The organism is Rhizobium sp. Root1334 (assembly GCF_001426665.1).
GTDB lineage: Bacteria > Pseudomonadota > Alphaproteobacteria > Rhizobiales > Rhizobiaceae > Pararhizobium.
Genome location: NZ_LMEY01000012.1, coordinates 112,893 through 336,705, shown reverse-complemented (window position 1 = coordinate 336,705; position 223,813 = coordinate 112,893). Strand labels below are relative to the sequence as shown.

The window sequence follows — 223,813 nt, the reverse complement described above, 5'->3', positions numbered from 1 at the left end:
CCTTCGTCTCATCCTCCAGCCTTGCCGTGGTCGTTCTCATCCTGTCGCTGGCAGCGGCTGGTATTCTTTCGCCCGGCCTGACGATCGCGCTCGTGCTGGGCGCTAACCTGGGTGGGGCCGTGCCGCCGGTCATGGCGACATTGTCGGCTTCCGCCTCTGCCAAGCGGGTCACTGCGGGCAATCTGGTTGTTCGCGCCATCGGCTGTCTGCTGGCGCTGTCGGTGGCAGCGCCAGTTGCAGCTTTTCTCCAGACACTGCCGCTTTCACCGGCAAAGCTTCCAGTCGATATCCACCTGATCTTCAATGTTGTGCTTGCCATTTTGGCGTGGCCGTTCTCCTCGCTGCTCTCAACGGCCATGTTGCGGCTTATTCCGGATGAGCCAAAGGCCGAGACGGGGCCGCTCTATCTCGACGACCGGGCGCTGACGACACCGGTCATCGCTCTGTCCGGCGCGACCCGGGAAGTGCTGCGCGTCGGTGATCTGATCGAGAAAATGCTGATCGCGACGATGACTGCGTTCAACAGCAATGATCGTCTCCAGCTTCAGGATATCGGAAAACTGGAAAAGCAGGTGGATCTGCTGCAGCAGGAAGTCAAACTCTACTTGTCACGGCTTGGGCGCAGCGGTCTCAGCGACGACAATGGCCGCCGTTCTATCGTGATCATCGACTATGCCATCAACCTCGAACATATCGGTGACATCATTGAAAAGGGCCTGACAGAAGAGATCAAGAAGAAGATCGACAACGGACTCAAATTCTCCGAGGACGGCTACCAGGAGCTGACAACACTGTTTAATCTGACCATCGACAATCTGCGCATCGCGCAGACCATTTTTGTCACCCGCGACGCCGAGCTTGCCCGCCATCTGATGGAGGTAAAGGTTGATGTCCGCCATATGGAGAAACGCTCGTCCGAGCGTCATCTGGAGCGTCTACGCGACGGCCGCACCGATAGCCTGCAGACGAGTTCCCTGCATTTGGACATCTTGCGCGATCTGAAGCGGATCAACGCCCATATCGTTTCCGTCGCGCATCCGATTCTCGATGAGAGTGGCCTTCTGACGGAAAGCCGGCTGCGGATGCCGCACTGACGCCTAAGGTGCAGTGGCAATACCGTTGCGTACGAAGGCATCGTAGCATGGTGTCAACGTGATGCGGTGATGGCCGGGTGCAAGTGCCGGCTGGTAGAGACCGAGAAGCTTCAGCCGCGCGGTGGTCGGCGGGCATGTCGGATAAAGCGCCAGATCGACGGCAGCTACGGCCTCGTTGACGCGTGGCCCCGGCTGCGGCACGGCCCGGTATGGATCGGCACCGATTGCGATATATTTTGGCGCGTGACGATCCATCAGCCAGGGAAAGGGATTGGTGAAATCGATCGTCATGATCGTCTCGAACCGTACTTTGTTGGCGCTTTCGAACGCCCGGATTGCTGAGACCGCATCATCGGCACTCTGCAGCCATAGCGACTGAAACTCGAAGTCGCTGTAAAGCAGGAAAGATGGCAATTCACCGGCTTCAGCTAAGGCATCATAGGCTGGACGGTAAGCTACGTAGTTGGTCTGCAGGCGCTGTGCCCGCTGGCTCAGGATGTCGCGGATGCTGACAGCGCCCATGCTCTTCAGGTTGTCGTGTTCGAGTGGCCTGTTGTTGACGCTGCCGATCCAGGCGCGCGCTGCCTTTTGCGTGACTGTGGCGACGGGAGGAATGGCGGCGCTGAAAGCAAGAAACGCAACGATGGCAAATGATGCCGACGATCCCTTGTGGCGATAGGTTTCGATGAGAATGGCAAGTAGCAGCGGCCACAGAAAGATGAACGCCTGGCTACCGGTGTTCTGGCTTTCAAACAGCAGGCCGGCTGCAATGAAGCTCCCCATCCACAGAAAGGACTGATCGGCAATCCGGCCGATAGCCCGAAAGCTGGGCTTGGCGACAAAGGCGCGGGTTGCCGCTGAAAATGCGGGAAATTCACTGCCGAGCAGGACAAGGCCGAGCAGGCCGCCGGCCAGGACTACGCTGAAATTGATCGATGCGGCTTGCAGAAGGCGGGGCAACAGGCTGGTGTCGTTGATCACAACCAGCGACAGAATATCGGTGGCGTAGGCTGAAACCGTGCCGGATGTGAGTTCAATAAATCCGATAGCGGCAAAGAAAACGCCGCCGCCAACAAGGGCCGCACGAAGCGGCAGGCGTCCAGTCAGAAAGGCCATCAGGCACAAGACGAGGCCCGCAACCACCCCGGTGACCTTGATGAACAGCAGCGCAAGCATGGCGAACGCCGTCACCGCGGCCAGTGTTTTCCATCCGCGCACGAAGACCAGCGCGGCAGCCAGTACATACAGCAGCTGGCAGATCTGGCGGTTGTAGATGCCGAAACCATCGGAACCCGGATAGGGGTAGAAGTCGCCGGTGTTGAACGGCAGCAGAGAAAAGAACAGGAACGGCAGCAACAAGCCATACGCGATGGCCGGGGAGCGTTTCTGTACGTCCAGGACGACCAGCGCTATCAGGGGCGCCGTTACTGTCATTAACGACCAGCTGGAAAGCAGCAGCGGGTGGCCATTGGGGAAAAGATAAAGCCATCCGGCAAAGAGATAGTAACCGAGGCCACCCACGGGCGCAAAGAAATCGACGGAAGGGATCTGGCCGTCGAAGATACGATTTGCTGCGTCAAGGTAGATGTAATGATCCCAATACATCGGGCCGATCGGCATGGTCACGGTCACCAATAGTGCCAGCGGTAAACAGGCGACAGTCAATGCCAGGACGATTAGGGGCTTCCGTGCGAGTATCGCTCCGATACCGCTTCGCCTGCCCAAAGGCACTGTCTCGCTCAAACCCTGCATTGTCGGTATCATTCCCCGGCCGTCGGAGCCATCAAACGCGGTCATTTCCCGCTTATGACAGGATCGGGTTTTATCGGGGTTAACATGGCGGCTCGCGCAAGAATTATGTTCTGTGCAATATCTTCGCTCTCTTCAACGTTAACACAGGTAAAACTTCGATCGGTGTGCGTACTGCTACGGACGCGGTGACGACTGCAGGAGATCTGTATGTGGGCGATGGCGGCAATCCGTTGGCCCTGGGGCGGGTAGGTTCCATCAATGCGGTAACTGGCAACCCCGGCCTGGATTTGCAGGTTTCGGGCGCATCGAAGATGTTTCTCAGTACGGATGGCCTCAACTACGGTCAGGTAATGACCTCTGGGGCCTATGACCTCCTCCTGGGGACGAACGCTGCCGAGAAGTTTCGCATCAAAAATGCGCCGGGCAATGGCCTCGGTCTGAAGATGGGCGTGCCAGCAAACTCCTACGCAAATGATGCAGCAGCGGCAGCAGCCAGCGTTGCTGTGGGTGAATTCTATCGAAATGGATCAGCAATCCAGCAAAGAGTGGCATAAGGAGCCAATATGAAAACCATCTCTTTCCCCTCGGACAAATCCGACGAATTTAAGGGGATGCTAAAATCACTAGTTGTCGCTTCTCCTGACCACGGTTATTCGATCGATCAGGTCAGAACCGGTATCAAGGTGTTGGATGTGATCGAGGCGGCAGATCACGCTCTTACATTAGAGGACGCTGAATGCGGCTTTGTCACTTGGCGCGTTGGCGAGGTGAAGTGGCGACTTATTTCGAATGAAATCATTGCCTTCGTGGATGCAGTCAACAACCCTACCTAGCCATTCCCTGCGGGCCAGAGAGGGCGGCGGCGAAGAAATTTCCTCGAAGAAGGGTTAGGTAAGAATAAAACCTCTATCAGGAGCTTGACCGATATTTACACTACATGCGAGGGTTATCCAAGTTTGCAACTTATGGGGGGGATTCAACTTGCAGCCGTGTTTTTCGTGGGAAGGGGAGGACATTGTTGCCAATAAAATCCTCATGGACACATTCGGGATCGAAACCGGATATTACCTTGACGTCGGGGCTCATCACCCTTTCAACCTTTCAAATACAGCATACTTTTACCGGAAGGGCTGGCGCGGCCTGAACGTTGATGCGATGCCGGGTGCGATGGACGAATTCCATGCACTTCGCCCCGAGGATACGAATATCGAAGCTGGCGTTTCCGACGAGCCGGGAAGCCTGCTGTTCTCGATCTTCACTGACCCGGGCCTGAATGGTTTCCTCAGTGAAAAGGATGTGCAGCACCACCTCAACAATGGACAAGTGCTCGTAGAGCAAAAGACGATTGAGTGTCGCACCGTCAATGACATCATCGAGACCCATGCCAAGCAGCCGATTGATCTGATGAGCATCGACGTGGAAGGTCTGGATTATCGGATCATCCGAAGCATGGCGGAGAAACATCGGCCGAAAATGATCATCACAGAAACGCTCGGCTATCCCGATGTCGTGAGTGTTCTTTCCAGTCCAATCTATGGATTGATGACAGCGAGGGACTACGCGTTCGTGTCCCGGTTGGACTTCTCTTGCATCTTTATCGATAGGCGCGCGCTCCGCCGGTAACGGGGAGCATTTCGCTTTACGCGGCCCGCACTTGACGCAACCCGAAAGGCTCTAGGCTTCAGCATCGACCATGCTGGAGCTTTTTTATGTCCGACCGCTTTGAAATCTGCCAGTCCATCACCGGCGCCTGGGAGGGCGGATGGAGCAATCACAAGGCCGACCCGGGCGGCAAGACGATGTACGGCGTCACAGAAACCCGCTGGCACGAGTACCAGGACAAGATGGGGTGGAAACGTACCCCTGTCCGTCTGATCACGCGCGACCAGGCGCTGAAATTTTACCGCTCCGAATTCTAGGACAAGATCAACGGCGATCAGCTTTTTCCCGGTGTGGATCTCTCCACTCATGATGCGTCGGTGAATTCCGGCGTTTCGCGCGGTCTCAAATGGCTGAAGGCCGCGTCTGGCAGTAACGATCATTCTGTCACAGTGAAAAAGATCTGCCGGGCGCGTCTCTCGTTCATGCAGTCTTTGAAGATCTGGAAAACCTTCGGCAAAGGCTGGGGCCGCCGCGTGGCGGATATTGAGGTTCGGGGCGTTGCCATGGCGCTTGCGGCGATGGGTGCCACACCCGGCCGGATCCAGGCTGATGCGAGGAGCGAAGCGGCAGCGGCGAAGACAGCGGCGGGATCGGCCGACAGGGCCGCAAAGACGACTGCGACAGGTGCCGCAGGATCCGCCGGCGCGCCCGTCATCGATCCCTCGGCTGTCGATGCCTCGGCGCTCTGGGTCCTCGGCGGCCTGGCGGTGGTGCTGGCGATCGCCGCCGTGTTGCTCGTCATTCGCCAAAGGGCTGCGACGGCCCGGGCCGAAGCATACGCGGGAGTGGCCGCATGAGCGCGATCCTCACATCCATTCTGATCGACGTTGCCGCAAAAGTCGGCGCACCGCTCGTTAAGCGGATTCTGCAGGAGAAAGTCGGCGGCGTTGCCGGCGATCTCGGCGGAACGGTGATCGACGCGATCGCGACAAGGGCGGGCGTTCCTCCGGAGGAATTGCCAAGTTTGCCTGCTCCGCGGATTGAGGCGGCCGTGGCGGCCGTGGAGGCGGAGACGCCGGAGCTGGTCCTGGCCTATAACGACCGGCAGCGGATGGCCAACGAGCTGATGCTTGCCGAAATGAACAAGGAGACCGGCTTTGGCTGGCTTTGGCGTCCGGCCGGCATGTGGTTGATGCTTGCCTGTGTAGCCTGGTACGTCGTCTTGCGGCCGCTGGTGAACGCGACGCTAGCGGCCCTGGGTAGCCGGGTGGCCGTTGATCTGGGGATCGATATGCCTACCTTCCTCACGATCTTCATGACCTATTCCGGCCTCTATATGGGCGGCAACACGGTTATCCGGGCGGTGAAAAAAGATGGCTGAGCCTAATCGTGCTTTGGGATACGTGAAGGAGTTCGGTTCGCTGATCAACACCTGCCTGCTGGTGGCTGGTGCGCTAGGCTTGATCTGGAAAGGCGGCGGCTACATGGAGGCCACCGATCGCGGCATCGAGGGCAATGCCCAGGCGATCACCGCTCTTTCGGTATCGGTGACCAAGGCGCTCGCTGATCTGCTCGCCGACGAAAACAAATGGCGCGAAAGCCATCTGCAAATGCACACCGATCGCAACGGAGAGGTTCGCGAGCGGGAAGGGGCCATTAACGCCCGCCTGGTGGCGATCGAGCAAAATGCAGAGGCGGACGGCCGTAAGGTCGATAACGCGATCTACCGCGTCCAGGTGCTCGAACAGGGGCGTGTCGGCGACAGTGCGGCGATCCGCGAAGTCCAGAAGTCGGTCACCGATCTTGCTGGCGACATGAAGGTGGTGCGGGAATTGCTGCAGCGCCAGTCCAACAACGCGACAAGGGAGACACGTTGATGCCCGTCAAGTCATTTACTGCTGATGCGGAATGGAATGTTGGATTGCAAGGGCAGACGGATGCGGGGTACCGCACGTTGTCCTACTCTGGCAGCCTTGGCGGCGGAACGCTGCAGATCCTTTCGCAAGTTTCCGACGGAGATAAAACCGCTCTTCCGGACACGAAATTGACTGTCGCCAAGGTCGATAGCAATGGCGATATTATTCGCCAACTCGTGTTCAGGACATCGGGTAATATCTTCGTCACGCTCACTGGATCGACAGCGCCGACAGCCAAAGTCAGCGTACAGTGACAGGCACCGCTCGCCAACGCAGGTAGGCGCCAACGCAAGTCATGACATTTTGCTAACTATTTGTTTTTACTTGTTTTGGTAAGAACTTCCTGTTATGTAGCGGGCGGAATCGTGCCGGTTTCGAAACTGGCAGCCACCAAAGCGGGAGAACGTGAATGAAGCGCACATGCCTGGCGATTGTCTTGGCGGCGGGAGAAAGCACCCGGATGAAGTCGTCCATGTCGAAGGTGCTGCACCCGGTCGCCGGCCGGCCGATGATTGCGCATGTGGTGGAATCTCTGGTCAACGCTTCGATTTCCTCCGTGGCGCTTGTCCTTGGCCGTGATGCCGAAGCGGTTCAAGCCGCTGCCGCCCGCAACGATATCGACACGGCAGCATTTCTCCAGACCGAACGCCTCGGGACGGGCCATGCCGTTCTTGCGGCAAAGGAAGCCATCGCGAAGGGCTATGACGATATTCTCGTCGTGTTCGGCGATACCCCTCTGATCACGGCGGCGCCGCTTCTGGCCGCACGTCAGGGGCTGGCCGACGGCAACGATGTTGTCGTAATAGGCTTTCAGACCGCTGATCCCACCGGTTACGGCAGGCTCATCGTCGAGGATGGCGCGCTTGTGGCGATCCGCGAGCAGAAGGATGCGAGCGAGGACGAACGAAAGATCACCTATTGCAACGGTGGCCTGATGGCGATCAACGGTGCCAAGGCGCTGGAATTGCTTGGTAAGATCGGCAATGCCAATGCCAAGGGCGAATACTACCTCACCGATATCGTCGAAATCGTTCGCGCCAAAGGCGGCAAGGCAATCGCCGTTGAGGCACCGGAGACGGAACTGACCGGCTGTAACAACCGGGCGGAACTGGCCGCGATCGAGGCTATCTGGCAGAAACGCCGCCGTCACGAGATGATGGTCTCCGGTGTTTCGATGATCGCGCCGGAAACCGTTTTCCTGGCCTTTGATACGCAAATTGCACAGGATGTCCTGATCGAGCCGAACGTCGTCTTCGGTCCGGGCGTCACCATTGAAAGTGGCGCTGTGATCCATGCTTTCTCGCATCTCGAAGGTGCGCATGTCGGAGCAGAGGCAGCCGTCGGTCCCTACGCGCGGCTGCGCCCGGGCGCCAATCTCGGCCCGGATTCGAAGGTCGGCAATTTCTGCGAGGTGAAGAAGGCCGAGATCGGCGCCGGGGCCAAGGTCAATCATCTGACTTATATCGGCGACGCATTCGTCGGCGAGAAAACCAATATCGGCGCAGGCACGATCACCTGCAACTATGATGGCGTCAACAAGCACATCACCCGCATCGGTGCGAACGCCTTTATCGGCTCGAATTCGTCGCTGGTGGCGCCGGTATCGGTGGGGGATGGCGCACTTGTTGCTTCTGGCAGCGTCATTACCGAAGATGTACCCTCGGACGCGGTCGCTTTCGGGCGCGCGCGCCAGGAGATCAAGCCTGGGCGGGCGAAAATCCTGCGTGAGCGCTATCAGGCGGAAAAGGCTGCCAAAAAGAAGTAGCCTGCCGTCGCGCCACGGTTAAAGCCTGAAACCGAAAGTGAGGTTCGGGCCGATTGCGCATTTTTGGAAATTCGATACCAAGGCGGCATCTGAAGAATGAATTTGGATCGGCGTCACGCCTGTCCCGGTCTCACGAAAAAATTGCGGAGAAGAGATATATGTGCGGCATCGTCGGTATCGTTGGAAACCAGCCCGTCTCCGAGCGTCTTGTCGATGCGCTGAAGCGGCTCGAATATCGCGGTTATGATTCCGCCGGCGTCGCGACGATCCATGACGGTGTGCTCGAGCGCCGCCGTGCCGAAGGCAAGCTGGTCAACCTTGAAACCAGGCTGCGCGGCGAGCCGCTGGCCGGCCAGACCGGCATTGCCCACACACGATGGGCAACGCATGGCGCCCCCACAGAAAACAATGCCCATCCGCATTTCACTGACGGCGTGGCTGTCGTCCATAATGGCATCATCGAGAATTTTTCCGAATTGAAGGACGAGCTTGCCGCTGCCGGCGCGACCTTCAAGACGCAAACCGACACCGAGGTCGTCGCACAATTGCTGGCGAAGCTGATCCGCGACGGCATGAGCCACAGGGACGCCATGCAGGCGATGCTGCGACGTGTGACTGGCGCCTATGCTCTGGCCGTCATCTTTCAGGATGCGCCGGACACGATTATGGCCGCCCGCAGCGGCCCGCCGCTTGCTGTCGGTTTCGGCAAGGGTGAAATGTTCCTCGGTTCCGACGCCATAGCGCTGTCGCCGTTCACCAACGAAATCACCTATCTGATCGATGGCGATTGGGCCGTCCTGACAGCTACCAGTATCGAAATCCTTGATCACAGCGGTAATCCGGTGTCGCGTCCGCGTCAGGTGTCGGTTGCCGCAGCCTATATGGTCGACAAGGGCAATCACCGGCATTTCATGGAAAAAGAAATCTACGAGCAGCCCGAGGTGATTTCGCACGCGCTCGGTCACTACGTCGATTTCATTGAGAACAAGGTCAATCCGATCGCCGCCGCGATCGATTTTGCCAAGGTGCCGAGCCTTGCCATCTCGGCTTGCGGCACCGCCTATCTCGCCGGCCTGGTCGGCAAATACTGGTTCGAACGTTATGCCCGCCTGCCGGTCGAAATCGACGTGGCTTCGGAATTCCGTTACCGCGATATCCCGCTGTCGCCGCAATCGGCGGCACTCTTCATCTCCCAGTCCGGCGAAACTGCCGACACGCTGGCTTCGCTGCGCTATTGCAAGGAAAACGGCCTGAAGATCGGCGCCGTCGTCAACGTCAAGGAATCGACCATCGCGCGGGAATCCGACGCGATCTTCCCGATCATGGCCGGCCCGGAAATCGGTGTTGCCTCGACCAAAGCCTTTACCTGCCAGCTGTCCGTGCTCGCAGCTCTTGCCATCGGCGCCGGTCGGGCGCGCGGAACGGTCTCTGAGGCCGAGGAAAAGGTCCTCGTCCGCAGCCTGGCCGAAATGCCGCGCATCATGGGCAAGGTGCTTAACAGCATCCAGCCGACGATCGAAAGCCTGTCGCGCGAATTGTCGAAGTGCAAGGACGTGCTCTATCTCGGCCGCGGCACCAGCTATCCGCTGGCGATGGAAGGCGCGCTGAAGCTCAAGGAAATTTCCTACATTCACGCCGAGGGCTATGCGGCAGGTGAGTTGAAACATGGCCCGATCGCGCTGATCGATGAGAATATGCCGGTTATCGTCATCGCGCCGCATGACCGCTTCTTCGAAAAGACGGTGTCGAACATGCAGGAAGTCGCCGCACGCGGCGGCCGCATCATCTTCATCACCGACGAGAAGGGCGCCGCCGCCTCCAAGCTCGAGACGATGAGCACGATCGTGCTGCCGAATGTCGATGAAATCATCGCACCGATGATCTTCTCGCTGCCGATCCAGCTGCTAGCCTATCATACGGCCGTCTTCATGGGCACCGACGTCGATCAGCCGCGCAATCTGGCCAAATCGGTCACGGTGGAATGATCATACGGCCAGAAAGTCCGACTGATATCCCAGCCATCCGTGATGTTACGATCGCGGCCTTCAGGGATCATCCGCACAGCGACCAGACAGAACACCTGATCGTTGATCGCTTGCGCCAGGCGGGTGCTTTGAGCATTTCGCTGGTGGCAGTGGTGGATGACGAAATTGTCGGCCATATCGCCTTTTCGCCGGTCGAACTGTCCGATGGTTCGAAGGGCTGGTTCGGGCTCGGTCCGGTATCGGTCGTGCCTCAATACCAGGGGCGGGGCATCGGAGGCGCCCTGATCCGCCAAGGGCTGGACATGTTGCGAGATCAGGGAGCGGCCGGCTGCGTCGTCATGGGCGATCCGGATTTATACCGGAAATTTGAGTTCCGTAACGATCCTCGGTTTGTCCTCAAGGATTGTGCGCCGCAATATTTCTTGGTGCAGCCCTTGTCCTCACGTCAGGCGTCCGGCACAGTAAACTATAACGCGGCATTTTACGCTGGCGGCGATGGGCAAGACGGAGTGGCATGACAGACAAACCGGTACGTGGGTTTTTCGCCACGCGGTTGAGGAATTATTTCCTGACCGGTCTGATCATCTGTGCGCCGCTCGCGATTACTGCCTGGATCACCTGGTCGTTCATTCTCTGGGCCGATAGCTGGGTCAAACCCTACCTGCCATTCGATTATAACCCGGACAATTTTCTGCCGTATCCGGTGCCCGGCTTTGGCTTGCTGACAGCATTGATGCTGATAACGCTGGTCGGCTTCTTCACCGCCAACCTCATTGGCCGCAGCGTCGTTGGTTTCGGTGAATCACTGCTTGTCCGCACGCCGCTGGTCCGCTCGATCTACAAGGGCCTGAAGCAGATTTTCCAGACGGTGCTGCAGGATCAGTCGAATTCCTTCAAGAAGGCAGGGCTGATCGAATATCCAAGCCCTGGTCTCTGGGCGCTGGTGTTCATTGCGACGGATGCCAAGGGCGAGATAGCGGTGAAATTTACCGAACGCGGCCTCGACATGGTTGCCGTCTTCCTGCCACCGACGCCGGTACCAACCGCCGGATTCCTGATTTTCGTACCGCGTGAAAAAATTGTGCCGCTCGATATGAGCCCGGAAGATGCTGCCAAGCTGCTTCTGTCGGGTGGGTTGGTCTCGCCCGAATATCTGCCGAAAACTCTGGCAGTCCCGCAGCAGGAAACACCCGCAAAACGCGGCAAGACGCTTAGCCGGCCCTGAGAAAACGGATCGCTTCGTCGCGGCGATGCAGATAGAGCAGAGTTCGCAATGCTTCACCCCGTTCAGTCGTCAGGTCGGGATCCCGCTCGATGACATACGCGGCATCCTTGCGGGCAATTTCCAACAGATCGCCATGCGCTTCCAGGCTGGCGATGCGGAAACCCGGTGTTCCGGACTGCCGCGTGCCAAGCAATTCACCTTCGCCGCGCAGTTTCAGATCCTCTTCGGCGATCAGGAAACCGTCTTCTGTTTCCCGTAGAATCGACAGGCGTGCGCGGCCGTTCTCGCTGAGTGGTCCCTTGTAGAGCAGGATGCAGGTCGAGGCTTCATCACCGCGTCCGACACGGCCGCGCAGCTGATGCAACTGAGCCAGCCCGAACCGTTCCGCATGCTCGATCACCATGATCGTTGCGTCCGGCACATCGACCCCGACCTCGACGACAGTGGTGGCAACAAGAAGCCGGATCTCGCCATTCTTGAAGGCGAGCATCACCGCATCCTTTTCCGCGCCGTTCATGCGTCCATGCACGAGGCCGACATTCGGGCCGAACTGCTTGTCGAGGCTCTGGAAGCGCTCATCGGCAGACATCAGGTCGGAAGCTTCCGATTCCTCGACCAGCGGGCATATCCAGTAGGCTTTCTTGCCTTCGGCCAGCGCGGTGCGCAACCGGTCGACGATTTCACCGGTGCGTTCGGTCGATACCGTCACGGTCTGGATCGGCTTTCGCCCCGCCGGCTTTTCGGTAAGTTTCGAGACGTCCATGTCGCCGAATGCGGCGAGAACCAGCGTGCGTGGGATGGGAGTTGCTGTCATGACCAGCATATGCGGGGAAATGCCCTTGGCCGTCAGCCGCAGGCGCTGGTGCACACCGAAGCGGTGTTGTTCATCGACGACCGCAAGCAGAAGATTGTTATAGACGACGGTGTCCTGGAACAGCGCATGCGTGCCGATGACAATCTGCGTTTCGCCGGATGCGATGCGTTCCAGAATGGCGTCGCGCTCGCGGCCCTTGGTGCGGCCGGTCAGGACGTCGATGGTTACACCGGCAGGTGCCGCCATCTTCGACAGTGTTGCAAAATGCTGGCGTGCGAGAATTTCGGTCGGTGCCATCAGCACGGCCTGACCGCCAGCCTCGACGGCAGCTAGCATCGACATCAGCGCCACCGCGGTTTTTCCAGAGCCGACGTCGCCTTGCAGCAGCCGCAGCATGCGTTCTGTGCCCGCTATGTCCTTCAGCACTTCGCCGATTGCTGTCTCCTGGCTGCCGGTCAGCGAAAACGGCAGGGCTGCAAGCACCGGCTTGCTGAGTTTTCCCGTTGCGTGAACCGGTATTCCGGCAACCTTGCGCAGCCGCTGACGCACCAGCGACAGCGAGAGCTGTCCGGCGAGGAATTCGTCATAGGCAAGCCGCCGGCGGGCGGGCGCCTGTGGATCGAGATCGGTGCCATCGCGCGGATCGTGCAAGGCGAGGAAACAATCACGCGCAGACTGAAAGCCCTGTTTCTGCATCAGGGCTTCTTCAATCCATTCTGGAAAGTCCGGAATGCGAGGCAGGGCCGCCTCGATCGCCTTGCGCAGAATACGGGCAGATAAGCCTGCGGTCATCGGATAGACGGGCTCGACCAGCGGCAGGTTTTCAGCCTCCGTTGCCCGCACCATGTAATCCGGATGAACCATCGATGGACGACCATTGAACCAATCGACCTTGCCACTGACGGTGATGGTCTCGTCCACCGGCAGCGCCTTTTCCAGCCAGTTTCCCTTGACCCGGAAGAAGGTCAGCGCCAGTTCGCCGGTATCATCATGAAGGAAGACGCGGTAGGGCTGGCTGGTGCGCGGCGGTGGTGGCTGATGCCGATCAACCCGGCCGGTAATGGTGACGATGACGCCTTGGGGGGCGCGCGCAATACCGGGCTGATGACGCCGGTCGATCAATGAATGCGGGGCGTGAAAGACAAGGTCGATCACCCGGCAATCGTCAATACTTTCTCGGCCAAGCAGCCGCGCATAGAGTTCGCCGGCTTTCGGGCCGATGCCGGGAAGCGAGTTGAGCGGAGCAAAAAGCGGATCGAGAAGGGCAGGGCGCATGCGGGGCAGACTGAAACTAGGATTAGGTCTTTGGCAAGGCTGACATTTATCTTTTCAGCGTTTATAGAGCCATAGCGAAACGCCGCCTTTCGCGAAGCGGTGGCAGGAAGGACTTTTCATGACCGGCATCACACGCACCAGCGCCGATCTCGATCCGCGCCGCAAACGGATTCTTTTCCGCGCCTGGCACCGGGGAGTGCGCGAGATGGATCTGGTTTTCGGACAGTTCGCCGATAATGAGCTTGCTGATCTGGCAGAGACCGAGCTCGACGAGCTCGAAACGATCATGGGCGAAGAGGACACCGACTTGCTCAAGTGGGTGCTTGGATCGCAGCCGGTACCGGAGCGCTATCGCACGCCATTGTTCAATCGGATCGTGTCCTATCGCCCCGATTTTGATGTGCTGCTTGCCGACAAGGACAAAAACGCCTGATGATCGCCGGTTTTGACCCCAAGAAAGTTGCCCGCGCCACCCGCGAGCTGACCATCGGCCCGGTTCCGGCCGGGGTGGAACCGCTGATCCTTGCCGAGCTTGCCCGCGCCAATGGCCCGGTCGCCTATATTCTGTCTGACGGTCAGCGCATCGCCGATGTCGAGCAGATGCTGGGTTTCGCCGCCCCTGATATTCCCGTCTTGACCCTGCCGGGTTGGGACTGCCTGCCCTATGACCGCGTGTCCCCCAGTGCCGACACGTCAGCGCGGCGCCTGGCAACGCTGAGCGGCCTGATCGCGCACGCGAAAAAACCGCATCCGGCCATCGTGCTCGTCACTGTCAATGCTGCCCTGCAGAAGATGGCGCCGCAGGATATCATCGAAAATCTCGCCTTTTCGGCGCGCCCGGGTGCGATTATCCGCATGGACGATATCGCCGCCCGGCTTGGCCGCAATGGCTTCGAGCGCGTCGCCACGGTTCGCGAGGTCGGCGAATATGCGGTGCGGGGCGGCATTCTCGATGTCTTCGTCCCCGGCAATGATGAGCCGGTGCGGTTGGATTTCTTTGGCGATACCCTGGAAAGCATCCGCTCGTTCGATCCGGCCAGCCAGCGCACCACCGGCAAGGCGCGTTCGCTCGATCTCAACCCGATGAGCGAGGTATCGCTGACGCCGGAAACGATCAGCCATTTCCGCACGCAGTACCTGTCGATGTTCGGCGCGGCCACCCGCGATGACGCGCTTTATCTGGCGGTTTCCGAAGGCCGCCGTTATGCCGGCATGGAACATTGGTTGCCATTGTTCTACGACACGCTCGATACCGTGTTCGATTATCTCGCTGGCTTCCATATCGTCACCGATCATGTTGTTCGCGAAGCCGCTGCCGAGCGGTCCAAGCTGGTTCAGGATTATTACGAGGCCCGCCAGTCGTCGGCCTCGCCGGGAAAATCGCAGATTTCGCAGGGCACGCCCTACAAGCCGGTGCCGCCGGAGATGCTGTATCTCAGTGCCGAGGCGTTCAATGCCGCCTTGGTGTCGCGCAATGCGGTGCGTCTGTCGCCGTTCAGCGAACACGAAGGCGAAGCGCGCCAGGTGATCACCGTCGACGCACGTCTCGGCGTCCGCTGGGCGAAAAACGCCACGGAATCGACCAGCGACGCCGAGCGCGTCAACGTCTTCGATCAGGCCGTCAAATATATCGCCGACCGTCGCGCCAAGGGCGCCAGGGTGCTGATATCAGCGTGGTCGGAGGGATCGCTTGACCGTCTGTTGCAGGTGCTGGCCGAACACGGTCTTGCCTATATCAAGCCGGTCAAGGCGCTGTCCGAAGTCAACAGCCTGAAACCCGGAGAAGCCGCATCCGCTGTCCTCAGTCTCGAAAGCGGCTTTGAAACGGGCAATCTGGTTGTCATCGGCGAGCAGGATATCCTCGGCGACCGCATGGTGCGCCGCTCGAAGCGCCGCAAGCGCGGTGCCGATTTCATCGCGGAAGTGGCTGGTCTGGATGAGGGCAGCATTGTCGTGCACGCCGAACATGGCATCGGCCGGTTTATCGGCCTGCGCACCATTGAGGCCGCCGGTGCCCCGCATGCCTGTCTTGAGCTGGTCTATGCCGATGAAGCAAAACTGTTCCTACCGGTCGAAAACATCGAGCTTCTGTCGCGCTATGGCTCGGAAGGCAGCGATGCCGTGCTCGACAAGCTCGGCGGCGTTGCCTGGCAGGCGCGCAAGGCCAAGCTGAAAAAACGCCTGCTCGACATGGCGGGCGGTCTGATCCGCATCGCCGCCGAACGTCTGACGCGTCATGCGCCGGTTTTGACGACGCCGGAAGGGCTTTACGACGAGTTTGCTGCCCGCTTCCCCTACGACGAGACCGAAGATCAGCTGACGTCGATCGAATCCGTGCGCGACGACCTTGGTGCTGGCCGTCCAATGGACCGGCTCGTCTGCGGTGACGTTGGTTTCGGCAAGACCGAAGTCGCGCTGCGTGCCGCCTTCATCGCTGCGATGAACGGCGTTCAGGTGGCGGTGGTCGTGCCAACGACGCTGCTTGCCCGCCAGCATTTCAAGTCATTCAGCGAGCGTTTTCGCGGACTGCCGGTGCGGATTGCCCAGGCCTCCCGTCTTGTCGGCTCAAAGGAACTGGCGCTGACCAAGAAGGAAGTGGCGGACGGCAAGACCGATATCGTCGTCGGCACGCATGCGCTGCTCGGCGCCTCGATCAATTTTGCCAATCTCGGCCTGTTGATCATCGACGAAGAGCAGCATTTCGGCGTCAAGCACAAGGAACGGCTGAAAGAGCTGAAATCCGATGTACACGTGCTGACGCTGTCGGCAACGCCGATCCCGCGCACGCTGCAACTGGCACTGACGGGCGTTCGCGAACTGTCGTTGATCACCACGGCGCCGGTCGATCGCATGGCAGTGCGCACGTTCATTTCGCCGTTCGATGCGCTGGTGATCCGCGAAACATTGATGCGCGAACATTATCGCGGCGGCCAGAGTTTTTACGTCTGCCCACGATTGGCCGATCTCTCGGAGATCCACGACTTCCTCAAGTCGGATGTGCCGGAACTGAAAGTCGCCGTCGCCCATGGCCAGATGCCTGCGACCGAACTCGAGGACATCATGAACGCCTTCTATGAAGGCCGCTACGATGTTCTCCTGTCGACGACGATCGTCGAATCCGGCCTTGACGTGCCGACGGCCAATACGCTGATCGTGCACCGCGCTGATATGTTCGGCCTGGCGCAGCTCTATCAGCTCCGCGGCCGCGTTGGCCGTTCCAAGGTCCGCGCCTTTGCTTTGTTCACGCTGCCGGTCAACCGGACGCTGACCGGCATGGCGGAACGCCGCCTCAAGGTGCTGCAGTCTCTGGATACGTTGGGGGCAGGTTTCCAGTTGGCAAGCCACGACCTCGATATCCGCGGTGCAGGAAATCTGTTGGGTGACGAGCAGTCAGGGCATATCAAGGAGGTCGGCTTCGAGCTTTACCAGCAGATGCTGGAAGAGGCGGTGGCCGAGCTGAAGGGTGACGAAGAGATCGCCGATAGCGGCTGGTCGCCGCAGATTTCCGTTGGCACGCCGGTAATGATCCCCGACGAGTATGTGCCGGACCTGCATCTTCGCCTTGGCCTTTACCGCCGCCTCGGCGAAATTACCGAGCTTTCCGATATTGATGCGTTTGGCGCGGAATTGATTGACCGGTTCGGTCCACTGCCGCTGGAAGTCCAGCATCTGTTGAAGATCGTCTATATCAAGTCGCTCTGCCGCACCGCCAATGTCGAAAAACTCGATGCCGGCCCGAAGGGGGTCGTCGTGCAGTTCCGCAATCGCGAATTCCCCAATCCGGGCGCGCTGGTGGGCTACATTGCCAAGCAGGGCATCATGGCGAAGATTCGCCCGGATCACAGCATCTTCTTCCAGCGTGATTTCCCAACGCCGGAAAAGCGGCTGGCAGGCTCAGCGGTCGTGATGACGCAGCTGGCCGGTCTGGCAAAAAGTTGATCGCAAACAAAAGCCGCGCAAAATTCTGCGCGGCTTTTTGCTGTGCGGATTAGGCCTCAATTGATCTGCGACGTGTCCTTCATCTTGGCGACGTCACGCAGTGCATCCTCCAGAACTTCGACCGACTGTGCGCCCATGACGGCATATTTACTGTCGATGATGAAACAGGGAACGCCGGTGACGCCCATGCCGCGGGCCATATCGATTTCCTCGGAAACCGCGTCCTTGTCCGCATCCGACGCAAGCAGTGCGGCAATCACTGTGCGGTCGAGGCCGGCCTCGGTTGCAATGTCCAGCAATACCGCGTGATCGCCGATGTTGCGGCCCTCTTCGAAATTCGCCTTGAACAATAAGGTGGCAACTTCGCTCTGGGTGTCGCCGCCTTCGGTCAGTGCCCATCGGATCAGGCGGTGGGCATCAAGCGTATTGGGGCTGATCTTCACGGCATCAAAATTGAAGGCGATTCCGTCCTGTTCACCAAGGCCGGCCAGCATTTCATGGGCGCGATCCACCGCTGCCTGCCCGCCAAGCTTTTCGGCAAGATGGATCTTGTGATCGACGCCTTCCTGCGGCAGATCCGGATTGAGCTGGTACGGCCGCCAGTTAACCGTGACGAGGACATCGCCGGCGACATTCGCGATCGCCTGATCGAGCCGCGCCTTGCCAAGATAGCACCAGGGGCAGACGACGTCCGAGACGACGTCGATATTGACATGGTTCATGCACTTGCTCCTTGCGCGGAATATCGTTGAACAGCGACATAGGCGCAGCGTTTTGCGCTTTCAATGCGTTACCAAAAGTATACCGCCGCCAATTCCACGTTACTGCACAGTTTCGTCAAACCATGCCGGCAACTGGTAGCCATAGAGTGGTACGATACTCGGACGGCCAATCCGCTTTTCACGCGCCACCCATTGCGAGCCGACATGGTAGAGCGGCACCAGATAGAAGTTGGAAACCAACAGGCGATCATGTGCTCGCACGGCTGCCGTAAAATCTTCGACGCTGACGGCGCGCAGGATATGGTCGACCAGCGTATCGACATCCTTATCGGCGACACCGGCAAAATTCGAGCTGCCCTGCTGGTCGCGTGACTGCGATCCCCAATAGGTGACCTGCTCGATGCCCGGAGAGAGCGATGAGGGGAACGATTTCATGATGATATCGTAGTCGAAGGACTGGGTGCGCTGCTGATACTGCGAATCATCGACCGTACGCACGGATGCGGCAATCCCAAGTGCTGCGAGCGAACGCTGATAGGTCAGCGCCAGTTTTTCCTGGCCCTCGTTCTGGGTCATGATCTCGAAGGCGAGCGGTATGCCCTGCGCGCTGAGCATCTTGCCATCCTTGATACCGTAGCCTGCTTCACGCAGCAGCGTCACGGCTTCACGCAACACATTGCGGTCGCGGCCCGAGGCATCGGTCACGGGCAGGCGGTATGTGCCATCGAGGACCGATGGGTTGATGCGGTTTCGTATGTCGCCCAAAAGGCCCAGTTCACGGCTATCGGCAGCAACACCGAGATAGGAAAGTCCCGAGTTCTGCCAGAAGCTTTGCGTGCGGGTATAGGCTCCGTCAAAGAGATTCTTGTTTGCCCATTCGAAATCAAAGACCAATGCCAGGCCCTGACGCAGTTTCGGGTTTTCGAACATCGACCGGCGTGTGTTGAAGACGAAACCGAGCATGCCGGACGGGGTCTTCGGCGTGAACGTGTCCTTGATGACCTTGCCGGACTGGACGGCCGGGAAATTGTAGCTGCGCGCCCATTTTGTTGGGCTGCCTTCCGGATAAATGTCGATCTCACCCTTTTTGAAGGCCTCGAATAGCGAATTATCCTGCAGGAAATATTCGACGGAAATCTCGTCGTAATTATCGAAACCGATCTTTGCCGGCAGATCCTTTGCCCAATAATCAGGATTGCGCTTGTAGACGATCCGCTCTCCGGGTTTCACCTCGGCTACACGATAGGGGCCGGAGCCGAGCGGGAACTTGAGCGAGGTCTGATCAAATGTCGCAACGTCAATCGCATGTTTTGGCAGGATCGGTGTCATGGCGATCAAAAGCGGGAATTCGCGGTCGGCTTTGTCGTTGAATGTAAAGCGGACGCTGCGCTCGCCGATTTTCTCGACCTTGTCGACCTTTGCAAGCCGCGTGCTGAACGGGACGCGCCCCTTGTCGCGAAACAGTTCGAACGTGAAGATGACATCCTCTGGCGTCACCGGCTGTCCATCGGCCCATTTCGCCTTCGGATTGAGATTGAACTGGATAAATGTGCGGTCGTCATCCCACTCCACTGTCTCGGCCAGCAGCCCGTAGAGCGAAAAGGCTTCGTCTCGCGAGCGTTGCATCAGCGAATCATAGACGAGGTTACCGTATTCCGGGTCGAGCATGCCGCGCGCTGTGGTGCGCATGCTCTTCAGAATGAACGGGTTGAGACTGTCGAACGTACCAACCACGCCGTAGGAGACGCGGCCACCCTTCTTGACGTCCGGCTTGACGTAAGGGAAGTTCTTGAAATCGGCGGGCAGGGCGGGTTGGCCGTGCATGGCGATGCCGTGAACCGGCTCTGCCTGTGCAGCTACACCGGTGCCAAGCGTGGCTAGCACCGAAATCAAACCCAAAAATAATGCGCGCAAAGCCCGCCTCCTGCTGTCGTCATCTCGTGAATCACGGCAAATTAACACGTTGATCAGCATTTCCAACCAACCGATACTTTAAAAGCCGATACCGGCCCAAGGACGGAATGCAAAAAAATGGCGGAGAGGCTGGATATCCGTCGCCGCTCGCTGTAACAGGTGTTCCCGGAGACGAGGGTCATGCAATTGCCTCATTTGCCCAACAGGAGAGCGGGCAGCTGACCATTGATCACGAGCGTCTTTAAGACCGCTCAGACACCGGAATTCAGGAGACGGGTATCATTATGATCTTCAAGTCGAACTTCACCAAAAAGGCTGCTTTGTCGGCATTTGCCGGCGCAGTTGCTGTTGCCGCGATGCCGGCCGCGTCTTTTGCACAGCAGGCTGCTGCCGGCGCCGCCCGCCCGCCGCAGGGCTGGTTCAAGGTCTGCACCAAGCAGGAAGACAATGATGTCTGCATCGTGCAGAATCTGTTGACGGCCAGCAATGGTCAGCTGATTACTGCCGTCGGCCTGATCAGCGTTCAGGGCAAGGTCAACCGCAAGGTTCTGCAGGTGTCGGTTCCATCCGCACGCCTGATCCCGCCGGGCATCCAGATGCAGATCGACGGTGGCAAGGGCGCCAAGCTCGACTACGCTATCTGCATGCCTGACAAGTGCGTTGCCGAAGTGCCCCTCAGCGATGCCGTTCTGGCCAGCCTGAAGAAGGGCGGCGAAGTCGTGTTCACGTCGGTTAACTTCCAGCGTGCGCCGAATCCGATCAAGATTTCGCTCGGTGGCTTCACCGGCGTTTTCGACGGCGAGCCGATCGAACAGTCCAAGCTCGAAGAGCGCCAGCGCCTGCTGCAGGAAGAAATGCAGAAGAAGGCTGAAGACGCCCGCAAGAAGTTGGAAGACGCCCAGAAGGCTGCCACCGCAAACTGATTGCCTGTGCCATCAAACAAAAAGCCGCCGCGACAATCTCGCGGCGGCTTTTTGTTTTTCAGGCAAAGCCTTACCGGATGGCTTACCTCAGTGCTGGACAACCGCTTTCGGCTTGTACTGGCCGACAGTCTCCGGATCGAAAAATGCGTTCACTTGGGAATGACGCAAGGGCTTTCCGCTCTCGTCCGAAATGAGGTTCTGTTCGGAGACATAGGCAACGTATTCCGTTTCCTCATTCTCGGCGAGCAGGTGGTAAAACGGCTGATCCCTGGTCGGGCGGACTTCAGCGGGAATTGAATTCCACCATTCCTCGGTGTTGGCATATTCCGGATCGACATCGAAAATGACGCCACGGAATGGAAACACGCGATGGCGAACAACCTGTCCAATCTGAAATTTTGCGTCTCTTTGTTTCATCATGTTAGGTTCCTTTCGCTGTAGTATGTGGTGGTTTTTCCTCAAACATCAAGTGTTACGCTCAGACGTGGCGCGGGCGCTAAACGTCATGGATAGACGCAAGGCGGCGTCGCCGCGCGCCGTTGCTTGCCTCTCCGGGAAAATCATCGTACCTCAAACAAGAGGAGTTCTTCGGTGGCGGATAAAGCATGAGCAATCAGTGGGGTAGGGACCAACAGGCGACACGCGGCCGCGGCTCGTCCGGCCTCGTCTTGCCGGCTGTACTTTGCGTGGCGCTGATTGCTGCCGGTGGCTATTTCTGGTTTGCCCGGCAGGCGATGCAAACCGAAATTGCCGCGTTGAAGACCAGCACGGCCTCACTCACAACCGAACTCGCCGAAGTCACGGCGCAGCGAGACAAGGCGAACAACGACCTCGTCAATTTCAAAAAGAATTCCGGGAACTGGGCCGAGGAGTTGGAAAAAGACTATGCCGAGCTGAAACTGAACGAGGTTCCGAAGCTCACCCGGCTGCTGGACAAGCGCGATGCGGATATTTCGGCGCTTGAAAAACTGCTTTTAACCGAAAAGACCGCGTCCAAATCTGCCTCCGATGATTTTACGGCGACGATTGCCGGGCTGAACGCGCAGTTGAGCGCAGCCAGGGATGATCTTACCGACGCCAGAACGCAGGCGCAAAATCTTGGCGCCGACAAACTTGCCCTGAACAATCAGCTAAACAGCTTGAAGGCGGGTCTCGAAAAGGCAACGGCCAATGCGATAGCAGCGCAAAAAGCATTGGACCAGAAGGTGACGGAAGCCGGGAAACAACCTTCGGCACTCAAGTCGCCGCTTGAACTTGCCCGCGACGCGCAGATCAAGACGCTGGAACAGAGCCTTGGCGAAGAACGCCGCAAAGTTGAGGCGCTGCAAAAGCAACTCGAAGCCGCAGCCGGAATGACTGCCGAAACGCCATCCAATGCGCCTGTGACCGGCAAGCCTGTGCCGGAGACTGGTCAGCCGGCCCCAAGCGTCGAATTGGTGCCGCGTGACCGGTTGATGGTGGACAACATCATTGGCACGACGCGCGGCATGGGTTTCCTAGATGACGAGAAGAAGCAGCGGCTGAAAAACCAGCTGGTATCAGGGGCTTGTGTTACGGATGCGCTGGAGAGCGTCTTTGACAAGGTGCCGCTGGTCCTGATGCGCAACCTGATGCGTGATTTCAAGAGTGATTGCTGACAACCGGTATCCGCCAGCTTGGCGGTCGCCTTACGGGGAGAAACATGATGTTCCGACAGGCTTTTGTGGCCGCGACGATGCTGACAGCGCTCGCGCTTACTCCGGTATCGGCAGCCGAGTTCGAAAAGAACATCATGACCGGCGGGCCGCAGGGTACCTACATCCAGATCGGGCGCGATATTGCAGCCCTCGGCAAGTCCTGCAGCCTGACACTCAACGTCAAGGAATCGGCTGGATCGCTCGAGAATTTCGTCGGCGTGCGCAACAGCAGGAATACCCAGTTCGGCATCGTCCAGAGCGATGTGCTTGAATATCTGAAAACATTCGAGGCCGATGACCCGGAAGTGCAGCAAGCCGTTCGTGGCGTCCGCATCATGTATCCGCTCTACAATGAGGAAATCCATGTTCTCGCCCGCACAGATGTCAAGGACATGGGCGATCTGGCGGGCAAGAAAGTGGCCGTCGGCGTCAAGGACAGCGGCACATTTCTGACGTCCTCGCTGGTTCTCGACATCCTGCAGGTGAAGACCGGAGAGCGGGTGCCGCTCAATCCGGACGCAGCCCTGCCAAAACTTCTCGCTGGTGAGATCGATGCCTTCTTCTACGTCGCCGGCGCACCGGCAGCGCTGTTCAAGAACAATCCGATCGACGGCGCGAAATTCCATCTCGTGCCGATTACCGAAGCGCCGCTTCTGGCGACCTACACACCGTCGCGGATCGACGGTGGAACCTATGCTTTCCAGAAGGAACCGGTCGAGCTGATCGCGGTCAAGGCCGTGATGATGACCTATGATTACGACGTCAAGCGCAACGCCTATCAGCGCGAAAGCTGCAAGGCGGTCTCGGAGTTCTCCAACCTTATCCTCAACAATCTCGACAAGCTGCAGGCGAGCGGCCATCCGAAATGGAAGGATGCCGATCTGACGGCGCTGCCGCCCGGCTGGCAGGTCGGCGTCTGCGTCAAGGCCGGCATGGCGCTCGACTACAAGCCTGCATGCAAGGCGCCAGCGGCAGCAGAACAAGCGCAGGACGGCAACGAGGAATATCTCAATCTGCTGAAACAGCGGCTGAAAAAACAATAACCTGGTCAAAAATCCAAGAACAAAAAAGCCGGATTCTCGCGAATCCGGCTTTTTACATTGATCGTCCGGACCCACCAAAGGCGGGACCGTAATCCGGCTGTTAGGCCGAGTAGTACATGTCGAATTCGACCGGGTGCGGGGTCATTTCGTAGCGCATGACTTCGACCATCTTCAGTTCGATGTAGGAATCGATCTGGTCATCATCGAAGACGCCACCGGCGGTCAGGTACTTGCGATCCTTGTCCAGGCTTTCCAGTGCCTCGCGCAACGAAGCGCAGACGGTCGGGATCTTCTTCAGTTCCTTCGGCGGCAGGTCATAGAGATCCTTGTCCATCGCCTTGCCAGGATGGATCTTGTTCTTGATGCCATCGAGACCGGCCATCAGCATGGCGGCGAAACCGAGATAGGGGTTGCCCAGCGGATCGGGGAAGCGGATTTCGACGCGCTTGGACTTCGGACCCGTGCCGAATGGAATGCGGCAAGAAGCCGAGCGGTTGCGGGCCGAGTACGCCAGCAGAACCGGGGCTTCGTAGCCCGGAACGAGACGCTTGTAGGAGTTGGTCGTCGGGTTGGTGAAGGCGTTGATCGACTTGGCATGCTTGATGATGCCGCCGATGAAGAACAGGCAGCTCTCCGACAGGCCGGCATATTCATCGCCGGCGAACTGCGGCTTTGAGTCCTTCCAGATCGACAGGTGGACGTGCATGCCCGAACCGTTATCGCCGAAGATGGGCTTGGGCATGAAGGTTGCCGTCTTACCATAGGCATTGGCGACCTGGTGGACGACGTACTTGTAGATCTGCACCTTGTCGGCGCTGCGAACGAGCGTGTCGAACTTCACGCCGAGTTCATGCTGGGCGGCCGCTACTTCGTGATGCTGCTTTTCGACGGTGACGCCCATCTCGGTGAGCACCGTCAGCATTTCGGAGCGCATGTCCTGGCACGAATCGACCGGCGGAACCGGGAAGTAGCCGCCCTTGACGCGCGGGCGATGGCCGAGGTTGCCGGTCTCGTAATCGGTATCGTCGTTCGACGGCAGCTCGGATGAGTCGAGCTTGAAGCCGGTATTGTACGGATCGGCCTTGTATTTGACGTCGTCGAAGACGAAGAATTCGGGTTCAGGGCCTGCATAGACGGTGTCGCCGATGCCGGATGCCTTCAGGTAAGCTTCGGCCTTCTTGGCAATGCCGCGCGGATCGCGGTTATAGGCTTCGCCGGAGACCGGGTCGAGAATGTCGCAGACGATAACCATCGTCGATTGCGCAAAGAAGGGATCCATGTGGACGGTCGCCGGATCCGGCATCAGCACCATGTCGGACTCGTTGATGGCCTTCCAGCCGCCGATCGACGAGCCGTCGAACATGACGCCATCGGCGAACATGTCTTCGTCGACACAGCCGATGTCCATGGTCAGATGATGCAGCTTGCCCTTCGGATCGGTGAAGCGCAGATCAACGAACTTGACGTCGTTTTCCTTGATTTGCTTGAGGATATCACTTGCAGTCGTCATGTTTTGAAAGTCCCTCTTTTGAGATGACGAGGTAGGCCTAAACCGAACCGGTTAGGCGGATTAGATGGCGTCGATGCCGGTTTCGCCGGTACGGATGCGGATGACCTCTTCGATATTGGAGACGAAGATTTTTCCGTCGCCAATACGTCCGGTCTGCGCGGCATTCCGTATGGCCTCGATCACGGCCTCCGCATTTTCGTCAGCCAATACGACTTCAACTTTCACCTTCGGGAGAAAATCAACAACGTATTCTGCCCCACGATAAAGCTCCGTGTGACCCTTCTGGCGCCCAAAGCCTTTGGCTTCGGTGACGGTGATCCCTTGCAGGCCAACTTCCTGAAGGGCTTCCTTCACTTCGTCCAGCTTGAAAGGCTTTATGATCGCTTCGATCTTTTTCATGAGAAAATATCTCTCCGCTTCTCCCGTTATGGCAGGCTTATGCCCGCTCGCCCTCAATATGCATTTTATATGCCAGATATGGCAAATGCGATGCTGTTTCGGGTTAAAACACCCTCAGCTGCGATGATCATATCTCTTTCTCCGGAATAAACAGCGTCATTTGCCTATTTTTTATGAATTTTTCTGCCTGAACGCGCTTTGTCCTCAGGGTGCATTGGCTGTTGCTGCGGAAGCCAGCACAGGTCAGTGCGGATTCTGTGCAAATGCCTAAAAAGTAAACAAAGTAAGATCGCGTTTTAAGCTTGTCGGCTCTTCTGCTTGCGGGCATTTTGAGGCATGTCCTTCGACCGCACAGTATCCATTATCACTCCTACGGAAATGTCCGCGATCGACAGCGATGCGGCAGTATCCGGGATCGACAGTTTTGGATTGATGACATCGGCGGGGCTGGCCGTTTCCGCAGCTGCCCTGCGGCTTTATCCACAGGCGCTGCGGTTTGTCGTTCTCTGCGGGCCTGGCAATAATGGCGGCGATGGTTATATCGCCGCTGCCGCGTTGCAGCGAAGCGGCGCGGAGGTCGCCGTTCACGCATTGGGCTGCAGCGCCCGCCTTACGGGCGATGCAGCCCGCGCCCATGCGCAGTGGGCAAAAAGTGTTGAAACACTTGCGGCCTACCAGCCCGAACCTGGAGATGTTGTCATTGACGCCTTGTTTGGCGCCGGCTTGTCCCGTGCCGTTCCGGATGACGCAGCTTTGGTGATGCAGGCCGTGGGTCGGGCCGGAATTCCCGTTATCGCTGTTGACCTGCCGTCCGGTCTTGATGGCCTCACCGGGCAGGTGCTCGGCGAGAGCTTTCGAGCCGGGCATACCGTCACATTCATGGCGCGAAAGCCGGGGCATCTGCTGTTGCCGGGACGCACATTGTGCGGCAGTCTTGAGGTGTTCGATATCGGCATACCCGAACGTATTCTGCTCAACCATACAAGCGGGCTTTGCGAAAATGGCCCGCATCTCTGGGCCGGACTGGCCCATATCCTTGATCCCTCGGCCCATAAATTCAAGCGTGGCCATCTCGCAATCTTTTCAGGCGGGTCGCTTTCGACCGGGGCGGCACGGCTTTCGGCTGCGGCTGGGTTGAAGGCGGGCGCCGGATTGGTGACGGTGGCGTCCGCCTCTGCAGCGCTCACCGCCAATGCAGTTCATCTGACCGCCGTCATGCTGAAGCAGATCGAGGATGCCGCCGCTCTGTCCGACTGGCTTGCCGACAGGCGTATCAGCGCCTTCGTGCTTGGCCCGGGATTTGGCGATCTGGAGAAGGCGCGGCAATATACTCTAATGCTCTGCGACAGGGCGCTGGTGCTTGATGCCGACGGGATTACCGCGTTCAAGGATGATCCAGCCCCACTTTTCAACGCCTTTTCCGGTGGCGAACCCCGGCTGGTGATGACCCCGCACGAGGGCGAGTTCGCCCGGCTGTTTGCCGATATCGACGCCGACCAGACGCTCTCGAAGATTGATCGTGCCCTCGCGGCTGCGAAACGCAGCCATGCCGTGATTGTCTACAAAGGCGCCGATACGGTCATTGCGGCACCAGACGGCCGCGCCGCAATCAACGCCAATGCGCCTCCGTGGCTGGCGACGGCGGGATCGGGCGATACGCTCGCTGGCATCATCGGCGCACACCTGGCGCAGGGCATGCCGGCCTTTGAAGCGGCCGCCGCTGGCGTCTGGAGACACGGCCAGGCAGGCGCTAAGGCAGGCGAGGGCTTGACTGCAGACGATCTCGCCGCAGCGATCGGGCCGTTGCCGCCAGTCCGCTGATCAGTTCACCCGCTTCTGCAGCGCCTGCGCGCCGTTCGGGGCATTGACCTTGCCCTCGGTGATGAAGAAGGCAAACACGTCGCGCGGCTTCTTTTCCGGCTTGTGGCCGGGATCGGCATGCGCGAGATCACTGACATCGCCGCCTGCTGCCCAGATCTTCAGCCGTTCAGCCCAGAGATCGAGGCGTTTTTCATCATAGCAGGTTTTGACGTCATCGCTGCCGGTCTGAAGACGTGTATAGACGAAATCACTAGTGACGTCGGCGATCATCGGATAGTCGAAATGGTCTGCGCAGACGACAGCAACCTTATGCTTGGCAAGCAAGGCGGTGAATTCCGGCGTGCAGAAAGAATCATGCCGTACTTCCACGACATGTTGCAGCGTCAGGCCGTCCTGCTTCTCCGGTAGCAGCGCTAGAAACGCACCAAAATCATCGGCATCGAATTTCTTGGTTGGCATGAACTGCCAGAGGATCGGTCCGAGATGCGGTCCGAGTTCCGTCAGTCCCTGGCCGAGAAATTTGCCGATCGATTCACCGGCTTCCGCCAGCACCTTCTTGTTGGTGGCAAAGCGGCTGGCTTTCAGCGAGAAGACAAAGTCGTCCGGCACTTCCGACGCCCATTTGGCGAATGTTTCCGGCTTTTGAGAGCCGTAATAGGTGCCGTTGACTTCGATGGCTTTCAGCTGGCTGCTGGCATATTCCAGCTGCCGCTTCTTCGCCAGCGTCTCCGGATAAAACGTTCCTTCCCAAGGATCGAAGGTCCAGCCGCCAATGCCGCAGCGGATTGTGCCTGATGTCGACATGCGCTTTCCTCTCCCCGTATCCCTTATTCCGCCGCCGCCATCTTGCGGATCGGCCGCCGCTCCAGAAGTTCCTTGAGGAAGGCGCCGGTATGGGAGCGCTTCTCCTTGACGATATCTTCTGGCGTACCCGCGGCGATCACTTCGCCGCCACCATCACCGCCTTCCGGACCGAAATCGATCACCCAGTCGGCTGTCTTGATGACTTCGAGATTGTGCTCGATGACAACGACCGAATTGCCCTGGTTGACCAGTTCGTGCAGCACTTCCAGAAGCTTGGCGACGTCATGGAAATGCAGGCCGGTGGTCGGTTCGTCGAGAATGTAGAGCGTGCGGCCCGTCGAACGCTTAGACAGTTCCTTGGCTAGCTTGACGCGCTGTGCCTCGCCGCCCGACAGGGTGTTGGCCTGCTGCCCGACCTTGATATAGCCGAGGCCAACGCCTTGCAGCGCCTGCAGCTTGTCGCGCACGGCGGGAACGGCGGCGAAGAACTCGACGCCCTCCTCGACGGTCATATCGAGCACGTCGGCGATCGACTTGCCCTTGAAATGCACGTCGAGCGTTTCGCGGTTGTAGCGCTTGCCGTGGCAGACGTCGCAGGTGACATAGACATCCGGCAGGAAGTGCATCTCGATCTTGATGACGCCATCGCCCTGACAGGCTTCGCAACGGCCGCCCTTGACGTTGAAGGAGAAGCGGCCCGGCTGATAGCCGCGGGTCTTGGCTTCCGGCAGGCCGGCAAACCAGTCGCGGATTGGCGTGAACGCGCCGGTATAGGTGGCCGGGTTGGAGCGCGGCGTGCGGCCGATCGGCGACTGGTCGATGTCGATGACCTTGTCGATGTGCTCGAACCCGTCGATCCGGTCATGCTCGGCCGGATTTTCGCGCGCACCCATGATGCGGCGGGCGGCTGCCTTGTAGAGCGTTTCGATCAGGAAGGTTGATTTGCCGCCGCCCGACACGCCGGTGACAGCCGTGAACACGCCGAGCGGGATCGACGCCGTGACGTTCTTCAGGTTGTTGGCGCGGGCGCCGACGACCGTGATTTCCTTTTTCTTTTTCAGCTTGCGCCGCTCTGCCGGAACCGCGACCGACAGTTCGCCGGAGAGATATTTCCCGGTCAGCGAGTTCGGATTGGCAAGAACTTCCGGCGGCGTGCCTTGTGCCACCACTTCGCCGCCATGAATACCGGCAGCCGGACCGATATCAACGACATAATCGGCCGTCATGATCGCATCCTCGTCATGCTCGACGACGATCACCGTATTGCCGATATCGCGCAGATGCCGCAGCGTATCGAGCAGGCGGGCGTTGTCGCGCTGGTGCAGGCCGATCGACGGTTCGTCGAGAACATAGAGTACACCAGTCAGGCCGGAGCCGATCTGTGAGGCGAGCCGGATGCGCTGGCTTTCGCCGCCCGACAGGGTGCCGGAATTGCGCGAGAGGCTCAGATATTCCAGCCCGACATCGTTGAGGAAGCGCAGCCGCTCGCGAATTTCCTTTAGGATGCGCACCGCGATCTCGTTCTGCTTGGCGTTCATATGTTCAGGCAGGACGTCGAACCAGTCGCGTGCGACGCGGATTGACATCTGCGTGACTTCGCCGATGTGCAGCTTGTTGATCTTAACGGCGAGTGCTTCGGGCTTCAGGCGGAAACCGTTGCAGGACGGGCAGGGGGCTGCCGACATGTAGCGTTCGATTTCCTCACGTGCCCAGGCGCTGTCGGTCTCCTTCCAGCGCCGCTCCAGATTGGGCACGATGCCTTCGAAATTCTTGGTCGTGTTGTAGGAGCGGGCGCCGTCCTCGTAATGAAAGCTGATCTTCTCCTCGGTGCCCTGTAGGATGGCGTGCTTGGCTTCGTCGGAAAGATCGGTCCATTTGCTCGACAGCTTGAAACCGAAGGCTTTGCCAAGCGCTTCGAGCGTCTGATTGTAATAGGGGGATGACGACTTTGCCCAGGGTGCGATGGCACCGCTCTTCAGCGTCTTGTCGGGTTCCGGGACGATGAGTGCTTCGTCTATCTTCTGCTGGCTACCAAGTCCATCGCAGGTCGGGCAGGCGCCGAACGGATTGTTGAACGAGAACAGCCGCGGCTCGATCTCCGAAATGGTGAAGCCGGATACGGGGCAGGCGAATTTTTCGGAAAACAGCACACGCTCATGCGTTTCGTTGAGCGACTTGTTGGCCGCGCCACCAGCTGCGGTTTCCTCAGGCGGCAGCGGCTTGTCGGCAAATTCGGCAATCGCCAGGCCGTCGGCCAGCGTCAGGCAGGTTTCCAGACTGTCAGCGAGGCGCGTCGTCAGGTCGGGGCGCACGACGACACGGTCGACGACAACGTCGATGTCATGCTTGTATTTCTTGTCGAGCGCCGGTGCCTCGGCGATCTCGTAAAACTGCCCGTCAATCTTGACACGCTGAAACCCCTTCTTCATCAGCTCGGCAAGTTCTTTCTTGTACTCGCCCTTGCGGCCACGCACGATCGGCGCGAGAATATAAAGACGGGTGCCTTCGCCGAAATCGACGACGCGATCGACCATTTGGCTGACTGTCTGGCTTTCGATCGGCAGGCCGGTGGCGGGCGAATAGGGCACGCCGACGCGGGCGAAGAGAAGGCGCATGTAGTCGTAGATTTCGGTGACCGTGCCCACCGTCGAGCGCGGATTGCGCGAGGTGGTCTTCTGCTCGATCGAGATGGCCGGGGACAGGCCGTCGATCTGGTCGACATCCGGCTTCTGCATCATCTCAAGGAACTGGCGGGCATAGGCCGACAGGCTCTCGACATAACGCCGCTGCCCTTCCGCATAGATCGTATCGAAGGCAAGCGACGATTTTCCGGAGCCCGATAGGCCGGTCATGACGATCAGCTTGTTGCGCGGCAAATCGAGGTCGATGCCCTTGAGATTGTGTTCGCGCGCGCCGCGGATGGAAATGGTCTCGAGTTTGCTCATCGTGCCCAGCTTTGTATCTGCATTTGAAAGCTTCTATTTAAGTACGGCACAGCGCATGTCGAGGCGCAATCCGAAAAACAGTCAGCCTTCCCGAGTCGGTTGACAGGATATTACGGATTTATTAGAACAAAGAAAGAACGAATTTTGAAAACTGTTGTGGATGACAGGATGCAAAGGGGCGTATGCTTGGCCATCAGCCGCTAAGATGCGCGCTCTGAATTTGGAAGCCGGGCCGCAAGGTCTGGCAGGATAGCGGGAAAAGCAAGATGGCAGGCAGTGTCAACAAGGTGATTTTGATCGGTAACCTCGGGGCAGACCCGGAAATCCGGCGCACGCAGGACGGCAAGCCGATCGCCAACCTCAACATTGCGACTTCGGAAAGCTGGCGCGACCGCAATTCCGGCGAGCGCAAGGAAAAGACCGAATGGCATCGTGTGGTGATCTTCAACGAAGGTCTCTGCAAGGTTGCTGAGCAATATCTGAAGAAGGGCTCGACGGTCTATGTCGAAGGCCAGCTGCAGACCCGCAAATGGCAGGACAAGGATGGCCAGGACCGTTATTCGACGGAAGTGGTGCTGCAGGGCTTCAACTCGACGCTGACCATGCTCGGCGGCCGTGGTGACGGACAGGGTGCCGGTGGTGGCCGCGGTGGCTCGGATTACGGTGGCAATGTCGGCGGCGGTTCCAGCAACTATGGCGGCGACTACGATCGCCCGTCTTCGGCTCCATCGGGCCGCGGCAGCAGCAGCAGCAGCGGCGGGAATTTTTCGCGCGATATGGACGACGATATTCCGTTCTGATCCAAACGATCTACAGTCAAAAAGGCCCGGGAAACCGGGCCTTTTTCGTCAATGGGACCTGCCACAATCGAGCGTGATCACAACCCCATTGTCGATTTGACGCCATCGACGACGAACTGCACCGCCAAGGCCGCGAGGATGACGCCGAGCAGGCGTGTCAGGATGGCGCGGCCGGTGACGCCTAAAAACCGGTCGATGCGTTCGGCGATGACGAGCGAGGCAAACAGGACGGCCAGGCAGAAGGCGATGACCAGGATCAGCTGCACACGGTCGATGGTTGCCGAAAACGAACCGGACAACAGGATCGTCGCCGAGATGGCGCCGGGGCCGGCAATCAGCGGCAATGCCAACGGGAAAACCGCGATATTGTGAATGTGATCGCGGGTGATGGCAGTTTCGCCGGTCTTTTCCTTGCGCTCGTTGCGCTTCTCGAAGATCATTTCGAAGGCGATCCAGAACAGCAGCAGGCCGCCGGCAATCCGGAAGGCGCCGATGGAAATACCGAGCAGGCCAAGTATACTACTTCCGAACAAAGCGAACGCCGACAGGATGAAAAAAGCGATCAGCGTGCCACGCCGCGCCACCAGAAAGCGCTCCTGACGGCTCATGCCGACAGTCAAGCTCAGGAAGATCGGCGCAAGGCCGGGCGGATCGATGGTGACCAGGATCGTGGTCAGCGCATTGATCAAAAGGTCGATATGAGACATCCCATTCCCCTCGCGGCCTTGTTTATGATGACCGTCTGATGAATTGTTAGGCGAGGGGATCGCTGAATGAAAGACCTGTCCTTCACCGTTTAGCCGCTTTTGCCTTGCAAATGCCTGCAAGAGCGACGATGAGCCTAAAAGGCTGTTCACAACCCGGCCCCGAAATTGGCGCTCGCCAACGCATTCGGCTATAAAAATCTGTCTGATTCTGAACAAAGATCGTGATCGAAATTGACTGAACAAAGCACACCAGGCGGCGGCAAGAACCCACCAGGCATCGAGCCCATTTCCATCATGGAGGAAATGCAGCGCTCGTATCTCGATTACGCCATGAGCGTTATCGTCAGCCGTGCTCTTCCCGATGTCCGCGATGGTCTGAAGCCCGTGCACCGGCGCATCCTGTTCGGGATGAGCGAACTGGGCATCGACTGGAACAAGAAATACGTCAAATGCGCCCGCGTAACCGGGGACGTGATGGGTAAATTCCATCCGCACGGCAACTCGGCGATCTATGATGCGCTCGCCCGTATGGCGCAGCCTTGGTCGCTGCGGCTGCCGCTGATCGACGGTCAGGGCAATTTCGGCTCGATCGACGGCGATCCGCCGGCGGCCGAACGTTATACCGAGTGCCGGCTTGAAAAGGCCGCCCATGCGCTGCTCGACGATCTCGACAAGGAAACGGTCGATTTTCGCGACAACTACGATGGTACGCTGAGCGAGCCGTCCGTCGTGCCTGCGAAGTTCCCGAACCTTCTGGTCAACGGGGCAGGCGGCATCGCCGTCGGCATGGCGACCAATATCCCGCCACACAATCTGATCGAAGTGATCAACGGCTGTATCGCGCTGATTGACGAGCCTGGCCTTGAACTGCCGCAGCTGATGGAGATCATTCCGGGGCCGGACTTCCCGACCGGTGCCTTCATTCTTGGCCGCTCCGGTATCCGTTCTGCCTATGAGACGGGCCGCGGCTCGGTCATCATGCGCGGCCGCGCCACCATCGAGCCGATGCGCGGCGACCGCGAGCAGATCATCATCACCGAAGTTCCCTATCAGGTGAACAAGGCGACGATGATCGAGAAGATGGCCGAACTGGTCAAGGACAAGCGCATCGAGGGTATTTCCGACCTTCGCGACGAATCCGACCGCCAGGGTTACCGTGTCGTCGTCGAACTGAAGCGCGACGCCAATGCCGAGGTCATCCTCAACCAGCTCTATCGCTACACGCCGCTGCAGACCTCGTTTGGTTGCAACATGGTTGCGTTGAACGGCGGCAAGCCGGAGCAGATGACGCTGCTCGACATGCTGCGCGCTTTCGTTGCGTTCCGCGAGGAAGTCATCAGCCGCCGCACCAAATACCTGCTGCGCAAGGCGCGCGAACGCGCGCATGTGTTGGTCGGTCTTGCCATCGCCGTTGCAAATATCGACGAGATCATCAAGCTGATCCGGGAGGCGCCGGATCCGGCCACCGCCCGCGAACAATTGATGACACGCCGCTGGCCGGCATCGGATGTCGAAAGCCTGATCCGTCTGATCGACGATCCGCGCCACCGTATCAACGAGGACCTCACCTATAACCTGTCCGAAGAGCAGGCCCGGGCGATTCTCGAATTGCGTCTGGCCCGCCTGACGGCCCTTGGCCGCGATGAAATCGGCGACGAACTGAACAAGATCGGCGCCGAGATCAGCGATTATCTCGATATCCTGTCGTCACGCATTCGCATCATGACCATCGTCAAGGACGAACTGATTGCCGTTCGCGACGAGTTCGGTACACCGCGCCGCACAGAGATCGTCGAAGGCGGTCTCGATATGGATGACGAAGACCTGATTGCCCAGGAGGATATGGTCATCACCGTGTCTCACCTCGGGTATATCAAGCGCGTGCCGCTGGCGACCTACCGGGCCCAGCGCCGTGGCGGCAAGGGCCGCTCCGGCATGGCGACGCGCGACGAGGATTTCGTCACGCGCCTGTTCGTTGCCAACACCCACACGCCAATGCTGTTCTTCTCTTCGCGCGGCATCGTCTACAAGGAGAAGGTCTGGCGCCTGCCGGTCGGTACACCGCAATCGCGCGGCAAGGCTTTGATCAACATGTTGCCGCTGGAGCCCGGCGAACGCATCACCACGATCATGCCGCTGCCCGAGGATGAGGCGACGTGGGAAAACCTCGACGTGATGTTCTCGACGACGCGTGGAACGGTTCGCCGCAACAAGCTGTCGGATTTCGTCCAGGTCAACCGCAACGGCAAGATTGCCATGAAGCTGGATGAAGAGGGTGACGAAATCCTCTCCGTCGAAACCTGTACCGAACATGACGATGTGCTGATGACGACGGCACTCGGCCAGTGCATCCGCTTCTCGGTTGATGATGTTCGCGTCTTTGCTGGCCGCAACTCGATCGGCGTTCGCGGCATCACGCTCGGCGAGGGCGACCGGATCATCTCGATGACCATCGTCGGCCATGTCGATGCCGAGCCGTGGGAACGGGCAGCCTACCTGAAACGCGCTGCCGCCGAACGGCGCGCGGCAACCGGCGAGGACGAGGAAATCGCGCTCGTCGGCGAGGAAGTCACCGAAGAAGGTCAGCTCGACGACGCCCGTTATGAGGAACTCAAGGCACGCGAACAGTTCGTGCTGACGGTCTCCGTCAAGGGCTTTGGCAAGCGCTCCTCCACCTACGACTTCCGTACATCGGGCCGTGGCGGCAAGGGTATCCGCGCGACGGATACCTCGAAGACCGGAGAAATCGGCGAACTGGTCGCGGCCTTCCCGGTCGAAGACAATGACCAGATCATGCTCGTTTCCGATGGCGGCCAGTTGATCCGCGTTCCGGTTAGCGGCATCCGGCTTGCAAGCCGTGCCACCAAGGGCGTGACCATCTTCTCCACTGCCAAGGACGAAAAGGTCGTCTCGGTCGAGCGTATCAGCGAGCCTGAAGCAGAAGAGGACGAGGACGCCGCGGGCCAGGCTGAGACGCCGGATGACGATGCTCCGGCCATCGATCCGCCGGCTGCAACGGAAGAGTAAAATCTTTCGTCCCATTATTACAAAAAGCCGGGTGATCGCATCGCCCGGCTTTTTCTTTTACCCCGGGCTTTGCGCAGCAGTGATACAAACCGCCGTCATCAGGGCTGATTAAGGCAAAGAAAAACCGGACTGGCAGGGGAACCGTCCGGCTTTTATGACAGCGGCACTGGAGGTTGTCGCTGTGGAACTTTGAAAATGTCACACGCTGAAACCGCCGGCGTCGCGGCTCATTGCTTTCATTGCGCTTCTGTCGCGCTGAAGTTCGAAAATTGTTTTGGCGAAATCGACCAGGAACACGATACTGATCACTGCCGATATGATCATCATTGTGATGGCCATTGTAGTTCATCCTCTACTTTAACAAACGCGTACGATTAAGGTGAGGCCCGTCATTGCGCGCTTCGTTTCTGATCGCGTTTGCCGTTGCAAAAAGCATGACAAAGAACATGGTCATAGACAGAAGAATAAGTGCCATAGCGGTGATCCTTTCAGCCAGTAAACGGCCTTGACTGGAAAAAGTTCCGTTCTCTACTTGACGATGTACAAGCCCGTCCTTGAAACAACCTTGAACACACTCTTCATTTAGCGTTCATGTCATCGGGCTGCTGTTCCAAAGGGAACACGTGGAGCGGCAAGCGTGCTCCCTTGCGATTGCCCGCAGACCGTGACACAAGGCTTCGAAATGGAAACAGGCGCGATGACCACTGCTTTTTATCCCGGCTCCTTCGACCCGATGACGAACGGCCACCTCGACGTGCTGGTGCAGGCGCTGAATGTTGCGTCGGCGGTTATCGTTGCGATCGGTGTTCATCCTGGCAAGACGCCACTGTTTTCCTTTGAAGAGCGCGCCGCCCTCATTGCGCAGTCGCTCAAGGAATTCCTTCCTGAAAGGGCCGCCGATATCTCGGTCGTTTCCTTTGATAATCTCGTTGTCGATGCCGCGCGAAAACATGGCGCTTCGCTTCTGGTCCGCGGCTTGCGAGACGGCACGGACCTCGATTATGAGATGCAGATGGCGGGCATGAACCGGCAAATGGCGCCGGATATCCAGACCCTGTTTCTTCCGGCCGGTACGGCCTCGCGGCCCATTACCGCCACATTGGTTCGCCAGATCGCTGCCATGGGCGGTGATGTCAGCGCCTTCGTACCCAAGGCCGTTCATGCGGCCCTGAACGCAAAACGCAAATCCTGACGTTTTCTTTTATTTCCATGGGAGCTCATATGAAAATTCTCCAACTCGCTTTCGCAGGCGCCGTTGTCCTCGCATCCCTGACCAGCAATGCCTTCGCCCAGGCCAAGGAATACATCACCATCACGCTGAAGGACGGCCCGGTCGTCATCGAGCTGATGCCGGATGTTGCGCCCAAGCATGTCGCGCGCATCAAGGAACTGACCGAAGCAGGCGATTACAACAATGTCGCCTTCCACCGCGTCATCCCGGGCTTCATGGCTCAGACCGGCGATGTCCAGTACGGCAATATGGAGAAGGATTTCAAGCCGGAGATGGCCGGCATGGGCGGCTCGTCCAAGCCGAACGTCGAGGCTGAATTTTCCAAGGTACCGTTTGCGCGCGGTACGGTCGGCATGGCCCGCAGCCAGGACCCGAATTCCGCCAATTCCCAGTTCTTCATCATGTTCGCCCCCGGTGACTTCCTGAACGGCCAGTACACGGTGGTCGGACAGGTCGTCGAAGGCATGGACAATGTCGACAAGATCAAGAAGGGCGACGAAGCCAACAACGGTTCCGTCACCGATCCCGACCGGATGATCAGCGTCAAGGTCGGCAAGTAATCGCGTTTTGAAACGCCCGCTTTAACAAGAAGGAGAAGGCCGTGACAGAGATCAAGGATCCTGAAAACACCATCATCATGGAAACCACCAAGGGGCAGGTCGTCATCCAGCTTTTGCCGGACCTGGCGCCGGGCCACGTTGCCCGCATCAAGGAACTGTGCGCCGAAGGCGCCTATGACGGCGTCGTGTTTCACCGCGTCATCGACGACTTCATGGCGCAGACCGGCGACGTGCAGTACGGCAAGACCGGTGGCAAGGACTTCAATCCGGCCCGCGCCGGGATGGGCGGCTCCTCCAAGCCGGACCTCAAGGCTGAATTCTCCAACATGAGCCACGTGCGTGGCACGTGCTCGATGGCGCGCAGCCAGATGCCGAACTCGGCCAATTCGCAGTTCTTCATCTGCTTCACCGACAGCCCATGGCTGAACAAGCAGTATTCGGTCTGGGGCCAGGTCATTTCCGGCATGGAAAATGTCGACAAGATCAAGAGGGGCGAGCCCGTCAAGGATCCTGACACCATCGTGTCGATGAAACTTGCCGCCAACGCCTAATTCAGGCTATTGCCAAAACCCGTCCCGGATCGCCTGGAAAAGGCGCCGGGGCGGGTTTGCCGTTTAAAGAAGAGTTTTGATGCGCGTCGATTTGTTCGATTTCGATCTCCCCGAGGATAATATAGCGCTGAGGCCCGCAAGCCCGCGCGACAGCGCCCGGCTGCTCGTTGTCCAGCCGCAAGAAAGCGATCAGCTGATCGATCGTAGCGTCGTGGATCTGCCATCCTTCCTTCGTCCGGGTGATGCTCTCGTTTTCAATGATACCAAGGTCATTCCAGCTCAACTGGAGGGGATTCGCCGCCGCGGCGAGGATGTCGTCACGCAGGTTTCCCTGACGTTGCATATGCGTATCGCTGCCGACCGTTGGAAGGCGTTCGCGCGCCCCGCCAAACGTCTCAAGCCCGGCGATCGCATCGAATTCGGCCACGGCACCAACACCTGTCTCACAGGCGCGCTGGACGCGACTGTTGAAGAGAAAGGCGACGCAGGCGAGGTGACGCTGCGGTTCGATCTTTCCGGCCCGGCGCTGGATGAAGCGATCCTTGCCGTCGGCCATATTCCGCTGCCTCCCTATATTGCCTCCAAGCGCCCCGAAGACGAGCAGGACCGCACCGACTACCAGACGGTTTACGCGCGCGAACATGGGGCCGTTGCAGCGCCGACTGCTGGCCTCCATTTCACTGATCGCCTGTTCGAGGCACTGGATGCGCTTGGCGTCGAGCGCCATTTCGTCACCCTGCACGTGGGCGCTGGCACGTTTCTACCAATGAAGGTTGACGATACCGACGATCACGTCATGCATCAGGAGATCGGCCATGTCAGCGCTGACGTGGCCGAACGGCTGAACGCCGTCAGGGCGAGGGGCGGGCGCATCGTCTGTGTCGGCACCACCTCGCTGCGGCTGATCGAGAGTGCCGCTGAGGAGAATGGCGACATCCGCCCATGGTCCGGCCCGACCGGCATTTTCATCACGCCCGGTTATCGTTTCCGCGCCGTCGACATGCTGATGACCAATTTCCATCTGCCGAAGTCGACGCTGTTCATGCTCGTTTCGGCCTTCAGTGGCATGGACACCATGCGGCGCGCTTACGAGCACGCCATCGAAACCGGCTACCGATTCTATTCCTACGGCGATTCCAGCCTGCTTTTCCGGGATGCAACATGACCGAGACTTTTCAGTTCAACATCAAGGCAACTGATGGCAAGGCCCGTCGCGGCACGGTATCGATGCCGCGCGGCGAAATCCGCACGCCGGCCTTCATGCCGGTCGGAACCGTCGGCACGGTCAAGGCGATGTATCTCGATCAGGTCCGCGATCTCGGCGCCGATATCATCCTCGGCAACACCTATCACCTGATGCTGCGTCCAGGCCCGGAGCGCGTGGCGCGTTTGGGCGGTCTGCATGAGCTGATCCGTTGGCCCTATCCGATCCTGACCGATAGCGGCGGTTTCCAGGTCATGTCGCTCGCGGGCCTGCGCAAGCTTGACGAAAAAGGCGTGACCTTCAAGAGCCATGTCGATGGTGCGTTGCATCACATGTCGCCGGAGCGCTCGATCGAAATCCAGGGTTTGCTCGACAGCGACATCCAGATGCAGCTCGATGAATGTGTGAGACTTCCGGCAGAACCCACTGATATTGAACGCGCAATGGAAATGTCGCTTCGCTGGGCCGACCGCTGCAAGACTGCTTTTGGCGATCAGCCGGGCAAGGCGATGTTCGGTATCGTTCAGGGCGGCGATGTGCCGGCGCTGCGTGTCCGTTCGGCACAGGCGCTGTCTGGGCTTGATCTCAAGGGCTATGCGATCGGCGGCCTTGCTGTCGGCGAGCCGCAGGCCGTCATGCTCGACATGCTTGACATCACGTGCCCGGAACTGTCGGTAGAAAAGCCGCGCTACCTGATGGGCGTCGGTACCCCTGATGATATCCTGAAATCCGTGGCCCGTGGCATCGACATGTTCGATTGCGTCATGCCTACACGCGCTGGCCGTCACGGCCTGGCGTTCACCCGGCGCGGCCGCGTCAACCTGCGCAATGCCCGTCATGCGGAAGATACCCGGCCGCTCGACGATCAGTCGGCCTGCCCGGCGTCACGCGACTATTCGCGCGCCTACCTGCATCATCTCGTGCGTGCCGACGAGAGCCTGGGTGGCATGCTGCTGACTTGGAACAACCTGGCCTATTACCAGGAATTGATGGCAGGTATCCGCACGGCAATCGAGGAGGGCCGCTATGCCGCCTTCATGGAAGAGACGCAGGAAGAATGGCGCCAAGGAGACCTGGCGCCACTCTGAGAGGCTGAGTTCAGGCTAATTTCGCCTTGACGATGATGCGGCTGAGGTCGCCTGCCGCATTTGACAGCTTGATGGAGTACAGACGATCGCGTTTCGTCTCGAAGCGGAAAGTGCTGTCATTCGCGGTCAGCTTGCCTGTCTGCAACGTTTCCCAGGTCACGCTCCCGGAAATCGGGCGATGCTTGACGGTCCATTTCAGCTTGTCAGGACCGCCCTTCGGAATGATGACGTCGATCAGCGCAGCGCCGTTGCCAAAGACTTGAGGCTGGATGCTCAGGCCGCCTTTTTCCGCTGTTGTCTGAAGATATTGGAACTCCGACCAGAGATCGCGCAGATAGCCGTCTGCCTGGCTCGTAAGGCGCTTGCGCGATTCCTCAAGTCCACGCACCTCGGGTCGCACCTTCGCGCGGCTGGCGTCCTTTGTCAGTACCATCACATTCGCCGCCAGAAGAATCCCGCGGCGGAAGGAGACGATCGGCTTGGAGAACTTCCTGCCAGGATCGAACCCGTAATCCTGGAGACGTTCGGGATGAGGGCGGTTGAAGATGTGATCGCGCACGAAGCAATCGAAAACCGGTTCCGCATGCAGCGGCGATGCATGGATCAGGTCAATCAGATGATTGGGATCGAAATAGTAGTTGTGTGGAATAGGCTCCGTGACGCCGCCAAACGTAATGGCGGTGGTGAAGGCGTAGACGCCCCCCGGTTTCAGCACACGTTCGACTTCGCTAAAGTGGCGGAGGAAATCTTCGTCGCGTCCGATGTGCTCGAAGGAACCCGTCGACCAGCAGAAATCGAAGCTCTCGTCAGGAAAGTCGAGTTTACGCATATCCATGGCCATGGCATCGACCTTCTGCGCGTCAATCGGCCAAGGTGCCTTCTGCAGGATAAGATCGCGCGGATTGTCCGTGCGCACGCCGACCCAGCCGCTGTTCGGCAGGTAGAGATCGGTAACCATCGTCTTCGCGACGCGTGGAACAATCGCATAAATTAGCTTTTCTGTCCCGGCACCCATCGCAAGGCCCTGGGCCACAGGGGTCAACTTACCCTTTTGGGCCAAGGCCCGGAAGATCATTGCGAACTCCCATGCACGCCGCGAACCGAAGGGAATGGATTTCAGATCGTCCCGAAGGATACTATCGATCTCCGGATCGAAGAGATCATAAATGTCGCAAACTTTCTGCAGTGGCAAATTCACGCTTAATTCTCCCGGCTTAATTAGGCTGTTATGTCTAAGGGAGCGTGCGCGTTAACGTCAATGCACCACAGTGCAGAGTTGCGTTATTTCGGTTGTTTAAATTTCGGGGCCTGGCGTTTGCCGAAGCAGCTGTACGCCGTTGATTTTGTAGGTGCCATCGGGTTGCCTGACGAGAAAATACAATGCCGTCCAATCCTTGCCGTCTGGCCCGGATATCAGCACTTCCTGCACCACCGTACCGCTCTCGATCTTGTTGCGCCCAAAGGCGAAATTGCCGGGGCGGTAGACCGGCGCATAGCTACGTTTGACCATATCGAAGAAGACGCTTTTGTCTGGAAACTTTTGCCTGATCTGCGGGGAGGCAAAAGAATAGGCCGTCTCGGCATCATCGTGGAGAAAGGCTTCGATCTGGTTCTGGATGATCGACTGGGCCGTATCGACAGGCTCCGCCGCCTGGGATAGCGGCGCCGTAGCCAAGAGAATGGCAATGCATGCGCAGGCTTTGAATGTCCGGATCATTTGCCATCTCCTTGCTGACCATCGCGATAGACAGGATACGTATGTCGAGAGAAAATGGTTTTTCACTGGAGTTAGGTTTTTCGTATTTTACAAATACACACTAATATCAATTGGTTGTTTTTATTTATTGAATTAAATTCTTGAGGTTTGCCAATGGCGTGAGAGCTTCTTCGGTAGATTGGGTGTAACACCAGTCGATCCCTCATCCTGTCCCAGATCATAGGAGAATGCCGGTCGATCAACCAGAGGGAGTTGCATGGAAAGAAAGCAGAATTTGCTCCCGTGCTTTCGGGGAAGCCGCTACGATGATCAATGCAACCTGTTGCCGAACATCGCAACTTCGTGCATATGTGAGTATTGATGAATATAAAGAATTGGTTTCATCCAATTTCAGAGGGAGCCGAAACCTATCCGGGTGAAACAGGGCGGCTGGATTCGCCGCCAAACGAAAGCATGCCGTTTTAAACGTGGCGTGACCTAACTGGCTCAGTTTGATTGCGCGGGTCGAGCGTTCTATCGCCACGTTTTCTGCCAGAGATGAAGTTTTCTTAATGTCGATCGCGATCGCGGACATGTCTAATTGCCGCAGCAGCTTGGCAAGCCACAAGGAGATCATGATGGCCAAGGAACCGGATTCGGGAAAAGCGCTGAAGACGAACGCATTGGTGTCGCGCCTGCTGGAGGCGGGCAGCGAAAATGCCGTTGCATTCACCGGATTTGTTGCGCCGTCTCGCCGCGAGGGGCACATAAAGCTGATTTTCCGGCTCAATGACCTATCTGGTGGTATCGAGATCGCCGAAAGCGACATCGTCGCAACTGCCGACTTGCCTAAATCCAGTCTCGGAGCGGTCGCCGTCTGGGTCCGGCGAGACGCGGTAATCAGCCAGACGAACTCCACGAGCGCACAAGGTGCGGCGTTCCCGAGACAGAACGGCGCCTTGGCGGATGTACGGCGGGCAGGGCTTCGCATGAAAGTAAGGTCACAGGCTCGCGATACCTGCACCTGTTTCATTATCTGCGATGGAACGCAATGCGTGCCCTGCACCTGCCAATGCCTGGCGCAAGTTCAATGACCATGGCCGTGCAGAATGCATCAGGTGCTGCGGACGTTCATGCCGAAGCTTTGGCGTTCGAGGCCCCCTATCTTTCCGAGAAACTGCTGAAAGACGACGTCGTCCGTTCCCGCGAAGAGGCTGAAGCCCTCTTTCGCGAGGTAAAGCGCTACCTCGTTTTGACAGCGTCCAGCCCCGCAGTCGCATGGGGTATGTATTCGCTGAGAATCGATCAGATCTGGCACCAGTTCATTCTATTCACACGTCAGTATATCGAATACTGCCGCGCAAATTTCGGAAAGTACATTCAGCATGCGCCCAGTACCGCGCCGACGGTAGAAGGCTTGCCTAAAATGACGCCCTCCACGCTGGCTATGTTCGCGCAGCGGTACGAAGAGTTGTTCGGCGAGCCGCTGCCTGACCTGTGGTACGACGAGAAAAATGTCACGCTGGATCGGCGCATCGTCAATTCTCGCCGCCACGCCTTCTACCTGCAGGATGATGACGACATGGTCGAACTTTTGAGCAATGAGGGGGAAGCCGTGTTCGCTGTTGACCAGACGGCCCGTGCAGCTCTGGAGTTCATTACATACAATGGCAGCTTTTTCGTGCGCGAATTGCCAGGCGAAATCAGCGATGAGCAGAGGGTCGCGCTCGTTTCGACGTTGATCGAATGCAAGCTCCTTAATTTGGCGAGTTGATCGAAGGTCGGGCTTGGTTCCAGAGCACCGCAGCATGACTGCATGGGCGCATTGCCGCCGTGAGCGTCTGGCTCGAAATTATTTCTGATTTCTTGCTCTCCAAAAAGCGACCGGTAATTGTTTTCGACAATCGCTCATCAACGCAAACTTCTGCAATTTTTAACGAGGTTGCGGAAAGGTTCTGGCGGAAGAGGTGAGAGCTATGGGGTGAATTTCGTCGTTGTTTTCGTTGCTTAATTTGCATTAGTCGTCCAGCGTAAATGCAGCAATCGATGCATCAGGAATGTAGCAGCCAGTGGGCACAAAAAAGCCGCCTCAGTTGGCGGCTTGTCGTTCTGATTTCAGCGACTTCGCCAATCATCTTTTCGATGAAATGACGTGCTATCCGGGTTCAGAGGAAGAAATCGTCGGCATACATCTTGATCTTGCCGTCCAGAATTATCTCAAAATCAGCTTTCTTATCGCCGTTCAGATCGCCGTAGACGTGAGTGTCGCCGTCCTTTTCATATTTGTAGTTCAACTGGCCCTTTTTGCCACTGAAGTCTTTCGCACCGAGCCATTTGAAAGGCTGGTTACCCGAATAGTCGGAGCGAGCATCAATGGCACGTAGGTCGATGACATCACGGGTTCCACCACCGGCAACATGCTGCCAATCGTAGATGATGTCGGGGTTTTTCAGCGTGCTTTCGTTAATGGCTTTGTAGAGGAAGGTATCAGCGTCTTCACCGCCCCATAGCTTATCGCCCCCGGTACCGCCGTACAGCACATCATTGCCAGCAGAGCCACGGATTTGGTCATTACCCGATCCGGTGATGATATAGTCCATGCTATTGGTGCCAAAGATTTTGTCAGCTTGACCAGTTCCACGGACTTCCTCAATAACGTCCGTAACTTGAAGCCCTGCGATTGCTCTCCCGGTTGTGCCATCGGAGAAAGTAGCGTCTACGGTAAAATTAGCCTTATAAGCGTGGAAGCTGTCAGGATATTTCTCGTAGTCGAGTGCGGATTTTAGGACGATCTTCGCCCCAATGATCTCGAATAAGTCGGATGGATAATTTTCCGTTTCAAGCATGCCGCCATAATTGACACGCTCATATGACGAGATCGCCGCTGAAGTAATCGAGACTCCCAACCCTTCAGGGGAGATGGTGGCAATCTCGGTTCCCAACGGCGTATTTTCAGGCAAATCGTTCAAGAGCATCGTGATAATGAGGTTCGTGGGCATTTAAATTCCTCCATAACTTCAAATAAGATGTGCTTTAAAACGAGCGACACAACGTTTAGCTTGATGAAAATCAAAGATATCCTGTTTGTGGGCGTGCCCTCGGTAGCAGAACCCGTCTCACGTTATTATCTGCGACAGTATATGTTCTCTGGCAAGTTTCAAAGAAAATCGGGACATTAGATTTCTAAGATCCGTTCGAATCCCTGCTCTTCCATAAACTGTTGATTTTTCTTGATTATTTTTCTGAATTTGGGCCGTTTTTTTTGGCGGAAGAGGTGGGATTCGAACCCACGGTACGGTCTCCCGCACGCCGGTTTTCAAGACCGGTAGAATTTACCTGATTAACTTGCGTTTTTTCGTGTTTTCTGCGATATGTTGCAGCATTGTTGCAGAAAGCAGGAATAAAGCGGCATGGCGAGCATCACGAAGCGAGCGGGGAAATGGACGGTCACGGCACGGCTTCCGGACAGCTTCACGGGGCCTTGCAAGTCCCGGTCGATATCGAACACGTTCAAGAGCAAGCGCGACGCCCAATTGTGGATCGACGCAACCGAGTCTGCCATGCGTCTTGGCAAATGGAAAGACCCCCGGCTGGACCCGAAGCCCGGCAGTTCGAAGGGCTACCTCGATCGCCCCTTCAAGGATGCTCTCGATGATTACCGTGACAAGATCACTCCCGAGAAGAAGGGTGCCGATCAAGAGGTGGCCATGCTGAACATGCTGGCGCGGGAAGACTTCGCTTCCAAGACCTTGCGCGAGTTGTCAGTGGACAATTTCGTGACCTATCGCGACGCCCGCAAGGAGGATGGGAAGGCCGCGTCTACGATCCGGAACAACCTGAACACCGTCAGCGCGGTCTACGAGTGGCTGATCCATGAGAAGTCCATCCCGACTTCCAACCCCATTGCCTCGCTCCGGAAGCGACGGCGTGGCATCCCCCAACCTAGTGCAGGTAGGGATAGGCGACTTCGTCCGGGAGAGGAAGAACGGATATGGTCGGTATTGACTGGAGAGACGTGGCAGAATCGGCAATGGCAGGCCCTGTTCCCCGTTCTGGTGGACACCGGGATGCGCGCAGGAGAGGTTCGAAGCATCCTCGCGGGCTGGGTGCGGAGAGAATACGGCTTCATCGTCATCCCCGAGAAGGAAGTGAAGGGAAACGAGCATCGATACGTCGCGCTCTCAGAGCGCGCCTATCGTTTGCTGCTTCAGCAAGCCGAAGGCGAGCCCGACGACGCGACCGTCTTCAAGATGACGAAGAATTCTGCGGAGCATGAATGGCAGAAAATCCGGGAAGCAGCAGGTTGCCCCGATCTTCGAATCCACGACCTGCGCCACGAGGCCTTGAGCCGTATGGCTGCGACCGGAGCCGACCTGAAAACTCTGATGAGGCAGTCCGGCCACAAGACCGTGGCCGTACTCATGCGGTACCTGAACCCGACGAAGGAGGAGCAGCGCACGCGTCTGTTCGGTGTGAAGGCGGTCGCGCCGGCTATCGGAGAACCCACGGCAGAAGCTTGATCTTCACTGAAGACGCTGGGTCATTCGATCTTGGCTACAAAGTCCTGAATGTTCGGCTGCTGCCTGTCCAACTGCGATTGATTGACCTGCACGGTGCGTCCGGCAAAGGTTTTTTTGCCTGCAGTTAGATTACACATCGGGATGCCCATCGCACCGGATACCACGGATGCGGTGTTGGCGTCATTAATCTGCTCTTCGAACATCCGACGAAACCCTTGTCTCGACGTTGGCGCCGGGTCGCCAGTCGGATGCACGCAGAACAAGGAGGGATTCGCCTGCCAAGCCCGGAACACCTCGCTAAATATTTCGACTACGACGTTTCGGAAGGCACTGGCAGAACTGCTGTTCATTTGAGTAAGCCTGTTTCCGACATACGCGTAAATCTGAGGACGCGTCATGCTGTAGCGCACTGAATTGGTAAAGAACTGAGATTGGATTTGGCCCGGTTTTCTTAGGATGCCGAACACCAAAGACAGAACAGACCGAACCGCTCTCTTCGAAGAGCCATCGGCCGAAAACGGAATGATCAGTCTGTCTGATGCGCTCATTGCCAGCTCCGTATAAATGGAGAAACTGGGATTGCAGTCGAGGAACACAGTTATGGATTCCTGATTCCAGGAATGTTTGACATCCTCGATCAGGTCTCGGATCCATGTGTGAACAATCCGCCATGCGTCAGAGGGACCGGCCGTGCAGGCAAGCTGAACCTGACTAGCCTGCATTTCCAGTTCTTCGTCGCCGCAGATGATATACAGGTTGTCGGGAACATTATGGTTGAATCCACGCACATGCGTGAGATAGTTCGCACCTGATCCTGGGTTCAAATATGGGCTGACGATACGATCAGCAACGTAGCCGGAAATGGTCTTGGAAGGTCTGATGCCCGATAGCTGTTCGATCACCGCTTCGCCTCGTTCCATTCCGCCAAGGATCATGCTCGACGAGTTCGCCTGCGGGCAAAGATCGACAACCAGAACCTTTTGCTGTGGGTGTGTGCGAGCGTATTCGCACGCAACTTGGAAAGTGAGATAGCTCTTACCAACTCCGCCTTTATTGTTCCAAAGCGCATATACAGCCATGCGAATTCCCCTAGTGCGATTCGATAGTGCAATATCGCACACATCGGACGTTTACTCATAATACAGGCTTGATAGCGTCTGACGACTGGGGGCGCTAGAGCGGGCAGCGGCAGAATTTCCAATTTCGGCAGCGTCGCTTTTCGGCGCCTTGACGCGTGCTCGCCGTCAGATGACCATTAAAAAACGCCGCGTCATTGGGCTGGTACCCTCGGCGGCGTTTTAGGAATGTATTCACATGATTGCCTGCGGCGACATTGATGTAAAGACCCCGTCGAAGGGTCCGTGAGCCGGGGGCTGGCATATCAACCAGCCCTGACATCAGCTTCTCACACTCTACCGCGTCAACAAATTTGGCTTGACGGTTTCGAGGATCGCTATGCCGAAGCACAGCGGCACGCCAGCCGGGAGCGGATCCGAAAAGCGGAGCAGCGCGACCAGCGCGCCGAACGCACTCCGGACTACGACACTGCGACCTTCGCACGCCAGGCGGCAGAACAGCGCGAACTTGTACGGCGACGGCTGAGGCGCGGTTATATTCAGTCTGGCGAGCGCCATATCGGCGGCCGGTGGCGTAGTGGTGTTTGGGAAATGGGCCTGCGATCGGAAGACAACACGGTCCTCAAATATTTCGTGTCCCTCGTGCCGAAGGGGAGCCGGGCGCGGGCATCGTGGGACAAGGCGCACCTTGAAAACCAGTGTCCGCAGAAGATTCTGACGCTCGACTATCCGTACATCGAACTGAACCGGGAGTTTATGGCGGCGTTGCGCGTGGACTGCGACGGCGTATTCCTGACCCCTGCCGCTTGCCTGGCCGCTTTGACGGAACAGGTGCGCGATGGTCGGGTTCCGTGCCTGCCACACATCATTGTCGGCGACCTGCTGAAAGATGGTCGCTATTCCCGCCCTCATTTCGTGTGGCTGCTTCCCCCGGGGTCGGCGGTCTGGCGGAGCGATGATAAGCGGTGCCGGCAGAAGCCAATCCAGTTGTTCGATGCGGTTGCCCGTGGACTTGCGGCCGCGCTTCTCGATCTCGGCGCCGATCCTGTTGCACCGACAATGACGGGGCGCATGAAATGCCCGACATCGCCGTTCTGGCACACGATGACACCGAACGACGACATCTGGCCGACATTGTCGGAATACACCGATTACGTGGATACCAGCGTCGGGCGGGCGGTTCTCGTTCGGAGGGCCGCGGCGGCGCAGTCTGGGCTCGGCCTGACGGCATCGAACGCGATCTTCGACGCGCTGCGCACGGAAGGCCAACGGCTCTTGGCCGAATGGCATTTCGGAGCGGATGCCCGGATGCGCGGCAGCCGCGCCGCGCTGGCCGATCATCTTCATGAGGCGCTTGCAGACTATGCCGACAAGAGCGGTCTTGAGGACAGGACCGTCAGCTATGTCACGGCGAAAGTCGCCGACTATCTGGTCGCGCACTTCGACCCGTTGAAACTCGAAGGCAAGGCCGTGAACCGTGGCAAGCTACTCGATGTCGTGGACGGCCTGAACACGGTCGCTGAGCGACAGGCAGCGGGCGGACGGCATTCGGGCAAGGCCAAGGGCGCGAACACGCTCCAGCGGCTGCGAGAAGCCCACCAAGGGCTTGTTGCATCTGGGGCGACCGTGACGCGGTCGGCGCTCGCCGCTGCTGCGGGTGTTTCCATCCGCACGGCGATGGCTCGATGGAGTGAAGTTGTGCAATCTCAGTGAGTGCAACTTTTTGACGGTGAAAATAGGTGTATAGATAAAAAGGTAGCCGCCCGTCACGGCCATACCAAAACTACACCACTCGCCGCGCGGCAAAGTGTCCTTGACGTACCGCGATGGACAAAGCGCGGCCAGCGGCTAAGTCACCGAGCGTCAGTCTCCGACTGCCTCCTCGCCCGGAGGCGACGACAAGCCCCCGGCAGGGTCCCCCGGAAGGGCCGACGACAGCTTGCTGTCATTAGTCGGTCTCTAATGACATGGATTCCTTCGTCGCCGGTGGGCAAGATTCTCCTGAGACAGGGAGGATTTCAGATGGCCGGGTTTCAGTTCGCACACATGCAGAATTTCAGTCGGAAGGGCGACAAGGGAGGCCGGACGGTGTCCTTCGTCCTCGCCGAGGCTCGCCGCGATCCTGTGGCCTCGTTGCATGTGTTGTCGCCCCAGCCTCCGGCGATCGTCTGGGGCTGTTCGATCGAGGACCTGGAGCGCGAGCACGATGTCCGGGTGGGCGTTGCCCGGAAGACGATCGCGGGAGGTAAAACGCGATCCGTGGGCAAGGAACAGCACACACTCCGCACGATCGTCGTCTCGCACCCCTACACGGTGGAGGAGGTCGAGGCGGACCCTGCGAAGCGGCAGGAGGTCGAGCGGTGGGAGGCTCTTAACGTCGAGTGGGCTCGACGGGAGCTCGGCGACGATCTCCGGGCGGTCATCCGGCACACTGACGAACGGCAATGGCACCTGCACATCTACGGCCTTCCGGGTGATCCTGAAATGCGGGCGTCTCGCAGTCATCCGGGGCAGGTCGCGAAGTCGGACGTGCTGGCGGCCGGTCCCGCCGAAGGTGAAGACGATAAGGCCATGCGTCGCCGTTCCGATCGCGCCTACAAGAATGCGATGCGGGAGTGGCAGGACGGCTATTTCCGGGCTGTGGGCATGCCTGCGGGTCTGACCCGACTAGGCCCTGCCCAGCGCCGTCTCTCGCGTGGAGAATGGCACCAGGAGCGGCACCAGGCGCAGGCGTTGAAGGCCGCACAGGAGGAGGCAGACGCGCTGAAGGCGAAGGCTAGCATCTTCGCCCGGCAGGTAGGTGAGAAAGCGGCCTCGATCCGCGCCGACGCGGCGCGGAAGGCCGATGCCGCTGAAGCGGCAATCGCCGCCGCCAAGGCGGCGAAAGCTGAAGTGGATCGTCTCCGATCGGAGGCGGAGGCTCGTGCTGCTGCTGCGCTGAAGGCGCAGAATGCAGCCTTGCGGGATCAGCGCCAAGCGCGAACCATGATGGAGAAGGTTCGGGCAGAGGCCGCCCGGGTTCGGGGAGTCGGTGGATTCCTTCGTGGGGTCTGGGACGGCCTCAAGCGATCGACGATCGCCGATCGTATCCGGGAAGAGCTGCGCCCGACTGTCGAGCGGTGGCAGCAGGCGGAGGCAGCAGCAGCAGCGCGGGCGGTTGCCGAGTCCGATCGACGGGTGAAGGTGGAAAAACGGGCGTCGGCTCTCTCGGCCTCGGCTGCCGAACTCGGCGCGCAGCGCGACGAGCTCAGGGCGCGCTTGGCGCGGTACGAGCCCGCAGACGTTGCGCCGGTCCTGACGCGGCGACACCCTTGAAGCTGGTTACCTTCGGAGGATGTCATGACGGAGAAACAGGAGAAGCGGCGCAACTGCGCTGACAAGCTGCGCGCCGAACTCATGTCGAGGAAAATTCATCGGCGGAAGCGGATCGACCCGGCCCTGTCGATCGGGATGCAGTTGCTCGCGCTGACCTCGCTCATGATCAATCTGTTCCCTGCGCCTTCGGACGCGCTTCCGCTTCCCGAACCTCCCCGACCTGAGCCGATCCGGGAGCCGAACCTGCAGGCGGAGCCGTCTCCTCGATCGTACAAGCATGCCCCGTCATGGCCGCTGCTCATGCGTGATCTGGGTCGGCCGGTAGCCCACCGGACGGCAAAGGCCGAAGTCTACGCCCGCCTTCCGATCGAATGCCGTCCGTGGCTCGACGCCGTATTCAGGGAATCCGACTGGTCCGCGCTCAGGCCCTACGCACGATCGGGCGCATCGGATGATGAGGTCAGCAAGGGTGTCCTCGGGGCCTTCCAGACATGGAAAGCGGACCAGGAGGAGAGGACCCGGAAGGCCAAGAAAGATGCGGCAGGAGGCAAGGCCGGAACGGCATCACAGCCGGGCGGTGGCGAGGATGACGATCGGAACGACGACAAGGGGGTGAAGCCGTGAGGTTCGTCGCGCTGCTTCTCGGTCTGTCGCTGGCGGCGCCGGGTCATACCGCCAATGTCGTATGGCGCTCCTCTGACTCGGGCGTGCTGACGTCGCCGGCTTCCGCTCCGGTCATCCTACCGCCAGAACCGGACGTGCCTTCCGGCTTAAGCGCGACGATGGCTGGGCAAGCCTCGGTTGCTGTCGGCGGAGTTCTCGATCTCCGCCCGGTCGCTGTCGGCGCGTCCGGCCGGATCGTTAGCTATCTACTGTTCGGCCGCCTTCCGATCGGCGGCACTTTCGACGCTGGAGCCGGAAAGATTGGTGGCCGGGGGCTGGTCGCGGGGAGCTATCCGGTATGGGTCTCGCTCGGGGATGAAAGCGGGGCAGTCACGGTCGTCGCCGTGACAATCGTCGTCAGGGGCTGATGACGCGAAAACGGGGCTGAAGAGCCCCGCCGTCAACATTCCAACGCGTTTTAAAGGCCGTGGAGTGTGCTCCGGGAGCTCGGGTGGGTACAGACCCCACCCGAATCCTTTCACACCGCCCGAAGGGCACCAGCGGCGAACTGCAGGGCTGCAGCGGTTGCCTTAGCCATGCCTTCCTCTCTCGACGTCTCGAATCCGGAGATCGCCGGGCGCGGGTTCGAGAAGTCCGGGTTCGGCAGGTCGCCAGTCCAGACCCAGCGGCCCACTACGCAGTCAGCCACGCGACTGACGTACATACTGAGGTCTCCAATGTCGGTGGTCGCTGGGCCGTCCGTGTGCTGATCGTCGTAGTGCCAGATTACGCTGTCTGCTGTTTCCTGCATGTCAGGATCCTTCCTCATACTGCTGCTACCGTGAACGAGTTCAATGCCCGGAGTCCGCGCTGCTGGACATCGCGAGCGACGGCTTGCGCGGTGTTCGGAATGCGAGTGCGTTGGACGAGACGCTGCGCACCGTCTTTCCGGTTCCGAATGAAGACTTCTGCGCGGTAGAAGAGAGTGCCCGCTCGGTCTCGATGCATCGTTTCGATGACAACGACGTCGAATGCGAGGCCGCGAACAGTGGTGGTTTTCTTCTCCATCCGGGAGTCTCCTAAAGCCTTGAAAACAAGAACTTTATAGCAGATTCCAGGAGTCGAGCCCAGGACGCGCGGATATCATTTCCGGGTCGTCGATCGGATGGCGATCGGAAGGTTAACTGTGATTCAGAACGGCACGGCGGCAGGCAGGGGTTGACGGTGGGAGGGGCGGCATAGGCTTTTCGCCCGCCTTGCCCGAACGGGGCATGGCGGTGACCGCAGGTCAAGAACAGCCGCCCCTCCCGCTGTCACCGAGCGAGAAGGTTCCGCGACTAATCGGGAAGCCCGGTCGCCGTAAGGCGATCGGATCGAGACAAGCGGCTCGATCTGAAGGGGTGGAGATTCGTCGTGGAATAGAGCGAGGGGAACCCCTGCCGGGAGGTTTTCAGCGATGTTGCGGTCCTGCAACAAGAATCAGGCCCCTGTGCAACAGGAATGCAGTTGCAGCATTGTTGCAGCTAATTGTTGACACTGTTGCAGCTTGCCCCAATTTGGAGCGCTTCTTGTCGACAAAAATTGCCAAAGCTTTTCATAGGCTTGTGGCGGAAGAGGTGGGATTCGAACCCACGGTACGGTTTCCCGCACGCCGGTTTTCAAGACCGGTTCCTTAAACCACTCGGACACTCTTCCTGATAACGGGCATGAATGTGATGCCGTTTTGGCCGGGCGGTGGTTTTCCCGAGCAAACTTTTGACATCAGCCTGTCACGGCTCGCTTTATAGCTTGCCGATTGCGAACGTCAACCGGTCCTGTGGCAGGCCGTAGCTGGTGGCGGTGCAATTGAAAGGTGTCGCTGACGCGCGTTGCGGCTGTGCAACAAAACAACCGCTGTCCGGTTCGTCACACCGTGTTTAGATTGTGTGGACATGCGATGTTGATGAGCCGTGATAGGATGCACCGGGTTTTCTCGGCCGTGTCAGAAGCCCATGCCGCCCGCGATACGCCCGATACCTCCACGCAGGACGTGGCCGCAATTTACCGTCAGCCTCAGTATTTTCCACATTTATTCGCAACGCCGGCAGCGCCATAATCGATATTCGTTATCATAATATCGAATATGTCTGCTAGGAGAACGTATTCGTCTGATTTTACTCTCCTATCACCTGTGCTTTCGGTCGCCTTTCGACAGATCTCGATAATATCTGGGCTGGACCTCCATTAACTATTCATAAACCATAAATTCAATTGTTTCATTCCGGCACGGTTAACCGTTCGCATTTTCGCCACGTTGTTGTCATGATTAATCGACTGTTACATTTCGTGACGCCGGTATTTTCGCGGGGGCAAGCGCGGGAAAATGCTGCGTACGAGTTTTGCGAATGGCGATGTGGGGCACATGACTTCCAATCTGACTGCGGCTTTTTTCTTCAAGGGATTGCGGGTTGCCGCCATTCCCATGCTTTGCGTCGGGTTGACCGCGTGCGGATCGACCGGAGGCATCAAAAAAGACAAGCCGCGCAGCAAGGAATATTTTGCCGAGTCGATCTATGGCGTGAAGGCCAGTCCGCGCGTTGTTGGCGAGGGGAAGGCTGTTCCCAAGGGCGGCGGCCGCTACCAGGTCGGTAAGGCCTATCAGGTCAAGGGTAAATGGTACCAGCCGAAAGAGGATTTCGGTTACAATAAGACCGGTATGTCTTCGTGGTACGGGTCCGCCTTTCACGGCCGCTTGACCGCGAACGGCGAGGTTTACGACAAGTATCACCTGTCGGCTGCGCATCCGACATTCCCGCTGCCGAGCTATGCCCGCGTTACCAATCTCGAAAACGGCACGTCTGTCGTGGTCCGGGTCAATGATCGCGGTCCTTATGAATACGGGCGCATCATCGACGTTTCGTCAAAAACCGCCGACTTCCTCGACATGAAGCGCAAGGGTAGCGCCCAGGTTCGCGTCCAGTATATCGGCAAGGCGCCGCTCGAAGGCAACGATATGCCCTATCTGATGGCTTCCTACGTCAAGAAGGGCGATCGCACTCCGAACGCATTCCCAGAAGGCCAGATCGCCACGGGCGTGATGGTCGCTTCGAATGAGCCGCTGCGCAAACAGGCCGGCAATCTCGGAACCCTGACCATTCCGGCCAAATCGAACCTGGAGATGGGAGTGCCGGTGACCGCGCTTGCCGAAACCGCAATTCCGCGCCCATCGCCGGCCGGGCTCGACGCATTCGCGATGCTGCCGGAGATCGGCCCGATCCCGCGCGAGCGCCCAGACTATATTCCGATGCCCGCTGGCAACATGGCCTATGCGGCGGCCTACGTCGAAGCGCGTGTCAGCGATTCCGAAACGGCTTTCGATGCCATTCTCGTTGACCAAAACCCGCTGACGCCGAATTCGATTGTCGAATATGCCAAGCGCAAGAGTGTCACGCGCTAATCCCGATCCTTCGTGATTGATCACCGGTGGACCGGCTGCTATTGCCGGAGAAGGCGCCGGAGTTTGGAATGCATACACGACTGGTCTCGGTTCTCTTTTCTCTTGTCTTGATTGTCTGCGCTCCGTCGGTGGCGCAGGCGCAGGCTTTCGAAACCAAGGCGAAGCAGGTCTACCTGATCGATGCCGAAACAGGCACGGTTCTGTTCGCCAAGGATGAAAACGCCGTCGTCCCACCGGCATCACTTGCCAAGCTGATGACCATGGAAGTCGTCTTCGACGCAATCCGAAAGAACGAGCTGACGCTCGATACCGAATTCCCCGTTTCCGAGCATGCCTGGCGAACCGGCGGCGCGCCGTCGGGAACGTCGACTATGTTTGCCGCGCTGAAATCACGTGTTCGTGTTGTCGACCTGATCCAGGGTGTGACCGTCCAGCTCGCCAACGACGCCTGCATCATTCTCGCCGAAGGCATGACCGGCAGCGAGGAAGCCTTTGCCAAGCGCATGACAGACCGCGCCCGGGAACTCGGGCTGACCGGTTCGGTCTTCCGCAACGCCACCGGTCTGCCGGATCCTCAGAACAAGACAACGATGCGCGACATGGCGCTGCTGGCGCAGCACATTCAGGCCAATTATCCCGACTTGTTCAAATATTACTCCCAAACGGAATTCCAGTGGAACAAGATCCTTCAGCGTAACCGCACGCCGCTGATCTCGGCCAATATCGGTGTCGACGGATTTGTCACCGGATTTGCCGAAGGGTTCGGCTTTGGCATGGTCGCCACGATGCAGAAGGACACAAGACGCGTGTTTCTGGCGCTGGGTGGCCTTGCGACCGACAAGGAGCGCGTCGAGGAAACGCGTAAGATCCTCGACTGGTCGATGACGGCATTTGAAAGAAAGAGGCTGTTCGAGGCCGGAGATAGCGTCGGTGAGGCGAGCGTCTATGGCGGTGCGGTGTCGCATGTTCAACTCGTCACGGCCACGGCTGTCGATGTGCTTGTGCCAGTCAATAATCCGGAGCGGCTTTCGGCTAAGGTGATCTACCGCTGGCCGCTGGCGATGCCGGTCGAGGCTGGCAAGCAGGCAGGTACGCTGAGAATCTGGAGCGGTGAACGGCTCCTGCGTGAGGTGCCGGTCGAGACCAATGCTGCGGTAGGGCAGGGATCGCTCTCCACTAGGGCCTTGGATGCACTACAGGAGCTGTTGTTCTTCTGGCTCTGATGAAATGACGCCGCAAGCGGTTTCGCGGCCGGGCACAATCAGTTAAACAGGCCCTGTGCCCGGCACAGATAGGACGCCCGCGCTGTGCGGGCGTTCCATTGAAAATAATATACGGGATCGAGCAGTGTCAGTCGGAACAGGCGTGTTTGTTACATTCGAAGGCGGCGAGGGCGCTGGAAAATCCACCCAGATTCGCCTGCTTGCCGATTCCTTGCGCGAGCGTGGCTATAGTGTCCTGACGACGCGCGAGCCTGGCGGTTCGCCGGGGGCGGAAGCCGTTCGGCACGTGCTTTTATCCGGTGCAGCCCAGGAGTTCGGCGTGCGCATGGAGGCAATCCTGTTTGCCGCTGCGCGCAGCGATCACGTCGAAGAAGTGATCCGGCCGGCACTGTTGAAAGGCACGGTCGTCATCTGCGACCGGTTCATGGATTCTTCGCGCGTCTACCAGGGCGTCACCGGCAATCTGGAGCCTGGCTTTATCGAAGCTCTGGAGCGCGTGGCAATCAATGGCGTGGTGCCCGATTGCACGATCGTTTTCGACCTGCCGGCCGCCCTTGGTCTTGAGCGGGTGCGCCGGAGGGCCGGGGCCGCGGAGGTCCTGACGGGCCAGGAAGTCGAACTCGACCGCTTCGAGAAAGAAGAACTCGAGACCCATGAAAAGCGCCGTGAGGCCTTTCTCGATATCGCCAGTGCCGACCCCAGGCGTTGCCACGTGGTCGATGCCTCTGCCTCGGCCAGCGACATTGCAGCCCATGTGCTTTCGATCATCGAGCCGATGTTGCCTGGATCGGGTAATGGACCGGATACGGAAGCGGCCCAATGAGCACAGACAGGTTCGACGTTCTCGACGGCGCCATCTCCCCGGCTGAAAACACGCGGCTTTTCGGCCATCGGGAGGCCGGGCATTTTCTGGCACAAAGCTACCGGTCGGGGAAAGGGCATCACGCCATCCTGATCGAAGGGCCTGAAGGCATCGGCAAGGCGACGCTTGCCTTCCGCTTCGCCAATCACGTGCTCACCCATCCCGATCCGGCGCAAGCTCCAGCGGAGCTTGCCGATCCTGATCCGGACTCGATCGCCAGCCGACAGATCGCCTCCGGTGCGTCGCACAACCTTCTGCACCTGACGCGGCCCGTTGACGAGAAAACCGGCAAGGTCAAGAGCGCTATTACGGTGGATGAGGTGCGCCGGGCTGGTAAATTCTTCTCGCAGACGTCGGGTACGGGCAACTGGCGGATCGTCATCGTCGATCCGGCCGATGACCTCAATCGTAACGCCGCTAACGCGATCCTGAAAATCCTCGAGGAACCGCCGAAGCGCTCGTTGTTCCTGGTCTTGACCCATGCACCGGGTAAGCTTTTGCCGACAATCCGGTCGCGTTGCCTACCGTTGCAGCTAAAGCCGCTGGCGCCAGAGGCCATGCGCAACGCGATGAACAATCTCGGCTTCGATCTTTCCGGGCCGGATGGACAAAAGGTGCTGGCATCGGCCGACGGCAGCGTTTCAGAAGCGCTGAAGCTGATCAACTATGGCGGCCTCGACATCATGGCGACGTTCGAGGCGATCATCGCGGGCCAGGAGCCGGGTATCCGCAAGGATATGCACAAACTTGCCGACGTGCTGGCTGGAAAGGACAGTGAAACAATTTTCGCGTTCTTCCTGGCGCTGGTGACAGGGCACTTGATGGGGGAGGCACGCCGCGCCGCGCTCTCTGGCGATCTCGACAGGGCGGACCGGTTTGCACGTTTGTCGAGCAGCATTAACGAGCGGATTGCCGTGGCGCAGGCTTACAATCTCGATCGCAAGCAAACGGTTTTATCGATTCTGGACGACGTGAAAGCAGCATCGCGCACGATGGCCTGAGTTTCCATTGTATTTCGTTGCGGCATCACATTGCTGCTTTTCTAGGCGTGCACTGTTTCATCCCGCCATTGGATGCGCTAATAGCCAGACACCCAAGATCAGACACAGGCCGAAACCCGATCATGACCGACACGTCCCCATTCTACATCACCACCGCGATCTCCTATCCGAACGGCAAGCCGCATATCGGCCATGCCTATGAGTTGATCGCGACCGATGCGGTGGCCCGCTACCAGCGGCTGGACGGGCGCGACGTCTTCTTCCTGACGGGAACCGACGAACACGGCCAGAAGATGCAGCAGACGGCCCGCAAGGAAGGCATCACCCCGCAGGAACTGGCCGACCGCAACTCGGCCGAATTCCAGAACATGGCCGTTCTGCTGAATGCCTCCAACGACGATTTCATCCGCACGACCGAACCGCGTCATCACGAGGCTGTCCAGAATATCTGGAACCGCATGGGCGAGGCGGGCGATCTCTACAAGGACAGCTATTCCGGCTGGTATTCGGTGCGTGACGAGGCCTATTACCAGGAGGGTGAAACCGAAGTGCGCGCCGATGGCGTACGCTACGGGCCACAGGGAACGCCGGTGGAGTGGGTGGAGGAGGCCAGCTATTTCTTCAAGCTCTCTGCCTATCAGGACAGGCTGTTAAAGCACTACGAAGAAAATCCGGACTTCATCGGCCCGGCCGAGCGCCGCAACGAGGTGATTTCCTTCGTCAAGTCCGGCCTGCGTGATCTGTCCATGTCGCGCACGACCTTCGATTGGGGTATTCCGGTTCCCAACGACCCGAGCCATGTCATGTATGTCTGGGTCGATGCCCTGACCAACTATATTACCGCGACCGGATATCTCACCGATCCGCAAGACCCGCGCGCCAAATACTGGCCGGCCAACATCCACATGATCGGCAAGGACATCATCCGCTTCCACGCCGTCTACTGGCCCGCCTTCCTGATGTCGGCCGGCCTGCCTTTGCCGAAGAAGGTCTTTGCCCACGGCTTCCTGCTCAACAAGGGCGAGAAGATGTCGAAGTCGCTCGGCAACGTCGTCGATCCGGTCAATCTGGTCGAGCATTTTGGTCTCGACCCGATCCGCTATTTCTTCCTGCGCGAAGTCTCCTTCGGCCAGGACGGCAGCTATAGCGAGGAGGGGATTGCCACCCGCATTAACTCCGACCTCGCCAACGGTATCGGCAACCTCGCCAGCCGGTCGCTGTCGATGATCGTCAAGAATTGCGACGGGCAGATCCCTGTGTGCGGGCCGCTCACCGATGAAGACAAGGCGATGCTGGCGGCGGCCGATGCGCTGCATGCCTCGACCCGCGACGACATGAATGCGCTGATGATCCACCGGGCACTGGCCTCGATCATCGCCGTCGTCTCCGAGGCCGATCGTTACTTTGCCGGTCAGGAGCCGTGGGCACTGAAAAAAACCGATCCGGCCCGCATGGGAACCGTGCTTTACGTGACTGCGGAAGTCGTGCGCCAGATCGCCATCCTTCTGCAGCCGATCATGCCGGAATCGGCCGGAAAGTTGCTCGATCTCGTGGCTGTGCCTGCGGATAACCGCAGTTTCGCCTCGCTCGGCCAAGCCGGACGCCTCACCGCCGGAACGGTGCTGGAAGCACCGAAGCCTGTGTTCCCGCGCTATGTTCCGCCGGAAGTTTGAGGACATCCAGCGATGCTGATCGATACCCATTGTCACCTGGATTTTCCGGACTTTGACGCCGAGCGTGACGCGATCATCGAGCGGGCGCGTGCGGTCGGCGTTGAGCAGATGATCACCATCTCGACGCGCGTGAAGAAGTTTGATACGATCTTGGCCATTGCCGAAAACTATGCCAACGTCTTCTGTTCCGTCGGTACGCATCCGCACAATGCCGATGAGGAACTGGATATAGAGACAGACGATCTGGTGCGGTTGTCGGCGCATCCGAAGGTCGTGGCGATCGGCGAAGCCGGGCTCGATTATTTCTACGATAATGCGCCGCGCGACGCCCAGGCGATCGGCCTGAGGCGCCATATCGCTGCCGCCCGGGAGACGCAGCTGCCGCTGGTCATCCATAGCCGTTCGGCTGACGATGACATGGCGGCGATCCTGACCGAGGAAACAGGGAAGGGGGCCTTCCCTTTTCTTCTCCATTGTTTCTCCTCCGGTCCTGAACTGGCCAAGGTCGGCGTCGATCTGGGCGGCTACATCTCCTTTTCGGGTATCCTGACGTTTCCGAAATCGGAAGAGCTGCGCGAAATTGCCAAGACTGTGCCGCATGACCGGATGATCGTCGAAACCGATGCGCCATATCTGGCGCCAAAACCGTTCCGGGGCAAGCGCAACGAGCCGGCCTATGTGGCGCATACCGCGCAGGTTCTGGCCGAGACGATCGGCGTTTCGACGCAAGAGATTGCCGCGATCACCACCGACAACGCGTTCCGCGTCTTTTCTAAAATGCCGAGACTGTGAGATGGCGGTGAGGCGGGTCTTCACCATTCTTGGCTGTGGTTCGTCTCCGGGCGTGCCGCGCATCAACGGCGATTGGGGTGCTTGTGACCCCGCCAATCCGAAAAACCGCCGCACCCGCGCCGCCTTGCTGATCGAACAGATAGGTGACGACGGCGGCACCACCACGGTCGTTATTGATACCGGCCCCGATTTTCGCGAGCAGATGATTGCGGCAAAGGTCAAGAATATCGACGCCGTCTTCTATTCACATCCGCATGCCGACCACATCCACGGCATCGACGATCTGCGCGGCTATGTCCAGTACACCGGCAGACGCATGCCGATCTGGGCCGATGCGCTGACCATGGAACGCATTCGCGAAGGGTTTCGCTACTGCCTGGAGACGCCGCAAGGCAGCGGCTATCCGCCGATCGTCGAACCAAAAATCATCGATCCATCGCTGGCGCCTGTGGCCATCAGCGGCGCAGGCGGCACGATCCTGTTCCAGCCGGTCCTTCAAAACCACGGCAGCATCATGTCGATGGGCTTTCGCATCGGCGATTTTGCCTATTGCAGCGATGTCAGCGATTTTCCGCCGGAGACCATCGGCAAGCTTGCCGGACTGGACACTCTGGTGATCGACACGCTGCAATACAAGTCCCATCCGAGCCATCTGTCGCTCGAGCAATCGCTCGGATGGATCGCGCGCTTTGCCCCCAGGCGTGCCGTGCTTACTCATATGCACACACCGCTCGACTACGAAACGGTGATGCGCGAGACGCCTGATCATATCGAGCCGGCCTATGACGGTATGCAAATTGCGTTCGATATCAGCGGCGAGGCCGGCGTCGCTTGCTAACCGGGATCGATCAGCTGAAATAAGGCTGCAGATTCTTCCGGATTCGATCGAGAACGGTGGCGCCGGATAGGTCGGCGATGAAACGCTTACCAGTGATCGTCTCATAGGCCTCGATATAGACTTTCGAGGTCTGCTCGACGAGATCGGCTGGAATTTCCGGGATCGGATCCTTGTAGGGATCGCAGCGTTCGGTCACCCAGGCGCGGACGAAATCCTTGTCAAAGCTCTTTGGCCGCGCGCCTGAAGCAAAGCTCTGCTGGTAACTCTCGGCAATCCAGTACCGGCTGCTGTCCGGCGTGTGGATCTCGTCGGCGAGAACGATACGGCCATCCTTGTCGGTGCCGAACTCGTACTTGGTATCGACGAGGATGAGGCCACGCTCGGCAGCACGTTCCTGGCCGCGGGCGAACAGCGCCAGCGCGTATCGCGAGACGGTTTCCCATTGTTCGGCCGTCAGCAGCTTTTGCGCGATGATTTCATCGGCAGAAAGCGGCTCGTCATGACCGCCGTCAAAGGCCTTGCTGGTTGGCGTGATGATCGGCTGCGGCAGTTTCTCGTTGTCCTTCAGGCCGTCTGGCAAACGGATACCGTACATCTCGCGCTCGCCGTTCCTGTATTTGGTGAGGATCGATGTGCTGGTCGTGCCAGCGAGATAGCCGCGCACGACGATCTCGACCGGCAGGATGTCGAGCCTCGTGCCGATGACGACATTCTGATCCGGATAGGACACCACATGGTTCGGACAAATGTCGGCGGTTTCCTCAAACCAGTACCGCGCTGTCTGGGTCAAGACCTGGCCCTTGAACGGAATTGCGGTGAGGATGACATCGAAAGCGCTCAGCCGGTCGGTGGCGATGATGATGCGATTACCATCAGGCAGATCGTAATTTTCGCGCACCTTGCCATTGTAGCGTCCTGGCAATTCAGGAATGAAAGCATCTGAAAGAATGCGCAAATCGCTCATCGGGCGGGGTCTTTCGCTAGCGGTGGAGACCGGTATCGCTTAAGCCTTGGGACCCGGTAAGGTCAAGGCAGCATAAGCCTGAAATACGAACATTGAGATCGCTCTTCATGCATATTAGTTCCATAATCTATCTTACGTGATCTTCTTTTGTAGCCGCAAAGTTAAAGTGTCCTGATCCCGCAAAGTAAGAATGTCACACTCCCCGGGGTTTTGATGACCTGGGCGATTGCGGATGGGATTGATTGCGATGAGTGAGCGTGATCTGCAGCGGATCAGGAAGACCTGTGCGGCGTCGATCCGGCACAAGACGATCGGCCGGCCGTCAAACAGCCGGATCGGCGATGGGGTTCGCGATTATGCTGTGGCTCTCATTCGAGAGCGCTATGCGGACTTTGGTCCAACCTTGGTGGCCGAGAAGCTTGCCGAGCGCGATGGGCTAACGGTGTCGCGCGAGACCTTGCGGCAATGGATGACGCAGGCCGACCTGTGGCTGTCGTGCAAGCAGCGACGGACGTTCCATCAGCCACGATTGCGGCGCGAGGCCTATGGCGAACTGGTGCAGATCGGTGACGAGCATCGTTGGTTTGAGGATCGCGGTGACCCCTGTTCATTGCTGGTGTTCATCGATGATGCGACTGGCAAGCTCTTGCATCTTCGCTTTGCTGGCTCGGAGAAGCGGTGTGCAACTTTACCCTTTGAGAGATTTTGTTTTTGCCATGCAACAGAACGAACCCGTCACCGGATCCGGTGACGGGTTCTAAATCGCCTCGCAATATAGGTCGTTGAAAAGTCGCTTAATACATAAAGTGGAAAACACTTCCGCAATCAACGCCGTTCCGGTTTCGGCCAAGGTAACAGCATTCATAAATTAGCCTGACCTTATTTAAATGTCCATTCACCATTGCCTAAAACATGAAAGGCGCCGTGATTGCGGCACGGCGCAGTGATGACATTGCGCCGTGCCGCAAATGTTCTCCGCCAATCCTTATCCAAAGGCTGTACGCCAAGCTCCTTATGTCGGAATTGTCTCTTCAAACGCCCGGGGGTACAAAACGGCGTTGGCCTTGAACGCCATAGGGGCATGGCAGTTTGGCATATCTCGTAGCGCCATGCCCCGCCCAAGCTCTTGCTGATACTGAAGATTGTCCTCGGCTGAAAAAGCCAAACCGAGGGAAACAACTGGCAGCACCGTGCGGATTTTCTACGCCTACATTGCGATATGCGCTGTTCTGAGTGGCTTCGCTCTTTGGAGCCTGTTCCTGCTCGTCTCGCCGCCGGAACAAGCTGCACGGCCAACAGCGGGATTTTCCAATTCGGATTCGGTCGGCAAGCCAAACAAAGGCGCGCGAAACTCGTGCGCGATCGGCGGCATATGCCCCTGAAGACTGACGCCGGGTCTGTTTGCGCCATCCGGCGAAGGGTAAGGTTCGGGAAAACGTCCCTTGATGAAGGACAGCCCGGATGTGATGGATCGAAGACAACCTCTCAATTGTGCCAGCTAGAGGTTAAAACTCAGTCCAACCTTGATGTCCTGGGTTTTTAGCTCGGTCGGCTTTCGAAAAAAAACTGCCAAATCCGAGTGTTGCATATCTGGCGTCACCAAAATCGGTATACCGGTACTCAATTCGGCTGTTGATCCGATCTGTGCGACGCCCATGCCGACTGTCGATCCCACCTGCACCTTGGAGCCCGCGACAACGGCCCTGTCCGGTCGTTGCCGCGATGATCGGATCAATGAGGCAAGGTTTGCAACTTCTTTGAAGTCGGTGGATCATATTTTGCCGACCGTCCAGGAGCATTCAAACCGGCCTGTTTGAAGATTTGATCATGACCACCAATCCCGAACCCTGCCCGGTCTGCGGGCAACCGAAATGAGCTATAACGATGCGCATATGATGGTTATAATTCGGCTCGGACAGCGCGAATCCTAGTCCGAATGGATGATGGTCACTCATCGTTCGACTTAAATGAATGTGGCAATGTTTCACCGCTTGCCGAAATATGCTATCCTGTTTCTACACATTGAGTACGCATCCCGCAGTGGACTGCCCCGTGGCCAGCGTCTTGCAGCGTCTGCTCACCCGTTGAACTCAAGTGCTGAAAAGCGCGGTGGAGGAGAATGCAATGCATTACAGCGTGCAGTTTTTCACCTGGACCCCTAAGCAGGGCGTCCATCAGGTCGGGTCGACTATTGAAATCGATGCGGTCAGTCCGAAACTGGCCGCCGTGTCGCTGCTGGGGCTACGGCTGGACGAGACCGGTGTAGCCAAGAAACTTGCGGTGCGCGTCTGGAATACGCCAGATGACAGCAAGGCCGATTGTGCCTGCTTCTATTATCATTAAAGCAAATTGCTGCCCTACCCCACGATAGGCTGCCATGGAGAGCGGATAGGCTTCCAGCCGTCTATTGTCAATTGACGTGTGCCTTGTCGCTAAAGAGCGGCGGGTATGTTTGTTCTAACTCTAGGCGGATCGCTATTCCGACGCCGCGCGATCCTTTGGGAACCAAAGAAAAGGCTGCGTTCTTCCTGATATAATTTCAAATCTGTGGGAGATTTGGAGGCCTCGCCCGGGGTCGAGCAAATCAGCAATTTCAATATCTTGCCGGCGGATATTGCCACACTTGGCAGAAATAATTTCCTTTGATAATCAAAAGCGACTGCCACACCCAGCCACACCCAAGAGTATGTTTAGGCTTTGCTTAATTCCTTGCCTGGCTGGGCATCTGGCCCGATTATCTCTGGTCTCATCTCCCCGTTGATATGTTGACCTGGGCGCCGAAGCGACGGGTGCAGCGGCAAGCCGCTACAGTTTTAAGCAGGCTTTTAGTTTTTTCTCGTAATCGGTCGAAGGCTCCGGCGTGTTTAAGCCGCATGCGAAAAGAATAAAGGGGTCAAGCCGCCTACCGTTTTGTAACCCCAACTTCGTTTCCAGCGTCTCCAGCTTCCCTAACATATCGAGCCCAGACCACAGATATTGAAGATACTGCGCGTTTACATGAACTCTAACCGCCGCGTTGGAAGCAAATTCGTTATATAGGCCGTATTTTTCAACGAGCTTTACAACATAATCGATGCTGTTGGGGCTTGAAGCTTCTGAGCACCCGCTCCGGAAGTAACGGGCTGCTGTTGCCTCTGACGTTGCTGCAAGCCGCGCATCATGCATGGCATAAGCCAGGCGATTGAGGGCAATTGACCTCGGCGTCGAAAAAACATCGTTGGCTAGAATAGGTAGATTGATAATTTCGGTTGCGATACCTGAACCTTCAAATGCCGGTCCTGTGTCAGCTCCATAGACCGTTAATATTTGGCCACTTGCTGCCCTTGCAAACTCCATCGCGTGACGAAGTTCGTGAAGTATAGTGCTGTAGTGTTCATATAGTGTGCGTGAAGTACCAATACCTATATTGATATTTCCAGGGTATGTTGTGGTAGAGTTGGACGAAGTTGTAACTTTAATACTTATTCCATGGTAAAAATTTTTTGGATTATTAGGATAATAGTTATAGTTTTTGGCCACCCAATCCTTTGTCTTTTCGAACATGTCGTTTATTTTATCGATATCTTCTTTGCGAATTTGCTCGTCGGGTTGATAGCCGCCGATCTCAACGACATCCTCCCTCCACGCAGCATCCCATTTATCCCGCAATGATTTACCGGAGTTTGCGTCAATAACTTCGAGCATCGCTGGGATTATATCCTTGTAGGCACCGAAAGCTGACGATTGCCGCAGCGCCTCCTTTATTGTCTGCCGATCTTGCAAGCTGAAATCTGCAGGATCGGGAAAGACGAGATCCAGGGCGGTGGAGGCGGAGTCGCGAAACTGAAGGGTTCGATCCGCGATGTATTCGCCAACTTTCTCATTATAAGATTCCAATGACGAGCTTTGATCATTGTTAAATTGCTGATCGGCCGAAAATGCTGTCCAAACCAGCTCGCGATCACCCTCTGTATAAATTGTGCATTTCTTTTTTGAGTCCGGTGATGCCTCTATTCGTTCTATCCACCAATTTTTAAATAATATCATAGCTTTAGCGGTGTCGTTGACTGCAGGGTCTCCCACCAACTTTGCAACAAATGAAGGGTTCGTCACATTGCAATATTTTTTTGCTGAGTTCCATGTACCGACATCTTGCCATTTGAGCGGCATGTTGTTTAGAAATATTGCGTTCGCATCTAGTAATACCTCATCATCATTCTGGTATATCTCTGGACGCTTTTGCTCTAGCTGATACCCTCCGAGAATATCATAGTTCCGGATCATCAATTGGCAGGCGCTGTCATTGTCAGCCCCTCCCCAGCTATCCCCAGTAAATGCGCCTGCTGAATAGGCGCGCATTTTGTAAAGAGCTTCTTCTCTGAAATGAATCTCAGTGGGACTGAGATCGTCATTTGCCAAGCCTCGCAATTCATCTGCAACTTTGAGGGAATAATCTTTAATGTCCGCGTAGGACTTTCTCTCGGGAAGTCTAATTGAGCCAAAAGGTGACGTACCGTCCCAGTCAAGGTTCTCAACTGCGCCGCGGGGGTATCGTAGTGTCGCTCGCTTCGCGGCATACTCTGCGAGGTATGCTTTTTTCAAAGCTTGCCCGAGGTCCTGATTTTTTATCGTTGAGAGCGGGTTTGAAGCACCCGCCGCGGAGGTGAATCTGGCCAGAAAGCGATTGATGTTCAAGTTCATCGCAGCCGTAGGGCATCGCAGCAGGTTTTTTTCTTTCGAGGCCAAGCACTTGCGTCCCATTCGGAACTAAAGTGCGATAGTCGGGTTTCAGCAAGTACTGAAAGTTGAGATTGCGTTTGCTTCGGCAGATCATCCCATCGAGTATCGATGGGCAAAGGCTTCAGTAGTTTAGAAATTATCGTCCCGTCGGAAGCTGGTGTTGGATGCAGTTTTTTGTATTGACAGTCTTGCGATGCGAATGTTGGTGAAGCAAGCAGAACGACTGATACTGCGGTTACAAGGACTGTAAATGTACGCATGGCTCCCCCTCCTTCTGGATATTAGCATCTAGTATCTACGCAAGGGCGAACAGGTTGCAACGTTTTTCGTTGCGACACGCAATGGTTTGTTCTCGTTTGAACCGGCGCCTACGAACCCAGCAATCGCGGGAGTGGTGAGAGAGACATGACGGACTATGTAGGCCTTGCGCTGTCATCATCCTTATGATCGCCGCCCTAGCTGCGATTCTGGTTTCCCTAGCCATGCAAACCGTACAACTTTTCGGATGGGGTTGACTCTCTTTATGTTGAGAACATAATGAGAACTCTTGCGTCGGATGCGGAACGCCGATCTGAAAATCCATGCACGTTTGATCCATTGCTCGGGCACTGTGGAAGAGGGAAAGCTATGCCTACCATCAGCGCCGCAGCGCACGATATCCAATATCCTGGCCAAGTTGACGATATTGCCGCCGCCCTCGCCTTCCACCATGGTGACGTGCGTGCCACCGGAGCCTTGCTGGCAGATATCAAGTTTCTGAAGGAACAGCTGGCCATCACTCAGGTTGGGATGAGCATAGGCTTCGCCCCGTACTCTTGATGGCCTGCGTAAGCGGCCGTGTAGCCGAAATACAGGTCGTCTTCTAACGAGGCACCCGCAATGACCGCCTCGATGATCCCGAAATCGAACTTATAGGTTCGGCCCTCGACCGGCTTGGCACCAGAATGGATGCTCGGCATTGTTGCCGTCGAGGCCATCAGCGATTGCTGCAAAAAACCTGCCGCGAACGGCATCCGTCCACCTTCGATGTCGAGGGGCTGCATTTCCTTCACCCACATCGGCGGCGTTCTGGTTCCGCACGGCCTCGATGGCTTCCGGTAACTTTCCCGCGAAGTTGGCAACGGCGGCTGCAAATGACAGCGCAGCCATTAGGCAGCTCGTGCCCGATAACGGCGCAGGCCAGCCGCAATATAGTCGATGTCGTATTCCAACCCGGCACTTGCAGCCGATCTTGTGCCTTGCCGGCGCCTTCGGATCGTGAGGATACATCAGCATCGTTCCGTCTGGTGCTACGAATGGGATGTCGAGCGGTACGGCATTCTGTGTGGCCATCTGAACATGCTGCATACGTGGGTGTTCAGAGCCCGAATGCTTCCACTTCTTTGTCACATCTTGAGCGGTGATCTTCCCCGCCTCGATCTGTTGTCGGATCGCGTTGTCGCGCACGGAAAATAGGGCGGTGCGCGTTTCCTCAAGCCTGATCATCTCGCCGCGGAGCAACAGGTTTTTGTCGGACAGGCGCATGACGATCTTGCGCGCAATTTCCGCGTCGACAGCTTCCCCTCACGAATGGCTCTGGCCACAGTTCGGTCGAACCGCTTTAAGGTCAACGTACTTGCTCATGGCCACCGGATCGCCGGACAAGAGGTTTTCCTTTGCTCTGGCGATGAATTCCACCTGTCGGCTCGTAAGGCCGATATAGCCGCCTTCCCGTCTACCGGTGATCCGGTTGAGCGTGCCGACAACGTCCAATGCCGTTTTCGTTGGGTTCTGGCCCTTGGACAGCCCCGCCTCGAAGCCCATGCGAAGGGCCTCCCGTTGATCATCAGTAATATTGGAGACCAGAGTAGCCGATTGCTCGCGGATAAGTCGCTCGGCTTCTGAGTTTCGCACTCCGAACTGGAAGAGTACCCGCATTCCGTCCGGTGAGATCAAGAAAGGCAGGCTCTGCGCCATGTTGATGCCGCCGGCGTTGAACGCTTCTCGAAGGGACAGTTCCAACGCCGCGAAAGCCTCTGGCTCAAACTGTAGGGCAGCCACCGTGCTGGCAATATCGCCGCGCTCCAATCGGTCTGCGATCGCCTTGAGCACGATGGAGGATTTGGTCGTCTCGATGGCTTCGCGAAACGCTGCGGCAACCTTTGGCTCATACTGGGCAAGAAGCTTGTCAAAGGTCATAATTCCCTACCTGTCATGAAAAAAAAGCCCGCCGAAGCGAGCCGTTTGTAGGTTTCAACTTCGGTATTCCAACTACGCTGGAAGCAGGTAATTGCACACAATCTCGGGCCGCCCACTTGTTTTTACGGTGGCTGCCTTTGTAGCACGATACACAGCGAGATAGTTTTGGAGGGCAGGTACGGCAAGCATTTCCGGACGAGATAGTTGCTGCTCGACAAATCCTGAAACGGTGTTGCCGCAATCCCAAGATCCGTACTTAAGTTCAGCCAATGAAATTTCTAGCAGTACTCCGAGCGGAGCCAATGCATAATCCGCGCGACCCGTATTATATCTCTTCCATGCCACGGTAAGAGCATTCCTGTAATGCTCACGAGCTTTCAAAATTCCAGTAATTCCATCCCGCCCCAATGTATTAGCGGCTAATCCGATGTAAACCTCTTGAGGCTCAAGGTTCTCTCTGTCCGCAGCGACAAGAGCTGACTTATAAAATCTCTGACCATCGTCAAATTTACCAATCACAGTAGCCATTTGAGCCAATGTTAAATTCTCAAGATAACTAGACCCATTAAGCACATAGTCAGGATATCGGCCAATCTTATCGAGCTGATAACTAATTTGTACCTGGCTGATTGTCGTCATCATGATGCCCGATTGGCCGCCAATGGACGATTGAGACTGCGCGAACTCCTTATAAACACGTGTCATTTCGCCTATGGCAACTTTTAGGCCCTCTTCCATTTCTAACTGACTGCTGAAATATGCACGCCATAGTTCACTTGGAAACGTCCAGGAAACGGAAATTATCAATGCTAAAACACCGCAAACATTCGCAGTGCCGTTCCATGTGGCCTTAATACGTTCCTTTACGCTGGCCTTTGCAGTCAGGCCCTTGTCATCTGCACCATTGTTTTCCATTGCGCCCCCGCACCAAATTTGATGGATGGACCAATAGATACGCAATTTCCCGCATTACGCGAGTGTTTGCTGGAAATTATATTCGACCCTGAGCAACGAAGAGGACGTTGGTCACGCCGTCGAAATTGTAGGGATCGATGTTCACGATCTGGTAACCTTTGCCCCCGACCGTCGCGATGTCGTCAACCTGGGGCGTGATCGCTAGCCCAACCGCTGAGATGTAGATTTGCACGTCGCCGGTCTTGATCAGTGTCCCGTCGATGTTTCTGGCTTCGTATGCCATCGGCACCAGCGTGGCCGGATACGCTGTTTCCAACGGATCGCCGCCGTTCACCTGGTCTGGTGGGACAATGCGCGTCACGGTGCCTTGCAGGCCAAACTTTTCGATGAGCCGAGCTGCTGTGTCTCGCGCTTTCGAATAGTTGAATTTCATCGCGTACCTCTCCGGTAGTATTAGGTTGGGCTAAAATATAGCAGCAACGATTGGCTGCACTGTGGTATGCTCTCCGTAACCAGGGAGGGAACGATGAAACTGTCGACTTCTGTACTCACTGCTATAGTGCTTGTTCTCCAGCCCACGCTTGCTATGGCCGGGGAGCAATTTGCGACGGTTGAAGCAAGTACCTTGTCGAATAATCAGATTGTCACGGGGTCGCTCTACTCCAGTGAAATCGATAAGGCGCAAGACGGAACCTATGTCGTTCACGGGTATATGGTTGGTTCAGGGCGCACCATGGAGGTGGAAGCTCGGATCCCTGAAGGAGGAATAGAGGTCCCGAAACAAGGCCTGACAGTAAATGGTGCGTCGCTCACCCAGCTCCATTCCTATGAATTCAATACTTTGCAAACGAGAATTACAAAGAGCTTTTACAAGGTGGATGGTGCTGCATCTGGGGCAATCACAGTTACCGATGACCCTCTACCCATTATCGGTTGGCTTGTTATCGCGGGCGTTACGATGATACTTGTTCCGGCTGTCGTTTGCTTGGAGCAGGAAAACAAAAAACTGCTGATTAAGGTAGGGCTCAACTCAGACAACCGTCCCGAGGCCGGGCTTGAGTGTGTGCCTGCAACGTAAAGCGGTCATCAGACCACCAGCATCCCCGGCAGGATCGGGATGAGGAACGGCCAGAGCAGCCCCTCGATGGTGGTGACGACCGGCGTTGCCATGGCGACGAGATCGGCAATGTTCGTCGACGAAGATACCGAATACTCGACCTCAAGCTGCCCGATCTTCTCGCGCTTCACCGTTGCGGATCCGGTCACAACCGGCGACAGGCTGCCCGGGTTGGTCAATTCGAGGAAAGCCGCCTCATAGCTGGCGTTGACTATGGCAACCGGGATTTCACCGGTCGGGATCGCTTCGCCATAAAAGGTGGAAGCTCCTGTCCTTCCCCATGCCCGTTCCTGCTCGTACCCACCGGTGCGCGTGCCAGAGAAGAACCGCTCATACCGATCGATCACCAGCGAACCGCGCTGACAGGCCGCCGTGATGTCTGCCTCTTGGGTGCCATCGGGAATGACATAGCCGGCAGCCTCGGCATAGGCGGTAAGGCCTGCATTGTCGCCATATCCAGCCATGTCTCATCCTTGCACTGTATATTAGGTAATTACAAATCATTGAAAGGCAAAGTTCTCGGGCATGGAACTACCGGCAGATGAGTTTTGAGTACTGCCGGGACTTGAGGGCTCGCCAACCTTCTCTTTCAAGCGAGCCCTCTTCTTTCAGGCCAGCTTTGCGTCGATCAGTTCTTTCAGCTTCTCAGTGCTGATGTTCTTCGGATATTCCAACCCAAGTTCGGCTGCCTGCTTCTTGAGATCGTCCCGCTCCGAGAGCTTCGGATCGTCGTCTTCAACGCCGGTCACGATGAGATGTTCGGCGTTGATCCAAGCAACGACGACGGGATGATCCCTCACGGTATCCCAATCGGCCTGCTCAACATCGAGCGAGGACTTCCCGGCAATGACCGGGCCGCCGGGGATGCCAAAGCCGCCCGGCCGGGTGTTTTCGAGTTTGACCATGATCAGATCCCATCCAGATAGCGAACGGCACCCGGGCGGCGGATTTCGACGCCGCCGAGACGGAAGATGCCAGGCACCTCGAACTTCAACAAGCGGCGCTCCGCCTGTAGGTGCTCGCATTCAGCAGCGCGTTGAATGCGCGGCTCGTGCTGTCAGCGTCGTCGTCATGCTTGGCTTCCGGAAAGCACTTCTAGTGCCGCGAACCACGCGTTGTTCCAGGGAGCGCGCAAGATCACCACGTTCCCCGCTTCCGCCTGAGCGGAGAACGGGCTGAACCGCGTGATCTTGTCTCCTGATTCCGGAGTTGCTCGTACATTAAAGCCGGAAAGCATCTTCGTCAGGTTGGTGACCTGCGACTTGCCTGCCTGCCCCGGGTCCTGTGGCAGCGATATCTGCGTTTCGATCCCGTCGGCGTCGGCCGTATTCTTTATCAGCCGCTCGACGCCGGACGGCGACAGGAAGTCCGTGACGTGATGGCCAACGATATAACTGCCGTCCGGCAACTTGCCGATCTTCGTGCCGGCCGTTGCGTCCGGATCATTCCCTTCGATTTTCGGCGTAGAAGCCAAGTCCCACCCGCGCATCCACCGGACACCAGCTGGCACCGTATCGACAACCCGGCACCATCCGCGCTGGAACAGCAGGCCAGCAGCGGGCCGAATTTTCCAGTTGCCGCCAAGGAGTCGTTCCCGCTCGACCGTGGGCAGCGCCATGAGGCTGGCAAGGTAGCTTGGGTCTGCCGCCATAAGCGCGCGGTTGTCGCTGAGCTTGGCCGGGATGAACGTTACCGACTTTGGCGGGATCGGCGCTTCAATGCCGTCCTCATTCGGCGCGGTGTAGTGGGCAAGCTCCTCCGGGTGCTCCCCCAGATGATGGCGTCACCGATACGGACGAACCAGCGAAGCACGCCGGCACGCGACGGGATTGGTAGGCCCGTATCCTGATCGATCCACCAGGCGATGAACTCGGCGACCCAGCTGTCCGCATCTGGGTTGCATGTCGCCCTGATGTAGGGCTTCACCCCACTCATCGAGCGGTTACGCGAAACCATGTACCAGAACTGCTTGGCGCTGAAATGCGTCAGCTCGTCGAAGCAGATGAGCGGGATCTGCGAGCCCTGCCAGTTTAGGACGGTCTTGTCATGCTCGAGGTGAGCGAACGAGACCGATGCTCCGGATGGGAAGTTCCACTGCAGCACATGCTCTTTCGGAGCCGCGCCGATTGCGGGGTAGAGCTTCTCGCTCTCATCCCAAAGGCCACCCTCGTTTCGAACTTGCACTGTGGATCGCCGGAAGAACACGGCGCCGAACTGCGAATTGGCCACATGGCGCAGCGGTTCCATGAGTAGTGCCCACGTCTTGCCGCCGCCGGCCGAACCACCATAGATCGCAATATCGGCCGCTGACGCCAGAAAGGCCATCTGTGGCCCCGGTTGCGGCCGGATGATTGTCTGGGCTGCCGCGCCCTTCTCAGTTCCTGCCATTGTCGGGCAACTGGAAGATCGTCACCGGCGACACTGGCACCGGCAAATCCTTTCCGTCCTTCCCTGTCAGTTCGCGGCGGTTCGTGTAGCTTCCGCCTACTTCCTCTGCAGCCTGCTTAAGAAGCGACGACGCGAGCACCATGTTACCGCTGTTCTCAGCCTTGTCTGCCATGCGCTGCAATGCGCGGAGACGAACGGCCCGATGGCTGATGGCGATGGACGCCGTGTCTTCGAGGAAGGTCTTCCGGGTCTCTTCGAACAAGGCTCGCCACTTAGGCGCCAGACCGGAAGCCGCTTTCTTATTCGGATCGTGGCTTTCGACCAGCTGACGGCTGGCCTCGACGCCAAACTCCTTCTTGACTGCTGTCGACACGATCGACGGGCTATCAAAGCACGCCAGCGCCTGCACGATGTAGGTCTTGACCTCATCGGAGAGTTTTGCTTTTGCCATAGCTGTGTCAAAGTCCGGTCAAGGTGGGCAAGCCATTTGTGGCCGCCGGTGGAGTACCAATGAAGAGCCGATCGGAAATCATCGAGCTGCCGGAACGGCATGAGGTTTTGTCGAAGCTGACGGACTTGATCAACGGAGCGTGTTCCCCTGCCGAAGCTTCTGATTGGGCAAATCGTTGGGTACTTGCTGATCACGACCCAATCGTTGACGTCAGGATTGACGACCGAGCGGTTTGGGATGCCCTCATGCAGATGAGTGGTGCCGACCTGTATGGAGGCGACCGCGAATTTCTCCACGACCACGTGGACTATCAGGCGTGGCTCGACCAACTGCGCAATGGATTCGCCTAGGCCACCCGAAGCAGGCATGTCCCGCATGAATGCTCGATATGAGCGCGGGCAATCTCGGGCGGCCGGTTGGCTGCATCCACCATAGCACGAACGCCAGCGGCATCTGCCCCATACCGACGGACAACGCCGACGAACTGCTCTACGTCGTGTCCTCTAATCGTGAACACCGGCTGGCCTGTCATCTTGTTGAACTTGGGAGCGCCGAAAGCATCGACGTCCTGGGCGGCGTGGTAAAGCTCATGCTCGACCAGCGCCATGAACTCGGCATCGCCGCACTCCTGGCAGTATTCAGCATCAAGCGTGATGATGAAGTCCGGAACGGAGCCGAACCACTCGACGACCTGTTGCTCTGCTCGGGCCTTGGACCACTTGCCCATCGCGCCCTGAGGTGATCCGGTCTCGCACTGGCCTATCACCCGCTTGCCCTTGCGGTTGTTCTCAACCACGGTCCAGAGGTAGCCGATATGGGCATTAGCAAGATGCTCGTGCTCTGGATTGGCAACAGGTGACGACGGGTCAAAGAATGTCGCCTCTACCCACTCGCTGACGTCAGGCGCCGGAGCGAACGATTTGAAACCGTCGAGGCCAAACATAGTTTCCGGGGGATATGGGCGCTGGGAGTTCATTCACCCACCATTCAACCTATGATACTTATAGACGTGTTTATTTGTGTTTGGTCGCTATCACTGTGAACAACGTGGATAAGTGGCGATTATCTTGGCTGATACTGACACTCGCCGGGATCGCTATTGCAACTCAGGGTCGTTCATCGTTCCATTCTGATGCAACCAGAAAGGGATAGATGCATGCTTTATAATGACCCCAAGTACTTTCAGCAGATAGACCACCAAAACTTCCACGAGGAACGGTCGCCCGGTTGGATATCCCCTGACTCAGCGATTTATGGGTGCGTTCACTGCGGGGACGAGATTGCTGCCAACAAAGGCAATCCTCTACCACCTCAGAATCATCACCAACACAACCCGCCAGCGCCGATACGATGGAAGTTGTTGGCGGTGGCCGTGCAGAAGTAGGGAAACTAATGAGCCGGACTTAAACACCCGGCTCTCCATTTCAGGACTGCGGGGGTTAAGTTCCCACATTGATCTATTGCCTTTGACGGGTGCTTGAGCGAATTTCGAAGGCCGAGCATTTCTATGGACTGGCATTGAAAGCTATGAGCAAAACTGTATTCGACACTCTGACCGGCATGTACTTCACGGTTGATGACTCCGATGGAAGCTATGGCACAGGCCAGGTCATTCGCCTCGCTGCGGAGGGCGTCTACTTCATCCGTTTCGACGGAAACGAGGTGCCGCTGCCTTTGGAACTGGCCTCAATCGGCGAGATGTTGGAATCCACTGAAGAAGAATTCAAACGCTGGCGTTTCTTCGACACGATCGAGGAGCGAGACAAGTGGATCGAGTGGTTGGATGCTCCTTCCAAGCCCCGCGTCGTGTCGCTCGTGAGGCCGACGAAGTAATTGGTGTCGCCCCCCCAAATGCAAAAACTCCGCCATCAATAAAGGCATGGGAATGCGGGTCGTTCTCTTGATGCAGCTAAAATACGTGATCGCTAAACCAAGCATGAACGGTTTACGAACGGACAATGCACGGCTGTCGAACTAGTCCGTAAAGCTAATCCTTTTGGTGTAGAGCTACGCCCTCTCACCGGCGGCGTTACTGCACGCGGCTTCTACGACCATTTCCGTTAAATGCGCAAAACCGATTCGCACCCTAGATAGGGCCGGCGCACTGGCAACCGCCAACTCCATTACATCCTTGAGCAATCGGCTTATGTACTGGGCCATCCGCTTTTCTGCGGCGGTAACGGATGAGCTGGCCAGTATCATCATGACGAGACCGTACATGCGCCGGTAGCTATGTGGCTGACGAGCTTCCCGGAGCCATTCAATTCGATCGATTTCCATGCGTCCCCCAAATGTGAAGAGGGGAAACGGTAGAGGCTCTCGATAGTTTCAGAATACGGCGGCGAAAGGTAAATGATCAATTAAGGTTGCCAGAGGTGCGGCGCCCGGATTTCATTGAGTGCGCTCGACTGTCTGTCGCCCTCGTCGCTTGCCTTTGGTCGACATCAGGAAGACAATCACTGGCGGGCACACGGACTGGCTGGCCTTGCGCTCCATTAAAGGAGAAAATCATGAAACTCAAATATACGGTGACAGCGATCGCTATTGCGCTTGCGACTTTGACGATTTCGGCGTGTCAGACTAGGCCAAACTACGATAATCGCCCTTCCTACAGTGGCAACGACCATGGCGGCGGCAACAGCGGTGGCGGTAGTTCCGGATACTAGCCTGCCCCCCAATGAATCTTGCTGGCACTGGAGGCGTCAGCGCTCCCATTCGGTTGACAGAACGAAAACCGTGATCTCTAAATCAAGCATGAACGGTTTACGAACAGACAATGCACGGTTGCCGTAAAGGTAGTCCTTTTGGACGAGTCGCTACCCTTGGATAGCGGGATAAATGGTTGCCCTAGTTGGACCCGAAGAAGACCAGCCGTCTCACGAGGACTTTCCCGGCACGCTTAACCGACACTGAGGGTATCGACGGTTACCCCGTCACGGCATTCTCGGTGGTTTCGGGCAGTATCCGTCAACCCGTGGCGAGATGTGCGCCTGATTTAACCCGCCGCCTCTTATGACCTACCTAGCCGCAATCACATATCTGACGCCGCGGCCTATTCCATAAAGCGCAGCGGCGATAACGAAGAACACAACAACCTTTTCCAAGTCCCCTGAGCCGTTGCCCAGCACAAGGCCAAGCGCCCCGATAGCGGCTGAAAGGATGGCGAGAGCAGTAAAGCCCCAGCAAATCACATTCGCCAGGCGAATCATCATGGGCGATGATGTGGCGGGCTCAGACATGGCAAACTCCAATTGGGATGTTGCCGTATCGCTTACACCAGAAATCCTAACTGGATTGCAAACTCCAAGCTATCTGCCGGGCTACCCCCCCAGCTTGGCTGACGGTGCTGGGTGCGTATCCAGCAGCTTGCTTTAGTGCGGGGCTCGTCAGCTTCCCCTCGGATATGGTTGCGGACACAGGATTTGAACCTGCGACATCCAGCTTATGAGGCTGGCAAGCTACCGGGCTGCTCTACTCCGACAAACTGAAAAATTGGCAGCGTTCTTTTTGAGCGATTGGCGGTGAAAAACCGATCAGAGGCCCGGTGATACCGCAACAGATCAGCCATAAAATCACCTTATGGCTTGAAATATTACACTGCTTCGGAAAATTCAGAAATATCAAGCTATACGGGTACCAAGCCGTTCAGCGTCTCAATCATCGCTTTTATGGTGTTGCGGCCGGTGGCGTCCACAACATATCCGCCCATACCCTTTAGGAAGCCGCCATTGACGACGACGCGGTGGTTTTTCGGGAAAACGTCGCGAGCTTCTTTCCGGGTGAGTTTAGGGCCAGCCTGGTTTTCCTTTTCGATCCGGCGGGCCGGTCGCCGTTCCATTGATTCCAGTTCGGCCGCCTCGGCGGCGCGGATGTTCTCGATGTCTGTAGCTAGGATGCGCAGCGGGCAACCGGCCACACCAAGGATAGCCGAAACTCCGTCGCAGTCGGAAAGCGTATAGAAGCTGTGGGGATCGCGCACGAAGGCGTAACCTACCATCAGTGGGAACCGTTTCACGATGCACGCGTCCGTCCGGTGAAGCGAAGCGAGGGGAAGACGCTGACGACGGTGAAGACTGGCGGGCGTCTGCATGACGGACGTGGCCAATATCGATCTGCTATGTGGAGAAGAACAAGAGCCGTCACGGCACGATGCGCTATTACCTGCGCATCGATGGAAAGCGGATATGCCGACTTCCGGATGATATTCAGAGCGAGCAATTTTCCATTGAATACTGGAAGGCCTGCAAGACCGCCCAGCCCGTGATGGCGCGTGTCGATATTCCGAAAGCTCTGTCCTTCATCGTGAAGCCAAACAGCTTCCGGCTCTGCGTGGAATACATGTGCAGCAACGCTTTCACCACGCTCGACAAGTCCACGCAGGATCGCCGGCGGAATATCATGGAGGCGATGTGGCTGGAACCGTTGAGCGAAAAAGACGGCAGGCTATTTGCCGACATGCCGGTGTCAAAAATGGATGTGGAAAATTTAGAGGTCCTGCGGGATCGCAAGAAAGAGGTGCCCTTTGTGGCTGACGATGCGCCGTGTCTTCGACACGAAGAAGGATGGCAAGCCCGTGGTGCCGAACATCGCTCGGCTCGTTGAACCATTCCGCGCCTATAGCGACGGGCACCACACCATCGCGCCCGACGAGATCGGCAAGTTCATCGATCACCACGGCCAGAAGTCGAAAGCCGTACTGGCGCTGTCGCTGTTAATGCAGACCGGCTTTCGCGTATCGGACTTGGCTGTTATCGGCCCGCAGCATCGGTGTGGCGATATTCTCAAGCTGCGGCTATTCAAGAACCGCAACCGGACGCCGGTGGATATCGAGATTGCCATTCACCCGATCCTTGAAGCCGTGATGGAGTTGCACCCTGTCACCGGGCTCACCAATGTGCGGACTGAGTTCGACAAAGCTTTCACAGTGAAGGGACTTGGAAACAGAGTGTCCGCATGGTTCAGCCAGGCAAGGGGCTGGCAACTGATCAGGCGCACAACGAAGCCACCGACTATATGCTGGAAGCGATGTTCGGCTGGAAGGACGGGAAGACATCCAAGATCTACACGCGCAACGCAGACCATGCGCGGCTGGCCAGACAGGCCGTATCGAAGATCAACTGTGATGGGATGGGCACGAAATTGCTCGAAAGCAAGGACGGGACGGAGGGGTGAAATAGGAACCGACTGCCACACCCGCTATATTTTCGATTGATTTCAAGGTCTTACTGGTGGAGCAAGAAAGGTTTGGAGGCCTCGCCCGGAATTGAACCGGGGTGCAAGGATTTGCAGTCCTCTGCGTCACCACTCCGCCACGAGGCCTCACCAGTTCAAATAGTCGAACTGTGGCGGCGGTTTAGAATGATCCTAGACAAATCGCAAGAGGGTATTTCTGAAAAACGTTCTTGGTCATTTCTGAGATGCCGTTTCCGAACCCTTCTTCCACAGCTTTGGGGATGAACAAGCCGGTGTGCGAGGAGCCGAAAACGAGATTGCGGCGTCCCGGTCAAAGCGCCACGTCCCTGCCCTGTTGCCGGGCGCATTCTCACGAAGGTGACGGGCGACGGATTCGTGAATTGGTGCGCAAGTGCTGCCGTCGGCTGTTCGATTGATGAAGCGCCAAAGCCCTTAGCGAAACGGCACTGTTTCTAACGCCTTGCCAACGCGGGCCGTTGCAGCAGCCGGCCCTTTTCCCTAACGATGCCAATCGTTCAGCTCTTGGCTGGAGCGATCCGCATTATCTGTCCACGTCTCAATTGACGCGCGGGCAACCCTGGCGGTTTGCAAGTTTCAAGACAGTGTATTCGCCACGGCGTCCAATGCCGTCAACGACAACAAGGCGCCGGTTTATCGAGCGGATGCCGGGATCACGCATTCCGTACTGATAGGCACGGCGGATTGCCTGCCGTTCACTGCAATTGCTGCGCGGACGATACTCATTATTGTATCGCCGGTCTCTGTATTCAACTGCGGGACTGTCGCGTCCGATGTATATGTCCAAGGATTGGGCCAACGATGCTGGTGCCTGAACAGTCGAAATGACTGTGGCCATCAATGCCACGACCAAAACTTTTGTAAAAACGGTTCTCACATTGGCCTCCTGGGTTCCGTCCACGAATAGAGCCGATAGGTCAACGAAATCCTACTAAATAGGTTCCAAAAATAGGGTGCGATAGGGGAACGGCAACATTTGCCGATGCGCAAGCCGCATTGAAAATTCATAGGCTTACAGCCCGTTAATCGGGCGTATTGAAGGAAAAATCATGTCCCTTATTTCCGCCGCTACTCATGATTTAGAGTGCTCCGGTCGGTTCATGAGGTCGCTAAGGCATTATCTTTCAGGGGGCAAAACTATCGTCGCGCCGGACGGTGACAGGTTTGCAGCCATGTCTACAAATCACGCAATCTTCCCCACTCCTTTAAGCTGCCATAGCTGAAGTGATATCAGATCAATGATAACGGCGGATCAGCCCGACGAGTTTTCCCTGTATCTTGACCCGGTCCGGTCCAAAAATCCGCGTCTCATATGCAGGGTTGGCGGCTTCCAGCGCGATCGAGGCGCCTTTGCGGCGAAACCGCTTCAATGTCGCTTCCTCGTCATCAACCAGGGCGACGATGATTTCACCGGGGCTGGCACTGTTCGTATTGCGGATGATGACCGTGTCGCCGTCGAGAATGCCCGCCTCGATCATCGAATCACCGCGCACTTCAAGTGCGTAGTGCTCACCGGTCCCAACCATCTCGAGCGGCACGGAAATATCATGCGTATTGTTCTGAATCGCGGAGATCGGTACGCCGGCGGCGATCCTGCCCATGACAGGTATGGAGACGGTATCGTTGTTTGCGGCGGCCTTGACGGGTGCGGCAGGTGCCGGTTGTGTACCAAGACTGCCCTGGATGACGCTCGGTGAAAAGCCGCGCTTTGGCTGAAGGCTCGTGGTATAGGCTTCTGGTAACTTGATCACTTCCAGCGCCCTCGCCCGGTTGGGCAGACGCCGGATGAAGCCTCGCTCCTCAAGCGCTGTAATCAGCCGATGAATGCCGGATTTCGACGCAAGATCCAGTGCATCCTTCATCTCGTCGAACGATGGCGGTACGCCCGATTCCTTCATTCTTTCGTGAATGAACAGAAGCAGTTCCTGTTGCTTGCGGGTCAGCATGAACGATCACTCCAGAATCTAGAAACAAATCAAGAACGAACACTATCTGTTCCATATGTGTTCCGCAAGTCCCTAAAATTCGTGAGTGTTTTCAACGCAACAGAAAATCGTGCTGCATAGCGGCTCCTTTCCACTCAGCATTCCGCCTGCCATTCATCGCGGGAAGCTATCTGTTGGAACCTTTGCGCCGCCGGTACCGTTTCGGTTTATCTCGAAACAATGCGATGGACGGCCTGCTCCGGATGCCGTCCGAGGAGGCTTTGATGGCGAAATACACCGATGAGCGCGCTTCCGATGCCGATATGCAGAAAACCGTGGAATTGAGCGGCGTGCAGGCCCGTCAAGGCTTTTTGGGCCGGCCGGTGCTGATGGTACTCATCTGCGGCGTGGTCCTTGCAATGCTCGCCTGGGCCGGTGCGGAAGTGTTTGGCGAAAGCACAGACAACGACGCTGCGACCAAGGTTGAGGAAAAGCTGCCTGCCCCGAACAATGGCGCTCCGGCCACGCAGGAAACTCCGGTCGATCCGGCGCAAATGGCACCTGCGGACAAGGACCCGACGCCACAGACAGGCTCAGGCGGATAAGCGGATCGGATCCGGCGCAAGCCTCTGCCGAATCGGGAGAAGGGCTTACGTCCAGCTTCCTAGCTGGAAGCAGGCCATTTGCGCGCCCACCAGACCGAAAGCCGCCGCCTCTTTCGCCGGACGAAGGCAAGGTCGTGCGACAGGACGAGAAGACCAAGGGGAATCATCCAGAAACCGAGAACCGGGAGAAAACCCAAAATACCGCCAAAGATCAGCGCGGCACCGATGGAAATGCGCAAAAGGCGCGATTGCGGCAGCCGCATACGCCACGTGCCGATGATGAGTTCGTGGGCGCGGGCATCGATGCCGAATTTTTTTGTTTTCCGCTGTTCTGCCATCAAATTCCACCTGCCAAATGTCCGGCCACCCGCCATCGCCTGCGAACGCTGCAATCCTGCGGGTTTATCCCCGGCAAATCAACGGAGCGCTTTCAACTCTCACATGGGGAGTTGTCCACAATCAGACAAGATTGTGCATTTTTTTTGAAAAACCGCTTGGCAAATCGGAAAAGCATTTGTATTAGCAGCCTCACTTCTGCAGCACACACCGCCGCAGATTATCCCTGGTAGCTCAGCGGTAGAGCATTCGACTGTTAATCGACAGGTCGCCGGTTCGAATCCGGCCCGGGGAGCCAATTTCCAAAGGCCTTGCTGAAAAAGCAAGGCCTTTTTGGTTTCTGGCGTACCCTCTGCGCCCGCCTTCATGTTCTACCGGTAACCGCTCGCGTCCGCCGGTTTTCCGGCATCCTGCACCTCGGTCATGTAGCGCCAGCAGTCCGGCCGCGATCCGTCGAGATCGGTAAAGCCGTAAATCTTGGCGAGATCGCCGCTTGAGGTCGATTGCCCGTTGAGGCGTCCCCGCTCCGGATCCGCAGCCAGGGATGAAACGGCGCGGCCGGTAAAGCGTGGGGTTTCGGAAATCACGAAATGCGGCTGGGCCTTTATCGCCTCCACCCAGTTTTCCTCGCGCACACCAAAGATGTCGAGCATCATTTCAGAACGCATCCAGCCTGGAGAGATTGCCACCGATGTCGCTGCATGCGGCGCCAGATCCTGCGCGTGTGCCCACGCCATGCGAATGACACTGGTCTTGGCGAGATCGTAGAACGGGCTGAGCCGGTAGTGGGTGGCATTGTATTGCGCCGTGCCATCGGTCATCTCGACCAGCAAGCCACCAGGATTCTCGATCATCAATGGCAATGCGTAATGGGCGGTGACCAGATGGGTATCGATCGCCAACCGCAAGAGTTTCAGGCCATTTTCAAGCGAGTGTTCCCAGACCGGCTTGTTCCATTCGGTCAAATACTCGCCGCCCCAGATATCGTTGACGAGGATATCGAGCCGCTTTTCGTCGCGGCGGACGCGGGCGATCAGCGCCTCGACTTCGGCGTGGATGAGATGATCCACCCGCACGGCAATGCCTTTACCACCAGCCTGTGTCACAAGTTCAGCGGTTTCTTCGATCGTTTCCGGGCGGCCATAGTCCGATTGCCGGGTTCGTGTCGTGCGGCCGGTCACGTAGACGGTTGCGCCCGCTGCCCCCAGTTCCACGGCGATGCCACGGCCAGCACCACGCGTCCCGCCGGCCACAAGTGCGATTTTCCCTTGCAGGTTGCTTACCACGGTATTGTCCTCCTCGTTTAGAATTGATAATAACCGAACGTTCGTTCATAAATAAAATGAACGCAAGGGGAAAATAATGCCGCGGCCACGCACGTTATCCGACGAGCACCTGCTTGATCTGGTGCTGACGCTGATCCACGCAGAGGGACCGGAGGCGGCGACGTTTGCCGCTGTATCCAAGGCAAGCGGCCTGTCCGGCTCAACACTGGTGCAACGTTTTTCGACCAAGGCAGCGATGCTGCGTCAGGCGTTGCTGCATGCCTGGGACCAGCTGGACGCCGAGACGATCCAACTGTGCGAAGCAATCCCTAGGACACCGCAAGGTGCCGTTACTTTGCTCGCCGCTCTGTCGGGAAATTATGGTGACAGCGCTGCCGTCTATGCCGACGGCCTGCGTTTGTTGCGAGAGGACTTTCGGGATCCCCAACTGCGAGCTCGGGGTGCAGCCTGGGGGCGAACGCTGGTCGGGGCCCTCAGCGCGTGTTTTACGAATGCCAACCGCCCGGAGGTGACCGCACGGCTGATGCTTGCTCAATGGCAGGGCTCACTGCTCTGGTGGGGATTTGAGGCGAATGGTCCGGTCGTGCCTTATGTCGAATCGCAGCTTCAGGAATTTCTCGCCGAACTCGGCCATTCACCTCGCCCCTCGCCGGCCGTCGCCGGCAAGCGAGATTTCGCGTAAAAACTTGGACATTTTCTGTCCGGTGATGGTGAAATCGCGGCTCGCAATATCTATGTGGGGCTGAGGCGTGAAATCGCCTTCGCCAAACAAGTCGTGGGGGGATGGCGCGTGACTGACTATCGATCCCGTGCAGCCCAGTTGAAGGGCTTTTCTCTCGGAAGCCAGTGGACTGCCTATCATCACGGCGAATCGGGTGACGCGCTGTTTCGGCGCGCCGATGGTAGCGCCTATGCCAAAGTGGCGACCGGCAGCGGCGTGGCGCTGCTGGATGACGAGCGCCGGCGCACTGCATGGCTTGCCCCCTTCAAGATCGGATCCCCGACCGTTCTCGATTGGCAGGTGTCGGACGACGTCGCATGCCTCGTGACAAGCGCCGTGCCGGGCATTCCCGCAGACCAGCTCGAAGCAGCGAGCCTTCTCAAGGCTTGGCCTTCGATCGCGGCGCGCGTGCGCGATCTCCACGCTATTCCGGTAAAAGATTGCCCGTTTGACCGCGGGCTTCAGACCATGTTCGACCGGGCGGTTGATGTTGTTGAACGCGACGGCGTCAATCCGGATTTTCTCGATCCAGGCGACCAGGACACACCGCCGCACGTCTTGCTCGACAGAGTGCGGGCCGAGTTGCCCGAACGCCTTGCACAGGAAAGCCTCGATCGCGTCGTTTGCCATGGCGATGCCTGCATGCCCAATTTCATGATCGAACCGGAAACGCTTCGCTGCACGGGAATGATCGATCTCGGACGGTTGGGCATGGCGGACCGCTACGTCGACTTGGCGCTGCTGACCGGCAATACCCGTGAAACCTGGCGCACCGCCGAAGAGGCGCAGACCGCGCAAAATCGTTTGTTCGATCTCCACGCGATCGCACCTGCCGACCGGGAAAGGCTCGATTTTTACCTGCGTCTAGACCCGCTGACCTGGGGCTAGCGAAAGACGGCGGCCACGCGACTTCTTAAAAAACATGGTGTATAGATCAGGCTTACAACCATGACCGGGAAGAGGAGCAGACTATGCCGTCGATCGAGATTCTTGTTGCTTTCATCGCTACTACGGCTGTCTTTGCCTACATTCCCGGCCCGGCCATGCTGTATGCAGCTGCACAGACTATTGCTCGCGGCCGCTGGTCCGGGCTGATGGCGGCGCTTGGTATTCACCTCGGCGGTTACGTCCACGTCATTGCTGCGGCCGCTGGCCTATCGATCCTGTTTCACGCCGTGCCGACCCTGTACATGATCGTCAAATTGGCCGGTGCAGCCTATCTTGTCTGGCTGGGCATTTCCCTGTTTCGGGCCAAGGTCGAGGGGGATTCCGCCCTGCCCGGCATCGAACCGAAATCCGGCCGGCGCGCCTTCTTCGAAAGCGTCACCGTCGAAGTCCTTAATCCGAAGACGGCGATCTTCTTCGTGGCTTTCCTGCCGCAGTTTGTGGATGCGTCAGCTGCTTTCCCGGTGTGGCTGCAACTGACGATCCTTGGAATGATCGTCAACATGATGTTTTCGTCTGCGGATATCGTTTGCGTGTTTCTGGCCGGTGCCGTGATGACCAAGCTGCGCCGCTCAAGCTCCGCGCAACGCCTGATGCAGCGCGCTGGCGGCACCATGCTGGTTGGGCTCGGTGCGCATCTGGCTTTCCAGAAGAGCTGAATTCCCCTCGCCGCTGATGGCTGCAGCCGTCGCTTTCTGAAGAGAAGTGGCGGTTGAAATTTCGCCACCGGCATTCCGTCGCAAAACGATGAAATAAAAAGCTTTCTCCGCGAAACCTTTGATCCGTCATAGCCGTATCTGCGTACACACTGACGTAAGATGTGATGCGCGGATTAAAATGAAAAACAACGGCCTTTCCCACGAAAAACCCATTATCATCTGGTTTCGCAAGGACCTGCGGCTGGACGACAATCATGCGCTGCATGCGGCTGCCCAAACCGGGCGCGATATCATCCCTGTTTATATCCGTGAACCTTCACGGCTCGGCACCGGGCCGCTTGGGGCAGCCCAGGCCTGGTGGCTGCATCATTCGCTGACGGGACTGGACAAGGCGCTCAAGGGCCTTGGAAGCCGGTTGATCCTGCGCAGCGGCAAGCCGGACAGTGTTCTGTCCGAGCTGATAGCCGAGACCGATGCGTCGACTGTCCACTGGAATCGCAGGTACGATCCGGATGGCATCGCCGTCGATAGCCCGCTGAAAGACACGTTGGCTTCGGCTGGAACAACCGTCAAGAGTTTTGCTGGCCAGCTTCTGCACGAGCCCAGCCGGTTGAAAACGGGCTCGGGAACGCCCTATCGGGTCTATACGCCGTTCTGGCGGGCGCTTGAGGCATCCGGCGAACCGGATCAGCCGCTTGACCGCCCTGACGCGCTGGTTTCTCCAACCAAATGGCCTGGCAGCGATACTTTGGCCTCTTGGGCGCTTTTGCCGGCAGCGCCGGATTGGGCACAGACGTTTTCAGAGGTCTGGATACCGGGTGAAGAAGCGGCGCTCGAGCGGCTGGAGGAATTCGTCGACGACGATTTGTCAGGCTATAAAGTCAGGCGCGATCTGCCGGCCACTGATGGCACATCGCGGCTCTCGCCACATCTGGCCATGGGAGAAATATCCCCTGCCCGCATCTGGCACGCCACCCGCAATCTAAGGGACACTCCTACCGAGGATGTCGTCACGTTTCGCAAGGAACTGGTCTGGCGCGATTTCTCTTATCACCTGCTCTTCCACAATCCGGATTTGTCAAGGGAAAATCTCAACCGGAAATATGATGCTTTCGCATGGTCAGGAACCGGTGATGCGTTCAAACATTGGACGAAAGGGCAAACCGGCTATCCGATCGTCGATGCGGGCATGCGCCAGCTCTGGCGGCACGGCACAATGCACAACCGGGTCCGCATGATCGCGGCATCCTTCCTGATCAAGGATCTCCTGATCGACTGGCGCCGTGGTGAAGCCTGGTTCCGTGACACGCTGGTGGATGCGGATCCGGCCTCCAATGCGGCAAGCTGGCAGTGGGTGGCAGGCAGCGGCGCCGATGCGTCGCCTTTCTTCCGGATATTCAATCCTGTCCTGCAGGGCGAAAAATTCGATCCCGATGGCGCTTACGTCAAAACCTTCGTACCAGAGTTGCGAGACCTGCCTGCAAAGTTCGTTCATCGGCCATTCGAGGCGCCTCGGAGCATCCTTGATGCCGCCGGGGTGACGCTCGGGGAGACATACCCGAATCCGCTCGTGGATCATGCAAAGGCGCGCGACCGCGCTCTTGCTGCGTATAGCAAGATCAAGGACGCAGCATGAACGCCCCGTTTTCCCATGCTTCGCATCATGTACCTGGCCGCCGCTTGTCGATTGCAGTCATAGGCTCAGGCGTTTCAGGCAGTTCGGCCGCCTGGGCACTTAATCCTGTCCACGATGTCACGCTCTATGAAAAGGATGATCGCCCCGGCGGCCATACGGCAACGGTCGATATCGACTATGATGGCACGCCGATCTCGGTCGATACCGGTTTCATCGTCTATAACGAGGCCAATTATCCGAACCTCACAGCGCTGTTTGCCGAACTGGATGTCGCCACGCACAAGAGCGACATGAGCTTTTCGGTGTCACTCGATCAGGGACGGCTGGAATGGAGCGGCGACAATCTGGCGACCGTCTTTGCCCAGAAGCGCAATCTCGTCCGGCCGTCCTTCCTGTTAATGCTGCGCGAAATCCTCCGCTTCAATCGCATCTGCCTTGAAGATCGCAGCGCCGGGCTGCTCAAGGCCATGTCGATCGGCGACTATCTCAATTGGCGCGGTTTCTCTCCCGGCTTCACAAACAATTATCTGGCACCAATGGCTGCCGCGATATGGTCGTCACCGGCAGCCAGGATGCTGGATTTTCCGGCCGAGAATTTCATCCAGTTCTTCGATAATCACCGCCTGATCTATTCCAAGCCGCACCCCTGGCGCACGGTTACCGGTGGCAGCCGCAATTATCTGTGCAAGCTGCTGCGGCCGCTTGGAGACCGCGTCCGTCTCGACTGCGGGGTAGCGTCGATCCGGCGGGAGGACGGCAGGGTCACTATCATCGACGTGCAAGGCACAACGAAAACCTTCGACAAGGTGATCATCGCTGCGCACAGCAATCAGGCGCTGGCGATGCTTTCCGATCCGACACCCGCAGAGCACGCGCTGCTGTCGGCCGTTCCCTATCATCCCAATCGGGTCATCCTGCACCGCGACACGGCGTTAATGCCGAAACGGCCAAAGGTCTGGGCGTCATGGAATTACCTGCGGTCGGTCAAATCCTGCGGCTCGCAGGGCGTCGCCGTCAGCTATTGGATGAACCGCCTTCAGGGTATCGCCCCGGAGCATCCTTTGTTTGTGACGCTGAATCCGGAGCGCGAGCCAAAGTCTGGGACGGTGTTTGCCGAATTCTCCTATGATCATCCGCAGTTCGACGCAGGCTCCATGGCCGCCCAGCGTGCCCTGCAGGCGATTCAGGGCGATAACGGTACCTTTTTTGCCGGTGCATGGACCGGATATGGTTTTCATGAGGACGGCCTGACATCCGGGCTTGCAGCTGCAGAGGCACTTGGCGGGGTCATCCCCTGGCGCCAGCAGGTCTCATCGGTGTTCAGGGAGGCGGCAGAATAGAGATGCGCGCGTCACCCGGCTCGGACATGACGAAGAATGGCGCACCGCCACAAGCGGCGGCCGTGCTTTATGCCGGTAAAGTGATGCATCAGCGGATGAAGCCGGTCGGCCACCGTTTCAGCTATGGCGTGTTTTCTCTGATGATCGACCTGGACCGGTTGGACGAAGCGGATCGGCTGAGCAGTCTTTTCTCTGTCAATCGCCGCAATCTTCTATCCTTTTATGAAGAGGATCATACGGGCGACAGCGCGGTGGGGCTGCGCGGCTATGTCGATGCCCTGCTGGCCAAGAATGGCCTGCCGATGCGGCCAGAACGCATACTTCTCGTGTGCTATCCGCGCATTTTGGGCTTTGTCTTCAATCCACTGGCTGTCTACTACGCCTATGATAGCGGCGGCGCGCTCAGTGCGATGATCTATGAGGTCCGCAACACATTCGGCGAGCGCCACACCTATGTCTGTCCAATCGGTCCCGGTGATGTGTCCGATGCCGGTATCCGCCAGCAATGCGACAAGCTGTTTCATGTCTCACCGTTCATTCCAATGGCCATGCGCTACCAATTCCGCATGCTGCCGCCGGGAGAGGAAATCCGCTGGCGCATTCTGGAGACGGACAAGGATGGGCCTTTGCTTGCCGCAACCTTCTCCGGTGTTCAAGTGCCGTTGAAAACAGGCAAGATTTTGCGTCTTGTTGCCCGCATTCCGCATCTTACATTCAAGATTGTCGCAGGGATTCATTGGGAGGCATTGAAGCTCTGGGGCAAAGGCGTCCGCTATATTCCGCGGCCGCAAGCGCCGGAACTGACGAGCGCGTGGAAGGAGGGTCGCAGGACAAGCCTTGTTTTTTCTCCTGAATCCCAGGTTGGCGGTCCGGCGGAATGAGGTTATTTTGCGTCAAGAACAATGATTGCTGAGGATCTGTCGCATGAGCACAGCAGGCACCGGTTATTGTGATCCGAAAGACGGAGAGCGTCTTTCCGCTGAAAATCTTTCGCGCATAGTCAAAGGATTGCCCGCCAAAGCGCAGATGGTTCTGCGTGGTCTTGTGCACATGCAGGCCGGTTGTCTGAAATTGACCTTACCCGATAGCCGCACCGTGGTCGTCAAGGGCAAGGTCCATGGACCTGTCGCCTCCGTGACATTGCACAACTGGAATTTGCCGCAGCGCGCGCTGACCGGTGGCACCATCGCCGTTGCCGAAAGCTATATGGATGGTGACTGGGACAGCCCGGATGTCGGTGCGTTTCTCGAACTCTTCCTCGTCAACACCGATGTTGGCCGCAATTTCTCCAATGGCGCACGCGGCGTGCTGCGTCTGGTCGAAAAATTCCGTCACTGGATGAACGCTAATACCAAATCCGGTTCCAGGAAGAACATTTCTGCCCATTACGACCTGGGCAATGCCTTCTACAAGCAGTGGCTCGATCCGACGATGACCTATTCGTCTGCGCTCTATTCGACGGGTGCCAATGACCTGCAATCTGCCCAGCGCGCCAAATACAAGGCCCTGGCGGACGCGGCGGGCATTACCTCCAGCCATCATGTGCTGGAGATCGGCTGCGGTTGGGGTGGTTTCGCCGAATATGCGGCGAGTGAGATCGGTTGCAAGGTGACAGGCCTGACCATCAGCCGCGAACAGCTGGCCTTTGCCAATGAACGCATGAGGAATGCGGGCCTGTCCGATAAGGTAGAGATCAAGTTCCAGGATTATCGCGACGAGGCGGGCCTCTATGACCGGATCGTTTCCATCGAGATGTTCGAGGCCGTCGGCGAAAAATACTGGCCGGCCTATTTTTCCCAATTGCAACGCTGCCTGAAGCCGGGCGGCAAGGCTGGGCTTCAGATCATCACCATCAAGCCTGAAGCCTATCAGGAATACCGGGCCAATCCGGATTTTATCCAGAAATATGTCTTCCCCGGCGGCATGCTGCCCACCCCGCAACATCTGATCGACCTCGGCCGCAAGGTGGGCCTGAAGATCAGCGGCGATTTCGGCTTTGGGCTGGATTACGCTCGCACGCTCGCAGAATGGCGCCAGCGCTTCTGGAGTGTCTGGGACAAGGTAGAGCCGCTCGGCTTCGATATCCGCTTCAAGCGGCTATGGGAGTTTTACCTGTTCTATTGCGAAGCCGGTTTCCGCGCCCGGAATATCGACGTCCGGCAAATCGTGTATGAATAAGACCGCAGCAGGGCGGCTCGGCTCAACCTGCCGCCATCACACCGCCTGTGGATCCCGTTTGAGCATGTCGACGGCATGTCCACCGGTCACCAGCGGGCGCGTTTTCCATCCCGTAGCCTTGTTGATCAGCCAGAAATAGAGACTGTAAGGCAAGAGGTTGAGCAGCTTCATCGTCAAGGTGAAGCGCTTTGGAAACGTGATCTCGAAGCCGCTGGATTTCAGGCCGTCGGCAATGCGGTCTGCTGCGACCTCGGCGCTGACCAGGGCAGGCATCGGGAATGCGTTCCTGGCTGTCGCTGCCGTTTCGACGAAACCCGGATTGATGATCTGCAGGCGCACGCCGACCTTGTCGAGATCGAATTTCAGGCTTTCCGCCATGTTGATCAACGCTGCCTTGCTGGCCCCGTAGGCCGCGCTTGTCGGCAGGCCGCCATATCCGGTGACGGACGAGACGATGGCAATCTGGCCATGCCCCCTCGCCCTCATGTGACGCACCGCCGGTAGCAGGCAATTGACCGTTCCGTGCAGATTGACCGCAAAAGTCTTTTCAAAATCTTCGCGGTGCAGGTCCTCGCCGTGAACGGCAACGTAGACGCCGGCATTGAGAACCGCGAGCACCATCGATCCGTGCTCGTATTCGATCGCGGAGAAAACCCGCTCCATATCCCGCGGATCGGTCACGTCGCCGTCGAGGACGATGATCTTGCCGGGTCCGGGAGATTCGTGCTGCAGTTTGACCAGTTTCTCGTGGTCGCGCGCCGTGACAACGACGTTGTAACCGTCCTTCGCCAGCCGTAACGCCAAGGCGCGGCCGATGCCCGAACTTGCCCCCGTGACCCAAGCCAAACCCATATCAGGGTGTGCGACATAGTTGGTCATCGGGCTTCCTTTCGCTGCTTCATTGTGGACCCCGGAAGCCGGGATCACCAAACAATACGCATTGAAATGTAGTTTGTTCCCGCATTCGGGCCAATGTTCGGCAGAACTCAGCCGATCAGGTCGCCGAGCAATTGTTTCCATGAGCCGGTCAGTTTGAGCGGTGCCTGGAAGACGGCAAAGCCGATGCAGGGACATTCCGATTCTGCCACGGGACGGTGGTCGATACTCTCGTCTGCGACCGATATGTCGCCCTTGGCAAAGCGCCCCCGCGTATCGTTGAATGCGCCGTCTAGCACCAGCGAGAGCTCGTAGCCTTCGTGCGTATGGGCCGGAATTACGCGGCCGGGCTTCAACCAGAAAAAGCTGACGTCGCAGCCATCGATTTTTCCAAGACTGTATTCCTTGAAACCGGGCAGTTTTCGTTTCCAGGGAATTTCGGTAGCATCGAGCCCGGCAAAATCACGAATGGCCTTTGGAAAAAACGCGCTTGCGGGCTGTACTGGTGCGACCTTGGCGGCTGCCAGGGGGGGGGCTGCGAAAATGGCTCTCAATGCGCTGTCTCTTGACCTGAAAGAGACTGGCTCCATATGTTCCAGAATATCACCGGCGACCGTTTCGTACTCGGCGACCCTGGGCCTGTTGACGGATTGCATCTCGAGATGTGCTTCGACAAGCACGCGTGCTGGCTCCGGCAGAACGCCGGCAGCATACCGTGCCATCAAGGCATCCACTGTATCCAGCTGAACATCAGCCATTCATTTGATTTACCTGTTTTGCCGCATGAGCGCCGCGGAAACTATCGCCTCATTACGCCAGGGGTCAACAAATGGATCACGCCGATTGCGAAACGCGATCTTCCACTTTTGGGTCAATTTTGCCCAAGACAGCGCCAAGGCGAAACGCTATTTCTTGCTTCGACGGGAGTGTGGGCCGAAAAGACGCTAGGATTTCGGTATGTTGAACGGCAAGGGCTTTTGTGGCTCAGGCCGTTCCCATACGACCTGTTCAAATCGTCATCAGCGTCAGGTTCTGCCTGAAGCGACCGCCTGCAGCCAAGAGGTTCACTCATGTCCGTTCTGCCTTCCGTTCTCGATGCCATCGGCAATACGCCGCTGATCCGCCTCAAGGGTGCCTCGGAAGCGACGGGATGCACCATTCTTGGCAAGGCGGAGTTTCTCAATCCGGGCCAGTCGGTCAAGGATCGTGCCGCACTGTCGATCATCCGTCATGCTGAAAAATCCGGACAACTGAAACCAGGCGGGGTGATCGTCGAGGGGACAGCTGGCAATACCGGCATCGGTCTTGCCCTTGTTGCCGAGGCGCTCGGCTATCGCACGGTCATCGTCATTCCGGAGACGCAGAGCGAGGAAAAAAAAGATGCCCTGCGGCTTCTTGGCGCCGAATTGATCGAAGTTCCCGCGGTTCCTTACAAGAACCCCAACAATTACGTGAAGCTGTCCGGCCGCCTCGCTGCCCAGCTTGCAAAGACCGAGCCGAACGGCGCGATTTGGGCCAATCAGTTCGATAACGTCGCCAATCGCGACGCCCATGTTGAAACGACCGCGCCGGAAATCTGGCGCGATACGGACGGCAAGGTCGATGGATTCGTCTGTGCAGTCGGGTCGGGTGGTACATTGGCTGGCGTAGCGCTTGGCCTGAAAGCAAAGAACCCGGGCGTCAAGATCGGCATCGCCGATCCGGAAGGGGCGGCCCTTTACAATTTTTATGCCCATGGCGAGCTGAAATCGTCTGGCGGGTCGATCACCGAGGGCATCGGCCAGGGACGCATCACCGCCAATCTCGAAGGTTTCACGCCGGATTTCGCCTATCAGATACCGGATGCCGAAGCCGTACAGCTGGTGTTCGATCTTGTTGAAAAGGAAGGCATCTGCGTCGGCGGCTCCTCGGGCATCAATATTGCCGGTGCCATTCGCCTGGCAAAAGATTTGGGACCGGGACATACCATCGTGACGATCCTGTGCGACTATGGTAACCGCTATCAGTCGAAACTGTTCAATCCCGCATTTCTGAAGTCAAAAGGCCTTCCTGTTCCGGCCTGGCTGACGCGGAATTCCGGAATAACGGTCCCCTACGAACCCGCCGGATAAGCATCTCATGACAACGACTGCCCTTTTTCGCGACGACTTCTACCTTTCAACCACGGAGGCGATCGTCACGGGAATACGGGAGGACGGTGGCATCGAGCTGGATCGGACCTGCTTTTACGCGACCTCGGGCGGCCAGCCCGGCGATAACGGCTTTTTCGAGCGTGCCGATGGCACCCGCATCGAGATAGCAACGACGCGCCACGGCGATACCAAAGACATCATCATTCACGTCCCGGCAGCCGATCAGCCATCCGTGCTGGTCGGTGAAAAGCTGGTGCTGCATATCGACTGGCCGCGTCGCTACAAGCTGATGCGCATGCACACGGCTTGCCACTTGCTCTCCGTCGTTTGCCAGTATCCGATTACGGGTGCGGCTGTCGGTGAGGATGAGAGCCGTGTCGATTTCGACATGAGCGAGACCATCGACAAGGACGCGGTCACGGCTGCGATGATGGTGCTGGTTGAAGACAATCATCCGATCTACCTGCAATGGATCACCGACGAGGAATTGGCAGGCAATCCCGATATCGTCAAATCGAAGAATGTCCGCCCGCCGATGGGCCTTGGCCGGGTCAGCCTTGTCTGCATCGGCGAGAATGCCTCGGTTGATAGCCAGCCCTGCGGCGGCACGCATGTGTCGGAAACCCAGGAGGTCGGCGCAATCCACATCGCCAAGATCGAAAAGAAGGGCAAGGAAAACCGGCGTTTTCGAATCCGTTTCGGTACGCCGGACGCCGCATCCACCGGAGAATAATCGATGACCGAACAGAAAAGCGCCTTCGTCGTTTCCGCGGATTGGCTTGAGCAGCGCCTCAACGATCCTTCCGTCAAAATCCTCGATGCCGCCTGGTATCTGCCGGCGCAGAAGCGGGACCCTAAGGCCGAATATGCGGCCGGCCATATTCCGGGCGCCGTCTTCTACGACCAGGACGCCATCGCCGATCTGACCAGCGGTCTGCCGCATACCATCCCCTCACCGCAATCCTTCGCCGAATCTCTTGGCCAGCTTGGAATCAGCGAGACCGACACGATCATTGTCTATGACGGCCCTGGCATATTCACGGCGCCCCGTGTCTGGTGGCTGTTGCGCACAATGGGCGCCCAATCGGTGTTCGTACTTGATGGCGGTATCGATGGCTGGAAGGCCGAGGGGCGGCCGATCACCACTGACGTTCCTCAGCCGGCACCTGCCACATTCCATCCGAAGTTCAATGCTGAAGCCGTGACCTCGTTTGCACAAATGCGCGACATCGTCGCCACCGGCTCCCGCCAGATTGCCGATGCGCGCGGTGCTGCACGTTTTACCGGCGAGGAAGCGGAACCGAGAGCCGGCATGCGATCCGGTCATATGCCCGGCGCCAAGAGCCTGCCCTCCGGTGTTTTCTCGACCGGCGGCAAGTTCAAATCGCTTGACGCCCTGCGCGAAACGATTGAGGCAGCCGGTATTGATCTTAACAAGCCGGTCGTCACCTCCTGCGGCTCAGGCGTCACTGCGGCGATCATCACGCTGGCGCTGCAATCTCTGGGCCATACGGACAATACGCTCTATGATGGCTCTTGGTCCGAATGGGGCAGCCGGGCAGACACACCCGTCGTTACCGGGAAAGAATGATCAGCATGACCAAGGGCAACGCAGCCGAATCGCTTGATGTTCGCATCACCGAACTGGAAATGACCGCACCGCCCAAGCAGAGCCTGCCGGTGCCGGTCAATATCCAGACGGCGATCATGCGCGTGCCGGAAATTCCGCTTCCTTTCTATCGTTTCCTTTATCTGCAGGTCGGTAAACGCTGGAACTGGGTCGACCGGCTGCGGATGAGCGACACCGACCTTGCCGGCGTCCTGCATGACAAGCGCAATACCGTGACCGTGCTTTATGTTAACGGTGCGCCGGCCGGTTTCTTTGAGCTGCTGCAGGTGGACGAGGATACCGTCGAGCTTTCCCATTTCGGTATGTTCGAACATGCACTCGGCCTTGGGCTCGGCAAATGGTTTCTGCTGCAGACATTGTATGCCGCCTGGAGTTCGAATCCGAAAATCGTCCGGGTTGCGACGAACACGCTCGATCATCCGCGCGCACTGCAGCTTTACCAGCGCTTTGGCTTCTCGCCGGTTTCGACCCATGATGCCAAGGTCTTGCCACTCACCGACGACGAACTGCTGGCATTCGCACGCGGACTCTGAATCTCGCTACGGCAAGTTTCGGGTGTCGCTGTATGTCGGCACATGGCATTTCCTTCAGTATTGAAGCTGGAGGAACCAAAGATGCCGCTAAACTACCAACCGATGCCAAGCGATCTTGCTGCACGCTACCGCCGGCGCGAACCCGACGCCTACGGTCTGACGCCGGAACGGCATGTCTCCGATGGCCAAGGCATGCCCTGCCGCCATTGCCTTGCCAATATCGCCAAGGGCGACCGATATCTTATCCTTGCCTATCGCCCCTTCCCGGAACTTCAGCCCTATGCGGAAACCGGGCCTATTTTTCTGCATGCGGACCCATGCGACGCCTATGCCGGTGGCGAGGCGGTTCCACCGATCCTGACCACCAGCAAGGATTATCTTTTGCGCGGTTATGGTGCCGACGATCGGATCGTCTATGGCACCGGCGCCGTAACGCCGGTTGATACCGTCGACGCCCGGGCAAGCGAATTGCTGGAACGGCCCGAAGTGGCCTATGTCCATGTCCGCTCGGCCCGCAACAACTGTTATCAATGCCGCATCGAGCGCGCATGAAAACGGGGCCGGATGTGACCGGCCCCGCCATAATGCTTGACCAGCGACGGGGTCAGGCGGACATCAGCACAGCTTCCGGGGCATAGCTCTCATAACCAAGCGCTTCGGCAACTGCCTTGTTGGTAACGCGGCCCTTGTGAACGTTGAGGCCAGCCCGCAGATGCCGGTCCTCGGCAATCGCCTTTAAGCCACGGTCGGCCAGCTGTAGGCCGTAGAACAACGTCGCATTGTTGAGCGCATGTGCCGAGGTCACCGGAACGGCACCCGGCATGTTGGCAACGCAATAGTGCACGACACCATCGACTTCATAGGTCGGATCGGAATGTGTCGTCGCATGTGATGTCTCGAAGCAGCCGCCCTGATCGATGGCGACATCGACAATGACAGCGCCTTTCTTCATGCCGGACAGCATTTCGCGCGTCACCAGTTTTGGCGCTGCAGCACCGGGGATCAGCACAGCGCCGATGACGAGATCGGCTGAAAAGACTTCCTCTTCCAGCGCGTCGATCGTCGAGAACCGGGTGTGGACACGGCCGGCGAAGAGATCATCGAGTTGGCGCAGGCGTGGGATGGACCGGTCGAGAATGCACACATCTGCGCCAAGGCCGGCCGCCATGCGGGCTGCATGCAAGCCGACGACGCCGCCGCCGATTATGGTAACCTTGGCAGGCAGAACGCCTGGTACCCCACCGAGCAAAATGCCGCGGCCGCCATTGGCCTTCTGCAGCGAGGTAGCTCCCGCCTGAATGGCGAGCCGTCCGGCCACTTCCGACATCGGCGCCAGCAGCGGTAGGCCGCCGCGATCATCGGTGACGGTCTCGTAGGCGATTGCGGTCACGCCAGAGCCAAGTAGCCCCTTGGTCTGCTCGGGATCGGGGGCAAGATGCAAATAGGTATAGAGGATCTGACCATCGCGGAGCTGCGCCCATTCGGAGGGCTGCGGTTCCTTGACCTTGACGATCATGTCGGATTTTTCAAAGACTTCCCTGGCCGTGGCGACTATTCTTGCGCCGGCCGCTCGATAGCTGTCGTCTTCCGCGCCAATGCCTGCGCCCGCCTTTGTCTCGATGATCACTTCGTGGCCATGCGCCACATATTCCCTCACCGAGCCGGGCGTCAGACCGACACGATATTCATGGTTTTTGATTTCCTTCGGGCAACCGACACGCATCTTCGCGTTCCTCTCCTATGCGGCTTACGCCTTTGTTGTTTTGCCCGCGTAGCGAAACAGAAAGATCATCGCATGTCCTTGCAAAATGACGGATCGATATCGTAATCTTTCGCAGATTATTGCGTTTTAAGTTAGAAACTCGAAGGATATTCGACTGATGGCGATGGATGCAATTGATGCTGCGATCCTGCGGATTCTTCAGCAGAATGGCCGGATTGCAAATGCCGAACTGGCCGAAAAAATCGGCCTTTCGCCGTCCGCCTGCTCGCGCCGGGTCGATATCCTCGAGAAGACCGGCGTCATCAGCGGCTATCATGCCCGTCTGTCGCACAAGGCGCTCGATTACCGCATCATGGTGATCGTCCACATCTCGCTATCAGGCCAGTTTGCCAAGACATTGACGGAGTTTGAAGCGGCGGTGAAACTCTGTCCGAATGTGCTGGTCTGCTACCTGATGTCGGGAGAATACGACTACATTCTGAGGGTCGCGGCGAAGGACCTTGAGGACTACGAGCGTATCCATCGGGATTGGCTTTCTGCCTTGCCCCATGTGGTCAAGATCAATTCCAGCTTTTCGCTTCGCGAAATTATCGACCGGCCGAATGTCGGCGTTTGAATGCGAGTGACCGGATAATTTCAAGCGTGTCCGACCACACGATTGCGTCCTGCGCGCTTGGCTTCATACAGCCGCATGTCGGCCTTCGACAACAGATCGCGAGTCGTCGTTCCATCAATAGGCGTCGAGGCAATACCAATGCTGACGGTAACGGCAGACTTATCCGAGGTCGTCACATCGCTCAGCACCCGTAGCCGCAACTGTTCGGCGCGTGACAAGGCGCTGCTATGATCCAGACCATCGCACAGGACGACGAATTCTTCTCCACCATAACGGAAAAGGTAGTCGTTCGGACGCAGTCCTGCCTGGATAGCATCGGTGATGGATTTCAGCACCCGGTCGCCTTCGAGATGGCCGAAGCGGTCGTTGATGCTCTTGAAGTGATCGGCATCAATCATGATCAGGCTGATGACACTCCCTGACGCCACCGCGTGGCGGATCAGCCTTGGCGCTTCGAATTCAAAGCGGCTGCGGTCGAGTACGCCTGTCAGCATGTCCCGTCCCGACTTCGACAGCAAGTCCTCGTAACGCTCCCGAAATGTCAGCGTGTTGAAAATGTCGCCGATCGGCTGCCGCACGACGGAGAGTACCGAATGGCTGGAAAAATGCAGGTAAGCACCGAGAATCAGTGAATAGACGACCGCTGCCCCCATCTTGGCAATCCAGCCGCCCCAGAACACCTCGGCCGGTGCATCGTTGAGCGCATGCAGCGCGACATAAAATCCGGCCTGGTCGAAGGTCAGAATAACGACGCCGCAGATGAGGAACCGTAAAGTGAGCATACCCCGCACCCACCGGCCGATCCGTTCGTAGAGCAGGATGATCAGCAGCGAATCGAGATAGAGCATCAGCGTCCCCCACAGCATCAGCCAGCCCATCTCGTCGATGAAGGCGAGATCGGCACTGCGATTTGGCACGGCCGAAACGGTCTGGTGCATCTGCAAGAGCAGGCTGAGCGCGACAGTGAGAAAATTACCCGCAAGAAGGCCATAAATCGGCTGACGCACTGTCGCCGCGTCCTCCTTCACGTAGAGAAGGAGGATCATCATCAGCTTGCCGGCAAACAGTACGGCCGAGCCCGGCGAAATCACGCCGAATGGCAATTGTACGTAAAAGACAGCCGCAAGATAGGTCTCGATGAAATGCAGTACGCCAAGCGCAGCGATGAAGACGCCGAGGCCCAACCGGTGGCGCAAATGCAGCAGCGTGACCATGACTGCGACGTAGACAAGGCCTTCGCAGAAAAACAACACTACATTGGTCATCGCCGGATGTTCACTCAGATTTTCACTGTGCGGATCTATAAACGGCAAATTTAAAGAAACGTTTAGGGTGTTGCCGCCGATTGTTGAAGGCGAACCGGCTCGAGCGCCGTTAGAGCCGAGTGTGCGAATGTTTACATCAGCACGGTAACGGCATCTGCCGATGGCAGGTCAAACAAGCAGTATCAAATGGGCGGAGTTAGACCTGCCGGGAAGCAACGTCGTCGGCAAACAATGACGGGCCGTGCTGGTCGATGATCTGATGCGCCTTGCGCAATGTCGCATCAATCACATCCTGTTCAGACGTGAAAACATCGGCGCGGATGAAGGTGCGGACACGCATCGTCCCTTCGACGTCCTTTTCAACCGAACCGGCCAGCCTGAATTGGGAGCCCTCGCGGATCGGCGTGGCGCGGATGAGGCAATCGCCATAGGTTTCCGTCTTGCCGGAGGGCGCAGCCGCCTCGGTTCCGGAGCCATTGGAAAAGCCGAACAGTTTTGACAGAAAAGAAGCCATGCAAAAGACTTAACCATGGCAAACAGGCCTGTCAAAGGCTAACTTCTTTCATCAGTAATCCATGCCCAGGCTAGAGGAGAAACGGAATGACGAGGCTGCTGTCGCGATCATGATATCGGGTTTTTCGGCCATCGGATCGATTGACGATGTCGAGGCATATCTGGCCGCCAGCGAATCGGCCCTTCCCGATATCAGGCCCGGCCTGGCCAAGCAGGTCATTTGGGCCGATCCTGCCGAAAAGCCCCGGACAGCGCTTGCCATTGTCTACATTCATGGTTTTTCCGCGTCCAAAGGCGAGGTCCGGCCCCTGCCCGATCTGGTGGCAAAGGCGCTGGGCGCCAACCTGTTTTATACGCGCCTGACCGGACATGGCCGCAGCGGCGACGCGATGACCGAGGCCTCGGTGACCGACTGGCGGGCTGACATGCGCGAGACACTGGATATTGCCGGCCTGCTTGGTGAAAGAACACTCATTATTGCAACTTCGACCGGCGCAACACTCGCCACGTGGGCCTTATCGCAGCCGGAGTGGGTAAACCGCGTCGCCGGTGCCGTCCTGCTTGCTCCGAACTTCAGGATCAGGGGGCGTGGCGCGTTCCTTTTGACTGCACCGCTTGCCCGTCTCAGCGCACGCCTTACCCTTGGCCGCCGCCGCTCCTTCGTTCCGATCAACGCCCTGCACGCCGCCTATTGGACCACGGACTATCCGGTCCGCGCGCTGCTGCCGATGGCATCGCTAGTCGCGCAAGCCCGGACACTGCCCTTTGAAGCGATATCAACCGCAGCGCTGTTCATTCAATCTCCGGGAGATCAGGTTGTCGATGCACGGCAAACATCTGCCGTCGCCGCGCGTTGGGGCGGACCTGCGGTAGTTCTCGACCCCGGTGATATAGACGATCCCTATGGGCACGTGGTTGCTGGCGATGCCCTGTCGCCAAAGACAACAGGGCATCTCGCAGAAATCATCGTTGATTGGTTTAATAAAACAAATCAACATTCAGATATAAAACGATAATATCAGATAACCAGGTTGGCCAATATCTCGTTGTTGGTGATATCCTGATAATGCAGACCGGCACCGTCAAAGGCGGCCTTCAGCTTTGGAAAATTCTCCGGATGTTTGGTTTCGATACCGATCAGGATGGAGCCGAAGTTCCGCGCCGATTTCTTCAGGTATTCAAACCGGGCGATATCATCGTCTTCGCCGAGCAGGCCAAGAAAGTCCTTCAGTGCGCCCGGGCGCTGCGGCATCCGCAAAATGAAGTATTTTTTCAGGCCTGCATGCCGCATAGCCCGTTCCTTGACGTCAGGAAGGCGTTCGAAGTCGAAATTACCACCAGAGACGACGGCAACGACGGTCTTTCCCTCCAGGGCCTCCCGCCCCAGCATTTCCAGCGCCGTGATCGACAAGGCTCCGGCCGGTTCCAGCACGACACCTTCGACATTGAGCATGTCGGTGATTGTCACGCAGATCGCGTTTTCTGCCAGAAGCAGAACCTGGTCTATCGAAAAATGCTTGAGAGCTGCGAAGTTGAGATCGCCGATACGTCCGACGGCCGCTCCATCGACGAAGTTGTCGACCTGTTCCAGCGTCACCACGGAACCCGTCTCCAGGCTGCGGCGCAGGCTGGGTGCACCCTCCGGTTCGCAGAACACGAAAGCGCCGGGAGCAACCTTGCTCTTCAGATAGCCGGTCATGCCGGCAGACAACCCGCCGCCGCCGACAGGCATGATCACCAGATCCGGAACGACGCCCTCCGGCAGTTGCTCGATCATCTCGACTGCCACCGTTGCCTGTCCCTCGATGATGTCGGCATGGTCGAAAGGCGGAACCATGACGCCATCGATACGCTCGACGTGATCGCGCGCCGCCTGGTAGCATTGGTCGAAGAAGTCGCCGACCAGCTTGATGGTAATGAATTCCCCGCCGAACATCCGGGTCTTGTCGATCTTCTGCTGCGGCGTCGTCACCGGCATGAAGACGACGCCCGGCACGCCAAAATGTCGGCAGACGAAGGCAAACCCTTGTGCGTGATTGCCCGCGGACGCGCAGACAAAGGTCTTACCGATTCCACCAGCCGCGATCACCTTACGGAAAAAGTTGAACGCGCCGCGGATCTTGTAGGATCGCACCGGGGAAAGGTCTTCGCGCTTAAGATAAATCGTCGCGCCGTAGCGGGCACTCAGGTGATCGTTGAGCTGCAGCGGCGTCGCCGGGAACAACGCGCGCAAAGCCTCGACGGCATTATCAACGTCCTGCTTCATGGGATGCGGTCTTTCGTTGGTGTTCGTATGGCCCTGCCTATGCCACAACGCCGCTGACGAAACCACAGCTATTCGTCAATAAGTGGAGTATTTAAATCACCTTTGTTTGAAGTGACGGCCTGCCTTGACACCGGTCGGCAAATACCGAACATCCGCAATCAACGCAGGATCAGGGGAGAGGCAATGCGCACCGACAATCGTAGAGGTGGCCTGACGGCCGCAATCAGCGCGCTACCGCTCCTGTTGTTGCTGGCGGCACCCGCCCTCGCCGGCCCGCTTGCCGACGCAGCAACCAAAGCCGAGGCGCTGGCAGCCTCTGGCGATACGCTGGGTGCTCATGATCTTTTGCGCTCGGCAACCGGCGCGTTTTCATCAACGCTGCCGTTTTCCATCGGCAAGGCTGTATTCGTAGGAGTTCCTCCGGTTGGCTACGCGATGTATGAGCCCAAACCGCAGCCGATATTCAAGCCGGGCGAAGCCCTCGTCTCTTATGTCGAGCCGATTGGCCTCACCTGGACACCGGCGGCGGCCGGAAAAGTACAGACGCATTTTACGGTCGACCTGGATATCCTCAGCGCTTCAGGTGAAGTGCTTGCCAACCAGAAGGCTTTTGGCGACTTCACGTTCACCAGCTTCTTCCGCAATCAGGAAATCTACGCGACATTGACCACGGATGTCAGTGGTGCCGCAGCTGGCGATTATGTGCTCCGGTTTCACTTCAACGATCTGAACAGCGGCAAGTCCGCAAGCGTCGATCAGAAATTTACGATCGCCGCAATGTCTCCAACGCCTTAGTAACTCAGGCGTTGCTTTTCGATGCGGCGATTGTCTCGATCATCGCCTTCACATCCGCTTCCGCCGCATCGAGCAAGGCTTCGTCGCGGGCACGGATCACCAGATCGGTCGAAAACGACGTACCGTCGAACTTTGGATAGGACCCGATGCTGGTCAGCGGATGTGCCTTCTGCACCTCGCCGAGTGGCCCGCCAATATCGCCTTCCCCGAAAGGAGAGCGCACGGTGCGCGATTTGACGACGGTACCGCTTTCCAGCTGTGGCAGGAGCGCATCCAGCATCGCCTGGAAGACCTGTGGGACGCCGGCCATCACGTGAACGTTGCCGATAATGAATCCGGGCGCTGTCGATACGGCATTCGGAATATGACGTGCGCCATCCGGCATACGCGCCATGCGCTGCCGCGCCTCGGTAAACTCCAGGCCGCGCCGCGAATACATGGCACCAAGCAGGGTCATGGCATCCGGGTCGTGAATGCACGCGACGCCGAACGCCCGTGACACCGCATCAGCGGTGATATCGTCGTGGGTCGGGCCGATCCCGCCCGACGTGAAGACATAGTCGTATTCAGCCCGCAACCCGTTGAGAGCCGCCACGATCGCCGGCTCGTCGTCGGCAACGATACGGACTTCCTTCAGATCGATACCGGCCAGCGTCAGTACATCTGCCAGATGGCCGATATTCTTGTCCTTGGTCCGGCCGGAGAGCAATTCGTCGCCGATGGCGAGCATGGCGGCGGTGACGATTTTTTCGCTGGTCATCGGAAGGTCCTATGTAACGCTGGGATCGTTCAGTCGAAAAATCCGATTGTCTCTTATTCTCGAACGGTCTGTCGCCCGCTTCGCTTCTGACAACGGACAGGTAAACTGATAAATCCGATCTCCAGCGGCAATCAAGCGGAATTGCCAACTCAAAGGAGAATACGATGGCTAAGGTATTGGTGCTTTATTATTCGGCATACGGACATATCGAAACCATGGCGTATGCCGTCGCCGAGGGCGCCAAGTCCGCGGGCGCCGATGTCACCGTCAAGCGCGTGCCGGAACTGGTGCCGGCCGACGTTGCCAAAGCCTCTCATTTCAAGGTCGATCAGGCTGCCGAAATCGCCAAGCCGGATGAACTGGGCGACTACGACGCCATCATCTTTGGCGCGGGTACGCGTTTCGGCACTGTCGCGTCGCAGATGCGCAATTTTGTCGATCAGACCGGCGGTCTGTGGATGAAGGGCGCGCTAGTCGGCAAGGTCGGCTCGGTGTTCACGTCCTCGGCAACCCAGCATGGCGGCCAGGAGTCGACGATCCTCGGCTTCATTCCGACCCTGATGCATCAGGGCATGGTCGTTGTCGGACTGCCCTACGCTTTCCAGGGACAGACAGGCGTCGATGAAATCAAGGGCGGCTCGCCCTATGGCGCATCGACGATCACCGGCGGCGACGGTTCGCGCCAACCATCGGAAATCGAACTGGAAGCCGCACGCTACCAGGGCGCCCATGTTGCCAAGATCGCCGCCAAGCTGTCGGCCTGAGCGACATAAAGACCATTACGACAGGTGTGAAGGGCGATCGCAAGACCGCCCTTTTTTCGTCTGTGCGCCATATGGGAAAGGCTAAAAGGCCGGGCTACTGCCTCCGGCAACTGGAAAACTGGAAAAACGCCGGTGTTTCATGCTACTTTGCGCTGCCAGGATGCGCTGCGGCAATGTGCAACGTAGGTTTTGGCGACGGGAACGTTTGCCACACTGGCCGTTCCAGTCCGGTCACGTCGACTCCATGAGATATTGGAATGCGGCGCACTCCAGGGAGTACGAGATGACCAAAGTGGTGTATGCGATTGTCGAGCACGATGGCGGCTGGGCCTACAAGCTTGCCGACGTGTTTTCCGAGACCTTCCCGAACCGCGAGATAGCGGTAGCGGCAGCAAAGGCCGCAGCAGCCGAGCAGCAGGTCGGCGGCGACGATGAAGAAATCAGTTTTCAGGATCCAAGCGGCCGATGGCATTTTGAACATGCAGACGGCGGTGACCGGCCGGAAGCCGTTGTCGAGGATCAATAGACGGCGGCGACGTGCCAACATAAGTGCGGCACATCTGGCGCGTTTGCGGTTTAACGAAACCAGAATGCCCCTCTCCGGCGCCGAAGAGGGGCTTATGGTTTGGTACTGAAAATGCCGAGTTTCCCTCCCTCGGCATCACTGGTTAAAGCGCTGTTCTACCGGTGCATCAACTGAAACCGTTGATTAACCTTCACGGGTAGGGTTAATCACTGGACCTAATGCCAAGAGGCCGCAGCTCAATCGAGATACTGCTCTTCATTCCCCAAAAACGATCAGCCGCTATTTCTCTGCCCCGGTGACTTCTGCCCCGGTGAATGATGACCGGATTTACCTCACGCCGCCCTTGCGGTTCCCTCCTTCGGGACCTGCTTCGCTTCAAGAATGGCCATGCAGATCAGATAACTCAGCATTACATTCTGCTGAGAGTCGGCTAATAACTTTGCAGCCTGCAGAAGATCCGTGACATGCGTTTTATCCGACATCGGAAGCCTCATTTTTCAACGATTGCGATACCGATAGTAATATTCAATGGTTGTAATTCAACTATGGGTTCTTGCTGATTATTATCGATAGTTGATTTTTTTGATAATACACGCTATGTACCATCCGCCTGGAAAAACCGTTTACGCCGATGTGGACGTGTTCAGCAGGCCCGCCAGCCGAAACCATTCGTCAATACTGGCCTGGACGGCGGCCTTCGCCTCATCCAGCGTTTCAGCGGACTGGAAGTCGTAGCGGATCGTGCCGTTGCAGCCGGAAACCATCCATTCCCAACTCGTCTGACCGTCATGCTGCAACACATAAGCCAGTTCCTGCTGGCCAAGCATGCCAGCGAACGAGCGGTTCCGGATCGGCTTCCACGTCAATGGGATTTCTTGCAACACGTCGTCCATGCCCCAGCATTGATTCATAATACTATTATAAGTCTGCAGCCGGTTTGGCATAACCCTGTGGTTTGAGGGGTTTTTGCAAATCGGCTATTATTGCTTAATCGGGATCAAATGTGTTGCCCGGATCATGTTTTGGGAAGCAGCCTATTGACCTTAAAGCCCAAGTGTCTGAAAGGAAAAACACGCGGACGTGGCGAAACTGGTAGACGCAAGGGACTTAAAATCCCTCGGAGAGATCTGTACGGGTTCGACCCCCGTCGTCCGCACCACTCCCGAAACCGGATGCCTCGATCAACTGGAGCTTGAGCATGTCACTTCCTGAAAAAGCATTTCCCGTTTCCTGGGACCAGTTTCACCGTGACGCACGTGCGCTGGCCTGGCGTCTTGCCGACAATGGCGGCGAGTGGAAGGCGATTGTCTGCATCACCCGCGGCGGCCTCGTTCCGGCGGCGATTGTCTGTCGCGAGTTGAACATCCGGCTGATTGAGACAGTCTGCGTTGCCTCCTATCATGACTATGATGCACAGGGGCAGATGTACGTCCTCAAGGGGATTTCGGAGGAGCTGAAGGCTGATGGGGGCGAAGGCGTACTGATCATCGATGACCTCACCGACACCGGCAAGACCGCAGCCGTGGTCCGCGCGATGCTGCCAAAGGCGCATTTCGCCGCCGTCTATGCCAAACCAAAGGGCCGGCCGCAGGTCGATACATTCGTGACCGAGGTCAGCCAGGATACATGGATCTACTTCCCCTGGGACATGGGATTCACCTATCAAGAGCCGATCGCCAAGGGATCGCGCGGCTGAGGCGGTCTTGTGAAGCGGCTTACTAGCCGCCGCATACGACGCTTCATGAATATCCCTGTGTAAACAACGATCTGTTTCACTAAATTAATCTATTTTCTGCGGCGCCTTCGCCGCGGAAACAGGCGCCGAGCAGAAGGCTCCAGGGCTTTTCTCAACGGATCGCAGAAGAAGGACGCATGACGGTGCGCAACACGCGCGTTAGGGCTGCGATTGGCGCAACGCTCTGTTTGCTGCCGGTTCCTCCGGCAATGGCGAGCGATGTTCACGTGGCGCCGGTCACCGCTTATATCGAGGCCAACATTCGGGCGTGGATCGAAGACCCGATCATCATAAAAGCGCTCAGAAGCCAGAACGCCCTCCATTCCCACATGAGCCAGACAGCGATCGATCGCCTGGATGCCAACTGGCGCGCAGAGTTTTCAGGGGACGTCCGGCCGCTGATCGATGCGGTCATCGGTAATCCGCTGTCAAAATTCCTGAAGGCAAAGCAGGCCGCCTCCGGTGGCGTCGTCACCGAAATCCTTGTGATCGATGCGAAGGGTTTGTCTGTTGGCGAAAGTGAGATCAGTTCCGATTATTGGCAGGGGGATGAGTTGAAATGGCAGAAGACCTACCTTGCCGGATCCTCGGCCCTTTTCGTCGATGCCGCGCAAAAGGATGAATCGACGCAAATGCTGCAATCGCAGGCCAGCCTGACCGTGTCCGATCCCAAGACCGGTAAGCCGATCGGTGCCATTACCATCGGTATCAATCTCGACGCACTTTGAGCCGGTTGCCCCTCTTTCCGAATCAGTTTGTCCCACCGCCACATTTCGCCCGGCTTGGCTATGACCGCCGGGCACCATGGTAAATATACTGTGGTTTCTCACCCGCAAAATTTTGCAAATTTGCTTGCCGCTGCGGACGATGCTGGAGGGAACCCGGCGAAGCATCTGATTTTGCTTGATATGCCCACTGTCCCCGTTTTCCACAGGTCACACACACAACATCTGGTGTTCGCAATTACGACACAAACCAGCCCTTGACGGACTCGGGTCGAATACCGTTAATGGTTTCTACGTTGCGGCGGCGGCGGGACCGGAAAGTAACGAGGCCGGTTCATTTCAGAAGAAATCGTCTGTGTTTTCAAAACTGTCCGGTGGATGATCCATTGGTCGTGACGGTTATTTTTTGTGATCTCTCCAGGCGCCAAACACGTCACAAAAAGCTGGCGTAAGGAAGCTGTTGATACTATATTTAGTATTTGCAGCTGCAATCAGCACAAGATACAGGGTTCCCGAGACGGGTTTCCCATCAAGGCGGAAAACGGAAACTGGCTGCACGCTCAACGCGCGGCCGGATGCGAACAATTGCGCCCTGAGCCTTTGAATGGGTTCGGGCATGCGGCAAACAAAGGACAAGGGACAGATGCAGATCGAACGTCGTTTCACCAAACCAGGCCAATCGGCCTATGCTGAAATTGAGTTCCGCAAGGCCATCAGCGAGATCAAGAATCCCGATGGCTCGATCGTGTTCCGTCTCGCGGATATCGATGTGCCTGCCCAGTTTTCCCAGGTCGCGGCCGATATTCTCGCGCAGAAATATTTCCGCAAGGCCGGTGTTCCCGCGCGCCTGAAGAAGGTGGAAGAAAATTCCGTTCCGTCCTGGCTATGGCGCTCGGAAGCCGATCTCGCCGCCATGAAGGACTTGCCGAAGGAAGAACAATACGGTTCCGAAACCGACGCCCGCCAGGTTTTCGATCGCCTGGCCGGCACTTGGACCTATTGGGGCTGGAAGGGCAATTACTTCGCATCCGAAGAAGACGCCCTCGCCTTCCGTGACGAGCTTGCCTACATGCTGGCCACCCAGCGCGTCGCGCCGAACAGCCCGCAGTGGTTCAACACCGGCCTGCATTGGGCCTATGGCATCGATGGCCCCGGCCAGGGCCATTTCTATGTTGATCCGTTCACCAACAAGCTGGTGAAGTCGAAATCCTCCTACGAGCATCCGCAGCCGCATGCCTGCTTCATCCAGTCGGTCGGTGACGATCTCGTCAACGAAGGCGGCATCATGGACCTGTGGGTGCGTGAAGCCCGTCTGTTCAAGTACGGCTCCGGCACCGGCTCCAATTTCTCGTACCTGCGCGGCGAAGGCGAGCGCCTGTCGGGCGGCGGCAAGTCGTCGGGCCTGATGTCGTTCCTGAAGATCGGTGACCGCGCTGCCGGCGCTATCAAGTCGGGCGGCACCACGCGCCGTGCGGCCAAGATGGTCGTCGTCGATATCGATCACCCGGATATCGAGGATTACATCAACTGGAAGGTCAAGGAAGAGCAGAAGGTTGCTGCCCTCGTTACCGGCTCCAAGATCGTTGCCAAGCACCTCAAGGCGATCATGAAGGCCTGCGTCAACTGCACGGCCGATAACGACGCCTGCTACGACCCGAAGCAGAACCCTGCCCTCAAGCGCGAAATCAAGGCCGCCAAGCAGAGCCAGGTTCCGGAAAACTACGTCAAGCGCGTTATCCAGTTCGCCAAGCAAGGCTACAAGGATATCGAGTTCAAGACCTACGACACCGACTGGGATTCGGAAGCATACCTCACGGTATCCGGCCAGAACTCCAACAACTCCGTCTCCCTCAAGGACGACTTCCTGCGCGCTGTCGAAGCCGACGGCACCTGGAACCTCACCGCCCGCAAGGACGGCAAGGTGATGAAGACGCTGAAGGCCCGCGATCTCTGGGAACAGATTTCCCACGCTGCCTGGGCATCGGCCGATCCGGGCCTGCATTTCAACACGACCATGAACGACTGGCACACCTCGCCGGCCGCAGGCTCGATCCGTGCATCCAACCCCTGCTCGGAATACATGTTCCTGGATGACACGGCCTGCAACCTCGCCTCGCTGAACCTGCTTCAGTTCAAGGATGCTGCCACCAAGAACATCAATATCGCCGACTACGAGCATGCCGTCCGCCTCTGGACGCTGGTTCTCGAAATCTCGGTGATGATGGCGCAGTTCCCGTCGAAGGAAATCGCCGAGCGCTCCTATGAATACCGTACGCTGGGCCTCGGCTACGCCAATATCGGTGGTCTGTTGATGTCTTCGGGCATCCCCTACGACTCAACCGAAGGCCGCGCTATTGCCGGTGCCCTCACCGCCATCATGACCGGTGTTTCCTATGCCACATCGGCTGAAATCGCTGCCAAGCTTGGCCCGTTCCCGGGCTACAAGCCGAATCGCGAATCGATGCTGCGCGTCATCCGTAACCACCGCCGCGCCGCCCATGGCGAAACCCAGGGTTATGAAAGTCTGTCGGTCAATCCGGTGGCGTTGATCCATGGTGAATGCCCGGATCAGGCACTGATCGCTCATGCGACCGCCGCGTGGGACAAGGCGCTGCAACTTGGCGAAAAACATGGCTACCGCAACGCCCAGGTTTCGGTCATCGCACCGACCGGCACGATCGGTCTGGTCATGGATTGCGACACGACCGGCATCGAGCCTGATTTCGCTCTGGTAAAATTCAAGAAGCTGGCCGGCGGCGGTTACTTCAAGATCATCAACCGCGCCGTTCCGGAAGCCTTGCGGACGCTCGGTTACACGGAAAGCCAGATTGCGGAGATCGAGGCCTATGCCGTCGGTCACGGCAACATCAACCAGGCTCCGGCCATCAACCCCGGCTCGCTGAAGGCCAAGGGCTTTGGCGACGACAAGATCGAGGCGATCAACGCCGCCACCAAGGCTGCCTTCGACATCAAGTTCGTCTTCAACCAGTGGACGCTCGGTGTCGACTTCCTGAAGGATACGCTGAAGGTCTCTGACGAGCAGCTCGCCGACATGAGCTTCAACCTGCTGGAGCATATCGGTTTTTCCAAGAAGGACATCGAAGCCGCCAACGTGCATGTCTGCGGCGCGATGACGCTGGAGGGCGCACCGTTCCTCAAGAACGAGCACCTGCCCGTCTTCGATTGCGCCAACCCGTGCGGCAAGATCGGCAAGCGTTACCTCTCGGTCGAAAGCCACATCCGCATGATGGCAGCCGCCCAGCCGTTCATCTCCGGCGCAATCTCCAAGACCATCAACATGCCGAACGAGGCGACGGTCGAGGATTGCAAGGCCGCCTACATGCTGTCCTGGAAACTGGCGCTGAAGGCCAACGCGCTCTACCGCGATGGCTCCAAGCTCTCCCAGCCGCTCAACGCCTCGCTGATCGAGGACGATGAGGACGAGGATGCGATGGAAGATTTCCTGGCAGCGCCCGCCGCCGCCCAGGCTGTGACCGTCACCGAGAAGATCATCGAGCGCGTCATCGAACGGGTCACCCGCGAGCGTGAAAAACTGCCGAACCGCCGCCAGGGCTATACCCAGAAGGCGATCGTCGGTGGACACAAGGTCTACCTGCGCACCGGTGAATTCGGCGATGGCCGTCTCGGCGAAATCTTCATCGACATGCACAAGGAAGGCGCCGCTTTCCGTGCGATGATGAACAACTTCGCCATCGCCATCTCGCTTGGTCTGCAATATGGCGTTCCGCTGGAAGAATATGTGGAGGCCTTCACCTTCACCAAGTTCGAACCGGCCGGCATGGTGCAGGGCAATGACGCGATCAAGAATGCCACGTCGATCCTCGACTACGTGTTCCGCGAACTCGCCGTCTCCTACCTCAACCGCCATGATCTTGCCCATGTCGACACGTCCGACTTTGGCAACACCGCACTCGGCAAGGGCATCCAGGAAGGCAAGACCAACCTGATCTCCACCGGCTGGACCCGCGGCCACAAGCCGACGCTCGTCTCTGGTGGCCAGATCGACCGTGCTTCCGGCGAGCCGAAGGGGGCTGCAACCGCTGCTCCCGCCAAGGCATCGTCGGGCGCAACGATCACCGCCTTCTCCGGCAGTGCAGCGCGTAAGCTCGAAACGACAGTTGCCATCTCGACCTCCGAAATCGTCGCCTTCAAGCGCGATTACGAGGAGCGGGCTGCGGAACTGGCCGAAGAGATCGCGGAAGAGACGACGGACGTCGAAACCACCAGCGAAGTGACGGCCCTCTTCTCCGACAAGGCAGCGGCCGAAGCCGCAGCCGCGAAGTCGGACGCAAAGAAGATCGAAGCCGAACGCCGCATCCGGTCGATTGCACAGGGCTACACCGGCAACATGTGCTCGGAGTGCCAGAACTTCACGATGGTGCGCAACGGCACCTGCGAGAAGTGCGACACGTGTGGAGCCACAAGCGGCTGCAGCTGATCGCCGGTTGAAAAATGATTGTGTCGAATCCAACGGTGAAATGCCCTGGCCAATTTTGATTGGACGAATCCAAAGCAGGTGAGCGTGAGGAATAAATTGCGTTCGCCTGACAACCGAAGCCAAGTCTGGCAAGTCCGCTCGATATTGGCCAGACTTGAAGCAAAACCGGCCTCCGCGCTTTCGATGCGGTGATTGCTGAAACCCAGGTTGCCATAGTTGCCAACTCAAAGAGATGTCCCAGGCAGGCTGGCCCTGCCCGGGGCAACATACAAAACAAAAAGCATTCAGGGATGAGGGAGCTACTTCAGATCAATCGACCACAGGAATTCAGCAATATGAGCCAAGTGCCCAAGTTCGGATTTTCCGCCTTCTTAAAATTGATCAATGCCAATCCCAAACCGCAGAAACGCCTTGTCCGAGACCGCTTTCGTCCGAGCACCGGCGGGTACGCACACGTTCGAAAAGGCTGATCACGTTCCCCGCGTATCTGGATGTCTTGCTGACTGCAAGATTATCGCCCGGCTGGTCGTCAGTGTAAGACGAGGGCAATGCCAGTCGTTGCAACGCACGCTCATTTGTCCAGTTAGTATCATGTAGTATATTATTATACAAACAACCACTTACCGACACACCAGTGCTATTCCTCGAAGTACCACGCCCCTCAGCGTGACAACTTCGCGGAACAAGCACTCTCGTGCGCAGAGGCAGGCTTCAAATTCTCTTTTGGTGGTGAAGCGGCACTCAGACAGCACTTGGTCGAACTGCATAAAGATTTCTGGGAAGGACGGTCCGCCGCAGGGGGCCGGGTACTTTACGGCCGAGTCTACGATTGGCTTATGCAGGAACGCTACGACAACGGCTCTGACGAGCTTCGCCAAATCGTTAGAGAGGTCGCGCTGTCGCACATCCCCTTCGATCCTGGTACTGTAATCTTTACCCCCGTAACTGATCGGCGTTTCCACACGATCAAGTCTGCCAGTAAACAATATGGGTTTCACCCTGTTACAACCCGCAAATTTGCCGAAGCTGCGGGCCTTATTGATCAAACAGCAAATTCGATCAGCGATTGGCGAGTGGTCATGCCCGTTGAAGATGTCGACAGGGTTATGTCGGAAGCAAGAGGCTACCTCACCGACGGTGAAGCGCGTGCATATCTCAACGCCGAGCGTACCCTGTGGAGTACGATCACAAGACGGGGATATGTTAAACGAGCTATCGAAGGCAGCCGAGAGCTTCGCCTCGGCCCCATGTTTTCGAAATTTGATCTCGACGATCTCTTGTCCCGCATGCAGGCGCATGTCACCTCGAACTTCGAAGACGGTGACCATCTCAGTTCTTTCTCGGAAACGGCACACAGGGCTAGCTGCAAATTCTCCGAGATTCTCGATCTCTTGTTCGCAGGCAAACTGACCACTGTGAAGCTTGACCCGTCCACCTCGGGCATCAGCGCTTTCAGGTTGGACCCGACCGAAGTCGCATCGCACACGACGCTGCCACCGATGCCAGGCTTGTCTGCCGTAGAAGCTGCAAGATATGTAGTTTTGAACATTAAGGTGTTTACCCGGTTAGCAAACTGCGGCGTGATCGGATCGGAACAGGCAATCAATCCAGTAAAGAGGTGTCGGCAGCGCGTCTTCAGTACCGCAACGCTCGACGCATTTTCAGAAAGCTATAGATCGCTTCACCAGCTAGCCTCGGAACAACTAAAGGCCATCCGGGTAATCAAGCGTGATCTCGATCTGGCTAACGTCGAGCCTGCTTTCACAAGGCTCGAAGTTGGAGCCACCTTCTACAGGAAAAGCGACCTGCCAACCTAAGTCGCTTAAACCAACCCCTCGCCCGGCCTGATCGCCGGGCTTTTTTTATGCCGAGTATACCTTGGATTTCCTAGGTATGGGGTACTGGACAACTTATGTTTGGACTCGGCTATACTTGTTTGGACTGGCCCGCTGGAGGGCGTGAATTTCCTGGGGCGGAGCGGCGTTCAGGCCATTATTTGCTTGGATTCGACAGATTGATTATCTATGGCCCGGGAGATTTCTCGGGCCATAATTTTGTGGTGACAGAGAAGATACGCGAAGACGGCCAAGATTTCTGGCCCTCACTCTCCACGTGGCGAGAGAGAATGTAATTACAGCGTCGTAGCTGTCAGTAAGTGTTAAAAATTGCAGGTGAAGGGAGGTTCGTGGAAAGGAACAAGCCGCACGCCAACAACATCCAACACTTAACCTATGGCTAAGATGTTGATTTTGTGCGATCGCCCGCGAAGGAAGAGGTAACCCGCCCACCCGCAACCGCCCGCGTATGATCATTGATCTCGATCCAGTACCCGTCCGGATCTTGCACATAGGCCTGCCGGAAACCGTCGCGGCGGATGCCGATCTGGCCGGTGTTTCCGGGCCAGTCGTAGAATGTCACACCCTTGGCGGTGATATCAGCAACAAAGGCGTCGAAGTCTTCGATGCGTAGCGCGAAATGCGTGTCCTTGGTGAGATGCGTCGCGCCAAAATCGCCCTCAATCAAATGGATCGTGTCGAGGCCGCCGATGGTCAGCCACGCGACATTGGCGCTGCCGGCTCGCTCGATCGGGGTGAAGCCGAGGATATGGGTGTAGAAAGCGATACTGCGAGGAAGGTCGCGGACCAGAAGGGCAAAATGGTCGAGGCTATAGGTGTGCCGCATCGGAAAAACCCTCCCGTCAGATTGGTGTCGTGGCAAGGCAAGCCCGCCAGTCGGAGATCAGGTACGCGTTCGCCTGTTATCGCATGCCCTCGAGCTTCTTTACCACGCGCTCGGCAATATCGGCGTCCTGCTCGCGAACTGCATCGGTCAACGCGTGCAGTTTGGCGCGCAGGCCGTGCACCTGATCGACCAGCGCCATGATCACGTCGATCCCATCCTGGTTGACGCCCATGCTTTCTGAGAGATCAAGGATCAGCAGCCCCCGCGCCAGGTCTGCATCGTGAAACGCCTCGACCTGCTCGGTCAGTTCCGGAATGATCCATTGACGGTCGATCCATAATGTCAGTGTGGAGGAAACGATGCTGAGACGCTCGCAATACTCCAGATGGTCCATGTCAATCTCCCCAGGCTTTTCGAGGATTGTGGGCTTGGCCCGCTCCCCAACTGGAGGCGAAAGCCGTCAGTTCGGGATCGGCAGTCTCCGGCAGCATGATCTTGAGGGTAATGTACTGGTCGCCGTTGCCGCCGCCGCGCTTGGCAACGCCCTTGCCTTTCAGCCGCAGCGTCTTGCCGCTATTGGAATGCGGCGGCAAAGTCAGCACGACGCTGCCGGAAATCGTCGGGACGTTGACCTTGCCGCCAAGGATTGCCTCGCGCAGCGAAATCGGCATGTCGATGCGGATATCGTCGCCATCGCGGGTGAAGAACGGATGCGGCCGGACATGGATTTCGATCAGCGCATCGCCGGCTGGGCCGCCGCCAGAGCCCGGATCGCCCTTGCCGCGCAGCCTGAGCGTCTGGCCCTCCTGGGTGCCAGGCGGCACCTGCAGGTCGAGCACGGTTCCGTCCGGCAGCGTGATCTTCTCCTTCGAACCGTTGACCGCATCGAGGAAGTTCACTTCCATGGAGAACTGCAGATCCCTGCCCTTGGCGCGCATCGGTCCCCGCCGTGAAAAGAAGCTGGAGAAAATATCGTCGGTATCGGTAAAGTCGGAAAATCCGCTGCTGTTCTGGTAACGCGCATCGTTGCCCGGAGCGCCGGCATATTCGCGGTAATAGTTTCGCGGCGCCTGTTCGGTTCCCGCGCCGTCGATCTCGCCCTTGTCGAAACGGGCCCGCTTGTCCTCGTCGCCCAGCACCGAATAAGCCTCCGAGACCGTCTTGAAACGATCTTCGGCGCTTTTGTCGCCGGGATTGAGGTCCGGGTGCAGCTTTTTGGCAAGCTTGCGATAGGCGCTCTGGATTTCTTTCTGCGTCGCGGTTTTCGCCACGCCGAGGGTTTTGTAGGGATCGTTGGCCATGTGGCTCCCGCCGAAGCATTGTCGTGACTGTGAAGATAGGCCATCTGCGTGCGAGAGCAAGCATTTGGAATGCGCCAAATGGCACTGGAGAGTGGAATAGCAGAACCGGGCAGCTTGGCCAGGATAAACCGCCGAGACCACGGGCGCCCACCCGCCGCGTTACAGATCGAAGATGTTATCGCCCGTCAAAAGGATCCGCGAGGGCAGCATCAGGGCGGCTGATCGGGTATTGGGTGCCGGAAATGCTGGCTGCCAGTTTCTTCGGTCCCTGCGCCTTCAACAAGGCGCGAAAACTCGGATGCATGCCGCCATCGGAATAGGCGCTGAGGGTCGAGCTTGTGGGAATGGAGCCGGTGATCGCTGTATCGAGCTTGCGCTCCTCCGCCTCGATCCGGGCCATGGCCTGCGGCTCGAGCTGGTTGACAACCGGGGGGCAGGCAGCCAGCGCGTCAGTCGGCTCGCCGCCTTCGAATTCCTTGTTGAAGACGTAGCGGCGCTCGCAGACCGACACCTTCGGCTGGCGGCGCGTTACCTCGAAGGCGTCGTAGCCTTCCTTGATCGTGCGCCAGAACGGCATGTTCGGATCGCCGCGATGCGTCGCCATGTTCTGTGCCGTCATGCGGAAAGGATAGGCCTGGACCTGGAATTTCTCCTGCCCGCCCGCCAGCGCCCTCTGGACGATCGCATAGATTTCGCCGACCCCCTGGTCGGTCATCGCATAGCAGCCGGACGACGAGCAGGCGCCGTGCACCATCAGCGCCTCGCCGGTATAGCCAAGCGCCGATTCCAGCTTGTTGGGATAACCGAGATTGAAGGAGACATAGAACTGCGAGTTCGGGTTCAGCATGCCTGCCGAGACATGATAAAAACCTTCCGGCGCGTGGCGGTCGCCGACCTTCGTCTTTGGCCCGAGCTCCCCGGACCAGCGGCAGATTGGGTAGGTCTTCAACAGGGCATAGGCGCCCGTCTTGTTGACCTTCCACACTTCCAGCTCGCTTTCCTGCTTGAAGATGCGCACCAGAACCGGGCTTTCCGGCTTCATGCCCTTCTTCGACATTTCCGCGATCATCTTGCCCGACAGTTTTGGCGGTGCCTCGGAGAGATCATCAAGCGCCATGCAACCCGATAGTGCAACGCCAAGAGCAAGCGCTGCCAGCGTCCGCGACACAACCGTGCGGGCGGAGCGAATGCGCGTCGAGGCGTTATGAAGGGCATGCAGAGAAATCATGAAAGCGTCTATCGCTGGAAATCGTGCCAAAGTTTTGTCGAGCGTATCAAATCAGAACAATGTCTGCCCGATCATCGAAGAATCGGACATCGAGGTTAGCGTCCGGTTAATATTCGCGCTGCAGCTTGCGGGAGGCAGGTGCAGTTTGCACCTGCCTCCCAAAGGTTACTGCCAGACGACGATCTTTGCCTTTGCCGGAACGCGCTTGTAGAGATCGATGACGTCCTGGTTCATCAGCCGTACGCAGCCGGACGAAACGGCCTTGCCGATCGACTTCCATTCCGGATTGCCGTGCAGACGGTAGAGCGTATCTTCGCCGTTCTGGAAGATATAGAGCGCGCGCGCGCCCAGCGGATTTTTCAGACCCGGCTCCATGCCACCATTGGCGATCGAGTATTTGGCAAGGCTCGGTGTGCGCGCCACCATCTCGTTCGGTGGCTTCCAGCGCGGCCAGGGCTGGCGCCAGTGAATGATGCCGTCACCCTGCCATGCAAAGCCGTCACGGCCGATGCCGACGCCGTAGCGCATTGCGGTTCCGCCCGGCTCGACGACATAGAGAAGACGCGATGGCGTATCGACAACGACCGTTCCCGGCGCCTGGCCAGTCGGATCGGAGACACGCTGCCGGTAAAATTTCGGATCGATCTGCTGGTAAGGAACGGCCGGAATGAGATAGCCGCCATCCTCGACGGGGCCATACATCACCTGCAATTCGGCATCCGATGGTGGGCCGATCGGGCGGGTTATCCGTGCCGGGGTCGGCGCAGAACGGCCACCCGGCATCGATGTGGTACAGCCGGCAAGTGTGCCCGCCGCAAGAACGCCGAGAAAACCGCGGCGGGAAAAACTGTGATCGGTCGTCATGAGCCCCATCAATTCGCTGGTCTGCAATATCGTCCCGTTCATCTGGATGAAGCAGCCATCACGCTCGCCAAACAAGCATTGTGCCGTGCGTCTTATCGCGGAGGAATCGGGTCAAAGCCCTTATGCAGCCAATCGCTGGCCTTTCCAACGGGACCTTGCGGTTCCGGCGTCAAGTTTACCGTCTGGTCACCACATCGTGATGTGACGTTGCTGGAAAGACGCAGCTGTCCGGGAGGCGTTGTTACTGTAACGTACTTCCGTAAAGCGCATCGCCGTTGCGATAGTGCCGGCATCGGAATTCGGAGGCTGCCATGACATTGGCATTGGATAGCGAAAAAGACAGATCATTGGCGTTGAGCGAGATGCTCTGGATCCCTGGATGTACCTTCACGATGGGGTCTGACAAACATTATCCGGAAGAGGCTCCCCCTCACCCTGTCAAGGTCGATGGCTTCTGGATTGAGGCGACCCCTGTGACGAACCGCCAGTTCACGGAATTCGTGAAAGCCACCGGTTATGTGACGTTTGCGGAGAAGGCGCCGGACCCGAAGGATTATCCGGGTGCGTTGCCCAAGATGCTGAGAGCCGGTTCGCTGGTCTTCACGCCACCGAAATCGGTCAACGGGCCGGACATCAGCCAGTGGTGGAGTTTCAAGTTCGGTGCGAACTGGCGCCGCCCCTATGGCGGCATGAGTGATCTGCGCGGTAAGCTCGATCATCCCGTCGTGCATGTGGCCTTCTGCGATGCCAAGGCCTATGCGGATTGGGCAGGTCTCGATTTGCCGACGGAAGCCGAATGGGAACTGGCCGGGCGCGGCGGGCTTGACGATGTCGAGTTCGCCTGGGGTGATGAACTGACCCCGGGAGGCGTCGCCATGGCAAACACCTGGGAAGGCACTTTTCCGACCCACAACACCAAGCCCGTCGGCAAGGACCGGACGACGCCGGTCAAATCCTTCGCGCCAAACGGGTACGGCGCCTATGACATGATCGGCAATGTCTGGGAATGGACGACGGACTACTGGTCGACACACCACCCGGAACCGGCCAACAAGTCATGTTGCATCCCGCAAAACCCGCGTGGCGGGGCTGTCGAGGCCAGCTACGATCCGAATTTGCCTGACATCCGCATTCCCCGGCGCGTCCTGAAGGGCGGCTCGCATCTTTGTGCACCGAACTATTGCCGCCGTTACCGCCCGGCCGCCCGCCATGCCGAGCCGGAGGATACGTCGACCAGCCATGTCGGTTTCCGCTGCGTGAAAAGACCTGAAAACTGATCCTGGAGAGAGCCATGCTGCGTTTTGTTCGTGTTTTCCTTGTCGTGCTCCTCGTACCCCTGTCAGCACTTGCGGATGATCTTCCATCATGGAACGACGGCAAATCGAAACAGGCGATCGTCGATTTCGTCACCAAGGTTACCGACGAGAAGAGTGCTGATTTCGTCAAGCCGGAAGACCGTATCGCCGTGTTCGACAATGACGGCACGCTGTGGTCCGAGCAGCCATTCTATTTCCAGCTCGGTTTTGCACTGGACCGCGTCAAGGCACTCGCACCGGAGCATCCGGAATGGAAGGACACCGAGCCTTTCAAATCCGTGCTGGCCGGCGACCTCAAGGGGATGGCGGCAAGCGGCGAGAAGGGCTTGATCGAACTTGTCATGGCCACGCATGCGGGGATGACCACAGACCAGTTCAACACAGTTGTCACGAACTGGTTTGCGGCAGCGAAACATCCGAAAACCGGTAAGCCCTATAACGAAATGACGTTCCTGCCGATGCGGGAATTGCTCGACTATCTGAGGGCAAACGGCTTCAAGACCTATATCGTCTCCGGTGGTGGTGTGGAGTTCATGCGGCCGATCACGGAGAAAGCCTATGGCATCCCACCCGAACAGGTAATCGGCAGCACCATTGTAACCGAATATGTACTCGTTGACGGCGAGCCTGTGCTCAATCGCTTGCCGAAGATCGACTTCATCGATGACGGTGCCGGAAAACCAGTCGGCATCAACAAGTTCATCGGCCGCCGTCCGATCTTTGTCGCGGGAAATTCCGATGGCGACTATGAGATGCTGCGCTGGGTGACCGGCGGCAGACCCAATAGCTTCGGGCTGATCGTGCACCACACCGACGCGGTGCGTGAATACGCCTACGACCGCCAATCGCATTTCGGCAAGCTCAACAAGGCGATGGACGAGGCAGAGCAGCGCAAGTGGCTGCTCGTGGACATGAAAAACGACTGGAAGAACATCTTCGCGTTTGAAACACCATGAACGCACGACCGTCTTCACCACAATGAACAACGGCTCCTCTTTCGTTTCCGAGATGAATGAGGAGCCGCTTTCGTGATAGGCGCAAGCCGATTTGGCTGGCACCTCCCCAGTTCTTCCCGTGATTGTTCGTTGCTGCCGCGATTTACGCGTCGAGCAATCCGACCGTATCGGCGATCATCAGCGTATCGACGAACTCGGTCATGTCGATGATCTTTCCATCCTTGAACGTGAAGCGGTCAAGGTACTCGGTTTCGGCCTCCTTGCCGTTCGGCGTGTAGCGGATCACGCCGGCGCGCAGTGCAAAAACCGTGTCGCCATCGACGTAGAGACGCGTGGTTTTGACCCTGGACATATCCCAGTGTGCGACCAGCGTCTGCACCACCGTATCGACGGCTGCCGGCTCGGTGACGCGCTGCGTCATCGGCGCCAGTTTGCCGCTACCGACGATGCGGAAGCTCAAACCCGGTCCGGCCAATGCCATCATGGCGCCGATATTGCTGACCGCGCGCGCCGCATAGAATGTATTGACAACATCTTCCAGTGTTTGCCTGTCCATCATGCCCCTCCCTTTGGTTGCAGGAAGTGTGCCTGTATTTAAGGAGGACTGCAAGTAAGAGAGTTACAAGGTTCAAGCCCGCATTCCTGGGTTTGCTCTCCTATGAAACCTTTATCTCTTGGCCGTTGCCCCGGAATGGATTTCAAATGCTGCGCGGCCCTAGCATCCAGGCATTCGAAACAGGTCACTGCCGCGATGCCCATGCTCCACGTTCACCCTTCCCACCTTTCCACACCGAGGATCAAGCAGCGCGGCCGCTCCCGCAGGCAACGCCGCGCCCGCATCACGGCGGGATTGAATGCGGCAGCGATTGTTCTCTCGCTTGCCGGTGTCGCCCTTATTTATGTGATTGCATGAGGCTCCATCATGGGTACGACACCGTCAACGCAACGGCTTTTGCGGTCAACCAAGGCCACACATCCAGCGGATACCATCGCAGTTGGACCTGAACTCGCCAGCCTGATTGCCCGGGTCTGCGCCGCCCGCATTCTTCGCGAGCACCATATCTGGGAGGCCGTGCGTATTCTGCCGGAGGCCGCCGGCCTGCCGGGCGGCATCAAGCAGCTACCAGAGTTTCGCTTGCTGATGGAAAAGGAGGCATTCACAGCCGCCCTTCGCCTTATGGCGCAATCCTGCCAGCCCGCCCGTGACATTCGCGAACTTGATCCGCAAGCAGATCGTTGGGCCGTGACCCTGTCTGTCCGCAGTGCCCTTTCCCAGCCGCAACGGCGCAAACTGATACGCGCAGAACATCGCGATCCTCCGGCCGCAATCCTCATTGCACTTTTGAGCAGCGCCATCCGTAAAACGAGATCGTTTGTGCGCCGAAGACGGACAAATGCAGCCGTGCAAAAGGAATTTGGAAATGAGTGAACGCCCCCGGATCGACCCCACGCCACACGGCGCTATCTGCGACCTCGTCACGCCCTTTCATGGCGATCAATTGGACGAACCAGCCTTCGCCGAACTTGCCGAATGGCAGATCAATAGTGGCATTTCGGGCCTTCTGGTTGCGGGGCCGGCCGGTGAGCCCTGGGCTCTGGCCGATGACGAACGGGCGCGATTGATCCGCCTTGCCGTCGCGGTTGCCGGCAACCGCGTCCCGGTTTTTGCCGGCACCGGCACATCCTGCACCGAGACAACGGTGGCGCGCACGGCAGAAGCGAAAAACATGGGCGCTACCGCTGCCTATGTGGTGATGCCCTACTATAGCAAACCCGCTCAGGAGGGCTTGTTCCGCCACTATCAGGCAATCACGGACCGGGTAGACCTGCCACTCATTGTGGGTCTCGCTCCACAACGGACGGCGGCCGATCTGTTGCCGCGTACGCTGGAGCGGCTGGCGTCTCTGCGATCCGTCGTTGGAATTGCCGATGAAACGGGAGACATTGCGCGCCTTGTGGCTATGCCGTCGGCTTTGCGTCAACGGTTCGCGCTCTATTCCGGTCACGATCTGACGGCCATGCCGTTCACCCTGATGGGCGGCCGCGGTGTGATCTCGGCTGCCGCAAATCTGGTGCCGCGCTTGACTGTCGCATTGCATCAGGCGCTGGCAACCGGAAACCAGCAATCGGCGCAAAGCCTGCAGGAGCGGCTCAGCCCACTATTTCAGGCACTGGAGCGCGAACCGAGCCCTCCTGCCATCAAATACGGCCTCAGTCTGCTCAGAGGCATCAGCGACGATGTCCGGCTGCCGCTGACGCCGATCGTCGCGGAAACCACAGCCGCGATCCGCATGGCACTGGCGCCGGTGCTGTGCAAACCGGCACCAGCGCGGCGGCAATTCCTATGAGATTTTCACAACAGAACTGCCGGCCACGCATGGAACGGCAATGGCAGAGTACATATTTTCTCATGGCGATCAGTGGCTTACGGATCGCAAACAGGCCAACCGAAAGAACAGGTCATGCAATCATACGCCCGCCAAAGTTCATCAAACAGGCCAGTATCGGCGCCGGTAATACCGGATCGCAACAGCCTTTCTGGCGCAGTCATCCGTCTGGCCGCAGTCTTTGTGTGTGCCGGCATTATTCAGATTCTGGCAGGCTGGTTTCCGCGCTAGGGCGCAATCAGCCCACGCCAGCAGCACATCACCATTAACAACACAAAGGTCTATAAGGATTATGGGCAGTCGATCTCCCCTCGCGAACACGCATTCCGTAACGCCACGTTTCACCGTCGGCTGCGATCACCACGGCTGGTGGGTCGTGCAGGACCGGCTTGGCCGGGTCGGTGGATTGTTTGCCAGTGAAGCTGCAGCCCTGCACTTTGCCGGCGAAGAAAGCAATCACGACGCGCGCGCGGTGTGCCGCGCACCGGCCGGCAAATGCATCGAATTTGGCGGCATGACATCAACAACGCGGAATACGCTCTCACGGCGCTACGCCTGAACCTTTGGGGCGCGCACTTTCCCCGGTGGTCTGCGCCCCCTTTTTCCTTCGGATGATCGATAAGATTTGCCTTAAATGCGACCTCGCGATTTCACCGTGGTGAAACGGCGGTCGGGTAAAAAGGATTGATTGTTCCGAAGGAGCGCCCGGCACGGGCAGATCGTCCATGACCTTGGTCGTTACCATGTCAGCCAATACGGCGGCTTACGCGGCGCAGGCCATCAAGCCGTCCGCGCGCGTGAGCGGCGATGGCCCGGCCGACGAGGCGATCACCCTGCTTTCTGCACGGCCGAAGGACGATGCGGCAACCACCCATGCCTCGGTCGCTGCCCTCCGCAGCCCCACGTCGTTATCGTTGATGCTGATGAGTTCCAATGGCCGTCAGCCGCAGGGTACGCGCGGCGAAGCGGTGCGCCGTTACATGGAGTTCGGTCCCGATGACGCAGAGGCCGATGAGAGCGACGAAGCCTTAACCCGGGACGACGAAACGACCAACGCCTGACGCGGCCAAGTCGCCCGCTTGTCAAACAATAACGGCGCAGTTTCCCGCGCCGTTATTTATCCGCTCTAAATTCGCAGGTCCTACTTGTGCTTCTGCGCGCCACCGGCCGCATTGCCCACCGCAAGCACATAATCGACCTTGCCTGCCTTTTCGAAGGTCAGCGTCACAGGGATGCTGTCGCCCTCGGCAAACGGCTTTTTCACATCGAAAAACATCAGGTGCAGCCCACCGCTTTGAAGCGTCACGGTTTCGCCAGCCGGAAGAGCAATGCCGCTCTCCAGCTTGCGCATCTTCATCACATCGTTCTGCATGGTCATCTCATGCAGTTCGACACGGCCTGCAACCGCGCTCTCGACCGAAACCAATGTGTCGTCTTCGCTGCCTTCATTCTTGATGACGAAGCCGCCGCCGCCGACCTTGGCGCCAGGCAGCATCGCCTTGACCGCGCCGCCGGAAATTTCCAGCGATCCGGCCTTGACGCGGGCGCCATCCGCATTGCCCATGCCAGCCATTGCCGCCATGTCGTGATGATCATGGCCACCCGCCTGGGCAGGCGTCACCGTCACTGTCGGGGCTGGATGTTCCAGCGAATGCGCGCTCTGACCCTCAGCAGCAATCTCATCCCAGACAACCTTGCTAGACGTGCCGCAGAGCTGTGTCACCGGAAAGGCGATCTGCGTTTCGGTGTCGAAGCCGGAAATTTTGCCGCTGATCACGAACGTGTCGTAATAATCGTCGGACAGGTTGCCATTTTTCCAGCGGATTTCCAGCGGGCCTGATGTCACCGTCTTTCCGTGATTGTCATAGCTCTTCTGGTAGTCACCCTTGATGATCTCAAGCTCCCAGCCGGCCTTGGGCTGTGGCTTGGCGAAGACGAAACCCTCCGGCAGCTTGACTTGCACTTCGGTGGTCGCCTTGCCGTCGCAACCATGCGGGACCTGCAATACGGCCTTGAAACTGCTCTCGGATGCCACTTCATCCGTTTCGAAGGAAGCATGGGCATGCGCCGATGCGGCAGCGCCCAGCGAAAGGGCGATTGCGAGAAGTGTGGTTCTGGTCTGTGTCATCGATCTGTCTCCGGACCGGAGCCTGCACGCATGGCAGGACGGTCAATGCCGCGTCAGGCGGCTGAATGCTCTGGAAAATTGGAAATCGCCGGGGCGATACGGTCAGAACAACAGCGGAGGCGCGTGCGATTGCGGCAGGAGACGTGGATATGCAACGAAAACCGCAGGAAAATCCGGTTTGCTGTCAGAACGCGCGGCAACGCGGATGACCAGATGACCGTCGCCGGAGGGGGATGGCAGGACGATGGATGCCGCCAGCCGGCAATAATCACAAACCGGCGCCAAGGTTTCATGCGGAAAGCGGTGGCTTTTTCCCTCTATGCCATCAAGTCCGAAGCAGATATCGCCGATCGTGCCATCCGGCAGCATGTAGTCGGCAGCCATTGCCGGGGTGATTTGGCTGGCAAAGGCGGGCTGATGGGCGAACGACAAAAACAACAGGGCCAGTGCTGAAAGCACCCGCACCGTCATCTGCCACTGTCGCCCGGCTACCGCCATCGATCATCCTCGCTTTAAGTGATTGCGTTATCGCCTCATTGGCAAAAAAGCAAAGGCCGATTTTCTATTCTGATGACTACCAGGAAACAGGCACGACAAAAATCTGTTTGGGCGCGACATTTTGCGCTTGCCAAGCCGCCGGCATCGCCGTTATCTGGCTTCGATCTTGTTGGGAGAATCCGGGTAACACCGGTGCCGAAGGAGCAACCGCCCCGGAAACTCTCAGGCCAAAGGACCAGCAAGGTGCCGGTAGGACTCTGGAGAGAAGCGGTTTCGCTCGCCGAAGGGATAACAATCTCAGGCAAAGGGACAGAGGGGGCTCGAGGATACGGCGCACGAAATGCGCCGTGGAGATGAGCCGGCGTGTGACGCCAGACCTGGAGGCCGGACTTGAACACAGATTCCCCTTTGAAACAGACGCCGCTGCATGCTTTGCACGTGTCGCTTGGCGCCCGCATGGTGCCGTTTGCCGGCTACGACATGCCGGTGCAATACCCCGCCGGCGTGATGAAGGAGCACCTTCACACCCGCTCCGCCGCCGGTCTTTTCGATGTCTCGCATATGGGACAAGTGATCCTTCGTCCAAAGTCCGGCCGGATCGAAGATGCCGCGCTGGCACTCGAAAAGCTGGTACCCGTCGATATACTAAGTCTTGCCGAAGGCCGTCAGCGTTATGCGCTGTTTACCGATGACAACGGCCATATTCTCGACGACCTGATGGTCGCCAATCGTGGCGATCACCTCTTCCTCGTCGTCAATGCCTCCTGCAAGGAAGCCGATTTCGCTCATCTGCAAAAGCATCTCGGCGACACCTGCGAACTGACGCTTTTGGATGACCGCGCGCTGATCGCGCTACAGGGGCCGCGCGCCGAATCCGTGCTCGCCGAACTCTGGGCCGATATCGCCACCATGCGGTTCATGGATGTGGCCGAAGCCGCACTTCACGACGTACCCTGCATCATCTCGCGTTCCGGCTATACCGGCGAGGACGGTTTTGAAATCTCGATTCCCGCAGCCTCTGCCGAAGACGTGACGCGCCGAATCCTCGAACATCCCGATGTCATGCCGATCGGCCTTGGCGCCCGCGATTCCCTGCGCCTCGAGGCTGGCCTTTGTCTCTATGGCAACGATATCGACACCATGACGACGCCGGTCGAGGCTGGTCTTGAATGGGCCATGCAGAAGGCGCGTCGCGCTGGTGGCGCCCGCGAAGGCGGTTTCCCCGGAGCCCACGTCATTCTTCGCCAGTTCGCCGAAGGTGCCGGCCGCCGCCGTGTTGGCCTGAAGCCGGAAGGCAAGGCGCCCGTTCGTGGCGGCGCGCCGCTGTTTGCCGATGCCGAAGGCAAGGTACCGGCCGGCACCGTTACTTCCGGTGGCTTTGGGCCAAGTGCCGATCATCCCGTCGCCATGGGATATGTCGATAAGGCTCACACCGCCAATAACACGCAACTTTTCGCGGAGGTGCGCGGCAAATATTTGCCGATCACCGTCTCCGCCCTTCCCTTCGTCACCCCGACCTACAAACGCTGATCAGGAGCTGAACCCCATGCTGAAATTTACCGATGAACATGAATGGCTGAAAATCGAGGGTGATATCGCAACCGTGGGCATTACCGCCCATGCTGCCGAGCAGCTTGGCGACCTCGTCTTTGTGGAACTGCCGGAATCCGGCACGGCGCTGGACAAGGGCGCGACCGCAGCCACCGTTGAATCCGTCAAGGCTGCCTCCGACGTCTATTGTCCGCTTGATGGCGAGATCGTCGAAAGCAACCAGGCCATCGTCGATGATCCGGCATTGGTCAACAGCGACCCGCAGGGCGCCGGCTGGTTCTTCAAGCTGAAACTCTCCGACCCGTCGGCCGTCAACGCGCTTCTCGACGAAGCAGCTTACAAGGAGCTTATCGCCTGATGAGCATGCCGAAGGATTTCACCTTTACCGACTACAAGCCGTATGACTTTGCCAACCGGCGTCATATCGGCCCCTCGCCCGATGAAATGACGGCGATGCTCAAGGTCGTCGGCTATCCCAGCCTCGACGCCATGATCGACGACACTGTTCCGCCGTCGATCCGCCAGAAGTCCCCGCTTGCCTGGGGCGCCGCAATGACCGAGCGTGAAGCGCTCGACAAGATGCGCGAAACGGCCAACCTCAACAAGAAGCTCGTGTCGCTGATCGGCCAGGGCTATTACGGCACGATCACACCGCCGGTCATCCAGCGCAACATCCTGGAAAATCCGGCCTGGTACACGGCCTACACGCCGTATCAGCCGGAAATCAGCCAGGGCCGCCTTGAGGCTCTGCTCAACTACCAGACGATGGTCTGCGACCTGACTGGCCTCGATGTCGCCAATGCCTCGCTGCTCGATGAGGCAACGGCTGCCGCCGAAGCCATGGCCATGGCCGAACGTGTGGCAAAATCGAAGGCGAAGGCCTTCTTCGTCGATGAAAACTGCCACCCGCAGACCATTGCGCTTCTGAAGACCCGCGCGGAGCCGCTCGGCTGGTCGATCGTCATCGGCAACCCGTTCACCGATCTCGATCCGGTCGATGTCTTCGGTGCGATCTTCCAGTATCCGGGCACCTATGGCCATGTTCACGATTTCACCGGCCTGATTGCACGTCTGCACCAGACGGGTGCAATCGCCACGGTCGCTGCCGACCCTCTGGCGCTGGCGCTGCTGAAATCTCCTGGCGAAATGGGCGCCGATATCGCCATCGGCTGCACCCAGCGCTTTGGCGTACCGGTCGGTTACGGTGGCCCGCATGCGGCTTACATGGCAGTCAAGGATGCCTACAAGCGCTCGATGCCCGGCCGTCTGGTCGGCGTCTCGCAGGATAGCCGCGGCAACCGTGCCTATCGCCTGTCGCTGCAGACCCGCGAACAGCATATCCGCCGCGAAAAGGCGACGTCGAACATCTGCACCGCGCAGGTCCTGCTTGCCGTCATGGCCTCGATGTATGCCGTCTTCCACGGTCCCAAGGGTATCAAAGCCATCGCCCAGAGCGTCCACCAGAAGGCCGTTCTTCTGGCGCTTGGCCTCGAAAAGCTTGGCTACAAGGTCGAGCCGGATGTGTTCTTCGACACGGTGACCGTCGATGTCGGCAAGCTGCAGGGCATCATCCTGAAGACGGCCGTGGCCGAAGAAGTCAACCTTCGCCGCATCGGTACCACCAAGATTGGCATCAGCCTCGACGAGCGTTCGCGGCCGGTCACGCTGGAAGCCGTCTGGCGCGCATTTGGCGGTGATTTCAAGGTCGAGGATTTCGACGCGGGTTATCGCCTGCCCGAAACCCTGCTGCGCACCAGTGAATACCTGACGCATCCGATCTTCCACATGAACCGGGCGGAAAGCGAAATGACCCGCTATATCCGCCGGCTGTCGGACCGGGACCTGGCGCTCGACCGCTCAATGATCCCGCTCGGCTCCTGCACGATGAAGCTGAACGCGACAGCGGAAATGCTGCCGATCACCTGGCCGGAATTTTCTGAAATCCACCCCTTCGTGCCGGCCGACCAGGCCGAAGGTTACCGTCACATGATCACTGATCTGTCGCAGAAGCTCTGCCAGATCACCGGTTATGACGCTGTTTCCATGCAGCCGAATTCGGGTGCACAGGGCGAGTATGCCGGACTTCTGACGATCCGCGCCTATCACCGCGCCAATGGCAACGGCCATCGCGATGTCTGCCTGATCCCGACATCGGCGCATGGCACCAACCCGGCCTCGGCCCAGATGGTCGGCATGAAGGTCGTCGTTATCAAGGTCAGTGACAACGGCGATATCGACATGGACGATTTCCGCGCAAAGGCGGAGCAGCATGCCGAGAACCTGTCCTGCTGCATGATCACCTACCCGTCGACCCACGGCGTGTTCGAGGAAAATGTCCGCGACATCTGCGACATCGTCCACAAGCATGGCGGTCAGGTCTATATCGACGGCGCCAACATGAACGCCATGGTCGGCCTTGCCCGGCCCGGCGATATCGGCGGCGATGTCAGTCACCTCAACCTGCACAAGACCTTCTGCATTCCGCATGGCGGCGGCGGTCCAGGCATGGGGCCGATCGGCGTCAAGGCGCATCTTGCTCCTTACCTGCCCGGCCATCCGGAAACCGATGGCGGCGAAGGTGCGGTTTCGGCGGCGCCGTTCGGCTCCGCCTCCATCCTGCCAATCTCCTGGAGCTATTGCCTGATGATGGGCGGCGAAGGGCTGACGCAGGCGACCAAGGTGGCGATCCTCAACGCCAACTATATCGCAGCCCGGCTGAAGGGTGCCTATGACGTGCTCTACAAGTCGGCCAAGGGTCGTGTCGCGCATGAATGCATCATCGATACCCGTCCGCTGGTCGACAGCGCCGGCGTCACCGTCGATGACGTGGCCAAGCGCCTGATCGACTGCGGCTTCCACGCCCCGACCATGAGCTGGCCGGTGGCCGGCACGCTGATGATCGAGCCGACGGAATCGGAAACCAAGGCCGAGCTCGACCGCTTCTGCGACGCCATGCTGGCGATCCGTGCCGAAGCGCAGGCGATCGAAGACGGCAAGATGGACCGGACGAACAACCCGTTGAAGAATGCTCCGCATACGGTTGAAGATCTCGTCGGCGAATGGGACCGTCCCTATTCGCGCGAACAGGCCTGCTACCCGCCGGGCGCCTTCCGCGTCGACAAATACTGGTCGCCGGTCAACCGCGTCGACAATGTCTTTGGTGACCGCAATCTGGTCTGCACCTGCCCGCCCCTGGAAGACTACGCCGAGGCGGCAGAATAGCAAAAACAGAAAGGGGCGCTTGATGTGCCCCTTTTTCATATCCAAGCTGCTTCAACCAACACCTGCCCGAGTTTTACGGTGCATGAGATTGGTGTGGAAACGACACGACGAAACGTGCCCCTCGTGTGAATGCGGGATCAAGCGCGATCGTTCCACCGTGGCTCTCGGCGATCCGTTTTGCCAGCGCCAGGCCGATACCCGTTCCCGGGTAGACGGTCTCATCCCGGTGCAGGCGCTGGAACACGTCGAATATCTTCCTGGAGAAACGCGGGTCGACGCCGATGCCATTGTCTTCGAAGAACATTCGCACGGTGTCCCCCTCCGTTTCGGCGTAGATCCGCACCACCGGTTTCACGTCCTCCCGGCGGTACTTGATGGCATTGCCAATCAGGTTCTGGCAAAGGCGTTGCAGGAGCTCAGGATCGCCTTTCAGCTGTGGCAAAGCTGAAACCTCGATACTGGCGCCGGCTTCTTGAATGAAGCTGTCGAGGTTGAGGATCGTGTCGGAAATCACGTCGGCCATCGAGACGATGTGCCAACTGCCAATTTCGTCGGCGATCTGGGCATAATCAAGGAGGCTGTCAATCAACTGGCCCATCCGCCGCGCACTCTGGCGTAGATGGCCGGCATAGACAGGCAGCTCTTCAAGGTTTCCGCTGGCCACATCCTCGACCATCATTTCCGAAAACATCGCCATATGGCGCAGCGGCGCTTTCAGATCATGCGACACCGTTCCGGTAAACTGGTGAAGGGCATCATTTTTTCGCTGCAACTCGACGGTCTGCTGAGCGATACGTTGCTGTTGCTGCTTCAACTCGGTGATATCGCGGCCAACGGTGACGTACTCTGCCAGCTTGCCGCCATCGAAGACTGCGATATTCGACCAGAATAGCCATAGATCGCTGCCATCGGGCAACTTGCGGTGTTGCTCGCGTGCGGCAAGTGGCTCCTCGATCGACAGGTTTTTCAGCGTGTTGACCAGCGTCTCCCGGTCTCTTTGCGGAACGAAATCGAGAAGCGGTCTTCCAACAAGGTCATCGGCCAGCACCCCAATCCACTGCGCATAGCGCTCGTTGACAAACGTGTACGTAAGATCAGGAGAAATGCGGCAGATGAAGTCTGGGATATTCTGGACCAGCGTGTAGTATTCCAGCCGTTGCCTATCGAGCGCGATCTGAGCTCGCTTCAAGTCTGTCACATCGATGCGAAGCGCCACGGTATTGCCATCAGGCGTCTTCGAATCCTCGATACGCAACCACCGGCCGTCGCCATATTCGAAGATCTGGTTATCGCCGTCAGGATTGCGGAAGGCGCGCATCCTGCTTTCCAGCCAAGCCGTGGCCTGTCGCGATCCGGCAGGTGCATTGGGGTAATGCCCTGCCTCGTGGACAGCAGTCATGATCTCTTCCGCGGTCATGCCAATCGTCAGATGCGGTCCCGCCGCGCCGCAGATCCGCTTATAGGCGTCGTTGTAGACGACGATCCGCTCGTTCGCGTCGAAGATTGCAAATCCTTCCGGAATAGCCTGCAGCGCCGTGTCAAGGATTTCTCCGGTTTTCCTGCGTTCCCGATCAAGCTCGAGATAATCCGAAATGTCCCGGATAATGGCAACGAACCCCATCTTTTCACCAGCTTCGTTGACGACCGCCGTGACCCGCAATCGCGCGGTGAAAACAGTTTCGTCAACGCGGCGGTAACGGTAGATACCCTCGGCAAAGCGGCTGACGGCCAGCACTTCCAGGCTCTGGCGCCGTGCCCGTTCGAAGTCCCTGTCTGTGGCATACAGAGCCCGCACCGGGCCGCCTACAACGTCTTCCGCCGCGTAGCCGAACTGTTTCAGAGCCGAAGCGCTGACCGACAGAATCGTGTGGTCGATATCTGCGAAAATGATTGGATCGGGAAAATTATCATACAATGCTTGAACGAAATCTGTCTGCGCTGCCGGCATTCTCTATTCCACCCCGCCCACCCTGTGAGCAGCCCATAAGAACAGAAAAAGAGACTGGCGCATACCAGTCTCTTTATGAGTTTCCGACAGAGCGCCGCGCAACAGCGGCAGGATGTTTAGCCGGCACGAACGACAGCATCGCCCTTTGCCGCAAGTGCCGCCAGATCGGCGGGCTTCAACTCGACAGATTCGCCGCAGCCGCAAGCCGATGTCTGATTCGGGTTATTGAAGGTAAACCCCGAACGCAATGTCGTGACTTCGAAGTCCATCCGGGTCCCGAGGAGATAAAGTACGGCTTCCGGTGCAACCCAGACCTTGGCACCCTGATGTTCGACAAGGTCATCCTTGGGGTTGGCAGCCGTCACCAGATCGATGGCATATTCCATGCCGGCGCAACCACCCTTCTTGATCCCGACGCGGATGCCCTGGGCATCACCACTGGCATTTTCGACGATCGCCTTGACGCGGCCTGCCGCCGCATCGCTCAAACTCATGACTGCAAAGCCCATGGGCCGTTCTCCTTGTAGCAACCAGGTTCAAGGCCTGACGCTTTCCGAGTCCAGAATGTAATGCGCAGCGGTTAAGGGATCAATACGCGATCAATACCAGCCGACCGCAACCTGAGCCTCTTCCGACATGCGATCCGGCGTCCACGGCGGATCGAAAGTCATCGAGACTTCGACGCCAGACACGCCTTCGACCGCGCCGACGGCGTTTTCGACCCAGCCGGGCATTTCACCGGCAACAGGGCAGCCGGGTGCTGTCAGCGTCATGGCGATCTTGACCATGCGGTCGTCTTCGATGTCGATCTTGTAGATCAGACCGAGTTCGAAAATGTCGGCCGGAATCTCCGGGTCATAAACGGTCTTCAGCGCGGAAATCACATCGTCGCTGAGGCGCGCCAGTTCGTCCGCCGGAATGGCGGAATGGACGATCCCGTCGCGGACGTCGATCTTGTCTTCTGTCGTATCAAGGCTCATCGGCATATGTCCTTACGCAAAGAATTTGCGGGCTTGCTCAAGCGCATCCACCAGCACATCGACTTCGGCCCGCGTATTGTAAAGGCCAAAGGATGCACGGCATGTGGAGGTCACGCCGAAGCGTTTCAAGAGCGGCTGGGCGCAATGCGTGCCTGCCCTCACAGCAACTCCTGCCCGGTCGATCACCATCGACACGTCATGGGCATGGATACCTTCAAGCTCAAAGGAAAAGATCCCCCCTTTGCCCGGCGCCGTTCCGATGACGCGCAGCGAGTTGACGGTCGACAGACGCTCCTGCGCATAGGCAGCAAGATCGGCCTCATGCGCAGCAATCGCCGCCCGGCCGACATTCTCCATGTAATCCAGCGCATAGCCGAGACCGATTGCCTGGACGATCGGCGGCGTGCCGGCTTCAAAACGATGCGGCGGTTCGTTGTAGGTAACCGCGTCTTCGGTCACCTCGACGATCATCTCGCCACCGCCCATGAAGGGCTGCATCTGCTTCAACCGGTCCATCTTGCCGTAGAGCACACCGATGCCCGAAGGACCGTAAAGCTTGTGGCCGGTCATCACGTACCAGTCGCAGTCGAGATCCTGCACATCGACCGGCATATGAACGGCCGCCTGGCTGCCATCGACCAGCACGGGAATACCACGTTCGCGGGCAATCCTGCAGATTTCCTTGATCGGAACGACCGTGCCGAGCGCATTCGACATATGGGTGATGGCAATCAGCTTGGTCTTATCGGTCAGGCATTTGACGAAATCGTCGATATGGAAAGCGCCCTGATCATCGACCGGCACCCAGACCAGCTTGGCACCCTGGCGTTCGCGGATGAAATGCCACGGCACGATATTGGAATGATGCTCCATGATCGAGACGACGATCTCGTCGCCATCGTCGATCTTCGGCATACCGTAGCCATAGGCAACCGTATTGATCGCCTCGGTCGACGATTTCGTGAAGATGATGTTGTCGACCGACGGCGCGTTCAGGAACCGGCGCACCTTTTCGCGGGCGCCTTCATAGGCGTCCGTCGCGGCATTCGACAAGAAATGCAGGCCGCGATGGACATTGGCATATTCATTGGCGTAGGCATGGGCAACGGCATCGATCACGGCCTGCGGCTTCTGCGCCGACGCGCCGTTGTCGAGATAGACCAACGGCTTGCCGTAGACGGTTCGCGAAAGGATCGGAAAATCCCTGCGGATCGCTTCGACGTCATAGGCGGGCACCGGCACCACATGTTCCATGTCCATGATCCAATCAGGCGTGCTTTTCGAGCCAGGCGGCGATGATCGTTTCCAGCGTCTCGATCAGTCCCTCGTCTTCGAGTTCCTCGACAATCTCGTCGACGAACGCGTTGACCAGCATGGCCCGGGCCTTGTTTTCCGGAATGCCGCGTGCACGCAGGTAATAGAGATGCGTCGGGTTGATGTCGATGACGGTGGCACCATGGCCGCACTGGACGTCGTCGGCAAAGATTTCCAGCTCCGGCTTGGCCGAGAAATCGGCGTCGTCGGAGAGTAGCAGCGTGTTGCACGCCATCTTCGCGTCGGTCTTTTGCGCATCCGGCGCAACCCGGATCTGGCCCTGGAATACACCCTTGGCGCGATCGAACAGCACGTTGCGGAGGATTTCCGTCGATGTCGTGTTCGGCACGTCATGGCCGAGCGTGAAGGTCACGTCGGTATGGGTTTCCGCGCCCAGCAGGTTGATGCCGCGCAACTTGAAGTCCGCACCTTCGCCGGTCGTAACGCCATGAACTTCCTGGCGCACCAGCTTGCCACCGGCATTGATGATGAACAGCCGCAGCTTGGCATTGGTGCCGAGGTCGAAATTCACCTGGGCGAGATGGCTGTCACTTGCGCCCTGCTGCTGCAGGATAATCCAGGTGATCTCAGCACCTTCATCGAGGATCAGGTCGCTGACAACCGTAACCAGGCTGGCCGCATCATTGACCGAGAGATGGCGCTCGATGATCGTTGCCTTGGAATTGGCACCGAAGGTCACCGGAAAGCGCGAATGGCTCTGGCCGGCGCTCTGCACCAGCTGGAACTCAACCGGCTGTTCCAGCTCGGTCCCCTCGGGCACTTCGATCTCGAAACCGTCGCGCACGAAGCTGCCATTGATCCGCCCGATCGCGTCGTCCTGATCGCGCTCGACCAGATCGGCAGCGGCAACGCCGTCGATCAGGCTTTCAGCATAGGAGCGCACATTGATACCGGCCGGCAGGTTTCGCGTATCAGCCTTGCCGTTCAGGACCGAAAGCACCGACGAGCCCGGAACCAGCGGGTCGACCTTCTCAGCAAACGCCGTCGGATCAAACGCCGGAACGACACGCAAAAGTGCACGCAGGTCCGTATAGTGCCAGGATTCGACGCGGCGCGTCGGCAGCCCCTGCTGCCTCAGATTCGCCAGCAGGCTATCGCGGGCAGACAGTACGGCGCCTTCGCCCGGCAGTTCGCCGATCTGGGCCGTATAGGCATCGACGAGGGCCGTCTCGGCGGCCGTCATCGTGATTGCCGTTTGCATGTTCATCGCCTCACTCCTCAAGCAGCCGCATCAATGATGTCGGCATAACCATTGGCTTCGAGATCGAGCGCCAGCGACTTGTCGCCGGACTTGATGATCTGGCCCTTGTAGAGAACGTGGACGCTATCGGGAACGATGTATTCGAGCAGGCGCTGGTAGTGGGTGATGACGATCACCGCACGATCCGGCGAACGCAGCGCATTGACACCATCCGAAACGATCTTCAGCGCATCGATGTCGAGGCCGCTGTCGGTTTCGTCGAGCACGCAGAGCTTTGGCTCCAGCAGCGCCATCTGCAGGATTTCGGCGCGCTTCTTCTCGCCGCCGGAGAAACCGACGTTGAGCGGACGCTTGAGCATATCCGGGTTGATCTGCAGCTTGGCCGCAGCATCCTTGACCCGGCGGATGAAGTCCGGTGTCGAAAGCTCGTCTTCGCCGCGATACTTGCGTTGCTCGTTGAGCGCGACCTTGAGAAACTGCATGGTTGCAACGCCGGGGATTTCGACCGGATACTGGAAGGCAAGGAAGATACCCTTGGCAGCGCGCTCGGATGGGTCGAGCTCAAGAATGCTCTCGCCGTTGTAAAGAATGTCGCCTTCGGTGACTTCATAGTCTTCGCGGCCCGACAGGATATAGGACAGCGTCGACTTTCCGGAGCCGTTCGGCCCCATGATGGCAGCGACTTCGCCGGCCTTCACGGTCAGGTTCAGGCCACGGATGATCTCGGTACCGTCTTCGGCAATGCGGGCATGGAGGTTTCTGATTTCAAGCATGTTACGTCGTCCTCTTGGGAAACGAATAGATTTTTGGCGCGACTATCGGCGCACCACGTTCAAAAATGCGGGTCGCGATTAACCGACCGAGCCTTCCAGCGAAATCCCGATGAGCTTCTGCGCTTCGACCGCGAATTCCATCGGCAGTTCTTGGATGACTTCCTTGACGAAGCCGTTGACGATCAGTGCGATCGCCGCTTCCGTCGGGATGCCCCGCTGCAGGCAGTAGAACAGCTGGTCTTCGGAAATTTTCGAGGTGGTCGCCTCATGCTCGAACTGAGCCGAGGAGTTGCGCGCCTCGATATAGGGCACGGTATGCGCACCGCACTTGTCGCCGATCAGGAGCGAGTCGCACTGGGTGAAGTTGCGCGCATTCTCCGCCTTGCGATGGGTCGAGACCTGGCCGCGATAGGTGTTCTGGCTGAAGCCGGCCGCAATGCCCTTGGAAACGATGCGGCTCGACGTGTTCTTGCCGAGATGGATCATCTTGGTGCCGCTGTCGATCTGCTGATGACCGTTGGAGACGGCGATCGAGTAGAACTCGCCACGAGAACCATCGCCACGCAGGATGCAAGACGGATACTTCCAGGTGATCGCCGAGCCGGTTTCGACCTGCGTCCACGAAATCTTCGAGTTCTTGCCGCGGCAATCGCCACGCTTGGTAACGAAGTTGTAGATGCCGCCCTTGCCTTCCTTGTCGCCCGGATACCAGTTCTGGACGGTGGAATACTTGATCTCGGCATCGTCAAGCGCAACAAGCTCGACGACCGCCGCATGCAGCTGGTTTTCGTCGCGCTGCGGCGCCGTGCAGCCTTCGAGATAGGACACATAGGCGCCCTCTTCCGCGATGATCAGCGTGCGCTCGAACTGGCCGGTGCCCTTCTCGTTGATACGGAAATAGGTCGACAGTTCCATCGGGCAGCGAACGCCCTTGGGGATGTAGACGAACGAACCATCGGTGAAGACGGCGCTGTTCAGCGTCGCATAATAGTTGTCGGTGGTCGGAACGACAGTACCGAGATATTTCTTCACCAGATCCGGATGTTCGCGGATGGCTTCCGAGATCGACATGAAGATCACGCCGGCCTTCTTCAGCTCCTCCTTGAAGGTCGTCACGACCGAAACGGAATCGAACACGGCATCGACGGCGATGCGCGGCGTCTTCACGCCTGCGAGGATTTCCTGCTCGCGCAAGGGAATGCCGAGCTTTTCATAGACCCGCAGAAGCTCGGGATCGACATCATCGATCGAGGTCGGGCCGGGCGTGCTCTTCGGCGCGGCGTAAAAGTAAATCTCGTTGAAATCGATCTTCGGATAGTTGACGCGCGCCCATGTCGGCTCTTCCAGCGTCAGCCAGCGCTGATACGCCTCCAGACGCCATTCGAGCATCCAGTCCGGTTCGTTCTTCTTTGCCGAAATGAAGCGGATGATGTCTTCGGACAGGCCTTTGGGCGCCTTGTCCATTTCGATCGTCGTCTCAAACCCGTATTTGTACTGGTCCACATCAATCAGGGCGACCTGATCGATTGTTTCCTGCACGGCAGCCATGTCGTTCTCCAATCTCGCCGGATACAAGGTCCGGCAGCTTGTCAGCACGATACTATGTTCGTTGTATCGCCTATGTAGTGGGCTAAAGGGGCATTTTCACCCCGTTTGCCAAGCGGAAAATTCAATTTCCGCAATTTAATTCAGAGTCAAGCCGCAGCCCCCGAAAGCCTGCGCCGCGATGCGACCCTGGTAAAGACTTCCACGCACCGGTCGATGTCCACCTCTGTCGTTGATGGACCGATCGAAATCCGCAGCGCGCCATGGCGCGGATCGTGCCCCATTGCCGACAGAACGTAGCTCTGGCCGACCTTACCGGACGAGCAGGCGGAGCCAGCAGACAGTGCCACCCCCTCCAGATCGAAGGCAATCTGCCCGGTCTCGGATTTCAATCCAGGCAACGTGAAGAAGCAGGTATTGCCGATGCGTACGCCATCACGGCCATGAATGATGACATCGGGTGCCGCTGCGATCATCGCGGCTTCCAGCCGGTCGCGCAGCACGGAAACGTCCGTCATCCGGCCTTCCAGATTGTCAGCCGCCAACCGCGCTGCCGCACCAAACCCGGCAATCGCGGCGGGATTTTCAGTTCCGGAACGATGACCCTTTTCCTGGCCGCCGCCACGGATCAGCGCTGCAGGCATCAGGATTTCGCCGCGCGCCACCAGAGCACCGGCTCCTTTTGGTCCGCCAATCTTATGCGATGAGATGATCAGGAAGTCCGCACCAAGCGTCTCAATCGACAGCGGCAACCGTCCCGCGGCTTGAACCGCATCAACGACAAGGATGCCGCCGGCGGTCTTGACCAGGCGGGACACCCCTTCGATCGGCTGGACAATGCCCGTCTCGTTGTTGGCCAGCATCACCGCAACCATCGGCAGGCCGGACTGCCGGTCATGGACGGCCAGGGCTGCCTCAAGGGCGGCCAGATCGATTGTTCCTGCCGGCGTCACCGCAATTTCGCTGACATTGGCTTTACCGAAACACCCGCCTTCGCGAACCGCCGGATGCTCGATCGCCGATATGTAGAGATGGCCGATCGCTAGCGGCGTCGTGCCCATGCGGAAATCCGGCGTCAGCACCCAGTTCGCCGCTTCCGTAGCACCACTGGTAAAGGTCACGCTGGCGGCAGCGGCACCGCAAAGGGCTGCGACATCACGGCGGGCATTCTCGATCAATGTGCGGATTTTACGGCCTTCGCCATGCACCGATGATGGGTTTCCAGGCAGATCAAGCGCATCAAGGCACGCCTCGCGCGCGGCCGGCAAGAGCGGCGCGGTGGCATTCCAATCCATATAGATACGCTCTTGTCCCATATTCCCTTGCCAAAGATGAACTGGCTGCCATGTAAAGGCATGCGGCCGGTGCATTTTCCTTGAATTTTTCGCTTCGCTTGCCGTAAGAGACAGCACTCGCCACGGAAAGTCCGTGTCAAAGTTTTGAATGGTTCTAAACTGGTTTTAGAAAAGCTGACTGCTTTCGTCAAGACTGCATCAGCGCTGAGCCGGTTTTTAATACCAGAATCAAGCCCGGAGAGCCAATGCCCGAAATCATCTTCAACGGACCGGCCGGTCGCCTCGAAGGCCGTTACCAGCCGTCCAAGCAGAAGAATGCCCCGATCGCCATCGTCCTGCATCCGCATCCGCAGTTTGGCGGCACGATGAACAACCAGATCGTCTACCAGCTGTTCTATATGTTCCAGAAGCGCGGCTTCACGACACTCCGGTTCAATTTCCGCTCGATCGGCCGCAGCCAGGGCGAATTTGACCACGGCGCCGGCGAGCTCTCGGATGCCGCATCGGCACTCGACTGGGTACAAAGCATGCACCCGGATTCGAAAAGCTGCTGGGTCGCAGGCTATTCCTTCGGCGCCTGGATTGGCATGCAGCTTCTGATGCGCCGTCCAGAAATCGAAGGCTTCATGTCGATTGCGCCGCAGCCGAACACCTATGACTTCTCTTTCCTTGCGCCCTGCCCCTCGTCCGGCCTGATCATCAATGGCGATCTCGACAAGGTGGCGCCGGAAAAGGACGTCAACAATCTCGTTGACAAGCTGAAGGCCCAGAAGGGCATCCTGATCACCCACAAGACGGTGCCAGGTGCCAACCACTTCTTCAACGGCCAGGTCGATACGCTGATGGCTGAATGCGAGGACTACCTCGACCGTCGCCTGAACGGCGAACTGACACCGGAACCGGCGGCAAAGCGCATCCGCTAACGGCTTAAAGAGCTGGTATCCCCCGGCTCTAGGTTTTTCAAATGGCACCCTGCGTCCTCAAGCGTCGCAAGGTGCCATTTTTTTTGCATTACAGAACCGCCGGTTCAGCCCGGGCAACACTGCGCTTCCGTCTTGTTGTCATTTCCGACTCGCGATATTGATTGAGGTACAGGCTTGGCCCGCGCCTCCTCCCTCCAATCGGGGAAGTATCGTTCATACGGGGTATTTCCATCATCGAGCCATCTGTTCGAGCGCCGCATAAGGAGGGATTGCGTTTTCTGCTCGCAATGGAGGTTTTGTGATGAGGCTATCCACCCCGGTCTACCAGTTGAAACGCCGCGCCAAGCTCTTGGCCCGCGATGAAAAAATTTCCCTGCATGCCGCCTTGGATCGCATTGCAAGCCAGGAGGGTTTTGCCGGATGGAGCTTGCTTGCTGCGCAAATTGCAGAAAGTTCCGGCGAAACGAACATCCTGTCCCGGCTTTGCGATGGCGATATCATCCTGCTGGGAGCCCGGCCCGGACATGGCAAAACGCTACTGGGATTAAAGCTCCTGCTCGATGCGATCCGTGATGGCCGCAGGGGCATCTTCTTTACTCTCGAATATACCGAGCATGAGACCCGGCAACGCATCCGGTCACTGCAAGGCGAAACACCTGGCCTTGGTGAACTCGTGGAAATCGTCACCGATGATGATATCTGCGCCGATTACATGATCCGTCATCTTGACGATGCCCCCCGCGGAACGGTCGCCGTCATCGACTATCTGCAGATTCTCGATCAGCGCAGAACCAAGCCCGAGCTTTCGCAGCAACTCGCGGCACTTCAGGCTTTCGCAGAAAAGGCCGGGATCATTCTGGCCTTTATATCACAGATCGATCGTGCGTATCGGCCTGACGAAAAGCCGCTGCCAGGCATGCAAGACATTCGCCTGCCCAACCGGTTCGACACGGGAATTTTTTCCAAGGCGTGCTTCCTGCACGAAGGCAAGGCGCGGTTTCAAGTGATTGCCTGATTGTCCAGTCTGCCGGGTGATCGCCCGGCAGACGACTCGCCCACCTGCCTGATAAAACAGTCAGGCCTGTGCCTGCCATTCCTGCGGGCTGTTGGCCGTGGACGCGCCTGCACGGTTTACCCGGTTGCGTCCGCCCTTCTTGGCATCGTAGAGGGCCGCGTCAGCCCCCTTGATTGCGTCGGCGATCGAATCACCCGGGGCTGCGAGCGCGCAAACGCCAAAACTGGCCGAGAGGCGAACCGTATCCGGCAATCCGCTGATCGCCATTGATGAGAACGTATTGCGCAGTCCCTGGGCGAAGAGATAGCCCGTGGCCATGCTGGTGGACGGCAAAAAGATGGCAAATTCCTCGCCGCCAAAACGTGCGCAAATCGCCTCCGGCGGAGCGTGTCCGGCGAGCATGCGGCCAAAGGCAAGGATGACCTGATCGCCGGCGGCATGTCCGTAGGTATCATTTACCGACTTGAAGTGGTCGAGATCACAAACGATCACGCAATGGGGATAGGCGGACACGGGGCGCGCAAGAATCTGGTTCACTCTTCCATCGAAACCGCGCCGGTTCAAAAGTCCTGACAGAGGATCGATTTCCGAGTTTGCCTTGGCGTCGTCCATGATTTCAAGCACGATGACGGCCAGCAATGTCAGCCCGGTGGAGACGACCAGAACGGCACTGATGCTCTGGGAAACCAGCGCATAGGTGCTGCCAAGATAGGCCTGTGCCGTGCTTCCGCCGCTGAAGATCACGGCAAAATAGACCCTGCTGGCAAAATTCCCGGCCGTGATCAGCAGCAGGGCCATAAGTATCCGGTCGCCCGTCTCGCGGCGCCCGGACCGGTAGATCGCAACGGCGCACATCAATTCCGCAATGGCAAACGGCGCCTGGTAGCCAAGCGAATGCACAAAGGTGCCTCGTGGCAGGTCGAAGATCATCAGGTTGAGGGGAAGTGCAGTGCACAGAAGCGTAGTTGTCGCCCAGATGTTTGACGGAACCGCGTAGAGCCGGCCAATGCCGATGCGGATCATCACGAGTGCGATCAGCAGAGAACTGAAAGCGCCGAAACTGGCGAAGCGGTCGAAATCACCATAGCGGATGGCAACTTCAAAAACGGCGGACAGCGATGCAACAGCAAAGGCGACCGCAAACCAGCGTCCGGCAGCGGGAATGCGGCTGCGTCTGGAGATGACGAGAAAAAACACGCAAAAAAGTTGCGCTATCAGGAAGTTGACCGTCAGGAGGAAAAGCGCGCCGTTCATCTCTACGTCCGTTTCGAGTCCGCACCCGCCGCGCGTTCTCTTCCACCATGCCGAAAAGGCATCGCAGATTCGTATGAATGGTACCCATGCCGGGCAAAAGAAACGTTAATCGGAAACCGATGGCGACGAGCCCACGGCGGCGTTGAAGACCCCGCCGGTGACCGGCTCAGTTACGCCCGTCGTACCGGGAAACGTCAGCGGCAATCCTTTGAGTGAGCGCACGGCAAGATAGGCCCATGCCTCCGCCTCCATGGCATCGCCATCAAGGCCGGCAGCCTCGGCGGAAACGACCGTCGCTTCATCGCGCAACGCGAGGTCGGCGAGATCGCGCATGATGATCGGGTTCAACCGCCCTCCGCCGCAGATGATATAGGTGCCCGGCCGTTCCGGCAGGTGCTGCGCGGATCTGAGGATGGCGGCAGCCGTGACATAGGCAAGCGTGCGGGCGCCGTCCTCGAGGTTCGCATCAGTCCCGGCAGGAGGCGAAAAATCGTTACGATCGAGCGAGCGGCGCTTGGTCCCGGAAAAAAACCGATTTGCCAGGTAGCGTTCCGCCAGGCCGGTCAGAACACGTCCCTCGCTGGCGATCATGCCCCCCTGATCGTAGGGAATTCCGGCATGCGCCTCGACCCATTGGTCGATCAGCGTGTTGCCCGGGCCGCTATCATAGGCAACGAGGGTCCCATCAGTGCCGACAAAAGTCAGGTTGGAGATGCCGCCGATATTGACGAACACAACCGGCCGGTCGGAGCGGAATTCTCCCGGCAATCCGGCCGCGAGTGCTGCATGATAAACGGGGATCAGCGGCGCGCCCTGTCCGCCATGAACCATATCGTCGGCACGCATGTCATGAACAACGGCCATGCCGGTTTCGCGCGCCAGCAACGCGCCGTCGCCGAGCTGGACCGTCAAAGCATCGTCAGGACGATGCAGCACTGTCTGGCCATGAAAGCCGATCACATCAATATCAGCAGGCTTCAGATTGTTTTTCTTGACAAAAATTCGCACTGCCTCGGCATGACGTAACGTCAACTCGTGCTCGACATTCGCAAGAGTGCCAGGCCGCTCCCCGCGCTGGCGTATCGGCTTGGCATCCTCCAGCGCCTGTTTCAGGCGATCGCGAAACTGTGCGTCATAGGATATCCCGAGGGCAGCACCACTCTCGACCCGGTCGCGGCCGTCGGTTCGAATGAGCGCAATGTCGATGCCATCCATGCTGGTTCCGCTCATCAGCCCGATCGCCGTCTTCATCTGCGTCATCCCGCACTCAGCCCCAAAGAAAACATTCACAATGCAAACACGTGCACTTTTCAGCAAACAGTGCTAAACGCCGCGCAAATATCCAGCAAGTCCTCATTCTTCTCCAAGCAGCCCACCGAAAGAGACAGGTCATGTCCGAATTCAAGTCCGATTTCCTTCACACCCTCCATGAACGCGGTTTCATCCACCAGACATCCGACAATGCCGGACTGGATGCGCTGTTCAACAAGGAAACCGTGACGGCCTATATCGGCTTTGATCCGACGGCGCCGAGCCTGCATGCCGGCGGCCTGATCCAGATCATGATGCTGCACTGGATGCAGGCGACCGGCCATCAGCCGATCTCGCTGATGGGCGGCGGCACCGGCATGGTCGGAGACCCGTCCTTCAAGGACGAAGCGCGTCAGCTGATGACGCCAGAAACCATCGCCTCCAACATCGCCAGTATCAAATCGGTGTTCTCCAACTACCTGACCTACGGCGACGGGCCAAAAGACGCCCTGATGATCAACAATGCCGACTGGCTGCTGGGCATCAACTACCTTGAGTTCCTGCGCGATGTCGGCCGCCACTTTTCGGTCAATCGCATGCTGGCCTTCGACAGCGTCAAGACCAGGCTCGACCGCGAGCAATCGCTTTCGTTCCTCGAATTCAATTACATGATCCTGCAGGCCTACGATTTCGTCGAACTTTACAAGCGCACCGGTTGCCGCCTGCAGATGGGCGGCTCCGACCAGTGGGGCAACATCATCAACGGTATCGATCTCGGCCACCGCATGGGAACGCCGCAGCTTTACGCACTGACATCGCCGCTTTTGACCACATCGTCGGGCGCCAAGATGGGCAAATCGGTCAACGGCGCCATCTGGCTCAACCCGGACATGATGTCGGCCTATGACTTCTGGCAGTACTGGCGCAATACCGAAGACGCCGACGTGTCGCGCTTCCTCAAGCTCTACACAACGCTGCCGATGGGCGAAATCGCACGTCTCTCACAGTTGGCCGGTACCGAGATCAACGAGGTGAAGAAGATCCTGGCAACTGAAATCACCGCGACATTGCACGGACGTGCGGCGGCAGAAGAAGCAGCCGAGACCGCCCGCAAGACTTTTGAGGAAGGCGCTCTTGCCGCCAACCTGCCATCCATCGATGTGCCTGCGACCGAACTTGAAGCCGGAATCGGCGTTCTCGCGCTGTTCGTGCGCGCCGGGCTGGCAGAGTCCAACGGCAAGGTGCGGCAGTTCCTCAAGGACGGTGCCGTTCGCCTCAACGATACCGTCGTTGGCGACGATCGCCAGGTGATCGGCACCGGTGACGTCACCGCAGATGGCGTCATCAAGCTGTCGCTCGGCAAGAAGAAGCACATCCTCGTCCGTCCGGCTTGAAATACGCGCGACATCGAGTGAAACCCAAACCGGCGGTGACCCCGCCGGTTTTTTTATTGGAATTCGAAGATGCTGCGGAACACGCCGGGCGCAATGATCGACAAGGGGTTGATCGTCAGGTTCGGTTTGGCGAACGGGCCGACCAGCTTGAAGGTGATCCCGAGCAGGCCGCGATCCCTGCCATTGCCGAGGAGCACGCCGATCAACGGCAGTTCCCCGAACAAACGGTTGAGCCCGTAGGCCGGCATGAATGTTCCGGTCATGTCCATATTGCCATTTGCGTCGCGCACCGTGCCCTGGAACGTGGCGCCGACATCAACCCCGCGCACCACCCCGCTGTCGATTGCAATCGTTCCGTTGTCGAGCGCCACATTGGCGGAGCCGCGTTCGAAGCGGGCCGAACTGACATCGATATTCTTCTTCACCGCCTGGTTGAGGCTTCTGCCATCAGCGCCGGTCGGTGTGGAGACGATGGATTGCAGCCGTGCTTCGTTGACGAGCGAAAACTTGCGGATATCGATGTTGCCACGCCAGGAACTGCCGCCGCGATCTCGCAGCTTGAGGTTCAAAAGACCGCCACGCATGTTGCTGTAGATATTGGCAAACCGCGCCAGAGAGCCCGCATCGCCGCTGGTCAGTTCCAGCGTGTTATCAGCACCATTTTTCGTCAACTTGGCGACCACGGCCTGACCGCTGTCGGTGACCGCCGTCAGATCGACGGCATCAATCTGCTTACCCCTCGCCGCGTAGCTCAGATTGACATTCGACAATGTCTCGGAGTGGAAGCCAGTCACCTGTTGAAGGTTTGCATTAATGGCTATCCGCTTGCTGTCACCATTTCCGTCCCCATCGCCTGATCCGCTGCGCAGGCTTTCGATGACCGGCCGCATATCGGCAGACATGCCATTGACGGCAACGGCAAAGCCACCTTTCTGGCGCTTGATGTTGACGGCATAGTTATCGCCTTTGGAGAGTTGAACCGAGGAAAACTCTCCGGAATTCAAACCGGATTTGTCGAGAACGAGTGAACCCGCAGCGCCGAAGCCGTCGCCGTTCAGCTTCAGATCATCAATCTGCGTGATGCCGTCAGCTGTGGATGCCGAAAAGGTCGCCTTGGCGCCGATACCTGCGCCTTTCGACCAGCCGATCCAGGGAAGCGAAATGGAGGCATTACCAAGATCGGCCGAAACCGTGTGCCGGTCGTTGTCGTTGATCAAGATATCCAGCGCAACAGGTCCATTGATGATGCCGGCAAGTCCGGGGGCCATCTTGGCAAGCTCGCCATCGTTGAGCATTCCGGAAATCTCGCGCTTGCGCGAAACCGTGCTGCCAGCCCCGACAGGCTCGACGACGGAAATATCCATCTCTCCGCCATCGATATCGGCTTTTGCCTCCAGCACCGCCTGGTTGGGGTCGATCCGCATTGTCCCCTTGATGTCGGAGATGGCGCGTCCGGCAAACGGTTTGTTGACGGTCACGCCATCCAGCTGCATCTGCACCTGCCATTGTGGCGGCGGTGGTTTCTGGGCGGTGACGAGACCGAACCGCGCACCGACCTCGGCTGTCATCTCGCCGGAAAAATCCTCCGGCTTGAAAGGGGTTCGCTGCAGCGCGAGAATCGGCCGGTAACTGACAAGTTCAGCGATTGCATCTGCCTGCCCCCCGACATCAAGTTTCATTTCGGCAATCAGCGGTTTTTCGTAGGTATTGGGGATGACGAAATTGCCACCATTCACCGTGGCAGAGCGCCCCGAAGGAAAATAGGCCGTTCCGCGCTGGATCTCCACATCCATACGCTCGCCCTTCAGCTTGAAGGCACCGGCAGCATCGCGCAATGGCGGGATATCGCCGGCCAGATTGACCCGCGTATCGGCGATGTTGAATTGAACGCTTAGTTCCTCGGCGTTCAGGTCGATAGGCCCGACGGTACGTGTAATGCGTCCCATCGGCAGGAACACCTCGATCTTGCCGTCCGTCACCGTGCCGCCGAAGATATTGTTGATCACCCAGCGCCGCGCTGTCTTGCCCACCCACCAGGGCCAGAGCTGTTTCACGGCCGCAGCCTGTATCTTGCTGGTCAGGAGGGCAAAGCTGATCTGTGGCGAGGCATTCCCGAAGGTCATGGATAGCGAACCCGCAGCCGTCCCGAGCCCGCTTGCGACCGTCAGTTCGTCGAACACCAGCTGATGACTTTCCGACAGGTAACGTCCCTGCGCCTTGGCATCGAATATCAGAGGCGCCTCGGACACATCGACCGGCGACGAACTGGCGGCCTGCAACAGGAGATCGACTGAAAAGCCCTTTTTCCCGGCAAGAACTGCCGGATCAAGATCGGCAATCGCGCCGGTAAACGGGAAAGTCGACCGGCCAACACGCACCATCGAGGGCAGAATTTCGATTCTTTCGCGGGCGAAATCATAGCTGACATTGAGTTCGGAAGGCTTGAGTTCGGATGTGAACCCGCCTGCATCGAATGCGCCACCGTTGGTACGACCGTTCAACTGCAGTGTCGGTGTTGTGTTTTCACCACCGCGCGTTGCCTTGATGGTCAAATCGGCGCTGCTGCTGATCCCGAAGGCAAGTTCCGTCGCAGAATCATTGCGATGCAGGAAGGCCGACAGGGGCAAACCGGCGGCGGAACCGTCGAGCGTCGTGATCCGCCCGTTTTGCCGGTCGGCGCGAAGATGCAGTTCCGATAACTGTCCGTCGATAGAGAAGGCGCCGTCAATCTGCATCGAGCCATCGGCTGTGCGCTTGAAATCCACGGCCTCCACCACGACGGGGACGATACGCTGGCGAGGACCGGCAAACGACAATCGCAAATCAGCGATGCGCACGGTTTCGGTATTGCTGTGGCCGATCAGTTGCGAGATCCGGTCTATCTGGTCGAAAGCGACCTCCAGCCCTCCGGCAACATCGGCAATGCGAATGGTCGTCAGATCGATCGGCTTGCCCTGCGGCAGCAGCGACGGGTCAAGCACCGCGCCTTCAGCCTCAAGCCGCGAAACGGCAACCCGACCGGTCACCAAAGCCAGTGGGTTGAGTTCGATAAAGACGGAATTGGTGGTGACCAGGCGCTTGCTGGAGGCGTTATCCACCAGAGTCACGTCCCGCGCCTTCAGCGCCAGCGCACCATTCGACGTCACCCGCAACACCGTACTGCCGACCTCGGCATGATAACCGCTGCCGAGCGCTGAGTTCAGTGCGGTCTGCGCCCGCGCATTCAACGGCTCGTCAAGAAACCCACCTTCAATGGCCCCCACAAGCGCTGCACCAAGCAGAAGAATAATCGCGGCAACGACTGACGTTACGGTGAAGACGAAATGGGAAATCCCACGTTTGTTCGGTGCGTGAACGATACATGGGTCATGGGCCTGCGCCGATGGCAGGGAATGCAGAACGACAATGTCTTCCTTGCGAAACGATACTTTTTCGCCGCGGATTTCATTCATCAGCGCCGGCGGCCTCCGGAAGTGTGAAAAAGAATCATGCGGTATTTCCCATCTGCTGCGATTCCATCGCGCGGCATTAGGCGACTCCATGCCATGACGCCGTACGCACGTCGTACGTGGTTGATTTATCTCATGTTATCGCTCGAGAATGCCAAGGGCGTATCGAAGCGTCTTTGGGCATTTTGCATCCGTGACACAGTAGTTAAAGAACGATCCCGGGGCAAACGATGTCTGCCGTTCCAAGCATCTTCCCTGTGCGCGAAACATCCATCCGTCCCTGCGGCGCTGGACGGGCCGGGCTCCAATTGGATATGCCTCATGCGACAAACTTTTGCGGCACATGCCCCAGAAAAAAGGAATAACCATGGCGAACCTGACCGAAGGCGCAATCGCACCAGACTTTACCCTGCCCCGCGACGGCGGCGGAACCGTTTCGCTAAAGGATTTCAAGGGACAATCGGTCGTACTTTTCTTCTACCCGAAGGATGACACCAGCGGCTGCACCACCGAATCGATCGCCTTTAGCGGGCTTCTGGGTGAATTTTCGGCAGCTGGAGCGGTGGTGATTGGCATGTCTCCCGATTCGGTGAAGAAGCACGACAAATTCGCGAAGAAATATGATCTTTCCGTCATCCTCGCCTCGGATGAAGATCTGGCAGTCTTGAACAGCTATGGCGTCTGGGTCGAAAAAAGCATGTACGGCCGCAAATATATGGGAGTTGAGCGGACAACCCTGCTGATTGGTCCGGATGGGGTCATCCGCCGCATCTGGCCGAAGGTGAAGGTCGCCGGTCATGCCGAAGAGGTGCTGGCCGCCGCCAAAAACCTTGCCAACGAAACGGCATGACAATGACAAGCCTTCCGGCGATCCGAAGTCTGCGTGATGGGGCAGTTCGCGCGATCCGCGCCGCAGATCTGGATATCAAGACACTTTTGACCCAGGAAACGGCACGCCGCTGGAGTGAGAGAACCCTGTCGCTGCGCTCACCGCTCGATGTGACCGTGCCTGACCGGCCCGGACGGCCTGAAAAGCCGGAATTGATACCGCCAAGACAAATGCCAAAGCGCGCGCTGACCACGGACCGAGGCCGGATCGCCCTCCTCCACGCCATCGCCCATATCGAACTCAATGCCGTCGATCTGGCGCTTGATATCGTCGCCCGCTTTGCCACGGAACCCGTTCCGAATTCGTTTTTCGACGGCTGGATGAAGGTGGCCTTCGAGGAGGCTAAGCATTTCCGCATGGTGCGCGATCGTCTGCGCCAGCTCGGCGCCGATTATGGCGACCTGCCCGCCCATGACGGGCTCTGGCAGGCAGCCCATGACACCCGCAACGACCTCACGGCACGGCTGGCGGTGGTGCCGCTGATTCTCGAGGCGCGCGGTCTCGACGTGACACCGGCCCTGCAGGCGAAGATGCGGGAGGCCGGCGATCTGGAAAGCGCCGCGGTGCTCGACGTGATCTACGAGGACGAAAAAGGCCATGTGGCTGTCGGCGCCAAATGGTTCCGTTTCCTCTGCGCCCGGCAGAAGAAAGACCCAGCCGCCGCGTTTCAGGCTTTGGTCAGGGCCAACTTTCGCGGTCCTCTAAAAGCACCATTCAACGACATCGCTCGCGCTGAAGCCGGCCTGACGCCATCTTTCTACCGGTCGATGACGGCCTCCGTAAACACCTGAGACGTCACCACAAAACCCCTCAGGCAAGGCTTTATTAACCTTAACAGTGTCTAATCGCGCCTATCAGGACAGGCAGAATCGCACGCGTTGGGGGTGAGTTGGTGTCTACGGAAAGCCAGGTTTTCGGCAAGCGCGCGCAAAAACACATCATCATTCTGGCAAGCGGCGATAAGGTTCGCCACATGACCTTTCAGCCATGGATGGCCGCACTTTCGGTCTGCGCCATCTCGGTTTTTTCGATCGGCTATCTTGCCGCGACGTCCTATCTGGTACTGCGCGATGATCTGATCGGCGGCACGATGGCGCGCCAGGCGCGTATGCAGTACGAATATGAAGACAGGATCGCCGCCTTGCGGGCGCAGGTCGACCGCGTCACCAGCCGCCAGCTCCTCGATCAGCAAGTCGTCGAAGACAAGGTCGAAAAGCTGCTGCAGCAACAAATGGCGCTGTCATCGCGCCACGGCCGCCTTGGAACATTGCTCGACCGTGCCGAGGAATCCGGGATCGCGGAGAAGGACGTTCAGCCGCCAGAGATAACACCCCTCGCCTACGAAAAGCGGGCCGATGCCAGCGGTGGCGTCAAGGCTATTGAACGATTGATGGGCCTGGGTGGCAAGGCAGCAGAACAGAAGACGGCGCTTGCCTATGCGCCGCAATCCGCCCCGAAAGGACGGGAAGGCATGTCCGACCGGGCCGACCGTCTGTTTTCGAAGGTAACCTTGTCGCTCAAGGATATCGAGCAGCAACAGAAAGCTCGTATCGATAACCTCACGGCAGGCGCATCGGAAGCCACCGATGCCATCATGACCATCCTTGCGCGTACCGGTGTAAAGGTGGCCGCAGACGAGGTTGCAGCTTCCGCGCCCATCACGGAAGACGCGGATGCCATCGGCGGTCCGTTCGTCGAGCCGGAAACGGCCGAAGCCTTCGATGATTCTCTTGTCGGGCTCGATACCGCACTTGCCCGCCTCGAAAGTGTTCGCAGCCAGGCACGGAAGCTACCTTTCAACAATCCGTCGCCGGCAAGCGACATTACCAGCAGCTTTGGCAATCGGCCCGACCCCTTCCTTGGCCGGTTGGCGCTACATGCCGGCATCGATTTTCGGGCTCCGACGGGAACTCGCATCCTTGCAACGGCTCCCGGCACGGTGATCACTGCGGGCAAGACCGGCGGTTACGGCAATATGGTTGAAATCGACCATGGCAACGGCATCACCACCCGCTATGCGCATCTGTCGACCATTTTGGTCAATGCCGGCGACAAGATTACCACCGGCGAGGCCATTGCCCGTTCCGGCAGCACCGGCCGTTCCACTGGTCCGCACCTGCATTACGAGGTACGTTTGAATGGCGAGGCCGTCGATCCGATGCGCTTCCTGACGGCAGGCATTAAGCTCAGCCACTACATCAATTGAACTTGGCAGCTGCGCTGCTGCTCTTGACGCAACAGGATGCAATTTGCTGCTATCCTGTTGTTGGTAGTCCATTTTTGACTCTTTCATCGCGCAAACCACCGGTTTTCTTGACTTTGCTTGGCTATGGGACTATGAGCCCCAGCGACGGCAGTTAAAGCATGCGCCGATTGACCAGTGTTCGACCGAACCGGAACGGAAACAGATTTCCCTTTGACCACTTTTTCAGACCTTGGCCTAAGCCAAAAAGTTCTTACCGCAGTAACAGACGCGGGCTACACCATCCCCACACCGATCCAGGCAGGCGCGATTCCGCCGGCCCTGCAGCGGCGTGATATTCTGGGTATCGCCCAGACGGGCACGGGTAAGACGGCATCCTTCGTGCTGCCGATGCTGACGCTTCTGGAAAAGGGCCGCGCCCGCGCTCGTATGCCGCGCACGCTCATTTTGGAGCCGACGCGCGAACTGGCAGCCCAGGTCGCTGAAAACTTTGAGAAATACGGTAAGAACCACAAGCTGAATGTCGCCTTGCTGATCGGCGGCGTGTCCTTCGATGAACAGGACCGCAAGCTTGAGCGTGGCGCCGACGTGCTGATCTGCACGCCAGGCCGCTTGCTCGACCATTGCGAACGCGGCAAGCTTCTGATGACCGGCGTCGAGATCCTGGTCATCGATGAAGCCGACCGCATGCTCGACATGGGCTTCATTCCCGACATCGAGCGCATCGCCAAGCTGATCCCGTTCACGCGCCAGACCCTGTTCTTCTCGGCCACCATGCCGCCGGAAATTCAGAAACTGGCCGACCGGTTCCTGCAGAATCCGGAGCGCATTGAGGTGGCCAAGCCTTCCTCGACGGCATCGACCGTGACACAACGCTTGGTCGCGACTCACAGCAAGGATTACGAAAAGCGCGCCGTTCTGCGCGATCTGATCCAGAAGCAGGAAGACCTGAAGAACGCCATCATCTTCTGTAATCGCAAGCTGGATGTTGCCGACCTGTACCGCTCGCTTTCGCGTCACGGCTTCTCGGTCGGCGCTCTGCACGGCGATATGGATCAGAGTTCACGCACGAAAATGCTTGCGGGTTTCAAGGACAATGCAATCACGCTGCTGGTTGCGTCCGACGTTGCTGCACGCGGCCTCGACATTCCGGATGTCAGCCACGTGTTCAATTTTGACGTGCCGATCCATGCGGAAGACTATGTCCACCGTATCGGCCGCACCGGCCGCGCTGGCCGCTCGGGTGCCGCGTTCACTCTGGTTTCAAAGCGCGACACGAAATTCGTCGATGCAATCGAAAAGCTGATCGACAAGAACATCGAGTGGCTGAACGGCGACCTTTCCGCGCTGCCCGCACCGATGGAAAGCCACGACAGTGGAAAATCCGAGCGCGGCGGCCGTGATGGCAAGCGCGGCGGACGCCGCAATGACAGGGAGCGTGATCACGCGCCCCGGTCTGTGGCCAGTCACAAATCGGACATCAAAGCAGACGATAGTCCGGCAGTCGTAGCAGCCCCTCTCGAACCGGTAGTAGCAAAGGCAGAACCTGTGAGATCAGAACGCAAGGCAGAAACGAAACCGCAGAATGCCGGCCGTAACAGCAACCGTCCTGCTCCCCAGCCGTATCCTGCCAATGATGACAACCGCGACCGCCGCAACCGTTATCGCCGCGACCAGGACGACGGCCCGACGCCGGTCGGTTTCGGCGACGATATCCCGGCTTTCATGCTGATCGCCGGCAAGGCCTGAGCCTTACAGCAATCGCATGGCATATCCAGGCATAGATTTTCCCGGTGTGGGATCAGGGCTTGCCGTCATCAATGACGGCAAGCTTTTGCTTTGCCGGCGCTTGAAGGCGCCGGAAGCAGGACACTGGGGCATTGTCGGTGGCAAGGTCGATCATATGGAACCGGCAGCCGACGCCGCTCGCCGTGAGGCGGAAGAAGAGAGCGGCCTGAAAATCCATTCGGCACGGTTTCTTTGCCACAGCGAGCAACGGATCGAGGCTGACCGGCAGCACTGGATTTCGCTGATTTATGTGACAGAGCATTTCTCCGGCGAACCGCAGTTGACGGAACCCGACAAACTCTCCGACATCGGCTGGTACTCTCTTGACGACCTGCCACAGCCTCTGTCGCTGTTTGCGCAGGATGCCGTAAAGGCATTACGGGCGCTGGCTATTTCTTAGCCCGCAAGGCTGCCTGATAGGCAAGCCGCACCCAACGAGCCATTTCGTCAGGATCATCGAAAGCCTCCTCCGGAACGGACCAGTACGGCATCTTCACCGGTTTGCCCTTGCCGTCATAACTCCATTGCGAACTGCCGGCCGCCTCGAATTCACCGGCGCTCTCGGTGTCCGCCTTGAGCAGGATATCGCCGCTCACCTCCAGTGCCAGAATCCGCCCCTCGAAATAGATGCCCTTGCCGCCAAACATGCGTTTGACCGTGACCGGGCCAAGGGCTGAAAACATCTCCTCGATAGCTGCATTGTCCATTCTGATCAGCCTTTCAATATGCCGCCTGCGGCGATGATCGCCTCCGGTGTGTCGAGATCGAGATGCGCAGCCGGCCCGATATCGACATCGACCACCGGCAGCCCACAGGTTTCGATGATATGGCGCGCGCCGATATCGCCTTGCAGGTGCCTGATCGATTCGAATGTCGATCTCGGCAATATAACCGGATTACCGCGCTTTCCGGCAGAAACGGCACGAACGATCGTCAGCCCGCGCCCGGCCTTGAATGCCGAAATCAACGCGGCAAGGTCTTCGGCCGAAACCCATGGCATGTCCGCCAGCAGCACCAGCACCCCATCAGCGTCATTGCCGGCGGCATTCACCCCGGCGATCAGCGATGAGGCCATGCCCGTCGAATAAGCGGCATTTTCGACAACGATGACGTTCAGTCCCGCAAGTGCTTCACGAATCTCGGTTTGCCTGTGACCGGTAATCGCCAGGACACGTTGAACACCGGCACCCAAGGCTGCCTGCGCGCTGCGGCGCACGAGTGGCACGCCATCAAATTCCGCCAGCAGCTTGTGCTGGCCTGTTGCGCCCATCCGCGAGGTACGGCCAGCAGCGAGCAAGACGGCCACGACGGAAACACCATTCGGTTCAGAACTCGCCAAGCCACGCGGCAAGGGTCGTGTCGGTATCTCCATCAAAAGCCCGCCAACACCAAGCCCGGTAATATCGTGCACCGTCGGCCATTCGCCGGCTAAGATCCTGTTCAGGATCCAGTCGAAACCATTCTCCTTGGGGCTGCGGGCGCAGCCCGGCGCTCCGATGACTGGAATATCCCCAACTCTGCCGAGAACGAGCAGATTGCCGGGATCGACCGGCATGCCGACATGATCGACAGCCCCGCCCGCAAGCCGGATGGCGGCGGGAATGACATCATCGGCGTCAGCAACCGCGGAAGCGCCAAAGACAATGATCATCTCGAATCTTTGCCTCCCCTTTAAAATCGCTGCCGCAACGGCTTGGGTATCATGCGGCACGCGCTGCTCGTCCACCAACACGCTCGATGATAGCCGCAATCGCGCCTCAAGGTTCTGGCGCGTCTTGTCCATCACGCTGGGCTTCAGTGTGGGTAACAGAGTTGCGATCAGCCCGACACGGCGCGCGGCGAACGGCTTGACTCTGAAGGCGCGCTCAGCCCGCAGAAGCGCCGCGGCTTCATCAACAAACCGTTCTGCAACGGCAAGCGGGATGATCTTGATGGTCGCCACCATATCGCCGGATCGAACCGGCACGTGATCGGCAAGACAGGCGAGCGTAATGGCCGGATCGATGCGGTTGAGCCGGTCGATGACAGCGCGGCTGGCAACGAAAAGCCCATCGACCGCGGAGTGAATATTGATCCGCCCGGTTGCCGCTTTCGAGAAGGTCAGGTGATCGCGATCGATCGCTGCCGCAATCCGGGAGGCTGCCTCGTCCTCCAGCAGATCACCGGGCTCCAGGCGGGCGACGATGACCTCAGAGAAACCCGCTCCTTGCAACGCGGCAATATCAGCCAAGGAAATAACATGTCCCTTTGCCAGCCGCCCCTCGGGCAACTTGGCTGAATGCGCGAGAATGGCGCCTTCTGCCTTGCCCACCGGCACCGGACCAAATTTCATTCTTTAGTCCCTCGCCCGGCCGTTACATCGCGCGTCCGCAGCGTAAGGATAATATCGGCAAGGATGGCGACAGCGATCTCGGCCGGATTGGAGGCGCGAATATCGAGGCCGATCGGGGCATGAATATGGGCGATCCTGTTTTCATCCACCCCCAGTTTCATCAGCCGCTCGACCCGGCGGGCATGGGTCTTGCGGCTTCCCAGCGCTCCAACATAGAAGCACCCCGCCTCAAGCGCTTGCGCCAGAGGAAAATCATCGATTTTGGGATCGTGGGTAACCGCGACCAAGGCCGTATAGGCATCGAGTGGCGTATGCCGAAGCGCATCCTCCGGCCATTCGGCAACGAGCTTCGTCTGGCCGAAACGCTCCTGCGTCGCAAAGGCGCTACGGGGATCGATGATCGACAGATCGAACCCGGCGATATCCGCCATGATGGCGAGCGCCTGCGAGATATGCACCGCGCCGATCACGACGATGCGCGGCGGCGGCAGGTAGACATTGACGAAGGCCGCCTGCCCGCCGATTTCGACAATCCCGGATTTGCCCGTACGCAGCGCAGACTCTATGGATTGTGCAACGGAGGGATCATGTGGCTCTCCCTCGTGGAAGAGCCGTGTCGTTCCCGTGTCGAGTTCGGTAATCGTCACCGTTGCCAATCGCGCCCCGCGCGCCGCGTTCAGCCTCTGCAGATGCCCCACCAACATCGCTTATCCCAGCCTTTCGACATAGATGCGGATGCGGCCGCCGCAGGACAGGCCAACCCGCCAGGCGGTCGCGTCGGCAACGCCGAATTCGAGAATGCGTGCCGTCCCCGACGTGATGACTTCGGCGGCCTCGACGATCACGGCCCCCTCGACGCAGCCACCGGAAACGGAGCCGTGAAAATTACCCTCCGAATCGATGACCAGATGGCTGCCGACCGGTCTCGGTGCCGAGCCCCAGGTTTCGATGACGGTCGCAATGGCCACACCGCGTCCATCGGCATGCCACTCCCCGGCAACCGTCAACGGGTCGGGATAAAGAGGCTGGTCCAGCATCTGCTCTCCTCCTGTTTCAGTTATCGCCGCCGCATGAAACGGCGGGGATCGGCATCAGCTGTTCTTTTCCCGGAAAGAGCTTCCGCCAGATCGGACACCGCTTCAAGGTTATGCACAGCGCGGAATTCGTCAACATGCGGCAACATGGCCCGGACGCCACGCGCCCGCGCCTCGAAACCATCAAAACGCAGCAGCGGATTAAGCCAGATCAGACGGCGGCAGGACCGGTGCAGCCGGTCCATCTCGATTTTGAGATCGCCGATATCGTCACGCTCAAGACCATCGGTAATCAGAAGCACGATGGCGCCCTGCCCGAGCACCCGGCGCGACCAGAGACGATTGAATTCATGCAGTGTTTCACCGATCCGCGTGCCGCCGGACCAGTCGCTGACGGCGCGCAGGCAATCGTCCATCGCCGCATCGGGATCGCGCTTCTTCATCTGGCGGGTCACGTTGCTCAGCCGGGTTCCGAACAGGAACGTGTGGACCCGGCGGCGCTTTTCGGTCAGCACATGCAGGAAATGCAGGAAGATCCGGGTGTATTGGCTCATCGAGCCGGAAATGTCGGCCAGCACCACCAGCGGCGGATGAAGGGTCTTGGGCTCGCGAAACCGCGGCAGGATGAGATCGCCGCCGGTTTTCATCGCATCGCGCATCGTTGCACGCGGATCGATGCGGCGCGGCCGGTGCGAAGCGCGAAAACGGCGTGTCCTCACCTCATCCATCGGCAGTACCAGCGCCGACAAAGCCTTCTTGGCATCGGCAATCTCGGCTGCCGACATCTGCGCGAAATCCGCCCGGCGCAGCAGTTCCCGGCCGGACGCGGTAAATCGCGCATCGATCTCAATATCCGGTTCATCGCGCACCGGCCGCGCCACATCGCGATCGGCAAACAGCGCATCGCTGACGCGGGCCTCGCCTGCGCGGCGTGGTGCTTTCTCGCGTGAATCAGGTGCTACCGGCGACATCATCGCGATCATCTTGCCGATCAGGTCGCGCGACCGCCAGAACAGCCGGAAGGCTTCGTTAAAAATCGCCTGGTCCTCATGGCGCTTGACGAAGACCGATTGTAGCGTGGCTTGAAATTCGTCGCGGTTGCCAATGCCGATCAACGCGACGGCTTCGATCGCATCGGCGACTGCCCCCGGCCCGATCTTCAAACCCGCTTTGCGCAAGGCGCGGGCGAAGAAGACGATATTGTCGGCAAACCGCCCGTCACCTTCATGCAGCGGTGGAAGAACTGCGCCGTCTCCTGTCCGGGCTGCCGTCTCCATGACATCACCCTGCCGCCAGAAGTTCGGCCTTGACGTCGTCGAGGATTTTCCGGCCGTCGCCGCCTTCGATCCGGGCGATGTCATCCTGGTATTTCAGAAGCGTGCCCAGCGTGTCGGAGATGGTTTCAGGATCAAGCGCCAGGCGATCGAGTTCGGTCAACGCTGTCGCCCAGTCGATGGTTTCGGCAACACCAGGATTCTTGAACAGATCAATGGTTCGCAACCGCTGCACGTAACCGACGATTTCGCGCGACAGACGCTCGTTGCAGCCCGGCACCTTGCGGCGAATGATGTCCAGCTCCTGCGCGGCCTTGGGATAATCGACCCAGTGGTAGAGACAGCGGCGCTTCAATGCGTCGTGGACTTCGCGGGTGCGATTCGTCGTAATGATGACGATGGGCGGCTCCTGCGCCCTGATCGTCCCGAGTTCCGGAATAGTCACCTGAAAGTCGGAAAGTACTTCAAGCAGAAAAGCTTCGAAGGCCTCGTCTGTGCGGTCGAGTTCATCGATCAGAAAAACCGGTGCCTTTCCGGCCTCTGCCGAGATCGCCTGGAGAACCGGGCGGCGGATCAGGTATTTCTCCGAAAATATGTTGCTTTCGACCGCCTGGCGATTGGCGTTACCCGAAGCTTCCGACAATCTGATCTCCAGCATCTGCGCCGGATAGTTCCACTCGTAGACGGCCGAGGAAATATCCAGGCCTTCGTAACACTGAAGGCGGATCAACGGCCGGTCGAGTGCCTTTGCCAGGACCTTGGCGATTTCGGTCTTGCCGACGCCCGCCTCGCCTTCGAGAAACAAAGGGCGCTTCATTCTAAGTGACAGGAAAAGCACGGTCGAAAGCGCCGTTCCGGCAAGATAATCACCGGCTTCCAGCATCTCCATCGTCTCGGCGATCGAGGCAGGCAATGCGCCATTCGTGTATGTCGTCATGTTTCCTCGCTCCGTTGGAGGAAATCTATAACGTGCGGTAGTCCCGGTCCAGATAGACGAGTGCCGGTTTCTGCTGGCCGAGCGTGACCGCAACGACCTGTCCGAACAGAACGATGTGCGTGGCAACGGTCTTGATATCGATCAGCCGGCAATCGAATGCCGCAACGGCTTCACCAAGAATCGGCGCACCTGTCTTCAACTCGCCCCAGGTGCCGTGAGAGAATCGCTCTGACGGATCGACAGCGTTCTTGCCCGAAAAGACATGAGCGAGATCCATCTGGTCTGCGCCGAGCAGATTGAGCCCGAAGCTACCGCTCTCGGCGAAGATGTCGTTGCGCGGATTGGCTCCATTGAGGCACACGAGCAGCGTTGCCGGATCGTCGGATACCGAACATGCGGCCGTGATTGTCACCCCACGCCGCGCACCTTCGTGGGCGGCCGTGACGATATGCACATGCCCGGCCAGCCGGCTCATGGCATCACGGTAGGTCAGCGGGTCCAGTTGGGTCTTGTCCAACACGGCAGTCTCCAGATCGATGTACGTTTCTAACACATAGACATTGCAACGAAATATGAAACCCATCGTCTGGTTTTTCTTCGTCATTTACGGCAATCGCCATTCCCGGTGCGCAGGTTCCGATCTTTTCCTTTGACCCCTGCCGCCACATCTTTAAAACATGGGCGTTCTCAACTGGATAAGCGCATGTTTCGTTCGATTTTTGCCAGCCTTGTGATTGCCGGATCGGTGCAGGCCGCTCCCGCATTGGCTGCGGGCCTGAAGATCGCCGTCGTCGCTCCGGCTGATGGACCGTTCGCGCTTCTCGGGCAACAGATTCTGGATGGCGCCCGCTTTCAGGCAGAAGATCGCGGGTCTGAGATCATCGCCATTCCGGAAACCTGCGAGCCGAAGGATGCGGAGACCCTGACGAAGACACTGCTTGCCAGCGGCGCCGAGGCAGCGATCGGTTTCCTGTGCACTGAAAGCCTGGAGGCGGCGCTGCCGGCGTTGGCCGAGGCCGGTATTCCAGCGCTGACCTTGAGCGTTCGCTCCGATATCCTGATGGAAGACGCGCTGAAAAAGAAATGGCCGTTCTTCCGGTTGGTGCCGAGCGCCAAGGCCGAAGCAGAAAAGGTGACGGAAATCATCCTGTCGCGCTGGAAGAACGAACCTCTGGGACTGATCGAAGACGGAACGATCCACGGGCGCGAACTGGTGGAAAGCGTGCGCAGCGCCTTGGCCGAAATCGGCCTGACACCAACCTTCTCAGACACCTACCGCCCCGCCCAGGAACAGCAGGTCAGCCTTGTCCGAAGGCTTGCCAAGAGTGGCGCGACACACGTATTCACCGGCGGAGATCGCGCCGATACAGCCATTATCGCTCGCGATGCCGCATCCGAACAGGTCTCGCTGACGCTGATGGGCGGCGAAACGCTGGATGCGGCAAACCTGCCGGTTCCGCTGGCAAATGGTGTCCTGGCTGTCGCCCTGCCCGATTATGCCACTCTGCCGGACGCCAAGGCCACCGTCGACGCCATGACAGCGGCCAAACTGCTTCCGGAGGGTTACGTATTGCCGGCATTTGCAGCTGTTACGCTGCTGGAGCAGGCAAAGGACCAGGCAGGCAAGGACGGAGGCCCGGTATTGGCTGCGCTGGCCAAAGGCCCATACCAGACCGTTCTCGGCCCTATCCGCTTCAGCGCCGGTCACGAACTGGCCGAAAACCCCTACCGCCTGCTGGAATGGCAAAACAACCGGTTCATTACTGCTCCGGCCGTTTCGGGAAGCCCGTGATGCGCCCGGGGCCGCGCAACGCGATAACTGATGTTGGTGGCTTGAAGGTCGGCAATGCCGAGGATCATAGGCTGAAATCCGGCGTGTCCGCCGTCGTCTGTGATCAACCGGCCATCGCTGCGGTACAGGTTCTGGGTGGCGCCCCCGGTACGCGGGAAACCGATCTTCTGGAACCACACAACACCGTGCAGACCGTCGATGCCATCGTTCTGTCGGGCGGGTCGGCCTTCGGGCTCGATGCAGCCTCCGGCGCCCAGGCCGCGCTGCGCCAGATGGGCCGTGGTTTTCCGGTCGGAGACCTACATATCCCGATCGTCCCAGCCGCCATCCTCTTCGACCTGATCAATGGTAGCGACAAGGATTGGGGCCTCTACCCGCCCTATCGTGAACTGGGTTACGCAGCCGTACAGGCGGCGGCGCTGGAGTTTTCCACAGGCACCGCCGGCGCGGGGACCGGTGCCTTGACCGCCACCTTCAAGGGTGGGCTCGGCACCGCCTCGACGATCCTCGACAACGGCATCACTATCGGTGCACTGGTCGCCGTCAACGCGCTGGGGTCGGCGACCATCGGTGACGGCAGGCATTTCTGGGCGGCACCGTTCGAGGAAGGTGCAGAGTTTGGCGGCATCGGCATGCCGCATCCATTTCCAAAGGATGCGCGAGACCTTCGCATCAAGTTCCGCGGCAGGCAGAGTGAAACTAAAAATACCACGATCGCGGTGATCGCTACCGATGCGGTTCTGACCAAGGCCGAGGCAAAACGGCTGGCGATCGCCGCTCACGACGGTTTTTCCCGTGCGCTGTGGCCGTCCCATACTCCGCTTGACGGCGACCTGGTTTTTTCGCTGGCGACAGGAACCAGCGGCAAAACCATATCGCTGCAGGATTTCATTGATCTTGGCGCGGCTGCCGCATCCGTCATGGCCCGCGCCATCGCCCGTGGTGTGCACGATGCGACGCCGCAGGAAAACGATCTGCTTCCCGTTTGGGCGGTGCAGCGCTAGACCCGGCATGACGGCGAAGCGGCAACATCGGTTGTTTGCCACGAAAAGCGGTGCTATTGCCCGCAAAACAGTTGGAGCCCCCTATCATGCCCCTGCCTATCCGCATCGCCCCCTCCATTCTCGCCGCCGATTACGCTAAACTCGGACAGGAAGTACGCGACGTCGTTGCCGCCGGTGCCGACTGGATCCATCTGGACATCATGGATGGCCATTTCGTTCCGAATATCTCGTTCGGGCCGGATGTGATTAAGTCGCTGCGGCCGCATACACAGGCCTATTTCGATTGCCATCTGATGATCGCGCCGGCCGACCCGTATCTCGAAGCCTTTGCGAAAGCCGGCTGCGACAGCATCACCGTCCACGCGGAAGCAGGCCCCCATCTCGACCGTTCCGTTCAAGCCATCAAGGCACTCGGCAAGAAAGCCGGCGTCTCGATCAATCCGGCAACACCCGAAAGCGTGCTTGACTATCTGCTCGACAAGATCGACCTCGTTCTGGTGATGACGGTCAATCCGGGATTCGGCGGCCAGAAGTTCATTCCTGCCATGGAAGAGAAGATCCGCCGCATCAAGGCGATGATTGGCGACCGGCCGATCGACATTCAGGTCGATGGCGGAATCGCGCTGGATACGATTGCGCTTCCAGCGTCGGCCGGAGCCAATGTCTTCGTTGCTGGCTCGGCGATCTTCAGCGGTGGCCATGTCGACGCCTACCGTAAGACCATCGACATCCTGCGCAGCAACGCTGAGGGAGGCCGCGGGTGAGATTTTCAGGCGGAATCGCGGTTGCTTTACTTGCTTCGGCATTTTTTGCCGGCGCGGCCCGTGCCGGCGATTTCGCCTCATTTCAGCCGATCGGGTTTTCGGAGGACGGCAGTGTCTTCGCCTTCGAGGAATACGGTGTGCAGGATGGCTCCGGCTTTCCCTATTCGAACATCTTTTTCGTCGACACTCGCAAGGACACGTTTTTACCCGGCACGCCGATCCGGCTGCGCATTGATGAAGAAAACACCAGCCTTGCCAAGGTAAGGGCGCAAACGGCCGAAAAAGCCGCTGCGCTCACCCAGAAACTCGATCTAGGCGCCAATCCCGGCCTGCTCGCCGCCTTCAATCCGATCACGGAAACGGAAAGCTCGCCTCATCGCCTGACTTACCGGCAATATGCCGTCGATCCGCCGGTCGGCGGAGATTTCACGCTGACGCTCAACGAAATCCCTTTTGCCCCCTCCGCACTCTGCAAGGACGTGACGCCGCAATCGGCCGGCTTCCGTCTCTCCTACCAAACTGAAGACGGCACGGCATCGGACCGCGTTCTGCACACCGACACGGCCATTCCCGATAGCCGAAAATGCCCGACGGGTTATCGTATCGGCGGCGTCATGGTGTATAATCCACCGCAAGGCGAACCGGTCCACGTTGTCCTCGTTCAGGTCTTGAGCGTCGGTTTCGAAGGACGTGACGGGCGCTGGATCGCCGTTCCGGAGCCCGCAGCGCCATGATTTCATCCGAGCGTCAAGAAACGGGTGCAGTTTCGGCGATGGCGGCGCGGATGCGTGCCTCCTTGCCGAGTTTTCGCGAAGTCCTGTTCGGCGCACCGGTCTGGGGCGTGGTCATGGCGCTGTCGGCACTGGTTGCGCTGTATCTGCGGAATGGAGCAGAGACATCGCATCTTTACAGCATTCTTGTGCTGTTCTTTTTGGGTGGTCTGGTTTCCTGGCCATTCGCGTTGCTGCTTGGCCGTTTCGGTGCCATTGGCAGAGGCCGGGAAACCCGCTTTGCGGCATTCTTCCTGTGCTTGACGCTTTGCACCATCGCCATCACGGCTGTACTTTTCGCCCTTGATTACCGGATTTTCTATGCCCGCTGGCATGCGCCATTTGGCACCGGTCTCTGGGCCTACCAGTTCGCATTTACCTCAGCCAGTGCCATTTATCAGTTCATCGTCATGGGCATTCGCCTCTATCTGCCGATCGGATTTGCCGCTCTGGCTCTCGCCAGCCTGTGGCTGACTTGGCGCACGCCCGAACAGCAACGTTGAGATTGCCGTGTATCTTTGCTAGAGGCTCAGCAACTCCCATCGTGACGAAAGCTGAAAGCCCATGATCCCCCGTTACTCCCGGCCGGAAATGGTGGCCATCTGGTCGCCGGAAACCAAATTCCGCATCTGGTTCGAAATCGAAGCCTATGCCTGCGACGCACTGGCTGATCTCGGTGTTATCCCCAAGGAAGCCGCGCGGACAATCTGGGAAAAGGGCGGCGCGGCAACTTTCGACGTTGCGCGTATCGACGAGATCGAAGCCGTCACCAAGCATGACGTCATCGCCTTCCTGACGCATCTGGCTGAATTCATCGGTCCCGACAGCCGGTTCGTCCACCAGGGCATGACCTCGTCCGACGTCCTCGACACCACGTTGAACATCCAGTTGGTGCGCGCAGCCGACCTGTTGCTTGCTGACCTTGATCGCGTACTCAATGCCCTGAAGACCCGCGCCTTCGAACATAAGGACACGGTCCGCATTGGCCGCAGCCACGGCATCCATGCCGAGCCGACCACGATGGGCCTGACCTTCGCCCGGTTCTACGCCGAGATGAAGCGCAACCGCGACCGTCTGGTCGCTGCCCGGGCAGAAATCGCCACCGGCGCAATCTCCGGCGCTGTCGGCACCTTTGCCAATATCGACCCGCATGTCGAAGAATATGTCTGCGAAAAGCTCGGCCTCGTTGCCGAACCGATCTCCACGCAGGTGATCCCACGCGACCGTCACGCGATGTTCTTCGCAACACTCGGCGTGATCGGGTCCTCGATCGAAAACGTCGCTACCGAAATCCGCCATATGCAGCGCACCGAGGTTCTGGAAGCGGAAGAATTCTTCTCGCCGGGCCAGAAGGGCTCGTCGGCCATGCCGCACAAGCGTAATCCGGTCCTGACCGAAAACCTGACAGGCCTTGCCCGTCTGGTGCGCATGTCGGTGGTTCCGGCCATGGAAAACGTTGCCCTGTGGCACGAGCGCGATATCAGCCATTCCAGCGTCGAGCGCACCATCGGTCCGGATACGACGATCACCCTCGACTTCGCTCTTAACCGTCTGGCCGGTGTCATCGAGAAGCTGGTGATCTACCCGGAAAACATGTTGAAGAACATGAACAAGTTCCGCGGTCTGGTGATGAGCCAGCGCGTGCTTCTCGCCCTCACCCAGGCTGGCGTATCGCGAGAGGACAGCTATCGCCTCGTGCAGCGCAATGCCATGAAGGTCTGGGAAAAAGGCGCCGATTTCCTTGAGGAACTTCTGGCCGACGCGGAAGTACGGGCAGCCCTGCCGGAAGCGGAAATCCGCGAAAAATTCGATCTCGGCTACCACACCAAGCATGTCGACACGATCTTCCGCCGCGTGTTCGGCTGATCGCGTTCTGCGGAGAGCCTGACGGGCTCTCCGCACTCTTGCGGCTGCAATGTCTTATTTCGACCCGGTTCATTCAACTGCGAATGATTTTTTCAAACCTTTTGTCAGTCTTCCATAGGAGACTGCGACGGAGTGAAAATGCAAAAGTTGGAGGGGACCATGCCGAGCCAGCAGACAATCGAACGCAAAGCCACACGAACGGTAACAAAATTCACCGGTGAAGTCACTTGCAAGGGCGGGTCAAGCCGGGGGATCGTCAAGGACCTGTCGGAAACCGGGATTTGCTTTCAGCTCTACTTCGATATCAATGCCAGGACCGGTCAGGAAGTCTCGATCAAGAGCGAGGAGTTCGGCCATCTGACCGGTGTCGTGCAATGGTACCGTGGCGACAAGATTGGCATTCGCCTTAAAACGTCGTCCAACACATCGGCGCAGATTTCGTCCTATTTCAAATATTTCCGCTAAGCCACAGGCGTTACGTGCGAAAAAACAGTGCCGCCATGCCCGGCGGCACCTATCGTGGTGCGGCATGTCGAGCGGTTACTTGCCTTTCGGCGCAACAACCAGCTCGCGATAAAGGTGCCACGTCGCATGCCCGAGGATCGGCATGATGACGGCGAGACCGACGAAAACCGGGATCGAGCCGATGACCAGACCGGCCGCAACAATCAATCCCCAGACAGCCACCGGTACCGGGTTGGCAAGCGTCACGCGCACCGACGTCTCGACCGCCGCCACGACGCCAACATCCCGATCAAGCAGCAACGGAAACGACACGACCACCGTCGAAAGCACGATAACCGCAAAGACGAAGCCGACTGCATTGCCGATCAGGACAAGGCTCCACCCTTGATCGGTTCCAACGATCTGATTGTAGAGCGCCGAAAGCGACGATGCCGGCACGTCGCCGAACAGTTGCGTGTAGAGCGATTGCGCGACCATCAGCCAGACGACGAAGAGAACGAGCAGCATGAAAGCCAAGGCGAGGATCGACGGCAGTGCCGGGGAGCGGCGGACATCGAAGGCGTGCCGCCAGGAGGTATCCATCCCTATTTCCCGGCGTCTGCTGATCTCGTAGAGACCGATGGCTGCGACCGGGCCAAGCAGGGCAAAACCGGAAGCCAGAGGATAGAGCAGCGGCAGCATATTGACGCCCGAACTCCAGGTCGCAAGGACGACGCCGGCAATCGGATAGATCAGGCAGAGAAAGACGTAGTGAGACGGTTTTGCGTTGAAATCCTGCCAGCCGAGACGCAACGCGTCGAAAACGTCGGAAACACCGATCCTGCGTATCTCCGGATGTGTGAGCCCGTCGCTGGATCCTGCCATTACATGAAATGTTGTCATGACCAATTCTCCTCCAGGAACACGCGTCGTCACGTCATTCGAGAACAATCAGTATTTCAAGTTTCGAGGGGATTGCGGTATCCTTGACGGCAATCCGATGCTCTCGATATTGGCGTACTCGCCGCCACGGGCGTCGTGTTCAATCGCCCGTGCATCCAGCATATACCAGATTTGCACACCATACACTTGACTTCCGCTGCCCCCAACCTCAAATCCCCGTTATTATGAAAGCATCAGAAGCAGATATCCTCATTGTACCCGGTTATACCAATTCCGGGCCTGACCATTGGCAAACCCGGTGGCAGAACAAACTTGCCTCGGCGCGGCGCGTCGAACAGGCGGAGTGGGCAAAGCCCGTCCGGGAGGACTGGGTCAAGCGGATGATCGATGACGTCAATGCAGCAACAAAACCTGTCGTCATCGTTGCGCATTCACTCGGTGTGGCAACGGCCATTCACGCCCTGCCCCATTTTGAGAAGAAAATCGCCGGCGCCTTCCTCGTTGCACCGCCCGAGGTGACCAATCCGAAGATCCGCCCGAAACACCTGATGACGTTCGGTCCCTATCCGCGTGATCCGCTGCCGTTTCCGAGCCTTGTCGTGGCAAGCCGCAATGATCCTTTCGGCACCTACGAACATGCCGGCGATATGGCCAATGCCTGGGGCTCTCTGCTCGTGGACGCAGGCGAATCCGGCCATATCAACAGTGAATCCGGGCATGGTCCCTGGCCGGAAGGCACGATGGTCTTTGCTCAATTTCTCAACCGGCTCCAGCCCTGACCTTGCCGCAGCAACGAGGATATTTTAGCGACATCTCCCATTAAGGGGACTTTCATTGTCATCGGTCATGATGCCCGAAATTTGTTCGGGAATAGCTGGTACGTGACAACCGCGAGTAAAAGTAGACATTCGCCGCCAAAACCGGCAGCAACGGGGGTTTTACCGGACGCCGCAAGCATTCTTGATTGTGCGCCAATTGGCTATTGCCTGCTGGAACAGGACGGCTGCATTCGCCAGGTCAATGCAGCCTTCTCACATGCTCTTGCCCTGCCCTTAGATAAAATCCTCGGCGAACATATCCAGTGTTTTGTCCATGACGAGGACGCGGGTCCGCTGACAGCAATGATGGCAGATGTCCAGGCCAACGGAGCCTCGCCCAAACAATGTGAACTACGCCTGCCCCGACCGGACGGTTCTATCAAATGGGTCATGGCTTCGATATCGCACATGAGCGGCTCATCGCCGTGGATCATTCTCCAAACTCAATCGATCGACGAGCTCAAGCAGGCCGTTACCACTCTGCAGAAGAGCGAAACGCGCTGGAAATACGCGCTTGAAAGTGCTCACCAGGGCGTTTGGGACCACGACTTCAGCACAAACGAACTGTTCTACTCCATTCCCTGGAAAAATCTGCGTGGCATGGCAGCGGATGCGACCGTTGACGGATCCCTCGATGTCTGGATCGACAATGTCCATCCGGCCGACCGCGAACACGTAATCGAAAGTATTCGCCGTCAGGACGAGGGCGAAGTCGCGTTCAACACATTCCAGTACCGCGAACGCCATGCGGATGGCCGCTGGATCTGGATCGAAAGCCGGGGAGCCTCCATTGAGTGGACATCGGAGGGCAAGCCGAGCCGGATCATCGGCACGGATACCGATATCTCCGAACGCAAAAAGGCCGAGGCTCATCTTGAGGAAATATCGCGACGGCTGAGACTTGCTCTTGATGTATCGAAGGTGGGTGTATTCGAAGCCAATCTCGATACCGGCGCTATCGTGCGCGACAAGCATTTGCTATCTATCTATGGCCTGGATCCACAAGAGCCGAGTGTGTTGGCCTTCGAAGAAAGGCTGCACCCGCAGGATCGGGATGCAGCCCTCGCAAGGGTTGCGGCGGGCGTAGCTTCGGCTGCTCCCTTCATGAACGCGTTTCGCATTATCCGTCCCGACGGAGAAATTCGCCACATCCGCTCAAGTTCCGTAACCTTCACCGACAATGAAGGCGCGCGCAAACTCATCGGTGCCAATTGGGACGTGACCGAGGATGTTACCTTGCGCGAGGATCTGGAAAGAGCGCGGCAACTCGCAGAGGCACGCAATCTTGAACTGGAAGCGGCCCGGACCCGAATCGAATACAACGCGCTGCATGATCATCTGACCGGCCTGCCGAACCGGCGGTTCCTTGACCAGCGTCTCGATGAATGGATTGCCGATAAGGTCGATTATTGCGCCATCCTTCATATCGATCTCGACCGGTTCAAGCAGATTAATGACACGCTCGGTCATCAGGCCGGTGATGCCATGCTCGTACATACGGCGAACGTGCTTTCCACGATCATCGGCGATCGTGATTTCGTTGCGCGGATCGGCGGCGACGAATTCCTGGTGTTGTGCGACGCGCATCGACCGCAGGATGACGTCATCTTGCTCACGGATCAGATCATCGAAGCTCTGCGACAGCCGGTGACCTATGACGGGCACCCGTGCAGGTTCGGAGCCAGCGTCGGCATCGCCTGGACCGTCGATGGAACAGTTGGCGCCAAACAGTCGCTGATGAACGCCGATATAGCGCTCTATCGGGCCAAAGGGCTTGGCCGGAACCGTTATGAATTTTTCACGCAACAGTTGCAGACGCAAATCCATCATACCAAGCGCACGGCCGATGAAATCATCAAGGGGCTGGAGGAAGGCGAATTCGTTCCTTTCTATCAGCCACAGTTTGATGCCCGCACGCTCGATATTACCGGCGTCGAGACGCTCGCCCGCTGGGTACACCCGCGGCATGGCCTGCTGGCACCCGATTATTTTCTCAAGATCGCCGACGATATCAATGCGCTGATGACAATCGACCGCCGCATTGCCGAGCAGGCATTGAGCGATTTCAACCGCTGGGAGACGCAAGGTTTTGGTGTCCCGCGCATTTCCGTCAACGTCTCCTCGCCCCGGTTGCGCGAGCCTGGCCTGATCGATAGCTTGAAGCAGTTGAACATACCGCGTGGAAAACTGTCATTCGAGCTGTTGGAATCAATCTTCCTCGACGATCTCGACGAGGAATCCTCGCAAATCCTCAATAATCTCAGCGCGCTCGGCATCGACATCGAAATCGATGATTTCGGGACAGGCCATGCCTCGATTGTTGGCCTCATGAAGCTCAATCCGAGCCGCCTCAAGATCGATCGTGCTCTCGTCATACCGATTATCGAGGCCGCGGAGCAGCGCAAGCTGGTTGGATCGATCATCGATATCGGCCATTCGCTCAACATCGAAGTCGTCGCCGAGGGGGTGGAGACAATCCGCCATGCGCATATCTTGCGTGATCTGGGTTGCGATACACTGCAGGGCTATGCCTTCGCCAGGCCCATGGCCAGAACAGACCTCGAGGCATTTATCCGTTCCGGACGCTGGCGCACGCCGGAAACATCCATCGAATCTATGCACAAAATGGCCAGGAGGGACCGCTAGGCATAAAAAAACCGCCCGAAAACTCGGACGGTTCTAATTAGCTAATACGGCGATATCAGCCGTTCTGGACCTGTGTGACGGCCTCAGACAGAAGCTCAAGCATCTTCAGGCGAATCTCTTCGTCTGTCAGGGTGATGCCGGCAGCGTCAAAATCGGCGCGAAGCTTGCGCACGACATCCTCGTGCCCCGACTCTTCGAAGTCAGCCGCGACGACTTCCTTTGCGTAGGCGGCCGGGTCGCTCTTGCCCAGAAGCTCGGCAGCCCAGAGACCAAGAAGCTTGTTGCGGCGCGCCTCGGCCTTGAACTTCAACTCTTCGTCGAGAGCAAACTTCGATTCGAACGCCTTTTCGCGATCCTGCATATTGGTCATCCTTGATCTCCCAAAAACCGTTTTGAGTTTAGCTTTTCGCCCATAAACCAAAAGGTCATCGAAAGTGCAATGCGAAGTTTTCCGGCGTGGCGACTTTCGTGCTACCCTGAAGAGGATCGGGCAGACGTAAATCAGGGGATCGGAACAGTCGCCGATTGTGAAATGGTTTCATTTCGGTTATGGACCGCCTTAGAAAATACCAAGTGCGCAGCCCAAGCGCCTTTAGAGATAGAGACACCATTCATGAACCGTCGCCGCCGTATCTACGAGGGCAAGGCCAAGATCCTTTACGAAGGTCCGGAGCCTGGCACTCTGATCCAGTTCTTCAAAGACGATGCTACGGCCTTCAACGCCAAGAAGCATGAGATCATCGACGGCAAGGGTGTGCTCAACAACCGGATTTCAGAATATATCTTCACCCATCTGAACCGTATCGGCATTCCCACGCATTTCATCCGCCGCCTCAACATGCGCGAACAGCTGATCAAGGAAGTGGAAATCATTCCGCTCGAGATTGTCGTGCGCAACGTGGCTGCCGGCTCGCTCGCCAAGCGCCTCGGCATCGAGGAAGGCGTGGTCCTGCCGCGCTCGATCATCGAATTTTACTATAAGGCCGATGCGCTTGAAGACCCGATGGTCTCCGAAGAGCATATCACGGCATTCGGCTGGGCAAGTCCGCAGGAACTTGATGACATCATGGCGCTCGCCATCCGCATCAACGACTTCCTCACCGGCCTGTTTCTCGGCGTCGGCATCCAACTGGTTGATTTCAAGATCGAATGTGGCCGTCTGTTCGAAGGCGACATGATGCGCATCATCCTGGCCGACGAGATTTCGCCGGACAGCTGCCGTCTGTGGGACGTCGAGACCAAGGAAAAGATGGACAAGGACCGGTTCCGCCGCGATATGGGAGGCCTTGTCGAGGCTTACCAGGAAGTGGCGCGCCGCCTTGGCATCATGAACGAAAACGAACCGCCCCGCGGCTCCGGCCCGGTTCTGGTAAAGTAAGCAGGAAAAGACGACAGTGATCAACGCACGCGTAACAGTGACGCTGAAGAACGGCGTTCTCGACCCTCAGGGCAAGGCAATCGAAGGCGCGCTTGGCGCACTCGGCTTCGAGGGCCTTGGCCATGTCCGCCAGGGCAAGGTCTTCGATCTGCAGATCGACACTGCCGACAAGGCAAAGGCCGAAGCCGAAGTAAAGGCGATGTGCGAGAAACTCCTCGCCAACACGGTGATTGAGAACTACACTATCTCACTCGCCTGATGGTTGAATGAGGTGGTCGAATGGCCGAAATCACGAATGAAATGCTGTACACGGAAGTAATGGCACTCGATCGTCGGCTTCAAGAGACCGCCCAGTCTCTGGATGAATTGGTTGCCTTTATGCGGGAAACCAACCGGGAGTTAACAGAAGGCCGTGAGCGTACAGAAACTCTCAAGCGAACGTTGTTCGGAAGCCGCCTGGAGAAGCTAGGCTAGTTTCATGGCTGATGTCACTCAGGAACTTATTCACGAGATTCTGCGGCGTATGCACGTTAGGGCCGACAAATCCGATAATGCGATCCGCGACCTTCGAAGCGAAATGGGCTCTATAAGACTGTCGTTACATGCCCACCAGAACGACATCAACACGCTCTATACAATGCTTCATCAGATAGATGAGCGTTTGGAGAGAATAGAAAACCGCCTCGAATTGCGCGAGCTTGCCGAGGCCCAATCCAGGTTTGAACCGCACCCATGAAATCCGCCGTCGTTCAGCTTCCAGGCCTTAACCGTGACCGCGACATGATCGCAGCGTTGACCAAGATTTCCGGCAACGCGCCGGTCACCATCTGGCAAACAGAAACGGACATCCCGGATGTCGACCTGATCGTCATTCCTGGTGGCTTTTCCTACGGTGATTATCTGCGCTGCGGCGCGATCGCAGCCCGCATGCCCGTCATGCAGGCGATCAAGGCGAAGGCCGAGGCCGGCGTCAAGGTGCTCGGCGTCTGCAACGGCTTCCAGATCCTGGTCGAGGCAGGCCTCCTGCCGGGTGCCTTGATGCGCAACGCCTCACTGAAGTTCGTCTGCAAGGAAATCAAGCTTGAGGTCGTCAATGCCAATACCGATTTCAGCCGCGCTTACGAACAGGGTCAGATCATCCGTTGCCCGGTAGCCCATCATGACGGCAACTATTTTGCCGACGCGGAAACACTGAAGACGATCGAGGATAATGGCCAGGTCGTCTTCCGTTATGCGGCCGGTACCAATCCGAACGGTTCGGTCAACGACATTGCCGGGATCGTCAATGCCAGGGGCAATGTGCTTGGCATGATGCCGCATCCGGAGAACCTGATCGAAGCCGCACATGGCGGCTCGGACGGACGCGGCCTGTTCGCTTCCGCGCTCGATGTAATCGCTGCTTAACAGTCGCTCTGCTAGAAGGCACCCTATAGACAGAATCATAAGGGGCCTTCATGCGCGCCGCAGCTTTCCTTCGCTTCTTTGCTACCGCCGGCTCCATCGCCGTGCTTCTGGCGGGTTGCCAGTCATCAAAACCGCCGACCCCGGCGCAGAACACGGCAGCATTGCCCACCATGGAGCGGATCGCGCTGGGCGCCAATGCCTGCTGGTTCAAATCCGGTGATGCAGCCTTCAAGGCCTATCGCCTCGCGCCGGAATTGAATTCCTTCTCCGGGCGCCCGCGCATCCTCATCGTCAAGCGCAATTCACCCGAATCGCGACCTCTCGCAGTGGTCCAAGCCGAGGGGCACCCTGCCCGGCTGCAGGCTTTTGGCCCGCTTTTCAGCGAAACTGTCGGCGCACGGATGACCACGGATATCAAACGCTGGGCTGCTGGCGGAACGGGCTGCCGCTGAGGCTTTCAGCACAAAGTCCTTGCCGCGCGGACAGCACCCCGAAAAAACCTAATCAGGTGCGAACAACCTGAGCCCGGCGGCATTCCGGGCTGTCATTATACCATTCAGTTCGTTCGCATACGGTGAATTACCGGCACTGACCTTCTGTTCACTCAAGTATTGTCCACCGTGAAAGCCACCGTTCTAACCGGTGGAGATAGGCGGTGGATTGATCGCATATCGCTATTTCTTGCCGCTTTTCATTCACGCCCTTTTGCACGACAATCAACTCGAGACTGTTCACACCCACTCAACGCAATCCAAGAACGTATTTTTATGCAAGCAACCAGAGAATGGTATTCTTGTGGCTGTCACGAATCCGCGTACATTCTCATGCTAGGCGCAGACCATTCCGCTGGCGCTTTTCACCCCAGCTCTTACCCACACCAAAGGCACACTTATGACCGTCATGATCTATCATAACAGTGCCTGCGGTACATCCCGTTCGGTTCTCAAGCTCATTCGCGACACAGGAACAGTGCCTGCCATTGTCGACTATATGGCAACACCGCCGAGCCATGAGGAAATGCTGGCTCTTCTGCTTGCCATGGACATGGCGCCACGCCAGTTGCTGCGGATCAAGGAGCCCGCGTACCTGGCGCTCAAGCTGGATGACGAGAGCAAGACAGACCGGGAGATCATTGACGCAATGCTGGCCCATCCCGAACTGATACAGAGACCCATCGTCGTGACCGGGAAGGGTGTCAGACTCTGCCGGCCAGACACCAAAGTCCTGGAAATTCTGTAGTCCTGCAGGTCCATTTTAGTCCCAGAATGGCCGTGCTGCCTCCCGGCGCGCCTCCGCCGGCGTAACGCCGATATCGGCAAGCTGATCATCCGTCAGCTCAGAAAGAGCAATCCGGCTCAGCCGCTTTTCTTCACGGCCGAGAATCCAGACGATCATATACCGACCAAGCTGCTTCAATCGCGAGACGAGGCCTCGCGGCTGGATTGTACCTATCGCAATAGAACATGCGGCGCCATTATCGGTGCAAATTGTACCCATTGTCATCACTCCATCGATTGCAACGGTTGCATTTCGGTATTGGATTGTCATAATTGACAGGAAAACCGATGCAATGTAGAAATTGTCACCATGACAACATGGATGCCAGACCCCACACAAGGCCAAGGGCCGCTTTACGCACGTATCGCCGATCAGATCGAGCAGGCGATTGCCGGTGGCGTGTTGGCCGTCGGTACGAAATTGCCGCCACAGCGCAACCTTGCCTTCGATATCGGCGTGACAATCGGGACAATCGGCCGCGCCTATCATCTGGTGCGCGAACGCGGGCTGGTCAGTGGCGAAGTGGGGCGCGGGACCTATGTGCTTGACAATGCCGAATTGCGCCCGGCCGAACAGCCAGATCCAATGAGCGCGGCACTGGCCGGCACAAGGCCGCTGAAGGCCCCGCCCGGAAAACTCCGGTTCGACAGCACGGCCGCACCGGATATCGGCCAGGGCGCCTCGCTTGAAAAAGTGCTGGTCGATATCAGCCGGGAACATCACGCCGATATTGCCAGCTATGCTCGCGATTTTCCGGCACATTGGTTTACTGCGGGAAGCCAGTGGCTCGCCAAGGGGAGTTTCCGGCCGCAGCCCGATCGCATCGTGCCGACGCTTGGCGCTCATGCCGGCGCCGTCGCCGTCATCGCCGCCGTTACGGCACCAGGCGACAAGATCGCCTTCGAGAACATCACCTATTCCCAGATCAGCCGCAGCGCCGGACTGATCGGACGCCGGACGATTCTCTTGCGCACTGATGATTACGGCCTGGATCCGGACGATTTCGAGCGGGTCTGCGCCCAGCAGCACCCGAAACTCGCCTTCCTGATGCCAACGGCGCAAAATCCGACCGTGGTGACATTGTCACTGGAGCGACGTCAGGCAATCGCCGATATTGCCCGCCGCTACGGCGTCTGGCTGCTGGAAGATGATCTTTATGGCGCAATGACCGGCGACATGCTGCCGCTTCTGGCCGAATTGGCGCCCGAGCGGACATTTCTGGTCGGTGGCCTGTCGAAATCGGTCGCTGCGGGCGTGCGCGGCGGCTGGGTCGCCTGTCCTCCGCATTTCAGCCAGCGCATTCGCATCGCTCACAAGATGGTCAGCGGCGGCATGCCGTTTCTCTTGGCAGAGCTTTGCGCCCGGCTTGTATTAAGCGGCGAAGCGGCGGCTTTACGCTCCAGAAGCATCGACGAGATCAGGGCGCGGGAACAAATGGCCCGCGAAATCTTCGCCGACATTGACTTTAATTCTCACCCACATGTGCCGTTCCTCTGGCTGAAACTGTCGGAACCCTGGTTCTCAGGCACGTTCAAGCATGCAGCCTTCGAGGAAGGCGTGCTTGTTGATGACGAGGACGAGTTCAAGGCCGGGCGGACGGAAAGCGTTTATCACCGTGTCCGCATCGGCTTTTCCTCGCCCGCCGACCGCAACGAGGTGCGGCGGGGTTTCCTGACCCTTCGCCGGCTACTCGACAGCGGCCGCACGGGCTATGACAGCTTCGCCTGAGCGAGCCAGCACATTATCGGCGAAAAGCGCGTGATCTCCTGTGCTTTTCCGGCATTTTCCTGTCGCATCCGGCAGTCGCTTCGGTTAAAGAAACCGCGACGTGATCTCTTTGTTTTGACGCATCCTCACAAACTGACGGAACCTTTGCCGTCCAGGATGCTCCAACGGACCGAATGGACCCCGATGACCATTTCCAATACCCGCCCCATCACCGCCGATCTGATTGCCTCGCACGGCCTGAAACCGGATGAGTATCAGCGTATCCTTGGCCTGATCGGCCGCGAGCCGACATTTACGGAACTTGGCATCTTTTCGGCGATGTGGAATGAGCACTGCTCCTACAAATCCTCGAAGAAATGGCTGCGCACGCTGCCAACCACCGGTCCGCGCGTCATCCAGGGACCGGGAGAAAATGCCGGCGTGGTCGATATCGATGACGGCGATTGCGTGGTCTTCAAAATGGAGAGCCACAATCACCCGTCCTATATCGAGCCCTATCAGGGTGCTGCGACCGGTGTCGGCGGCATCCTGCGCGACGTCTTCACCATGGGTGCGCGTCCGATCGCCGCGATGAACGCGCTGCGCTTCGGCGCACCGGATCATCCGAAGACCCGTCATCTCGTTTCCGGCGTCGTTGCTGGCGTCGGTGGTTACGGCAATTCCTTCGGTGTGCCGACAGTCGGCGGCGAAGTCGAGTTCGATGCCCGCTACAACGGCAACATCCTCGTCAACGCTTTCGCGGCGGGCCTCGCCAAGTCCAACGCCATCTTTCTGTCGGAAGCCAAGGGCGTCGGCCTGCCCGTCGTCTATCTCGGCGCCAAGACCGGCCGCGACGGTGTCGGCGGCGCCACCATGGCATCGGCCGAATTCGACGAGTCGATCGAGGAGAAGCGTCCGACCGTCCAGGTCGGCGACCCCTTCACCGAAAAGTGCCTGCTGGAAGCCTGCCTTGAACTGATGAAGACCGGTGCGGTCATCGCCATCCAGGACATGGGTGCTGCCGGCCTCACCTGCTCGGCCGTCGAAATGGGCGCCAAGGGCGGCCTCGGCATCGAGCTGCAGCTGGATCAGGTTCCCGTGCGCGAAGAGCGCATGACCGCCTATGAAATGATGCTGTCGGAAAGCCAGGAGCGCATGCTCATGGTTCTCGAACCCGCCAAGGAAGACGTCGCCAAGGCGATCTTCGTCAAGTGGGGTCTCGATTTCGCCATCGTCGGCAAGACCACTGATGACCTGCGTTTCCGCGTCATCCATCAGGGCGAGGAAGTCGCCAATCTGCCGATCAAGGAACTGGGCGACGAAGCGCCAGAATACGACCGTCCGTGGACCCCGGCAAAGATTGCCGCTCCGCTGGCAGCCGGCGACATTCCGCAGGCCGATATCGCCGATGCCGTTCTGTCGCTGGTTGGATCCGCCAACAATTCGTCGCGCCGCTGGGTGTACGAACAATATGACACGCTGATTCAGGGCAATTCGCTGCAGCTGCCGGGCGGCGATGCTGGCGTCGTCCGCGTCGAAGGTCATCCGACCAAGGCGCTGGCATTCTCGTCCGACGTAACACCGCGTTATGTCGAGGCTGACGCGTTCGAAGGCGGCAAGCAGGCCGTGGCTGAATGCTGGCGCAACATCACGGCAACCGGTGCTTTGCCGCTGGCTGCCACCGACAATCTCAACTTCGGTAATCCGGAACGCCCGGAAATCATGAGCCAGCTGGTTCACGCCATCAAGGGCATCGGCGAGGCCTGCCGCGCGCTCGATTTCCCGATCGTTTCCGGCAACGTCTCGCTCTACAACGAGACTAACGGCCAGGGTATCCTGCCGACCCCGACCATTGGCGGCGTCGGCCTGCTTGGCGACTGGTCGCAGATGGCGCGCATCCGCTTTGCCGCCGAAGGCGAGACCCTCCTGCTCGTTGGCGCGCCGGAAGGCCTTGGAACGCATCTTGGCCAGTCGGTTTACCTGCGCGACGTCCATGGCCGCTCCGACGGCCCTGCCCCGCATGTCGATCTCGCTCATGAGCGCAAGACCGGCGATTTCGTTCGCGACTTGATTACCGACGGGCTGACGACAGCGGTACACGACTGCTCGTCCGGCGGCCTGGCGCTGGCGGTTGCCGAAATGGCAATGGCATCGGGAATCGGTGCCAAGGTATCGGCTGTTGCCGGCCGCGATGCGATCGAAGTCTTCTTCGGCGAAGACCAGGGACGTTATGTCGTCACCGTCAAGCCGGAGCATGCAGCCTTGGTTGCAGAGCGGGCAAAGGCTGCCGGCGTGGCAGCACCTGTCATCGGTAGCACCGGCGGTACGGAAGTGGTGCTGGGTTCGGCCAAGCCACTTGCAATTCTGCAATTGCGCTCGGCCTATGAATCATGGTTCCCTGACTTCATGGACGGCGAAACACAGATCGCCGCCGAGTAATTCAGGGAGTACAGACCATGCCGATGGCACCTGGCGATATTGAAGACATGATCAAGTCGGGCATTCCCGGCGCAAAGGTGACTATCCGGGATCTCGCCGGTGATGGCGACCATTACGCAGCCGAAGTTGTCGCGGAGGCTTTCCGCGGCAAGAGCCGGGTGCAGCAACACCAGATGGTCTACAATGCGCTGAAGGGCAATATGGGGGGCGTTCTGCACGCCCTCGCCCTTCAGACATCCGCGCCGGAATAAGCCTGAATGGCCAGCCTCATGAACGAATTGGTTAGCGGCGTAGTCGAGAGCGTTCTGAAGGAAATCCTGAAGAAAGCTGGCGGAAGCACGGCAACCAAACGGCAAAAGCGGCAGACCCGTTCTGCCACAACCGGCCGTTTCAAGAAGGCCCCGGCCGCAAAGGCAAAACCGGCTAAGAAGCAGCTGAGCCGGCGCAAAACAGCCGCATCTCGCAGCAAGGTGCGCTAGGACTGCGCCGTCACTGTTGCAGTCGTGCAAGCCATCAATTTTTGTTGTATTCAGGTGATGAAAATCACTCGCGTGCATGCTATCTAACAGATATCGACACACCCGGCCCTTGAAGCGGGATGAGGAAGGATTACGACATGAGCGGTATCAACGATTTCATCGCCAATGAAGTGAAGAGCAACGATGTCGTTCTTTTCATGAAGGGCACCCCCCAGTTCCCGCAGTGTGGGTTCTCCGGCCAGGTCGTTCAGATGCTGGATTATATCGGCGTCGACTACAAGGGCATCAACGTGCTTGCTGACGCAGACCTCCGCCAGGGCATCAAGGACTATTCCAGCTGGCCGACAATTCCGCAGCTGTATATCAAGGGCGAATTCATCGGCGGCTGCGATATCGTGCGTGAAATGTTCCAGGCTGGCGAACTACAGGCGCATTTCGAGGAACAGGGCATTGCGGTCAAGGGCGCAGCCTAAAACCGGATTTAAGCCACAGTGACACCTGAAAAAGGCGGGTCACCGCCTTTTTTGATTCCGGAACGCCATGAAGACAACCTAATGTTTCCGGCGCTTTTTTAGCTGAAGCCAATATGACCCATTGTCACAAGCCGGTCGCGATGTTGGGAGTATGCACACGCGGTGCAGATGTCTGCGCCGTTGAACGAGGCCAGATCTGACCTCCCGTACATCGTCGTAATCGCTGGCTCGTTTTGCCGGCTTTGCCTTATGGCCGGTCAACCCGGTTTCCATTTTTGAAAGCGCTTCGGAGCCGCGCTTTCGGCTCGATCTTTTCTGCTGGCTCCAGCATTTTCATCTGCGCCGGAAACGTTTCCGTTTCCTGTTTCAGGCGCCCGGCACATCCGCCAGGAATATCCTATGACCACACCATCCCAAGCGCCGGGTCTCCCGGCTTTGCCCAAACCACAGTTCATTGCGCTGATGGCCATGCTGATGGCGGTCAACGCAATTTCGATCGACATCATGTTGCCCGGCCTGCAGGAAATCGGCGCCAGCCTTGGTGTCGCCGATGAGAATACCCGCCAATATGTCATCACCGCCTATCTTATCGGCATGGGCTGCGCGCAGCTCATCTTCGGCCCACTGTCGGATCGCTTCGGCCGCAAGCTGCCGCTTCTCGGCGGCCTTGGCCTCTATGCGCTTTGCGCGCTTGCCATTGTCTTTGTTCCCTCCTTTACCGGATTGCTGGCGCTGCGCTTCATCCAGGGCATCGGTGCAGCGGCCACCCGCGTCGTCACCGTCTCGATTGTCCGTGATGTCTATGGCGGCCGGATGATGGCGGAAGTCATGTCGCTGGTGCTCATGGTGTTCATGATCGTGCCAGTTATTGCGCCCAGCGTCGGCCAGTTGATCATGATCTTTGCCGAATGGCATATGATCTTCGTGGTCATCTGCCTGTTTGCGGTCTCTGTTGCGACAGTGGTGATGCTGCGCCTGCCCGAAACACTCTCCGCCGAGCATCGCCGGCCCTTCACAGTCACATCCATCCTGGCCGGCTTCCGCATCGTCCTGACAAACCGCGTCTCGCTCTGCTATTCGCTGGCGGCCGCCTTTCTGTTCGGATCGCTGTTCGGCTTCATCAACTCGGCGCAACAGATTCTTGTCGGCATCTATGGGCTCGGACACTGGTTTCCGCTGGTCTTCGCCGGCTTTGCCAGCATGATGGCGCTCGCTTCCTTCACCAATTCGCGGCTTGTCCGGCGCTACGGTATGCGCCGCCTGTCGCACGGGGCGTTGATCGGTTTCGTTATTTCAAGCCTGATCTGGGTCGTGGCATCGGTCTCCGGTTTTCTTCCCTTCTGGCTTTTTGCCCTGCTCTACGCCTGCGCCATGTTCCAGTTCGGGTTGATCGGTTCAAACTTTAACGCCATGGCGATGGAGCCGCTCGGTCACGTCGCCGGAACCGCATCCTCGGTCCTGGGTTTCACTCAGACGATCGGCGGCGCCACCATCGGCGCGCTGATCGGCCAGGCGTTCAACGGCACGATCACGCCCCTTGCCATCGGCTTCCTCGCCGTCTCCCTCATCGGGCTCGCCTTCGTTCTGACCGCCGAAAAAGGCAAGCTTTTCAAGGCGCATAACCCTGCAGTTTAAACGTCCCTGTCTCCTCCCAAGACATTCATAGGTTTCTTCATGTCCGCCACCACCACTGAACACGTCGAGAATCTCGGCTCGTCACGAATAGGCCTCGGCTTCTTCGAATTCGTCATCACCATCGCCCTCATGACCGCCAGCGTCGCAATGGCGATCGACATCATGCTGCCCGCGCTGCCAAACATCGGTCAATCGCTCAGCGTCCAGAATGCCAACGATACCCAGTGGGTCATCGGCGTCTTCATGTTCGGCTTCGGCTGCTCGCAGATCGTATTCGGCAGCCTGTCGGACGCGTTCGGCCGCCGCCGGGTGCTGCTCTGCGGCCTCGCCTTCTATGCCGTCTGTATGTTTGCCGCAGCCCTTTCCGGCAGTTTCGAGATGCTGCTTGTCATGCGCTTCATCCAAGGCATCGGCGCTGCCGCCGTGCGCATCACGACGATGGCGATCGTGCGCGACTGCTTCGGCGGCCGCGAAATGGCGCGGGTGATGTCCTATGTGATGATCGTCTTCATGATCATCCCGATCGTTGCACCATCCGTCGGCCAGGCGATCATCATCTACGCCAACTGGCACTGGATTTTCATCCTGCTCGGCATTGCCGGCGCGGTGCTGTTCTTCTGGGCATTGCTTCGCATGCGCGAATCGCTGCCGGCTGCCGAGCGCCTGCCACTGTCGGTCGCGACCGTCATTTCGGGCTTCGGCACGGTGCTGACCAACCGCGTCACCTGCGGCTACATGATCGGCATGACGCTGTTCACCGCCGTCATCTGCGCCTATATCATGAGCGTTCAGCAGATGTTCGGTGAAGTCTACGGGCTTGGCGACTGGTTGCCGCTCGCCTTTGCAGCCACGGCCGGCGGTATCGCGGTTGCCAATTTCGCCAACGGCTACTTCGTCCGCCGCTTCGGCATGCGCCGGATCTCGCATACCTCGATGATCCTGTTCACGCTGCTATCCGTTCTGGGCCTTCTGGTCGCGCTTGCCGGTACGCCGAGCTTCCTGTTCAGCTATGTGCTGTTTTCGATCCTTCTGATGTTCTTCGCCGTCATCGCCACCAATTTCACGGCCATCAGCCTCGAGCCGATGGGGCATCTTGCCGGAACGGCAACCGCCATCACCGGTTTCGTCTCAACAACGGGCGGCGCACTGCTCGGCGGTCTGGTCGGCCAGATGTTCAACGGTACCGTTCAGCCGCTGTTCGCCGGTTTCGCCGTCTTCGGCGTGGTGACGATCCTTGCCGTCCTCTGGGCAGAAAACGGCAAGCTCTTCACCCATCCGGGCGACGACCACGCCACGCTGGAAGGCGCTGGCGGCCATATGTAAGCGCGCCAACCGACCTGCAAACAAGGGCTTCGCCAGGCAACCGGCGAGGCCTTTTTCTTTTCGTGGCGGCATCAGACTGCATTTACGGTCTCAAACGCTCCGGCGCCGGATGCGGTAAACGCTGGCTGGCGGCAGATTAAGCGGCACCCATCGCCGGAAGGATGCTTCAAGGTCAAGCGCTTGAAGAACCGTTGCCGGAACGGGGGCAACGCGGCCCGTAGGTAAACTGAAACAGACAAGCATCATCGGCCAGATGGCGGAAGACTGCTGCCAGAATATCCTGCACAACCGGCTTCGGCATGGACAGCAGTGGCAGGCCGCTGATGGCGGCGCCGATCCTGCCCGCCGAGGGCAGACGCAAATGGCGTGCGTCCTCCTCGATCAGGGTCGCCTTGGGAAAGCGCTGGCGCAACAGCGTGGCAAATACAGGATTGCGCTCCACCAGGATAAGCCTGTCCTCGGCAACGCCATCCTGCAGAAGCCTGCGGGTAAAGATGCCAGTGCCCGGCCCAAGCTCAAGCACGCCGCCAGGCACCGGCCCGACTTCGGCGGTCATCGCGGCAGCAAGCCATTTGCTTGACGGCGCAATCGACGCAACCTCCAGCGGCCTTGTCAGCCACGAGCGGAAAAATAGCATCGTGTCCGATGCGGTATTGCTGTTGGTCAAGGTTTGGGCTCCCGTTTTGAACGAAAACCGGTATCTCCCATCGTGGGTTGCTGCGCATTAACCCGGGTTAAGTCGAACGCGAGGCGTCGGCCCGGACACGTGCGGAAATACGGCTGAGGCCAACGGCGGTAATGCCGAGATAGCTCGCGAGGTCCTTCTGCGGCACCCGCGCAACCAGGTCCGGCTCCTCGTCGACCAGCGAGCGATAGTGCTCTTCGCGATCAAGCGTCAAAAACTGGCGCTCGCGGCGCTCCTTGCGTTCTCCAAAAATCATCAAGGCAGTCCGGATCATTCGCGACCATCCAAGATCGGTATCTGCGAGGTCTCTGAGTGCCACGAACGGAATGCGTTCCAGCCGGCAGGCCTCGATCGCAATTGCCGAAAAGCTCGCGCGCCCGGCCGGCGCAAGCGCTGACAGGCTGGCGAAGAATTGGCCTTCAACAATAAAAGATTTGATCCATTCCTCGCCGTCCGATCGCAGATATGTGAATTTCAACAGGCCGCTCTCGACAACATAGAGATACGGGTGCGGATCGTCCTGATTGAAGATACTTTCGCCGGGTTTCACCAGACAAAGCTGGATCGCGCCGGTCAAACGATCCGTCTGCGCCAGCGGCTCTCCGGTAATACGCTCAAACAGCGCAATCGCCGCCTGACCCGACCTGTTAACCCGGTTAATGCCATTCCCGTCCCCCTGCAGCATGCTCACATCTCCAACAAGGGGAATAGATAGCATGGCACGGTATGTCGTCACTGGGGCAAGTTCGGGAATCGGATGGGAAATTGCGCTGCAGCTAGCCCGCGCGGGACACGATGTCATCGCGCTCGGACGTGATCGCATCCGGCTTGACGCCCTCAAACAGCGGGATCAGCGCATCGATGTTCACGCGCTTGACTTAAACGACCGGGCAGCGATCTCCGCCTTTGCAGCCTCGGTGAAGGCACAAGGTCCGGCTGACGGCCTGATCAACAATGCGGCTATCCAGCACAATCTCAGGTTCGACGATCCCGGTTATGGCATTGATCAGATCGCGGCCGAGATCGAAACCAACCTGGTTGCGCCGCTGATCCTGTCGCGGCTGTTGCTTCCGGATGTGCCAAGCCGCGCCTTTGTCATTGTCAATGTCGGCTCTGCCCTTGCCAGCTATCCCAAAAGAACGTCGGCCGTCTACAGCGCAACGAAAGCGGGCCTGCGGATGTTTTCCGACGCCATCACCGCGCAATTCAATGGTTCATCCGTGCGGGCCGTCGATATCGTCTTGCCAATGGTTGATGCGCCGATGTCGGCGGGACGCGGCCGGGGCAAGATCAGCGCAGCCGCCGCCGCTGCTGCGATTGCCGGGTCGCTTTCCACCCGGCAGGCGCGCATTCACGTCGGCAAGGTGAAGCTGCTGCGGTTGCTGCAGTTCATTGCCCCGCCCGTTGCCGCCGCGATCATCCGCAAGCTGTGAGCAACACTCTGGCCGCAGCCTAGACCGTAAACACTTCGCGGCGCAGCATCTCCCAGCACTCCTTGTCGGAAGCCAGAAGCAGGCCGCCATCGACATGATGCGGCAGATAGGGCGATCCATCGAATCGCGCGGCATAGGCGCCTGCTTCCTGCGCTATCAGCGTACCGGCCAGATGATCCCATGGCATCAGCTTCTGATACATCAGGAAGTGGAAATGGCCCCCGGCAAAGCCGCGATATTCGTGCGCTGCGCAGCGATAACTGGTGGCAATGCGGACCTTGGCCATGTTGCCCATGACGATGCGGCGATTTTCCGGGGAATAGAAGCCGGTCGAGGCGCAGCCGACCAGGCTTTCCAACGGTACGGACGGAACCGTCGAAAGCTGCTCCTGCGACCCGTCAGCCTTGCACAACCAGGCGCCAGAACCCTTTTCGGCGATCACCCAGTCATTGCCCATCGGATCGTAGATCAGGCCTGCAACCGTCTCGCCTTTGGAAACCACGGCGGCCATGACGCCAAACAGCGGCATGCCCGCCGCATAGTTGAACGTACCGTCAATCGGATCGACGACGATGGCAAGGTCAGCTCCGGCCAAACTGCCGAGTAGTGCCGGATTGGCGGCAACCGATTCTTCGCCGACGAACAAAGCGTCCGGCGCGATTTCCGCCATCCGTGCCTTGATCAACCGTTCGGCGGCTTCGTCCGCCTCGGTGACCAGATCGATCGCCTCCGACTTCATCCGCACGTCGCCGTCACCCAGATTGCGGAATTTCGGCAGGATTTCCTTGAAGGCTGCCTCCTGCAGGACATTGGCGATGGCAGCGATATCGATGGCAGATGTCATGCTTTGGGCTCCGCGAAGAGAGATTGGAAATCAAACAGCTTTGGGTCGAGCAGATGCGACGGATTGGCGTGACCGAGCGCCCTCAGCATCGTGTCCTTGCGGCCGGGCATGCGGCGCTCGATATCCGACAGCATCGCCTTCATGGCATTGCGCTCAAGCCCGTCCTGCGTACCGCAGAGGTCGCAAGGGATGATCGGAAACTCCATCGCTGCGGCAAATTTGGCGAGATCGTCTTCCGCCACATAGGCCAGAGGCCTGAGCACCATCAGATCGCCGTCGTCATTGAGGAGCTTGGCTGGCATTGTCGCCAGTCGGCCGCCATGGAAGAAGTTCATGAAGAAGGTTTCGAGAATGTCTTCGCGGTGGTGTCCCAGCACCAGCGCATCGCAGCCTTCTTCTCGAGCGATTCGGTAGAGATTGCCGCGGCGCAGACGCGAACAGAGCGCGCAATAGGTGCCACCGGCCGGAACCTTTTCCTTCACGATCGAATAGGTGTCGCGATATTCGATCCGGTGCTTGACGCCGATCGACGACAGATATTCCGGCAGGATATGCTTTGGAAAATTCGGCTGGCCCTGATCGAGATTGCAGGCGACCAGTTCGACCGGCAGCAGGCCGCGCCATTGCAGGTCCATCAGCAGCGCCAGCAGGCTATAACTGTCCTTGCCGCCGGAAACACCGATCAGCCAGCGTTTTTGGCCGTTCAGCATGCCAAAGTCCTCGATCGCCTGACGGACCTGTCGCAGCAACCGCTTGCGCAGCTTGTTGAACGAGACGGAATTGGGCATTTTTGCAAAAATCGGGTGCATAGCTTCGTTGCCGGATTGATCCAGGCTGGACGAAAGATCTTCGAGGCCGGCGGCCGGCGGCTGAATGGCAATATCCATGACAAAGTCCCGGATGGAGGGCGCAGAGCACGAAGGCGGCGCGCAAAAACAATGCCCTGCACTTGCCCGTCTAAAGCAGCAAGATCAAGGAAAATGCGCCGGGCGTGATGTGAAACTTCCGTAACGCCGGTTCAGGCGCCGAATACGGACCATCCTGTGCGGCTGGCGAGCATTTCCAAGGCCAGCGAACCGAGCAGCGAATTGCCGTTGTGATTGAGCCCGGGCGACCAGACCGCAACCGCAGCCTTACCCGGCGCGACACAGAGGATGCCCCCGCCAACGCCGCTCTTGCCCGGCAGGCCGACGCGATAGGCAAAATCCCCCGAGCCATCATAGTGGCCGCAGGTCAGCATCAGCGCATTGATGCGCCGCGCCCGCTGCTTGGAAACGACGGAATGTTTGGTCAGCGGATTGGTGCCGGACGCAGCTAGAAACAGGCCGGCCTTGGCCAGTTGAACGCAGCTCATCGCCAGCGCGCATTGATGAAAATAGACACCAAGCACATGCTCGACGGGATGATCGAGCTTGCCGAAGGAACGCATGAAATTGGCGAGCGCAAAGTTACGGTAACCGGTCGCCGATTCCGATTTGGCCACGTCCTGATCGATCAGGATGTCCTCCTCGTCGGAGAGGTAGCGGACGAAACGAACGATCTCACCGATTGCCTCCCTCGGCGTATGGCCAGCAAGCACCAGATCCGTGATCGCGATAGCCCCGGCATTGATAAACGGGTTGCGCGGAATGCCGTGTTCATGTTCGAGCTGGACGATCGAATTGAAGGCGGAACCGGAGGGTTCGCGGCCGACGCGCTTCCAGATGGTTTCACCGTGCTTGCCGAGCGCCAAAGTCAGCGTGAAAACCTTGGAAATACTCTGAATGGAGAATGGCACCCCGGCATCGCCGGCCATGTGAACATCGCCATCGACGGTAACGATGGCCATGCCAAAACTCTTGGGATCGACGCGGGCGAGCTGCGGAATATAGTCGGCCACCTTGCCTTCACCCAGCCGTGGGGTTAGCTCGCGGTGGATATCATCGACTATCGACTGCAGGTCCAAAGGGCCGGGCATTCGTCATTCTCCGCATGTGTGCAGCGCAACAAAAAAGCCACCCATTTCTGAGTGGCTTTTTCGAATTTCACAAGGCCGGAGCCCGAAGAAATTATCGCGAATAGAATTCGACGACGAGGTTCGGTTCCATGATGACCGGGTACGGAACGTCGGTCAGAGCCGGAACGCGAGCGAAGGTCGCAACCATCTTGTTGTGATCGACTTCGATGTAATCCGGAACGTCGCGTTCAGCGAGCGAAACGGCTTCGAGAACCGAAACGAGCTGCTTGGACTTTTCGCGAACTTCGATAACGTCGCCAGCCTTGCAGCGGTACGAACCGATGTTGACGCGAACGCCGTTGACCTTGACGTGGCCATGGTTGACGAACTGACGGGCAGCAAAGACCGTCGGAACGAACTTGGCGCGGTACACGATCGCGTCGAGGCGCGATTCGAGCAGGCCGATCAGGTTCTCGGAAGTGTCACCCTTGCGGCGGTCAGCTTCGGCGAAGATCGCACGGAACTGCTTTTCGCGGATGTCGCCGTAGTAGCCCTTGAGCTTCTGCTTGGCGCGCAGCTGCACACCGAAGTCGGAAAGCTTGGACTTGCGGCGCTGGCCGTGCTGGCCAGGACCGTATTCGCGGCGGTTTACCGGGGACTTCGGACGGCCCCAGATGTTCTCGCCCATACGGCGGTCAATTTTGTACTTGGACGATTCGCGCTTGCTCATCGCATTTCCTTTCAGAACGTTGCACCGGTCTGTTTCCAAACCGGATGAAGGAAACACGCCCTCCTCTGAACCCGATTTTGCGAGCTCTGACAGGTTTCTCACATTAAGCTAACGGAGAATCCACGGGACATGTCAAATAAAACACCGGGCATTTCGGCCCGGCGTTGAGGCGGCTTTAGTGGCTTCGCCCCTGATTGTCAAACGAATTTGCTAAGTTCCGCCTGCAATCTAACTCTTATCACCTTCCACCCGCCGCTCCAAGGAGCCCAGCAACTTGCGCAGCAACCCCGCCAGCTCCGTTCGCTCCTCTCCACTCAGATCCGTCAAATAGGATGCTTCGCTGGCCATATCGACGCGAAACGCAGCCTCGGCAAGCCGTATACCTTCGTCTGTCAGGCCAACGGCCGTGCTGCGCCCATCCTCTTGCGAACGCTCGCGTATGATCAGTCCCGACTTCTTCAGCCGGTCCAGCCGGTGCGTCAGCCCGCCGGAAGAGATCATCAGGGACGTATAGAGTTCCGTCGGCGTTAGCCGGTAAGGCGGCCCTGACCGCCGCAGCGTCGAGATGACATCGAACTCACCACGGTCGAGGCCGAAGAACGCAAATGTTGCCTCAATCGACGGACGCACCAGATTGGCGAGCCGGTAGGCCCGACCGAGTATGGCCATCGGTTCGGTATCGAGATCCGGCAATTCCCTGTCCCACTGGCCGCGCAACCGATCCACGTGATCCGCCTTTTCAATGCTTTGCGCCATGCCGTGCCTTTCCAAAAACAAACTATCTTGACGAGAAGATAGTTTTGGGTAATTATCTTCGCAAGAAGATATATCGCCTTTCGTCCATTCACCAGATACTAATGGAGGCCTGCATGTATCATGTCATTCCCCGCACCAATCAGGATCAGCGGTCAAACAGAACTGTCCTGTTCGAGGGCGCTGAGTACGACACGCCGATTTCCATTTTTCTGGTCGACAACGAACCTGGCCAAGGGCCTGCCCTGCACACCCATCCCTATAGCGAAACCTGGATCGTCCGGTCCGGCCACGCGCAATTCACGGTCGGGCTCGAAACACTCGACGCGGCTGTGGGCGATATCATCGTGGTCACGGCTCAGACGCCGCATCGTTTCGTCAATACCGGGCCGGACAGGCTGGAACTCACCTGCATTCACGCCTCAGAGCGCGTCATCCAGACCTGGATCTGATACGCCCCAAAGTGGGATCCACGTCTATTCCGCAGCACTGCGGTTTCCGGCGTCATCATAGACAGCATCGGCAGCACCCGGCGCTGTCTCCACCTGCAGGTCCGGAAACGCCACGATCCGCTTGCCGGAAAGATCGCTGTGAACCACGATCAGGCCTTGCTCCTCGAAGTAACCGAGCAGGCGGCGGGCGCGGCGGGCCGAGTGCGTGCCATAGGCGCGCGCGATCATTGCATCCGAGGGGCATGCCAGATTACGCACGGCGGACTGCGCCACAAGCAGGAACACGCCCTGCAGATCATCGGTGACATTGCGCGACAGGCTCAAAGCCGACGCCCAGATGTCGGTCGCGGCCGTCTCGGCATCGACGCCGGAGCGCGCAACGGCCATCTTGCGGCGGAAGGCGCTGAGCGACAGCGGTGCGCCGGGCACACGACGGATACGGCAGCGCACGAGGAAATCCTGAAACAGTTCGGCATCGGCGCGGAACGCTGCCTCGGGATGCTCCAGTATCTCTGCAAGCAGACCGTCGAGCAGCGCTTCGCGCTCCTGAACCGGCATTTCCGGCACCGGCGCTTTCGGCTCCGAAAGGCCGATTGGCTCGGGGCGTGGCCGTGAGAGCTCGGCGAGAATATCGGTGGCGGGGCGCGGCTGGGCGCCGGGCCGCCGCATGATCGGGCGGATGAGTTCTTCCGGATCCGGCGTGAAGATCAGGTCCTCGACATCAGCGACGGCTTCCGGCAGCGGCGTCAGCTTGGGGCTGGTCGAGCGGGCCGAGGTTTCGACATGACCGATGGTCACCGGCAGCGGACGGCGCGACAAAGCCGGGCCGAGCGCTACGAACGAACCGCGCTTCAGGTCGCGGAACATTTCCGCCGTGCGCCGATCCATGCCGAGCAGATCGGCGGCACGGGCCATATCGATATCGAGAAACGTGCGGCCCATCAGGAAGTTGGACGCTTCGGCTGCAACGTTCTTGGCAAGCTTTGCCAGCCTCTGCGTGGCGATGACGCCCGCCAGTCCACGTTTACGGCCACGGCACATCAGGTTGGTCATCGCGCCCAATGAGACTTTTCGCGCCTCTTCGGAGACGTCACCGGCGACCGATGGCGCAAACATCTGCGCCTCATCGACAACGACCAGCACCGGATACCAGTAGTCACGATCGGCATCGAACATCGCATTGAGAAAGATACCGGCGCTGCGCATCTGCTGCTCGATATCCAGCCCCTCCAGCGACAGAACACAGGAAACGCGATGCTGGCGGATACGGCTGGCAATACCGATCAGTTCGGCCTCGGTCCGCTCGCCTTCGATCACCACATGGCCGAACTTGTCGGCCAGCGTGACGAAATCGCCTTCTGGATCGATGATGCATTGCTGCACCCACGGGGCGGACTGTTCGAGCAGACGGCGCAACAAGTGCGACTTTCCGGAGCCGGAATTACCCTGCACCAGAAGACGCGTAGCGAGAAGCTCCTCGATATCGAGCGGAACGGATGCGCCGTCCGACGCCGTCCCCATGTCGATGCCGACTTTCATATCCACCTCGTTTAAATTGCCATGTCGGATGCGCCGCCACGAACCCGCAAGCGTTGACCCGTATCATTAAAGCCCATGTTTTGCGCGGCAATCGCAGCAAAACCCACAGCTAAGACGGCCACATCTTCAGAAATAAAGCCTGTGCGTGACTGTGCTGTTTTCCAGAACCGGTGAAAACCCAAGGCGCTCGTAGAATGCGAACGCTTGCGACGGTGCCCTTGTGTTCAAAAAGCGGAAGAAATCGGCTGCGTCACGGACAATGAAGCGAACCAGCTGGCTGCCGATATCCCTGCCCCGATGATCCGGCGCCACATAGAGATGGCGAACGCGGCCAGCGGCGGCATTGCCCGCGAACGGATCGATGTTGCGGCCGCAAACGCCGGCAAGCGTGCCATCCACAATGGCACCGGCAAGGATTTCGCCTGGACGCTCAAACCGGTTCAGGCCGGAAATCCAGTTTTCCTGCAACCGGACAAGCATACGATGTCCCTCGCCGATGCTGGCCTCCCGCAAAGCATCGAAACCATCGAACGCAGGCGTAATCGGTACGATTTCCATCCCGTCAACCGGCCTGCGACACCGTCAGCCCAAACCCCTGCAGCAGGCGGCGCGTGGTGAAATCCGGGTGTCCGGAGGTGAAGATCGCGGGATCAATGCCGTTCAAGGGCTCAAAACCATCCGGCAGCGGCACAAGACTGCGCGCCCGCCGGGCAATCGCCTCGGCCGGGTCGAGCCAGTCCACCGGCCAAGGGGCCAGGCGGCGGAAAACGTTGGCCATGAACGGATAATGCGTGCAGGCCAGCACGACGATATCGGTCTTGCGACCATCTTTCTCGACAAAACACTGCTCGATTTCGGAGAGAACCGCAGCGTCATCGATTGCCTCGCCACGAATATAGGCCTCCGCCATGCGGGCCAGATTTTCCGAACCGACGAGCCGGACATGACATTGCGTAGCGAAAGACTGGATCAGATCGCGGGTATAGGCACGCTTGACGGTTCCTGGCGTCGCCAGCACCGAAACGAGGCCGGAGCGCGTCCGCTCCGCCGCAGGCTTGATCGCCGGTACCGTGCCGACGAAGCGCATCTGAGGAAACGCTGCGCGCAGATCGGCGCCAACCAGCGTGAACGCGGTATTACAGGCGATGACGCAGATTTCAGGATCGTGCTCAGCCAGCAATCTGCCAAACAGCGAGATGACGCGCTCCTTCAGCGCCTCCTCTCCCCAGCCGCCATAAGGAAAGCCCGCATCGTCAGCGACATAGATAAAATGCCGCTCCGGCATCAGCACGCGGGCTTCGCGCAGCACGGTCAGCCCGCCGATACCGCTGTCGAAAACGAGGATGGGCTTCAGCTCAGCTGTCGTCACCGGCATCGTCAACTTTCTTGGCACGCGAATTTTCCGGCGCTCCGGCACCGCGCGGCGCCTCGCGGGTGAAACGATCGAGCGATGAGATGATGCCGCGCACCAGCCGGATTTCGGATTCGGTAAAGCCGGGGCGGGTCAGGACCGCGCGCAAATTGTCGACCAATTTCGGCTTTTTGGCGACGGGCCGGAAGTAGCCGCGCGCCTCCAGCGCCTCCTCGACATGATCGAACATGCCCTGCAACTGTTCCTTGGTTGCCGGGTTCTGCGACAGCGCCTGGAACGAGGTTTCCTCCCGCGATTCCATCGATGTCTTCAGCCATTCATAGGACATCAGGAGCACGGCTTGCGCCAGGTTAAGCGAGGCGAAGGCCGGATTGACCGGAAACGTGACGATCTCGTCGGCGAGCGCCACTTCTTCATTGGTAAGACCGGTACGTTCGCGCCCGAACAGGATGCCGGTCGCCTCGCCCATATTGAAACGGCTGCGCAGCGTCTCGGCGGCAATCAGCGGCGAGCGCACCGGCTTGTAGCCGTAGCGGTCGCGAGCCGTCGTCGCGTAGACGAAGTTGAGGTCGGCAATTGCTTCCGGCAGCGTGTCATAGACCTTGGCCGCATCGATGACATGATCGGCCCGGCTCGCCGCAGAACGTGCCTTTTCGCTCGGCCAGCCATCGCGCGGACTGACCAGACGCAGTTCCGAAAGCCCGAAATTGGCCATGGCACGCGCCACCATGCCGATGTTCTCGCCAAGCTGCGGATGCACCAGAATGATTGCTGGTCCTTCGGTCAGAAGCACGCGCTCGCTGTTGGTTCCTGCCATTCCGGTACTTTCGTCTCTGTTTTGCGTCTGGATTTCAGCGCTTCCTTGCACAGATGCGCGGATTTTGAAAGCCGCAGCCCACAACGGTCTATTCTGGCGTGCTGGCGCCCTGGCTGGCAATCGCCTGCAACTCGCTCTTGAGCGAGCCAGTTTCACCGGCGCGGATGATGTCGTCAATGACGGCCTTGCCGCCTTCCTCGATCACCATGAAATGCAGTTCGCTCGGCTTCCAGTCGGCTGCGCGCTCACCAAAACAATGGGTATTGTCGAAGGTGACCGTGACATCGCTCTTGCCGTCCGTCTCCGGGCCGGCAACGACCAACAGATCCTTGATCGAGCAGCTGTCCTGACCACTGACGATCACATCATAATCAAACGGCGAATCGCCTTCGTCATAGGCCGGGAATTTTGCCGCCTCGCGATAGGCCTTGACGAAATCCTGGCTGTAGATACGGCCAAGACGCGCCTCGGAAAAATAATCCTCGCCCGGCTGTGCCTCCTCCGCCCAGCCCTTGACGGCTTCCTGCATGATTTCATTGACCGGCGCTGCGGGGTCGCCTGCGTGCGCAGCCGAAAACGTGCAGCAAGCCAGAACAACAAGTGCGAACCGTTTCATCCATCATCTCCTGATCTCAGATGCACGACATTTCAGATGCGCGACCGGCGCTCCGGCGCCAGAGAATTTGCGTCTGCTCATAATCAAATTCGCTTCGACACGCGAGGCCGCAATGATGCGGTGTACCAATCATCGTCAGGGGTTGGTCAATGTAGTATCAGGCTAATACCTTGCCAGAGACCGGCCGTGGCATCCTGACATCGTCAGCAACCCGATGGAGGATACGATGGGCGGCAAGAAAATTCTAATGATCTGCGGCGATTTCACAGAGGACTACGAGACGATGGTGCCATTCCAGGCGTTGCTCGCCGTTGGCCATACGGTTCATGCCATCTGCCCGGGCAAGACGGCGGGCCAGCAGATTGCCACGGCCATCCATGACTTCGAAGGTGATCAGACCTACTCGGAAAAGCGTGGTCACAATTTTACCCTGAACGCGACCTTTGCCGACACCAAGGTCGAGAGCTACGACGCGCTGGTCATTCCCGGTGGCCGGGCGCCGGAATATCTGCGGCTCGATGCGAACGTCATCGCCATGGTCCGCCACTTCTTCGAGGCGAACAAGCCAGTGGCTGCCATTTGCCATGGCGCACAATTGCTGTCGGCCGCAGGCGTGCTGAAGGGCCGGACATGCTCCGCCTACCCCGCCTGCCGTTTCGACGTTGAGCTTGCCGGTGGTCATTATGCCGAAATCCCGGTCGATCAGGCTGTGACTGACGGTAATCTGGTATCGGCACCCGCCTGGCCCGCGCATCCGGCCTGGATCGGTCAGTTCCTGACTGTTCTGGGAACCGAGATTCGCCACAATACGCCATTGACGCGCTCGGCTGCCTGACATCGGTCTTGCCAAACCGCATCGAAGGGTGAACATTTCAAGCCGGAGTTCTGGGAGGAACGGATGTGCAGACTATTCATCGGCGCCGACCCGGCGCTCTGGCAAAGTGTGACCCGCTCGGTGCGGATCGATGGCGTGGCGACAAGCATCCGGCTTGAAAGCTTCTTCTGGTCCATCCTCGACGATATCGGCGACCGCGACGGCATGTCGGTCGGCCGCCTGATCGGGCGGCTCTATATCGAATCGCTCGGCGAAGGCCATCCACCGGAAAACTTCACATCCTTCCTGCGGGTTTGCTGCGGCCGCTATCTCGCCCTGCAGCTTGATGGCCTGGTGCCAACCGACCGGCATACGCCCATTGCCGCGCTCGATGCGGAAAGCATCCTTGTTCGCGAGGAAAGATGTTATGCAAAGCCCCGCGCCGCGGATTTCCCGCGCGCTATCCGCGGCCATTGAACACAGGTTTTGCAATCGGAAGGAAACGCACGCGGAATCACGCGTGTATGTCTTTGCCTGTGGTGAACTGGATGCTATAGGGGCGCCAACCCGTTTCCATCCAACCCCATGCAGAGGTTTGCAACATGACAAAGATCAAGGTCGCCAATCCAGTCGTCGAGCTCGACGGCGATGAAATGACCCGCATCATCTGGCAGTTCATCAAGGAAAAGCTGATCCATCCGTACCTGGATATCGATCTGGAATACTACGACCTTGGCATGGAAAACCGCGATGCGACCAACGATCAGGTGACGATCGATAGCGCCAATGCCATCAAGAAGCACGGTGTCGGTGTCAAGTGTGCAACGATCACCCCGGACGAAGCCCGCGTCGAGGAATTCGGCCTGAAGAAGATGTGGAAGTCGCCGAACGGCACGATCCGCAACATCCTGGGCGGCGTTATCTTCCGCGAGCCGATCATCTGCAAGAACGTCCCGCGCCTTGTTCCGGGCTGGACCAAGCCGATCATCGTCGGCCGTCACGCCTTCGGCGACCAGTACCGCGCCACCGACTTCAAGTTCCCCGGCAAGGGCAAGCTGACGATGAAGTTCGTCGGCGAGGACGGCACCGAAATCGAGCACGAAGTCTATGACGCCCCGGCAGCCGGCGTTGCCATGGGCATGTACAACCTTGACGAATCAATCACTGATTTCGCCCGCGCATCGCTGAACTACGGCCTGCAGCGCGGCGTTCCGGTCTATCTCTCGACCAAGAACACTATCCTCAAGGTCTATGACGGCCGCTTCAAGGATATCTTCCAGGCTGTCTTCGACGCCGAATTCGCCGACAAGTTCAAGGAAGCCAAGATCTGGTACGAACATCGCCTGATCGACGACATGGTCGCTTCGGCGCTCAAGTGGTCCGGCGGTTACGTCTGGGCCTGCAAGAACTATGACGGCGACGTTCAGTCCGACATCGTCGCACAGGGTTTTGGCTCTCTCGGCCTGATGACCTCGGTTCTGATGACGCCGGATGGCCAGACGGTCGAAGCCGAAGCCGCCCACGGCACGGTGACCCGTCACTACCGCCAGCACCAGAAGGGCGAGGAAACATCGACCAACTCGATCGCCTCGATCTTCGCCTGGACCCGTGGCCTTGCTCACCGCGCCAAGCTCGACAACAACGCGGAACTCGCCCGCTTTGCTGACACTCTGGAAAAAGTCTGCGTTGACACCGTCGAGAGCGGCTTCATGACCAAGGATCTGGCGCTGCTGATCGGCCCAGACCAGCCGTGGCTCTCGACCACCGGCTTCCTCGACAAGATCGACGAGAACCTGAAGAAGGCAATGGTTGCCTGATCAAGCCACACTGGAATGAACTGAGAAACCCGGCCATGTGCCGGGTTTTTTATTGGAACCTTTTCGTCAGCGAACCGTTCGCGAAGTGAGCCCTTCCGCATGCTGCACTGCACGCACCCTCCTTCCAAAAGATTGTGACCGCAGATCAATGAACAGTTCCTCCGACAAACCCCATAGCCACCTTCCCCGCATTGCCCTGGTATCAACTCATGGCTATGTCGCCGCCGAACCGCCGCTGGGTGCCGCCGATACCGGCGGTCAGGTGGTCTATGTCATCGAACTCGCCCGCAAGCTGGCGCTGCTCGGCCATGAGGTCGACATCTATACACGCCGGTTCGAGGACCAACCGGAGTTTGACGAAGTTGACGAGCGTGTGCGGGTAATCCGCATCCCCTGCGGCGGCAACGATTTCATACCGAAGGAATATCTCTACAAACACCTGATGGAATGGTGCGAAAATGCCGTCCGTTTCGTTCGCAGGAACGATTTCACCTATACGCTGATCAACAGCCACTATTGGGACGCGGGTATCGCCGGCCAGCGCATGTCCGAAGCGCTCGGTGTCACCCATATCCACACGCCGCATTCGCTTGGCCTGTGGAAGAAGCGCCAGATGGAGACGGACTATCCGGACAAGGCGGCGGAGTTCGACAAGGAATTCAATTTTTCCGAGCGCATCAAGCATGAACTGATCATCTATCGCTCCTGCAGCATGGTGATCGCCACGACGCCGATCCAGGTAGAGATGCTGGTCAACGACTACAATCTGCCGCGCGACCGTGTGCATATGATTCCGCCCGGCTATGATGACAACCGCTTCTTTCCCGTTTCCAGGGCAACGCGCGAAATGGCCCGCCAGCGGTTCGGCTTCGAAGGCAAGGTGGTGATGGCCATGGGCCGCCTGGCCACGAACAAGGGGTATGATCTTCTGATCGACGGTTTTTCCGTGCTGGCCGAGCGCGAGCCGGAAGCGCGCCTGCATCTGGCAGTCGGCGGCGAAAACATGGACCCGCAGGAGGCGGGTATTCTTGATGAATTGAAGCAACGCGTGGCAGCCCTTGGACTGGACGGCAAGGTGGTGTTTTCCGGTTTCGTCGCTGATGACGATCTGCCCGACTTTTACCGTGCCGCCGATATCTTCGTCCTATCCAGCCGTTACGAACCCTTCGGCATGACTGCGATCGAGGCGATGGCCAGCGGCACCCCGACCATCATTACGGTTCATGGCGGATTGTTCCGCGCCGTCAGCTATGGCCGGCATGCGTTGTTTGCCGATCCGTTCGACAAATACGATCTTGGCATCACGATGATGAAGCCGCTGAAACACGAGCGGCTCTACGGCCGTTTGTCGCGCATGGGCGCCCACAAGGCACGCAGCCTGTTTACCTGGACCGGCATTGCCCAGCAGCTCATCGGTGTCGTCGAGGGACGGCCGATGCCGCAGGCAATGGATGATAATGAATGGGCGGAACCATGGACGGACGGAGATTGAGGCCGATTCGGCTGTTCTGCAGCGACATCGATGGCACGTTGGCAGGAAACAGAGAGGCTGAAGCGCGATTTCGCGATGCCTGGCTTGGTCTTGCGCCAGACAAACGGCCACTACTGGTGTTCAACAGCGGCCGGCTGATCGACGATCAAAAAGCGTTTGTCGCCACCACGGCATTGCCACGGCCCGATATCTATATCGGCGGAGTGGGAACGATGCTGGACAACGCGAAAGAACCATCTCATGCGGCGCTTTATTCGCGCGCCATCGGCGCCGGGTTTGACCATGAACGGATCAACAGGGCGTTATCCAGTGTTCCGGACATCATCTTCCAGCCGGACATGTATCAGCACGCCCAGAAATCCAGCTGGTATCTGCACGATGCCGATGCTGCGACCTTGGCCAGCATAGAGGAAAAACTGGCAGGCGCCGGAATTGCCGCCCGCCTGGTCTACTCCAGCAAACGAGACCTCGACATCCTGCCTGACGGTGTTGACAAGGGCGCCGCCCTCTCCTGGCTATGCCGCCAGCTCGGGTTGTCGCATGAAGACGTGGTGGTGGCTGGCGATACCGACAATGACCGCAGCATGTTTGCGCTTCTCGGTGCTCGCGGCATCGTGGTGGGTAACGCCTTGGATGAGCTGAAATCCATCGCCGGAGACCGCCCGGATATCTATGGCAGCAGCGGAAAATTTGCCGATGGCGTGCTGGAAGGCCTGCAGCATTGGGGGCTTTTCAGCACGCCTTGATGGAATCAAGCAACGTCTACAATTAATCCATTAGCCGGCTTATGGAAAAACGATACCCGGCAGCGAATTTCCACCGGGTATCCACGACAATTTACTTCACGGGCAGATAGATGTCCGTCAACAGCTCTTTCGGAGCAGCATCCCGGGGATTGTTGATGTATTCCTCGAACCTCACCGTATCGCGGACCTCCCGGCCCGATGATGGCAGCCATTCGCCATACAGCCACTGATAGGCCTTGTGCATATCGGCATACGGCCCCTTGTGCCGCAACACCGCATACTCGCCACCCTCCAGATGCTTTCGCACCAGCGGCTCATCAGCCGGAACGTGCTGCCCTTCTGTTACACAGGCAAAGGAGCGCAGCTTATCCTCCGCCACCAGATCCGGATCATCCAGATAGATGCCGACCATCTTCATGTCCTGCCGGTAAAGCTTGCGTGCCTGCAGCGTGCCGCCGAGCGTTTCGAAAGCACGGCCGATACCCATATAGGAACCGGTATGGCTGACCCCGGTGAGCTCACGCGGGGCAATCGTTTTCATCGTCACATTGTACATTTCGCCAAATCCTTTGCCGTTTGCCGATTGAAAGACAGTATGGCTGCCCTCTCTCCGGTACCGGGCCGGCGGCATGCCGAACACCGATTTGAAAATCCGGGTGAAGGATTGGAGATTGGGATAGCCGGTCCGTCTTGCGATTTCCTCGACAGAAAGGCTCGTCTGCACCAGATCACCCGCCGCCCGATGCAGTCTCAGCCGCTTGACGGTCGTTGCCAGCGTTTCGCCGTGCACGGCCCGGTAGACCCGGTGCCAGTGATGCGGCGACATGCAGGCAATATCCGAGAGCCGATCAAGATCGAGCTCTTCGTCCAGGTGATCGTAAATATAGGCCGATACGCGCCGCAAACGCTGTTCGTAAACCGCCCAGATGCTGTCTTCCTTCATGCCGATCCTCATACAAGCCGAACAAACGGACAGAACCACATCCAGATTTGACAAATCCTGCGAAGTTGGCTGCACCGATTTCAACACGGGAAAAGCAATTGGCCAAAGAAAAACCGGGCCATTCAGCCCGGTTTTCAAATATAAGCAATGAGACGGAAACTGGATTATCCGGCGAGTGCGGCGCTCACCGACGCGATCGCTTCCGCAGCTTTGTCACCATCCGGACCGCCGGCCTGCGCCATGTCGGCGCGGCCGCCACCACCCTTGCCGCCGAGCGCTGCCGAGGCAATCCGAACGAGGTCGACGGCGCTGAAACGCGACGTCAGATCGTCGGTTACGGCCACTACGGCGCTTGCCTTGCCATCCGCAGAGACGCCAACGAAGGTAACAACACCAGAACCGAGGCTCGTCTTGCCATCGTCGGCAAGGCTCTTCAGGTCCTTCGGCTCGACACCGGTAACAACCTTTCCAAGGAACTTGACGCCGCCGATATCCTGCACCTGATCGGCAGAACCACCGGCATCGCCACCGCCGAGCGCCAGCTTCTTCTTGGCCTCGTTCAGTTCGCGCTCCAGCTTGCGGCGCTCGTCCATCAGCGTTTCAACGCGGGTCAGAACGTCTGCAGGCTGAACCTTCAGCGTTGTTGCCAGTGTCTTGACCCGCTCGTCCTGCTCGTTGAGGTAAGCCAGCGCCGATACGCCGGTCAGGGCTTCCAGACGGCGAACACCGGAACCAACGGCACTTTCGCCGACGATGCGCACAAGGCCGATCTCGCCGGTGGCGCCGACATGGGTGCCGCCGCAGAGTTCAACCGAGTAAGGACGGTTGGCCTTGGCGCCATGAATGCCCTGCCCCATCGACACGACACGCACTTCATCGCCGTATTTTTCGCCGAACAGCGCCATCGCGCCTTCGGCAATCGCATCATCGACGCTCATCAGCCGCGTCGTGACTGGCGCGTTCTGCACGATGATCTCGTTGGCCATGTCCTCGACGATCTTCAGCTCTTCGGCCGTCATCGGCTTCGGATGCGAAACGTCGAAGCGCAGGCGCTCCGGCGCAACCAGCGAGCCCTTCTGCGCCACATGGGTGCCAAGCACTTCGCGCAGCGCTTCATGCAGCAGATGAGTGGCCGAATGGTTGGCGCGCAGGCGCGAACGGCGGGCGTGGTCGACGTTCAGTGCCGCTGCGTCACCAACCTTGACCGTGCCGTCTTCAACGACGCAGGAATGCACGAACAGGCCCTCGCCGCGCTTCTGCACGTCGGTGACCGTCAGCTTTGCATGATCGGTGGAGATTACGCCGGTATCGCCCATCTGGCCGCCGGATTCGCCGTAGAATGGTGTCTGGTTGAGAACCAGCTGGACCGTATCGCCTTTCGAGGCGGTGTCGATCGCCTTGCCATCGCGCACGATCGCCTGGACGACACCTTCTGCCGTCTCGGTGTCGTAACCGAGGAACTCTGTGGCACCGAGCTTTTCCTTCAGCTCGTACCAGATCGTTTCCGTTGCCTTGTCACCGGAGCCGGACCAGGACGCACGGGCTTCAGCCTTCTGGCGCTCCATGGCCGCCGTGAACGCCTCGGTATCGACGCCGATACCCCGGCTACGCAAGGCATCCTGCGTCAGGTCAAGCGGGAAGCCGTACGTATCGTAGAGCTTGAAGGCCGTCTCGCCGTTCAGCTGGTCGCCCTCGGCAAGATCGAGCGTGGCATCCGACAACAGGCCGAGGCCGCGTTCCAGCGTCTTGCGGAACCGGGTCTCTTCCAGCTTCAAGGTTTCCGAAATCAGGGATTCCGCCCGAACGAGTTCCGGGTAAGCACGGCCCATCTGGCCGATCAGCGCCGGCAGCAGCCGCCACATCAACGGGTCACGGGCACCCAGCAACTGGGCGTGGCGCATGGCACGGCGCATGATCCGGCGCAGCACATAGCCACGGCCTTCGTTCGACGGCAGAACGCCATCGGCGATCAGGAATGCGGACGCCCGCAGATGGTCGGCGATGACGCGGTGGCTGGCGCGGCGGTCGCCTTCAGCCTTGACGCCGGTCGCCTCTTCCGAGGCAGCGATCAAGGCGCGGAACAGGTCGATATCATAATTGTCATGCTTGCCCTGCAACAGAGCAGCAACGCGCTCGAGGCCCATGCCGGTGTCGATCGACGGACGCGGCAGATCGACCCGTTCTTCCTTCGTCACTTGCTCGTACTGCATGAAGACAAGGTTCCAGATTTCGATGAACCGGTCGCCGTCTTCATCCTTGGAACCGGGAGGTCCACCCCAGATATGATCGCCGTGATCGTAGAAGATCTCGGAACATGGCCCGCAGGGGCCGGTATCGCCCATCGCCCAGAAATTGTCGCTGGTCGGGATCCGGATGATCCGGTCGTCAGTCAGGCCGGCAATCTTCTTCCACAGGCCAAAAGCCTCGTCATCGGTGTGGTAAACGGTGACCAAAAGCCGCTTGGCATCGATGCCGAAATCCTTGGTGATCAGGTTCCAGGCAAGCTCGATCGCCCGCTCCTTGAAATAATCGCCGAAGGAAAAATTACCGAGCATTTCGAAGAAGGTGTGGTGGCGCGCGGTATAGCCGACATTGTCGAGGTCATTATGCTTGCCCCCGGCGCGCACGCATTTCTGCGCGGTCGCAGCCGTCGAATAGGGGCGCTGCTCCAGACCGGTGAAAACGTTCTTGAACTGAACCATGCCGGCATTGGTGAACATCAGGGTCGGATCGTTGCGCGGAACCAGCGGGCTCGACGATACAACCTCATGGCCGTTCTTCTTGAAGTAGTCGAGGAACGTCGACCGGATTTCATTCACGCCGCTCATATTGCGCCCTTATCTCTTGCATCGGACCGTCCGCAGCCTGCCTGACTGAGCCGCGAACCGGAAAACTTTTGAAAATCGCGGATCACCGGACATCCGCCGACCCTCTCCCGCCCCATTGGAACACAGGCTTTTATCGTCCGGGCCAATCCCTGTCCAGACGGCAAAAGAAAACCGGCCGCTCGGATTAAGGAGCGGCCGGCCAACATCAAGTCGAAATCAGGTAATCTTATGCCAGAGCGGCATCATCGTCGTCGTCACCGGCTTCGGGGCCACCATTTTCCAGGAATTTTTCGGCGATCAGGCCGGCATTCTGGCGCAGCGACAGTTCGATCTCCCTTGCCGTATCCGGATTGTCACGCAGGAACGACTTGGCGTTCTCGCGGCCCTGACCAAGCCGCTGGCTATTATAGGAGAACCACGCACCCGACTTCTCGACGATGCCGGCCTTGACGCCGAGATCGACCAGTTCACCGGTCTTGGACACGCCCTCACCATACATGATGTCGAATTCGACCTGCTTGAAGGGCGGCGCCATCTTGTTCTTGACGACCTTGACGCGCGTCTGGTTGCCGATGACTTCCTCACGCTCCTTGACGGCGCCGATGCGGCGGATGTCGAGGCGAACGGAGGCATAAAACTTCAGGGCGTTACCACCTGTCGTCGTTTCAGGCGAACCGAACATCACGCCGATCTTCATGCGGATCTGGTTGATGAAGATGACCATGCAGTTCGACTTCGAGATCGACGCGGTCAGCTTGCGCAGCGCCTGGCTCATCAGACGGGCCTGCAGACCCGGCAGGCTGTCGCCCATTTCACCTTCGATTTCAGCGCGCGGTACAAGGGCTGCGACCGAATCGACGACGAGAACGTCGATGGCGCCGGAACGCACCAGTGTATCGGTGATTTCCAGAGCCTGCTCACCGGTATCCGGTTGCGAGATCAAAAGATTTTCGAGATCGACGCCAAGCTTGCGGGCATAGACCGGATCGAGCGCATGTTCGGCATCGACAAAGGCGCAAATGCCGCCCTTCTTCTGGGCTTCAGCAATCGTCTGCAGTGCCAGCGTCGTCTTGCCCGAGCTTTCCGGTCCGTAGATTTCGATGACGCGCCCCTTGGGCAGTCCGCCGATACCAAGCGCAATATCGAGGCTCAGCGAGCCCGTCGAAACGGTTTCGATTTCGACTATGCTGTCTTTTCCACCGAGCTTCATGATCGATCCCTTGCCGAACGAGCGTTCGATCTGGGAGAGTGCCGCTTCAAGTGCCTTGCTTTTATCCACCGATTTGTCCTCTACAAGCCGCAAAGAGTTTTGTGCCATGTGATCCACCTTTAGGTTATGGAGCCTGCCGAGGCAATGAAGCTGCCGATGAAAGCTATGTACACTTTTTGTTCTCATTTCGCAAGAGTTATCTATCGACTTGAATCGACAACATAAATGGATGCATGTTCTTTTCTTGTTCCGGGAATTTCGTATTCTGCAGAAATAACTGAAACTAAAGACATATCAACCTCGCAGCCCACCGAATCGCTTAGGAGCGGCACACAGGAAAACGCATGACAGGCAGACAAGTTTCCATCTTTGGCGGCGCGCATATCGATCGCCGGGCTCGTATTTTCGGCACTACCGTGCCGGGATCAAGCAATCCCGGCAGCTGGTTCGAAGAGGCCGGCGGCGGCGGGTTCAATGCCGCCCGCAACCTTGCGCGGCTTGGACTTGACGTACGTATGATCAGCCCGCGCGGCGGCGATGCCGTTGGCGAAATGGTCGCCCGGGCAGCGAACGAAGCCGGAGTTATCGATTGCCCGTTCATCTTCCTTGACCGCAAGACGCCAAGCTACACGGCTATTCTGGAGAACGACGGTAATCTCGTGATCGCGCTTGCCGACATGGAGCTTTACCGGCTGTTTTCTCCAAGGCGATTGCAGCAGAAAGCCATGCGCGAGATTATTTCGTCGAGCGATCTGATCGTCACAGATGCGAACCTCCCCGAGGAGACGCTGACCGCTCTGGTTGCCCGTGCGAATACCGAATCAAAACCGGTCGCCGCCATCGCCATTTCGCCGGCGAAAGTGACGCGGCTGGTGAAAAGCCTGCCAGGGCTCAACTTTCTCTTCATGAACGAGGCAGAGGCGCGTGCGTTGACGGGCCGCGATAGTGAGGCGGCGGCGGAATGGCCCATTATGCTCCAGGCGGCCGGCCTGTCCGGCGGCGTCATCACTCGTGGCGGCAAGCCCGCGATTGCCTTTCAGGACGGGCGAACGGTGACGGTGGCACCACCACAACTTGATGCACTTGCCGACGTCACGGGCGCCGGCGATTCGCTTGCGGCCGGTTTCCTGTCGGCCTATGTCGAAGGCAAAGCGCTCGACATATGCCTTCGCTCCGGTGTTGCCGCCGCCGGTATCACCGTGCGTTCGCCGCTTGCCGTATCGGAAAAAATGTCGCGGCCGATGCTCGATGAAGCGATTCGGCTTGTGCCACCAGCCGAAATCCTGTCATGAACGCGCCTTAAAACGCCAAAAAGGATCTGCGATGACCAAGCCCTTCTCCCCCCTGCTTCCGATGGAATATTCCAGCGAAGTCGCGGCCGCCAAGGCCCGCGGCGCAGCCATCGTCGCCCTGGAATCGACCATCATCACCCATGGCATGCCCTTCCCCGGCAACCTCAACATGGCCCGCAGCGTCGAGGCGATCATCCGCGAGGAAGGCGCCGTACCGGCCACGATCGCGGTCATCGACGGCGTCCTGCATATCGGCCTTGAAGATGCACAACTGGAGGCTTTGGCACAGACGGAAGGGGCGATGAAACTGTCGCGCGCCGATCTCGCCTTTGCGATCGCCGAGCGCCGCACCGGTGCCACCACCGTTGCCGCGACAATGATCGCGGCTGCCCGTGCCGGTATCCGCGTTTTTGCCACCGGTGGCATCGGCGGTGTGCATCGCAAGGCCGAAGAGAGCTTTGACATTTCTGCCGACCTCGATGAGCTCGCCCACACTGGCGTCATCGTCGTCTGCGCCGGCGCAAAAGCCATCCTCGATATTCCAAAGACGCTGGAAGTTCTGGAAACACGCGGGGTTCCGGTGGTCACCTATGACAGCGAAATCTTCCCGGCTTTCTGGTCGCGCGATAGTGGCCTGAAAAGCCCGTTGATGCTCAACAGCCCGGCCGCGATTGCCAATTTCCAGAAAATGCGCGACCTGCTCGGCGTCGACGGCGGCATGCTGATTGCCAACCCGGTGCCGGAGGCCAGCGAAATCCCGCGCGACGAGATGGAAATCTACATCACCCGGGCGCTCGACAATGCCGAGCGCGACGAGATTTCCGGCAAGAAGGTCACGCCTTACCTGCTCGACAGCATTTTCGGCCTGACCGACGGCCGCAGCCTCGAGACCAATATCGCGCTGGTCGAAAACAATGCCCGGCTTGCAGCCGAGATTGCCGTCGCACTGGTCTGAGTCAAATCGATCATCGGAAAAATCGGGGGCTGGCTACCGGCCCCCGATGCGTCAGCCCTGCCGCCCTGCCCGAGCCAGCCCGTGCGCGATCAGCCGGTCGATGATTTCGGCATAGGCAATTCCGCTTGCGGCCAAAGCCTTGGCATACATGCTGATATCGGTAAAACCGGGGATAGTGTTGACCTCGTTGATGACAGCACTCATATCCGCCCGCACGAAAAAATCGACACGGGCCATGCCGTCACAGCCAAGCGCCCTGAAAGCGTCTTGCGCCATTGATCTCAGCTTTTCAGCGATTTCGTCCGGCAACAGAGCCGGAATACTGAGAATGGCACCGTCGGGGTCGATGTATTTGGCATCGTAGCTATAAAAGCCATGGCCGCCGGCGGGGATGATTTCTCCTGGAAGCGAGGCGATCAGCGTGCCGTCAACTTGCTCAAGAACACTAAATTCGATCTCCCGCCCCTGAATGAACTCCTCGACGAGGATTTTCTGATCGTGGCGGAAGCCTTCCGCGAGTGCTGTCCGGAAATCGTCTTGCGTTCGAGCCTTGCTGACACCCACCGACGACCCCTGCCGGGCGGGCTTGACGAAAACCGTCGGCCCTAGCGCTGCAACGACTTCATCGAAAGAGGGTGCGTCGCCCCGGTGGAACGTCAGTGAACGCGCCACCGGCAATCCCGCTTCGCTTAACAGGCGCTTGGCCACATCCTTGTCGATTGCAGTCGCCGATCCCAGAATGCCGCAGCCGGCAAACGGCACCATCGCGACCTCGGCAAGCCCCTGCACTGAGCCATCTTCGCCATGCGGCCCATGCAAAACCGGAAACAGGATATCGACCGGTGGCAGTTCACGGATACTTCCAGCTTCGGGAACGGCGAAAAGCCGACCACGGCCGCCGGGCAAAAGGCAAACCTGCGTGTTCACTGTGGGGAGCGGATGGGGCAAGCCCCTGTCGAGCAACTCATGCAGGAGCCATTTTCCCTGATGGTCGATCAGAATGGGCACGACATCGTATTTTTCAGTGTCGAGCGCCTTGAATACGTTGCGTGCCGACAGAATCGAAACATCATGTTCGGCAGAACGGCCACCAAAAAGAACTGCAATCCTTAGCTTTGAATTCATTCGTGCGCTCGCAAAATCGGGAGATTGAACGCTACGCTTGAACCAGAGGGCGAACCCCTTCGAACGATGAGCGCAGCGCGGGACACCCGTAGATGCAATCGCGAAACAGGCCTTTTTAGGACAGCGGAAGACCCGCCAAAATTATCTCGGCGGACGGTTAACGCGGCGGCCGCCCGGCCGGTTTGTGGCAGCATTCCGAGCTCGAAAGTGCCTGATCTGCTATCTATCTATGGCCAGCGGTTACAGATCAGCTGTCAAGCATTTCCCGGACAGCAACAGCAAGCTGCTTCAACGAGAAGGGTTTGGACAGAAAACCAAACTTGGCGTCGGCCGGCAGGTTTCTGGCAAAGGCATCTTCCGCATAACCGGAGACGAAGATGAACTTGAGGTCCGGATAGGTCTTGCGGATTTCACGCAGCAGCGTCGGCCCATCCATTTCCGGCATGACGACATCGGATACGACGATATCGACAGCACCGTTCAGCTCTTCCATGACTTCGAGCGCCTCGACGCCGGAGCCGGCCTCATGAACGGTATAGCCGCGCGTTTCCAGCATGCGCTTGCCACCGCGGCGCACGGCCTCTTCGTCTTCCACCAGAAGAACCACCGCCGAATTTCCGGTCAGGTCCGTCGGTTCCGGTTTGGCGGGGGCCTTTGCAGCGAGCGCTGCGGCGGCCTGCGCCTCGCCGGCTTCGCCCGGCAATGCCGGCTCTTCGATATAGCGCGGCAGCAGGATACGGAACGTCGTTCCCTTGCCGACCTCGGATTCGGGATAGATGTAGCCGCCGGACTGCTTGATGATGCCATAGACCATCGATAGTCCAAGCCCGGTCCCTTTGCCGACTTCCTTGGTGGTGAAGAAAGGTTCGAAAATCTTGTCGAGGATTTCCGGGGGGATGCCGGTCCCCTGATCCGCCACTTCAACCATCACGTAGTCGTCTTCCGGAAGCTCGCGCAGATTAAGCGCTGCAACTTCGGCTGCGGGCAGATTGCGGGTGCGCAGCGTGATGACGCCGCCATTGGGCATGGCGTCACGCGCGTTGACCGCGAGATTGAGCACAACCTGCTCGAACTGGCCAAGATCGGTGCGCACCGGCCAGAGGTCGCGGCCGTAGTCAACCTCAAGCTTGACATTGGTTCCTGTCATCCGGTCGACCAGCATGCGCAAGTCGCCAACGACATCGGTCATCGACAGCACGGTCGGCCGCATCGTCTGCTTGCGCGAGAACGCAAGCAACTGACGCACCAGCACGGCAGCCCGGTTGGCGTTGCGCTTGATCTCCATCAAATCGGCGAAACTCGCATCCGCTGGTCTTGCCGACAAAAGCAGATGGTCGGACGACAGCAGGATCGCCGTCAATACGTTGTTGAAGTCATGCGCAATACCGCCCGCCAGCGTGCCGACAGCATTCATCTTCTGCGTCTGCGCCATCTGGGTTTCGAGCGCTTTCTGCTCGGTAATCTCGACCGCGTAGACGATCGCGGCCTCTTCCGGCGCCTGATCGCTCTGGTCGATGACCGCGTTTACATAGAAGCGGAAATGCCGCGCCTCGTCGGTCGGGTGAAGCGAATCGATCGGCGCGATATCGCCCTGCCGGTCCTTGGCAGCATCCAGCGCATCGCGCAGCCGCGTCTGGTCGGTCCCGTGAACGAAAGCCTCCAGCAGCGCGCCATGTTCCATGTCATCCTGCGAAACGACGGCGGAGAACAGTTTGAGGAACGGCGCGTTGGTACGCAGAATCCGGCCGTCGCCATCAACGGAGGCGATCGCCATCGGCGTATTGTTGAAGAAGCGGGTAAATCGCATCGCCGCGATCGAGGCCGATTGATCGCTTTCATCGTCGTTGGAGCGGGCAAGAACGATCGTGCGGCTTTCGCCGGGAGCACCATCGCGGGCAGAGGAAACCCGGTGCACCATGCGCACGGCAAAGCTCTGGCCATTGACCTTGCGCAGATCGAGATCGAGCGTCTTGGTCTTTTTCAGGCCGGGCTCGGCCTGCACGGACTGGACCAATGCCAGCCCCTCGCCTGCGACGAGATCGGCGATCGTCATCGATCCCGGCTGGAACTTGGTCAGATCCAGACCAAGCCAATCGGCAAGCGTCGCATTGACGTAAAAAATCTCGCCCTTCTTGCCTGCCGAAAAGAAACCGGCCGGCGCGTGATCGAGATAATCGATCGCATTCTGCAGTTCCTTGAAGAAGCGCTCCTGGTCATCGCGCTCGGAGGTGATGTCGGAAATCTGCCAGATATAGAACGGGTTGTGGCCACCGTCCTCGAGCGGCAGGACGCGTGCCTTCAAACGGAACCAATGGGCGCCGGAACCTGCCGAACCGCCGCCCGAGCGCAACGGCTTCAAAAGCCGGAACTCCTCATGGCCGGCCTTGCCCTCGTGCAGACCGTTGGTGAGCCGGTAGATCGCTTCCGTCGCCTCGCGGTTGCGCGACAGGATCGTTTCCAGCGACTGGATTTCGGTGGCCTTGGTGGCGCCGGTCAGCGCACCATAAGCCGCATTGGCGTAGATGATCCGGCCCTTGCGGTCGGTCACCAGCGTGCCGTCCTGATGACCGTCAAGGAAGGCGCGCGCCAACTCGTCCGGGCGCGATTGCGGCATCACCTCGATAAAGCCGATGACCGACGAGACCAGGAAGAAGATGCCGACCATGGCCAGCACGCCGAGAATACCGAGGACAATCTGGTTTTCCAGTTGATCCTTAAAGAGGACGAAAGCGACAGCGGACGCTGTCAGCACGATGGCGAGCAGAATGATCCGCAGCACCGTTCCCGGCCGCGTCCCACGGTCTACAATCGGCATGTGATAGTCACCTGCCTGCCGCAATTTCGTCATAAGGCCCTCGTTTTTCAACCGTGCCATGCACGTCCGGTATGAGCGTGCGGGTTTGGTCTTCATGCTCGTCTCAACGGTAGCCGGGGCAAATCTGCACCCGCGCCGGCGGGCCCGCGAAACACCAAGCAAGAATCATCTTTAACAGCCGCAGGGAAGAGCAGAAAGCATCTCTATGAAAGGCATTGCGGTCAATTCACAGGGAATGTCCTGCAAAACCTCGCCGAAGCTGGAAACAGCGCTACATTGGCGCTACGACAATGACGGGCACTGTTTGTTGCGACCGGAAAAAAGCCGTCAATTCGGCATAAGGCGCGGGTTTACGAAGGAGTACAGCATATGATCGAAGATATCGTTGGCAACAACGGTACCCGTTTCATTATTGCAGCGGGCGCTGTTGCTCTCGGCCTGCTTTGCCTGGTCGCCGTGCTGCGGTTCATGCGCAACAGACCCTCCTCGCCTTTCATCCGTGGCGGCAAGAACCGGCAGCCGCGGCTGGCGGTTCTCGATGCAGCGGCAATCGATACACGCAGACGGTTGGTGCTGGTGCGCCGCGATGATGTCGAGCACCTGATCATGATCGGCGGACCGACCGATGTGGTCATCGAAAGCCGCATTGCATCGACCGCCCAGCCACAGATGCAGGCTGCTATCGCACAGCCACCAGCCGATGCAGCCATTGCCGCACGCCCAGCGGCAGAGCGCTCACTCACCGAGCGCCCACCAGCAGAGCGTCCCGTCACGGAACGCCGCCTCGCCCCTACCCCGCAGGCCGAGGTCAAATCGGCACCGGTGTCAGCCATGGGCCAAGTTCTGTATGGTGAAAGCGCCGATGCTGCTACGCCACCGGCCAGAACCGTCCAGCCGGTGCAAACCCGAACCGATAGCATCGCGCCACGCCAGACTCCTCTTGATCGGGCCATTCCAGCCCAGGCTCAAATTCGCCCGCAACCCGTCGCGTCGAACACGCCGCCGCCTGTCGCAATCGAGACTGCCAGGTCTCCGGAGGATATCCTGGATGCTGCGCGTTCGCGGGTGCTGGCAGCCAATCAATCCGTCACCACAGAGCGGCCCTTGCCCCAGACGCCTGCCCTTGCAGTTACCCCTGCAACGCAAGTACAAGCCGTGCAAAGCCTGCCAGATACTCAAGCACAGAAGGACGCAAGCGCCCTCGAGTTTGAACGTATTCTCGATGCCCAGATCACCGGTGACCTTGGCAAGCTGACCGCCGACCCCGTCCGCGTCGATAGCGAAACGCGTGCGTACGCCGCTACGCCCAACCCGGCAATCCGTCAGGAACCACGCCTTGGCCCGGCGCAGGGCGGCCGCACAGAGCCTTCGCTTGAGGACGAGATGAACCGGATGCTGAACGAGATTGCCGCAAACCGCAAAAACTGAACCGACCTGCTGCAGGCATTCGGCTCAAGCACAAATGACAATGGCCACAAAGCAAAAACGGCGCGATCATCTCGCGCCGTTTTTATGTTTGTGACTGAAAAGATTACTCGTCGCGGTAGACTTTTTCCCGCCGCTCGTGACGCTCCTGAGCCTCGATCGACAAGGTTGCAATCGGCCTTGCGTCAAGACGCTTCAGCCCGATCGGTTCACCGGTTTCTTCGCAGTATCCGTACGTACCCTCATCAATTCTCTGAAGGGCCGCATCGATCTTGGAGATCAACTTGCGCTGCCGGTCCCGTGCGCGAAGCTCGATGGCCCGGTCGGTTTCCGATGATGCTCTGTCTGCAAGATCAGGGTGGTTTGCACTTTCCTCAGCCAGGTGTCCGAGTGTTTCCCGGGCCTCGCGGAGGATATCATTTTTCCAGGCGTTCAGCTTTGCTCTAAAATATGCACGCTGGTTGGTATTCATGAATTCCTCGGTCTCAGACAAGACAAAGGAACTAAGATCGATCTTCTCACTCAACGCGATTCTCCTGAAGAACATCTCATGTGCGGCGGTGTATAGACCCATGCACGCGCCGTTTCAAGTCTTTGAAAAACAGCCCACCGTTTTTTAAGCCTTGCTTACTTGACAGGCTAACAGGCTAATATTTCATCAAAATTACAGATTTGGGATTTTTCTCGAAATTGTCTTGCGCACGATGTTCAGCATCTGTGACCAAAACTGCAACTTGGGCGGAGCAAAGGTTCGGATCCGGCTTTTTTCGAGTTCTCCGCAGCACAACAAATAGGCAGAGTTTTCTCTTCCTCATTTGCGCCAGCCCCCTTCGCTGTACTCCCGCTCGAACCGATCAATCCAATCCTGGACGAGGCCCTTTTGGAAAACGGGGCGTCACGGCTTGATCTTTCGGCAGTCCCGGCGGACAAAACGCATACAAAGCCGAACCATCGATGCCGCTACCGGGATTGATGGTTCGGGTGGCGATGCCATTTCCAGGAAATTTACCATGCCCGCTGCGTCTGCCCCGGTTTTCCGTCTCCTCCTTCTCCGGCACGCCAAGGCCGCGTGGGCCCTCCCGGGCCAGAAGGATTTCGACAGGACGCTGGACGATGCGGGCTTTGCCGATGCCGAAGTCCTCGCAGACATGGCGGCAGATCAGGACCTAAGGCCAGATATTGTTCTTTGCTCAACCGCCGTGCGCTGCCGCCAGACGGCGGATGCTCTCCGGCGCGCAATGTCAGAAGACCTCGAGATCCGCTATATCGACGGGCTCTATGCCGGCGGAGCGAATGTCTATCGCGACATTATCAGCAGCCAGGCCCCGGCCCTTTCAGCGCTGATGGTGGTTGGGCATAATCCGGTGATCGAGGAGATCCTGAATGAGGTTCTCGGCGAAGAGGCCGCAACCAAAGCTGCCCCGGCCGGCTATCCTGCAGGTGCGCTTGCTGTCATCGACTTCGAGGTGCGCCCCTCCGATACCAGGCTACCGCTTGGGATATTAGCCGCATGGTTAGATCCGGACACTCATAGCCGGTGAACTCTGCGCACCACCCGCCTGTTGCAACCTTTATTCGACCACCCCGGCGCACTATATCGCAAACGACAGACATGGCAGGAAAGCCATATCGCACGTATATCCGAGGCCCGAAATCTTGCCGCCATTCATGACCCGCTTCACAGACGACGCAAAACTTGCGCTCGACACGTTGACCGACCGCGCATCGGGTTTTGTCAATCCAACCTTGCGCCTTGGCGTTACCGGTCTTTCCCGGGCGGGCAAGACCGTGTTCATCTCGTCGTTGGTCCACAATCTTTTGAATGGCGGCCGCTTGCCGGTCTTCGAAGCCGTCCGCTCCGGACGTGTCTCGAAAATCCGGCTGGAGCCGCAGCCGGATGATGCGGTGCCGCGCTTCCAGTACGAAGACCATATTGCAGCACTTGTTCGCGACCGGCTGTGGCCGGATTCGACACGGGCGATCTCGCAATTGCGCATCACGCTTGATTATGAGAGCGCCAGCGGCTGGAACCGGGTCTTTTCACCCGGCAGGCTGTCGATCGACATCGTCGACTATCCCGGCGAATGGCTGCTCGACCTCCCCTTGCTCACCCAGGATTTTCGCACATTCAGCCGACACACGGCAGATCGCGCCCGAACCGGTGTTCGCGCAGAACTGTCAGCGGCCTGGCTGTCGCTGGCCTCGTCGCTGGATGTGACCGCCGCCGCCTCCGAGACGGATGCGCGCGCACTCGCAGAAGTCTTCACCCGCTATCTCCAGGCCTGCAAGTCGGACGAACGTTCCCTATCTACCCTGCCACCCGGCCGGTTCCTGATGCCCGGCGATCTCGAAGGCTCACCAGCCTTGACCTTCTCGCCGCTACCATCCCTACCCGAAGGCCGTGCGCCAAAAGGCTCTCTCTGGGCGATGATGGAGCGGCGTTACGAGGCCTACAAGACCCATGTGGTCAAACCGTTCTTTCGCGAGCACTTCGCCAGGCTCGACCGGCAGATCGTGCTGATCGACGCCCTGCAGGCGATCAATCGCGGCCCGGAATCGCTGCAGGATCTGGAAAGCGCGCTGGCCGACGTTTTGGCGAGCTTCCAGCCCGGAACCAATTCCTTCCTGTCGTCCTTCCTCACAAAGCGGATCGACAAGGTGCTGATCGCCGCCACCAAGGCTGACCATCTGCACCATGAGAGCCACGACCGGCTCGAGCGGATCACCGAGCGCCTTGTCCGGCGCGCCGTCGAGCGCATCGGCATGAGTGGAGCAGGCCTTGAAGTCATGGCCATTGCCTCTGTCAGGGCGACCCGCGAGGCGACCGTCGAGCATGACGGGCACACGCTACCAGTCATCGTGGGTACACCGATCGCCGGCGAAAAAATCAATGGCGAAACCTTCGATGGAGAACGGAAAACAGCTATATTTACCGGTGACTTACCGAAGAATCCTGATGAGCTTTTTCAAGATCTTGAGGCAAAGCCGGAAGAAAGCCTGGTACCCGAGCTGAGCTTCGTCCGCTTCCGGCCACCGCATATCGAGGAGACCGGCGGCGGCCTGAAACTGTCCGTCCCGCACATCCGGCTCGACCGGGCCATGCAGTTCCTGTTCGGAGACCGGCTGGCATGAGCGACACACCCAAGTTTCCGCAGCGCAAGCCCGCTGTGTTCACGATCAGCAATGATCCCACCTCTGCCGAAAAGCAGGCTCCGACGAGACGTCCACCGGCCAGTTTCGACGACAAGATCGTCATGACGGCGGACGCGGATGATCCGTTCGCGGCGACGACGACCGCTTTGCCCGACACGCCGGAGGCGGCACCGCGCAAGCGCCGCTTCTCCTTTGCCAAGCTTGCGGTCGGCGCTGCAGGCGTTCTCGTATCGCTGGCCGTCGGCCTCTGGGTCGATAGCCTTATACGCGATCTCTTCACCCGGTCGGATTGGCTCGGTTATCTCGCCATCGCCGCTGCCGCCATCGGCTTGATCGCCTTCCTGGTTATCATCGCCCGCGAATTGTCGGGCCTGATGCGGCTGAATGCCGTACAGGCCCTGAAACAGGAAACAATCGATGCCAGCTTGTCTCAAACGGCAAAACCGGCGCGGCAGGTCATGGCCCATCTCGTCCATCTGCTGGCCAGCAAGCCGCAGACGGCGCGGGGCCGGCTTCGGTTGAAGGAAACCGAAACGGAGATTATCGACGGTCCTCACCTGCTTGATCTGACCGAGCGCGAGCTGCTGACGCCGCTTGATCGCGAAGCCCGAGGCCTGATCCTCAATGCCTCCAAGCGCGTTTCGATCGTCACCGCCGTCAGCCCGCGCGCCCTCGTCGACCTCGGCTATGTGATTTATGAGTCGGCGCGGTTGATCCGGGCAATGGCCGACCTCTATGGCGGCCGGCCGGGTACACTGGGGCTGTTGCGGCTGATGCGCGACGTCATTGCTCATCTGGCGGTCACCGGATCGATTGCCGCCGGAGACAGCCTCATTCAACAAGTGCTTGGCCATGGCCTTGCCTCGAAACTATCGGCGCGGCTTGGTGAAGGCGTCATCAACGGCTTGATGACCGCGCGCATCGGCATTGCCGCGATGGACCTGTGCCGGCCGATGCCGTTCCGGGCGCTGAAACGCCCCGGCATCGGCGATTTCATCGGCGATCTGACGCCCGGATCATCCAGGACGAAGACACCGGAAGGCGACGGATAAAGCGTTCCCGTTTGACGATGAAGCACCTCTAGATGCCGCCATACCAGTCGTAACCCAAATCTTCCCAGAAGCCGCCCTTGCCGCCGCCGAACGGCGCCAGCGAAGATGCAAGCTCGATACCCTTGATGTATTTCGCCATCTTGTAGCCGAGTTGCCGTTCGACACGCACCCTCAGCGGCGCGCCGTTGGCAATCGCCAGCGGCTTATCGTTATTGCCATAGGCCAGAATTGTCTGCGGATGGCGCGCGTCGATGAGATCGATCGATTCGTAGTAAGGCACGGCGCCCTGCAGCCCGAGGTCCATCGTATCGTAGCAATGAAACACCACGAAACGCGCTTCCGGTTTCACCTGGACCTCATCGAGAATCTGGCGGAGCGGCACGCCGGTCCATTTGGCAATACAGCTCCATCCCTCGACACAGTCGTGGCGGGTGATCTGCGTACGCGCCGGCATATTGCGCAGTTCATCGAGGCTGAAGCTGAGCGGTTTTTCGACCAGCCCGCCGACTACCAGCCGGTAGTTGGAAAAACTCGTCTCCCTCAACGCAAGATAATCCGCATCAGTCGGGTCGGTGGAGCCGTTCGGCCGCTGGCCCTGACGGATTTCGCTGGCTGCAAACTCCGGCACCAGCGTGTCGGCGCCAATCAGCGCGCGGTGGGCGCGGTAGGTCAGCCCGTTTGCCGACGCAAGGAACTCGCGCACCGGGCTTTGACCTGAGAGAAAGCTGTCAAAGGCATCGCAGCCAGAAAGCGGAACGGTAGACGCGGCGACGCCTGCAAGGGTCAGGAACTTTCGGCGGTTGATGATAAACCGGGTCATGCCGAATGCTCCTCGTTTTTCTTGTCTGCGCGATACCAGCCGGTAATGATCGAGCGCATTTCATTCAGCGGTCCTGCCGCGATCACCATAAGGATATGAATGACGAAGAAAGCCACCAGCGCTGCCATGCAGAGGAAATGGATGGTCCGCGCCGTCTGGCGGCCGCCAAAAATATCAAGCAGCCACGGCCACGCCGCATTCATACCCGGAGACATTGTCAGACCGGTCGCAATGATCAGCGGAAAGATCACCAGCAACACGCCAGCATAGGCCAATTTCTGCAGCCCGTTGTAACGGCCGTCATGATGGAACCGGAAGCGCAGATGATCAACGATGCTACGCGGCAAAGACCTGATATCGGCGACGGAGGGAAGAATATCGCGCGTCAGATGCCCACTGATCAGGCTGCTAGCGAACCAGACAAGGAAGGCGGCGGAGAAGAGCCAGGCAAAGAAGAAGTGTATGACGCGGCCAGTCGCCAGATCCTGGTAGGAAGGCAGCGTCGCCCATGCGGGAAAACCGCGATAGGATGGGTTACCGGCCGGGCCGCTCATGCCGAACACGCCGGTCGTATCGAAACTGTGACCAAGAACTGTCGTGTACCCCCCAACCGTCCCGTCGGCGGCTTGCATTGCACGCATTGAGAGGACGCTGTTTTCGAATTCGAAGCCGGATTGATTGCCGATATAGAGTTGAGGATGGGCGTTGAAGATCTGCAACCCACTCAACAACAAAAAGAAAAGCGTAATCGCCCAGATCCAGTGGGTTATGCGCGTGGCGATGCGGTGGCGGTATATGATGGTTTTTTCGTCATTCTGCGGCGCGGGGCGCGACTCGATATCGTCCATGATGGTCATCCCGAACCTCCCTTTATATGCGCAACTACGTAACAAACAGCGCAGCGGTTTCAAAAGCACATCCGGTCACCGCTGCACACGTCATGGTGATCCCGCGTGAAAAATCAGCATTTCCAATGGTTTCAACTGCGTGGAAACATCCTGACAAAACATTCCGCGGGCTCTTTTCACCATCATCCAGCAGACCGACGCAACGCTCCATTAACCATTTAAGTGCAAATGTAGCCTCACATTCCTGACATCGACCTTCAAGGATCGTTCATGTTTTCGCGCCCTTCTTTGATCGCTCGCGGCGTTGCCGCAGCCTCACTCGCAGCCCTGACCTGCGCAGCGTCGCCCGCTTTTTCGGGCGATGACAAGGCGTTTTTCGAACAGGTTTCCGGTCAATGGAAAGGCCCTGGCGAAATCGTCGCCGGTAAGTACAAGGGGACGAAATTCACCTGCGACCTGATCGGCGAACCGGCGGAAGGCGCGTCCGCAGGCATCAAACTCGATGGTACCTGCCGCGTCGGCGTTTTCAAGCAGCCGATGACAGCTTTGATCACTCAGAAAGGCAAGACCTATACCGGCAAGTTCCTCGACGGCGCTAATGGCAAGGGGTTGGATATTGTCTCGGGCAACGTCGCCAAGGACAAGGTCGTCGTCGGCATCAATCGCAAGAAGCTGAACGGCGCGATGATCGCCCGGCTGCAGGATCCGTCCACCCTCAACATCACCATCTCGGTCAAGGTCGAAGACACGATGGTTCCGTTGATCGGCGTCAGCCTTAACCGCCAGGTCGACAACATGGCTGTCGGCTCGATCGAGTAAAACTTACCTGTAAAACACCTTCAGAGAGCCGGCTTGTCCGGCTCTTTTGCGTTCACGGTGACGCCGCTGCCGAAATTTGTCGCCACCAGTCGCTGCGTGGATCAGCAATTTCGATGCCCACCACATCGGCATCCGCCAGCCACTCCGCAACGGTGCGGCCGGCAATGGCCAGATCCGGCGCGAAATCCGCAAGCGGCTTCAGGACAAATCCACGCCCGGTCATCCGCGGATGCGGTATTTCCAGCGTCTGCGAATGTTGGGTGCGGCCGTCATAGGTCAGCACGTCGATATCGATCGTCCGCGGCCCCCAGCGCTCCAGCCGCTCCCGCTTCATCTGGCGCTCGATCGACAGGCAGGCATCGAGCAGATCCTCCGGAGACAGCGTGGTCCTCACCGCAGCACAGGCATTGAAGAACCAGTCCTGATCGATTTTTCCCCAGGGCGGCGTTCGATAGAGTTTGGATACATGCGCCACCGCGCAATCGGCCCGCGTGTCCAGAAGGACGAGCGCGCGCGCCATCGACACGGCCGGGTCGCCGATATTACCACCGAGGCCAAGCGTCGCCAGATGCCCGTCCATATCAGGCAAAATGCTCAACCGTGACTTCGACATAGTCGAGCACACCGGGAACCGGCGCATTCGGCTTACGGATCGATATCTTTGCCCGGCGGACTTGCGGGAAAACCGAACAGAGCGTGGTCGCCACTTCCAGTGCCAAAGCCTCGATCAGGTAGCGCCGACGGCCAGTAATGATCTTCTCGATCTCGGTGAAGGCAATGCCGTAATGCACTGTATCATCGATAGAATCTTCAATCAGCGCTGTCCCCTGCTCGACATCCAGCTCCGCATCGACGAAAAAACGCTGCCCGAGGAATTCCTCCTCGTCATGGACGCCGTGGCGCGCAAAGAAGGCGCAGTTCTTCAGGGTGATCGTGTAGATCGGTTTCATAGTCGATTTTCCTTCCCAGGCCGTCCCGTCATGTTTCTTTTTGCGGCCAGCATAGCATCAGCCACCAGAAGCGCATCCCTGTTGATTGCGACATCGTGTACCCGGAAAACCGCAGCGCCTGCTATTCTCAGCAGCGCCGTTGTTGCGGCGGTAGCAGCATCCCGCTCCGGCGCTTCCCGGCCAGTAATGGCCCCGAGAAAGCGCTTTCGCGAGGTGCCCGCCAAAAGCGGCAGACCGAAACCCGACAACTCGTCAAACCGCGCCATTAATGCAACATTCTCGTTTGTATCCTTGGCGAATCCAAAGCCCGGATCGAGCACGATCCGCTGACGGTCGACACCGGCTGCTGCCGCGATCTCCAGCGACCGTTCAAGAAAATGATACTGATCGGCGACCACATCAGTGAGCTTCTCGCGGTCGCGGCCCGTGTGCATGATGCACAGGCCCGCGCCGGTCGCCGCCGCAACATTGGCAAGGTCAGGCTCACGCTGCAGCCCGTGGACATCGTTGATGATATGGGCGCCTGCCGCAATCGCGAGGCTGGCCGTCTCGGCGCGGTATGTATCCACGGAAATGATCACGTCAGTCCGGCTGGCAAGAGCGGCGATCACGGGCAGCACACGGTCCTGCTCCTGCGCAGCCGTCACCACGGCGGCGCCAGGACGGGTTGATTCACCGCCAATATCGAGGATTTCGGCGCCGTTTTCGATGCAATGCAGCGCCTGCGATACCGCTGCCTCTGTTTCGCTATAGCTGCCGCCGTCGGAAAACGAATCCGGAGTCACGTTGATAATCGCCATCAATCGCCCTTTCGGACCGAGCGTCAATGAACGGCCATGCGCCAACACCCATTCGAATGGCTGGAAAGGATCGGTCATGACTGTTTCATTCCCTTTCTTGCACACGGCTTGCAGATCGGCGAGCATTTGGCAGCACCAGAGGTGCAAACAGAATTGTCTAACCGCAAATACCCGAAATACATTGGCTTTTCCGGTTTACCGGGGGCTGTTGCCTATTTGCTGTTGCGCTCCGGCTGGCTATGCCCCAAGCTCTTGAGAAGTTCAACTGCCGAGACCTGTAAACATATGCCAACTGGCCGCATTTCATTCGCCGCGCTTCTGATAGCAAGCGTCGTGGCGAGTTCCTCTTCGATAGCCCATGCCGAAACCGTAGTGAACAAGAGCATCACGTATTTCTCGATCGGTGGCCGCACGGCGGAGGAGCTGGACAAGGCCCTGTCGGAAAACGGACCGATGATGAAGAGCAGCGGTTCACGCCATCCTGGCGCCACCAAGATCAAGTTTGGCGGTACGGTGACCTATGTGAAGCACGGCAATCGCTGCGCAGTCGGCAGTGCAAAAGTCACACTCAGCACAAGGTTGATCCTGCCCCGCTGGAAAAATCGTAACAAGGCAAACCGCGACCTCGCCCTCGTCTGGGATACGCTGTCGAGTGACATCAAGCGCCACGAGGAGCGCCATGCCGAAATTGCCCGCAATCATGCCCGCAAGCTGGAAAAGGACTTCCTGTCGCTGAGACCGGAGGCTGATTGCGAGCGCATGCAAGCCCGTGTTGCACGGCTGAGCGAAAGCGCGATCCAGGATCATGACCGCGATCAGGCACGCTTCGACAGGATGGAAGCCGCCAATTTCGACCGCCGGATGATCCGTTTGCTGCAGTACCGGCTTGATACACTGAAAAAGCAGTAAACGCGGCCCCTGCCGCCGAATCGCTGCCTCAAACAGTCCGAATTGAGAAACCACGCAGCTTGCGCGTCAACAGTATATCATTGGTGATTTCTAGCGATACAACAACGTGGAAAGTTGATGTACAGTGAAAGCATAGAGTGAAGAGCAGAAAAACAAGCTGACCTCACTCCGCTCCGGATTACTGAATGCGCCACCGCGTGGACTGCGCCAAACCGGAAGTATTGTCTTGTGCTTGACTGTCCCGTTCCGGATTGATGTTCGACCGGCCGGAGCCATCAGGCAAGTTGTGTTCTCCTGGCGTATCTTGATGCAGCAGATGTTCCCTCCCTCATCTGCATGCGATGCGCCCTCCTGGCCCCGCAGGTCGATCGCGACAAGCGGGGCTTTTTTTGGTCATCACAACCGGAATTCGCCAGAAACTCAGGCCTGACGCTCGGGAACATGAATGACGAGCCCGTCCAGGCCGTCGCTCATCTTGATCTGACAGGACAACCGCGAGGTCGGCTTCACGTCATAGGCGAAATCGAGCATGTCCTCTTCCATCGCTTCCGGCGCACCCACCCTCGCCGACCATTCATCATCCACATAGACATGACAGGTAGCACAGGCACAGGCGCCGCCGCATTCGGCTTCGATGCCGGGCACCGAGTTGCGTACGGCGTTCTCCATGACGGTGGAGCCGGCCTGAACCTCAAGATCGTGGCGCGTGCCGTCAAAGGCGATGATACTCAGTTTTGGCATTGTTTCTTCCGGATGCTTGGCGTTGTTTCGGCTAGCCGCAGGAAAAACAGCGCCGCCCCGAAACTGGAGCGGCGTTGAAACGCGGCGAATTCATCCGATTTCTTCCAACAAATCCCTTCGCCAGTCAACTCGAAGGGGTTCGGGCCTGGAGCAGCAGCACCCGTGGCCCTTTGTCGCTGCGGCATTTGCCGGAGCGGCCATTGCCATGAACTACCGGCAGAGTTTGAGGATAAACAGCTCGGCCTCAAGCACGGCCGCGCCGAGGGCGGCGAGATTGCCGGCATCCTGCGGCGCCGCTTCAACCGCGGCGGCGGTCTCGGCCACACCGAAAGCGCCAACGGCCAGCGCCGCTCCACGCAGCCGGTGGGCAGTCGCCAGCCTGGCGTCGGCGCTGTCGGACGAAAGGTCCTTCATCAACTGCCGGGTCTGGCGGGCAAACATTTGCAGCACTTCGATTTCGAGAAGCTTGTCACCCATCGTCTGCGTCGCCAGATGCACGAGATCGATGGGCCTCGACGTGGAAGGGCAAGCGCCCCCGAAATTGTCAGGTGCTTCGAATGCGATCTTGAGAGCCGCCATGTGCCAATGTCCTTGTTGTGTTTTTTTCTGACGCACCGGCTCGCAACCGGTCGTCCCGTTTTTACCCGGTTCGCTCTTCCATGACGTCCCGGATTGCCCGGATTTGTCTGGAAGTGCCTGACCCGTCTACCTATTATGTGGCTTCAAGATGGCGCGCACCGTATGGTCACCCGCCCTGCAAAGCCGCCATTTGCATTACCTCTGAAGCTGATTAAGCCGGAGCGTCGCTGCTATCTGATTAAAACGCGGCGCAATGCGGGCAGCTTTCGCTTGTCATAGTTAACGGCCATTAAACCGCCTGATTACAAGGGTTTTTGGCCAAAACGCCTCCAATTTTCATTAAGAACTTGTTAGGATTTTAACGAATGCCGGAGGGGCTTAATTGTAAGAAACCGGTGAATGTGTCACTACGGTACGTTGAGGGATATGTTTACATCTCCGGGTGTAATCGGGTCCTGGCGGAAAGCTGTATTGAATGAAGTACCTACGGGTCTCAATGCGTTGTCCGCCGGTGCGTGTTTGAAATGGGTGCATGTCAGGGTTCTGCGTAAATGTGATGCGCGTATCCTCATGTCACCGTCCGAGTTTCGGAGGTGTTCCCAATGCAGGCGGTGTTGCGGCGGATCCTTCCGAAAGGACAGTTTGGTAACGAGGCGTATCCGCATGGCGACAAATAAAAGCAATGAGTCGATCGACGACAAGGCATTTCAGGCGTTGGAAGACGCTCTGAAAATCGATTTTGACGAGCTTAAGTCTGCCCTCAACGACAAGACTTCGCTGGATCATCCAGAGGAGAAAGTGTCGGAGCCGGCCAAACAGTCACCTGCACTCAGCCAGGCGAAGACGCAAAAAGCCCAGCAGGAACAGGCAGCCAAGGCTGCCCGCGCTGCCGAAACCCAAAGAAACCTGTCTCCGGAGCCAGCCCCCAAGGCACCCTCTTTTGCGCCAGCAAACGACGATGGCCGCAAGACTCCGGCCGCGATCCTGCGATCGCTGGACGTCCGCTCCAGCCGCTCGGCGATGCGCATCGCTGCAGCAGTCTCCGCCCTGTGGATCATCGGTGGCCTTGGTGTCGCCAATCTTCTCTACGGCCCGGAAATCTGGCAAATCCGCTCGCTTACCGACCTGTCGGCCATGCCGGGTGCCATCGGTGTAGCGATCTTCATCATCCTGCCGGTGATGCTGTTTTTCTCCTTTGCCATCATGATTTCGCGCGCCCAGGAATTGCGCAGCGCCGCCCGCTCCATGGCCGAAGTCGCCTTGCGCCTGGCCGAGCCGGAAACCGCAGCCTCCGAACGCATCATGACGGTCGGCCAGGCCGTCCGCCGCGAAGTTTCGGCAATGAACGAAGGTATCGAGCGGACGATCGCCCGTGCCACCGAACTGGAAACCCTGGTTCATTCCGAAGTCAACGCGTTGGAGCGCAGCTATAGCGACAACGAACTGCGCGTCCGCACGCTGGTTCAGGAGCTCGGCCTCGAGCGCGAATCCATCGTCGGCCATGCCGAACGCATCCGTTCATCGATTTCCGGCGCCCATACCCAGCTCAAGGACGAACTGGCACTTGCCGGTGACGATATTTCCAACCGCATCGCCACGTCCGGCGAGGCATTTGCATCGATGATCGAGACCCGTGCCGCAGCCCTGATGGAGCGCTCAAACAGCGCCACCCAGACGATCGGCGCCATGCTGTCGACCCGCACCGATGCCCTGCTCTCGGGCCTGACGACCGCTGGCGTTTCGCTCAGCAACGAATTCGATACCCGTCTCGACAATCTGAGCCAGACGCTCGCAAAGCGCGGCCAGCAACTGCTCGGTCAGTTCGAGACCCGCGCCTCCTCGCTCGACGCCAATACCGAAAAGCTGAACGCAGCCCTCAACGAACGCGCCCGCCAGCTGAACGAGACGCTGATCGCCCGCACGCGTGATCTCAACGAGAGCCTGAACATTGGCCAGCAAGCCATCACTGGCGGCCTCGACGACATTCTCCACACGCTGAACGCGACGCTGGACGAAAAGGGCGCAAGCTTCCGCCAGAGCCTGAAATCCAGCGCCGACGACATGATCATGGATATCGATCTGCGCACCGGATTCTTCGACGAGAAGCTGCAGACGACCGTCGGTCATCTGGCAACCGCCTTCGACAGCCGGTTCCACGAGTTTGCCAATGCCTTCGACAAGCGTGCCGGCCTGCTCGATAGCAAGCTG

At 58.5% G+C, this 223,813-nt stretch carries 223 protein-coding genes, 5 tRNA genes, 2 pseudogenes and 1 riboswitch (2 of these 231 only partly in view); of the genes and pseudogenes, 129 read left to right on the top strand and 101 right to left on the bottom strand.

All coding sequences use genetic code 11. The annotated features are described in order from the left end of the window. A protein-coding gene (locus ASD36_RS15710) for a Na/Pi cotransporter family protein (RefSeq protein ID WP_060505377.1) crosses the window boundary here: on the top strand, positions 1–1,094 show its 3' portion. 553 nt of this gene lie to the left of the window's left edge; only the last 1,094 of its 1,647 coding nucleotides appear in the window; the start codon falls outside the window, past its left edge; the stop codon is at positions 1,092–1,094. 3 nt (positions 1,095–1,097) lie between these two features. On the opposite strand, the gene ASD36_RS15705 is transcribed toward ASD36_RS15710, so the two are convergent. Continuing rightward, positions 1,098–2,726 (bottom strand): hypothetical protein, encoded by a 1,629-nt coding sequence (locus ASD36_RS15705; protein ID WP_244489844.1) that lies wholly within the window; start codon positions 2,724–2,726, stop codon positions 1,098–1,100. A gap of 329 nt (positions 2,727–3,055) precedes the next feature. Here ASD36_RS15705 and ASD36_RS15700 point away from each other — a divergent pair, with 329 nt between their 5' ends. From ASD36_RS15700 to ASD36_RS15645, 12 genes are all read left to right on the top strand, one after another. Then, positions 3,056–3,400, top strand: a complete 345-nt coding sequence (locus ASD36_RS15700; protein WP_060505378.1) for a hypothetical protein — start codon at positions 3,056–3,058, stop codon at positions 3,398–3,400. Positions 3,401–3,409: 9 nt separating this feature from the next. Then, a complete protein-coding gene (locus ASD36_RS15695) occupies positions 3,410–3,679 on the top strand; it encodes a hypothetical protein (RefSeq protein ID WP_060505379.1) in 270 nt (89 codons plus the stop codon). A gap of 202 nt (positions 3,680–3,881) precedes the next feature. Then, positions 3,882–4,469, top strand: a complete 588-nt coding sequence (locus tag ASD36_RS15690) for an FkbM family methyltransferase (protein ID WP_060505380.1) — start codon at positions 3,882–3,884, stop codon at positions 4,467–4,469. Between the two features lie 86 nt (positions 4,470–4,555). Continuing rightward, positions 4,556–4,765: a glycosyl hydrolase 108 family protein gene (locus ASD36_RS15685; protein WP_060505381.1), complete on the top strand. Its 210-nt coding sequence runs from the start codon at positions 4,556–4,558 to the stop codon at positions 4,763–4,765. 60 nt (positions 4,766–4,825) lie between these two features. Then, positions 4,826–5,305 (top strand): hypothetical protein, encoded by a 480-nt coding sequence (locus tag ASD36_RS15680; RefSeq protein WP_060641736.1) that lies wholly within the window; start codon positions 4,826–4,828, stop codon positions 5,303–5,305. Further along, complete coding sequence (locus ASD36_RS15675) at positions 5,302–5,829, top strand: 3TM-type holin (RefSeq protein ID WP_060505383.1); 528 nt, start codon at positions 5,302–5,304, stop codon at positions 5,827–5,829. Before ASD36_RS15680 ends, ASD36_RS15675 begins: the two co-directional genes overlap by 4 nt. Beyond that, a complete protein-coding gene (locus ASD36_RS15670) occupies positions 5,822–6,325 on the top strand; it encodes a hypothetical protein (protein ID WP_156393873.1) in 504 nt (167 codons plus the stop codon). Before ASD36_RS15675 ends, ASD36_RS15670 begins: the two co-directional genes overlap by 8 nt. Beyond that, on the top strand, positions 6,325–6,618 hold the full coding sequence (locus ASD36_RS15665) for a hypothetical protein (RefSeq protein ID WP_060505385.1): 294 nt from the start codon (positions 6,325–6,327) through the stop codon (positions 6,616–6,618). Before ASD36_RS15670 ends, ASD36_RS15665 begins: the two co-directional genes overlap by 1 nt. 155 nt (positions 6,619–6,773) lie before the next feature. Next, positions 6,774–8,129: a bifunctional UDP-N-acetylglucosamine diphosphorylase/glucosamine-1-phosphate N-acetyltransferase GlmU gene (gene glmU, locus ASD36_RS15660; protein WP_060505386.1), complete on the top strand. Its 1,356-nt coding sequence runs from the start codon at positions 6,774–6,776 to the stop codon at positions 8,127–8,129. 158 nt (positions 8,130–8,287) lie between these two features. Continuing rightward, entirely contained in the window at positions 8,288–10,114 is a 1,827-nt protein-coding gene (gene glmS, locus ASD36_RS15655) for a glutamine--fructose-6-phosphate transaminase (isomerizing) (RefSeq protein WP_060505387.1), read from the top strand. After that, positions 10,111–10,632 carry an N-acetyltransferase gene (locus tag ASD36_RS15650; RefSeq protein WP_060505388.1) on the top strand — a complete coding sequence of 174 codons (522 nt, stop codon included), beginning with the start codon at positions 10,111–10,113 and terminating at the stop codon, positions 10,630–10,632. Before glmS ends, ASD36_RS15650 begins: the two co-directional genes overlap by 4 nt. Next, the gene (locus ASD36_RS15645) at positions 10,629–11,339 is read left to right on the top strand and encodes a DUF502 domain-containing protein (protein WP_060511055.1); all 711 of its coding nucleotides are present in this window, start codon (positions 10,629–10,631) and stop codon (positions 11,337–11,339) included. The genes ASD36_RS15650 and ASD36_RS15645 overlap by 4 nt, the downstream gene beginning before the upstream one ends. Here ASD36_RS15645 and recG read toward each other — a convergent pair. After that, on the bottom strand, positions 11,326–13,428 hold the full coding sequence (gene recG / locus ASD36_RS15640) for an ATP-dependent DNA helicase RecG (protein ID WP_060505390.1): 2,103 nt from the start codon (positions 13,426–13,428) through the stop codon (positions 11,326–11,328). The genes ASD36_RS15645 and recG overlap by 14 nt on opposite strands. 118 nt (positions 13,429–13,546) lie before the next feature. Between recG and ASD36_RS15635 the strand changes: the two genes are divergently transcribed. Both ASD36_RS15635 and mfd read left to right on the top strand, forming a co-directional pair. Beyond that, positions 13,547–13,861: a succinate dehydrogenase assembly factor 2 gene (locus ASD36_RS15635; protein WP_060505391.1), complete on the top strand. Its 315-nt coding sequence runs from the start codon at positions 13,547–13,549 to the stop codon at positions 13,859–13,861. Next, positions 13,861–17,367, top strand: coding sequence for a transcription-repair coupling factor (gene mfd, locus ASD36_RS15630; protein ID WP_060511053.1), 3,507 nt, complete (start codon positions 13,861–13,863; stop codon positions 17,365–17,367). Before ASD36_RS15635 ends, mfd begins: the two co-directional genes overlap by 1 nt. Before the next feature lie 56 nt (positions 17,368–17,423). On the opposite strand, the gene ASD36_RS15625 is transcribed toward mfd, so the two are convergent. Both ASD36_RS15625 and ASD36_RS15620 read right to left on the bottom strand, forming a co-directional pair. Continuing rightward, positions 17,424–18,089 (bottom strand): DsbA family oxidoreductase, encoded by a 666-nt coding sequence (locus ASD36_RS15625; RefSeq protein ID WP_060505393.1) that lies wholly within the window; start codon positions 18,087–18,089, stop codon positions 17,424–17,426. A 99-nt stretch (positions 18,090–18,188) separates the two neighbouring features. Next, on the bottom strand, positions 18,189–20,003 hold the full coding sequence (locus ASD36_RS15620; protein WP_060505394.1) for an extracellular solute-binding protein: 1,815 nt from the start codon (positions 20,001–20,003) through the stop codon (positions 18,189–18,191). 284 nt (positions 20,004–20,287) lie between these two features. Between ASD36_RS15620 and ASD36_RS15615 the strand changes: the two genes are divergently transcribed. Continuing rightward, complete coding sequence (locus ASD36_RS15615) at positions 20,288–20,926, top strand: invasion associated locus B family protein (protein ID WP_060505395.1); 639 nt, start codon at positions 20,288–20,290, stop codon at positions 20,924–20,926. Between the two features lie 87 nt (positions 20,927–21,013). Here ASD36_RS15615 and hspQ read toward each other — a convergent pair whose 3' ends face one another. Next, on the bottom strand, positions 21,014–21,343 hold the full coding sequence (hspQ, locus tag ASD36_RS15610; protein ID WP_060505632.1) for a heat shock protein HspQ: 330 nt from the start codon (positions 21,341–21,343) through the stop codon (positions 21,014–21,016). Positions 21,344–21,531: 188 nt separating this feature from the next. Between hspQ and ASD36_RS15605 the strand changes: the two genes are divergently transcribed. Beyond that, complete coding sequence (locus ASD36_RS15605) at positions 21,532–22,563, top strand: hypothetical protein (protein ID WP_060505396.1); 1,032 nt, start codon at positions 21,532–21,534, stop codon at positions 22,561–22,563. Between the two features lie 44 nt (positions 22,564–22,607). Further along, complete coding sequence (locus ASD36_RS15600) at positions 22,608–23,645, top strand: TAXI family TRAP transporter solute-binding subunit (protein WP_060505397.1); 1,038 nt, start codon at positions 22,608–22,610, stop codon at positions 23,643–23,645. Between the two features lie 100 nt (positions 23,646–23,745). On the opposite strand, the gene glnA is transcribed toward ASD36_RS15600, so the two are convergent. Both glnA and ASD36_RS15590 read right to left on the bottom strand, forming a co-directional pair. Then, positions 23,746–25,155: a type I glutamate--ammonia ligase gene (gene glnA / locus ASD36_RS15595; RefSeq protein ID WP_060505398.1), complete on the bottom strand. Its 1,410-nt coding sequence runs from the start codon at positions 25,153–25,155 to the stop codon at positions 23,746–23,748. Between the two features lie 60 nt (positions 25,156–25,215). Continuing rightward, positions 25,216–25,554, bottom strand: a complete 339-nt coding sequence (locus ASD36_RS15590; protein WP_018324798.1) for a P-II family nitrogen regulator — start codon at positions 25,552–25,554, stop codon at positions 25,216–25,218. 336 nt (positions 25,555–25,890) lie between these two features. Here ASD36_RS15590 and ASD36_RS15585 point away from each other — a divergent pair, with 336 nt between their 5' ends. Beyond that, the gene (locus tag ASD36_RS15585; RefSeq protein WP_060505399.1) at positions 25,891–27,375 is read left to right on the top strand and encodes a bifunctional ADP-dependent NAD(P)H-hydrate dehydratase/NAD(P)H-hydrate epimerase; all 1,485 of its coding nucleotides are present in this window, start codon (positions 25,891–25,893) and stop codon (positions 27,373–27,375) included. On the opposite strand, the gene ASD36_RS15580 is transcribed toward ASD36_RS15585, so the two are convergent. Both ASD36_RS15580 and uvrA read right to left on the bottom strand, forming a co-directional pair. Continuing rightward, positions 27,376–28,179 (bottom strand): DUF72 domain-containing protein, encoded by an 804-nt coding sequence (locus ASD36_RS15580; protein WP_060505400.1) that lies wholly within the window; start codon positions 28,177–28,179, stop codon positions 27,376–27,378. A 23-nt stretch (positions 28,180–28,202) separates the two neighbouring features. After that, a complete protein-coding gene (gene uvrA / locus ASD36_RS15575; RefSeq protein WP_060505401.1) occupies positions 28,203–31,124 on the bottom strand; it encodes an excinuclease ABC subunit UvrA in 2,922 nt (973 codons plus the stop codon). 266 nt (positions 31,125–31,390) lie between these two features. Here uvrA and ASD36_RS15570 point away from each other — a divergent pair, with 266 nt between their 5' ends. Then, positions 31,391–31,924, top strand: a complete 534-nt coding sequence (locus ASD36_RS15570; RefSeq protein ID WP_060505402.1) for a single-stranded DNA-binding protein — start codon at positions 31,391–31,393, stop codon at positions 31,922–31,924. 77 nt (positions 31,925–32,001) lie between these two features. Here ASD36_RS15570 and ASD36_RS15565 read toward each other — a convergent pair whose 3' ends face one another. Further along, the gene (locus ASD36_RS15565; protein ID WP_060505403.1) at positions 32,002–32,631 is read right to left on the bottom strand and encodes a MarC family protein; all 630 of its coding nucleotides are present in this window, start codon (positions 32,629–32,631) and stop codon (positions 32,002–32,004) included. 231 nt (positions 32,632–32,862) lie between these two features. Between ASD36_RS15565 and gyrA the strand changes: the two genes are divergently transcribed. After that, positions 32,863–35,658, top strand: coding sequence for a DNA gyrase subunit A (gene gyrA / locus ASD36_RS15560; protein ID WP_060505404.1), 2,796 nt, complete (start codon positions 32,863–32,865; stop codon positions 35,656–35,658). A gap of 198 nt (positions 35,659–35,856) precedes the next feature. Here the strand turns inward: gyrA and ASD36_RS30650 are convergent, their stop codons facing one another. Continuing rightward, positions 35,857–35,997, bottom strand: coding sequence for a hypothetical protein (locus ASD36_RS30650; protein ID WP_156393872.1), 141 nt, complete (start codon positions 35,995–35,997; stop codon positions 35,857–35,859). Positions 35,998–36,355: 358 nt separating this feature from the next. Between ASD36_RS30650 and coaD the strand changes: the two genes are divergently transcribed. From coaD to tgt, 5 genes are all read left to right on the top strand, one after another. Next, on the top strand, positions 36,356–36,850 hold the full coding sequence (gene coaD, locus ASD36_RS15555; protein ID WP_060505405.1) for a pantetheine-phosphate adenylyltransferase: 495 nt from the start codon (positions 36,356–36,358) through the stop codon (positions 36,848–36,850). A gap of 29 nt (positions 36,851–36,879) precedes the next feature. Beyond that, positions 36,880–37,449 carry a peptidylprolyl isomerase gene (locus tag ASD36_RS15550; RefSeq protein ID WP_060505406.1) on the top strand — a complete coding sequence of 190 codons (570 nt, stop codon included), beginning with the start codon at positions 36,880–36,882 and terminating at the stop codon, positions 37,447–37,449. A 41-nt stretch (positions 37,450–37,490) separates the two neighbouring features. Beyond that, positions 37,491–38,000: a peptidylprolyl isomerase gene (locus ASD36_RS15545; protein ID WP_060505407.1), complete on the top strand. Its 510-nt coding sequence runs from the start codon at positions 37,491–37,493 to the stop codon at positions 37,998–38,000. A gap of 79 nt (positions 38,001–38,079) precedes the next feature. Next, complete coding sequence (gene queA / locus ASD36_RS15540; protein ID WP_060505408.1) at positions 38,080–39,165, top strand: tRNA preQ1(34) S-adenosylmethionine ribosyltransferase-isomerase QueA; 1,086 nt, start codon at positions 38,080–38,082, stop codon at positions 39,163–39,165. Continuing rightward, complete coding sequence (gene tgt, locus ASD36_RS15535) at positions 39,162–40,292, top strand: tRNA guanosine(34) transglycosylase Tgt (protein WP_060505409.1); 1,131 nt, start codon at positions 39,162–39,164, stop codon at positions 40,290–40,292. The genes queA and tgt overlap by 4 nt, the downstream gene beginning before the upstream one ends. A gap of 10 nt (positions 40,293–40,302) precedes the next feature. On the opposite strand, the gene ASD36_RS15530 is transcribed toward tgt, so the two are convergent. The 3 genes from ASD36_RS15530 to ASD36_RS30645 all read right to left on the bottom strand — a co-directional run bounded on the left by ASD36_RS15530 (position 40,303) and on the right by ASD36_RS30645 (position 42,634). Beyond that, complete coding sequence (locus ASD36_RS15530) at positions 40,303–41,490, bottom strand: class I SAM-dependent methyltransferase (RefSeq protein ID WP_060505410.1); 1,188 nt, start codon at positions 41,488–41,490, stop codon at positions 40,303–40,305. A gap of 96 nt (positions 41,491–41,586) precedes the next feature. Next, positions 41,587–42,009, bottom strand: coding sequence for a DUF4864 domain-containing protein (locus tag ASD36_RS15525; protein ID WP_060505411.1), 423 nt, complete (start codon positions 42,007–42,009; stop codon positions 41,587–41,589). A 238-nt stretch (positions 42,010–42,247) separates the two neighbouring features. Continuing rightward, the gene (locus tag ASD36_RS30645) at positions 42,248–42,634 is read right to left on the bottom strand and encodes a hypothetical protein (protein WP_156393871.1); all 387 of its coding nucleotides are present in this window, start codon (positions 42,632–42,634) and stop codon (positions 42,248–42,250) included. On the opposite strand from ASD36_RS30645, the gene ASD36_RS15520 reads away from it, so the two are divergent. Both ASD36_RS15520 and ASD36_RS15515 read left to right on the top strand, forming a co-directional pair. Continuing rightward, complete coding sequence (locus ASD36_RS15520; protein ID WP_156393870.1) at positions 42,627–43,082, top strand: hypothetical protein; 456 nt, start codon at positions 42,627–42,629, stop codon at positions 43,080–43,082. The two genes, ASD36_RS30645 and ASD36_RS15520, sit on opposite strands and share 8 nt — an antisense overlap. After that, positions 43,079–43,762, top strand: a complete 684-nt coding sequence (locus tag ASD36_RS15515) for a hypothetical protein (protein ID WP_060505413.1) — start codon at positions 43,079–43,081, stop codon at positions 43,760–43,762. The genes ASD36_RS15520 and ASD36_RS15515 overlap by 4 nt, the downstream gene beginning before the upstream one ends. Positions 43,763–44,153: 391 nt before the next feature. Here the strand turns inward: ASD36_RS15515 and ASD36_RS15510 are convergent, their stop codons facing one another. After that, on the bottom strand, positions 44,154–44,987 hold the full coding sequence (locus ASD36_RS15510) for a M10 family metallopeptidase C-terminal domain-containing protein (protein ID WP_060505414.1): 834 nt from the start codon (positions 44,985–44,987) through the stop codon (positions 44,154–44,156). 411 nt (positions 44,988–45,398) lie between these two features. Between ASD36_RS15510 and ASD36_RS15505 the strand changes: the two genes are divergently transcribed. Beyond that, on the top strand, positions 45,399–46,508 hold the full coding sequence (locus ASD36_RS15505; protein ID WP_060511051.1) for a site-specific integrase: 1,110 nt from the start codon (positions 45,399–45,401) through the stop codon (positions 46,506–46,508). Positions 46,509–46,528: 20 nt separating this feature from the next. Here ASD36_RS15505 and ASD36_RS15500 read toward each other — a convergent pair whose 3' ends face one another. After that, positions 46,529–47,587: a ParA family protein gene (locus ASD36_RS15500; RefSeq protein WP_060511049.1), complete on the bottom strand. Its 1,059-nt coding sequence runs from the start codon at positions 47,585–47,587 to the stop codon at positions 46,529–46,531. 282 nt (positions 47,588–47,869) lie between these two features. Between ASD36_RS15500 and ASD36_RS15490 the strand changes: the two genes are divergently transcribed. The 4 genes from ASD36_RS15490 to ASD36_RS15475 all read left to right on the top strand — a co-directional run bounded on the left by ASD36_RS15490 (position 47,870) and on the right by ASD36_RS15475 (position 51,930). After that, complete coding sequence (locus ASD36_RS15490; RefSeq protein ID WP_156393869.1) at positions 47,870–49,297, top strand: hypothetical protein; 1,428 nt, start codon at positions 47,870–47,872, stop codon at positions 49,295–49,297. A 309-nt stretch (positions 49,298–49,606) separates the two neighbouring features. Further along, a complete protein-coding gene (locus tag ASD36_RS15485; protein ID WP_060511043.1) occupies positions 49,607–50,899 on the top strand; it encodes a hypothetical protein in 1,293 nt (430 codons plus the stop codon). Between the two features lie 24 nt (positions 50,900–50,923). Beyond that, positions 50,924–51,523 carry a hypothetical protein gene (locus ASD36_RS15480; protein WP_060511041.1) on the top strand — a complete coding sequence of 200 codons (600 nt, stop codon included), beginning with the start codon at positions 50,924–50,926 and terminating at the stop codon, positions 51,521–51,523. Then, a complete protein-coding gene (locus ASD36_RS15475) occupies positions 51,520–51,930 on the top strand; it encodes a hypothetical protein (RefSeq protein WP_060511039.1) in 411 nt (136 codons plus the stop codon). The genes ASD36_RS15480 and ASD36_RS15475 overlap by 4 nt, the downstream gene beginning before the upstream one ends. A gap of 110 nt (positions 51,931–52,040) precedes the next feature. On the opposite strand, the gene ASD36_RS15470 is transcribed toward ASD36_RS15475, so the two are convergent. The 3 genes from ASD36_RS15470 to ASD36_RS15460 all read right to left on the bottom strand — a co-directional run bounded on the left by ASD36_RS15470 (position 52,041) and on the right by ASD36_RS15460 (position 53,197). After that, positions 52,041–52,226, bottom strand: coding sequence for a hypothetical protein (locus ASD36_RS15470; protein WP_156393868.1), 186 nt, complete (start codon positions 52,224–52,226; stop codon positions 52,041–52,043). 101 nt (positions 52,227–52,327) lie between these two features. Beyond that, positions 52,328–52,570 carry a hypothetical protein gene (locus ASD36_RS15465; RefSeq protein WP_060511035.1) on the bottom strand — a complete coding sequence of 81 codons (243 nt, stop codon included), beginning with the start codon at positions 52,568–52,570 and terminating at the stop codon, positions 52,328–52,330. A gap of 537 nt (positions 52,571–53,107) precedes the next feature. Further along, a tRNA-Ser gene (locus ASD36_RS15460) sits at positions 53,108–53,197 on the bottom strand. 706 nt (positions 53,198–53,903) lie between these two features. Here ASD36_RS15460 and ASD36_RS15455 point away from each other — a divergent pair. The 7 genes from ASD36_RS15455 to ASD36_RS15425 all read left to right on the top strand — a co-directional run bounded on the left by ASD36_RS15455 (position 53,904) and on the right by ASD36_RS15425 (position 61,327). Beyond that, a complete protein-coding gene (locus ASD36_RS15455) occupies positions 53,904–54,938 on the top strand; it encodes a septal ring lytic transglycosylase RlpA family protein (protein WP_060505633.1) in 1,035 nt (344 codons plus the stop codon). Between the two features lie 68 nt (positions 54,939–55,006). After that, positions 55,007–56,161: a D-alanyl-D-alanine carboxypeptidase family protein gene (locus ASD36_RS15450; RefSeq protein ID WP_060505415.1), complete on the top strand. Its 1,155-nt coding sequence runs from the start codon at positions 55,007–55,009 to the stop codon at positions 56,159–56,161. A 124-nt stretch (positions 56,162–56,285) separates the two neighbouring features. After that, a complete protein-coding gene (gene tmk / locus ASD36_RS15445) occupies positions 56,286–56,984 on the top strand; it encodes a dTMP kinase (protein WP_060505416.1) in 699 nt (232 codons plus the stop codon). Next, positions 56,981–58,024 (top strand): DNA polymerase III subunit delta', encoded by a 1,044-nt coding sequence (locus ASD36_RS15440; RefSeq protein WP_060505417.1) that lies wholly within the window; start codon positions 56,981–56,983, stop codon positions 58,022–58,024. The genes tmk and ASD36_RS15440 overlap by 4 nt, the downstream gene beginning before the upstream one ends. Before the next feature lie 122 nt (positions 58,025–58,146). After that, positions 58,147–59,697, top strand: coding sequence for a methionine--tRNA ligase (gene metG, locus ASD36_RS15435; RefSeq protein ID WP_060505418.1), 1,551 nt, complete (start codon positions 58,147–58,149; stop codon positions 59,695–59,697). Between the two features lie 12 nt (positions 59,698–59,709). Then, on the top strand, positions 59,710–60,489 hold the full coding sequence (locus tag ASD36_RS15430; RefSeq protein ID WP_060505419.1) for a TatD family hydrolase: 780 nt from the start codon (positions 59,710–59,712) through the stop codon (positions 60,487–60,489). Position 60,490: 1 nt separating this feature from the next. Beyond that, complete coding sequence (locus ASD36_RS15425) at positions 60,491–61,327, top strand: MBL fold metallo-hydrolase (RefSeq protein ID WP_060505420.1); 837 nt, start codon at positions 60,491–60,493, stop codon at positions 61,325–61,327. A gap of 10 nt (positions 61,328–61,337) precedes the next feature. On the opposite strand, the gene ASD36_RS15420 is transcribed toward ASD36_RS15425, so the two are convergent. Continuing rightward, positions 61,338–62,282 (bottom strand): phosphoribosylaminoimidazolesuccinocarboxamide synthase, encoded by a 945-nt coding sequence (locus tag ASD36_RS15420; RefSeq protein WP_060505634.1) that lies wholly within the window; start codon positions 62,280–62,282, stop codon positions 61,338–61,340. A 241-nt stretch (positions 62,283–62,523) separates the two neighbouring features. Here ASD36_RS15420 and ASD36_RS15415 point away from each other — a divergent pair. Together ASD36_RS15415 and ASD36_RS15405 are read left to right on the top strand one after the other, a co-directional pair. Further along, positions 62,524–62,952: pseudogene (locus tag ASD36_RS15415) on the top strand (ISNCY family transposase); the annotation flags it as partial. Positions 62,953–64,415: 1,463 nt separating this feature from the next. After that, positions 64,416–64,634: a hypothetical protein gene (locus ASD36_RS15405; protein WP_060505424.1), complete on the top strand. Its 219-nt coding sequence runs from the start codon at positions 64,416–64,418 to the stop codon at positions 64,632–64,634. 462 nt (positions 64,635–65,096) lie between these two features. On the opposite strand, the gene ASD36_RS15400 is transcribed toward ASD36_RS15405, so the two are convergent. Then, entirely contained in the window at positions 65,097–67,016 is a 1,920-nt protein-coding gene (locus tag ASD36_RS15400) for a hypothetical protein (protein WP_156393867.1), read from the bottom strand. Between the two features lie 621 nt (positions 67,017–67,637). Between ASD36_RS15400 and ASD36_RS15395 the strand changes: the two genes are divergently transcribed. Continuing rightward, entirely contained in the window at positions 67,638–67,829 is a 192-nt protein-coding gene (locus tag ASD36_RS15395) for a hypothetical protein (RefSeq protein WP_060505426.1), read from the top strand. Positions 67,830–67,919: 90 nt separating this feature from the next. Here ASD36_RS15395 and ASD36_RS31780 read toward each other — a convergent pair whose 3' ends face one another. The 4 genes from ASD36_RS31780 to ASD36_RS15380 form a co-directional block, all read right to left on the bottom strand. Next, positions 67,920–68,534 carry a hypothetical protein gene (locus tag ASD36_RS31780; RefSeq protein ID WP_347360134.1) on the bottom strand — a complete coding sequence of 205 codons (615 nt, stop codon included), beginning with the start codon at positions 68,532–68,534 and terminating at the stop codon, positions 67,920–67,922. 39 nt (positions 68,535–68,573) lie between these two features. After that, positions 68,574–69,188 carry a hypothetical protein gene (locus ASD36_RS31775; RefSeq protein ID WP_347360133.1) on the bottom strand — a complete coding sequence of 205 codons (615 nt, stop codon included), beginning with the start codon at positions 69,186–69,188 and terminating at the stop codon, positions 68,574–68,576. Between the two features lie 72 nt (positions 69,189–69,260). Then, positions 69,261–70,103 (bottom strand): hypothetical protein, encoded by an 843-nt coding sequence (locus tag ASD36_RS15385; RefSeq protein ID WP_060505428.1) that lies wholly within the window; start codon positions 70,101–70,103, stop codon positions 69,261–69,263. 76 nt (positions 70,104–70,179) lie between these two features. Beyond that, positions 70,180–70,536, bottom strand: a complete 357-nt coding sequence (locus tag ASD36_RS15380; protein WP_060511031.1) for a hypothetical protein — start codon at positions 70,534–70,536, stop codon at positions 70,180–70,182. Positions 70,537–70,629: 93 nt separating this feature from the next. On the opposite strand from ASD36_RS15380, the gene ASD36_RS15375 reads away from it, so the two are divergent. Beyond that, positions 70,630–71,181, top strand: a complete 552-nt coding sequence (locus ASD36_RS15375) for a hypothetical protein (RefSeq protein WP_060505430.1) — start codon at positions 70,630–70,632, stop codon at positions 71,179–71,181. 8 nt (positions 71,182–71,189) lie between these two features. On the opposite strand, the gene ASD36_RS15370 is transcribed toward ASD36_RS15375, so the two are convergent. The 6 genes and pseudogenes from ASD36_RS15370 to ASD36_RS15355 all read right to left on the bottom strand — a co-directional run bounded on the left by ASD36_RS15370 (position 71,190) and on the right by ASD36_RS15355 (position 74,059). Further along, entirely contained in the window at positions 71,190–71,684 is a 495-nt protein-coding gene (locus ASD36_RS15370) for a DnaT-like ssDNA-binding protein (RefSeq protein WP_060505431.1), read from the bottom strand. Positions 71,685–71,828: 144 nt separating this feature from the next. Further along, positions 71,829–72,125, bottom strand: a complete 297-nt coding sequence (locus ASD36_RS15365) for a hypothetical protein (RefSeq protein WP_060505432.1) — start codon at positions 72,123–72,125, stop codon at positions 71,829–71,831. Positions 72,126–72,127: 2 nt separating this feature from the next. Then, positions 72,128–72,211: pseudogene (locus ASD36_RS30175) on the bottom strand (major capsid family protein); the annotation flags it as partial. A gap of 78 nt (positions 72,212–72,289) precedes the next feature. Continuing rightward, positions 72,290–72,838, bottom strand: coding sequence for a phage terminase large subunit (gene terL, locus ASD36_RS31485; protein ID WP_347360132.1), 549 nt, complete (start codon positions 72,836–72,838; stop codon positions 72,290–72,292). Positions 72,839–72,909: 71 nt separating this feature from the next. Then, positions 72,910–73,608, bottom strand: a complete 699-nt coding sequence (locus ASD36_RS31480) for a terminase family protein (protein WP_277996002.1) — start codon at positions 73,606–73,608, stop codon at positions 72,910–72,912. After that, a complete protein-coding gene (locus ASD36_RS15355) occupies positions 73,595–74,059 on the bottom strand; it encodes a DUF2280 domain-containing protein (RefSeq protein WP_060511029.1) in 465 nt (154 codons plus the stop codon). The genes ASD36_RS31480 and ASD36_RS15355 overlap by 14 nt, the downstream gene beginning before the upstream one ends. Positions 74,060–74,118: 59 nt before the next feature. Between ASD36_RS15355 and ASD36_RS15350 the strand changes: the two genes are divergently transcribed. After that, entirely contained in the window at positions 74,119–74,409 is a 291-nt protein-coding gene (locus ASD36_RS15350) for a hypothetical protein (RefSeq protein ID WP_060505434.1), read from the top strand. Here ASD36_RS15350 and ASD36_RS15345 read toward each other — a convergent pair. Then, entirely contained in the window at positions 74,406–75,002 is a 597-nt protein-coding gene (locus ASD36_RS15345) for a putative metallopeptidase (protein WP_112834672.1), read from the bottom strand. The genes ASD36_RS15350 and ASD36_RS15345 overlap by 4 nt on opposite strands. A 584-nt stretch (positions 75,003–75,586) precedes the next feature. Here ASD36_RS15345 and ASD36_RS15340 point away from each other — a divergent pair. Both ASD36_RS15340 and ASD36_RS30640 read left to right on the top strand, forming a co-directional pair. Further along, positions 75,587–75,892, top strand: coding sequence for a hypothetical protein (locus ASD36_RS15340; protein ID WP_060505436.1), 306 nt, complete (start codon positions 75,587–75,589; stop codon positions 75,890–75,892). A gap of 677 nt (positions 75,893–76,569) precedes the next feature. Next, complete coding sequence (locus ASD36_RS30640) at positions 76,570–76,725, top strand: hypothetical protein (protein WP_156393865.1); 156 nt, start codon at positions 76,570–76,572, stop codon at positions 76,723–76,725. Between the two features lie 351 nt (positions 76,726–77,076). Here the strand turns inward: ASD36_RS30640 and ASD36_RS15330 are convergent, their stop codons facing one another. The 3 genes from ASD36_RS15330 to ASD36_RS15320 all read right to left on the bottom strand — a co-directional run bounded on the left by ASD36_RS15330 (position 77,077) and on the right by ASD36_RS15320 (position 78,149). Continuing rightward, the gene (locus ASD36_RS15330; protein WP_060511025.1) at positions 77,077–77,298 is read right to left on the bottom strand and encodes a hypothetical protein; all 222 of its coding nucleotides are present in this window, start codon (positions 77,296–77,298) and stop codon (positions 77,077–77,079) included. A 165-nt stretch (positions 77,299–77,463) separates the two neighbouring features. Then, a tRNA-Met gene (locus tag ASD36_RS15325) sits at positions 77,464–77,541 on the bottom strand. A 143-nt stretch (positions 77,542–77,684) separates the two neighbouring features. Beyond that, positions 77,685–78,149, bottom strand: coding sequence for a hypothetical protein (locus ASD36_RS15320; protein WP_156393864.1), 465 nt, complete (start codon positions 78,147–78,149; stop codon positions 77,685–77,687). A 29-nt stretch (positions 78,150–78,178) separates the two neighbouring features. On the opposite strand from ASD36_RS15320, the gene ASD36_RS15315 reads away from it, so the two are divergent. Next, positions 78,179–78,661, top strand: a complete 483-nt coding sequence (locus ASD36_RS15315; protein ID WP_156393863.1) for a hypothetical protein — start codon at positions 78,179–78,181, stop codon at positions 78,659–78,661. 351 nt (positions 78,662–79,012) lie between these two features. After that, positions 79,013–79,231, top strand: coding sequence for a hypothetical protein (locus ASD36_RS15310; protein ID WP_060505441.1), 219 nt, complete (start codon positions 79,013–79,015; stop codon positions 79,229–79,231). 73 nt (positions 79,232–79,304) lie between these two features. Here the strand turns inward: ASD36_RS15310 and ASD36_RS15305 are convergent. Next, positions 79,305–79,378 (bottom strand) — tRNA-Cys (locus ASD36_RS15305). 1,127 nt (positions 79,379–80,505) lie between these two features. After that, positions 80,506–81,216: a transcriptional repressor LexA gene (lexA, locus tag ASD36_RS15300; protein ID WP_060505442.1), complete on the bottom strand. Its 711-nt coding sequence runs from the start codon at positions 81,214–81,216 to the stop codon at positions 80,506–80,508. Positions 81,217–81,479: 263 nt separating this feature from the next. On the opposite strand from lexA, the gene ASD36_RS15295 reads away from it, so the two are divergent. Beyond that, the gene (locus tag ASD36_RS15295; protein WP_060505635.1) at positions 81,480–81,800 is read left to right on the top strand and encodes a hypothetical protein; all 321 of its coding nucleotides are present in this window, start codon (positions 81,480–81,482) and stop codon (positions 81,798–81,800) included. Between the two features lie 59 nt (positions 81,801–81,859). Here ASD36_RS15295 and ASD36_RS31475 read toward each other — a convergent pair whose 3' ends face one another. Beyond that, on the bottom strand, positions 81,860–82,138 hold the full coding sequence (locus tag ASD36_RS31475) for a hypothetical protein (RefSeq protein WP_060505636.1): 279 nt from the start codon (positions 82,136–82,138) through the stop codon (positions 81,860–81,862). 221 nt (positions 82,139–82,359) lie between these two features. Between ASD36_RS31475 and ASD36_RS15285 the strand changes: the two genes are divergently transcribed. Then, a tRNA-Asn gene (locus ASD36_RS15285) sits at positions 82,360–82,434 on the top strand. 73 nt (positions 82,435–82,507) lie between these two features. Here the strand turns inward: ASD36_RS15285 and ASD36_RS15280 are convergent. Then, complete coding sequence (locus tag ASD36_RS15280) at positions 82,508–83,422, bottom strand: SDR family oxidoreductase (RefSeq protein WP_060505443.1); 915 nt, start codon at positions 83,420–83,422, stop codon at positions 82,508–82,510. Between the two features lie 76 nt (positions 83,423–83,498). Here ASD36_RS15280 and ASD36_RS15275 point away from each other — a divergent pair, with 76 nt between their 5' ends. The 7 genes from ASD36_RS15275 (at position 83,499) to ASD36_RS15245 (ending at position 90,901) form a co-directional block, all read left to right on the top strand. Next, positions 83,499–84,104 (top strand): TetR family transcriptional regulator, encoded by a 606-nt coding sequence (locus ASD36_RS15275; RefSeq protein ID WP_060505444.1) that lies wholly within the window; start codon positions 83,499–83,501, stop codon positions 84,102–84,104. Positions 84,105–84,242: 138 nt separating this feature from the next. Further along, a complete protein-coding gene (locus tag ASD36_RS15270; protein WP_060505445.1) occupies positions 84,243–85,031 on the top strand; it encodes an APH(3'') family aminoglycoside O-phosphotransferase in 789 nt (262 codons plus the stop codon). A gap of 83 nt (positions 85,032–85,114) precedes the next feature. After that, positions 85,115–85,747 (top strand): LysE family translocator, encoded by a 633-nt coding sequence (locus tag ASD36_RS15265; protein WP_060505446.1) that lies wholly within the window; start codon positions 85,115–85,117, stop codon positions 85,745–85,747. A gap of 178 nt (positions 85,748–85,925) precedes the next feature. Beyond that, complete coding sequence (locus ASD36_RS15260) at positions 85,926–87,383, top strand: deoxyribodipyrimidine photo-lyase (protein ID WP_060511023.1); 1,458 nt, start codon at positions 85,926–85,928, stop codon at positions 87,381–87,383. Next, positions 87,380–88,723: an FAD-dependent oxidoreductase gene (locus tag ASD36_RS15255; protein WP_060505448.1), complete on the top strand. Its 1,344-nt coding sequence runs from the start codon at positions 87,380–87,382 to the stop codon at positions 88,721–88,723. The genes ASD36_RS15260 and ASD36_RS15255 overlap by 4 nt, the downstream gene beginning before the upstream one ends. A gap of 2 nt (positions 88,724–88,725) precedes the next feature. Next, on the top strand, positions 88,726–89,604 hold the full coding sequence (locus ASD36_RS15250) for a DUF1365 domain-containing protein (RefSeq protein ID WP_082512229.1): 879 nt from the start codon (positions 88,726–88,728) through the stop codon (positions 89,602–89,604). Positions 89,605–89,647: 43 nt separating this feature from the next. Continuing rightward, positions 89,648–90,901, top strand: coding sequence for a cyclopropane-fatty-acyl-phospholipid synthase family protein (locus ASD36_RS15245; protein WP_060505449.1), 1,254 nt, complete (start codon positions 89,648–89,650; stop codon positions 90,899–90,901). A gap of 36 nt (positions 90,902–90,937) precedes the next feature. Here ASD36_RS15245 and ASD36_RS15240 read toward each other — a convergent pair whose 3' ends face one another. Together ASD36_RS15240 and ASD36_RS15235 are read right to left on the bottom strand one after the other, a co-directional pair. Next, positions 90,938–91,780, bottom strand: a complete 843-nt coding sequence (locus ASD36_RS15240) for an SDR family NAD(P)-dependent oxidoreductase (protein ID WP_060505450.1) — start codon at positions 91,778–91,780, stop codon at positions 90,938–90,940. Between the two features lie 107 nt (positions 91,781–91,887). Further along, positions 91,888–92,535, bottom strand: a complete 648-nt coding sequence (locus ASD36_RS15235) for a ChrR family anti-sigma-E factor (protein WP_060505451.1) — start codon at positions 92,533–92,535, stop codon at positions 91,888–91,890. Positions 92,536–92,847: 312 nt separating this feature from the next. Here ASD36_RS15235 and ASD36_RS15230 point away from each other — a divergent pair, with 312 nt between their 5' ends. The 5 genes from ASD36_RS15230 (at position 92,848) to ASD36_RS15210 (ending at position 96,624) form a co-directional block, all read left to right on the top strand. Continuing rightward, the gene (locus tag ASD36_RS15230) at positions 92,848–93,888 is read left to right on the top strand and encodes a cysteine synthase A (protein WP_060505452.1); all 1,041 of its coding nucleotides are present in this window, start codon (positions 92,848–92,850) and stop codon (positions 93,886–93,888) included. 7 nt (positions 93,889–93,895) lie between these two features. Then, on the top strand, positions 93,896–94,642 hold the full coding sequence (locus ASD36_RS15225) for an alanyl-tRNA editing protein (RefSeq protein ID WP_060505453.1): 747 nt from the start codon (positions 93,896–93,898) through the stop codon (positions 94,640–94,642). Positions 94,643–94,645: 3 nt separating this feature from the next. Further along, the gene (gene sseA / locus ASD36_RS15220; protein WP_060505454.1) at positions 94,646–95,500 is read left to right on the top strand and encodes a 3-mercaptopyruvate sulfurtransferase; all 855 of its coding nucleotides are present in this window, start codon (positions 94,646–94,648) and stop codon (positions 95,498–95,500) included. A gap of 5 nt (positions 95,501–95,505) precedes the next feature. Further along, positions 95,506–96,072: a GNAT family N-acetyltransferase gene (locus tag ASD36_RS15215; protein ID WP_060505637.1), complete on the top strand. Its 567-nt coding sequence runs from the start codon at positions 95,506–95,508 to the stop codon at positions 96,070–96,072. A gap of 81 nt (positions 96,073–96,153) precedes the next feature. Next, positions 96,154–96,624, top strand: coding sequence for a DUF1203 domain-containing protein (locus tag ASD36_RS15210; RefSeq protein WP_060505455.1), 471 nt, complete (start codon positions 96,154–96,156; stop codon positions 96,622–96,624). Positions 96,625–96,676: 52 nt separating this feature from the next. Here the strand turns inward: ASD36_RS15210 and ald are convergent, their stop codons facing one another. Then, positions 96,677–97,795, bottom strand: coding sequence for an alanine dehydrogenase (gene ald / locus ASD36_RS15205; RefSeq protein WP_060505456.1), 1,119 nt, complete (start codon positions 97,793–97,795; stop codon positions 96,677–96,679). A 154-nt stretch (positions 97,796–97,949) separates the two neighbouring features. Here ald and ASD36_RS15200 point away from each other — a divergent pair, with 154 nt between their 5' ends. Continuing rightward, positions 97,950–98,411 carry an Lrp/AsnC family transcriptional regulator gene (locus ASD36_RS15200; RefSeq protein WP_060505457.1) on the top strand — a complete coding sequence of 154 codons (462 nt, stop codon included), beginning with the start codon at positions 97,950–97,952 and terminating at the stop codon, positions 98,409–98,411. 20 nt (positions 98,412–98,431) lie between these two features. Here the strand turns inward: ASD36_RS15200 and ASD36_RS15195 are convergent, their stop codons facing one another. Together ASD36_RS15195 and ASD36_RS15190 are read right to left on the bottom strand one after the other, a co-directional pair. Next, on the bottom strand, positions 98,432–99,676 hold the full coding sequence (locus tag ASD36_RS15195; RefSeq protein WP_060505458.1) for a GGDEF domain-containing protein: 1,245 nt from the start codon (positions 99,674–99,676) through the stop codon (positions 98,432–98,434). A 196-nt stretch (positions 99,677–99,872) separates the two neighbouring features. Further along, positions 99,873–100,190 carry an HlyU family transcriptional regulator gene (locus ASD36_RS15190; protein WP_060505459.1) on the bottom strand — a complete coding sequence of 106 codons (318 nt, stop codon included), beginning with the start codon at positions 100,188–100,190 and terminating at the stop codon, positions 99,873–99,875. Positions 100,191–100,251: 61 nt separating this feature from the next. On the opposite strand from ASD36_RS15190, the gene ASD36_RS15185 reads away from it, so the two are divergent. Continuing rightward, positions 100,252–101,205: an alpha/beta fold hydrolase gene (locus ASD36_RS15185; protein WP_244482274.1), complete on the top strand. Its 954-nt coding sequence runs from the start codon at positions 100,252–100,254 to the stop codon at positions 101,203–101,205. A 2-nt stretch (positions 101,206–101,207) separates the two neighbouring features. Here ASD36_RS15185 and ilvA read toward each other — a convergent pair whose 3' ends face one another. Continuing rightward, entirely contained in the window at positions 101,208–102,455 is a 1,248-nt protein-coding gene (gene ilvA, locus ASD36_RS15180; RefSeq protein ID WP_060505461.1) for a threonine ammonia-lyase, read from the bottom strand. Between the two features lie 183 nt (positions 102,456–102,638). Between ilvA and ASD36_RS15175 the strand changes: the two genes are divergently transcribed. After that, positions 102,639–103,250 (top strand): hypothetical protein, encoded by a 612-nt coding sequence (locus ASD36_RS15175; protein WP_060505462.1) that lies wholly within the window; start codon positions 102,639–102,641, stop codon positions 103,248–103,250. Between the two features lie 4 nt (positions 103,251–103,254). On the opposite strand, the gene ASD36_RS15170 is transcribed toward ASD36_RS15175, so the two are convergent. Next, positions 103,255–104,010, bottom strand: a complete 756-nt coding sequence (locus tag ASD36_RS15170) for a competence/damage-inducible protein A (protein WP_060505463.1) — start codon at positions 104,008–104,010, stop codon at positions 103,255–103,257. A gap of 164 nt (positions 104,011–104,174) precedes the next feature. On the opposite strand from ASD36_RS15170, the gene wrbA reads away from it, so the two are divergent. Together wrbA and ASD36_RS15160 are read left to right on the top strand one after the other, a co-directional pair. Continuing rightward, entirely contained in the window at positions 104,175–104,774 is a 600-nt protein-coding gene (wrbA, locus tag ASD36_RS15165) for an NAD(P)H:quinone oxidoreductase (protein WP_060505464.1), read from the top strand. 283 nt (positions 104,775–105,057) lie between these two features. Next, positions 105,058–105,300, top strand: coding sequence for a DUF2188 domain-containing protein (locus ASD36_RS15160; protein ID WP_060505465.1), 243 nt, complete (start codon positions 105,058–105,060; stop codon positions 105,298–105,300). Between the two features lie 623 nt (positions 105,301–105,923). Here ASD36_RS15160 and ASD36_RS15155 read toward each other — a convergent pair. After that, a complete protein-coding gene (locus ASD36_RS15155; protein WP_244482276.1) occupies positions 105,924–106,166 on the bottom strand; it encodes a hypothetical protein in 243 nt (80 codons plus the stop codon). 208 nt (positions 106,167–106,374) lie between these two features. On the opposite strand from ASD36_RS15155, the gene ASD36_RS15150 reads away from it, so the two are divergent. The 5 genes from ASD36_RS15150 (at position 106,375) to ASD36_RS15130 (ending at position 114,036) form a co-directional block, all read left to right on the top strand. Continuing rightward, a tRNA-Leu gene (locus tag ASD36_RS15150) sits at positions 106,375–106,459 on the top strand. Between the two features lie 39 nt (positions 106,460–106,498). Continuing rightward, positions 106,499–106,996: a xanthine phosphoribosyltransferase gene (gene gpt, locus ASD36_RS15145; protein WP_037095505.1), complete on the top strand. Its 498-nt coding sequence runs from the start codon at positions 106,499–106,501 to the stop codon at positions 106,994–106,996. A 176-nt stretch (positions 106,997–107,172) separates the two neighbouring features. Beyond that, positions 107,173–107,763, top strand: a complete 591-nt coding sequence (locus ASD36_RS15140; protein ID WP_060505466.1) for a hypothetical protein — start codon at positions 107,173–107,175, stop codon at positions 107,761–107,763. A 640-nt stretch (positions 107,764–108,403) separates the two neighbouring features. After that, the gene (locus ASD36_RS15135; RefSeq protein WP_060505639.1) at positions 108,404–112,219 is read left to right on the top strand and encodes a vitamin B12-dependent ribonucleotide reductase; all 3,816 of its coding nucleotides are present in this window, start codon (positions 108,404–108,406) and stop codon (positions 112,217–112,219) included. 836 nt (positions 112,220–113,055) lie between these two features. Then, positions 113,056–114,036 carry a hypothetical protein gene (locus ASD36_RS15130; protein WP_156393861.1) on the top strand — a complete coding sequence of 327 codons (981 nt, stop codon included), beginning with the start codon at positions 113,056–113,058 and terminating at the stop codon, positions 114,034–114,036. Positions 114,037–114,454: 418 nt separating this feature from the next. Here the strand turns inward: ASD36_RS15130 and ASD36_RS15125 are convergent, their stop codons facing one another. The 5 genes from ASD36_RS15125 to ASD36_RS15105 form a co-directional block, all read right to left on the bottom strand. Beyond that, a complete protein-coding gene (locus tag ASD36_RS15125) occupies positions 114,455–114,901 on the bottom strand; it encodes a VOC family protein (protein WP_082512231.1) in 447 nt (148 codons plus the stop codon). Positions 114,902–114,977: 76 nt separating this feature from the next. Then, on the bottom strand, positions 114,978–115,295 hold the full coding sequence (locus ASD36_RS15120; RefSeq protein ID WP_060505468.1) for a chaperone modulator CbpM: 318 nt from the start codon (positions 115,293–115,295) through the stop codon (positions 114,978–114,980). A gap of 1 nt (position 115,296) precedes the next feature. Further along, complete coding sequence (locus ASD36_RS15115) at positions 115,297–116,202, bottom strand: J domain-containing protein (RefSeq protein ID WP_060505469.1); 906 nt, start codon at positions 116,200–116,202, stop codon at positions 115,297–115,299. Between the two features lie 175 nt (positions 116,203–116,377). Then, positions 116,378–117,427 carry a murein L,D-transpeptidase family protein gene (locus tag ASD36_RS15110; RefSeq protein ID WP_060511086.1) on the bottom strand — a complete coding sequence of 350 codons (1,050 nt, stop codon included), beginning with the start codon at positions 117,425–117,427 and terminating at the stop codon, positions 116,378–116,380. A 168-nt stretch (positions 117,428–117,595) separates the two neighbouring features. After that, positions 117,596–118,294, bottom strand: coding sequence for a L,D-transpeptidase (locus ASD36_RS15105; protein ID WP_060505641.1), 699 nt, complete (start codon positions 118,292–118,294; stop codon positions 117,596–117,598). 311 nt (positions 118,295–118,605) lie between these two features. Here ASD36_RS15105 and ASD36_RS15100 point away from each other — a divergent pair, with 311 nt between their 5' ends. Together ASD36_RS15100 and ASD36_RS15095 are read left to right on the top strand one after the other, a co-directional pair. Further along, positions 118,606–119,571, top strand: a complete 966-nt coding sequence (locus tag ASD36_RS15100) for a formylglycine-generating enzyme family protein (RefSeq protein WP_060505470.1) — start codon at positions 118,606–118,608, stop codon at positions 119,569–119,571. A 14-nt stretch (positions 119,572–119,585) separates the two neighbouring features. Next, on the top strand, positions 119,586–120,566 hold the full coding sequence (locus ASD36_RS15095) for an HAD family hydrolase (RefSeq protein WP_060505471.1): 981 nt from the start codon (positions 119,586–119,588) through the stop codon (positions 120,564–120,566). 142 nt (positions 120,567–120,708) lie between these two features. Here ASD36_RS15095 and ASD36_RS15090 read toward each other — a convergent pair whose 3' ends face one another. Next, entirely contained in the window at positions 120,709–121,125 is a 417-nt protein-coding gene (locus tag ASD36_RS15090) for a nuclear transport factor 2 family protein (protein ID WP_060505472.1), read from the bottom strand. A 363-nt stretch (positions 121,126–121,488) separates the two neighbouring features. Between ASD36_RS15090 and ASD36_RS15080 the strand changes: the two genes are divergently transcribed. The 4 genes from ASD36_RS15080 to ASD36_RS15065 all read left to right on the top strand — a co-directional run bounded on the left by ASD36_RS15080 (position 121,489) and on the right by ASD36_RS15065 (position 124,014). Next, entirely contained in the window at positions 121,489–121,995 is a 507-nt protein-coding gene (locus ASD36_RS15080) for a hypothetical protein (protein WP_060505474.1), read from the top strand. Continuing rightward, complete coding sequence (gene dapA, locus ASD36_RS15075) at positions 121,988–122,914, top strand: 4-hydroxy-tetrahydrodipicolinate synthase (protein WP_060505475.1); 927 nt, start codon at positions 121,988–121,990, stop codon at positions 122,912–122,914. The genes ASD36_RS15080 and dapA overlap by 8 nt, the downstream gene beginning before the upstream one ends. 331 nt (positions 122,915–123,245) lie before the next feature. Beyond that, the gene (locus ASD36_RS15070; protein ID WP_060505476.1) at positions 123,246–123,512 is read left to right on the top strand and encodes a hypothetical protein; all 267 of its coding nucleotides are present in this window, start codon (positions 123,246–123,248) and stop codon (positions 123,510–123,512) included. A gap of 166 nt (positions 123,513–123,678) precedes the next feature. Then, on the top strand, positions 123,679–124,014 hold the full coding sequence (locus ASD36_RS15065; RefSeq protein WP_060505477.1) for a hypothetical protein: 336 nt from the start codon (positions 123,679–123,681) through the stop codon (positions 124,012–124,014). Positions 124,015–124,094: 80 nt separating this feature from the next. On the opposite strand, the gene ASD36_RS15060 is transcribed toward ASD36_RS15065, so the two are convergent. Further along, the gene (locus ASD36_RS15060) at positions 124,095–125,081 is read right to left on the bottom strand and encodes a DUF1775 domain-containing protein (protein WP_060505478.1); all 987 of its coding nucleotides are present in this window, start codon (positions 125,079–125,081) and stop codon (positions 124,095–124,097) included. A 102-nt stretch (positions 125,082–125,183) separates the two neighbouring features. Next, positions 125,184–125,579 carry a hypothetical protein gene (locus tag ASD36_RS15055; protein ID WP_156393860.1) on the bottom strand — a complete coding sequence of 132 codons (396 nt, stop codon included), beginning with the start codon at positions 125,577–125,579 and terminating at the stop codon, positions 125,184–125,186. A gap of 160 nt (positions 125,580–125,739) precedes the next feature. After that, positions 125,740–125,827, top strand: a riboswitch (glycine riboswitch). A 142-nt stretch (positions 125,828–125,969) separates the two neighbouring features. Between ASD36_RS15055 and gcvT the strand changes: the two genes are divergently transcribed. The 3 genes from gcvT to gcvP are packed head-to-tail and all read left to right on the top strand — an operon-like array spanning position 125,970 to position 130,352. Next, positions 125,970–127,109: a glycine cleavage system aminomethyltransferase GcvT gene (gcvT, locus tag ASD36_RS15050; RefSeq protein WP_060505480.1), complete on the top strand. Its 1,140-nt coding sequence runs from the start codon at positions 125,970–125,972 to the stop codon at positions 127,107–127,109. Positions 127,110–127,125: 16 nt separating this feature from the next. After that, complete coding sequence (gcvH, locus tag ASD36_RS15045) at positions 127,126–127,488, top strand: glycine cleavage system protein GcvH (RefSeq protein ID WP_060505481.1); 363 nt, start codon at positions 127,126–127,128, stop codon at positions 127,486–127,488. Beyond that, a complete protein-coding gene (gcvP, locus tag ASD36_RS15040) occupies positions 127,488–130,352 on the top strand; it encodes an aminomethyl-transferring glycine dehydrogenase (RefSeq protein WP_060505482.1) in 2,865 nt (954 codons plus the stop codon). The genes gcvH and gcvP overlap by 1 nt, the downstream gene beginning before the upstream one ends. A gap of 73 nt (positions 130,353–130,425) precedes the next feature. On the opposite strand, the gene ASD36_RS15035 is transcribed toward gcvP, so the two are convergent. The 8 genes from ASD36_RS15035 to ASD36_RS15000 form a co-directional block, all read right to left on the bottom strand. Then, positions 130,426–132,300 carry a PAS domain S-box protein gene (locus tag ASD36_RS15035; RefSeq protein ID WP_060505483.1) on the bottom strand — a complete coding sequence of 625 codons (1,875 nt, stop codon included), beginning with the start codon at positions 132,298–132,300 and terminating at the stop codon, positions 130,426–130,428. A gap of 116 nt (positions 132,301–132,416) precedes the next feature. Continuing rightward, on the bottom strand, positions 132,417–132,809 hold the full coding sequence (gene sufA, locus ASD36_RS15030; protein ID WP_060505484.1) for a Fe-S cluster assembly scaffold SufA: 393 nt from the start codon (positions 132,807–132,809) through the stop codon (positions 132,417–132,419). Between the two features lie 90 nt (positions 132,810–132,899). After that, a complete protein-coding gene (locus ASD36_RS15025; RefSeq protein WP_060505642.1) occupies positions 132,900–133,280 on the bottom strand; it encodes an SUF system Fe-S cluster assembly protein in 381 nt (126 codons plus the stop codon). A gap of 12 nt (positions 133,281–133,292) precedes the next feature. Then, entirely contained in the window at positions 133,293–134,534 is a 1,242-nt protein-coding gene (locus ASD36_RS15020; RefSeq protein ID WP_060505643.1) for a cysteine desulfurase, read from the bottom strand. Between the two features lie 13 nt (positions 134,535–134,547). Further along, positions 134,548–135,822 carry a Fe-S cluster assembly protein SufD gene (gene sufD / locus ASD36_RS15015; protein WP_060505485.1) on the bottom strand — a complete coding sequence of 425 codons (1,275 nt, stop codon included), beginning with the start codon at positions 135,820–135,822 and terminating at the stop codon, positions 134,548–134,550. Between the two features lie 11 nt (positions 135,823–135,833). Beyond that, positions 135,834–136,589 (bottom strand): Fe-S cluster assembly ATPase SufC, encoded by a 756-nt coding sequence (sufC, locus tag ASD36_RS15010; protein WP_060505486.1) that lies wholly within the window; start codon positions 136,587–136,589, stop codon positions 135,834–135,836. Between the two features lie 78 nt (positions 136,590–136,667). Beyond that, positions 136,668–138,137 carry a Fe-S cluster assembly protein SufB gene (sufB, locus tag ASD36_RS15005; protein ID WP_060505487.1) on the bottom strand — a complete coding sequence of 490 codons (1,470 nt, stop codon included), beginning with the start codon at positions 138,135–138,137 and terminating at the stop codon, positions 136,668–136,670. Positions 138,138–138,283: 146 nt separating this feature from the next. Then, positions 138,284–139,450 carry a cysteine desulfurase family protein gene (locus ASD36_RS15000; RefSeq protein ID WP_060511022.1) on the bottom strand — a complete coding sequence of 389 codons (1,167 nt, stop codon included), beginning with the start codon at positions 139,448–139,450 and terminating at the stop codon, positions 138,284–138,286. A 224-nt stretch (positions 139,451–139,674) separates the two neighbouring features. Between ASD36_RS15000 and ASD36_RS14995 the strand changes: the two genes are divergently transcribed. Both ASD36_RS14995 and ASD36_RS14990 read left to right on the top strand, forming a co-directional pair. Then, a complete protein-coding gene (locus tag ASD36_RS14995) occupies positions 139,675–140,352 on the top strand; it encodes an alpha/beta hydrolase (protein ID WP_037130387.1) in 678 nt (225 codons plus the stop codon). A 301-nt stretch (positions 140,353–140,653) separates the two neighbouring features. Then, positions 140,654–141,367: a DNA helicase gene (locus tag ASD36_RS14990; RefSeq protein WP_060505489.1), complete on the top strand. Its 714-nt coding sequence runs from the start codon at positions 140,654–140,656 to the stop codon at positions 141,365–141,367. Between the two features lie 60 nt (positions 141,368–141,427). Here the strand turns inward: ASD36_RS14990 and ASD36_RS14985 are convergent, their stop codons facing one another. Together ASD36_RS14985 and ASD36_RS14980 are read right to left on the bottom strand one after the other, a co-directional pair. Next, positions 141,428–142,621, bottom strand: coding sequence for a GGDEF domain-containing protein (locus tag ASD36_RS14985; protein ID WP_060505490.1), 1,194 nt, complete (start codon positions 142,619–142,621; stop codon positions 141,428–141,430). Positions 142,622–142,726: 105 nt separating this feature from the next. After that, positions 142,727–143,881 (bottom strand): anhydro-N-acetylmuramic acid kinase, encoded by a 1,155-nt coding sequence (locus ASD36_RS14980; protein ID WP_060511020.1) that lies wholly within the window; start codon positions 143,879–143,881, stop codon positions 142,727–142,729. 131 nt (positions 143,882–144,012) lie between these two features. Between ASD36_RS14980 and tyrS the strand changes: the two genes are divergently transcribed. Beyond that, the gene (gene tyrS, locus ASD36_RS14975) at positions 144,013–145,266 is read left to right on the top strand and encodes a tyrosine--tRNA ligase (protein ID WP_060505492.1); all 1,254 of its coding nucleotides are present in this window, start codon (positions 144,013–144,015) and stop codon (positions 145,264–145,266) included. Between the two features lie 53 nt (positions 145,267–145,319). On the opposite strand, the gene ASD36_RS14970 is transcribed toward tyrS, so the two are convergent. After that, positions 145,320–148,718, bottom strand: a complete 3,399-nt coding sequence (locus ASD36_RS14970) for a DUF3971 domain-containing protein (RefSeq protein ID WP_060505493.1) — start codon at positions 148,716–148,718, stop codon at positions 145,320–145,322. A 364-nt stretch (positions 148,719–149,082) separates the two neighbouring features. Between ASD36_RS14970 and ASD36_RS14965 the strand changes: the two genes are divergently transcribed. The 5 genes from ASD36_RS14965 to ASD36_RS14945 all read left to right on the top strand — a co-directional run bounded on the left by ASD36_RS14965 (position 149,083) and on the right by ASD36_RS14945 (position 153,995). After that, positions 149,083–149,565, top strand: a complete 483-nt coding sequence (locus ASD36_RS14965; RefSeq protein ID WP_060505494.1) for a peroxiredoxin — start codon at positions 149,083–149,085, stop codon at positions 149,563–149,565. A gap of 2 nt (positions 149,566–149,567) precedes the next feature. Beyond that, positions 149,568–150,395: a ferritin-like domain-containing protein gene (locus ASD36_RS14960; protein ID WP_060505495.1), complete on the top strand. Its 828-nt coding sequence runs from the start codon at positions 149,568–149,570 to the stop codon at positions 150,393–150,395. A gap of 98 nt (positions 150,396–150,493) precedes the next feature. Next, positions 150,494–151,810, top strand: a complete 1,317-nt coding sequence (locus ASD36_RS14955; protein ID WP_060505496.1) for a M23 family metallopeptidase — start codon at positions 150,494–150,496, stop codon at positions 151,808–151,810. Positions 151,811–152,020: 210 nt separating this feature from the next. After that, positions 152,021–153,556, top strand: a complete 1,536-nt coding sequence (locus ASD36_RS14950) for a DEAD/DEAH box helicase (protein WP_060505497.1) — start codon at positions 152,021–152,023, stop codon at positions 153,554–153,556. Positions 153,557–153,572: 16 nt separating this feature from the next. Then, positions 153,573–153,995, top strand: coding sequence for an NUDIX domain-containing protein (locus tag ASD36_RS14945; protein WP_060505498.1), 423 nt, complete (start codon positions 153,573–153,575; stop codon positions 153,993–153,995). On the opposite strand, the gene ASD36_RS14940 is transcribed toward ASD36_RS14945, so the two are convergent. Genes ASD36_RS14940 through ASD36_RS14910 form a run of 7 tightly spaced genes read right to left on the bottom strand, consistent with a single transcriptional unit; the run spans position 153,985 to position 159,647 of the window. Then, positions 153,985–154,302, bottom strand: coding sequence for a TfoX/Sxy family protein (locus tag ASD36_RS14940; RefSeq protein WP_060505499.1), 318 nt, complete (start codon positions 154,300–154,302; stop codon positions 153,985–153,987). The two genes, ASD36_RS14945 and ASD36_RS14940, sit on opposite strands and share 11 nt — an antisense overlap. Positions 154,303–154,307: 5 nt before the next feature. Beyond that, positions 154,308–155,927: a molybdopterin-binding/glycosyltransferase family 2 protein gene (locus tag ASD36_RS14935; RefSeq protein ID WP_060505500.1), complete on the bottom strand. Its 1,620-nt coding sequence runs from the start codon at positions 155,925–155,927 to the stop codon at positions 154,308–154,310. Further along, the gene (locus ASD36_RS14930) at positions 155,924–156,631 is read right to left on the bottom strand and encodes an XdhC family protein (protein WP_060505501.1); all 708 of its coding nucleotides are present in this window, start codon (positions 156,629–156,631) and stop codon (positions 155,924–155,926) included. Before ASD36_RS14930 ends, ASD36_RS14935 begins: the two co-directional genes overlap by 4 nt. A gap of 3 nt (positions 156,632–156,634) precedes the next feature. Beyond that, the gene (locus tag ASD36_RS14925) at positions 156,635–156,964 is read right to left on the bottom strand and encodes an XdhC family protein (RefSeq protein WP_060505502.1); all 330 of its coding nucleotides are present in this window, start codon (positions 156,962–156,964) and stop codon (positions 156,635–156,637) included. 20 nt (positions 156,965–156,984) lie between these two features. After that, positions 156,985–158,238, bottom strand: a complete 1,254-nt coding sequence (locus ASD36_RS14920; protein ID WP_060505503.1) for a VWA domain-containing protein — start codon at positions 158,236–158,238, stop codon at positions 156,985–156,987. A 4-nt stretch (positions 158,239–158,242) separates the two neighbouring features. Next, complete coding sequence (locus ASD36_RS14915; RefSeq protein ID WP_060505504.1) at positions 158,243–159,172, bottom strand: MoxR family ATPase; 930 nt, start codon at positions 159,170–159,172, stop codon at positions 158,243–158,245. Positions 159,173–159,197: 25 nt separating this feature from the next. Further along, the gene (locus ASD36_RS14910; RefSeq protein ID WP_244482297.1) at positions 159,198–159,647 is read right to left on the bottom strand and encodes a flavin reductase family protein; all 450 of its coding nucleotides are present in this window, start codon (positions 159,645–159,647) and stop codon (positions 159,198–159,200) included. 228 nt (positions 159,648–159,875) lie between these two features. Between ASD36_RS14910 and ASD36_RS14905 the strand changes: the two genes are divergently transcribed. The 7 genes from ASD36_RS14905 (at position 159,876) to ASD36_RS14875 (ending at position 165,833) form a co-directional block, all read left to right on the top strand. Next, positions 159,876–160,964 carry a branched-chain amino acid ABC transporter substrate-binding protein gene (locus ASD36_RS14905; protein ID WP_060505505.1) on the top strand — a complete coding sequence of 363 codons (1,089 nt, stop codon included), beginning with the start codon at positions 159,876–159,878 and terminating at the stop codon, positions 160,962–160,964. Continuing rightward, positions 160,961–161,968 carry a P1 family peptidase gene (locus tag ASD36_RS14900; RefSeq protein ID WP_060505506.1) on the top strand — a complete coding sequence of 336 codons (1,008 nt, stop codon included), beginning with the start codon at positions 160,961–160,963 and terminating at the stop codon, positions 161,966–161,968. The genes ASD36_RS14905 and ASD36_RS14900 overlap by 4 nt, the downstream gene beginning before the upstream one ends. 86 nt (positions 161,969–162,054) lie before the next feature. After that, on the top strand, positions 162,055–162,732 hold the full coding sequence (gene rpe, locus ASD36_RS14895) for a ribulose-phosphate 3-epimerase (protein ID WP_060505507.1): 678 nt from the start codon (positions 162,055–162,057) through the stop codon (positions 162,730–162,732). Continuing rightward, entirely contained in the window at positions 162,729–163,466 is a 738-nt protein-coding gene (locus ASD36_RS14890; RefSeq protein ID WP_060505508.1) for a DUF2259 domain-containing protein, read from the top strand. Before rpe ends, ASD36_RS14890 begins: the two co-directional genes overlap by 4 nt. Continuing rightward, on the top strand, positions 163,463–164,005 hold the full coding sequence (locus ASD36_RS14885; RefSeq protein WP_060505509.1) for a hypothetical protein: 543 nt from the start codon (positions 163,463–163,465) through the stop codon (positions 164,003–164,005). The genes ASD36_RS14890 and ASD36_RS14885 overlap by 4 nt, the downstream gene beginning before the upstream one ends. Before the next feature lie 61 nt (positions 164,006–164,066). Further along, positions 164,067–165,368 (top strand): adenylosuccinate lyase, encoded by a 1,302-nt coding sequence (purB, locus tag ASD36_RS14880; protein ID WP_060505510.1) that lies wholly within the window; start codon positions 164,067–164,069, stop codon positions 165,366–165,368. 159 nt (positions 165,369–165,527) lie between these two features. Continuing rightward, entirely contained in the window at positions 165,528–165,833 is a 306-nt protein-coding gene (locus ASD36_RS14875) for a PilZ domain-containing protein (RefSeq protein WP_060505511.1), read from the top strand. A 75-nt stretch (positions 165,834–165,908) separates the two neighbouring features. Here ASD36_RS14875 and ASD36_RS14870 read toward each other — a convergent pair whose 3' ends face one another. Continuing rightward, entirely contained in the window at positions 165,909–166,715 is an 807-nt protein-coding gene (locus ASD36_RS14870) for a DUF2189 domain-containing protein (RefSeq protein ID WP_060511018.1), read from the bottom strand. A 224-nt stretch (positions 166,716–166,939) separates the two neighbouring features. Here ASD36_RS14870 and ASD36_RS14865 point away from each other — a divergent pair, with 224 nt between their 5' ends. Together ASD36_RS14865 and ASD36_RS14860 are read left to right on the top strand one after the other, a co-directional pair. Then, the gene (locus ASD36_RS14865) at positions 166,940–167,494 is read left to right on the top strand and encodes an alpha/beta hydrolase (protein ID WP_060505513.1); all 555 of its coding nucleotides are present in this window, start codon (positions 166,940–166,942) and stop codon (positions 167,492–167,494) included. Between the two features lie 102 nt (positions 167,495–167,596). After that, positions 167,597–170,179: a bifunctional diguanylate cyclase/phosphodiesterase gene (locus ASD36_RS14860; RefSeq protein ID WP_162246390.1), complete on the top strand. Its 2,583-nt coding sequence runs from the start codon at positions 167,597–167,599 to the stop codon at positions 170,177–170,179. Between the two features lie 55 nt (positions 170,180–170,234). Here the strand turns inward: ASD36_RS14860 and ASD36_RS14855 are convergent, their stop codons facing one another. Then, on the bottom strand, positions 170,235–170,549 hold the full coding sequence (locus ASD36_RS14855) for a DUF1476 domain-containing protein (RefSeq protein ID WP_060505515.1): 315 nt from the start codon (positions 170,547–170,549) through the stop codon (positions 170,235–170,237). Between the two features lie 243 nt (positions 170,550–170,792). On the opposite strand from ASD36_RS14855, the gene purC reads away from it, so the two are divergent. From purC to arsC, 7 genes are all read left to right on the top strand, one after another. Beyond that, the gene (purC, locus tag ASD36_RS14850) at positions 170,793–171,557 is read left to right on the top strand and encodes a phosphoribosylaminoimidazolesuccinocarboxamide synthase (RefSeq protein WP_037095596.1); all 765 of its coding nucleotides are present in this window, start codon (positions 170,793–170,795) and stop codon (positions 171,555–171,557) included. Positions 171,558–171,573: 16 nt separating this feature from the next. Continuing rightward, the gene (gene purS / locus ASD36_RS14845; RefSeq protein WP_037095598.1) at positions 171,574–171,816 is read left to right on the top strand and encodes a phosphoribosylformylglycinamidine synthase subunit PurS; all 243 of its coding nucleotides are present in this window, start codon (positions 171,574–171,576) and stop codon (positions 171,814–171,816) included. Positions 171,817–171,836: 20 nt separating this feature from the next. Further along, positions 171,837–172,031: a hypothetical protein gene (locus ASD36_RS14840; protein ID WP_060505516.1), complete on the top strand. Its 195-nt coding sequence runs from the start codon at positions 171,837–171,839 to the stop codon at positions 172,029–172,031. 4 nt (positions 172,032–172,035) lie between these two features. After that, positions 172,036–172,293: a hypothetical protein gene (locus ASD36_RS14835; protein ID WP_060505517.1), complete on the top strand. Its 258-nt coding sequence runs from the start codon at positions 172,036–172,038 to the stop codon at positions 172,291–172,293. Continuing rightward, a complete protein-coding gene (gene purQ, locus ASD36_RS14830) occupies positions 172,290–172,961 on the top strand; it encodes a phosphoribosylformylglycinamidine synthase subunit PurQ (protein ID WP_060505518.1) in 672 nt (223 codons plus the stop codon). The genes ASD36_RS14835 and purQ overlap by 4 nt, the downstream gene beginning before the upstream one ends. A 50-nt stretch (positions 172,962–173,011) precedes the next feature. After that, on the top strand, positions 173,012–173,413 hold the full coding sequence (locus ASD36_RS14825) for a hypothetical protein (RefSeq protein ID WP_060505519.1): 402 nt from the start codon (positions 173,012–173,014) through the stop codon (positions 173,411–173,413). Positions 173,414–173,852: 439 nt separating this feature from the next. Beyond that, positions 173,853–174,200 carry an arsenate reductase (glutaredoxin) gene (arsC, locus tag ASD36_RS14820; protein ID WP_060505520.1) on the top strand — a complete coding sequence of 116 codons (348 nt, stop codon included), beginning with the start codon at positions 173,853–173,855 and terminating at the stop codon, positions 174,198–174,200. Between the two features lie 15 nt (positions 174,201–174,215). Here arsC and ASD36_RS31470 read toward each other — a convergent pair whose 3' ends face one another. Next, on the bottom strand, positions 174,216–174,458 hold the full coding sequence (locus ASD36_RS31470; protein ID WP_244482278.1) for a DUF1127 domain-containing protein: 243 nt from the start codon (positions 174,456–174,458) through the stop codon (positions 174,216–174,218). A gap of 90 nt (positions 174,459–174,548) precedes the next feature. On the opposite strand from ASD36_RS31470, the gene ASD36_RS14815 reads away from it, so the two are divergent. From ASD36_RS14815 to ASD36_RS14785, 7 genes are all read left to right on the top strand, one after another. Then, the gene (locus ASD36_RS14815) at positions 174,549–175,967 is read left to right on the top strand and encodes a PLP-dependent aminotransferase family protein (protein WP_060505521.1); all 1,419 of its coding nucleotides are present in this window, start codon (positions 174,549–174,551) and stop codon (positions 175,965–175,967) included. Positions 175,968–176,150: 183 nt separating this feature from the next. Then, positions 176,151–178,385: a phosphoribosylformylglycinamidine synthase subunit PurL gene (gene purL, locus ASD36_RS14810; RefSeq protein ID WP_060505645.1), complete on the top strand. Its 2,235-nt coding sequence runs from the start codon at positions 176,151–176,153 to the stop codon at positions 178,383–178,385. 17 nt (positions 178,386–178,402) lie between these two features. Next, positions 178,403–178,636: a BolA family transcriptional regulator gene (locus ASD36_RS14805; RefSeq protein WP_037095612.1), complete on the top strand. Its 234-nt coding sequence runs from the start codon at positions 178,403–178,405 to the stop codon at positions 178,634–178,636. Positions 178,637–178,642: 6 nt separating this feature from the next. Further along, positions 178,643–178,864 (top strand): hypothetical protein, encoded by a 222-nt coding sequence (locus ASD36_RS14800; RefSeq protein WP_060505522.1) that lies wholly within the window; start codon positions 178,643–178,645, stop codon positions 178,862–178,864. Positions 178,865–179,001: 137 nt separating this feature from the next. Next, positions 179,002–179,337 (top strand): Grx4 family monothiol glutaredoxin, encoded by a 336-nt coding sequence (gene grxD / locus ASD36_RS14795; RefSeq protein ID WP_060505523.1) that lies wholly within the window; start codon positions 179,002–179,004, stop codon positions 179,335–179,337. Between the two features lie 399 nt (positions 179,338–179,736). Further along, on the top strand, positions 179,737–180,972 hold the full coding sequence (locus ASD36_RS14790; RefSeq protein ID WP_112834669.1) for a multidrug effflux MFS transporter: 1,236 nt from the start codon (positions 179,737–179,739) through the stop codon (positions 180,970–180,972). 39 nt (positions 180,973–181,011) lie between these two features. Beyond that, positions 181,012–182,295, top strand: a complete 1,284-nt coding sequence (locus ASD36_RS14785) for a multidrug effflux MFS transporter (RefSeq protein ID WP_060511017.1) — start codon at positions 181,012–181,014, stop codon at positions 182,293–182,295. A 172-nt stretch (positions 182,296–182,467) separates the two neighbouring features. Here ASD36_RS14785 and ASD36_RS14780 read toward each other — a convergent pair whose 3' ends face one another. Beyond that, a complete protein-coding gene (locus tag ASD36_RS14780) occupies positions 182,468–182,962 on the bottom strand; it encodes a methyltransferase domain-containing protein (protein ID WP_060505525.1) in 495 nt (164 codons plus the stop codon). A 67-nt stretch (positions 182,963–183,029) separates the two neighbouring features. Next, complete coding sequence (locus ASD36_RS14775; protein WP_060505526.1) at positions 183,030–183,665, bottom strand: Crp/Fnr family transcriptional regulator; 636 nt, start codon at positions 183,663–183,665, stop codon at positions 183,030–183,032. 31 nt (positions 183,666–183,696) lie between these two features. On the opposite strand from ASD36_RS14775, the gene ASD36_RS14770 reads away from it, so the two are divergent. Then, on the top strand, positions 183,697–184,413 hold the full coding sequence (locus ASD36_RS14770; RefSeq protein WP_060505527.1) for an SDR family NAD(P)-dependent oxidoreductase: 717 nt from the start codon (positions 183,697–183,699) through the stop codon (positions 184,411–184,413). Positions 184,414–184,432: 19 nt separating this feature from the next. Here the strand turns inward: ASD36_RS14770 and ASD36_RS14765 are convergent, their stop codons facing one another. The 5 genes from ASD36_RS14765 to ASD36_RS14745 all read right to left on the bottom strand — a co-directional run bounded on the left by ASD36_RS14765 (position 184,433) and on the right by ASD36_RS14745 (position 188,679). Then, positions 184,433–185,257, bottom strand: a complete 825-nt coding sequence (locus ASD36_RS14765; protein ID WP_060505528.1) for an inositol monophosphatase family protein — start codon at positions 185,255–185,257, stop codon at positions 184,433–184,435. Continuing rightward, the gene (gene ttcA / locus ASD36_RS14760) at positions 185,254–186,066 is read right to left on the bottom strand and encodes a tRNA 2-thiocytidine(32) synthetase TtcA (protein ID WP_244482299.1); all 813 of its coding nucleotides are present in this window, start codon (positions 186,064–186,066) and stop codon (positions 185,254–185,256) included. Before ttcA ends, ASD36_RS14765 begins: the two co-directional genes overlap by 4 nt. Positions 186,067–186,275: 209 nt before the next feature. Continuing rightward, positions 186,276–187,214, bottom strand: coding sequence for a glutaminase (locus ASD36_RS14755; RefSeq protein WP_060505530.1), 939 nt, complete (start codon positions 187,212–187,214; stop codon positions 186,276–186,278). A 91-nt stretch (positions 187,215–187,305) separates the two neighbouring features. Beyond that, positions 187,306–187,923 carry a 30S ribosomal protein S4 gene (gene rpsD / locus ASD36_RS14750; RefSeq protein ID WP_037095627.1) on the bottom strand — a complete coding sequence of 206 codons (618 nt, stop codon included), beginning with the start codon at positions 187,921–187,923 and terminating at the stop codon, positions 187,306–187,308. Positions 187,924–188,151: 228 nt separating this feature from the next. Beyond that, a complete protein-coding gene (locus ASD36_RS14745; RefSeq protein ID WP_060505531.1) occupies positions 188,152–188,679 on the bottom strand; it encodes a MarR family transcriptional regulator in 528 nt (175 codons plus the stop codon). Between the two features lie 113 nt (positions 188,680–188,792). On the opposite strand from ASD36_RS14745, the gene ASD36_RS14740 reads away from it, so the two are divergent. After that, a complete protein-coding gene (locus ASD36_RS14740) occupies positions 188,793–189,128 on the top strand; it encodes a cupin domain-containing protein (protein ID WP_112834668.1) in 336 nt (111 codons plus the stop codon). 24 nt (positions 189,129–189,152) lie between these two features. Here the strand turns inward: ASD36_RS14740 and ASD36_RS14735 are convergent, their stop codons facing one another. From ASD36_RS14735 to ASD36_RS14715, 5 genes are all read right to left on the bottom strand, one after another. Next, positions 189,153–190,667, bottom strand: coding sequence for an ATP-binding protein (locus ASD36_RS14735; protein WP_060505533.1), 1,515 nt, complete (start codon positions 190,665–190,667; stop codon positions 189,153–189,155). 126 nt (positions 190,668–190,793) lie between these two features. Beyond that, positions 190,794–191,225 carry a GNAT family N-acetyltransferase gene (locus tag ASD36_RS14730; protein ID WP_060511014.1) on the bottom strand — a complete coding sequence of 144 codons (432 nt, stop codon included), beginning with the start codon at positions 191,223–191,225 and terminating at the stop codon, positions 190,794–190,796. 4 nt (positions 191,226–191,229) lie between these two features. Further along, positions 191,230–192,036, bottom strand: coding sequence for a glutamate racemase (murI, locus tag ASD36_RS14725; protein ID WP_112834688.1), 807 nt, complete (start codon positions 192,034–192,036; stop codon positions 191,230–191,232). Further along, positions 192,023–192,856 (bottom strand): RNA methyltransferase, encoded by an 834-nt coding sequence (locus tag ASD36_RS14720; protein ID WP_037095636.1) that lies wholly within the window; start codon positions 192,854–192,856, stop codon positions 192,023–192,025. Before ASD36_RS14720 ends, murI begins: the two co-directional genes overlap by 14 nt. An 88-nt stretch (positions 192,857–192,944) precedes the next feature. Then, positions 192,945–193,472 carry a hypothetical protein gene (locus ASD36_RS14715; RefSeq protein WP_060505536.1) on the bottom strand — a complete coding sequence of 176 codons (528 nt, stop codon included), beginning with the start codon at positions 193,470–193,472 and terminating at the stop codon, positions 192,945–192,947. A gap of 226 nt (positions 193,473–193,698) precedes the next feature. On the opposite strand from ASD36_RS14715, the gene ASD36_RS14710 reads away from it, so the two are divergent. The 5 genes from ASD36_RS14710 to ASD36_RS14690 all read left to right on the top strand — a co-directional run bounded on the left by ASD36_RS14710 (position 193,699) and on the right by ASD36_RS14690 (position 198,341). Next, entirely contained in the window at positions 193,699–194,307 is a 609-nt protein-coding gene (locus ASD36_RS14710) for a DJ-1/PfpI family protein (RefSeq protein WP_060505537.1), read from the top strand. Between the two features lie 63 nt (positions 194,308–194,370). Beyond that, positions 194,371–194,763, top strand: a complete 393-nt coding sequence (locus ASD36_RS14705) for a ribbon-helix-helix domain-containing protein (RefSeq protein ID WP_060505538.1) — start codon at positions 194,371–194,373, stop codon at positions 194,761–194,763. Between the two features lie 125 nt (positions 194,764–194,888). Then, complete coding sequence (locus ASD36_RS14700) at positions 194,889–196,103, top strand: NADP-dependent isocitrate dehydrogenase (RefSeq protein ID WP_060505539.1); 1,215 nt, start codon at positions 194,889–194,891, stop codon at positions 196,101–196,103. A 148-nt stretch (positions 196,104–196,251) separates the two neighbouring features. Beyond that, positions 196,252–197,595 carry a glycosyltransferase family 1 protein gene (locus ASD36_RS14695; RefSeq protein ID WP_060505540.1) on the top strand — a complete coding sequence of 448 codons (1,344 nt, stop codon included), beginning with the start codon at positions 196,252–196,254 and terminating at the stop codon, positions 197,593–197,595. Continuing rightward, positions 197,565–198,341, top strand: a complete 777-nt coding sequence (locus tag ASD36_RS14690; RefSeq protein WP_082512237.1) for an HAD-IIB family hydrolase — start codon at positions 197,565–197,567, stop codon at positions 198,339–198,341. Before ASD36_RS14695 ends, ASD36_RS14690 begins: the two co-directional genes overlap by 31 nt. 91 nt (positions 198,342–198,432) lie before the next feature. Here ASD36_RS14690 and ASD36_RS14685 read toward each other — a convergent pair whose 3' ends face one another. The 3 genes from ASD36_RS14685 to recA all read right to left on the bottom strand — a co-directional run bounded on the left by ASD36_RS14685 (position 198,433) and on the right by recA (position 203,430). Then, entirely contained in the window at positions 198,433–199,284 is an 852-nt protein-coding gene (locus tag ASD36_RS14685; protein ID WP_060505542.1) for an AraC family transcriptional regulator, read from the bottom strand. Positions 199,285–199,448: 164 nt separating this feature from the next. Beyond that, entirely contained in the window at positions 199,449–202,112 is a 2,664-nt protein-coding gene (gene alaS, locus ASD36_RS14680; RefSeq protein ID WP_060505543.1) for an alanine--tRNA ligase, read from the bottom strand. A 226-nt stretch (positions 202,113–202,338) separates the two neighbouring features. After that, entirely contained in the window at positions 202,339–203,430 is a 1,092-nt protein-coding gene (recA, locus tag ASD36_RS14675; RefSeq protein WP_060505544.1) for a recombinase RecA, read from the bottom strand. A 236-nt stretch (positions 203,431–203,666) separates the two neighbouring features. On the opposite strand from recA, the gene ASD36_RS14670 reads away from it, so the two are divergent. Both ASD36_RS14670 and ASD36_RS14665 read left to right on the top strand, forming a co-directional pair. After that, positions 203,667–204,614 (top strand): carbohydrate kinase family protein, encoded by a 948-nt coding sequence (locus ASD36_RS14670; RefSeq protein WP_060505545.1) that lies wholly within the window; start codon positions 203,667–203,669, stop codon positions 204,612–204,614. A 31-nt stretch (positions 204,615–204,645) separates the two neighbouring features. Next, on the top strand, positions 204,646–205,569 hold the full coding sequence (locus ASD36_RS14665; RefSeq protein ID WP_060505546.1) for a pseudouridine-5'-phosphate glycosidase: 924 nt from the start codon (positions 204,646–204,648) through the stop codon (positions 205,567–205,569). 51 nt (positions 205,570–205,620) lie between these two features. Here ASD36_RS14665 and ASD36_RS14660 read toward each other — a convergent pair whose 3' ends face one another. Beyond that, the gene (locus ASD36_RS14660) at positions 205,621–206,694 is read right to left on the bottom strand and encodes a D-alanine--D-alanine ligase family protein (protein ID WP_060505547.1); all 1,074 of its coding nucleotides are present in this window, start codon (positions 206,692–206,694) and stop codon (positions 205,621–205,623) included. A 247-nt stretch (positions 206,695–206,941) separates the two neighbouring features. Then, positions 206,942–209,542 carry a PAS domain-containing sensor histidine kinase gene (locus ASD36_RS14655; RefSeq protein WP_060505647.1) on the bottom strand — a complete coding sequence of 867 codons (2,601 nt, stop codon included), beginning with the start codon at positions 209,540–209,542 and terminating at the stop codon, positions 206,942–206,944. 336 nt (positions 209,543–209,878) lie between these two features. Between ASD36_RS14655 and ASD36_RS14650 the strand changes: the two genes are divergently transcribed. Beyond that, positions 209,879–210,937, top strand: coding sequence for a flagellar biosynthetic protein FliO (locus tag ASD36_RS14650; RefSeq protein ID WP_060505548.1), 1,059 nt, complete (start codon positions 209,879–209,881; stop codon positions 210,935–210,937). 103 nt (positions 210,938–211,040) lie between these two features. Here ASD36_RS14650 and dksA read toward each other — a convergent pair whose 3' ends face one another. Beyond that, positions 211,041–211,460 carry an RNA polymerase-binding protein DksA gene (dksA, locus tag ASD36_RS14645; RefSeq protein ID WP_037096519.1) on the bottom strand — a complete coding sequence of 140 codons (420 nt, stop codon included), beginning with the start codon at positions 211,458–211,460 and terminating at the stop codon, positions 211,041–211,043. A 484-nt stretch (positions 211,461–211,944) separates the two neighbouring features. On the opposite strand from dksA, the gene ASD36_RS14640 reads away from it, so the two are divergent. From ASD36_RS14640 to ASD36_RS14630, 3 genes are all read left to right on the top strand, one after another. Then, positions 211,945–212,475, top strand: a complete 531-nt coding sequence (locus ASD36_RS14640) for a histidine phosphatase family protein (protein WP_060505648.1) — start codon at positions 211,945–211,947, stop codon at positions 212,473–212,475. 115 nt (positions 212,476–212,590) lie between these two features. Beyond that, positions 212,591–214,066, top strand: a complete 1,476-nt coding sequence (locus tag ASD36_RS14635) for a YcjX family protein (RefSeq protein ID WP_060505549.1) — start codon at positions 212,591–212,593, stop codon at positions 214,064–214,066. Then, entirely contained in the window at positions 214,063–215,139 is a 1,077-nt protein-coding gene (locus tag ASD36_RS14630) for a TIGR01620 family protein (protein ID WP_060505550.1), read from the top strand. Before ASD36_RS14635 ends, ASD36_RS14630 begins: the two co-directional genes overlap by 4 nt. A 28-nt stretch (positions 215,140–215,167) precedes the next feature. On the opposite strand, the gene ASD36_RS14625 is transcribed toward ASD36_RS14630, so the two are convergent. Both ASD36_RS14625 and ASD36_RS14620 read right to left on the bottom strand, forming a co-directional pair. Further along, positions 215,168–215,959 (bottom strand): molybdopterin-binding protein, encoded by a 792-nt coding sequence (locus tag ASD36_RS14625; protein WP_060505551.1) that lies wholly within the window; start codon positions 215,957–215,959, stop codon positions 215,168–215,170. After that, complete coding sequence (locus tag ASD36_RS14620; RefSeq protein WP_112834667.1) at positions 215,956–216,816, bottom strand: cytochrome b/b6 domain-containing protein; 861 nt, start codon at positions 216,814–216,816, stop codon at positions 215,956–215,958. Before ASD36_RS14620 ends, ASD36_RS14625 begins: the two co-directional genes overlap by 4 nt. 261 nt (positions 216,817–217,077) lie before the next feature. Between ASD36_RS14620 and ASD36_RS14615 the strand changes: the two genes are divergently transcribed. Next, positions 217,078–217,626: a hypothetical protein gene (locus tag ASD36_RS14615; RefSeq protein ID WP_060505552.1), complete on the top strand. Its 549-nt coding sequence runs from the start codon at positions 217,078–217,080 to the stop codon at positions 217,624–217,626. A 52-nt stretch (positions 217,627–217,678) separates the two neighbouring features. Here ASD36_RS14615 and folK read toward each other — a convergent pair whose 3' ends face one another. The 3 genes from folK to folP are packed head-to-tail and all read right to left on the bottom strand — an operon-like array spanning position 217,679 to position 219,454. Next, a complete protein-coding gene (gene folK, locus ASD36_RS14610; RefSeq protein ID WP_060505553.1) occupies positions 217,679–218,206 on the bottom strand; it encodes a 2-amino-4-hydroxy-6-hydroxymethyldihydropteridine diphosphokinase in 528 nt (175 codons plus the stop codon). 1 nt (position 218,207) lies between these two features. Beyond that, positions 218,208–218,576, bottom strand: a complete 369-nt coding sequence (gene folB, locus ASD36_RS14605; protein ID WP_060505554.1) for a dihydroneopterin aldolase — start codon at positions 218,574–218,576, stop codon at positions 218,208–218,210. Next, positions 218,573–219,454: a dihydropteroate synthase gene (gene folP, locus ASD36_RS14600; RefSeq protein WP_060505555.1), complete on the bottom strand. Its 882-nt coding sequence runs from the start codon at positions 219,452–219,454 to the stop codon at positions 218,573–218,575. The genes folB and folP overlap by 4 nt, the downstream gene beginning before the upstream one ends. Before the next feature lie 207 nt (positions 219,455–219,661). Here folP and ASD36_RS14595 point away from each other — a divergent pair, with 207 nt between their 5' ends. Further along, positions 219,662–220,285 (top strand): DUF922 domain-containing protein, encoded by a 624-nt coding sequence (locus ASD36_RS14595; RefSeq protein ID WP_060505556.1) that lies wholly within the window; start codon positions 219,662–219,664, stop codon positions 220,283–220,285. 420 nt (positions 220,286–220,705) lie between these two features. On the opposite strand, the gene ASD36_RS14590 is transcribed toward ASD36_RS14595, so the two are convergent. Continuing rightward, on the bottom strand, positions 220,706–221,026 hold the full coding sequence (locus ASD36_RS14590; protein ID WP_060505557.1) for a 2Fe-2S iron-sulfur cluster-binding protein: 321 nt from the start codon (positions 221,024–221,026) through the stop codon (positions 220,706–220,708). A gap of 210 nt (positions 221,027–221,236) precedes the next feature. Then, positions 221,237–221,605, bottom strand: a complete 369-nt coding sequence (locus ASD36_RS14585; RefSeq protein ID WP_060505558.1) for an Hpt domain-containing protein — start codon at positions 221,603–221,605, stop codon at positions 221,237–221,239. Positions 221,606–222,268: 663 nt separating this feature from the next. Between ASD36_RS14585 and ASD36_RS14580 the strand changes: the two genes are divergently transcribed. Then, positions 222,269–223,813 carry the 5' portion of a kinesin gene (locus tag ASD36_RS14580; RefSeq protein WP_060511012.1) on the top strand. The gene runs 5,157 nt beyond the window's last position, so the window shows 1,545 of its 6,702 coding nt (coding positions 1–1,545); the start codon lies at positions 222,269–222,271; its stop codon lies beyond the right edge, outside the window.

What these genes read in the sequence shown, in the direction of transcription:
- ASD36_RS15500 (WP_060511049.1), bottom strand. Translation starts at nt 47,587, where the DNA reads ATGGCTGTATATGCGCTTTGGAACAATAAAGGCGGAGTTGGTAAGAGC.
- tyrS (WP_060505492.1), top strand. Translation starts at nt 144,013, where the DNA reads ATGTCCGAATTCAAGTCCGATTTCCTTCACACCCTCCATGAACGCGGT.
- rpe (WP_060505507.1), top strand. Translation starts at nt 162,055, where the DNA reads ATGCCCCTGCCTATCCGCATCGCCCCCTCCATTCTCGCCGCCGATTAC.
- ASD36_RS15690 (WP_060505380.1), top strand. Translation starts at nt 3,882, where the DNA reads ATGGACACATTCGGGATCGAAACCGGATATTACCTTGACGTCGGGGCT.
- recG (WP_060505390.1), bottom strand. Translation starts at nt 13,428, where the DNA reads ATGCGCCCTGCCCTTCTCGATCCGCTTTTTGCTCCGCTCAACTCGCTT.
- ASD36_RS15330 (WP_060511025.1), bottom strand. Translation starts at nt 77,298, where the DNA reads ATGTCTGAGCCCGCCACATCATCGCCCATGATGATTCGCCTGGCGAAT.
- arsC (WP_060505520.1), top strand. Translation starts at nt 173,853, where the DNA reads ATGACCGTCATGATCTATCATAACAGTGCCTGCGGTACATCCCGTTCG.
- ASD36_RS15230 (WP_060505452.1), top strand. Translation starts at nt 92,848, where the DNA reads ATGTCCGTTCTGCCTTCCGTTCTCGATGCCATCGGCAATACGCCGCTG.
- folB (WP_060505554.1), bottom strand. Translation starts at nt 218,576, where the DNA reads ATGAAACCGATCTACACGATCACCCTGAAGAACTGCGCCTTCTTTGCG.
- ASD36_RS14885 (WP_060505509.1), top strand. Translation starts at nt 163,463, where the DNA reads ATGATTTCATCCGAGCGTCAAGAAACGGGTGCAGTTTCGGCGATGGCG.
- ASD36_RS14620 (WP_112834667.1), bottom strand. Translation starts at nt 216,816, where the DNA reads ATGACCATCATGGACGATATCGAGTCGCGCCCCGCGCCGCAGAATGAC.
- ASD36_RS15245 (WP_060505449.1), top strand. Translation starts at nt 89,648, where the DNA reads ATGAGCACAGCAGGCACCGGTTATTGTGATCCGAAAGACGGAGAGCGT.
- ASD36_RS15580 (WP_060505400.1), bottom strand. Translation starts at nt 28,179, where the DNA reads ATGTCGACATCAGGCACAATCCGCTGCGGCATTGGCGGCTGGACCTTC.
- ASD36_RS15195 (WP_060505458.1), bottom strand. Translation starts at nt 99,676, where the DNA reads ATGACCAATGTAGTGTTGTTTTTCTGCGAAGGCCTTGTCTACGTCGCA.
- ttcA (WP_244482299.1), bottom strand. Translation starts at nt 186,066, where the DNA reads ATGCACCCGATTTTTGCAAAAATGCCCAATTCCGTCTCGTTCAACAAG.
- ASD36_RS15625 (WP_060505393.1), bottom strand. Translation starts at nt 18,089, where the DNA reads ATGAACCATGTCAATATCGACGTCGTCTCGGACGTCGTCTGCCCCTGG.
- ASD36_RS15185 (WP_244482274.1), top strand. Translation starts at nt 100,252, where the DNA reads ATGCCCAGGCTAGAGGAGAAACGGAATGACGAGGCTGCTGTCGCGATC.
- ilvA (WP_060505461.1), bottom strand. Translation starts at nt 102,455, where the DNA reads ATGAAGCAGGACGTTGATAATGCCGTCGAGGCTTTGCGCGCGTTGTTC.
- wrbA (WP_060505464.1), top strand. Translation starts at nt 104,175, where the DNA reads ATGGCTAAGGTATTGGTGCTTTATTATTCGGCATACGGACATATCGAA.
- ASD36_RS15430 (WP_060505419.1), top strand. Translation starts at nt 59,710, where the DNA reads ATGCTGATCGATACCCATTGTCACCTGGATTTTCCGGACTTTGACGCC.
- ASD36_RS15665 (WP_060505385.1), top strand. Translation starts at nt 6,325, where the DNA reads ATGCCCGTCAAGTCATTTACTGCTGATGCGGAATGGAATGTTGGATTG.
- ASD36_RS14730 (WP_060511014.1), bottom strand. Translation starts at nt 191,225, where the DNA reads ATGGAAATCGTACCGATTACGCCTGCGTTCGATGGTTTCGATGCTTTG.
- ASD36_RS15375 (WP_060505430.1), top strand. Translation starts at nt 70,630, where the DNA reads ATGAAACTGTCGACTTCTGTACTCACTGCTATAGTGCTTGTTCTCCAG.
- ASD36_RS15380 (WP_060511031.1), bottom strand. Translation starts at nt 70,536, where the DNA reads ATGAAATTCAACTATTCGAAAGCGCGAGACACAGCAGCTCGGCTCATC.
- folK (WP_060505553.1), bottom strand. Translation starts at nt 218,206, where the DNA reads ATGGACGGGCATCTGGCGACGCTTGGCCTCGGTGGTAATATCGGCGAC.
- alaS (WP_060505543.1), bottom strand. Translation starts at nt 202,112, where the DNA reads ATGAGCGGCGTGAATGAAATCCGGTCGACGTTCCTCGACTACTTCAAG.
- ASD36_RS15485 (WP_060511043.1), top strand. Translation starts at nt 49,607, where the DNA reads ATGGCCGGGTTTCAGTTCGCACACATGCAGAATTTCAGTCGGAAGGGC.
- ASD36_RS14970 (WP_060505493.1), bottom strand. Translation starts at nt 148,718, where the DNA reads ATGAATGAAATCCGCGGCGAAAAAGTATCGTTTCGCAAGGAAGACATT.
- sufA (WP_060505484.1), bottom strand. Translation starts at nt 132,809, where the DNA reads ATGGGCTTTGCAGTCATGAGTTTGAGCGATGCGGCGGCAGGCCGCGTC.
- ASD36_RS15590 (WP_018324798.1), bottom strand. Translation starts at nt 25,554, where the DNA reads ATGAAAAAGATCGAAGCGATCATAAAGCCTTTCAAGCTGGACGAAGTG.
- ASD36_RS15635 (WP_060505391.1), top strand. Translation starts at nt 13,547, where the DNA reads ATGACCGGCATCACACGCACCAGCGCCGATCTCGATCCGCGCCGCAAA.
- ASD36_RS15035 (WP_060505483.1), bottom strand. Translation starts at nt 132,300, where the DNA reads ATGCCGGCAGCGCAGACAGATTTCGTTCAAGCATTGTATGATAATTTT.
- ASD36_RS15340 (WP_060505436.1), top strand. Translation starts at nt 75,587, where the DNA reads ATGAGCAAAACTGTATTCGACACTCTGACCGGCATGTACTTCACGGTT.
- ASD36_RS15615 (WP_060505395.1), top strand. Translation starts at nt 20,288, where the DNA reads ATGATCTTCAAGTCGAACTTCACCAAAAAGGCTGCTTTGTCGGCATTT.
- ASD36_RS14700 (WP_060505539.1), top strand. Translation starts at nt 194,889, where the DNA reads ATGACAAAGATCAAGGTCGCCAATCCAGTCGTCGAGCTCGACGGCGAT.
- ASD36_RS14825 (WP_060505519.1), top strand. Translation starts at nt 173,012, where the DNA reads ATGCGCGCCGCAGCTTTCCTTCGCTTCTTTGCTACCGCCGGCTCCATC.
- ASD36_RS31470 (WP_244482278.1), bottom strand. Translation starts at nt 174,458, where the DNA reads ATGGGTACAATTTGCACCGATAATGGCGCCGCATGTTCTATTGCGATA.
- ASD36_RS15225 (WP_060505453.1), top strand. Translation starts at nt 93,896, where the DNA reads ATGACAACGACTGCCCTTTTTCGCGACGACTTCTACCTTTCAACCACG.
- ASD36_RS14965 (WP_060505494.1), top strand. Translation starts at nt 149,083, where the DNA reads ATGGCGAACCTGACCGAAGGCGCAATCGCACCAGACTTTACCCTGCCC.
- ASD36_RS15465 (WP_060511035.1), bottom strand. Translation starts at nt 52,570, where the DNA reads ATGGAGAAGAAAACCACCACTGTTCGCGGCCTCGCATTCGACGTCGTT.
- ASD36_RS14710 (WP_060505537.1), top strand. Translation starts at nt 193,699, where the DNA reads ATGGGCGGCAAGAAAATTCTAATGATCTGCGGCGATTTCACAGAGGAC.
- ASD36_RS15585 (WP_060505399.1), top strand. Translation starts at nt 25,891, where the DNA reads ATGTCCTTCGACCGCACAGTATCCATTATCACTCCTACGGAAATGTCC.
- ASD36_RS15515 (WP_060505413.1), top strand. Translation starts at nt 43,079, where the DNA reads ATGACCATGGCCGTGCAGAATGCATCAGGTGCTGCGGACGTTCATGCC.
- ASD36_RS14695 (WP_060505540.1), top strand. Translation starts at nt 196,252, where the DNA reads ATGAACAGTTCCTCCGACAAACCCCATAGCCACCTTCCCCGCATTGCC.
- ASD36_RS14815 (WP_060505521.1), top strand. Translation starts at nt 174,549, where the DNA reads ATGACAACATGGATGCCAGACCCCACACAAGGCCAAGGGCCGCTTTAC.
- ASD36_RS15355 (WP_060511029.1), bottom strand. Translation starts at nt 74,059, where the DNA reads ATGGCAAAAGCAAAACTCTCCGATGAGGTCAAGACCTACATCGTGCAG.
- ASD36_RS15275 (WP_060505444.1), top strand. Translation starts at nt 83,499, where the DNA reads ATGCCGCGGCCACGCACGTTATCCGACGAGCACCTGCTTGATCTGGTG.
- ASD36_RS15000 (WP_060511022.1), bottom strand. Translation starts at nt 139,450, where the DNA reads ATGGGACAAGAGCGTATCTATATGGATTGGAATGCCACCGCGCCGCTC.
- ASD36_RS15100 (WP_060505470.1), top strand. Translation starts at nt 118,606, where the DNA reads ATGACATTGGCATTGGATAGCGAAAAAGACAGATCATTGGCGTTGAGC.
- ASD36_RS15240 (WP_060505450.1), bottom strand. Translation starts at nt 91,780, where the DNA reads ATGACCAACTATGTCGCACACCCTGATATGGGTTTGGCTTGGGTCACG.
- ASD36_RS14865 (WP_060505513.1), top strand. Translation starts at nt 166,940, where the DNA reads ATGAAAGCATCAGAAGCAGATATCCTCATTGTACCCGGTTATACCAAT.
- ASD36_RS14595 (WP_060505556.1), top strand. Translation starts at nt 219,662, where the DNA reads ATGCCAACTGGCCGCATTTCATTCGCCGCGCTTCTGATAGCAAGCGTC.
- ASD36_RS14910 (WP_244482297.1), bottom strand. Translation starts at nt 159,647, where the DNA reads ATGAGCCGGCTGGCCGGGCATGTGCATATCGTCACGGCCGCCCACGAA.
- ASD36_RS15210 (WP_060505455.1), top strand. Translation starts at nt 96,154, where the DNA reads ATGCCGCTAAACTACCAACCGATGCCAAGCGATCTTGCTGCACGCTAC.
- ASD36_RS15295 (WP_060505635.1), top strand. Translation starts at nt 81,480, where the DNA reads ATGGCGAAATACACCGATGAGCGCGCTTCCGATGCCGATATGCAGAAA.
- ASD36_RS15095 (WP_060505471.1), top strand. Translation starts at nt 119,586, where the DNA reads ATGCTGCGTTTTGTTCGTGTTTTCCTTGTCGTGCTCCTCGTACCCCTG.
- ASD36_RS15350 (WP_060505434.1), top strand. Translation starts at nt 74,119, where the DNA reads ATGAAGAGCCGATCGGAAATCATCGAGCTGCCGGAACGGCATGAGGTT.
- ASD36_RS15215 (WP_060505637.1), top strand. Translation starts at nt 95,506, where the DNA reads ATGACCAAGGGCAACGCAGCCGAATCGCTTGATGTTCGCATCACCGAA.
- ASD36_RS14935 (WP_060505500.1), bottom strand. Translation starts at nt 155,927, where the DNA reads ATGAAATTTGGTCCGGTGCCGGTGGGCAAGGCAGAAGGCGCCATTCTC.
- gcvH (WP_060505481.1), top strand. Translation starts at nt 127,126, where the DNA reads ATGCTGAAATTTACCGATGAACATGAATGGCTGAAAATCGAGGGTGAT.
- ASD36_RS15455 (WP_060505633.1), top strand. Translation starts at nt 53,904, where the DNA reads ATGACTTCCAATCTGACTGCGGCTTTTTTCTTCAAGGGATTGCGGGTT.
- ASD36_RS31480 (WP_277996002.1), bottom strand. Translation starts at nt 73,608, where the DNA reads ATGGCAGGAACTGAGAAGGGCGCGGCAGCCCAGACAATCATCCGGCCG.
- ASD36_RS15105 (WP_060505641.1), bottom strand. Translation starts at nt 118,294, where the DNA reads ATGACGACCGATCACAGTTTTTCCCGCCGCGGTTTTCTCGGCGTTCTT.
- ASD36_RS14665 (WP_060505546.1), top strand. Translation starts at nt 204,646, where the DNA reads ATGACCAAGCCCTTCTCCCCCCTGCTTCCGATGGAATATTCCAGCGAA.
- ASD36_RS15425 (WP_060505420.1), top strand. Translation starts at nt 60,491, where the DNA reads ATGGCGGTGAGGCGGGTCTTCACCATTCTTGGCTGTGGTTCGTCTCCG.
- ASD36_RS14690 (WP_082512237.1), top strand. Translation starts at nt 197,565, where the DNA reads ATGGGCGGAACCATGGACGGACGGAGATTGAGGCCGATTCGGCTGTTC.
- ASD36_RS14940 (WP_060505499.1), bottom strand. Translation starts at nt 154,302, where the DNA reads ATGGACAATGCAGCTATCGAGGAGATGTTTTCAGCCCTTGGCCCGGTC.
- purC (WP_037095596.1), top strand. Translation starts at nt 170,793, where the DNA reads ATGAACCGTCGCCGCCGTATCTACGAGGGCAAGGCCAAGATCCTTTAC.
- ASD36_RS14985 (WP_060505490.1), bottom strand. Translation starts at nt 142,621, where the DNA reads ATGAACGGCGCGCTTTTCCTCCTGACGGTCAACTTCCTGATAGCGCAA.
- ASD36_RS14655 (WP_060505647.1), bottom strand. Translation starts at nt 209,542, where the DNA reads ATGACGAAATTGCGGCAGGCAGGTGACTATCACATGCCGATTGTAGAC.
- recA (WP_060505544.1), bottom strand. Translation starts at nt 203,430, where the DNA reads ATGGCACAAAACTCTTTGCGGCTTGTAGAGGACAAATCGGTGGATAAA.
- sufB (WP_060505487.1), bottom strand. Translation starts at nt 138,137, where the DNA reads ATGGCTGCCGTGCAGGAAACAATCGATCAGGTCGCCCTGATTGATGTG.
- purL (WP_060505645.1), top strand. Translation starts at nt 176,151, where the DNA reads ATGACCATTTCCAATACCCGCCCCATCACCGCCGATCTGATTGCCTCG.
- ASD36_RS15470 (WP_156393868.1), bottom strand. Translation starts at nt 52,226, where the DNA reads ATGTACGTCAGTCGCGTGGCTGACTGCGTAGTGGGCCGCTGGGTCTGG.
- ASD36_RS15060 (WP_060505478.1), bottom strand. Translation starts at nt 125,081, where the DNA reads ATGACACAGACCAGAACCACACTTCTCGCAATCGCCCTTTCGCTGGGC.
- ASD36_RS14740 (WP_112834668.1), top strand. Translation starts at nt 188,793, where the DNA reads ATGTATCATGTCATTCCCCGCACCAATCAGGATCAGCGGTCAAACAGA.
- ASD36_RS30650 (WP_156393872.1), bottom strand. Translation starts at nt 35,997, where the DNA reads ATGGCCATCACAATGATGATCATATCGGCAGTGATCAGTATCGTGTTC.
- ASD36_RS15020 (WP_060505643.1), bottom strand. Translation starts at nt 134,534, where the DNA reads ATGGAACATGTGGTGCCGGTGCCCGCCTATGACGTCGAAGCGATCCGC.
- ASD36_RS15505 (WP_060511051.1), top strand. Translation starts at nt 45,399, where the DNA reads ATGGCGAGCATCACGAAGCGAGCGGGGAAATGGACGGTCACGGCACGG.
- gpt (WP_037095505.1), top strand. Translation starts at nt 106,499, where the DNA reads ATGTCACTTCCTGAAAAAGCATTTCCCGTTTCCTGGGACCAGTTTCAC.
- ASD36_RS15440 (WP_060505417.1), top strand. Translation starts at nt 56,981, where the DNA reads ATGAGCACAGACAGGTTCGACGTTCTCGACGGCGCCATCTCCCCGGCT.
- ASD36_RS15250 (WP_082512229.1), top strand. Translation starts at nt 88,726, where the DNA reads ATGCGCGCGTCACCCGGCTCGGACATGACGAAGAATGGCGCACCGCCA.
- ASD36_RS15650 (WP_060505388.1), top strand. Translation starts at nt 10,111, where the DNA reads ATGATCATACGGCCAGAAAGTCCGACTGATATCCCAGCCATCCGTGAT.
- ASD36_RS14960 (WP_060505495.1), top strand. Translation starts at nt 149,568, where the DNA reads ATGACAAGCCTTCCGGCGATCCGAAGTCTGCGTGATGGGGCAGTTCGC.
- ASD36_RS14765 (WP_060505528.1), bottom strand. Translation starts at nt 185,257, where the DNA reads ATGACATCTGCCATCGATATCGCTGCCATCGCCAATGTCCTGCAGGAG.
- ASD36_RS31780 (WP_347360134.1), bottom strand. Translation starts at nt 68,534, where the DNA reads ATGCGCCTGTCCGACAAAAACCTGTTGCTCCGCGGCGAGATGATCAGG.
- ASD36_RS15670 (WP_156393873.1), top strand. Translation starts at nt 5,822, where the DNA reads ATGGCTGAGCCTAATCGTGCTTTGGGATACGTGAAGGAGTTCGGTTCG.
- ASD36_RS14705 (WP_060505538.1), top strand. Translation starts at nt 194,371, where the DNA reads ATGTGCAGACTATTCATCGGCGCCGACCCGGCGCTCTGGCAAAGTGTG.
- ASD36_RS14785 (WP_060511017.1), top strand. Translation starts at nt 181,012, where the DNA reads ATGTCCGCCACCACCACTGAACACGTCGAGAATCTCGGCTCGTCACGA.
- ASD36_RS15520 (WP_156393870.1), top strand. Translation starts at nt 42,627, where the DNA reads ATGGCCAAGGAACCGGATTCGGGAAAAGCGCTGAAGACGAACGCATTG.
- ASD36_RS15510 (WP_060505414.1), bottom strand. Translation starts at nt 44,987, where the DNA reads ATGCCCACGAACCTCATTATCACGATGCTCTTGAACGATTTGCCTGAA.
- ASD36_RS14770 (WP_060505527.1), top strand. Translation starts at nt 183,697, where the DNA reads ATGGCACGGTATGTCGTCACTGGGGCAAGTTCGGGAATCGGATGGGAA.
- ASD36_RS14660 (WP_060505547.1), bottom strand. Translation starts at nt 206,694, where the DNA reads ATGAATTCAAAGCTAAGGATTGCAGTTCTTTTTGGTGGCCGTTCTGCC.
- ASD36_RS15385 (WP_060505428.1), bottom strand. Translation starts at nt 70,103, where the DNA reads ATGGAAAACAATGGTGCAGATGACAAGGGCCTGACTGCAAAGGCCAGC.
- ASD36_RS14835 (WP_060505517.1), top strand. Translation starts at nt 172,036, where the DNA reads ATGGCTGATGTCACTCAGGAACTTATTCACGAGATTCTGCGGCGTATG.
- ASD36_RS30640 (WP_156393865.1), top strand. Translation starts at nt 76,570, where the DNA reads ATGAAACTCAAATATACGGTGACAGCGATCGCTATTGCGCTTGCGACT.
- ASD36_RS14625 (WP_060505551.1), bottom strand. Translation starts at nt 215,959, where the DNA reads ATGACCCGGTTTATCATCAACCGCCGAAAGTTCCTGACCCTTGCAGGC.
- terL (WP_347360132.1), bottom strand. Translation starts at nt 72,838, where the DNA reads ATGGCGCTGCCCACGGTCGAGCGGGAACGACTCCTTGGCGGCAACTGG.
- ASD36_RS15130 (WP_156393861.1), top strand. Translation starts at nt 113,056, where the DNA reads ATGCAGGAACGCTACGACAACGGCTCTGACGAGCTTCGCCAAATCGTT.
- ASD36_RS15120 (WP_060505468.1), bottom strand. Translation starts at nt 115,295, where the DNA reads ATGGACCATCTGGAGTATTGCGAGCGTCTCAGCATCGTTTCCTCCACA.
- sufC (WP_060505486.1), bottom strand. Translation starts at nt 136,589, where the DNA reads ATGCTTGAAATCAGAAACCTCCATGCCCGCATTGCCGAAGACGGTACC.
- ASD36_RS15605 (WP_060505396.1), top strand. Translation starts at nt 21,532, where the DNA reads ATGAGCAATCAGTGGGGTAGGGACCAACAGGCGACACGCGGCCGCGGC.
- ASD36_RS15395 (WP_060505426.1), top strand. Translation starts at nt 67,638, where the DNA reads ATGCCTACCATCAGCGCCGCAGCGCACGATATCCAATATCCTGGCCAA.
- ASD36_RS14790 (WP_112834669.1), top strand. Translation starts at nt 179,737, where the DNA reads ATGACCACACCATCCCAAGCGCCGGGTCTCCCGGCTTTGCCCAAACCA.
- ASD36_RS31775 (WP_347360133.1), bottom strand. Translation starts at nt 69,188, where the DNA reads ATGACCTTTGACAAGCTTCTTGCCCAGTATGAGCCAAAGGTTGCCGCA.
- ASD36_RS15255 (WP_060505448.1), top strand. Translation starts at nt 87,380, where the DNA reads ATGAACGCCCCGTTTTCCCATGCTTCGCATCATGTACCTGGCCGCCGC.
- ASD36_RS31475 (WP_060505636.1), bottom strand. Translation starts at nt 82,138, where the DNA reads ATGGCAGAACAGCGGAAAACAAAAAAATTCGGCATCGATGCCCGCGCC.
- ASD36_RS14875 (WP_060505511.1), top strand. Translation starts at nt 165,528, where the DNA reads ATGCCGAGCCAGCAGACAATCGAACGCAAAGCCACACGAACGGTAACA.
- ASD36_RS15365 (WP_060505432.1), bottom strand. Translation starts at nt 72,125, where the DNA reads ATGGTCAAACTCGAAAACACCCGGCCGGGCGGCTTTGGCATCCCCGGC.
- ASD36_RS15135 (WP_060505639.1), top strand. Translation starts at nt 108,404, where the DNA reads ATGCAGATCGAACGTCGTTTCACCAAACCAGGCCAATCGGCCTATGCT.
- ASD36_RS15480 (WP_060511041.1), top strand. Translation starts at nt 50,924, where the DNA reads ATGACGGAGAAACAGGAGAAGCGGCGCAACTGCGCTGACAAGCTGCGC.
- ASD36_RS14915 (WP_060505504.1), bottom strand. Translation starts at nt 159,172, where the DNA reads ATGACGACATACACGAATGGCGCATTGCCTGCCTCGATCGCCGAGACG.
- ASD36_RS15080 (WP_060505474.1), top strand. Translation starts at nt 121,489, where the DNA reads ATGGGTACGACACCGTCAACGCAACGGCTTTTGCGGTCAACCAAGGCC.
- ASD36_RS15175 (WP_060505462.1), top strand. Translation starts at nt 102,639, where the DNA reads ATGCGCACCGACAATCGTAGAGGTGGCCTGACGGCCGCAATCAGCGCG.
- ASD36_RS15345 (WP_112834672.1), bottom strand. Translation starts at nt 75,002, where the DNA reads ATGTTTGGCCTCGACGGTTTCAAATCGTTCGCTCCGGCGCCTGACGTC.
- ASD36_RS15140 (WP_060505466.1), top strand. Translation starts at nt 107,173, where the DNA reads ATGACGGTGCGCAACACGCGCGTTAGGGCTGCGATTGGCGCAACGCTC.
- glnA (WP_060505398.1), bottom strand. Translation starts at nt 25,155, where the DNA reads ATGACGACTGCAAGTGATATCCTCAAGCAAATCAAGGAAAACGACGTC.
- ASD36_RS14840 (WP_060505516.1), top strand. Translation starts at nt 171,837, where the DNA reads ATGGCCGAAATCACGAATGAAATGCTGTACACGGAAGTAATGGCACTC.
- sseA (WP_060505454.1), top strand. Translation starts at nt 94,646, where the DNA reads ATGACCGAACAGAAAAGCGCCTTCGTCGTTTCCGCGGATTGGCTTGAG.
- glmU (WP_060505386.1), top strand. Translation starts at nt 6,774, where the DNA reads ATGAAGCGCACATGCCTGGCGATTGTCTTGGCGGCGGGAGAAAGCACC.
- ASD36_RS14590 (WP_060505557.1), bottom strand. Translation starts at nt 221,026, where the DNA reads ATGCCAAAACTGAGTATCATCGCCTTTGACGGCACGCGCCACGATCTT.
- ASD36_RS15265 (WP_060505446.1), top strand. Translation starts at nt 85,115, where the DNA reads ATGCCGTCGATCGAGATTCTTGTTGCTTTCATCGCTACTACGGCTGTC.
- ASD36_RS14980 (WP_060511020.1), bottom strand. Translation starts at nt 143,881, where the DNA reads ATGACGCAGATGAAGACGGCGATCGGGCTGATGAGCGGAACCAGCATG.
- ASD36_RS14630 (WP_060505550.1), top strand. Translation starts at nt 214,063, where the DNA reads ATGAGCGACACACCCAAGTTTCCGCAGCGCAAGCCCGCTGTGTTCACG.
- ASD36_RS15550 (WP_060505406.1), top strand. Translation starts at nt 36,880, where the DNA reads ATGAAAATTCTCCAACTCGCTTTCGCAGGCGCCGTTGTCCTCGCATCC.
- ASD36_RS14870 (WP_060511018.1), bottom strand. Translation starts at nt 166,715, where the DNA reads ATGACAACATTTCATGTAATGGCAGGATCCAGCGACGGGCTCACACAT.
- ASD36_RS15260 (WP_060511023.1), top strand. Translation starts at nt 85,926, where the DNA reads ATGAAAAACAACGGCCTTTCCCACGAAAAACCCATTATCATCTGGTTT.
- queA (WP_060505408.1), top strand. Translation starts at nt 38,080, where the DNA reads ATGCGCGTCGATTTGTTCGATTTCGATCTCCCCGAGGATAATATAGCG.
- folP (WP_060505555.1), bottom strand. Translation starts at nt 219,454, where the DNA reads ATGACCGATCCTTTCCAGCCATTCGAATGGGTGTTGGCGCATGGCCGT.
- ASD36_RS14670 (WP_060505545.1), top strand. Translation starts at nt 203,667, where the DNA reads ATGACAGGCAGACAAGTTTCCATCTTTGGCGGCGCGCATATCGATCGC.
- ASD36_RS14585 (WP_060505558.1), bottom strand. Translation starts at nt 221,605, where the DNA reads ATGGCGGCTCTCAAGATCGCATTCGAAGCACCTGACAATTTCGGGGGC.
- glmS (WP_060505387.1), top strand. Translation starts at nt 8,288, where the DNA reads ATGTGCGGCATCGTCGGTATCGTTGGAAACCAGCCCGTCTCCGAGCGT.
- ASD36_RS15675 (WP_060505383.1), top strand. Translation starts at nt 5,302, where the DNA reads ATGAGCGCGATCCTCACATCCATTCTGATCGACGTTGCCGCAAAAGTC.
- ASD36_RS14990 (WP_060505489.1), top strand. Translation starts at nt 140,654, where the DNA reads ATGAGGCTATCCACCCCGGTCTACCAGTTGAAACGCCGCGCCAAGCTC.
- ASD36_RS14615 (WP_060505552.1), top strand. Translation starts at nt 217,078, where the DNA reads ATGTTTTCGCGCCCTTCTTTGATCGCTCGCGGCGTTGCCGCAGCCTCA.
- ASD36_RS15370 (WP_060505431.1), bottom strand. Translation starts at nt 71,684, where the DNA reads ATGGCTGGATATGGCGACAATGCAGGCCTTACCGCCTATGCCGAGGCT.
- ASD36_RS14930 (WP_060505501.1), bottom strand. Translation starts at nt 156,631, where the DNA reads ATGTTGGTGGGGCATCTGCAGAGGCTGAACGCGGCGCGCGGGGCGCGA.
- ASD36_RS14640 (WP_060505648.1), top strand. Translation starts at nt 211,945, where the DNA reads ATGCCCGCTGCGTCTGCCCCGGTTTTCCGTCTCCTCCTTCTCCGGCAC.
- gcvP (WP_060505482.1), top strand. Translation starts at nt 127,488, where the DNA reads ATGAGCATGCCGAAGGATTTCACCTTTACCGACTACAAGCCGTATGAC.
- rpsD (WP_037095627.1), bottom strand. Translation starts at nt 187,923, where the DNA reads ATGAGCAAGCGCGAATCGTCCAAGTACAAAATTGACCGCCGTATGGGC.
- ASD36_RS15405 (WP_060505424.1), top strand. Translation starts at nt 64,416, where the DNA reads ATGCATTACAGCGTGCAGTTTTTCACCTGGACCCCTAAGCAGGGCGTC.
- ASD36_RS14920 (WP_060505503.1), bottom strand. Translation starts at nt 158,238, where the DNA reads ATGGAGACGGCAGCCCGGACAGGAGACGGCGCAGTTCTTCCACCGCTG.
- coaD (WP_060505405.1), top strand. Translation starts at nt 36,356, where the DNA reads ATGACCACTGCTTTTTATCCCGGCTCCTTCGACCCGATGACGAACGGC.
- ASD36_RS14805 (WP_037095612.1), top strand. Translation starts at nt 178,403, where the DNA reads ATGCCGATGGCACCTGGCGATATTGAAGACATGATCAAGTCGGGCATT.
- uvrA (WP_060505401.1), bottom strand. Translation starts at nt 31,124, where the DNA reads ATGAGCAAACTCGAGACCATTTCCATCCGCGGCGCGCGCGAACACAAT.
- mfd (WP_060511053.1), top strand. Translation starts at nt 13,861, where the DNA reads ATGATCGCCGGTTTTGACCCCAAGAAAGTTGCCCGCGCCACCCGCGAG.
- ASD36_RS15170 (WP_060505463.1), bottom strand. Translation starts at nt 104,010, where the DNA reads ATGACCAGCGAAAAAATCGTCACCGCCGCCATGCTCGCCATCGGCGAC.
- ASD36_RS15115 (WP_060505469.1), bottom strand. Translation starts at nt 116,202, where the DNA reads ATGGCCAACGATCCCTACAAAACCCTCGGCGTGGCGAAAACCGCGACG.
- ASD36_RS14775 (WP_060505526.1), bottom strand. Translation starts at nt 183,665, where the DNA reads ATGCTGCAGGGGGACGGGAATGGCATTAACCGGGTTAACAGGTCGGGT.
- ASD36_RS15065 (WP_060505477.1), top strand. Translation starts at nt 123,679, where the DNA reads ATGACCTTGGTCGTTACCATGTCAGCCAATACGGCGGCTTACGCGGCG.
- ASD36_RS15055 (WP_156393860.1), bottom strand. Translation starts at nt 125,579, where the DNA reads ATGGCGGTAGCCGGGCGACAGTGGCAGATGACGGTGCGGGTGCTTTCA.
- ASD36_RS14735 (WP_060505533.1), bottom strand. Translation starts at nt 190,667, where the DNA reads ATGAAAGTCGGCATCGACATGGGGACGGCGTCGGACGGCGCATCCGTT.
- ASD36_RS15570 (WP_060505402.1), top strand. Translation starts at nt 31,391, where the DNA reads ATGGCAGGCAGTGTCAACAAGGTGATTTTGATCGGTAACCTCGGGGCA.
- metG (WP_060505418.1), top strand. Translation starts at nt 58,147, where the DNA reads ATGACCGACACGTCCCCATTCTACATCACCACCGCGATCTCCTATCCG.
- ASD36_RS14995 (WP_037130387.1), top strand. Translation starts at nt 139,675, where the DNA reads ATGCCCGAAATCATCTTCAACGGACCGGCCGGTCGCCTCGAAGGCCGT.
- tgt (WP_060505409.1), top strand. Translation starts at nt 39,162, where the DNA reads ATGACCGAGACTTTTCAGTTCAACATCAAGGCAACTGATGGCAAGGCC.
- ASD36_RS15070 (WP_060505476.1), top strand. Translation starts at nt 123,246, where the DNA reads ATGGGCAGTCGATCTCCCCTCGCGAACACGCATTCCGTAACGCCACGT.
- ASD36_RS14755 (WP_060505530.1), bottom strand. Translation starts at nt 187,214, where the DNA reads ATGCCCGGCCCTTTGGACCTGCAGTCGATAGTCGATGATATCCACCGC.
- purB (WP_060505510.1), top strand. Translation starts at nt 164,067, where the DNA reads ATGATCCCCCGTTACTCCCGGCCGGAAATGGTGGCCATCTGGTCGCCG.
- ASD36_RS14715 (WP_060505536.1), bottom strand. Translation starts at nt 193,472, where the DNA reads ATGAAACGGTTCGCACTTGTTGTTCTGGCTTGCTGCACGTTTTCGGCT.
- dapA (WP_060505475.1), top strand. Translation starts at nt 121,988, where the DNA reads ATGAGTGAACGCCCCCGGATCGACCCCACGCCACACGGCGCTATCTGC.
- ASD36_RS15320 (WP_156393864.1), bottom strand. Translation starts at nt 78,149, where the DNA reads ATGCAGACGCCCGCCAGTCTTCACCGTCGTCAGCGTCTTCCCCTCGCT.
- ASD36_RS14685 (WP_060505542.1), bottom strand. Translation starts at nt 199,284, where the DNA reads ATGAAGGAAGACAGCATCTGGGCGGTTTACGAACAGCGTTTGCGGCGC.
- ASD36_RS15190 (WP_060505459.1), bottom strand. Translation starts at nt 100,190, where the DNA reads ATGGCTTCTTTTCTGTCAAAACTGTTCGGCTTTTCCAATGGCTCCGGA.
- ASD36_RS14720 (WP_037095636.1), bottom strand. Translation starts at nt 192,856, where the DNA reads ATGGCAGGAACCAACAGCGAGCGCGTGCTTCTGACCGAAGGACCAGCA.
- ASD36_RS14650 (WP_060505548.1), top strand. Translation starts at nt 209,879, where the DNA reads ATGATCGAAGATATCGTTGGCAACAACGGTACCCGTTTCATTATTGCA.
- ASD36_RS14945 (WP_060505498.1), top strand. Translation starts at nt 153,573, where the DNA reads ATGGCATATCCAGGCATAGATTTTCCCGGTGTGGGATCAGGGCTTGCC.
- ASD36_RS15525 (WP_060505411.1), bottom strand. Translation starts at nt 42,009, where the DNA reads ATGATCCGGACATTCAAAGCCTGCGCATGCATTGCCATTCTCTTGGCT.
- ASD36_RS15125 (WP_082512231.1), bottom strand. Translation starts at nt 114,901, where the DNA reads ATGCGGCACACCTATAGCCTCGACCATTTTGCCCTTCTGGTCCGCGAC.
- ASD36_RS15685 (WP_060505381.1), top strand. Translation starts at nt 4,556, where the DNA reads ATGTCCGACCGCTTTGAAATCTGCCAGTCCATCACCGGCGCCTGGGAG.
- ASD36_RS15565 (WP_060505403.1), bottom strand. Translation starts at nt 32,631, where the DNA reads ATGTCTCATATCGACCTTTTGATCAATGCGCTGACCACGATCCTGGTC.
- ASD36_RS14855 (WP_060505515.1), bottom strand. Translation starts at nt 170,549, where the DNA reads ATGACCAATATGCAGGATCGCGAAAAGGCGTTCGAATCGAAGTTTGCT.
- ASD36_RS14800 (WP_060505522.1), top strand. Translation starts at nt 178,643, where the DNA reads ATGGCCAGCCTCATGAACGAATTGGTTAGCGGCGTAGTCGAGAGCGTT.
- ASD36_RS15600 (WP_060505397.1), top strand. Translation starts at nt 22,608, where the DNA reads ATGATGTTCCGACAGGCTTTTGTGGCCGCGACGATGCTGACAGCGCTC.
- ASD36_RS15160 (WP_060505465.1), top strand. Translation starts at nt 105,058, where the DNA reads ATGACCAAAGTGGTGTATGCGATTGTCGAGCACGATGGCGGCTGGGCC.
- ASD36_RS15310 (WP_060505441.1), top strand. Translation starts at nt 79,013, where the DNA reads ATGGTTCAGCCAGGCAAGGGGCTGGCAACTGATCAGGCGCACAACGAA.
- ASD36_RS15235 (WP_060505451.1), bottom strand. Translation starts at nt 92,535, where the DNA reads ATGGCTGATGTTCAGCTGGATACAGTGGATGCCTTGATGGCACGGTAT.
- ASD36_RS14905 (WP_060505505.1), top strand. Translation starts at nt 159,876, where the DNA reads ATGTTTCGTTCGATTTTTGCCAGCCTTGTGATTGCCGGATCGGTGCAG.
- ASD36_RS14925 (WP_060505502.1), bottom strand. Translation starts at nt 156,964, where the DNA reads ATGCTGGACCAGCCTCTTTATCCCGACCCGTTGACGGTTGCCGGGGAG.
- purQ (WP_060505518.1), top strand. Translation starts at nt 172,290, where the DNA reads ATGAAATCCGCCGTCGTTCAGCTTCCAGGCCTTAACCGTGACCGCGAC.
- lexA (WP_060505442.1), bottom strand. Translation starts at nt 81,216, where the DNA reads ATGCTGACCCGCAAGCAACAGGAACTGCTTCTGTTCATTCACGAAAGA.
- ASD36_RS14745 (WP_060505531.1), bottom strand. Translation starts at nt 188,679, where the DNA reads ATGGCGCAAAGCATTGAAAAGGCGGATCACGTGGATCGGTTGCGCGGC.
- hspQ (WP_060505632.1), bottom strand. Translation starts at nt 21,343, where the DNA reads ATGAAACAAAGAGACGCAAAATTTCAGATTGGACAGGTTGTTCGCCAT.
- ASD36_RS15090 (WP_060505472.1), bottom strand. Translation starts at nt 121,125, where the DNA reads ATGATGGACAGGCAAACACTGGAAGATGTTGTCAATACATTCTATGCG.
- ASD36_RS15450 (WP_060505415.1), top strand. Translation starts at nt 55,007, where the DNA reads ATGCATACACGACTGGTCTCGGTTCTCTTTTCTCTTGTCTTGATTGTC.
- grxD (WP_060505523.1), top strand. Translation starts at nt 179,002, where the DNA reads ATGAGCGGTATCAACGATTTCATCGCCAATGAAGTGAAGAGCAACGAT.
- ASD36_RS15645 (WP_060511055.1), top strand. Translation starts at nt 10,629, where the DNA reads ATGACAGACAAACCGGTACGTGGGTTTTTCGCCACGCGGTTGAGGAAT.
- ald (WP_060505456.1), bottom strand. Translation starts at nt 97,795, where the DNA reads ATGCGTGTCGGTTGCCCGAAGGAAATCAAAAACCATGAATATCGTGTC.
- ASD36_RS15695 (WP_060505379.1), top strand. Translation starts at nt 3,410, where the DNA reads ATGAAAACCATCTCTTTCCCCTCGGACAAATCCGACGAATTTAAGGGG.
- sufD (WP_060505485.1), bottom strand. Translation starts at nt 135,822, where the DNA reads ATGAACATGCAAACGGCAATCACGATGACGGCCGCCGAGACGGCCCTC.
- ASD36_RS15025 (WP_060505642.1), bottom strand. Translation starts at nt 133,280, where the DNA reads ATGAGCCTTGATACGACAGAAGACAAGATCGACGTCCGCGACGGGATC.